Annotated in this window: 172 protein-coding genes, 2 tRNA genes and 2 riboswitches (2 of these 176 only partly in view); of the genes, 80 read left to right on the forward strand and 94 right to left on the reverse strand. The window is 63.6% G+C overall.

Going from position 1 to position 230,686, the window contains the following annotated elements:
• Together P3G66_RS17455 and mptB are read right to left on the reverse strand one after the other, a co-directional pair.
• Window positions 1-202, reverse strand: partial view of an ABC transporter ATP-binding protein gene (locus P3G66_RS17455; protein WP_007727917.1) — the 5' end (the start) only. The gene continues 740 nt to the left of window position 1, outside the view; only the first 202 of its 942 coding nucleotides appear in the window; its start codon is at window positions 200-202; its stop codon lies beyond the left edge, outside the window.
• Window positions 199-1,953: a polyprenol phosphomannose-dependent alpha 1,6 mannosyltransferase MptB gene (mptB, locus tag P3G66_RS17460; protein ID WP_003944776.1), complete on the reverse strand. Its 1,755-nt coding sequence runs from the start codon at window positions 1,951-1,953 to the stop codon at window positions 199-201. The genes P3G66_RS17455 and mptB overlap by 4 nt, the downstream gene beginning before the upstream one ends.
• Before the next feature lie 130 nt (window positions 1,954-2,083).
• On the opposite strand from mptB, the gene P3G66_RS17465 reads away from it, so the two are divergent.
• The 8 genes from P3G66_RS17465 (at window position 2,084) to P3G66_RS17500 (ending at window position 23,410) form a co-directional block, all read left to right on the forward strand.
• On the forward strand, window positions 2,084-2,830 hold the full coding sequence (locus P3G66_RS17465) for a metalloregulator ArsR/SmtB family transcription factor (RefSeq protein ID WP_269455348.1): 747 nt from the start codon (window positions 2,084-2,086) through the stop codon (window positions 2,828-2,830).
• Window positions 2,831-2,985: 155 nt separating this feature from the next.
• Window positions 2,986-4,446 (forward strand): Fe-S cluster assembly protein SufB, encoded by a 1,461-nt coding sequence (gene sufB, locus P3G66_RS17470; protein ID WP_003944799.1) that lies wholly within the window; start codon window positions 2,986-2,988, stop codon window positions 4,444-4,446.
• Window positions 4,446-5,666, forward strand: a complete 1,221-nt coding sequence (gene sufD, locus P3G66_RS17475) for a Fe-S cluster assembly protein SufD (protein ID WP_042919809.1) — start codon at window positions 4,446-4,448, stop codon at window positions 5,664-5,666. Before sufB ends, sufD begins: the two co-directional genes overlap by 1 nt.
• 61 nt (window positions 5,667-5,727) lie before the next feature.
• Complete coding sequence (gene sufC, locus P3G66_RS17480; RefSeq protein WP_003944795.1) at window positions 5,728-6,534, forward strand: Fe-S cluster assembly ATPase SufC; 807 nt, start codon at window positions 5,728-5,730, stop codon at window positions 6,532-6,534.
• Between the two features lie 5 nt (window positions 6,535-6,539).
• A complete protein-coding gene (locus P3G66_RS17485) occupies window positions 6,540-7,805 on the forward strand; it encodes a cysteine desulfurase (RefSeq protein ID WP_003944865.1) in 1,266 nt (421 codons plus the stop codon).
• A 3-nt stretch (window positions 7,806-7,808) separates the two neighbouring features.
• Window positions 7,809-8,312 (forward strand): Fe-S cluster assembly sulfur transfer protein SufU, encoded by a 504-nt coding sequence (sufU, locus tag P3G66_RS17490; RefSeq protein ID WP_003944894.1) that lies wholly within the window; start codon window positions 7,809-7,811, stop codon window positions 8,310-8,312.
• Window positions 8,309-8,731, forward strand: coding sequence for a metal-sulfur cluster assembly factor (locus tag P3G66_RS17495; RefSeq protein ID WP_003944963.1), 423 nt, complete (start codon window positions 8,309-8,311; stop codon window positions 8,729-8,731). The genes sufU and P3G66_RS17495 overlap by 4 nt, the downstream gene beginning before the upstream one ends.
• A 339-nt stretch (window positions 8,732-9,070) precedes the next feature.
• Window positions 9,071-23,410, forward strand: a complete 14,340-nt coding sequence (locus P3G66_RS17500) for a non-ribosomal peptide synthetase (protein ID WP_276116927.1) — start codon at window positions 9,071-9,073, stop codon at window positions 23,408-23,410.
• Window position 23,411: 1 nt separating this feature from the next.
• On the opposite strand, the gene P3G66_RS17505 is transcribed toward P3G66_RS17500, so the two are convergent.
• A complete protein-coding gene (locus tag P3G66_RS17505) occupies window positions 23,412-24,260 on the reverse strand; it encodes a Ku protein (RefSeq protein WP_020907736.1) in 849 nt (282 codons plus the stop codon).
• A gap of 140 nt (window positions 24,261-24,400) precedes the next feature.
• Here P3G66_RS17505 and P3G66_RS17510 point away from each other — a divergent pair, with 140 nt between their 5' ends.
• A complete protein-coding gene (locus P3G66_RS17510; RefSeq protein ID WP_003944869.1) occupies window positions 24,401-25,372 on the forward strand; it encodes an alpha/beta hydrolase family protein in 972 nt (323 codons plus the stop codon).
• Window positions 25,373-25,386: 14 nt separating this feature from the next.
• Here P3G66_RS17510 and P3G66_RS17515 read toward each other — a convergent pair whose 3' ends face one another.
• On the reverse strand, window positions 25,387-26,517 hold the full coding sequence (locus P3G66_RS17515; RefSeq protein WP_276116928.1) for a lycopene cyclase family protein: 1,131 nt from the start codon (window positions 26,515-26,517) through the stop codon (window positions 25,387-25,389).
• Window positions 26,518-26,527: 10 nt separating this feature from the next.
• Window positions 26,528-27,313 carry an SDR family oxidoreductase gene (locus tag P3G66_RS17520; protein WP_276116929.1) on the reverse strand — a complete coding sequence of 262 codons (786 nt, stop codon included), beginning with the start codon at window positions 27,311-27,313 and terminating at the stop codon, window positions 26,528-26,530.
• Window positions 27,314-27,442: 129 nt separating this feature from the next.
• On the opposite strand from P3G66_RS17520, the gene P3G66_RS17525 reads away from it, so the two are divergent.
• Window positions 27,443-29,074, forward strand: coding sequence for an ABC-F family ATP-binding cassette domain-containing protein (locus tag P3G66_RS17525; protein ID WP_003944932.1), 1,632 nt, complete (start codon window positions 27,443-27,445; stop codon window positions 29,072-29,074).
• A 60-nt stretch (window positions 29,075-29,134) separates the two neighbouring features.
• Here P3G66_RS17525 and P3G66_RS17530 read toward each other — a convergent pair whose 3' ends face one another.
• Both P3G66_RS17530 and acnA read right to left on the reverse strand, forming a co-directional pair.
• Window positions 29,135-29,701, reverse strand: coding sequence for a TetR/AcrR family transcriptional regulator (locus P3G66_RS17530; RefSeq protein ID WP_003944970.1), 567 nt, complete (start codon window positions 29,699-29,701; stop codon window positions 29,135-29,137).
• A gap of 180 nt (window positions 29,702-29,881) precedes the next feature.
• Window positions 29,882-32,683, reverse strand: coding sequence for an aconitate hydratase AcnA (gene acnA / locus P3G66_RS17535; RefSeq protein ID WP_003944995.1), 2,802 nt, complete (start codon window positions 32,681-32,683; stop codon window positions 29,882-29,884).
• A 456-nt stretch (window positions 32,684-33,139) separates the two neighbouring features.
• Here acnA and P3G66_RS17540 point away from each other — a divergent pair, with 456 nt between their 5' ends.
• The 8 genes from P3G66_RS17540 to P3G66_RS17575 all read left to right on the forward strand — a co-directional run bounded on the left by P3G66_RS17540 (window position 33,140) and on the right by P3G66_RS17575 (window position 41,851).
• A complete protein-coding gene (locus tag P3G66_RS17540) occupies window positions 33,140-33,730 on the forward strand; it encodes a DUF6676 family protein (RefSeq protein ID WP_021332993.1) in 591 nt (196 codons plus the stop codon).
• Between the two features lie 451 nt (window positions 33,731-34,181).
• Window positions 34,182-35,729, forward strand: coding sequence for an NlpC/P60 family protein (locus P3G66_RS17545; protein WP_003944866.1), 1,548 nt, complete (start codon window positions 34,182-34,184; stop codon window positions 35,727-35,729).
• Window positions 35,730-35,957: 228 nt separating this feature from the next.
• Complete coding sequence (locus P3G66_RS17550) at window positions 35,958-37,076, forward strand: MoxR family ATPase (protein ID WP_223304533.1); 1,119 nt, start codon at window positions 35,958-35,960, stop codon at window positions 37,074-37,076.
• Window positions 37,073-38,065, forward strand: coding sequence for a DUF58 domain-containing protein (locus P3G66_RS17555; RefSeq protein ID WP_276116930.1), 993 nt, complete (start codon window positions 37,073-37,075; stop codon window positions 38,063-38,065). Before P3G66_RS17550 ends, P3G66_RS17555 begins: the two co-directional genes overlap by 4 nt.
• Window positions 38,062-39,042, forward strand: coding sequence for a VWA domain-containing protein (locus tag P3G66_RS17560; RefSeq protein ID WP_276116931.1), 981 nt, complete (start codon window positions 38,062-38,064; stop codon window positions 39,040-39,042). The genes P3G66_RS17555 and P3G66_RS17560 overlap by 4 nt, the downstream gene beginning before the upstream one ends.
• A gap of 70 nt (window positions 39,043-39,112) precedes the next feature.
• Window positions 39,113-39,862 (forward strand): 3-oxoacyl-ACP reductase FabG1, encoded by a 750-nt coding sequence (gene fabG1, locus P3G66_RS17565; protein ID WP_007727875.1) that lies wholly within the window; start codon window positions 39,113-39,115, stop codon window positions 39,860-39,862.
• A gap of 54 nt (window positions 39,863-39,916) precedes the next feature.
• Window positions 39,917-40,714 (forward strand): NADH-dependent enoyl-ACP reductase InhA, encoded by a 798-nt coding sequence (gene inhA, locus P3G66_RS17570; protein ID WP_003944803.1) that lies wholly within the window; start codon window positions 39,917-39,919, stop codon window positions 40,712-40,714.
• Window positions 40,715-40,786: 72 nt separating this feature from the next.
• The gene (locus tag P3G66_RS17575) at window positions 40,787-41,851 is read left to right on the forward strand and encodes a ferrochelatase (protein WP_231917350.1); all 1,065 of its coding nucleotides are present in this window, start codon (window positions 40,787-40,789) and stop codon (window positions 41,849-41,851) included.
• An 11-nt stretch (window positions 41,852-41,862) separates the two neighbouring features.
• On the opposite strand, the gene P3G66_RS17580 is transcribed toward P3G66_RS17575, so the two are convergent.
• Both P3G66_RS17580 and P3G66_RS17585 read right to left on the reverse strand, forming a co-directional pair.
• Complete coding sequence (locus P3G66_RS17580) at window positions 41,863-42,471, reverse strand: hypothetical protein (RefSeq protein WP_003945014.1); 609 nt, start codon at window positions 42,469-42,471, stop codon at window positions 41,863-41,865.
• Between the two features lie 106 nt (window positions 42,472-42,577).
• The gene (locus P3G66_RS17585; protein ID WP_003944783.1) at window positions 42,578-42,919 is read right to left on the reverse strand and encodes a metallopeptidase family protein; all 342 of its coding nucleotides are present in this window, start codon (window positions 42,917-42,919) and stop codon (window positions 42,578-42,580) included.
• Between the two features lie 77 nt (window positions 42,920-42,996).
• Here P3G66_RS17585 and P3G66_RS17590 point away from each other — a divergent pair, with 77 nt between their 5' ends.
• Window positions 42,997-43,488, forward strand: a complete 492-nt coding sequence (locus P3G66_RS17590) for a hypothetical protein (protein WP_003944993.1) — start codon at window positions 42,997-42,999, stop codon at window positions 43,486-43,488.
• Between the two features lie 181 nt (window positions 43,489-43,669).
• On the forward strand, window positions 43,670-45,436 hold the full coding sequence (locus P3G66_RS17595) for an enoyl-CoA hydratase-related protein (RefSeq protein ID WP_276116932.1): 1,767 nt from the start codon (window positions 43,670-43,672) through the stop codon (window positions 45,434-45,436).
• Here P3G66_RS17595 and P3G66_RS17600 read toward each other — a convergent pair.
• Window positions 45,426-46,217, reverse strand: a complete 792-nt coding sequence (locus P3G66_RS17600) for a hypothetical protein (RefSeq protein ID WP_276116933.1) — start codon at window positions 46,215-46,217, stop codon at window positions 45,426-45,428. The two genes, P3G66_RS17595 and P3G66_RS17600, sit on opposite strands and share 11 nt — an antisense overlap.
• 67 nt (window positions 46,218-46,284) lie before the next feature.
• Here P3G66_RS17600 and P3G66_RS17605 point away from each other — a divergent pair, with 67 nt between their 5' ends.
• Genes P3G66_RS17605 through P3G66_RS17615 form a run of 3 tightly spaced genes read left to right on the forward strand, consistent with a single transcriptional unit; the run spans window position 46,285 to window position 48,869 of the window.
• A complete protein-coding gene (locus P3G66_RS17605; RefSeq protein ID WP_003944813.1) occupies window positions 46,285-47,112 on the forward strand; it encodes a DUF3097 domain-containing protein in 828 nt (275 codons plus the stop codon).
• Between the two features lie 42 nt (window positions 47,113-47,154).
• A complete protein-coding gene (locus P3G66_RS17610; RefSeq protein ID WP_003944877.1) occupies window positions 47,155-47,586 on the forward strand; it encodes an NfeD family protein in 432 nt (143 codons plus the stop codon).
• Entirely contained in the window at window positions 47,586-48,869 is a 1,284-nt protein-coding gene (locus P3G66_RS17615) for an SPFH domain-containing protein (RefSeq protein ID WP_007727837.1), read from the forward strand. The genes P3G66_RS17610 and P3G66_RS17615 overlap by 1 nt, the downstream gene beginning before the upstream one ends.
• 43 nt (window positions 48,870-48,912) lie before the next feature.
• Here P3G66_RS17615 and P3G66_RS17620 read toward each other — a convergent pair whose 3' ends face one another.
• From P3G66_RS17620 to P3G66_RS17630, 3 genes are read right to left on the reverse strand one after another with little or no spacing between them, the layout of a single operon-like run.
• Window positions 48,913-49,446 carry a hypothetical protein gene (locus P3G66_RS17620; RefSeq protein WP_003944797.1) on the reverse strand — a complete coding sequence of 178 codons (534 nt, stop codon included), beginning with the start codon at window positions 49,444-49,446 and terminating at the stop codon, window positions 48,913-48,915.
• A gap of 55 nt (window positions 49,447-49,501) precedes the next feature.
• Window positions 49,502-50,098: a hypothetical protein gene (locus P3G66_RS17625; RefSeq protein WP_003944858.1), complete on the reverse strand. Its 597-nt coding sequence runs from the start codon at window positions 50,096-50,098 to the stop codon at window positions 49,502-49,504.
• A 49-nt stretch (window positions 50,099-50,147) separates the two neighbouring features.
• Window positions 50,148-50,837, reverse strand: a complete 690-nt coding sequence (locus P3G66_RS17630) for a TVP38/TMEM64 family protein (protein WP_276116977.1) — start codon at window positions 50,835-50,837, stop codon at window positions 50,148-50,150.
• A 423-nt stretch (window positions 50,838-51,260) separates the two neighbouring features.
• Here P3G66_RS17630 and mutA point away from each other — a divergent pair, with 423 nt between their 5' ends.
• From mutA to meaB, 3 genes are read left to right on the forward strand one after another with little or no spacing between them, the layout of a single operon-like run.
• Entirely contained in the window at window positions 51,261-53,156 is a 1,896-nt protein-coding gene (mutA, locus tag P3G66_RS17635) for a methylmalonyl-CoA mutase small subunit (protein WP_276116934.1), read from the forward strand.
• A complete protein-coding gene (scpA, locus tag P3G66_RS17640; RefSeq protein ID WP_276116935.1) occupies window positions 53,153-55,405 on the forward strand; it encodes a methylmalonyl-CoA mutase in 2,253 nt (750 codons plus the stop codon). Before mutA ends, scpA begins: the two co-directional genes overlap by 4 nt.
• A 17-nt stretch (window positions 55,406-55,422) precedes the next feature.
• Window positions 55,423-56,415: a methylmalonyl Co-A mutase-associated GTPase MeaB gene (gene meaB / locus P3G66_RS17645; RefSeq protein ID WP_003945003.1), complete on the forward strand. Its 993-nt coding sequence runs from the start codon at window positions 55,423-55,425 to the stop codon at window positions 56,413-56,415.
• Window positions 56,416-56,477: 62 nt separating this feature from the next.
• Here the strand turns inward: meaB and P3G66_RS17650 are convergent, their stop codons facing one another.
• The 14 genes from P3G66_RS17650 to P3G66_RS17715 all read right to left on the reverse strand — a co-directional run bounded on the left by P3G66_RS17650 (window position 56,478) and on the right by P3G66_RS17715 (window position 73,370).
• On the reverse strand, window positions 56,478-57,425 hold the full coding sequence (locus tag P3G66_RS17650; protein WP_007727818.1) for a sulfite exporter TauE/SafE family protein: 948 nt from the start codon (window positions 57,423-57,425) through the stop codon (window positions 56,478-56,480).
• 230 nt (window positions 57,426-57,655) lie between these two features.
• Window positions 57,656-58,690, reverse strand: coding sequence for a nucleoside hydrolase (locus P3G66_RS17655; RefSeq protein ID WP_003945017.1), 1,035 nt, complete (start codon window positions 58,688-58,690; stop codon window positions 57,656-57,658).
• Entirely contained in the window at window positions 58,683-59,159 is a 477-nt protein-coding gene (locus tag P3G66_RS17660; RefSeq protein WP_007727816.1) for an OsmC family protein, read from the reverse strand. Before P3G66_RS17660 ends, P3G66_RS17655 begins: the two co-directional genes overlap by 8 nt.
• A 31-nt stretch (window positions 59,160-59,190) precedes the next feature.
• The gene (locus P3G66_RS17665) at window positions 59,191-60,504 is read right to left on the reverse strand and encodes a CoA transferase (protein ID WP_276116936.1); all 1,314 of its coding nucleotides are present in this window, start codon (window positions 60,502-60,504) and stop codon (window positions 59,191-59,193) included.
• Window positions 60,505-60,522: 18 nt separating this feature from the next.
• Complete coding sequence (locus P3G66_RS17670; RefSeq protein ID WP_058226736.1) at window positions 60,523-61,401, reverse strand: hypothetical protein; 879 nt, start codon at window positions 61,399-61,401, stop codon at window positions 60,523-60,525.
• A 3-nt stretch (window positions 61,402-61,404) separates the two neighbouring features.
• Window positions 61,405-62,493, reverse strand: coding sequence for a hemolysin family protein (locus P3G66_RS17675; RefSeq protein ID WP_276116937.1), 1,089 nt, complete (start codon window positions 62,491-62,493; stop codon window positions 61,405-61,407).
• Complete coding sequence (locus tag P3G66_RS17680) at window positions 62,486-63,868, reverse strand: hemolysin family protein (RefSeq protein ID WP_003944847.1); 1,383 nt, start codon at window positions 63,866-63,868, stop codon at window positions 62,486-62,488. The genes P3G66_RS17675 and P3G66_RS17680 overlap by 8 nt, the downstream gene beginning before the upstream one ends.
• A gap of 311 nt (window positions 63,869-64,179) precedes the next feature.
• A complete protein-coding gene (locus P3G66_RS17685) occupies window positions 64,180-65,616 on the reverse strand; it encodes a GuaB1 family IMP dehydrogenase-related protein (protein WP_276116938.1) in 1,437 nt (478 codons plus the stop codon).
• A gap of 3 nt (window positions 65,617-65,619) precedes the next feature.
• Complete coding sequence (locus tag P3G66_RS17690) at window positions 65,620-66,501, reverse strand: DMT family transporter (RefSeq protein WP_003944968.1); 882 nt, start codon at window positions 66,499-66,501, stop codon at window positions 65,620-65,622.
• A gap of 4 nt (window positions 66,502-66,505) precedes the next feature.
• On the reverse strand, window positions 66,506-68,008 hold the full coding sequence (locus P3G66_RS17695) for a DEAD/DEAH box helicase (protein ID WP_276116939.1): 1,503 nt from the start codon (window positions 68,006-68,008) through the stop codon (window positions 66,506-66,508).
• 62 nt (window positions 68,009-68,070) lie between these two features.
• The gene (gene gndA / locus P3G66_RS17700; protein WP_007730904.1) at window positions 68,071-69,528 is read right to left on the reverse strand and encodes an NADP-dependent phosphogluconate dehydrogenase; all 1,458 of its coding nucleotides are present in this window, start codon (window positions 69,526-69,528) and stop codon (window positions 68,071-68,073) included.
• Between the two features lie 217 nt (window positions 69,529-69,745).
• Entirely contained in the window at window positions 69,746-71,716 is a 1,971-nt protein-coding gene (locus tag P3G66_RS17705) for a DEAD/DEAH box helicase (RefSeq protein WP_166502289.1), read from the reverse strand.
• A 261-nt stretch (window positions 71,717-71,977) separates the two neighbouring features.
• A complete protein-coding gene (locus P3G66_RS17710) occupies window positions 71,978-72,931 on the reverse strand; it encodes a M56 family metallopeptidase (protein WP_007730909.1) in 954 nt (317 codons plus the stop codon).
• A 25-nt stretch (window positions 72,932-72,956) separates the two neighbouring features.
• The gene (locus P3G66_RS17715; RefSeq protein WP_003944876.1) at window positions 72,957-73,370 is read right to left on the reverse strand and encodes a BlaI/MecI/CopY family transcriptional regulator; all 414 of its coding nucleotides are present in this window, start codon (window positions 73,368-73,370) and stop codon (window positions 72,957-72,959) included.
• Between the two features lie 192 nt (window positions 73,371-73,562).
• Here P3G66_RS17715 and P3G66_RS17720 point away from each other — a divergent pair, with 192 nt between their 5' ends.
• The gene (locus P3G66_RS17720) at window positions 73,563-76,136 is read left to right on the forward strand and encodes a phosphatidylglycerol lysyltransferase domain-containing protein (protein ID WP_193595290.1); all 2,574 of its coding nucleotides are present in this window, start codon (window positions 73,563-73,565) and stop codon (window positions 76,134-76,136) included.
• 10 nt (window positions 76,137-76,146) lie between these two features.
• Here the strand turns inward: P3G66_RS17720 and P3G66_RS17725 are convergent, their stop codons facing one another.
• The 3 genes from P3G66_RS17725 to P3G66_RS17735 are packed head-to-tail and all read right to left on the reverse strand — an operon-like array spanning window position 76,147 to window position 79,543.
• A complete protein-coding gene (locus P3G66_RS17725; RefSeq protein ID WP_030536377.1) occupies window positions 76,147-76,998 on the reverse strand; it encodes an ABC transporter ATP-binding protein in 852 nt (283 codons plus the stop codon).
• Complete coding sequence (locus P3G66_RS17730) at window positions 76,995-78,086, reverse strand: iron chelate uptake ABC transporter family permease subunit (RefSeq protein ID WP_210377119.1); 1,092 nt, start codon at window positions 78,084-78,086, stop codon at window positions 76,995-76,997. The genes P3G66_RS17725 and P3G66_RS17730 overlap by 4 nt, the downstream gene beginning before the upstream one ends.
• Window positions 78,083-79,543, reverse strand: a complete 1,461-nt coding sequence (locus P3G66_RS17735; RefSeq protein WP_073512408.1) for an iron ABC transporter permease — start codon at window positions 79,541-79,543, stop codon at window positions 78,083-78,085. The genes P3G66_RS17730 and P3G66_RS17735 overlap by 4 nt, the downstream gene beginning before the upstream one ends.
• Before the next feature lie 202 nt (window positions 79,544-79,745).
• Here P3G66_RS17735 and P3G66_RS17740 point away from each other — a divergent pair, with 202 nt between their 5' ends.
• Together P3G66_RS17740 and P3G66_RS17745 are read left to right on the forward strand one after the other, a co-directional pair.
• On the forward strand, window positions 79,746-80,528 hold the full coding sequence (locus P3G66_RS17740; protein ID WP_003944809.1) for a hypothetical protein: 783 nt from the start codon (window positions 79,746-79,748) through the stop codon (window positions 80,526-80,528).
• 236 nt (window positions 80,529-80,764) lie between these two features.
• Entirely contained in the window at window positions 80,765-81,193 is a 429-nt protein-coding gene (locus tag P3G66_RS17745; RefSeq protein WP_003945020.1) for a PaaI family thioesterase, read from the forward strand.
• Window positions 81,194-81,276: 83 nt separating this feature from the next.
• Here P3G66_RS17745 and P3G66_RS17750 read toward each other — a convergent pair whose 3' ends face one another.
• Window positions 81,277-82,692: an NAD(P)/FAD-dependent oxidoreductase gene (locus P3G66_RS17750; RefSeq protein ID WP_003944885.1), complete on the reverse strand. Its 1,416-nt coding sequence runs from the start codon at window positions 82,690-82,692 to the stop codon at window positions 81,277-81,279.
• A gap of 411 nt (window positions 82,693-83,103) precedes the next feature.
• On the opposite strand from P3G66_RS17750, the gene P3G66_RS17755 reads away from it, so the two are divergent.
• A complete protein-coding gene (locus P3G66_RS17755) occupies window positions 83,104-83,901 on the forward strand; it encodes a metalloregulator ArsR/SmtB family transcription factor (protein WP_080726673.1) in 798 nt (265 codons plus the stop codon).
• Between the two features lie 451 nt (window positions 83,902-84,352).
• Here the strand turns inward: P3G66_RS17755 and P3G66_RS17760 are convergent, their stop codons facing one another.
• On the reverse strand, window positions 84,353-84,634 hold the full coding sequence (locus P3G66_RS17760; protein ID WP_042450929.1) for a hypothetical protein: 282 nt from the start codon (window positions 84,632-84,634) through the stop codon (window positions 84,353-84,355).
• A 52-nt stretch (window positions 84,635-84,686) separates the two neighbouring features.
• On the opposite strand from P3G66_RS17760, the gene P3G66_RS17765 reads away from it, so the two are divergent.
• The 5 genes from P3G66_RS17765 to galE are packed head-to-tail and all read left to right on the forward strand — an operon-like array spanning window position 84,687 to window position 90,083.
• Window positions 84,687-86,774, forward strand: coding sequence for a glycosyltransferase (locus P3G66_RS17765; RefSeq protein ID WP_042450931.1), 2,088 nt, complete (start codon window positions 84,687-84,689; stop codon window positions 86,772-86,774).
• Window positions 86,775-86,820: 46 nt separating this feature from the next.
• Window positions 86,821-87,093, forward strand: a complete 273-nt coding sequence (locus P3G66_RS17770) for a PqqD family protein (RefSeq protein WP_007732082.1) — start codon at window positions 86,821-86,823, stop codon at window positions 87,091-87,093.
• 7 nt (window positions 87,094-87,100) lie between these two features.
• Window positions 87,101-87,979 carry a hypothetical protein gene (locus P3G66_RS17775; protein ID WP_276116940.1) on the forward strand — a complete coding sequence of 293 codons (879 nt, stop codon included), beginning with the start codon at window positions 87,101-87,103 and terminating at the stop codon, window positions 87,977-87,979.
• Window positions 87,958-89,088 (forward strand): nucleotidyltransferase family protein, encoded by a 1,131-nt coding sequence (locus tag P3G66_RS17780; protein WP_210377123.1) that lies wholly within the window; start codon window positions 87,958-87,960, stop codon window positions 89,086-89,088. Before P3G66_RS17775 ends, P3G66_RS17780 begins: the two co-directional genes overlap by 22 nt.
• Window positions 89,085-90,083 (forward strand): UDP-glucose 4-epimerase GalE, encoded by a 999-nt coding sequence (galE, locus tag P3G66_RS17785; RefSeq protein ID WP_047270556.1) that lies wholly within the window; start codon window positions 89,085-89,087, stop codon window positions 90,081-90,083. Before P3G66_RS17780 ends, galE begins: the two co-directional genes overlap by 4 nt.
• A 7-nt stretch (window positions 90,084-90,090) precedes the next feature.
• Here the strand turns inward: galE and P3G66_RS17790 are convergent, their stop codons facing one another.
• Window positions 90,091-90,918 (reverse strand): hypothetical protein, encoded by an 828-nt coding sequence (locus tag P3G66_RS17790; RefSeq protein WP_257230601.1) that lies wholly within the window; start codon window positions 90,916-90,918, stop codon window positions 90,091-90,093.
• 671 nt (window positions 90,919-91,589) lie between these two features.
• Here P3G66_RS17790 and P3G66_RS17795 point away from each other — a divergent pair.
• Window positions 91,590-92,639, forward strand: coding sequence for a GGDEF domain-containing protein (locus P3G66_RS17795; protein WP_230793231.1), 1,050 nt, complete (start codon window positions 91,590-91,592; stop codon window positions 92,637-92,639).
• On the opposite strand, the gene P3G66_RS17800 is transcribed toward P3G66_RS17795, so the two are convergent.
• The 4 genes from P3G66_RS17800 to P3G66_RS17815 form a co-directional block, all read right to left on the reverse strand.
• Complete coding sequence (locus P3G66_RS17800) at window positions 92,628-93,101, reverse strand: DUF5709 domain-containing protein (RefSeq protein ID WP_003945009.1); 474 nt, start codon at window positions 93,099-93,101, stop codon at window positions 92,628-92,630. The two genes, P3G66_RS17795 and P3G66_RS17800, sit on opposite strands and share 12 nt — an antisense overlap.
• Window positions 93,102-93,174: 73 nt before the next feature.
• Window positions 93,175-94,380 carry a lipase gene (locus P3G66_RS17805; RefSeq protein WP_030536368.1) on the reverse strand — a complete coding sequence of 402 codons (1,206 nt, stop codon included), beginning with the start codon at window positions 94,378-94,380 and terminating at the stop codon, window positions 93,175-93,177.
• Window positions 94,381-94,460: 80 nt separating this feature from the next.
• Window positions 94,461-121,037: a non-ribosomal peptide synthase/polyketide synthase gene (locus P3G66_RS17810; RefSeq protein ID WP_276116941.1), complete on the reverse strand. Its 26,577-nt coding sequence runs from the start codon at window positions 121,035-121,037 to the stop codon at window positions 94,461-94,463.
• Window positions 121,038-121,331: 294 nt separating this feature from the next.
• Complete coding sequence (locus P3G66_RS17815; protein ID WP_042450945.1) at window positions 121,332-121,688, reverse strand: hypothetical protein; 357 nt, start codon at window positions 121,686-121,688, stop codon at window positions 121,332-121,334.
• A gap of 189 nt (window positions 121,689-121,877) precedes the next feature.
• On the opposite strand from P3G66_RS17815, the gene P3G66_RS17820 reads away from it, so the two are divergent.
• Window positions 121,878-122,216, forward strand: a complete 339-nt coding sequence (locus P3G66_RS17820; RefSeq protein WP_003944971.1) for an RNA polymerase-binding protein RbpA — start codon at window positions 121,878-121,880, stop codon at window positions 122,214-122,216.
• Between the two features lie 429 nt (window positions 122,217-122,645).
• On the opposite strand, the gene P3G66_RS17825 is transcribed toward P3G66_RS17820, so the two are convergent.
• The 6 genes from P3G66_RS17825 to P3G66_RS17850 form a co-directional block, all read right to left on the reverse strand.
• Window positions 122,646-123,824 (reverse strand): PrsW family intramembrane metalloprotease, encoded by a 1,179-nt coding sequence (locus P3G66_RS17825; RefSeq protein ID WP_276116942.1) that lies wholly within the window; start codon window positions 123,822-123,824, stop codon window positions 122,646-122,648.
• Entirely contained in the window at window positions 123,821-124,474 is a 654-nt protein-coding gene (locus P3G66_RS17830; RefSeq protein ID WP_276116943.1) for a hypothetical protein, read from the reverse strand. The genes P3G66_RS17825 and P3G66_RS17830 overlap by 4 nt, the downstream gene beginning before the upstream one ends.
• Before the next feature lie 136 nt (window positions 124,475-124,610).
• Window positions 124,611-125,441 carry a hypothetical protein gene (locus P3G66_RS17835; protein WP_007729819.1) on the reverse strand — a complete coding sequence of 277 codons (831 nt, stop codon included), beginning with the start codon at window positions 125,439-125,441 and terminating at the stop codon, window positions 124,611-124,613.
• A 92-nt stretch (window positions 125,442-125,533) separates the two neighbouring features.
• Window positions 125,534-127,102: an apolipoprotein N-acyltransferase gene (lnt, locus tag P3G66_RS17840; RefSeq protein WP_276116978.1), complete on the reverse strand. Its 1,569-nt coding sequence runs from the start codon at window positions 127,100-127,102 to the stop codon at window positions 125,534-125,536.
• A 37-nt stretch (window positions 127,103-127,139) separates the two neighbouring features.
• Window positions 127,140-128,774, reverse strand: a complete 1,635-nt coding sequence (locus P3G66_RS17845; protein WP_276116944.1) for an amidohydrolase — start codon at window positions 128,772-128,774, stop codon at window positions 127,140-127,142.
• Window positions 128,775-128,786: 12 nt separating this feature from the next.
• Window positions 128,787-129,347, reverse strand: coding sequence for an FxsA family protein (locus P3G66_RS17850; protein ID WP_003944915.1), 561 nt, complete (start codon window positions 129,345-129,347; stop codon window positions 128,787-128,789).
• A 250-nt stretch (window positions 129,348-129,597) separates the two neighbouring features.
• Between P3G66_RS17850 and P3G66_RS17855 the strand changes: the two genes are divergently transcribed.
• The gene (locus tag P3G66_RS17855) at window positions 129,598-130,257 is read left to right on the forward strand and encodes a hypothetical protein (protein ID WP_003944837.1); all 660 of its coding nucleotides are present in this window, start codon (window positions 129,598-129,600) and stop codon (window positions 130,255-130,257) included.
• Between the two features lie 37 nt (window positions 130,258-130,294).
• Here the strand turns inward: P3G66_RS17855 and P3G66_RS17860 are convergent, their stop codons facing one another.
• A complete protein-coding gene (locus P3G66_RS17860) occupies window positions 130,295-130,954 on the reverse strand; it encodes a response regulator transcription factor (RefSeq protein WP_003945024.1) in 660 nt (219 codons plus the stop codon).
• Window positions 130,955-131,011: 57 nt separating this feature from the next.
• Window positions 131,012-132,175 (reverse strand): sensor histidine kinase, encoded by a 1,164-nt coding sequence (locus tag P3G66_RS17865; protein ID WP_276116945.1) that lies wholly within the window; start codon window positions 132,173-132,175, stop codon window positions 131,012-131,014.
• 38 nt (window positions 132,176-132,213) lie between these two features.
• Between P3G66_RS17865 and P3G66_RS17870 the strand changes: the two genes are divergently transcribed.
• The 4 genes from P3G66_RS17870 to P3G66_RS17885 are packed head-to-tail and all read left to right on the forward strand — an operon-like array spanning window position 132,214 to window position 136,792.
• Window positions 132,214-132,981, forward strand: coding sequence for a TSUP family transporter (locus P3G66_RS17870; protein ID WP_030536361.1), 768 nt, complete (start codon window positions 132,214-132,216; stop codon window positions 132,979-132,981).
• 30 nt (window positions 132,982-133,011) lie between these two features.
• Complete coding sequence (locus tag P3G66_RS17875) at window positions 133,012-134,532, forward strand: TldD/PmbA family protein (protein ID WP_003944822.1); 1,521 nt, start codon at window positions 133,012-133,014, stop codon at window positions 134,530-134,532.
• Window positions 134,529-135,887: a metallopeptidase TldD-related protein gene (locus P3G66_RS17880; RefSeq protein ID WP_075833200.1), complete on the forward strand. Its 1,359-nt coding sequence runs from the start codon at window positions 134,529-134,531 to the stop codon at window positions 135,885-135,887. The genes P3G66_RS17875 and P3G66_RS17880 overlap by 4 nt, the downstream gene beginning before the upstream one ends.
• Window positions 135,887-136,792 carry a TIGR01777 family oxidoreductase gene (locus tag P3G66_RS17885; protein WP_276116946.1) on the forward strand — a complete coding sequence of 302 codons (906 nt, stop codon included), beginning with the start codon at window positions 135,887-135,889 and terminating at the stop codon, window positions 136,790-136,792. Before P3G66_RS17880 ends, P3G66_RS17885 begins: the two co-directional genes overlap by 1 nt.
• A gap of 7 nt (window positions 136,793-136,799) precedes the next feature.
• Here P3G66_RS17885 and P3G66_RS17890 read toward each other — a convergent pair whose 3' ends face one another.
• Window positions 136,800-137,180: a PPOX class F420-dependent oxidoreductase gene (locus P3G66_RS17890; protein WP_054188250.1), complete on the reverse strand. Its 381-nt coding sequence runs from the start codon at window positions 137,178-137,180 to the stop codon at window positions 136,800-136,802.
• Window positions 137,181-137,383: 203 nt separating this feature from the next.
• Between P3G66_RS17890 and P3G66_RS17895 the strand changes: the two genes are divergently transcribed.
• Window positions 137,384-139,039, forward strand: coding sequence for a GMC oxidoreductase (locus P3G66_RS17895; RefSeq protein WP_082845784.1), 1,656 nt, complete (start codon window positions 137,384-137,386; stop codon window positions 139,037-139,039).
• Window positions 139,040-139,075: 36 nt separating this feature from the next.
• Here P3G66_RS17895 and P3G66_RS17900 read toward each other — a convergent pair whose 3' ends face one another.
• A complete protein-coding gene (locus tag P3G66_RS17900) occupies window positions 139,076-142,696 on the reverse strand; it encodes a cobaltochelatase subunit CobN (RefSeq protein WP_276116947.1) in 3,621 nt (1,206 codons plus the stop codon).
• A 63-nt stretch (window positions 142,697-142,759) separates the two neighbouring features.
• Window positions 142,760-142,845, reverse strand: a riboswitch (cobalamin riboswitch).
• Window positions 142,846-142,919: 74 nt separating this feature from the next.
• On the opposite strand from P3G66_RS17900, the gene cobG reads away from it, so the two are divergent.
• The 7 genes from cobG (at window position 142,920) to P3G66_RS17935 (ending at window position 147,883) form a co-directional block, all read left to right on the forward strand.
• Complete coding sequence (cobG, locus tag P3G66_RS17905) at window positions 142,920-144,062, forward strand: precorrin-3B synthase (protein ID WP_204855833.1); 1,143 nt, start codon at window positions 142,920-142,922, stop codon at window positions 144,060-144,062.
• Between the two features lie 19 nt (window positions 144,063-144,081).
• Complete coding sequence (locus P3G66_RS17910) at window positions 144,082-144,708, forward strand: precorrin-8X methylmutase (protein ID WP_007729839.1); 627 nt, start codon at window positions 144,082-144,084, stop codon at window positions 144,706-144,708.
• Window positions 144,705-146,192, forward strand: a complete 1,488-nt coding sequence (gene cobJ / locus P3G66_RS17915) for a precorrin-3B C(17)-methyltransferase (protein WP_029255380.1) — start codon at window positions 144,705-144,707, stop codon at window positions 146,190-146,192. The genes P3G66_RS17910 and cobJ overlap by 4 nt, the downstream gene beginning before the upstream one ends.
• An 80-nt stretch (window positions 146,193-146,272) precedes the next feature.
• Entirely contained in the window at window positions 146,273-146,578 is a 306-nt protein-coding gene (locus tag P3G66_RS17920; RefSeq protein WP_021344302.1) for an HNH endonuclease signature motif containing protein, read from the forward strand.
• Window positions 146,575-146,979 carry a hypothetical protein gene (locus tag P3G66_RS17925; protein WP_007729842.1) on the forward strand — a complete coding sequence of 135 codons (405 nt, stop codon included), beginning with the start codon at window positions 146,575-146,577 and terminating at the stop codon, window positions 146,977-146,979. The genes P3G66_RS17920 and P3G66_RS17925 overlap by 4 nt, the downstream gene beginning before the upstream one ends.
• Window positions 146,976-147,215 carry a PLDc N-terminal domain-containing protein gene (locus P3G66_RS17930; RefSeq protein WP_007729843.1) on the forward strand — a complete coding sequence of 80 codons (240 nt, stop codon included), beginning with the start codon at window positions 146,976-146,978 and terminating at the stop codon, window positions 147,213-147,215. The genes P3G66_RS17925 and P3G66_RS17930 overlap by 4 nt, the downstream gene beginning before the upstream one ends.
• A 77-nt stretch (window positions 147,216-147,292) precedes the next feature.
• Window positions 147,293-147,883, forward strand: a complete 591-nt coding sequence (locus P3G66_RS17935) for a dihydrofolate reductase family protein (RefSeq protein WP_007729844.1) — start codon at window positions 147,293-147,295, stop codon at window positions 147,881-147,883.
• A gap of 446 nt (window positions 147,884-148,329) precedes the next feature.
• On the opposite strand, the gene P3G66_RS17940 is transcribed toward P3G66_RS17935, so the two are convergent.
• The 9 genes from P3G66_RS17940 to P3G66_RS17980 form a co-directional block, all read right to left on the reverse strand.
• Window positions 148,330-149,112: an alpha/beta hydrolase gene (locus tag P3G66_RS17940; RefSeq protein ID WP_276116948.1), complete on the reverse strand. Its 783-nt coding sequence runs from the start codon at window positions 149,110-149,112 to the stop codon at window positions 148,330-148,332.
• 201 nt (window positions 149,113-149,313) lie between these two features.
• Window positions 149,314-149,829 carry a DUF1990 domain-containing protein gene (locus P3G66_RS17945; RefSeq protein WP_082654838.1) on the reverse strand — a complete coding sequence of 172 codons (516 nt, stop codon included), beginning with the start codon at window positions 149,827-149,829 and terminating at the stop codon, window positions 149,314-149,316.
• Window positions 149,829-150,188 (reverse strand): VOC family protein, encoded by a 360-nt coding sequence (locus tag P3G66_RS17950; protein ID WP_019748498.1) that lies wholly within the window; start codon window positions 150,186-150,188, stop codon window positions 149,829-149,831. Before P3G66_RS17950 ends, P3G66_RS17945 begins: the two co-directional genes overlap by 1 nt.
• 10 nt (window positions 150,189-150,198) lie before the next feature.
• Window positions 150,199-150,840 (reverse strand): ScbR family autoregulator-binding transcription factor, encoded by a 642-nt coding sequence (locus P3G66_RS17955; protein WP_019748499.1) that lies wholly within the window; start codon window positions 150,838-150,840, stop codon window positions 150,199-150,201.
• Between the two features lie 159 nt (window positions 150,841-150,999).
• Window positions 151,000-151,920, reverse strand: a complete 921-nt coding sequence (locus P3G66_RS17960; RefSeq protein WP_007729850.1) for a HAMP domain-containing protein — start codon at window positions 151,918-151,920, stop codon at window positions 151,000-151,002.
• 145 nt (window positions 151,921-152,065) lie between these two features.
• Window positions 152,066-152,812, reverse strand: a complete 747-nt coding sequence (locus tag P3G66_RS17965; RefSeq protein ID WP_276116949.1) for a cobalt-precorrin-6A reductase — start codon at window positions 152,810-152,812, stop codon at window positions 152,066-152,068.
• A 23-nt stretch (window positions 152,813-152,835) separates the two neighbouring features.
• The gene (cobM, locus tag P3G66_RS17970; protein WP_276116950.1) at window positions 152,836-153,585 is read right to left on the reverse strand and encodes a precorrin-4 C(11)-methyltransferase; all 750 of its coding nucleotides are present in this window, start codon (window positions 153,583-153,585) and stop codon (window positions 152,836-152,838) included.
• Window positions 153,582-154,865 carry a precorrin-6y C5,15-methyltransferase (decarboxylating) subunit CbiE gene (gene cbiE, locus P3G66_RS17975; protein WP_276116951.1) on the reverse strand — a complete coding sequence of 428 codons (1,284 nt, stop codon included), beginning with the start codon at window positions 154,863-154,865 and terminating at the stop codon, window positions 153,582-153,584. The genes cobM and cbiE overlap by 4 nt, the downstream gene beginning before the upstream one ends.
• A complete protein-coding gene (locus tag P3G66_RS17980) occupies window positions 154,862-155,623 on the reverse strand; it encodes an SDR family NAD(P)-dependent oxidoreductase (RefSeq protein ID WP_276116952.1) in 762 nt (253 codons plus the stop codon). The genes cbiE and P3G66_RS17980 overlap by 4 nt, the downstream gene beginning before the upstream one ends.
• A gap of 30 nt (window positions 155,624-155,653) precedes the next feature.
• Between P3G66_RS17980 and P3G66_RS17985 the strand changes: the two genes are divergently transcribed.
• Window positions 155,654-156,079, forward strand: a complete 426-nt coding sequence (locus tag P3G66_RS17985) for a PPOX class F420-dependent oxidoreductase (protein ID WP_030536346.1) — start codon at window positions 155,654-155,656, stop codon at window positions 156,077-156,079.
• Here the strand turns inward: P3G66_RS17985 and P3G66_RS17990 are convergent, their stop codons facing one another.
• A complete protein-coding gene (locus tag P3G66_RS17990; protein ID WP_276116953.1) occupies window positions 156,080-157,216 on the reverse strand; it encodes a Xaa-Pro peptidase family protein in 1,137 nt (378 codons plus the stop codon).
• Between the two features lie 37 nt (window positions 157,217-157,253).
• Between P3G66_RS17990 and P3G66_RS17995 the strand changes: the two genes are divergently transcribed.
• Window positions 157,254-158,219: a 5'-3' exonuclease gene (locus tag P3G66_RS17995; protein ID WP_007729862.1), complete on the forward strand. Its 966-nt coding sequence runs from the start codon at window positions 157,254-157,256 to the stop codon at window positions 158,217-158,219.
• A gap of 4 nt (window positions 158,220-158,223) precedes the next feature.
• On the opposite strand, the gene P3G66_RS18000 is transcribed toward P3G66_RS17995, so the two are convergent.
• The 7 genes from P3G66_RS18000 to pafA form a co-directional block, all read right to left on the reverse strand.
• A complete protein-coding gene (locus tag P3G66_RS18000) occupies window positions 158,224-159,048 on the reverse strand; it encodes a DUF4333 domain-containing protein (protein WP_003944884.1) in 825 nt (274 codons plus the stop codon).
• A gap of 52 nt (window positions 159,049-159,100) precedes the next feature.
• Window positions 159,101-161,812, reverse strand: coding sequence for an RNA helicase (locus P3G66_RS18005; protein WP_003944907.1), 2,712 nt, complete (start codon window positions 161,810-161,812; stop codon window positions 159,101-159,103).
• A gap of 48 nt (window positions 161,813-161,860) precedes the next feature.
• Window positions 161,861-162,889 (reverse strand): twin-arginine translocase subunit TatC, encoded by a 1,029-nt coding sequence (gene tatC / locus P3G66_RS18010; RefSeq protein ID WP_003945030.1) that lies wholly within the window; start codon window positions 162,887-162,889, stop codon window positions 161,861-161,863.
• A gap of 73 nt (window positions 162,890-162,962) precedes the next feature.
• Window positions 162,963-163,238, reverse strand: a complete 276-nt coding sequence (tatA, locus tag P3G66_RS18015) for a Sec-independent protein translocase subunit TatA (RefSeq protein ID WP_003944836.1) — start codon at window positions 163,236-163,238, stop codon at window positions 162,963-162,965.
• 134 nt (window positions 163,239-163,372) lie between these two features.
• Window positions 163,373-164,350, reverse strand: a complete 978-nt coding sequence (locus P3G66_RS18020) for a YafY family protein (protein ID WP_276116954.1) — start codon at window positions 164,348-164,350, stop codon at window positions 163,373-163,375.
• Window positions 164,350-165,360 (reverse strand): YafY family protein, encoded by a 1,011-nt coding sequence (locus P3G66_RS18025; RefSeq protein ID WP_003944939.1) that lies wholly within the window; start codon window positions 165,358-165,360, stop codon window positions 164,350-164,352. Before P3G66_RS18025 ends, P3G66_RS18020 begins: the two co-directional genes overlap by 1 nt.
• Before the next feature lie 110 nt (window positions 165,361-165,470).
• Window positions 165,471-166,829 (reverse strand): Pup--protein ligase, encoded by a 1,359-nt coding sequence (gene pafA, locus P3G66_RS18030; protein ID WP_007729869.1) that lies wholly within the window; start codon window positions 166,827-166,829, stop codon window positions 165,471-165,473.
• Between the two features lie 99 nt (window positions 166,830-166,928).
• Between pafA and P3G66_RS18035 the strand changes: the two genes are divergently transcribed.
• Window positions 166,929-168,392 (forward strand): phosphatase PAP2 family protein, encoded by a 1,464-nt coding sequence (locus P3G66_RS18035; protein WP_003944928.1) that lies wholly within the window; start codon window positions 166,929-166,931, stop codon window positions 168,390-168,392.
• A gap of 37 nt (window positions 168,393-168,429) precedes the next feature.
• Here P3G66_RS18035 and prcA read toward each other — a convergent pair whose 3' ends face one another.
• The 4 genes from prcA to dop all read right to left on the reverse strand — a co-directional run bounded on the left by prcA (window position 168,430) and on the right by dop (window position 171,911).
• Entirely contained in the window at window positions 168,430-169,197 is a 768-nt protein-coding gene (gene prcA / locus P3G66_RS18040; protein WP_054832174.1) for a proteasome subunit alpha, read from the reverse strand.
• A complete protein-coding gene (prcB, locus tag P3G66_RS18045; RefSeq protein WP_054187394.1) occupies window positions 169,194-170,072 on the reverse strand; it encodes a proteasome subunit beta in 879 nt (292 codons plus the stop codon). The genes prcA and prcB overlap by 4 nt, the downstream gene beginning before the upstream one ends.
• Window positions 170,069-170,263, reverse strand: coding sequence for a ubiquitin-like protein Pup (locus P3G66_RS18050; protein WP_003944925.1), 195 nt, complete (start codon window positions 170,261-170,263; stop codon window positions 170,069-170,071). Before P3G66_RS18050 ends, prcB begins: the two co-directional genes overlap by 4 nt.
• A 148-nt stretch (window positions 170,264-170,411) precedes the next feature.
• Window positions 170,412-171,911 carry a depupylase/deamidase Dop gene (gene dop / locus P3G66_RS18055; RefSeq protein ID WP_003944852.1) on the reverse strand — a complete coding sequence of 500 codons (1,500 nt, stop codon included), beginning with the start codon at window positions 171,909-171,911 and terminating at the stop codon, window positions 170,412-170,414.
• 58 nt (window positions 171,912-171,969) lie between these two features.
• Here dop and P3G66_RS18060 point away from each other — a divergent pair, with 58 nt between their 5' ends.
• Window positions 171,970-172,527 (forward strand): NUDIX domain-containing protein, encoded by a 558-nt coding sequence (locus tag P3G66_RS18060; protein WP_054828098.1) that lies wholly within the window; start codon window positions 171,970-171,972, stop codon window positions 172,525-172,527.
• 35 nt (window positions 172,528-172,562) lie between these two features.
• Here the strand turns inward: P3G66_RS18060 and P3G66_RS18065 are convergent, their stop codons facing one another.
• A complete protein-coding gene (locus tag P3G66_RS18065; RefSeq protein ID WP_003944961.1) occupies window positions 172,563-173,240 on the reverse strand; it encodes a TIGR00266 family protein in 678 nt (225 codons plus the stop codon).
• Window positions 173,241-173,358: 118 nt separating this feature from the next.
• Window positions 173,359-175,134 carry a proteasome ATPase gene (gene arc / locus P3G66_RS18070; protein ID WP_003944870.1) on the reverse strand — a complete coding sequence of 592 codons (1,776 nt, stop codon included), beginning with the start codon at window positions 175,132-175,134 and terminating at the stop codon, window positions 173,359-173,361.
• A gap of 195 nt (window positions 175,135-175,329) precedes the next feature.
• Between arc and P3G66_RS18075 the strand changes: the two genes are divergently transcribed.
• Window positions 175,330-175,854, forward strand: coding sequence for a hypothetical protein (locus P3G66_RS18075; RefSeq protein ID WP_003944789.1), 525 nt, complete (start codon window positions 175,330-175,332; stop codon window positions 175,852-175,854).
• A gap of 64 nt (window positions 175,855-175,918) precedes the next feature.
• On the opposite strand, the gene P3G66_RS18080 is transcribed toward P3G66_RS18075, so the two are convergent.
• The gene (locus tag P3G66_RS18080) at window positions 175,919-176,842 is read right to left on the reverse strand and encodes a tRNA (adenine-N1)-methyltransferase (protein ID WP_007729892.1); all 924 of its coding nucleotides are present in this window, start codon (window positions 176,840-176,842) and stop codon (window positions 175,919-175,921) included.
• Here P3G66_RS18080 and P3G66_RS18085 point away from each other — a divergent pair.
• Entirely contained in the window at window positions 176,810-177,871 is a 1,062-nt protein-coding gene (locus P3G66_RS18085) for a RecB family exonuclease (RefSeq protein ID WP_003944992.1), read from the forward strand. The genes P3G66_RS18080 and P3G66_RS18085 overlap by 33 nt on opposite strands.
• A gap of 1 nt (window position 177,872) precedes the next feature.
• Window positions 177,873-178,682 carry a thioesterase family protein gene (locus P3G66_RS18090; protein WP_276116955.1) on the forward strand — a complete coding sequence of 270 codons (810 nt, stop codon included), beginning with the start codon at window positions 177,873-177,875 and terminating at the stop codon, window positions 178,680-178,682.
• A 46-nt stretch (window positions 178,683-178,728) separates the two neighbouring features.
• Here P3G66_RS18090 and hisG read toward each other — a convergent pair whose 3' ends face one another.
• The 6 genes from hisG to metH form a co-directional block, all read right to left on the reverse strand.
• The gene (hisG, locus tag P3G66_RS18095; protein WP_003944905.1) at window positions 178,729-179,580 is read right to left on the reverse strand and encodes an ATP phosphoribosyltransferase; all 852 of its coding nucleotides are present in this window, start codon (window positions 179,578-179,580) and stop codon (window positions 178,729-178,731) included.
• A 97-nt stretch (window positions 179,581-179,677) separates the two neighbouring features.
• The gene (locus tag P3G66_RS18100) at window positions 179,678-179,941 is read right to left on the reverse strand and encodes a phosphoribosyl-ATP diphosphatase (protein WP_003944933.1); all 264 of its coding nucleotides are present in this window, start codon (window positions 179,939-179,941) and stop codon (window positions 179,678-179,680) included.
• A gap of 59 nt (window positions 179,942-180,000) precedes the next feature.
• Window positions 180,001-180,915, reverse strand: a complete 915-nt coding sequence (locus tag P3G66_RS18105; RefSeq protein ID WP_007729895.1) for a pseudouridine synthase — start codon at window positions 180,913-180,915, stop codon at window positions 180,001-180,003.
• Between the two features lie 3 nt (window positions 180,916-180,918).
• Complete coding sequence (locus tag P3G66_RS18110; protein WP_042450983.1) at window positions 180,919-181,779, reverse strand: rhodanese-related sulfurtransferase; 861 nt, start codon at window positions 181,777-181,779, stop codon at window positions 180,919-180,921.
• Between the two features lie 12 nt (window positions 181,780-181,791).
• A complete protein-coding gene (locus P3G66_RS18115; protein ID WP_007729900.1) occupies window positions 181,792-182,490 on the reverse strand; it encodes an HAD family phosphatase in 699 nt (232 codons plus the stop codon).
• Window positions 182,483-186,052 carry a methionine synthase gene (metH, locus tag P3G66_RS18120; RefSeq protein ID WP_151098068.1) on the reverse strand — a complete coding sequence of 1,190 codons (3,570 nt, stop codon included), beginning with the start codon at window positions 186,050-186,052 and terminating at the stop codon, window positions 182,483-182,485. The genes P3G66_RS18115 and metH overlap by 8 nt, the downstream gene beginning before the upstream one ends.
• A gap of 168 nt (window positions 186,053-186,220) precedes the next feature.
• On the opposite strand from metH, the gene P3G66_RS18125 reads away from it, so the two are divergent.
• From P3G66_RS18125 to P3G66_RS18150, 6 genes are all read left to right on the forward strand, one after another.
• The gene (locus tag P3G66_RS18125; RefSeq protein WP_223257810.1) at window positions 186,221-187,075 is read left to right on the forward strand and encodes a PAC2 family protein; all 855 of its coding nucleotides are present in this window, start codon (window positions 186,221-186,223) and stop codon (window positions 187,073-187,075) included.
• A 41-nt stretch (window positions 187,076-187,116) separates the two neighbouring features.
• Window positions 187,117-188,232 carry an MFS transporter gene (locus P3G66_RS18130; RefSeq protein ID WP_276116980.1) on the forward strand — a complete coding sequence of 372 codons (1,116 nt, stop codon included), beginning with the start codon at window positions 187,117-187,119 and terminating at the stop codon, window positions 188,230-188,232.
• A 146-nt stretch (window positions 188,233-188,378) separates the two neighbouring features.
• Window positions 188,379-189,464: a hypothetical protein gene (locus P3G66_RS18135; protein ID WP_007733759.1), complete on the forward strand. Its 1,086-nt coding sequence runs from the start codon at window positions 188,379-188,381 to the stop codon at window positions 189,462-189,464.
• A gap of 33 nt (window positions 189,465-189,497) precedes the next feature.
• Window positions 189,498-191,003, forward strand: coding sequence for a TIGR02677 family protein (locus tag P3G66_RS18140; RefSeq protein WP_007733760.1), 1,506 nt, complete (start codon window positions 189,498-189,500; stop codon window positions 191,001-191,003).
• A complete protein-coding gene (locus tag P3G66_RS18145; protein WP_058226710.1) occupies window positions 191,000-192,442 on the forward strand; it encodes a TIGR02678 family protein in 1,443 nt (480 codons plus the stop codon). The genes P3G66_RS18140 and P3G66_RS18145 overlap by 4 nt, the downstream gene beginning before the upstream one ends.
• Window positions 192,439-196,614: a TIGR02680 family protein gene (locus tag P3G66_RS18150; RefSeq protein ID WP_276116956.1), complete on the forward strand. Its 4,176-nt coding sequence runs from the start codon at window positions 192,439-192,441 to the stop codon at window positions 196,612-196,614. Before P3G66_RS18145 ends, P3G66_RS18150 begins: the two co-directional genes overlap by 4 nt.
• 57 nt (window positions 196,615-196,671) lie before the next feature.
• On the opposite strand, the gene mshC is transcribed toward P3G66_RS18150, so the two are convergent.
• Both mshC and P3G66_RS18160 read right to left on the reverse strand, forming a co-directional pair.
• The gene (gene mshC, locus P3G66_RS18155; RefSeq protein ID WP_042924743.1) at window positions 196,672-197,913 is read right to left on the reverse strand and encodes a cysteine--1-D-myo-inosityl 2-amino-2-deoxy-alpha-D-glucopyranoside ligase; all 1,242 of its coding nucleotides are present in this window, start codon (window positions 197,911-197,913) and stop codon (window positions 196,672-196,674) included.
• Window positions 197,914-197,923: 10 nt separating this feature from the next.
• Window positions 197,924-200,014, reverse strand: a complete 2,091-nt coding sequence (locus P3G66_RS18160; RefSeq protein ID WP_225320402.1) for an MMPL family transporter — start codon at window positions 200,012-200,014, stop codon at window positions 197,924-197,926.
• Window positions 200,015-200,141: 127 nt separating this feature from the next.
• Between P3G66_RS18160 and P3G66_RS18165 the strand changes: the two genes are divergently transcribed.
• Entirely contained in the window at window positions 200,142-200,603 is a 462-nt protein-coding gene (locus tag P3G66_RS18165) for a MarR family transcriptional regulator (protein ID WP_003946187.1), read from the forward strand.
• Here P3G66_RS18165 and P3G66_RS18170 read toward each other — a convergent pair.
• From P3G66_RS18170 to P3G66_RS18185, 4 genes are read right to left on the reverse strand one after another with little or no spacing between them, the layout of a single operon-like run.
• A complete protein-coding gene (locus P3G66_RS18170) occupies window positions 200,600-201,406 on the reverse strand; it encodes an SCO1664 family protein (protein WP_030537533.1) in 807 nt (268 codons plus the stop codon). The genes P3G66_RS18165 and P3G66_RS18170 overlap by 4 nt on opposite strands.
• A gap of 4 nt (window positions 201,407-201,410) precedes the next feature.
• Window positions 201,411-202,010: a DUF3090 domain-containing protein gene (locus tag P3G66_RS18175; protein WP_003946200.1), complete on the reverse strand. Its 600-nt coding sequence runs from the start codon at window positions 202,008-202,010 to the stop codon at window positions 201,411-201,413.
• A 55-nt stretch (window positions 202,011-202,065) separates the two neighbouring features.
• Complete coding sequence (locus tag P3G66_RS18180) at window positions 202,066-202,761, reverse strand: histidine phosphatase family protein (RefSeq protein WP_003946173.1); 696 nt, start codon at window positions 202,759-202,761, stop codon at window positions 202,066-202,068.
• A 58-nt stretch (window positions 202,762-202,819) separates the two neighbouring features.
• On the reverse strand, window positions 202,820-203,665 hold the full coding sequence (locus tag P3G66_RS18185) for an undecaprenyl-diphosphate phosphatase (protein ID WP_030537531.1): 846 nt from the start codon (window positions 203,663-203,665) through the stop codon (window positions 202,820-202,822).
• 228 nt (window positions 203,666-203,893) lie between these two features.
• Between P3G66_RS18185 and P3G66_RS18190 the strand changes: the two genes are divergently transcribed.
• From P3G66_RS18190 to P3G66_RS18210, 5 genes are all read left to right on the forward strand, one after another.
• On the forward strand, window positions 203,894-204,829 hold the full coding sequence (locus P3G66_RS18190) for an aldo/keto reductase (RefSeq protein ID WP_003946175.1): 936 nt from the start codon (window positions 203,894-203,896) through the stop codon (window positions 204,827-204,829).
• Between the two features lie 92 nt (window positions 204,830-204,921).
• Window positions 204,922-205,608: a biliverdin-producing heme oxygenase gene (locus P3G66_RS18195; RefSeq protein ID WP_003946162.1), complete on the forward strand. Its 687-nt coding sequence runs from the start codon at window positions 204,922-204,924 to the stop codon at window positions 205,606-205,608.
• Window positions 205,605-206,612, forward strand: coding sequence for an ABC transporter substrate-binding protein (locus P3G66_RS18200; protein WP_276116957.1), 1,008 nt, complete (start codon window positions 205,605-205,607; stop codon window positions 206,610-206,612). Before P3G66_RS18195 ends, P3G66_RS18200 begins: the two co-directional genes overlap by 4 nt.
• 63 nt (window positions 206,613-206,675) lie before the next feature.
• Window positions 206,676-207,770 (forward strand): iron ABC transporter permease, encoded by a 1,095-nt coding sequence (locus P3G66_RS18205; RefSeq protein ID WP_042451000.1) that lies wholly within the window; start codon window positions 206,676-206,678, stop codon window positions 207,768-207,770.
• Window positions 207,767-208,630 (forward strand): heme ABC transporter ATP-binding protein, encoded by an 864-nt coding sequence (locus tag P3G66_RS18210; RefSeq protein ID WP_219467047.1) that lies wholly within the window; start codon window positions 207,767-207,769, stop codon window positions 208,628-208,630. Before P3G66_RS18205 ends, P3G66_RS18210 begins: the two co-directional genes overlap by 4 nt.
• Here P3G66_RS18210 and P3G66_RS18215 read toward each other — a convergent pair.
• The gene (locus P3G66_RS18215) at window positions 208,611-209,033 is read right to left on the reverse strand and encodes a hypothetical protein (protein ID WP_042924727.1); all 423 of its coding nucleotides are present in this window, start codon (window positions 209,031-209,033) and stop codon (window positions 208,611-208,613) included. The two genes, P3G66_RS18210 and P3G66_RS18215, sit on opposite strands and share 20 nt — an antisense overlap.
• A gap of 183 nt (window positions 209,034-209,216) precedes the next feature.
• Here P3G66_RS18215 and P3G66_RS18220 point away from each other — a divergent pair, with 183 nt between their 5' ends.
• The 3 genes from P3G66_RS18220 (at window position 209,217) to P3G66_RS18230 (ending at window position 211,636) form a co-directional block, all read left to right on the forward strand.
• Window positions 209,217-210,242 (forward strand): hypothetical protein, encoded by a 1,026-nt coding sequence (locus P3G66_RS18220; RefSeq protein ID WP_219467049.1) that lies wholly within the window; start codon window positions 209,217-209,219, stop codon window positions 210,240-210,242.
• Window positions 210,242-210,490, forward strand: a complete 249-nt coding sequence (locus P3G66_RS18225; protein ID WP_003946171.1) for a DUF5703 family protein — start codon at window positions 210,242-210,244, stop codon at window positions 210,488-210,490. The genes P3G66_RS18220 and P3G66_RS18225 overlap by 1 nt, the downstream gene beginning before the upstream one ends.
• A gap of 75 nt (window positions 210,491-210,565) precedes the next feature.
• Entirely contained in the window at window positions 210,566-211,636 is a 1,071-nt protein-coding gene (locus tag P3G66_RS18230) for a quinone-dependent dihydroorotate dehydrogenase (protein WP_007733393.1), read from the forward strand.
• Window positions 211,637-211,694: 58 nt separating this feature from the next.
• Here the strand turns inward: P3G66_RS18230 and P3G66_RS18235 are convergent, their stop codons facing one another.
• Window positions 211,695-212,231 (reverse strand): YbhB/YbcL family Raf kinase inhibitor-like protein, encoded by a 537-nt coding sequence (locus P3G66_RS18235; protein WP_054827756.1) that lies wholly within the window; start codon window positions 212,229-212,231, stop codon window positions 211,695-211,697.
• Between the two features lie 65 nt (window positions 212,232-212,296).
• Window positions 212,297-213,649: a M20/M25/M40 family metallo-hydrolase gene (locus tag P3G66_RS18240; RefSeq protein ID WP_003946170.1), complete on the reverse strand. Its 1,353-nt coding sequence runs from the start codon at window positions 213,647-213,649 to the stop codon at window positions 212,297-212,299.
• Between the two features lie 118 nt (window positions 213,650-213,767).
• On the opposite strand from P3G66_RS18240, the gene P3G66_RS18245 reads away from it, so the two are divergent.
• The 8 genes from P3G66_RS18245 to P3G66_RS18280 all read left to right on the forward strand — a co-directional run bounded on the left by P3G66_RS18245 (window position 213,768) and on the right by P3G66_RS18280 (window position 222,972).
• Window positions 213,768-213,853: transfer RNA gene (locus P3G66_RS18245), tRNA-Leu, on the forward strand.
• 162 nt (window positions 213,854-214,015) lie between these two features.
• Window positions 214,016-214,101 (forward strand) — tRNA-Leu (locus P3G66_RS18250).
• Window positions 214,102-214,209: 108 nt separating this feature from the next.
• Window positions 214,210-215,751: an SDR family NAD(P)-dependent oxidoreductase gene (locus P3G66_RS18255; protein ID WP_166810138.1), complete on the forward strand. Its 1,542-nt coding sequence runs from the start codon at window positions 214,210-214,212 to the stop codon at window positions 215,749-215,751.
• A 156-nt stretch (window positions 215,752-215,907) separates the two neighbouring features.
• On the forward strand, window positions 215,908-216,339 hold the full coding sequence (locus tag P3G66_RS18260; protein ID WP_230358692.1) for a universal stress protein: 432 nt from the start codon (window positions 215,908-215,910) through the stop codon (window positions 216,337-216,339).
• Between the two features lie 44 nt (window positions 216,340-216,383).
• On the forward strand, window positions 216,384-217,634 hold the full coding sequence (locus tag P3G66_RS18265) for a saccharopine dehydrogenase NADP-binding domain-containing protein (protein ID WP_070161058.1): 1,251 nt from the start codon (window positions 216,384-216,386) through the stop codon (window positions 217,632-217,634).
• A gap of 152 nt (window positions 217,635-217,786) precedes the next feature.
• A complete protein-coding gene (locus tag P3G66_RS18270; RefSeq protein ID WP_064074336.1) occupies window positions 217,787-219,970 on the forward strand; it encodes a malate synthase G in 2,184 nt (727 codons plus the stop codon).
• 159 nt (window positions 219,971-220,129) lie between these two features.
• Window positions 220,130-221,824: a VWA domain-containing protein gene (locus P3G66_RS18275; RefSeq protein WP_230358693.1), complete on the forward strand. Its 1,695-nt coding sequence runs from the start codon at window positions 220,130-220,132 to the stop codon at window positions 221,822-221,824.
• The gene (locus P3G66_RS18280; RefSeq protein ID WP_047270501.1) at window positions 221,824-222,972 is read left to right on the forward strand and encodes a metallophosphoesterase; all 1,149 of its coding nucleotides are present in this window, start codon (window positions 221,824-221,826) and stop codon (window positions 222,970-222,972) included. The genes P3G66_RS18275 and P3G66_RS18280 overlap by 1 nt, the downstream gene beginning before the upstream one ends.
• 22 nt (window positions 222,973-222,994) lie before the next feature.
• On the opposite strand, the gene gcvP is transcribed toward P3G66_RS18280, so the two are convergent.
• From gcvP to P3G66_RS18320, 8 genes are all read right to left on the reverse strand, one after another.
• Window positions 222,995-225,853, reverse strand: coding sequence for an aminomethyl-transferring glycine dehydrogenase (gcvP, locus tag P3G66_RS18285; RefSeq protein WP_276116959.1), 2,859 nt, complete (start codon window positions 225,851-225,853; stop codon window positions 222,995-222,997).
• A gap of 53 nt (window positions 225,854-225,906) precedes the next feature.
• A riboswitch (glycine riboswitch) is annotated at window positions 225,907-226,035 on the reverse strand.
• A 220-nt stretch (window positions 226,036-226,255) separates the two neighbouring features.
• Complete coding sequence (locus tag P3G66_RS18290) at window positions 226,256-226,810, reverse strand: MerR family transcriptional regulator (protein ID WP_021344354.1); 555 nt, start codon at window positions 226,808-226,810, stop codon at window positions 226,256-226,258.
• Between the two features lie 332 nt (window positions 226,811-227,142).
• Window positions 227,143-227,616, reverse strand: coding sequence for a bifunctional nuclease family protein (locus P3G66_RS18295; protein WP_003946194.1), 474 nt, complete (start codon window positions 227,614-227,616; stop codon window positions 227,143-227,145).
• Between the two features lie 93 nt (window positions 227,617-227,709).
• The gene (locus P3G66_RS18300; protein WP_003946161.1) at window positions 227,710-228,447 is read right to left on the reverse strand and encodes a MerR family transcriptional regulator; all 738 of its coding nucleotides are present in this window, start codon (window positions 228,445-228,447) and stop codon (window positions 227,710-227,712) included.
• On the reverse strand, window positions 228,447-228,941 hold the full coding sequence (gene garA / locus P3G66_RS18305) for a glycogen accumulation regulator GarA (RefSeq protein WP_003946166.1): 495 nt from the start codon (window positions 228,939-228,941) through the stop codon (window positions 228,447-228,449). The genes P3G66_RS18300 and garA overlap by 1 nt, the downstream gene beginning before the upstream one ends.
• A 211-nt stretch (window positions 228,942-229,152) precedes the next feature.
• A complete protein-coding gene (gcvH, locus tag P3G66_RS18310; protein ID WP_003946160.1) occupies window positions 229,153-229,557 on the reverse strand; it encodes a glycine cleavage system protein GcvH in 405 nt (134 codons plus the stop codon).
• A 45-nt stretch (window positions 229,558-229,602) separates the two neighbouring features.
• Window positions 229,603-230,385: a DUF881 domain-containing protein gene (locus P3G66_RS18315; RefSeq protein ID WP_276116960.1), complete on the reverse strand. Its 783-nt coding sequence runs from the start codon at window positions 230,383-230,385 to the stop codon at window positions 229,603-229,605.
• A gap of 3 nt (window positions 230,386-230,388) precedes the next feature.
• Window positions 230,389-230,686: the 3' portion of a DUF1290 domain-containing protein gene (locus tag P3G66_RS18320; protein WP_003946178.1), read on the reverse strand. 53 nt of this gene lie beyond the right edge of the window; 298 of the gene's 351 nt are visible here — the last part of the coding sequence; its start codon lies beyond the right edge, outside the window; it ends in the stop codon at window positions 230,389-230,391.

Here is a 230,686-nt window from a genome sequence, read left to right on the forward strand (position 1 = left end):
TGCCGGCATCGGGGGTGACAAACCCTTCGCACATCTCGACGGTGGTTGTCTTGCCGGCTCCGTTGGGGCCGAGCAGGGCAACGACCTGGGCCGTCTCGACAGTGAGATCGATACCGTCGACGGCTCGAACACCGTCGAAGGACTTGACGACACCCTGGATCTGTACCGCCGGCGTCGACGATCTGGAGGCTCTCGAGGTCACGGGGAATCAGCGTAAGCCCCCGCCGAGTTGTCTTCGTCTACCGGTCCGCCTTTCGTGATCTCCGCTACTGGCTTGTCGCTACGCCAGGGGAGTGAATTGCGGGTGAAGACGATGAGCGTTCCGGCGGTGAGGATGGTCGCGATGACGGCCTGCACGATCATGAACGGAAGGTATTCGGCGCCGTTGGACATCAACATGACGCTGACGATCGAGGTGAAGACGACGGCAGGGATGCGGAAAATCGGCGCGGTGGCCCACGCCGCCAACGGAAGGATCGCCCACAGCAGGTACCACGGCTGAACGACGGGGAACAGGAGAACGATCGCGCCGAGCGCGATGCCGAGTCCGCCGACCGGATGGATGCGGCCCATGTAGACCGAGATCATCATCCGTGCGGTGACGAGCATGGCGACGAGAGTAGCGATGGGCCGCGTGATCGTGAGGATCGCCGTCGTGTGATCGCCGAGTCCGAGCAGTACGCCTGCCAATCCCGTGCCGACGCCCAGGAGCGTCGGGATGGACATCCAACTCCGGACTGCCGTGGCGGTGTCGAGGGTGTTGATCCAACCCATACCGAGCCCACTGGCCACGCTGATGACAAACGTGACGACAGCGGCAACGATGCCCAGGAGAATCGCGGCTCCCGCCAGGGCTTTCCAGGTTCCACCCCAACGCCGAGCCAAGGCCATGCCGACAAATCCCAGCGCAAGCAAGGACGGAATTTTGACGGTCGACGACAACGCGATCAAACCTGATCCCGCAACGAGATAGAACAGCGCTCGCCCACGGATGGGCCCGGACCCTTCGACTGCGCGGAGGGCGATCTCGATTCCGGCGAGCATCAACCCGAGCATGAGCGCTTCGTTGTGGATGCCGGCCACCAAGTGGAAGAGCAACAGCGGGTTCGCGGCACCGAGCCAGAGCGAACTGACGGCAGAGACACCGCATCGCTTGGCCAGTCGCGGTATCGCCCACACGATGAGCGCGACGCCGGCCAATGCGAGCAAGCGGTGCAAGAAGATTCCGGCCACGATGTTGTCGCCGGTCAGTGAGCTGATCCCGCGTCCCAGCCACAGGAAGAACGGTCCGTACGGAGCCGGGGTGTCGCGCCAGATCGTCGGAACCGTGCGGGTGAGAACGTGGTCGACGCCCAGTGCCGCCTTGGGGCCGATGGCGTACGGATCGAGTCCACGGGCCGCGATTTCGCTTTGAGCCAGATACGAGTAGACGTCGCGGCTGAACATCGGCGGTGCGACCGAGAGCGGCAGGATCCACAGCAGGAGTGTGCGGTCCAACTGGGAACGGGTCATGCGCCGCGGTGCGCCGGAACGGCTGCGTATGTCCCCGACTGCAAATCGGCCCATCATCAGCCAGGCCAGAACGACGAGCACGGTTCCGGTCATCGTCATGGTGAGTGAGACCGTCGGCATACGTCCGGGAAGGCTGAGGACTCGAAGTCCTGCGGTCGGATTCTGCAGGACGGGTTGTGCGCCGGCGCCGAGCGCTCCGACTGCCATCAAGACCGCGCCGGTTGCGCCGAATCGGCGAATCCCTCGCAGTTGTGCGGTTTCCTTCGCGTTCAGGCCAGGGCGCTCGTCCTCGTCGCCGTGCAGCACCGCGGCCATACTCTGCCGGGGAGCGGATCCGAAAGGTCGAACGCCGATTGTGGAAAGCGCGAGTGCCTTGGGTTTTTCCAGCAGGATCGCGCGCGCCGATCGGGCGGTCGTCGTCTTCTCGGGGGTCTGCGGCACACCAGGCAGCGTAGCGGCTCCATCCAGCCGGACAGACAAGCACAAACAACGTACGTTGTCCGGATATTCCCGAATGTAATGCAGGTTGCCCTTAGTAGACCTGCGAAAAGAATTCCGTCACACTTGTGTTGTGAAAAGAAATGCGTCAGACCCACGAAGCAAGGAAGTTGCAGGTCAGCCCACTGTAGCGGCCTCGCCGAGTGCTGCCGCAAATCCGGTGACAGTGAGCGTCGAAGGTCAGACGCGGGCGGCAGTGGTCAAGCTGTTACTCGAAGAAGGCCCCATTACCGCCTCCGAAATCGGCACGCGCCTCGGTTTGAGTGCCGCAGGTGTCCGACGTCACTTGGATGCGTTGATCGAGTCGGGCGAAGCCCGTACCGCTTCGGCGTCGTCGCTGCGTCAGCGTGGACGAGGTCGTCCCGCCAAGCAGTTCCAGATCACCGCGACCGGTCGCGGCCGCCTCGGCCACACCTACGACGATCTGGCGGGAGCCGCGATGCGGCAACTCCGTGAAATCGGCGGAGACGCGGCAATCGAGGAGTTCGCCAAGCGCCGGGTCCAGGCGATCGTCGGAGACGTCGAACCGGCTGATCCGACAGATGTCGACAACGTCGAGGCGACAGCGGACGCAATCGCCGAAGCCTTCAACGCGGTGGGGTTCGCAGCGTCGACCCGGCCGGTCGGTAACGGCGTGCAGATCTGCCAACACCATTGCCCGGTTTCCCATGTGGCAGAAGAGTTTCCGGAACTGTGCGAGGCAGAGCAGCAAGCATTCCGGCAATTGCTCGGGACTCATGTTCAGCGTCTGGCGACCATCGCCAACGGTGACTGCGCCTGCACGACGCACGTGCCCCTCGTGTCCACCGGGAGTAGATGACCGGACCAGAGTGTTCTACAGAGCGTTGCCACCGTGCAGCGTTCGAATAGAGATTTTTCAGCTAGTTCTTCAAAGTCAGAACTGCTCGACCACAGCGACCAGCCCTCGCTGAACCCGAGCAGCCGTCAAGAAACAAGACTCCGGAAGGAGCTCGCATGACCGTCACATCAGACCAGGCGACTACCACTGCGGCAGCAGGCACCGAGCCGCTCACGCAGGAAGAGACCATCGCGTCCCTCGGTCATTACGGCTACGGCTGGTCCGATTCCGACGAAGCCGGAGCCAGCGCGCAGCGCGGGTTGTCCGAGGCTGTCGTGCGGGACATCTCCGCCAAGAAGAGCGAGCCCGAGTGGATGCTCGACATCCGCCTCAAGGCGCTGCGCACCTTCGACAAGAAGCCGATGCCGAACTGGGGCAGCGACCTCGAAGGTATTCACTTCGACAACATCAAGTACTTCGTCCGGTCCAGCGAGAAGCAGGCCGAGTCGTGGGAAGACCTGCCCGAGGACATCAAGAACACGTACGACAAGCTCGGCATCCCCGAGGCGGAGAAGCAGCGCCTCGTTGCCGGCGTCGCAGCTCAGTACGAGTCCGAGGTCGTCTACCACTCGATCCGTGAGGACCTCGAGGAGCAGGGCGTCATCTTCCTCGACACGGACACCGGTCTCAAGCAGCACCCGGAGCTGTTCAAGGAGTACTTCGGATCGGTCATCCCGGCCGGCGACAACAAGTTCTCCGCGCTGAACACCGCCGTGTGGTCGGGCGGCTCGTTCATCTACGTTCCGCCGGGAGTCCACGTGGACATCCCGCTGCAGGCGTACTTCCGCATCAACACCGAGAACATGGGTCAGTTCGAGCGCACCCTGATCATCGTCGACGAAGATGCCTCCGTGCACTACGTCGAGGGTTGCACCGCGCCGATCTACAAGTCCGATTCACTGCACTCGGCCGTCGTCGAGATCATCGTGAAGAAGGGCGGCCACTGCCGCTACACGACCATCCAGAACTGGTCCAACAACGTCTACAACCTGGTGACCAAGCGCACCAAGGTCGAGGCCGGCGGATCCATGGAGTGGGTCGACGGCAACATCGGCTCCAAGGTCACCATGAAGTACCCGGCCGTGTGGCTGATGGGCGAGTACGCCCGCGGTGAGGTTCTCTCCGTTGCGTTCTCCGGCGAGGGCCAGCACCAGGACACCGGCGCCAAGATGCTCCACCTCGCGCCGCACACGTCCTCGACCATCATCAGCAAGTCTGTCGCCCGCGGCGGTGGACGTGCGTCGTACCGCGGTCTGGTGCAGGTCAACAAGGGTGCCCACGGCTCCAAGTCGACCGTCAAGTGTGACGCTCTGCTGGTCGACCAGATCAGCCGAAGCGACACCTACCCGTACGTCGACATCCGCGAGGACGACGTCACCATGGGTCACGAGGCCACCGTTTCGAAGGTCAGTGACGATCAGCTCTTCTACCTGATGAGCCGCGGACTGACCGAGGACGAGGCGATGGCCACCATCGTGCGTGGATTCGTCGAGCCCATCGCGAAGGAACTCCCGATGGAGTACGCGCTCGAGCTCAACCGCCTTATCGAACTTCAGATGGAAGGGGCTGTGGGTTAGTGACCACGCCAGAGACCGGAGTCATCGGAGCTGTTGCCGGGGAGAACCCGACCGCTCCTGTAAAGGGTGCAGCCACAGGCTCACCCATCACGAACAAGGGTGAGCAGTTCTCCTCGTTCGACGTCAATGCTTTCGAGGTTCCCGGCGGACGTGACGAGATCTGGCGGTTCACCCCGCTGCGTCGTCTCCGGGGATTGCACGACGGCAGCGCCGTCGCCAACGGACAGGTCACCGTCGAGGTCGACGGCGGAAGCGACATCACCGTCGAGACCGTCGGCCGTGACGACGCACGTCTGGGCAAAGCCGGCGTTCCCGCTGATCGCATTGCAGCGCAGGCGTATTCCAGCTTCGAGACGGCAACGGTCATCTCGGTTGGCGCCGAGGTCGAGGTCGAGAAGCCCGTCGTGGTCACCATGACCGGCCCCGGAGTCGACAACGTCGCCTACGGACACACCCAGATTCGTCTGGCGCAGTTCGCCAAGGCGACGTTCGTGATCGACCAGCGCGGCAGCGGAACCTTCGCGGAGAACATCGAATTCGTTCTCGGTGACAGTGCGCAGCTGACGGTGGTGGCCATCCAGGACTGGGCGGACGACGCAGTTCACGTGACGTCACACCACGCTCGCCTGAACCGCGACGCAGTGCTTCGATACACCTCGATCAGCCTGGGCGGCGACCTGGTTCGCCTGTCCGCCACCGTCAAGTACGACGGACCGGGCGGCGACGCCGAACTGCTCGGCCTGTACTTCGCCGACGCCGGCCAGCATCTGGAACAGCGTCTGCTGGTGGACCATTCGCAGCCCAACTGCAAGTCCAACGTGGTCTACAAGGGTGCGCTTCAGGGAGATCCCGGATCCGGCAAGCCCGACGCGCACACCGTGTGGATCGGCGACGTTCTCATCCGCGCCGCAGCGGAGGGCACCGACACGTTCGAGCTCAACCGCAACCTGGTGCTGACCGACGGCGCCCGCGCCGACTCGGTTCCGAACCTCGAAATCGAAACCGGTGAGATCGTCGGGGCCGGCCACGCAAGTGCAACGGGACGTTTCGACGACGAGCAGCTGTTCTACCTGCGTGCTCGTGGTATCCCGGAGGATCAGGCTCGTCGTCTGGTCGTACGTGGGTTCTTCCACGAAATCATCAACAAGATCGCTGTTCCCGAGGTGCGCGATCGCCTCGAAGCCGCAGTCGAAGCCGAACTCGCAGCCGTCGGCTCCTGACCGCCCCGCCTGCGACACCACCCCGTCGCTACGCTCGCCCGCCTCATCTTGAAGGAATTTCATGTCTACCAGTGACAACACCACCACCTCGGTCCTCGAGGTTCGTGACCTGCACGTCGAGGTCGCCAACTCCGATGCCAACGCCGAGCCCATCCAGATCCTCAAGGGCGTCGACCTGACGGTCCGCTCCGGGGAGACCCACGCGATCATGGGCCCCAACGGCTCCGGCAAGTCGACTCTGTCGTACGCCATCGCCGGTCACCCCAAGTACCAGGTCACGTCCGGCTCCATCACCCTCAACGGTGAAGACGTCCTCGCAATGAGCGTCGACGAGCGTGCACGTGCCGGGCTCTTCCTGGCCATGCAGTACCCCGTCGAGGTTCCCGGCGTTTCCATGTCCAACTTCCTGCGCACCGCCGCTACGGCCGTGCGAGGCGAGGCTCCCAAGCTGCGCCACTGGGTCAAGGAAGTCAAGGAAGCCCTCAGCGAGCTCGAGATCGATCCCTCGTTCATCGAGCGCTCGGTCAACGAAGGCTTCTCCGGTGGCGAGAAGAAGCGCCACGAGATCCTGCAGTTGGGCATGCTCAAGCCGAAGATCGCGATCCTCGACGAGACCGACTCCGGCCTCGACGTCGACGCTCTGCGCACCGTCTCCGAAGGCGTCAACCGCTACAAGGAGCGCGAGAACGGCGGCGTTCTGCTGATCACGCACTACACGCGCATTCTGCGCTACATCAACCCCGACTTCGTTCACGTGTTCGTCGGTGGCCGCATCGTCGAGTCCGGTGGACCGGAGCTGGCCGACGAGCTCGAGACCAACGGCTACGTTCGTTTCACCGCGGACACCGCAGCTACCCAGGGAGCGTAATCACGATGACCACCTCGGTGCGCGAGCTCGACGTCACAGCGGTTCGGGCCGACTTCCCGATCCTGGCGCGAACCGTGCGCGACGGAAAACCTTTGGTGTACTTGGATTCCGGCGCTACCTCGCAGCGTCCGGTCCAGGTTCTCGATGCCGAACGGGACTTCCTGACCACGTGTAACGCGGCAGTACACCGGGGTGCTCATCAGCTCGCAGAAGAGGCGACGGACGCGTACGAGAATGCTCGCGCCACCATCGCTTCTTTCGTGGGCGCGGATTCGGACGAGTTGGTGTTCACCAAGAACGCCACCGAGGCTCTCAATCTGGTGACCTACGTTCTCGGTGACGATCGCTTCGACCGCCATGTCGGTCCTGGCGACGAAATCGTCATCACCGAACTCGAACACCACGCCAACCTCGTTCCCTGGCAGGAACTTGCGCGCCGAACCGGTGCGACGCTCAAGTGGTACGGAGTCACCGACGACGGCCGGATCGATCTCGATTCGCTGGAGCTGACAGACGCGGTGAAGGTCGTTTCGTTCACCCACCAGTCCAACGTGACCGGCGCGATCGCGCCCGTCGAGGAATTGGTGCGACGAGCACGCGCCGTCGGTGCACTCGTCGTGCTCGACGCGTGCCAGTCGGTGCCTCACATGGCCGTCGACTTCCACGAACTGGGAGTGGACTACGCGGCGTTCTCGGGCCACAAGATGCTCGGCCCTTCGGGGGTCGGAGTTCTCTACGGCCGTCGTGAACTGCTGGCAGCGATGCCTCCGTTCATCACCGGCGGGTCGATGATCGAGACGGTCACCATGGAGGTCAGCACCTACGCGCCGCCGCCTCAGCGTTTCGAAGCCGGCGTACCGATGACCTCACAGGTGGTCGGACTGGGCGCTGCCGTGGATTACCTGAACACCTTCGGGATGGACGCCGTCGCTGCGCACGAGCACGTGTTGGTGGAGGCTGCTCTCGAAAAGTTGTCGGCGATCGAAGGTCTGCGCATCATCGGACCACAGACGTCCGAGAACCGCGGCGGAGCGATTTCCTTTGTCGTGGACGGTATTCACGCCCACGACCTCGGACAGATCCTCGACGACGAGGGCGTCGCGATTCGCGTCGGACACCATTGTGCGTGGCCGCTGCATCGTAAGTTCGGTGTCGCTGCGACGGCCCGTGCGTCGTTTGCGCTCTACAACACCACCGCGGAAATCGATGTTCTCGTTGCAGCGATCAAGCGTGCGCAGGAATTTTTCGGTGTCGCAGGGGAGTTGAACTGAATCATGCGCATGGAGCAGATGTATCAGGAAGTGATCCTCGATCACTACAAACATCCGCACGGCCGCGGACTCCGTGAGCCGTTCGGCGCCGAGGTGCACCACGTCAACCCGACGTGTGGCGACGAGGTGACGTTGCGCGTCCAGATATCCGAGGACGGAACGGTCTCCGACGTCTCGTACGACGGTCAGGGTTGTTCGATCAGCCAGGCGTCGACGTCGGTGCTCAACGACCTCGTCATCGGGATGCAGGTCACCGACGCACTGAAGACGGTGACGGCGTTCAACGAGATGGTGAGCAGTCGGGGCACCGTCGAGGGGGACGAGGACGTTCTCGGCGACGGTATCGCGTTCGTCGGAGTCTCGAAGTATCCGGCACGCGTGAAGTGCGCCTTGCTCGGATGGATGGCATTCAAGGATGCTGTAGTCCAGATTGTCGACGGCAGTGCTGTGACGACGGCGGACAGCAGCAGTGAATTGGTCGACACGACTGAAGGACAGGGATCATGACCGAGACACAACCAGTGCAGGACGCCGAGGTCGGCGCTCCGGTGAATCCGAATCCCGATTCCACTGCGGAATTCGGTGGCGCACAGGGCAGTGGCACTGTCCCGTCGCCTGAGCGACTCGACGAACTCGAAGAAGCGATGCGCGACGTCGTCGATCCCGAACTGGGAATCAACGTCGTCGATCTAGGCTTGGTCTACGGACTCTTCGAAGACGACGGTGTCGTCACGATCGACATGACTTTGACGTCGGCGGCGTGCCCGTTGACCGACGTGATCGAGGACCAGGCGCGCGGCGCACTTGTGCGTAGCGATCTGTGTACCGACATGAAGATCAACTGGGTGTGGTTGCCGCCGTGGGGACCGGACAAGATCACCGAAGACGGACGCGAGCAACTGCGCGCACTCGGCTTCACGGTCTGACAAGCAACCTCGGCACGATCAACTGAATACATTTCACCGGAGCGTCGGTGCCCGTTCGTCGGGTACCGGCGCTTCGGTTTGTTATATAGGGCCGTTTTAGCCATGATATTCAGGACAATAGTCCCAAATGGTTGTTTGATGAATATTTGCTGGAAGCTGACTGATCGGTAACATCGCAGCTGATTGTCACGATGTGATCTCCGGCGGGCGATTTGCCAGTTTCCACCCGAGCTTTCCAAAGTATTCGTCTCATTTTCGAAGTGCCCCGATCAGTTCGAAGCGTCCAGCGGACGCATAAACCTGTTTGCATCATGATCAAGTTGTAAGAGGGAGATTCGTGTGGATGGCAGTCCCGACCGAGGAATCGTTTCCGCAGCTCGTCCGGACGACGAACTCACCTTCCCTCTTTCTGCCGCGCAACTTTCCCTGCTTGTCGCACAACAGCTTCGACCCGAGATTCCCGTCAGCATCGCTCAGTACGTGGACGTGGACGGCCCACTGGACATCGAGCTGCTGACCGCTGCCAGCAAACAGACCGGTCGTGAGATCGGCTCCGGATATCTGCGCCTGGTCGAGGTGGACGGGGTTGCGCGTCAGTGGCTCGATCTCGACATGGACGACTCCCTCAACGTGGTCGATCTTCGCGCCGAATCGGATCCGGAATCTGCAGCGCAGGAATGGATGCGCAGAGAGCACACTGCTGCCATCGATCCGTTCACCGATCGCCTGGTCAGGCTGGCAGTCCTGGTGCTTCGCGACGACCATTACTACTGGTACAGCCGTATTCATCACGTAGCGCTCGACGGTTTCGGCGCGATGTCGATGATGAACCGCACAGCCGAGATCTACACCGCCGCGGTGCGCGATCTACCAGTTCCCCCAGCGGTAACTGCCCCCCTCCAATCGTTGGTGAAGGCAGAGGCCGACTATCTGGGCTCAACCCGGTGGGAACGCGATCGCGACTACTGGAACACCAAGATGGCCGACAAACCGGGCGGAACCTCGCTCGCGTCCTCGACTGCTCCGTCGCAGGCATGGTCTCGCCTACGGTCGGCCACGGTACCTACGGAACTGCGGAGCTCCCTCAAACGGCTGGCCGCCGCCCACGACGTGACGACGTCGTCAGTGGTGATCGGTGCACTGGCGGCTTACCTCGCCCGGGCCACCGGGACCCGCGACGTGGTCCTCAGCCTGCCGGTCTCGGGGCGGACGACAAAAGCTGCTCGCCGGTCCGGCGGAATGATGTCGAACGTCGTCCCGATACGTGCGAGCGTCGATCCGCATTTCGCGGTCGGGGACCTGCTGCACGAGGTGAAGATCGAACTCACCGGCGCACTGCGTCATCAGAAGTACCGCCACGAGGACCTACGACGCGACCTCAACGCCGGTGATCACAGCATCGCCGACGGACGAGGCTTCCACGGGCCGTTGATCAACCTCATGCTGTTCCATTCCGGAATCACTCTCGGGGACGCGCACGGCGAACTGAACGTGATCTCGACCGGGCCGATCGAAGACCTCTCCGTCAACGTCTATCAGACTTCCGCAGCCGAAGAGATCCAGATCGACTTCGCCGCGAACCCAGACCTGTACACCAACGAGGACATCTCGCGTCACCACCGGCGTTTCCTCGAATTCCTCGAATTATTCTGCGCCGCAGAATCGGGAACTCGATTGATGGACATCGACCCCGACGCCGCGGGGAAATGGATCGCCGAAGTCCAACACGCCCGCAACGTCGAGTACTGGTCTGCGACCTTGTCGAACCCCGCCGAGGAACTGGGTTTGCCGGTCGTCGCCGGAACCGGTCGAACGTCCACGCCCCTCGAGATCGAGGCAGGCCTCTGCCGGAGCCTCGAGACGATGGCGACGACGATGAACACGAGTCTGTTCGTGCTGTTCCAGTCTGCGATGGCCGGACTGCTGCGCCGCGTCGGTTCGGCCGACGAGGTGTCGATCGGCGTCTCGGTCCGAGGGTACGGCGCCTCCAATCCGGACGATTTCGTCTCGATGTTCGCCAACCAGTTAGTGCTTCGCTCGACGGTGTCGAACACCATGACGCTCACCGACCTGGTCGGTGCGGTGGACACTGTCGCAATCGAAGCTCTCGAACACGCAGACATTCTTCTGTCTTCGGTGACCGCCGCACTCGGTGACGGCCGCTGGGTGGAGACGGGCCCGTTGTTCCGGGCGATGGTCTGCTTCGAGGAGCCGCTGGATGCTCACCCGAGATTTCCGGGGCTCATGGTCGGTGCGCCTATCGGATCGGATCTGGCCACCGTGCCGGAACTGTTTGTCTCCCTGGCGATTCCGACTGGTGAGCATGCCGATTTCGATCAGCCGATCTCCGGTGTTCTGGATTGGCTCGGCACGAAAGAGCAAGCCGAGGACCTCGCCGACCGTTATCTACGAATCTTGACCGCGATGGTCGGTACTCCGCACTCGGCGCTCGGCTCAGTGGATCTACTGCGCCCGGACGCGCGCCAGGCGCTGGTGCCGCCCGTTCTGCCGATTACCCCGGTCCGAACGCTCTCCGAGATCCTTTCCGACCGCATTCGGGCGACCCCGGAAGCGATCGCCGTTGTCGCGGGCAGCGAGCGCGTGTCGTACCGCGAACTCGATCGACGATCGAATCAGTTGGCGCGCAAGCTCGTCGATCATGGCGTGCGATCCGAGTCGTTGGTCGGAATCATGCTGCCGAAATCCGTGGACATGATCGTTGCCGCTGTCGCGGTAGTGAAGGCCGGCGGCGGATACCTCCCACTCGATCGTGCGCACCCCGCCGAGCGTTTGGCATACGTGGTCGAGGATGCGCAACCGGTGTGCGTCATCTCCGATTCCACTTTCCCGAACTCCACTTTCCCGAACTCCACTTTCCCGAACTCCACTTTCCCGAACTCCGCCTTCCCGAACTCTGACGTGGCGGTCGTCGGGGTCGAGTCCGACGAGTACTCCGGTGAGAGTCTGGAAACCGATGAGCGCCCGCGCGGACACGGAGCCGACAATCTGGCGTACGTGATCTACACCTCGGGGTCGACGGGCCGACCCAAAGGTGTCTCCGTCACCCACGCCACCGTGGTGCGATTGTTCGAGAACACGCACGTCGAATTCGGATTCGACGGCAACGACGTGTGGACGATGTTCCACTCGTTCGCCTTCGACTTCTCGGTGTGGGAACTGTGGGGCGCGCTGCTCCACGGCGGAACGCTGGTCCTGGTCGATCACGAGGTATCACGCGACCCCGATGCCTTCCGCGCGCTGGTCGCCGCAGAAGGCGTCACCGTGCTCAATCAGACGCCCTCGGCCTTCTACCAGTACATCGAAGCCGACCTTCGAGCCGATTCGGAGACCCGGCTCCGGTACGTGATCTTCGGTGGCGAAGCCTTGGATCTTCGTCGCCTCGGGCGCTGGTACGACAATCACGCGGGCTACGACAATCACGACAATCACACGGAATTCGGGCCTGCACTCGTCAACATGTACGGCATCACCGAGACGACGGTGCACGTCACCCATCTCGAACTCGACCGGGCGAGCGCGAGTGCGCTGACCGGCAGCCGGATCGGTGACGCGATCGACGGACTTCGTGTGTACCTGCTCGACGAGCATCTCTCCCCGGTCCCGGTGGGGATCGCGGGGGAGATCTATGTCGCGGGCGGTCAACTCGCCCGTGGCTATCTCGGCCGTCCAGACCTCACCGCGGGCCGGTTCGTCGCCGATCCGTTCAATGCCGGCGGACGACGGTTGTACCGGTCCGGCGACCGCGCACGATGGATTGCGCCCGGACAACTCGAGTACCTCGGACGCGGCGACGCGCAGGTCAAGATCCGCGGATTCCGGATCGAACTCGGCGAAATCGACTCCGTCATCCTCAGCGCGCCGGGAATCGACGATGCCGTGACCGTCGTGGCTCCGACGCCGGCGGGCGGCGCTCTCGTGACCTATGTGACCGCTTCCGACGTCGTGGACGCCGAAGTCCTCCGAGCTCACGCCGCCGAAGCCCTCCCGACCTACATGGTTCCCGATGCCTTCATGGTCCTCGATTCGATTCCGTTGACCACCAACGGAAAACTGGACCGGCGTGCGCTGCCTTCGCCTATCCTGGCCTCCACCAAGGTCTTCCGACCCCCGACGACCCCGACCGAGGGCAAGGTTGCGGCGGTTCTGGCTGACATCCTGAGTAGTGGACCGCTCGGACTCGACGATAATTTCTTCCATCTGGGCGGAAACTCGCTGGTAGCGACGACGGCGGTAGCGCGCTTGACCGAAGCCACCGGGGTTAAAATGCCGCTGCGTGCACTCTTCGACCATCCCACGGTGTCCGGGATCGCGGCGACGATCGAGCGTGCGGCACAGACCCCGGACGCCGACGGTATTCAGGTCGTGGCCCGGCCGGCGGTACTGCCTCTCGCTCCCGCGCAGCAGCGACTGTGGTTCCTGAACCGCGTGGCACCGGAATCAGGTGCGTACAACATTCCACTGGCGGTGTCGTTGCGCGGCGCCGTCGATCCCGACGCACTCAGTGCCGCGATCGTGGACGTCGTGACACGTCACGAGTCACTACGCACCGTGTTTCCTCAGATCGGGGACAACGCGACGCAGAAGGTTCTGGGCCTGGGCGAGGGGATCGCAGGGCTCGAGTCGATCGACGTGGAACGCGGAAGCCTCGAGAGAGTGATCTTCGAATTCTCTTCGGCCGGTTTCGATCTGGTCCGCGAACGTCCGGTGCGCTACCTGATGATCACTGTCGCCGCCGAGAAGGAAGGCGATGACGAGGAAGCTGTCCTCGTAGTGGTTCTGCACCACATGGTGGCCGACGGTTGGTCGCTCGCGCCGTTGGCTGCTGATCTCACCGGCGCCTACGCCGCCCGCGTCGGCGGCAACAGCCCGCAGTGGGCACCCCTTCCGGTGCAGTACGCCGACTACACGCTCTGGCACCGAGAACACCTCGGCGACGCGTCATCCACCGATTCACTTGCCCACTCACAGATCGCGTTCTGGAAGCAGCAGCTGGCGGGAGCGCCCGAGCAGCTCCACCTGCCGACGGACCGTCCGCGCGCACTCGACCCGACCATGCGCGGAGCCGGAGTCGACATCAGAATCGGCGCTTCCACGCATCAGAAGCTCGTTGTACTTGCCGCCGATCACGACGCCACGCCGTTCATCGCCCTGCACGCGTGCTTCGCCCTGCTTCTGGCCAGGTACAGCGGCACGGACGACATCGTCATCGGAACACCGGTGGCCGGACGAGGGGACCGATCTCTCGATCTGCTCGTCGGCATGTTCGTCAACACTCTGGCCTTACGGACCGTCGTCGATCGGGACGCAACGTTCGCCGCACACCTGTCGCAGGTCAGGGCCGTCGACGTGGATGCCTTCGACAATGCGGACGTGCCTTTCGACGTCGTCGTGGACGCGCTCGAACTGGACCGCTCGCCTGCGCACCATCCGGTCTTTCAAGCTGCCATCACCTCGCGGATAACCACCGCTCACACAGCCGAACTGGCCGGGGTGTCGATGACGGCGCGGGCAGTCGAGACGGGGCTGACCAAGTTCGACCTCGAGCTCACCGTCACCGAACGTCACGAGGCCGGGGCCGCAGCTGGGATCGATGCCACGTTCACCTATTCCACCGACCTGTTCGACAACGCGACCGTCGAAGCCTTGGCGCGAAACTTCGTAACCCTCGTGGAATCGGCAGTGTCGGAACCGACTGCACCGGTTGGTGACCTTCGTGTACTCGGATCCCGGGAGAGTGCCGCGATATTGCCGCGGCGCGGCGTGGCTTCGGTGGGCGAATCGACGCTGGCGCAGATCCTCGGGGATACCGCGAGGACGTATCCCGACGCGATCGCCCTCGAAGACTCCGAGCGCTCACTCTCGTACGGGGAGCTGGAGCGTCGATCGAATCGGATCGCTCGATACCTCATGGACCTGGGCGTCGGCCCCGAGACACCGGTCGCACTGGCAGTTGCCCGATCGGTCGACTCCGTGCTCGCAGTCTGGTCGGTCACCAAAGCCGGTGGCGTTTTCGTCCCGGTCGATCCCCGTTATCCTGCAGATCGAGTTGCGCACATGCTCGCGGATTCGGGTGTGCGGATCGGAATTCGGTCCGCCGAGGTTGCGGCCGGTCCGGCAGCCGGTGGGAACGTCGCAGTCTGGATCGACCTCGGCGACGCGGACACGGTTGCAGAATGTGCCGCCTACTCCGACTCTGCCATCGACGACGCTGACAGAACAGCGTCGATCACTGCGGCGTCGGCCGCGTACGTCATCTACACGTCCGGCTCGACCGGAGTGCCGAAGGGCACCGTCGTCACTCACGCGGGTTTGGCCAATCTTGCTCGCGAACAACAGGATCGGTACCGGATCACCGCCGGGTCGCGAACTCTGCATTTTGCGTCGCCGAGCTTCGACGGCGCCGTACTCGAGCTACTGCTCGCCGGTTCGACCGGCGCGACGATGGTGATCGCCCCTCCCGACATCTACGGAGGGGAGGCGTTGAGCGAGTTCCTCCGAAGCCACGAGGTCACTCATGCCTTCATCACTCCGGCTGCGCTGGCGACCGTCGATCCGGCGGGCGTGACGGCACTGGAATGCGTAGTCGTCGGCGGCGACGTGTGCACGCCGGAATTGGTCTCGAGCTGGGGCAACGGGCGCAGACTGCACAACGGATACGGTCCGACCGAAACCACTGTCATGGTTGCCATCAGTGACCCACTCTCACCGGGGGATCCGATCACCATCGGCGGTCCCATCCGCGGAATCGACGCCGTGGTGCTCGACTCTCGGCTGCAACCGGTCCCGATCGGCGGCGTCGGCGAGCTGTACATCGGTGGGCCGGGCCTTGCACGTGGTTACCACCTTCGTCCCGCGCTGACGTCGGATCGGTTTGTCGCGCATCCGTACTCGACGCCCGGTGCCCGGATGTACCGAACCGGTGACCTGGTCCGCTGGACCAAGGACCTGACCCTTCGCTACGTGGGCCGCAGCGATCATCAGCTCAAGATCCGCGGGTTCCGCATCGAACTCGGCGAGATCGACGCTGCTCTGATGGATTCCCCTCTCGTCCAGTTCGCCACGACGATTCCCGTCGAATCCGCCGCGGGTACCACTCTGGCGTCGTACGTGTTGCTGAGCGGCGACGCTGATATCGAGTCGCTGTTCGTGGGACTCGCCGACACGCTGCCGCGGTACATGATTCCGTCGTCGATCACCCCGATCGACGCCATTCCGTTGACTCCGGTCGGCAAACTCGATCGCAGAGCGTTGCCGACGCCGATACCGCGCGAAATCCTCGGAACGGGCCGTGAACCCGAGGCCGGACTCGAACGAACCGTTGCCGACGTGTTCGCTTCACTGCTCGACGTGCCCGAGGTCCGGGCCGGAGACAGCTTCTTCGATCTCGGGGGCAACTCGCTCGTCGCGACGCAGGTGTCCGCGCGGTTGAGCGCAGCGACGGGACTCACGGTGGACGTTCGCTCGATCTTCGAAGCGCCGACCGTCGAAGCGCTTGCTGCACGTCTGGCGGCGAGCGCCGGAGAATCAGACGATCGACCTGCCCTGAGCGCCGGCGCTCGGCCGGACCGCCTACCGCTCTCCGCCGCGCAACAGCGCCTGTGGTTCGTCAATCGCTTCGACCCCCAGTCCGCGGTCTACAACATTCCGTTCGCGATCCGCATCACCGGAGACATCCACGGCGATGCACTCGAGGAGGCGCTTGCGGACGTCATTGCACGCCATGAGGTGCTTCGAACGATCTACGTCGACAGCCCCGACGGCCCGAGCCAGGTCATCCGAGCAATTTCCGACGTGCAGTTCTCCGTCGAGCGCTACCGCGGATCCGAAGGTGTGGACGCGGCGACGACGGAGTTCGCGGCGCGTGGGTTCGATCTCGGTTCGGATCTGCCGATTCGGGCCATGTTGGTGCGCGAGGACACTTTCGCTCACGTACTGGTCGTCGTCATCCACCACATCGCCTTCGACGGCTGGTCCCTGACTCCCTTTGCGACAGATTTCGTCGCGGCGTACTCCGCACGCGTCGTCGGAGACGCCCCGGTTTTCACACCGCTCGACGTGCAGTACGCCGACTACGCGGTGTGGCAGCAAGACTCGCTCGGACAGGTCGGCGACCAGGAGTCTCTGGTTGCCCGCGAACTGACCTTCTGGACCACTGCCATGGCTGGTGCCCCGGACGAGGTACTGCTACCGGTCGATCGCCCACGCGGATCTGTCTCCACGACCGCCGTGGGATCGGTGCCGATCGTCATCGACGCGGCGACCGGGGAGCGTCTCGCCGCCTTGGCGAGGCGCAGTGGCTCGACGCAGTTCATGGTCGTACACGCGATCCTGGCGGTTGTTCTCGCGCGTCTCGGTGCAACCGACGACGTGGTGGTCGGCACCCCGGTGGCAGGCCGCGGGCGACCCGAGCTGGATTCCCTGATCGGGATGTTCGTCAATTCGGTACCGCTTCGCACGCCGGTCGATCACCGAGCGCCGTTCACCTCTCTGCTCGAGGTCGTCCGTGAACGCGACCTTGCCGCCTTTGCGCACCCCGAGTTGCCCTTCGAGGTGCTGGTCGACGCCCTCGATCTCGACCGGTCGACTACGCGACACCCCCTGTTCCAGGTCATGCTGTCCTATCACCAGAACGTGGTTTCGCCGCAGGTCACGGTCCACGACGCGCATCTCGAAGCGCAAGCACTCGAACCGTCCGTCGCGAAGTTCGACCTCGAGTTCACCCTGCTGGCAGGCGATTCCGAGAAGACCGAGATCACCGGGTCGCTCAGGTTCGCCGAGGCGCTCTTCGACATTGCCACCGCGGAAACGATCGCCGCGCGTGTGCAGTCGGTGGCCCGCGCCGTCGCCGCAGATCCGGAGACCGCGATCGGCGACCTAGATTTCCTCAGCACCCTCGAGCGGGCGTCGCTGATGCCGGTACGAGGTCCGGCGTGGACAGCCTCGCGTACCTTGGCCGAAATATTGACGCGGACCGCCACCCGTTCAGGCGATTCGGTGGCCCTTCGATCCGGTGACACCACCGTGCTCTACCGAGATCTCTTCGCCCGTGCATCGGCGCTTGCCCGCCGTCTGACCACGGAAGGGATCGGTGCCGAAGACATTGTGGCGATCGCGATTCCGCGCTCGATCGACTCTATCGTCGCCTTGTGGGGCGTTTCCTTGACCGGCGCCGCGTTTGTTCCGGTCGATCCGCGATACCCCGCCGATCGCATTCTGCACATGCTCACCGACTCCGGAGCCACTCGCGGAGTGACGACGGAAGCGGTGATCGAATCACTGCCCCGCCCGGTTCCGTGGATGACAATGGACGACATCCACGGCGACGGTGTCGGGCAGCCGGTTCCGGCCGCGCCGATCCGAATCGACAACCTCGCCTACATCATCTACACCTCCGGATCGACAGGAAAGCCCAAGGGTGTCAGCGTCACTCACCGTGGCCTGAGCGCATTGGCGGCCGAGCAGACGGCGCGTTACGGCATCTCGGCGCAGTCGCGGACGCTGCACTTCTCCTCACCGAGCTTCGACGCATCCATCCTCGAACTGCTGCTCGCAGTCGGTGAAGGCGCGACGATGGTGATCGCCTCTCCCGACGTCTACGGCGGCCAGGACCTCGCCGAATTGGTCACCGATCACCAGGTGACCCACGCGTTCATCACACCGGCAGCGCTGGCCTCGGTCGATCCCACCGGGCTGGACGTCTTGCAGTCGATCGTTGTCGGTGGCGAGGCATGCCCACCCGAACTGGTCCGTAAGTGGGCACCGGGTCGCCGATTGTTCAACGGCTACGGGCCGACGGAAACCACCGTCATGGTCTGCATCAGTGATGTCTTGAGCGTGGGGGAGACCGTGACCATCGGCGGGCCCGTCCGCGGCGTGTCCGCGGTAATTCTCGACGGCTCGGCTCAGCCGGTACCCGTCGGGGTCACCGGTGAGCTCTACATCGCCGGCCTGGGACTTGCCCGCGGCTACCTCGACCAACCCGCCTTGACGGCGACGCGATTCGTGGCAGCGCCGTTCGGCCCGGCCGGCACCCGCATGTACCGGACCGGTGACTTGGTTCGGTGGACGCCGCTCGAGACGATCGAATACGTCGGACGCTCCGATCACCAGGTGAAAGTGCGCGGATTCCGCATCGAACTGGGCGAGATCGACTCCGTCCTCAGCACTTACCCCGGCGTCGAGTTCGCGGTCACCGTGGGCGTCGACGCAGCTTCCGGTGAGACGATGTTGGCGTCGTACGTAGTGCTCGGTGCCGATGCGGTCGAGATGGACGAGTTGCTGAACCATGCGCGCCGCTCACTGCCCGCCTTCATGGTGCCGTCGGCGATCACCCCGATCGATCACGTACCGCTGACCCCCGTCGGGAAGCTCGACCGATCGGCATTGCCGGCGCCGACACTGCGTTCGTCCGAGCGAAGTGTCGAGCCGCTGACGACCGCGACCGAACTCCAGGTTGCCGGCGTCGTGGCGGAACTGCTGGGTATCGAACAGATCAGTGCGTCGGACAGTTTCTTCGAACTCGGTGGCAACTCACTGCTCGCCACCAGACTGGCCCAGCGACTCGGCGAGTCGTTGGGCAGGCAAGTACCTGTCCGAATGCTGTTCGAGCACCCCGAAATTCGGGAACTTGCCACCATACTCGACACATCCGCCGGGGCGAAGGCGCTTCCACCGATCACCGCCGTAGACCGCCCCGAGCGAATTCCGCTGTCCTACGCGCAAGCACGCATCTGGTTCCTCAACCAGATGGATCCCGGCTCACCCGCGTACAACGTCCCTGCTGCGATCTCCCTCGACGGTGCACTCGACGTGCCGGCCCTCGAAGCTGCTGTCCTCGACGTGATCGAAAGACACGAAATCCTGCGCACAGTGTTCCCCGACTCCGGCACCGGTCCACACCAGGTGATCCAGGATGCATTCACCTCGCTCGAGTACGGAAATGCGGACACCCGTGAACCGGCAGAGCTCGCCAGAGAATTCGCGTCGCGCGGCTTCGACATCACGACCCAAGCTCCCGTTCGCGCGCTCCTGCTCGAATCGACGCCGCAGCACCACACACTTGTCATCGTGATCCACCACATCGCGGCGGACGGATGGTCGATCGCGCCGTTGATGAAGGACGTGCTCACCGCCTACGTCGCGAGAAGTTCGGGACACGCTCCCGAGTTCACCCCGCTCGAAGTGCACTACGCGGACTTCGCCATCTGGCAGCGGGAAGCGCTGGGCGCGGTGAACGAATCCGCGAGCGTGCTCGGGGCACAGGCGTCGTACTGGCGGGAGACGTTGCCGGGAGCACCTGAATTGATCGACCTTCCGAGCGATCGAGCGCGCCCGCGCACCCAGTCGTTAAGCGGTGCCCACACGGCGGTCTCGCTTCCGGCGCACACCCGGATCGCGGTCGAGGCGGTTGCCGGAGCCAATGCGGCGACGCCGTTCATGGTGCTGCACGCTGCCTATGCCGTCCTGCTGTCCAGGCTGAGTCGAAGCACCGACATCGTGATCGGATCTCCGGTCGCCGGGCGAGGACACCGAGTTCTCGACGACCTCGTGGGAATGTTCGTGGGCACGGTCGGACTGCGCACGACGGTCGATCCCGGGTCGACGTTCGTCGACGTTCTGCGTACTGTCCGCTCCGTCGATCTCGACGCCTTCGCCCACGCGGACATTCCGTTCGAGCAGGTCGTGGACGTGGTGGCGCCGACCCGGACCACCGACCGTCATCCGGTGTTTCAGACGATGATCTCGTTCCACGGCGCCCACCCGACGACGTGGGACCTGCCTGGACTTGCCGTTCGTGCCCACGAGATCACACCGGACATCGCCAAGTACGACCTGCAGTTCACCGTTGTCGAACAGACCGCGGAGGAAGGCGGCGGCTACGAGGCCTCCCTCACCTACGCGAAGGATCTCTTCGACACCGATACGGCGGAGTCGTTTGCAGTGATGCTGGAAACGATCGTCGAGACACTGACTGCCCAGCCCTCCGCCGTCGTCGGTGACGTGGATCTTGCGGGACGTCGCCTGCGTGCGTTGCCCGGACGTCCGGCCGGCGATGCCTTGACCTTGCCGGAGTTGCTGCTTCGCGGCGCTGCCGATCCGCACGCTCCGGCAATCGTCGACGTCGCCACATCCGTCACGCTCACGTACGGCGAACTCGACCGACGCTCCGACGCTATGGCGTTTGCGTTGATCGCTCGCGGAATAGCGCCGGAAATGATTGTGGCACTGGCGCTTCCGAGGTCGGCCGACTATGTGATCGCGCTCTGGGCCGTCGCGAAAGCCGGCGGAGTGTTTCTTCCCGTGGATCCGGCGTACCCCGCCGAGCGGATCGAGCACATGCTCACCGACAGTGGAGCGGTACTCGGTATCACCAGGGGCGAGTATGCGGCCGACCTTCCGGGCGTCACATCGTGGATCGAGTTGGATGCGATCGAATTCACCACCGAAATCGAGGCAGTCCATTCCGAGACACTGCCGGACGCGCCACTCGAGTTCGACAACCCGGCCTACTTGATCTACACCTCGGGCTCGACAGGAAAACCCAAGGGCGTGTTGGTCACTCACGCGGGACTGGCAGCGTTTGCCGACGAACAGCGGGAGCGTTGCGGCGTCACCGCGCACTCTCGCGCTCTGAGCTTCGCCTCGACGAGCTTCGACGCGTCGGTTCTCGAGCTCCTTCTGGCTTTCGGCGCCGGCGCAACGATGGTGATAGCGCCGCCGACAGTTCTCGGCGGTGTCGAATTGCACGAACTGCTCGACGAGCAGACGATCACCCATGCTTTCGTGACTCCGGCCGCCTTGGCGACTGTCGATCCCGCCGGGCTCGACCATCTCGAAGCCGTCGTCGTCGGCGGCGACGCCTGTTCCGCCGACCTCGTATCTCGGTGGGCACCGGGGCGCCGAATGTTCAACGCGTACGGCCCGACCGAGGCCACCGTCGCAGTCACCATCAGTGATTCGCTGGTCGCGGGGGAGCCCGTGACGATCGGCGGCCCGATCCGCGGCGTGGACGCGATGATTCTCGATTCCCGACTGCACTCGGTTCCCGGCCAGGTCGTCGGTGAGCTCTACGTCAGCGGCGACGGTCTCGCCCGCGGGTACCTCGGCAACCCCGCACTCACAGCCGCGCGCTTCGTCGCCGACCCGCATGGACCCGAAGGCGCTCGGATGTACCGCACCGGGGATCTTGTGCGCGAAGATCGCTCAGGGGCACTGATCTACCTCGGACGCGCAGACCACCAGGTCAAGATCCGAGGGTTCCGAATCGAACTCGGAGAAATCGACGCGGTGCTGGCAGCGGAAGCGTCCGTGCATTCGGCTGTCAGCGTCGTCGTCGGGGAGGGCGTCGACGCTCGGATCGTCGCGTACGTCGTCCCGGCACATGCGGACTTCGACGCCGCCGCGCTACGCCGTCACGCAGGTATATCGCTGCCTGCGCACATGATCCCGTCCGCTGTTGTCGTGATCGGCGCAGTCCCGACCACACCGGCGGGCAAGCTCGATCGCAGCGCTCTGCCTGCTCCCAACTGGGAGTCGCCGAGTGGACGCAGTCCGGAAGGCGGCGACGAGATCGCGATCTGCGCTGCTTTCGCGGAGGTACTCGATCTGGCCGACGTAGACACGTACGCCGATTCGAGTTTCTTCGAACTCGGCGGCAACTCACTCATGGCAACGCGTTTGGTCGCTGCCATCAAAGAACGCACCAGCATGACCGTCCCCGTCGCGTGGATATTCTCCGACCCGACTCCGGAGGCATTGGCGCGCAGACTCTTCGAACTCGAGGCAACAGTTGTGACAAGTGACGCGGATACCTCCGCACTTGCGGTAGTCCTGCCACTACGTCCGGAAGGCCGCGCCGAGCCACTGTTCTGCATCCATCCGGCCATCGGATTGGCCTGGTGCTACGGAGCGCTCGATCGCTACGTCGACTCCAACCGGCCGCTCTACGGCCTGCAGTCGCCGGTCCTGACGGACTCCGAATTTCGGGCGGAGCTGATCGAGGACTTCGCGGCGCGGTACGTCGAGGAAATTCGCGGAGTTCAGCCGCACGGTCCGTATCACCTGCTGGGGTGGTCGATCGGCGGATTGATCGCTCACGCGGCGGCGGTGCAGTTGCAAGCCGCGGGTGAGAGCGTCGCCGACCTGATTCTGCTCGACAGCTTCGTTCTCGAAGACCCGACGATGGCGGGCGCGCAGCCTTCTCTCGCCGAACTGATCGGCGGGTTGGGGATCTCGGTCCCGGACACCGGCGAGCGTGATCTGACACCCGAGGACGCCGAAGCGCTCTTGCGCGAAGCCATCGGCGATCACCCCTTGGTCTCGAGCGACCGGATCGAGCGACTGTTCGAGGAATACTCCGCCGGCGCCGAACTGGCTCACCGATACCGCCCGGGCAAGTTCGTGGGCGATCTGCTGTTCTTCTCGGCACACGCCGACACCTTCGACCCGCTGCGAACCGCGTCGGCGTGGCGACCGTTCGTCTCCGGGGTGATCATCGACCGTCCGGTGCCCACGTCACACGCCGAAATGTTCACCGAGGCAGGTCTGGAGGCGATCGGACCCGTGATCAACCTTGCGGTCGGAACGGGTCGTCACGCGGCCCCGGACGTCGACGCAGAGTTGGACGCTCTGATCGAGATCCAAGACGTGCGCGGCTGACTCAGGCTCGTTTCTTCCTCGGTGTAGTCGACTTCGACGAGCCGGCCTTGGAGGCGTTCGACTTCGCTTCGTCCACACTGCGCTGCAGTGCGGCAACCAGGTCCACCACCTCTGCGTCGGTGCCCTCTTGGTCGACCTCGGCGGCCGGGATGACCTTCTTGCCGCCGTTCTCGATCATCTCGTCGAGCAACTGCCTCAGTTGGAGCTGGTAGTCGTCGGTGAACTCGGTCGGATCGAAATCGCCCGCCATGCTCTCGACGAGCGTCTGCGCCATCTTCAGTTCCTTCGCCTTCGGCTTCTCCACGTCGTCGAGGGAAGGGAACTCTGCTGCACGAACTTCGTCGGGCCACAGCAACGTCTGGATCACCAGGACGCCGTCGCGAGCGCGCATCGCGGCCAGGCGCGTCTTCTGTCGCAGAGTGAAATGCACCAGTGCCGTTCGATCACTCTCGGTGAGCACAGTCGAAAGCAGGACGTATGCCTTCGGCGACGCCGAATCGGGTTCGAGGAAGTAACTCTTCTCGAACAAGATCGGATCGATCTGATCGTTCGGCACGAATTCCAGCACCGGAATCTCGTGCTTCTCCGCGGCCGGGAGTTTGTTGAAGTCCTCGTCGCTCAAGATGACGCGCGATCCGTCTTCCGAGTCGTACGCCTTGTCGATGTCCGCGAACTGAACCGTGTTTCCGCACTCGGAACACACACGGTTGTACTTGATACGGCCACCGTCTTTTGCATGGACCTGGTGAAATCGGATGTCGTGGTCCTCGGTCGCCGAGTACACCTTGACCGGGACGTTGACCAGACCGAAGGCTATCGAGCCTTTCCAAATCGAGCGCATGCCTCCCATGATGGTCGCCGCCGGCCGTTTGCGCGAGGCAAACGATCACGGTTGATCCCGAACCGTTGCGTGTGGATGGGTCGGTTCGGGGCGTATCGAGCGGGTATCCGCTTCGAGAACCCGACTCGCACACCTGGGGGGACGCTCCGATGAGAATCCGAACCTACCGTCGACGCGTCACCGCGGCGCTGGCGATTTCACTGGTTCCACTGCTGTTTGCGCCTTGGCCCGCGAACGCAGATCCGGCACGCACCGTAACCATCAGCGTCCACTCCGATGCGATGGGCCGCGACATTCCACTCGAGGTGATCCTCCCCGCCGACACGAGCGCCCCACGGCCCACGTTGTATCTGCTCAACGGCGCCGGTGGTGGCGAGGACAGTGCAACGTGGGAAGGACGGACCGATGTCCTGGACTTCTTCGCCGACAAGAACGTCAACGTCGTGACGCCGCTGGAAGGAGCGTTCAGCTACTACACCGACTGGCAGAAAGACGATCCCGTACTCGGGCGCAACAAGTGGCAGACGTTCCTCACTCGCGAACTGCCGCCCGTCATCGATGCGCAGTTCGGTACCAACGGGGTCAATTCCATCGCGGCGATTTCGATGACGGCGACGTCGGTACTCAATCTCGCGATCTCGGCACCAGGGCTTTATCGGAGTGTCGGGGCCTACAGCGGGTGCGCGGAGACTTCCACCCAGCCGGGTCAGGACTATGTGCGGTTGGTGGTCGGCGCGCGGGGTGGCGCTGATCCGACAAACATGTGGGGACCGTTCGACGGTCCGGGGTGGCGCGAGAACGATCCGGTCGTGAACGCGGAGAAGTTGCGGGGGACCGCACTGTACGTTTCCACCGGATCCGGGCTGCCAGGTCCGCACGACAACCTTCAGGCACCCGATGTGAACGGAAATCCCGGAGCCCTCCTGAATCAGATCGTCGTCGGCGGCATCATCGAATCCGCGGTCAACGGGTGCACGCACGGCTTGGCGGACCGACTGAACGCACTGGGCATCCCCGCGACCTTCGACTTCAAGCCGACCGGAACCCACTCGTGGGGCTACTGGCAGGACGACCTACACAATTCCTGGCCGATGATCGCCGGCTCGATGGGAGCGCAGTAGTCGGTCCGGAGTGCTCACCTCAGAAACGGCGCGCGCATCAACGTCTTTCGGACGTGCCACGGTGACGATCGGAACAGGGTTGCCATCACCTTCGCCGTCGCGGACGCGTCCCGCCGATCGGACAGGTAGGACCGCTGAGCCTCGACCGGTAGATCGAAGAACGTGTCGAAGAATGTCGCGACCTCTCTCGAGCCGAGGGTGAGAAGTGCGTTCAGGCCAACGCGGCGAAGGGCAGACACCGCCTTGGCCGACCGCGGCCAGAGCGCCGCGTTGGGATCTCCACCGTCGGCGATTGCTTTGGCGACAGCGTCTGCCTCGGCGAGTGACGAGGCAACGCTGTATCCGGTTGCCGGATGCATCAGACCGCCTCGCCCGCCGAACCGGAGGACACCGTCGGGGAACGACTCCTTCGGGCCTTCGACTGCAAAACGGACTCGCTCGACCGGTGCGTCGTCGGGGACTTCGCAGCCCCGATTGTGAAGCCGGGTGCGCAGACGCGCTTCGAGTTCGCGGAGCCCCAACGCCGGCCGGCCGACGAGGCAGGTCTCCTCGAGGAGAACTCGCTCGTCGTCGAGTGGGACCGCATAGAGGAACGACGGGGCGTCGGCGTCGGAGGCGCCGTTGTCTGTTCGCCAGTCCATGAACCAGGCTTCGCCACCACTAAGAATCGGATCGGCCAGAGCGCGGTCGACGATCACTCCGAAGGCGGTCTGCTGGGCGGTTGTCACCGTCAGTTCGGTACCCCGGGCGTCGATGACGACGGATCCTGTCAGCTGCGATCCGTCCACGCACAGGACTGCGGTAGGGGACAGTGTTTGAGCACGCAAGGCTCTGAACTGTACGGATGTGCCCGAGAGAAATGATTGCAGTATAGATGTATTCAATACGCAATATGTGCGATCAAGCGTTTTCTGTCTGCGGGTCCACACGCTCGGGCGTTCGATCCGGCTTGCGATCACATCGTCCGGCAGCCACGACGGCAGTTCGTCAGCCCACGTCGAATAGGTCGGCGTCCACACCCGATGGGGATGCGGATCGACAACGACGACGGTGAGTTGCCGGGCGATACAGCGGGTGGCGAGTGCCCGCCCGGCCGGGCCGCCACCGACGATCACCACGTCGGCGGAGGAGTTGTCTGTGCTCACGACCGGCGCACTACATCGATCCCGTTGCGAGCAGACCGCCGTCGACCCGGACCGTTTCGCCCGTGATCCACGCCGCCGCGTCGGAGACGAGGAAGCCGACCAGACCGGCAACGTCCTCGGGGGTGCCGAGCCGCTTCATCGGGTAGCCCGCCGACGCCTTGTCCTCGCCGGCAGCGACCAGGGCTGCCGCGAACTGCGTCTTGACGATCCTGGGAGCTACGGCGTTGACACGAATCTTCGGTCCCAGTTGCCAGGCCAGTTCTTCCGTCAGGCGGATGAGCGCAGCCTTCGACGCGCCGTACGCCGCGATGACGCCCGTCGACCGGATCCCGGCCACACTTGCCAGGTTCACGACGGCTCCACCGTGTTCGCCCATCCATGCCCGATGTGCTTGCTGGACGTAACCGAGGGCGGCAACCACATTCACGTCGAAGATCTTGCGCACGGCGTCGAGGTCCGCTTCCATGAGCGAACCGAAGACGGGGTTGATTCCGGTGTTGTTGACCAGAATGTCGAGTGAACCGAATTCGGACACGGCGCGGTCGACGGCACCGGAGCGGGCTTCGGCATCGGCTGCGTTGCCCGCGAATGCGACGACCTTTCCGCCGTGCCCCAGAGCGGACAGCTCGGATGCGGCGGCCTCGAGGGGCTCCGGCTTGCGGGCTGTGATCAAGACGTCGGCACCGCGAGCGAGGAGTTCGGCGGCGACAGCTTTGCCGATTCCGCGACTTGCGCCGGTGACGATGGCGGCACGGCCTTCGAGGTCGCGAGGACGAGTGCTGTTTTCGCTAGTCATGTCCCGAACGTTAGCGGACTCACACGCTGCTGGTCGGAACGACCGTCAGGTCACGGTAAAATCGATAGTTCTTGTGTCTGTAGTCAGGCATTGTTTACCCGTATTCGTCGTTTTTCCTGAGGAGTTTGCTTGATTACCGCCACTGACCTCGAAGTTCGTGCCGGTGTCCGCACCCTTCTCACGGCTCCCGGGCCTTCGTTGCGCATCCAGCCGGGCGACCGGATCGGACTCGTCGGACGTAACGGAGCCGGAAAGACGACCACACTGCGCATCCTCGCCGGCGAAGGTGAGGCATATGCCGGAAGCGTCGTACGTACCGGTGAACTCGGATACCTCCCGCAGGATCCCAAAGAGGGCGACCTGAGCGTCCTCGCCAAGGACCGGGTTCTCTCCGCACGTGGCCTCGACACGATGCTCCGCGAGATGGAGAAGCAGCAGATTCTGATGGGCGAGGTGCTCGATCAGGAATCGCAGGACCGCGCGGTCAAGAAGTACGGTCAGCTCGAGGATCGGTTCTCGGCCCTCGGCGGATACGAAGCCGAGAGTGAAGCTGCACGCATCACCAGCAGCCTCGGTCTCGAAGACCGCATTCTCGGGCAGCCGCTCAGCACGCTGTCCGGCGGTCAGCGTCGTCGCGTCGAATTGGCGCGCATCCTCTTCGCCGCCTCCGACGGCAGCGGTGCCCGCTCGGACACGACTCTGCTGCTCGACGAGCCCACCAACCACCTCGACGCCGACTCCATCACCTGGCTGCGTGGCTTCCTCCAGAACCACGAGGGTGGACTGGTGGTCATCAGCCACGACGTCGACCTGCTCAACGACGTCGTCAACCGCGTGTGGTTCCTCGACGCCGTCCGCGGTGAGGCCGACGTCTACAACATGAACTGGAAGAAGTACCTCGACGCTCGTGCCACGGACGAGCAGCGTCGTCGCCGCGAGCGCGCCAACGCCGAGAAGAAGGCCGGTGCGCTGCGGATTCAGGCCGCCAAGATGGGCGCAAAGGCAACCAAGGCCGTCGCGGCTCAGAACATGGCCAAGCGAGCCGACAAATTGATGGCGAACCTCGATGCCGAACGTGTCTCGGACAAGGTTGCGCGGATTCGTTTCCCCGAACCCGCCGCTTGTGGCAAGACTCCGCTGATGGGCAAGAACCTCACCAAGGTGTACGGCTCGCTCGAGATCTTCACCGGTGTCGATCTCGCGATCGATCGTGGGTCTCGTGTGGTGATCCTCGGACTCAACGGTGCAGGTAAGACCACACTGCTCCGCATCCTCGCGGGCGCGGAGAAAGCGGACGCTGGTGAGCTGATCGCCGGTCACGGACTCAAGGTCGGCTACTTCGCTCAGGAGCACGACACCCTCGACGACGACGCGTCCGTGTGGGAGAACATCCGCCACGCCGCGCCGGACACAGGGGAGCAGGAACTGCGTTCGCTGCTCGGTGCCTTCATGTTCACCGGCCCGCAGCTCGAACAGCCGGCCGGAACGCTCTCGGGTGGTGAGAAGACGCGTCTGGCTCTGGCCGGTCTGGTGTCGTCCGCTGCCAATGTTCTGCTTCTCGACGAGCCCACCAACAACCTGGACCCGATCTCACGCGAGCAGGTGCTCGACGCGCTCCGCAGCTACACCGGTGCCGTCGTCCTGGTCACCCACGATCCGGGCGCTGCCGAGGCCCTCAACCCCGAGCGGGTCATCCTCCTGCCCGACGGCAACGAGGACCACTGGTCGCAGGAATACCTCGAGCTGATCCAGCTCGCCTAACCCCCTGTGCGCCTTTTTGGTAGTTCCCACTACCAAAAAGGCGCACAGGGGCGAAGCCCCTCAATCTCTCCGCCGCACCGATTCCTCGACCAGATCGAGAACCGCTGACAGGTTGTCGACGCCGTGGCCGGAGGCGATTCTCGCGACCAGGCCGTCCATCACCAGATCCAGATACCCGATCAGAATTTCGGTGGGAACGTCGTCACGGAGCCGACCGGCCGATTTCTGTCTGGCGAGGCGCGCACTGGTCGCTTCCGTCAGTTCTACGGAGCGCTGCGACCACTTCTCGCGGAAATCGGCGTCGTTGCGCAGTCGACGCGCTATCTCCAGTCGCGTTCCCAGCCAATCGAATTGATCGGGCTGCGCGAGCATGTCCCGCATGACTTGGACGAGTCCCTCTTCGGCGACGACATCTGCCATCCGGCTCGCATCCTCGCTTGCGAGAGCGAGGAACAGGCCGTCCTTGTCCTTGAAGTGATGGAAGATCGCTCCGCGGGACAAACCGGTGACTTCTTCGAGACGGCGAACTGTGGCGCCGTCGTAGCCGTATTCCGCAAAGCAGCGGCGGGCGCCGTCAAGGATCTGACTGCGCCGTGCCGCGAGATGGTCTTCACTGACCTTGGGCACGGGCATCCCTCCTTTGTCGGGTTGCCTGTGAACACTTTCGGCCGTAGGCGCTGAATGTCGACTCAGTGCACAAAGCGCTCACGACCACCGATGAAACCTGGTTCGCCTTCCGGCGAAAGTGGTCGTGAGCGCTTTGTAACCCGTCAGGGGCCGAAAGTGCTCACAGGCACGTAGTGCCTACTAGCCCCGGATCATGTTGCGAAGCACGTACTGCAGGATGCCACCGTTGCGGTAGTAATCCGCTTCGCCGGGGGTATCGATGCGTACGACTGCGTCGAACACGACCTTCTCGCCGTTCTCGCGCGTCGCCGTGACCTTCATGGTCTTCGGGGTGACGCCCTCGTTGAGCTTCTCGACACCTTCGATGTCGAAGGTCTCGGTGCCGTCGAGCTTGAGCGAACCTGCGGACTCGCCGACCGGGAACTGCAGCGGGACAACGCCCATGCCGATCAGGTTGGAGCGGTGGATGCGCTCGAACGACTCGGTGATGACGGCCTTGACGCCGAGCAGGCTCGTGCCCTTGGCTGCCCAGTCACGCGAGGATCCGGAGCCGTACTCCTTGCCGCCCAGGACGACCAGCGGGATGCCGGCTGCCTGGTAGTTCTGCGACGCGTCGTAGATGAATGCCTGCGGTGCGCCTTCCTGCGTGAAGTCGCGGGTGTAACCACCCGAGACGTCGTCGAGGAGCTGGTTGCGCAGACGGATGTTCGCGAACGTTCCGCGAATCATGACCTCGTGGTTACCGCGACGCGAGCCGAGCGAGTTGTAATCCGCACGCTCGACGCCATGGGAGTCGAGGTACTGCGCAGCGGGGGTGCCGACCTTGATCGGACCTGCCGGGCTGATGTGGTCGGTGGTGACCGAGTCGCCGAGCAGTGCGAGGACGCGAGCGCCCTTGATGTCCTTGACCGGAGCCGGATCCATCGTCATGCCGTCGAAGTAGGGTGGCTTCCGCACGTAGGTGGAGTTCACGTCCCACTCGAAGGTGTCACCCTTCGGGGTTTCGAGGTTCTGCCAGCGGCTGTCGCCCGCAAAGATGGTTGCGTACGACTTGCGGAACATGTCCTGGTCGATCGAGGACTTGATCGTCTCTTCGATTTCCTGCGTGGACGGCCAGATGTCCTTGAGGTAGACGGGGTTTCCGTCGGTGTCGTTACCGAGCGAATCGGTCTCGAAGTCGAAGTCCATGGTTCCGGCGAGGCCGTATGCAATCACGAGCGGCGGGGAAGCCAGGTAGTTCATCTTGACGTCGGGGGAGATACGTCCCTCGAAGTTACGGTTACCCGAGAGCACCGCGGTGACCGAGAGGTCGTTGTCGTTGATGGCCTTCGAGACTGCCTCGGGCAGCGGTCCGGTGTTACCGATGCACGTGGTGCAGCCGTAACCGCCGAGGTAGTAACCGAGCTTCTCGAGGTACGGCCACAGGCCGGCCTTCTCGTAGTAATCGGTGACGACCTGCGAACCGGGAGCCATGTTGGTCTTGACCCACGGCTTGGTGGCGAGGCCCTTTTCGACGGCGTTGCGTGCGAGCAGTGCAGCACCGAGCATGACCGACGGGTTGGACGTGTTGGTGCAGGAGGTGATACCTGCAACGACGACGGCGCCGTGGTCGAGAACGAACTCACCGGCGTCGGACTTGACGACGACCGGCTTGCTCGGACGGCCTTCTGCACCGTTGGCAGCAGAGAGAACGTCGACCGCTCCGTCGTCGGCAAACGACAGAACCGCGGGATCGGAAGCCGGGAAGGACTCTTCGACGGCCTCGTCGAGCTGGGTGTGCTCGGTCGGGTGGTTCTCTTCCACGTAGTTGTGGATGTCCTTGCGGAACGCAGTCTTGGACTCCGACAACAGGATTCGGTCCTGCGGGCGCTTCGGGCCGGCGATCGAGGGAACAACGGTTCCCAGATCCAGCTCGATGTACTCCGAGAAGACGGGTTCCTTGTCGGGGTTGTGCCACAGGCCCTGTTCCTTGGCGTACGCCTCGACGAGAGCGAGCTGCTCGTCGCTGCGGCCGGTGAGGCGCAGGTATTCGATGGTCTCGGCGTCGATCGGGAAGATCGCTGCGGTGGAACCGAATTCGGGGCTCATGTTGCCCAGCGTCGCGCGGTTCGCGAGCGGAACCTCGGCAACACCGTTGCCGTAGAACTCGACGAACTTGCCGACGACGCCGTGCTTACGGAGCATCTCGGTGGCGGTGAGCACGACGTCGGTTGCGGTAACGCCGGGCTTGATCTCACCGGAGAGCTTGAATCCGACGACGCGGGGGATCAGCATGGAGACGGGCTGGCCGAGCATTGCTGCCTCGGCCTCGATGCCGCCGACGCCCCAGCCGAGCACGCCGAGGCCGTTGACCATCGTGGTGTGCGAGTCGGTGCCGACACAGGTGTCGGGGTATGCCTGTCCGTTACGCGACATGACGGTGGGTGCCAGGTATTCGATGTTGACCTGGTGAACGATGCCCATTCCCGGGGGGACGACCTTGAAGTCGTCGAATGCGCCCTGGCCCCAACGGAGGAACTGGTAACGCTCGCCGTTGCGCTCGTATTCGAGGTCGACGTTGCGCTCGAGTGCGTCGGCCTGGCCGAAGACGTCGAGGATGACCGAGTGGTCGATGACCATGTCGGCGGGGGAGAGCGGGTTGACCTTGTTCGGGTCGCCACCGAGGGTGGTGACGGCCTCACGCATGGTGGCGAGGTCGACGATGCAAGGAACGCCGGTGAAGTCCTGCATGATCACGCGGGCAGGCGTGAACTGGATTTCGATGCTCGGCTCGGCTGAGGGATCCCAGCTTGCGATTGCGCGGATGTGATCCGCGGTGATGTTGGCGCCGTCTTCGGTGCGGAGAAGGTTCTCGGCGAGAACCTTCAAGGAATAGGGCAATTTCTCGGTGCCGGGGACGGCCGAGAGGCGGAAGATCTCGTAAGAGTTCTCACCGACCTCGAGGGTTCCCTTGGCTCCGAATGAATCGATACTGGTGCTCACGTCTGCTCCACTCGTCTATGAGGGTCGCTACCGACGGGGCTGTGTCGGCAGCTGAAGCGAGGTACTTCGGCCGGGAAGATCCTCCGTAGCTCACGCCAATCGCACAGTTCGCGTGAGAACTGTCCGAACATCGGAGCTGCAGTAGAACCTGTCCTGACCGGTGGTACCTCTTGGTCCAAGTCTAACAGTACGCTTGTCCTGTGAGAATTCAGGGCAAGTTGACCGAAACAATCTTCATGCAGACTGCGGGCCTGCGCAACGCAGGCTTGGCTGGGTGACCGCACCCACAGCTACCGCTCGGGCGGCACGCGCGGCGGTTGTGTGTGACGCCTGGTGGCAGTCGACCTGAAGTAGGGTGCATGCAGGCCCGTCGCGGGTCGGCCGCCGAAAAACGACCTCGGAAGAACTCCCCGCATCTCAGCGGTGGACGGAATCCGAACAGCACCCGGATGAGAGATGTCTGCTCCTACAAATCACGCTTTTGCGCCTGTGCACGTGAAGTCCCCGTTGCACGTCGCTGTTCCGTCGGACGTCGATCTCGACGACGTGCTCGCGGACATTTCGACGGACGGCGTCTCCGCCCCCGCGGATGATGTTGCGGGGCTGACCGCGGTGGTGACCGACGCTCGTGAACGTGGTGTCGACTTGAGCGTCGTAGTAGTCGACGCAAATCCGGGCCGGCCGTCCGATCTTCGAGACCTGGCCACGACGGTCGGCAAAACAGAAGGCGGAACGGTTCTCGTTCTGAGCCCTGACTGGATGGGTAGCTACAGCGATTCGATCAGTCGAGTGCAGCTCGAAACTGCACAGGACCGATCTTTCGGTGAAAGCGCAAGCGTGACCGCGGACCGCTTCTCGCACGAGATCGTGGCGCCAGGTCCGCCGTGGACGCTTTACACGGTCCTTGTCATCGCAGTGGTGGCGGTTATTGCCGGAATTACCTTTGCCGTCAAGTGGCGGCGAGAGCCAGAAAACGCGCAAACCAGACATATCGCCTCGACTTCGGAAACACCAGCACCATCCGACCACCGGGCCGATTCCGTCTGACCTTGGTCCTTTTGCGAGATTTTCAGTAACTCGTCGAAAACAGGTACTCACCGCTGTTTGCGGTGAGTACCTGCCCTTTTTGGTGTCTGCATGCCATTCGACCAGCTCAAATACCGTTTGTGTTATTTGTGGCTAAAGTTTCCAAAGAACGCTTGAGTGTCGTACGGTACAACTGGCACTTTTTGGGGAAGAAGTGTCGCAGACAGGCTGATGTTGTTCGACGCGTACTTGTCGGTTGCCTTGTTCTCGAGGTGTCGACGGTGGCGTTCGTACGACACGTCCAGGTCGACGAGCAGCTCTCGGGCTGTGGGCGACCGGTGCTTGGTCTGCGCATTCCCTCCCCGCACGGATCGGCGACCCAGCGGGCCGTGGCGTTACACGCGAGGGAGAGTTATTTGTGAGGCAAGTAACACGTGGCGGCGAGTCCCGTCGTGGTCCTTCCCGTAAATCGATGCGCCTGGCGCAACTGGTCATCGGATTCGGCGTCGTCGGATCCCTGATCGTCGGGACGCCGGCCATGTCCTCGGCCGTACCGCCACCGCCGCCGAATCCGAGTGACTCGGATATCGCCGCGGCAGATTCGCAGGTCTCGTCGAGCGTCGGCACCGTCAGCGCGCTCATCAATCAAGTCGCATCGGCAAACGAACAGTTGTCGGCACTCGACAACGAAGTTGCGATCAAGCGTGAAGACGTCAACAAGACTCTCGTGGATCTGCAGAACGCTCGCGGCGCCGCAGACTCCGCAGCGCAGGCCGTCGGAGTCACGAAACAAGCTCTGAAGGACGCGTCGGCGCAGATCGAGGTCGCTCAGACGGACTTCGACAAGTACGCACGCTCGAGCTACGTCAAGGGCACCAATACTGCGTCGATCTCGTCGTTCCTCGACGCCAAGGGTCCTGGCGACGTTCTCGACCGCGCCCAGGTCCTCAAGCTTCTCGCCAATACGCAGAGTGCAGTGCTCGACGGTCTCCAGCGAGCACGTACCGAGCAGGCGAACAAGGATTCCGCGACCCGCCAGGCCAAGCAGCAGGCCGATGCCGCCGCCGAGGTCGCCGCGCAGCTGAAGGATCTGGCGGAGCAGGCGATTCAGATCGCGCGCAACGCTCTCGATCAGCAGGTAGCCAAGAAGGCCGCGATCGAAGCCGAGCGCAACTCTGCCCAGGCTCAGCTCGACGCCGCCCGCAACGCCGTCGCCGGCTTGCAGGGTCAACGCCAGGCATACGCGACCTGGGACGAACAGCGCCGCGCCGAGGAAGCTCATCAGAAGGCTCTCGAAGCCGCTGCCAAGGAAGCGGCCGCTCAGGCCGCCGCCCGTGCCGCTGCCGACCAGGCAGCCAAGGATCGAGCTGCCGCACTGGCAGCAGCCCAGCGTCCGCACACCGCGGTCGAAGACCCGACTCCGACCGTCATCCCGGACGACGACGACACCTGGACTGACGAAGAAACAGGGACCGACGAGGAAACAGGCACGGACGAAGAGACCGGCACCGACGAGGAAACGGTCACGACGCCCAAGCCCACCACCCCGAAGCCGACGACGCCGAAACCCACCACTCCGAAGCCTTCCGTCACCGGAAGCGCTGCAATCGAATCCGTCATCGACCGCGGAATGTCTCAGCTAGGCGTGCAGTATGCCTGGGGCGGCGGCGACGAGAACGGTCCGACGCGAGGCATCCGTGACGGCGGCGTCGCTGACAGTTACGGCGACTTCAACAAGGTCGGGTTCGACTGCTCCGGCTTGATGATTTATGCCTTTGCCGGCATCGGGATCTCGCTGCCGCACTACACCGGCTATCAGTACACCGCAGGCACGCAGGTTCCGTCTTCGGAGATGAAGCGCGGCGACATGATCTTCTACGGCCCCAACGCCAGCCAACACGTGGCGCTCTACCTCGGTAACGGTCAGATGCTCGAGGCACCACAATCCGGTTCGAGTGTCATGGTCTCACCGGTTCGGTGGGGCGGAATGACGCCGTACGCCGTCCGACTGGTGTCCTGACCGTCAGAGGAAATGCCGCTGACACCCGCATTGTCAGGGAAGTATCAAGTTCCCGACGTGGTGTTACGGCATCGAGCGCAACTACCTGGAATAGTTGACGGGGAACACGTTACTGTCGGTACTTTTCTAGGTGAAAGCGATGGATTCTTGGTGACCTCACGTGAAGATTCGGTCGGAACGGTCGACGTAAGCAAGGCGAGTGGAAGTGCGGACGGAGCAGCACCTTCCCTGGCAGCCGACGTTCAGACCTTGGAACGAGCGATTTACGAGGTCAAGCGAGTCATCGTCGGGCAGGACCGGCTTGTCGAGCGCATCCTCGTCGGACTTCTCGCCAAGGGGCACGTCCTCCTCGAAGGCGTACCCGGTGTCGCCAAGACGCTGGCTGTCGAGACTTTCGCGAAGGTCGTCGGCGGTTCGTTCTCCCGCGTCCAGTTCACCCCGGACTTGGTGCCCACCGACCTGATCGGCACGCGCATCTACCGTCAGGGCCGCGAGGAGTTCGACACCGAACTCGGACCCGTCGTCGCCAACTTCGTGTTGGCCGACGAGATCAACCGTGCCCCGGCCAAGGTGCAGTCCGCGCTCCTCGAGGTGATGGCAGAACGCCACGTCTCGATCGGTGGCAAGCGGTACCACATGCCCGATCCGTTCCTGGTGATGGCGACGCAGAACCCCATCGAGAACGAGGGCGTCTACCCGCTCCCCGAAGCGCAGCGCGACCGCTTCCTGTTCAAGATCCTCGTCGATTACCCGACAGTGGAGGAAGAACGCGAAATCGTCTACCGGATGGGCGTCGCGGCTCCGGAGCCGCACCAGATCCTCGGTCCGGAGGAGTTGGTCAGGCTCCAACGCGTCGCCAGCAACGTCTTCGTTCACCACGCGCTCGTCGATTACGTTGTCCGGGTCATCGCCGCTACGCGTACGCCGCGTGAGGTCGGACTCGAGGACGTCGCCGGCTGGATCGCGTACGGCGCCTCACCCCGCGCGACGCTCGGCATCATCGCCGCGTCGCGAGCTCTCGCTCTCGTCCGCGGGCGCGACTACGTAGTGCCGCAGGACGTCATCGAGGTGATCCCGGACGTGCTGCGCCACCGCCTCGTTCTTTCCTACGACGCCATGGCCGACGAGGTGACTCCCGACGCCGTCATCGCCCGGGTGCTGCAGACCGTCGGACTGCCGCAGATCGCCGCGCGGCCGGTTCCTACCGTTCCCGGACCGCCCCAGCAGGGCGCACCGCAGGCACCGCAGTTCAACGCACCGGGCACAGCTAATCCACAGGGCACAGCTAATCCGCAGGGCAACGGCGCGCCGATCGCGACCGCTGAGACGATGAGTCGCCCGCAGTGACCGAAGGCCGCGACGGTGGCCAGGCGACACCCGCCGGATCCGCCGGTTCTCCGCCGTCGTTCCGATCCGGCGAGCTCAGCGACCCCAAACTCACCGCTGCGCTGCGCACCCTCGAGCTGACGGTTCGCCGTCGCCTCGACGGTGTGCTGCACGGCGATCATCTCGGCCTGATTCCCGGTCCGGGTTCGGAGCCGGGAGATGCCCGCGAGTATCAGCCGGGCGACGACGTGCGGCAGATGGACTGGTCCGTCACCGCACGGACGACGCACCCACACGTGCGTCAGTCGGTCGCAGATCGTGAGCTCGAGACGTGGCTCGTCATCGACTTGTCCGCAAGTCTCGACTTCGGGACCGCCGGATGCGAGAAGCGCGACCTGGTCGTCGCCGCAGCCGCGGCCATCACTCACCTGACCAGTTCGGGCGGTAACCGCGTCGGCGCCATCATCTCGACCGGCGCACAGACAACTCGAATTCCGGCCCGCGGTGGGCGAATTCACGCACAGGCGATGCTCCGCAAGATCGCGACGACTCCGCACGCGCCGGACGGGGTACGCGGTGATCTGGTCGGCGCGATCGAAGCGCTCAGACGCCCACAGCGTCGACGCGGACTCGCGGTGGTCATCAGTGACTTCCTCGGACCGATCGACTGGGAACGCTCGCTGCGCGCCATTTCAGGACGGCACGACGTGCTCGGTGTCGAAGTGGTCGATCCGCGAGACCTCGAACTGCCCGACGTGGGCGACGTGGTGCTCCACGATCCCGAGTCCGGCCGGACCAGAGAATTCACCACGACGCCGCAATTGCGCGCCGACTTCGCCAGAGTCGCCGCCGAGCACCGCGTCGAGGTCAGGCAAGCTCTACGTCGTTGCGGCGCACCGCTCATGTCCCTGCACACCGATCGGGACTGGATTGCCGACGTCGTGAGATTCATCTCGGCACGCCGACACAGTTATGGTGCCGGCGCCGGAATTGGGGGCGTTCGTTCGTGAGTCTTTCTCAATTCACCGCACCGTGGTGGCTGCTGTTCCTCGCTGTCATCGCCGCGTTGGTGGTCGGTTACGTACTCGTGCAGAAGCAGCGGGCCAAGCACACACTTCGGTTCACGAACTTCGCGCTACTGGAGAAGGTCGCGCCTTCGCGGCCCGGGCGGTGGCGTCATATTCCAGCGATTCTGATGGTCGTCGCGTTGGTGTTCTTCACCGTCGCCCTTGCCGGTCCGACGGCAGACAAGAAGGTCCCGCGAAACCGTGCCACGGTGATCCTCGTGATCGACGTGTCGCTGTCGATGCAGGCCACCGACGTCGAGCCGACGCGATTGGCAGCAGCGCAGGAAGCGGCCAAGTCGTTCGCCGACGGTCTGACTCCCGGCATCAACCTCGGGTTGGTCGCATTTGCCGGGACCGCTTCGGTTCTGGTGTCGCCCACCACGAATCGTGACGCGACGAAGGTCGCCATCGACAACCTCAAGCTCAGTGAGCGAACGGCGACGGGCGAAGCGATCTTCACCTCGTTGCAGTCGATCGACACGCTGTCGGCTGTTCTCGGCGGAAGCGATCAGGCGCCACCGGCGCGCATCGTGTTGCTGTCCGACGGTAAGCAGACCGTTCCCGAGAACTCGGACGATCCGCGGGGCGGATTCACCGCTGCCCGTCAGGCCAAGGACAAGGGCGTTCCGATCTCGACCATTTCCTTCGGAACGACATATGGGCGAGTCGAGATCGAAGGAGACCGAATCCCCGTCCCGGTCGACGATGCGTCACTGAAGGAGATCGCCAACCTGTCCGGCGGAAGTTTCTTCACGGCATCGAGCCTCGAAGAACTGCGCCAGGTGTACGACACGCTCGAAGAGCAGATCGGTTTCGAGACGACACGAGGCGATGCGAGTCGACCGTGGTTGGTCCTCGGCGTCGTGTTCGCGACCGCTGGTCTGACGATTGCCCTGATACGCAGGCAGCGTCTGCCCTGATCGAGAGCAGTTCCGAATTGTCCAAATACCGCTGGTACGCGGCCCGCAGAGAATTGATAGGTTGATCGCCATGTCTACCCCTCCCACGACAGTGGTTTCCGAACGGACCGTCACCACACCTCGCTCGGTGCTCGTCACCGGCGGTAACCGCGGAATCGGCTTGGCCGTCGCTCAGCGGCTCGCCGCAGACGGCCACAAGGTAGCCGTCACGCACCGCGGTTCCGGTGTCCCCGAAGGGTTGTTCGGCGTCGTGTGCGACGTCACCGACACCGAGTCGATCGACCGTGCGTTCAAAGAGGTCGAAGCGCACCAGGGGCCGGTCGAGGTCATCGTCGCCAATGCCGGCGTCACCGACGACACACTGATCATGCGAATGAGCGAAGAGCAGTTCACGAGCGTCGTCGACGCGAACCTCACCGGTACGTTCCGCCTCTCGAAGCGTGCGACCCGGTCGATGCTGCGCGCGCGTTTCGGACGGTTCATCTTCCTCGGCTCTGTGGTGGGTCTGGCAGGACAAGCCGGCCAGGTCAACTACGCAGCGTCCAAAGCAGGCATCGTCGGTATCGCTCGTTCCCTGACAAGGGAACTCGGCTCACGTTCGATCACCGCCAACGTCGTCGCACCGGGTTTCATCGAAACCGACATGACGGCAGCACTGGGCGACGACGTCAAGGACAAGGCCACCGAGTTCATCCCGTTGCAGCGGACCGGAAAGCCGGAAGATGTTGCAGCAGTTGTCAGTTTCCTCGCCTCCGACGATTCGGCATACGTCTCGGGTGCGGTCATCCCCGTCGACGGCGGACTCGGCATGGGGCACTGACCCGCTTTTCGCACACACACCTTTCTCGTACGTCTGAAATCAGGAGGACATCTCATGGGCGGCTTGCTCGAGGGTAAGACCATTCTTGTCACCGGCATCATCACCGATTCGTCGATCGCGTTCCACGTGGCCAAGGTCGCGCAGGAGCAGGGCGCGAAGGTACTGATCACCGGATTCGATCGTCTGCGCCTCATCGATCGCATCGCCCAGCGACTGCCGCAGCCCGTGCCGCCGGCAATCTCGCTCAACGTCCAGAGCTCGGAGGATCTCGCATCTCTCGCCGAGCGTGTGCGCGAGCTGGCTCCCGAGGGTATCGACGGCGTCGTCCACTCGATCGGCTTCGCTCCCCGCTCCTGCCTGGGAAGCCCGTTCATGGACGCGCCGTGGGAAGACGTGGCGGTCGCACTCGAGGTGTCCGCCTACTCGTACAGCGCACTGGCCAAGGCGTTGCTGCCGGTGCTCAACGACAACGCGTCCATCGTCGGAATGGATTTCGATCCGGCACGCGCAATGCCCTTCTACAACTGGATGGGTGTCTCCAAGGCAACCCTCGAGGCCGTCAACCGTTACGTCGCCAAAGAGGTCGGCGTCCGCGGCATCCGCTCGAACCTGGTGTCCTCCGGCCCGATCAAGACCCTGGCCGCCAAGGCCATTGCCGGTGACAGCACCGGTCCGGGCGCGGAGTTGGACAAGCTGAACACCGCCTGGGACGGTGCTGCGCCCATCGGCTGGGACGTCGACGATCGCGAGCCGGTCGCCAAAACGGTCTGCACCGTCCTCTCGGATTGGTTGCCCGGCACGACCGCGTCGATCATCTACGTCGACGGCGGCTTCCACGCGATGGTCGGCTAGTAGCACCCCTTCTACTACGCAGGTGAGTACCCGGGTGACTCCCGCCGAACGGCATCGCGCAAGATTGAACTCATGACCGCAAGTATGGACATGCAGTTCGATGCTCTTCTCGTTTTGTCGTTCGGCGGTCCCGAAAAACCCGAAGACGTACGGCCGTTCCTCGAAAACGTCACGCGCGGTAGGGGAGTGCCACCGGAGCGGCTCGACGCCGTCGTCGAGCACTACATGCATTTCGGTGGAGTTTCGCCCATCAACGCGCTCAACCGAGACCTGATCGAACGGGTCGAAGGTGAGCTGGCAGCAGCCGGCGTGGATTTGCCCGTGTACTTCGGCAACCGCAACTGGCACCCGATGGTCGAAGACACCGTTACCAAGATGCGCGAGGACGGTGTCCGCAACGCCGCCGTGTTCGCCACGTCGGCGTGGGGTGGTTACTCCGGATGTCGGCAGTACCACGAGGACATCGCCCGCGCCCGTGAGGCGGTCGGTGACGGCGCACCGACGCTGACAAAACTTCGCCAGTACTACGACCATCCGCTGGTCGTCGGCGCGTTCGCCGACGGTGTGCGCGCGGCCCGCGCAGAGTTGCCCGAAGCGACTCGCGATACTGCGCGCCTGGTGTTCACCGCGCATTCGGTACCGAGTGCCGCAGACCGCAATGCAGGGCCGCCGGCAGAGGGCGGAAACCTCTACAGTCGACAGGTCGCCGAGGCCGCGAAGTTGGTTGCCGAGGCCGTCGGCGTCGAGGATTTCGATCTGGTGTGGCAGTCGCGATCAGGCCCGCCGCAGGTTCCGTGGCTGGACCCCGACATCTGTGATCACCTGGATACGTTGTCCGCCAAAGATGTTCGCGCCGTGATCGTATGCCCCGTCGGTTTCGTCTCCGATCACCTCGAAGTGGTGTGGGACCTGGACACCGAGGCCAAGGACAAGGCAGCCGAACTCGGGATGGATTTCGTTCGGGCAGCAACGCCCGGCCGCGATCAGCGTTTCGCGCAGCTGGTGCCCACGCTCGTTCGGGAACTGGCCGAGGCCGAGCAGCCACTGCGACTGGGGGTCGAGCCGCTGCTCGGCTCGACCACCAACGGTCTCTCGTGTGCAGTCAATTGCTGCGCGGCCGTTCAGCGTCCCCGCTGACGGTCCGGCGCTCAGGTGTTCGGATGCTTGAGCTTTCCGCAGGGCCCGGGAACGGTGGACGTGCTGCGAGAGGTGAGGAGCGTCTCGACGATCTGTCGATCCTCGGGGCTCAGTGACGGGTCTATGTAGTTGAGTTCGGGCGCGCCCAGTTCGCGGACTCGCCCGGCGAGGGTAGCGACAAACGAGACGCGTTCTTCGTCGTCGTCGTTGACGTCGTGGATCTGCAGCACCGACACCGGAAACTTGCGCAGCGTCACAGGCAGGAAGCGGGCGCCGAGCACATGGTCGACGTTGAATCCCGCCCACTGCCCCTGGTTGGCCTCCACGCATTCGGCGTCGGAGTGAATTGCGCTCTCGCCGATGTACTTACGTGCGGGCAGCATCTTCTTGGGGGCAAGTTCGGATGCGCCCTGCTGAAGGACGGGAAAGTCGCCGTCCGAGTACAACCAGGGCTGGTTGGCCATCGAGATCAACCGACCGGCGTCCAGATCCGGGAGATAGCGAGACTTGAGGAGAAACGCGACGCTGTCGACCGAGATGCCCAGCAGTTCTGCGGCCTTCTGTCGGCTCATCGCGAACGTCGGGGCATTCTTCGGGGCGATCTGGATCAAATTGACCATGCGAACTCCTGTAAGTGTTCAATTGTTGCGGGCTTGGTACAGCTGACATGACAATTCGCCGATTATCAACCTCTAGCTGATTTCCGACTTGTAGATGAGTCGGTTGTCACCATCCGAGTTCACGCAACCGGGGATCTCCGATCCCGAAGTGGTGGCCGATTTCGTGGATCACTGTTCGGCGAACTTGCTCGATCACCTCGTCTTCGGTGCTGCAGATCGCACAGATGGCCCTGCGGTAGATCGTGATGCGGTCGGGAAGGACGCCGGCGTACGTAGTGGTTCTCTTGGTCAGTGGGATGCCCTGATACAGCCCGAGTAGCCCCGGTCGTCCACCTTCGAGTTGAACGGTCACTGCGACATTGGCCATCTCCGCACCCAATTTCGGTGGCAGGCTGTCGAGCGCCCGCTTGACCATGTCCTCGAACTGGCTGTCGTCCACGTCGATCATCTGCCCATTGTGCGTGCGGGGGCGTGACCCGGGTGTGTCCATGTGGAAACAGTGCAGCTTACGGCTATGTTCATTGCGTGGCCGAAGACCTCTATCACCGTTACGAATTCACATTCATCGTTCAGATGCTGACAGTCTCGCAAGAGCAGGCGATCGAAGAGAGCTTGGGCGGAAGGGTCGAGGACCGGCGCGGGCTGCAGCTGCTGACGCTCACCTCGGAAGGTATGCGAGCGGCGACAACGGCTATCACCGTGGTGGACCAGTTGGTGGCTGCAGGCGTGCGTCCCCAGCGGACACATCCCGATCTGGTGTCACGTCAGGACATTGCCGACCGCGCGGGGGTGACGCGGCAAGCTGTCGGGCAGTGGGTGCGAGGGGTCCGGCAGGCGGCTACGCCTTTCCCGATTCCGTACAACTCGGTTGCCGGGGGGATCTGGTTCTGGGGCGATGTCCTGGATTGGTTGCGCCGTCAGGGGTACAGCCAGGACACCGGTTTGCGCTACCCGACGCTGGATGAACATATTCGCATCGACCGCCATATCGCGATCAATCACAAGACTGTGGGTTGATCGATCAAACAGTTTGCTTGAAAATAGCTATTGAAACAAACCGACGGTAGGTATAAAGTCCCTAAATACCTCAATCAATCTATCGGTGCGTCGGTCCTGCTCTGGGGGGAGTTCGGTCTGCGCTGCAGATACCCGAGCATGCGAGCAGGAATCCATGGTTTCGACCCCCGAAGTTAGACCGATGCCCAAATCGGCCGCACTCACGACTTCTGTGGCTATTTCCAGCGCTGGAGCAACGACGAAGCTACGCGCAGATACAACGGGCAGGGGCCGTCTGCGAGCGGCTACGGCGGCGCTGTTCCGGCGCTCACGCCCACGCACGACTTCCGCGCCACCGTTGAGCGTGCTTCTTCTCGTCACCTCCGACAACGGTCTCTCGCAGCGGGCCGGTCTTGTTCTTCGCGAGGCGGGGCACCAAGTTCGTACAGCCGTAGTCGCCGACGCGGACGCAGTGCTGGCCGCGACGTCTGCGGGAGATTTTGATCTCATCATCTGCCCGTTTCTGAAAGCCTATGTCCCGGAATCTGTTTGGCAGCGGTGGACGACGATCATCATCCATCCCGGCCCGCCCGGCGATCGCGGACCGTCGTCGCTGGACTGGGCGATAACGGATGGCGAACCGATCTGGGGAGTGACCGCTTTGCAGGCCGCCGAGGAACTGGATGCCGGAGCGGTGTGGGCGTGGCGGACGTTCGAACTCCGGAACGGGGCAACCAAATCCTCGGTATACAACGAGGAAGTCACCGACGCGGCGATGGAGTGCATTACGGAGGTCGTCGAACATTTCCGTACTCCTGACTTCCAGCCGATCCCATCGGACCGAGTTGTGCGGCCCGTGGCTTCGACCCGATCGAGGCCGAGCATGAAACAGGCCGATCGCGTTTTCAGCTGGGAGGAAGACGCGTCGCGTATCGTCCGCGCCGTCAACGCCGCCGACGGGTTTCCCGGCGTCGCCGTTCAGTTGGGGCTCGACCGGGTCTACGTCTACGACACTCACCTCGATACCCACGTCGATGCAGCGCCCGGCACCATCGTCGAGTACTTCCACCAGGCAATACGTGTTGCCACCGGTGCGGGCTCCGTTTGGATCGGACATGCGCGGCTCGTCGGCGCCGGCAATGTCAAACTTCCGTCGACCGCGGTCGTACGTCCGGACGTGTTCGTTCCACAGGTCTGGGAGGGTCGTTACCCCGAGACCGACTATCACCGCGACGGCGATATCGGATATCTCTCGTTCCGCTTCTACAACGGTGCGATGAGTACGAAGCAATGCGCGCGACTGGCCGCCAGGCTCCGCTGGGCGATCGCGCAGGACACCAAGATCCTTGTCCTGACGGGTGACTACGACAGATTCAGCAACGGTATCCACCTCAACGTCATCGAGGCCGCGTCGGATCAAGCCGGGGAAGCGTGGGCCAACATCAAGGCCATCAACGAGATCGCGAAAGCGATCGTCACCTGTACGGAACAGGTTGTGGTGGCGGCATTCACAGGCAACGCCGGTGCCGGCGGGGTCATGCTCCCCCTTGGAGCCGACGTAGTCGTGGCCAGGGACGGTGTGGTTCTCAATCCTCATTACGCCACGATGGGCCTGTTCGGCTCGGAACTGCACACGTACACATTTCCGGCTCGGGTCGGCGAGGAGCAGGCCCGCAGCCTGCTGGCCGAGTGCAGTGCGATCGGTATCCGTCGAGCCTTGGACATCGGACTTGTCGACGCGATCGGCCCCAGACGGCCGGATCTGTTCGAGGCGTGGTTGCACGAGGTCGCCACCGACTTGCTCGAAGGAGATCGGCTGGAATCGATGCTGGAGCGCAAACGTCTTCGACTGGAACGTGATCCGGTGGAGCCCTACGAGGAGCGTGAGCTCGAAGAGATGAAGATCGACATGTTCGGTGACCGCAACGGGTTTGCCGAGAAACGCCGGAACTTCGTGCTCAAGCTCTGATCGACACGCTGTTCGCCGACGCGACACGGGCAGTGCGAACGACGTCCCACAGTCGTCGCAGCAGGTCGTCACGCCTCTGCGCAGTGGACACGCTCGGGGCCTGATTGGTCGAGACCGACGCAGCGACGGTAAGAATGGCTGCCACGTTGTCGGCGGTGTCGATCACCTGTAGATGCCGAGGTGACAGTGTCGACGGCCAGCGGTGTCCGGCCTGTGCCTGCAGGGCTTCGGCGACCAGCGTACGAGCGTCGTTTCCAGGCATTCCGGTGGCTACGGCCGGAAGCCCGCCGAGCACCTCGGCTGCGTCCCGAACAGCTTGGCGCAGTTCGTATTCGGCTTCGCGGAGTCCGATCGATTCGGCGCTGCCCGCCACGGTGGGAATGGAGAAGACCGTCCATCGCAAGACGTCCGGGCCTTCCTTCGACGGCACGAGTCCGACTCCCGGCTTGCCGACGGCGCCGATCTGTATCCCTTCACCCTTTGCGATCGCAGCGCGCGCGAACTCGGTCCCGGTGGGCAGACCACGTACATCACCGGCCGTAGGAAGGACCAGGCGGACCTCGGCAGCCTCCGAGCGTGCGATTCTGAGCAGGGTGGGCACACCGGAAGCCGTGACTCCCGGCCATTCGAGATCGTGGCGGACCGCGGTTTCCGCGTCGGCGGCGCCGATCAGGTGCATCGGTGCCCACGCGGCAAGGGCGTCGATGACGTCGTCCGGCGCAGCGTCGCCGGCGAGCCATGACGCTGCCCACACGGTGAGGGTTGCGCTGGGAGAACTCATGACCGTGAAGTTTAGTTCGGCGTGGCGACATGCGCGGCCCCGGCGTTGTGACCTAGCGTGATCCGGCGTGAGCGGTGGCAACGGATACGGTGACATTTTTGCGGGTCATACCCGCAAACAGAAGCGCGTGACGCCTGAAGTGGCGGCCGAGCGTGATCTTGTCGTCGAGGATGCGGCGACGGGATTCTGCGGTGCGGTAGTCGGTTTCGAGCGCACGTACGACGGCGATTTCGTGCGACTCGAGGACGGGCGCTCCCGGACGCGGTTGTTCGCGATGCGCGAGGCGGCCTTCCTCATCGACGGCTCACCGGTCACCCTCGTACGCCCGGCCCCCAAGCCCGCGTCCACCAAACCCGCACGGTCGGCTTCGGGTTCGACCCGAGTCGAAGGCTTACGTGCACGCACGGCACTGCCCAGCCGGATCTGGGTGGAGGGAGTACACGATGCTGCCCTCGTCGAGCGGGTGTGGGGCCATGACCTTCGCGTCGAAGGTGTTGTCGTCGAACATCTCGAAGGGCTCGACAATCTGGGGGAGCGGCTTGCCGAATTCGGGCCGGGCCCCGGCCGCCGTGTCGGTGTCCTCGTCGACCACCTGGTCACCGGTTCCAAGGAAACCCAACTGACTCAGGGCCTCGGCCCGAACGTGTTGGTGACCGGACATCCGTACATCGACGTGTGGGAGGCCGTTCGTCCCAAATCTGTCGGAATCGCCTCCTGGCCGAAGATTCCACGCGGCGAGGATTGGAAGACGGGAATCTGCCGCGAACTGGGCTGGGGGACACCTCAGGAGGGCTGGCGGCGGGTCTACAACTCGGTCGAGAGCTTCCGCGATCTGGAAGCTCCTTTGATCGGTGCAGTCGAACAACTTGTCGATTTCGTTACCGAGCCGAACTGACGTAGCGGCGGCCTGGGTCACACATTCTGGTTAGATGGTGTTGTGGCTGCACTTATTTGGCTGATCGGAGCACTGGTGCTCGCCGGGGCCGAAGCGCTGGTGGGGGATTTCTTCCTGCTGATGCTCGCCGGTGGGGCGCTCGCTACTGCCGGTGTCAGTGCTGTCACCGACTTCCCGGTGTGGGTCGACGCCGTCATGTTCGGAGTGTTCTCCGCCGCCCTCGTCCTGGGCGTGCGACCGATCATGTTGCGTCGCTTCGGTAGTCCGCCGCCGACCCCGACCGGAATACAGGCACTCGAAGGTAAGCACGCTCTGGTTCTGGAAGAAGTGGGCGAGCATTCCGGGCAGGTCAAGTTGGACGGCGAGGTGTGGACTGCCAGGCCGTACGACACTACCGAGGTGTACCCGCCGGGCACCAAGGTGACGGTGATGGAAATCAACGGCGCAACAGCAGTCGTCTGGAGGGGACCTTAATGGCAGCACTCATAGTGCTCGGTGTGTTGGTGCTATTCGTGATCTTGGTGGTCGCGAAGTCGGTAGCACTGGTACCGCAGGCAGAAGCCGCGGTGATCGAGCGGCTCGGTAGGTATTCGAAGACGGTGTCCGGGCAGCTCACGTTCTTGATCCCGTTCGCCGATCGTGTGCGCGCCAAGGTGGATCTTCGTGAGCGGGTGGTCTCCTTCCCACCGCAACCGGTGATCACCCAGGACAACCTGACACTGTCCATCGACACGGTGGTGTACTTCCAGGTCACCAATCCGCAAGCTGCGGTGTACGAGATCAGCAACTACATCGCTGCCGTCGAGCAGTTGACAACCACGACGCTGCGAAACGTCGTCGGCGGAATGACCCTCGAAGAGACGCTGACCTCGCGTGATTCCATCAACGGTCAGCTTCGTGGTGTCCTCGACGAGGCGACCGGTCGCTGGGGCCTGCGAGTGGCCCGCGTCGAGCTCAAGAGCATCGATCCGCCGCCCTCGATCCAGGAGTCGATGGAAAAGCAGATGAAGGCGGACCGCGAGAAGCGCGCGATGATTCTGACGGCTGAAGGTCACCGCGAATCCGCTATCAAGACCGCCGAGGGTGCCAAGCAGAGCCAGATTCTTTCTGCCGAGGGAAACAAGCAGGCCTCGATCCTGAACGCCGAGGGTGAGCGTCAGTCCCAGATCCTTCGTGCTCAAGGTGACCGCGCGGCCAAGTACTTGCAGGCTCAAGGCGAGGCCAAGGCCATCGAGAAGGTTTTTGCTGCCATCAAGTCCGGTAAGCCGACTCCGGAATTGCTTGCATACCAGTATCTTCAGACGTTGCCGCAGATGGCGCAAGGCGATGCGAACAAGGTGTGGCTCGTACCCAGCGACTTCGGTGACGCGCTGAAGGGATTTGCCAAAACGCTTGGCGCGCAAGGGCAGGATGGCGTTTTCCGGTACGAGCCGCCGGCCGCCGAAGAGAATCTTCCCAATCCTGAGGACGATTCAGCCGAGGTGGCGGAGTGGTTCGAGACCAAATCCGATCCGGCTATCGCAGAAGCAGTCCGTGCTGCTGAAGTTGCTGCACGTACTCCCGTCGAAGATCCGGCAGCTGCGGTCAGGCACCTCCGTGAGAGTGCGCCCGAGCAGCCCGGATTCGTAGATCCCGCGCTGCCGCCGCAGAGTGAAAATCCTTGGCCCGGTCAGCTACCGCTGCCGTCCGAACGCGAAGAATTCCAGCAGAAGTACCCCTACCAGGATCAGCCGCCGGAGGGCGGCCAGCGCCGGTAGGCGCCTCTCGTAGCGAACGTTGATCGGGTCGGGCACTCATCACCTACGTGATGAGTGCCCGTCCCGTTCCGCATACGGCGATCGCCCAGAGGACACTGACGAAGGTTCCCATGATGAACTGCTCGGACGCGTGCGGTTCACGAAGTTCCGGGTACCGTGCGAGCCCCTTGACTGCCAAGACGATCGCGATCCCCTCCGGCCAGGTTGCAAGAATCGACGCCGCCACCGCGAGCCGTTCGAGGATGCCGATCACACGTCCGCCGCGAAGAGGTCCGGCGTCCGGTGCCGGGCTCCCGTCCGGTTGGCGACGAGCGATCTTGAAGGTGGCAAGTACCAACGGTGCACCGGCCGTGGCGGCGGCAAGTACGCACAGGACAAGCGTCGCCCCGAGAGCGAAACCGGTGACCGGGGTCGTTCGGGTCGATGCCAGTGCGGCAACACCCAGCGCCGGAAGAGCCACCACGGACGACGCCCATTCGGGGACTTCCAGTCGACCACGACTGAGCGGTCCCAGTGCCGCTGCAACTGCTGGTGCCGCGGCGGCGACGGCGAGCGCGATCAACGCCAGAACGACCATGTATTCGAGCCCCCTGCTGTGTCGACGAGTTTGTACCGGTGCGAGCGTGAGCAGTCTAGGGCTGGAGTCTGACCAAAAGTCGTTCTGCGAGTCTGCGCCCGGCGAGTTCTGCGTGCCACCCGGCTGTCAGGAGTCGCTTGGACATGGCCTGTTTGGTGATTCCGAGGTGGGCCGCCGCGCTGACCTGAGTGAGTCCGCTGTCCATCAGGGCGATGGCTTCGCGTCCGTCCTTCGTCTGTCTCGTAACGATCGTTCCGAGCAAGGTGAACGCGGCATCGACATCTGCGGCGAGTTCGTCGCGTGAGCTATCCGCCGGCGCCTGTTCGACGGCAATTCTGGCCGGAGCTCGCTTGGCTCGCTCGACGGCGATCCGAGCAGCTTCGAATGCCGGTCCGCGTCCGGCCCGGGTCTGCCGTGGGAGAGGCTGCTCGACGGGACCGATCCCGATCCCGACACTCCAGTGCTCGCGCCGAATCAGCTCGAGTGCGACGAGGACGAGTAGCGCCGGATCGTCGGTCACCGCTTGAATCTCGTCGCCCGCTGTGCGCTCGAACGGCCGCAGGAGCCTGCGATCGGCCATGTCGTCGATGATGTCCCCGACGCGGTCGACATCGCGTCGGCTACCTCGCTGATCCACTGTCAGTACGAACATTAGTCAATGCTAGATAGTTGACTTTCAATAGTCAATCGTTTTGGGTTGACTAAATCAAATCAACCTCTTGAGATTGACCGTTGTCAACGATGGTTTCGCCCGGTGAAGGCTGACGGCGAGCGTCGAACACCAGACCGGCGATGCCGATAGCAATGCAGATCCCGGACAGAATCAGGAGACGAGGATCGGCTTCGCCGGAGAGCGCATCGCCCAGAACGACAATCCCAACAGTGCCGGGCAAGATGCCGACGACGGTGGCAAGGATGTAGGGCACGATCCGGATCGACGAAATGCCGCAGCAGTAGTTCACCACCGAGAACGGGACGAACGCGATCAAGCGCAGAGACCCGACGGCCAGCCACCCCCGCTTTTCGATCCGCTCGTCCACCCGCCGGATCGTCGGACTCGAAATCCGTTGCCACACGACGTCGCGGCCGATCGCGCGGACAAGGTAGAGGGCCAGAACGGCGCTCACAGTCGTTGCCGCCACAGTAAGGGCGATGCCGGTTGCCGAGCCGAAGAGAACCCCAGCGCTGAGCGTGAAGACGGTGCGCGGGAACGGCGCGACGGTGACTATCGAATGAACCAGGAAGAACACGAGGGGAAACGCCGGGCCAACCGAGTCCGCCCACTCGCGTACCTGAGACACCGTGGGATGTGGGGCGAGGAGGGCTGCGAGGAACAAAGCGAGCACTACCAGGACTATTGCGATCAATCTTCGGTCCAGCAGGCGTCCCATCACAGGTCACAAGGCTACCTGCGAACGGTGAACCAGGCCGACTGCCGACCCGCAATCGCGAGTCGAACATCGCCACGGGGGCAGCAAAGCGACGTGCTCCAGGCGACAATGAAACGGCGCTGTGACGAAAACCACTAGGCTTTCGGAGCGGCCTTCACCTGCAGTCCCGGCCAGTGAAACGAACTCGCGGGTAACCCGCAAACATGCTGAACAATCGCTAGGTAAGGGCCGGTTACACGTGCACGAACGACCGAATCCGCACGTCGCCCGGCCGGTCGGAAAGTGGCCACGAACAGCCCTGTGAAGAACATGACGTGATCCTCACGATATCTGGGCTCAACCGCGGGTTAGCATCACAGAACTAACGAACAAATCCGATTATCGGTAAAGCGCTCACGCAAAAAATGAGAGGGAGCGGACACAGTGTCATTAGCTTCAGAAGCCGAGGCTGTCGAGCAGGCGTACGCGGAGTGGCAGCGCTCCGTAGCCGGTGTGCTCGCCAAGTCCCGCAGAGTCGACGCGGCAGAACTGGGCCCCGAGCCACAGAAACTGCTCGAAACCGTCACCTACGACGGTGTCACTGTCGCACCGCTCTACAGCCCACGCGACGAGCGTCCCGAGCAGAGCTTGCCGGGCACGTTTCCGTACGTGCGTGGCGTCGACGCTCACCGTGATGTCAATGCCGGTTGGTTGGTTTCCGCTGCTTTCGGAACCGCCTCGGCGGCCGAGACCAATCGCGCCATCCTGGACGCCCTCGAAAACGGAGTCAGCGCACTCTGGTTGAAGGTGGGCGCCGACGGCGTTCCGGTCACCGACCTCGCCGCTGCGCTCGAGGGCGTGCTTCTCGACCTCGCACCGCTCACGCTCGATGCAGGCGCAGCGACAAACGATGCAGCCCGAGCACTCTTCTCTCTCCTCGATGCTCGCGGCGAAGCCGGCGACGGTGTCAGCGATCGCAGCAGTATCCGAGTTCACCTCGGTGCAGCGCCGCTGACCAGTTCGTTCTCCGGCGCAGCCGACGTCGAACTTGCAGGCGCAGTCGAGTTGGCCGCCCTCGCCGCAGCTCGTGCGGAAACCGTGCACGCGATCACCGTGGACGGCACGGCCTTTCACAACGCGGGTGCCGGGGATGCCGAAGAACTCGGAGCCGCAATCGCCGCCGGCCTCGAGTACCTCCGTGCACTCACCGCCCAGAGCGGCCTGACCATCGGTGCTGCGTTGTCGCAGTTGGCTTTCCGCTACGCGGCAACCGACGATCAGTTCCAGACCATCGCGAAGTTCCGCGCCGCACGTCTCGTATGGGCACGCATCGCCCAGGTCTGCGGAGCTTCCGATTTCGGTGGAGCGCCGCAGCACGCAGTCACCTCCGCCGCGATGATGGCTCAGCGTGATCCCTGGGTGAACATGCTGCGCACGACCCTCGCCGCATTCGGCGCCGGCGTCGGCGGAGCAGATGCAGTGACAGTTCTTCCGTTCGACGTCGCACTGGCCGACGGCACCCTCGGCGTCAGCAAGTCCTTCGCCTCGCGCATCGCGCGCAACACACAGCTGCTCCTGCTCGAGGAGTCGCACCTGGGCCGTGTCCTCGATCCGTCGGCCGGGTCTTGGTACGTCGAGGACCTGACACAGCAGATTGCCGCCACCGCGTGGGAGTTCTTCCAGGAAATCGAAGCAGCCGGAGGATATCTGGCGGCACTCGAAGCGGGAATCGTCTCCGGTCGCATCGCCGCTACCAAGGCCAAGCGCGACTCCGACATCGCACACCGCAAGACCACGGTCACCGGTGTCAACGAGTTCCCGAACCTCGGCGAAACGCCGCTGTCCGCCGAAGCCGTCGAGCCCGGCCAGTCCGTCGCCCGCTACGCAGCTGCATTCGAAGCGCTTCGTGACCGTTCGGACGCGTTCCTCGCCGCCGGCGGCGCCCGTCCCACTGCGCTTCTCGCGCCGCTGGGCTCGGTTGCAGAACACAACGTGCGCACCACGTTTGCGTCCAACCTGCTCGCTTCGGGTGGTATCGACGCAGTCAACCCCGGCCCGCTCGAGGTGGGCGCCGAGGCCATCTCCGCTGCAGTCAAGGCTTCCGGTGCCACCGTCGCGGTGCTGTGCGGCACGGACAAGCGCTACGGCGAGAGCGCCGCAGCGGCCGTCGCCGAACTTCGCGCCGCCGGCATCGCCAAGGTGCTGCTCGCAGGACCGGAGAAGGCAGTCGCCGACGCGACCGGCGATTTTCGCCCGGACGGATTCCTCACCGCCCGCATCGACGCAGTGTCGGCTCTGACCGAACTGCTCGACTTCATCGAGACGGGAAGCTCCAAGTGACGACACGAGAGGTCAAGCACGTGATCGGCAGTTTCGCCGAGGTCCCACTCGAGGACCCGCAGTCTCCGGCACCCACACCGCCGTCGGTCGAGCAGGCCCAGGCGCTCATCGAAGAGGGCGCCAACGCCAATACCTACGCCGCCGAGCAGGTTGTCTGGTCCACCCCGGAAGGCATCGACGTCAAGCCGGTGTACACCGGTGCGGACCGCACGGCCGCCGCCGAGTCGGGTTACCCGCTCGACAGCTTCCCGGGCGCAGCGCCGTTCCTGCGTGGTCCGTACCCGACCATGTACGTGAACCAGCCGTGGACCATTCGCCAGTACGCCGGATTCTCCACTGCCGCGGAGTCGAATGCGTTCTACCGTCGTAACCTCGCGGCCGGTCAGAAGGGCCTCTCGGTCGCCTTCGACCTCGCTACACACCGCGGCTACGACTCCGATCATCCTCGCGTTGCCGGTGACGTCGGAATGGCCGGTGTCGCAATCGATTCCATCCTCGACATGCGTCAGCTCTTCGACGGAATCGACCTCTCGCAGGTGTCGGTCTCGATGACGATGAACGGCGCCGTGCTGCCGATTCTCGCGCTGTACGTCGCTGCGGCAGGCGAGCAAGGTGTCACTCCGGACAAGCTGGCCGGAACGATCCAGAACGACATCCTCAAAGAGTTCATGGTTCGTAACACCTACATCTATCCGCCGAAGCCCTCGATGCGGATCATCTCGGACATCTTCGCGTACTCCAGCGCGGAAATGCCGAAGTACAACTCCATCTCGATCTCGGGCTACCACATCCAGGAAGCCGGAGCGACGGCCGATCTGGAACTGGCGTACACCCTCGCCGACGGCGTCGAGTACATCCGCGCCGGCCTCGACGCCGGTATGGACATCGACAAGTTCGCACCTCGCCTGTCCTTCTTCTGGGCCATCGGCATGAACTTCTTCATGGAGGTCGCCAAGCTCCGCGCCGGACGCCTCCTGTGGGCCGAGCTTGTCGCCAAGTTCGATCCCAAGAGCGCGAAGTCTCTCTCGCTGCGTACCCACTCGCAGACCTCCGGCTGGTCCCTGACCGCGCAGGACGTCTTCAACAACGTTCCGCGTACCTGCGTCGAAGCCATGGCTGCCACCCAGGGCCACACTCAGTCCTTGCACACCAACGCACTCGACGAAGCGATCGCATTGCCGACGGACTTCTCCGCCCGCATCGCCCGTAACACCCAGTTGCTGCTGCAGCAGGAATCCGGCACCGTGCGTCCCATCGACCCGTGGGGTGGCTCGTACTACGTCGAGTGGCTCACCAACGAACTCGCCAACCGGGCTCGTAAGCACATCGAAGAGGTCGAGGAAGCCGGCGGAATGGCTCAGGCCATCAACGAAGGCATCCCGAAGCTGCGCATCGAGGAAGCTGCCGCCCGCACCCAGGCACGCATCGACTCCGGTCGGCAGCCGCTCGTCGGCGTCAACAAGTACGTTCCCGACGAGGTCGACACCATCGAAGTTCTCAAGGTCGAGAACTCCAAGGTCCGCAAGGAACAGCTCGAGAAGTTGGTTCGCCTTCGCGCGGAACGTGATCCGGAAGCCGTCGAGGCCGCACTGGCGAACCTCACTCGCGCTGCCGCATCCACCGAAGGCGGCATGGAGAACAACCTCCTCGCCCTCGCTGTCGTCGCCGCCCGCGCGATGGCTACCGTCGGCGAGATTTCCGACGCCCTCGAAAAGGTGTACGGACGCCACCAGGCCGAGATCCGCACCATCAGTGGTGTGTACCGCGACGAGGCAGGAACGGTGAGCAACATCAGCAAGGCGATGGAACTGGTCGAGAAGTTCGCCGATGACGAGGGACGTCGTCCCCGCATCCTCGTCGCGAAGATGGGCCAGGACGGTCACGACCGTGGCCAGAAGGTCATCTCCACGGCCTTCGCGGACATCGGATTCGACGTCGACGTCGGACCGCTGTTCCAGACCCCCGAAGAGGTCGCCAATCAGGCGGCCGACAACGACGTCCACGTAGTCGGTGTGTCGTCGTTGGCCGCCGGTCACCTCACCTTGGTGCCGGCGCTGCGGGAGGCTTTGGCTGCGGCCGGTCGTCCCGACATCATGATCGTCGTCGGCGGCGTCATTCCGCCCGGTGACTTCGACGAACTCTACGAGGCCGGCGCTGCTGCCATCTTCCCGCCCGGCACCGTCATCGCTGACGCTGCCAGCGGATTGTTGGAGAAGCTCTCCGCCCAACTGGGTCACGACAACAGCTGAGAAGGGGGTCACTGAAGATGGCACGTCAGCCCATCGACATTGATTCCCTCGCCGAGGCGGTGCGCGGAAATCAGCGTGCCGGCCTCGCTCGGGCGATCACCCTCGTCGAGTCCACCCGCGACGACCACCGGGCCCTCGCGCAGCAACTTCTACTGAAGTTGCTGCCGGAGGCCGGGGGAGCGCACCGGATCGGCATCACCGGCGTTCCCGGCGTCGGCAAGTCGACCTTCATCGACGCGCTCGGAATGTACTTGCTGGGCAAGGGACATCGGGTTGCGGTGTTGGCGGTCGATCCGTCGTCCACCCGCACCGGCGGCTCGATTCTCGGCGACAAGACACGCATGGCTCGGCTCACCGTCGAACCGAATGCGTACATCCGGCCGTCACCGACGTCCGGCACGCTCGGTGGTGTTGCCAAGGCAACCCGCGAGACCATCGTGCTTCTCGAAGCTGCCGGTTTCGACGTCATCCTGGTGGAAACGGTGGGTGTCGGCCAGTCCGAAGTCACTGTTGCCAACATGGTGGACTGCTTCACGTTCCTGACCCTCGCTCGTACCGGTGATCAGCTCCAGGGCATCAAGAAGGGTGTCCTCGAGCTCGCAGATCTGGTGGCGGTCAACAAGGCCGATGGCAAGCATGAGCGCGAGGCAAAGGGCGCTGCCCGCGAATTGGCGGGTGCGCTTCGCCTGATCTACCCGCACGACGCCATCTGGAAGCCGCCCGTCATCACGATGAGCGGTCTCGAAGGTGTCGGGCTGGACGAGTTCTGGGGAACTGTCACCAAACACCGTGAGGTGCTCACCGAAGCGGGACAGTTCGAGGAGAAGCGTCGCAAGCAACAGGTCGATTGGACCTGGACGATGGTCAACGATCAGCTGCTACGCAGGCTCTCGAGCAACGATCGGGTGCGTGCGATCCGGGCCGACGTCGAGCAGAGCGTGCGTGACGGTTCGCTGACGGCAGCGTTGGCGGCGGGGCGAATTCTCGACGCGTTCGACGGAAGCAACTAGCGCGGAAAGAACGAAATCCCGGGTATCCGAGCGCGGATACCCGGGATTTCTTCTGTGACGAGCTATCGTTCGCGTTTGACTGCAGGCTCGGTGAGTTCGGTCTCGACAGCGAGTTCGACTCCCGTGAAATCGCCTTCTGCCTCGGCCGGGGTGAGCGTGGACCGCTTCCACGCGTAGAACAGCAGCGCTGCCCACGCGCCGAGAATGGTCAGGTAACCGGCCACTGTGACCGCCCCGGTGATGTCGAAGGATTTGAACAGCTTCTGTGCGTTGGTCAACACGATGACGCCGCCCACCGCCGTTCCGAGCAAGGTTGCAGGTACGCGGCTGACCAGCCACGCCGCGAACGGAGCTGCGATGACACCGCCGAGCGCGAGACCGGCGACAACGAGGAGGTTTCCCGCCGACTCACGTCCCAATCCGACAAGGAATCCCAGCGACGCGGCTGACGCGACCAGAAACTCCGAGGCGCTGACCGAGCCGATCACGGTGCGCGGCGCGGTCTTTCCTCGTGAGAGCAGCGTGCTGGTGGTGATCGGACCCCAACCACCACCGCCGGATGCATCGATGAAACCACCGAACAGGCCGAGTGGGGACAGGAAACGTGCAGTGTGCGGGGTGGTACGAGCGTCCGCGACGGCCGGTGGGCGGACCGAAAAGCGTAGTGCCACATAGATACCGATGGCCAGCAGGATCGTCGCCGTGATGGGGACTGCCGCTTCGGTGGACAGACCCGAGAGCACAGTTGCGCCGATGAATGCACCGACTGCGCCGGGCACACCGAGCTTGGCGACGAGCTTCCAGTCGATGTTCTTGAACTTCCAATGCGACACACCCGAAGCGAGGGTGGTGCCGACCTCGGCCAGGTGAACAGCGGCGCTGGCCTGAGCCGGACCGAGGCCACCGATCATCAACAGAGTGGTTGCGGTGACACCGAAGGCCATACCGAGGGCGCCGTCGACGAGCTGGGCGCCGACGCCGACAAGGGTGAACAAAAGAAGATTGAACATGAGAAGACAGACTCCGAGCGAAGAAGCGACAAAGTCAGGGGTGCAGGCAGCGAGAATCGCCGCTCAGCAACACGCCTGATCGAAGCATGCGCTACGACGAGTGGGCCAGAACGCCATCAATCCGAGCACAAATGCCGGGGAGGCATCGTGGCTGGAAATCTGCACGTCAGGTCCTTTGTTCTCGTTCGTTGGTGTTCTGTCCATGCGAGCATAGCCGGTGACCGGCTCGGTCAACCCACGACGCGGGCGTAATTTCCCACTCGGTGGACAAGTCGATCGAAGAATTCCGCCGGATCGGTTCTGACCGCGATATCCGCGTTGGGCTCACGCTGCCAGTGCCCGACCCAGTCCGCGACCGTCGTTCCGATCAGCAGTGGACTCTCGGTTTCGACATCTACCGTTGCCGGTTTCAGCGTCGCCAGGCTCGGATCGAGCGCGACGGCAGCAGCGAAGGGATCATGCATGTGAGCAAGAAATCCCTGGTCGTATTCACGGTGGAATTCCATGTAGAACCGGATTGCGTCGGACATATGCCTGATCACGCTGTTGGACGCGGAACTGCGGACGTCGGGACCGTCGTCAGGCGAGATGATCTCTTCCGGGGTGCTCCCGGCAGCTTCGGCGAGCCGACGCACATGTTCGGGGAACATCTCGATGGATTCGGTGACGTTGAGGCCGCAGATGATCGGGCGCCGGTGCGCGGGTACGACGGAGAACGCGTCGAACACCTCCTTGGCGGCGTGCGGATCGACCGAGACGTTCCACTCCGCGGTCGGCGTCGTGTTGCCCGGATAGTTGAACGACCCACCCATCACTACCAGTCGCTTCAGCAGAGACGGCAGATCGGGTTCACGTCTGATCGCCAAGGCCAGGTTGGTGAGCGGCCCCGTCACCAGCCCGGTGAGTTGTCCGGGGTACTCCCGGACGAGATCCACCCAGAGGTCGGTGGCGGTTCGGACCGAGCGCTTGCGACCCGAATCGGGGAGGACCGCATGGCCGATTCCTTGCGGACCGTGAGTCTCCTCGGTGGTGCGCAACGGTATGACCAATGGCTCGCGGGCGCCGAGTGCAACCTCGATGTCCGGGGCGCCGCAGAGCGCAAGCCAGTTCAAGTTGTTGGCCGCGACCTGTTCCACCGGAACGTTGCCGGCGGTGCTCGCAATCCCCAGTATCTCGGCTTCGGGGCTGGCAAGGAGATAGAGAAGCGCCAACGAGTCGTCGATACCGGTGTCGACGTCGACGATGAGTTTGTGCATGTCACTCATCGGTGGCCACCAGGATCGTCGGGGAATGCAGGACGGGGAAGTTCACCGACCGAGCGATGAAGCACTTCGTGTGTGCGGGGCCGTGAAGCTCCTGGGCCTTCTCGACCATCGACGCCTCCGCGACCAACACCGTCGGATTCAACGTCACTTCGATGAACTGGCCGCCGCCATCGGATTCCTCGATCATGCTGCCGACCGGCTGATCGCTGTAGTCGAGAACGACGACCCCAGCGGCAGCTGCCAGCCCGAGGTACCAGAGCATGTGGCACTGGGCGAGGGAGGCAACGAGCAGTTCCTCGGGGTTCCATCGCTGCGCGTCACCGCGGAACGAGGGATCGGAGCTGCCGAGAAGTTCCGGCTTTCCGACCGCGGATATTGCATGATTGCGCGAATATCCCTGCGTGCTGGACGTTCCGGTTCCCAGATCGCCCGTCCACTGAAGGTCGAGTGTGTAGGTATGTGACTTCACAGGTCCATCTTGCCCTGAATGTGCCGGTCCCTCAGTGTGCCCACTCCGCCCGATCCGATCCCCACGGATGCGCCGGTTCGGGGTAGTCCTCGAACTCTGCCAGCGCGGGTCGTGCGGTGGTCACGTCGGCATGGTCGACAACAACATTCAGGCCGGGAGCGGTCGGCAGACCGGGATGGACGGTTCGGCCGGGTGCGTCGAGAAGACGGGCGCCGGTGCTGGCCAATGACACGTCGACATCGCGGCCACCGCCGTCCTGCGAGCGCAGCGTCAACGCGTCGAGGATCCCCGCTGCCAAGAAGTATCCGGTCGAGTGGTCGAGTGCCTGCGCCGGAAGTGCACCAGGGTTCTCACCGCCCTCGAGAAACGAAATGCCGGACGCGGCCTGCACGATGCTGTCGAAGCCACGGCGATTCGCCCACGGACCTTCCCATCCCCATGCGCTGACGCGCCCGTGAATCAGGTGGGCGGGAAGATCCTGCCCGATGAGCGCTTCGAGTGCACCCGGCCGGTAGCCGGTGACCAGTACGTCTGCGGTTTCGAGGAGTTCTCGGAACGCTGTCGCTCCCGCCGAGGACTTCAGGTCGAGAAGCGCCGACCGCTTGCCCTGTCCACTGTCGAGGTGCTGCCATCCGATCTCGGGGATCGCCGGGGGATCGATCCGCAGAACGTCAGCGCCGACCAACGCCAGGGCACGCGTCGCGACCGGACCGGCGATGACGCGGGTCAGGTCGAGAACGCGTGGGCGCGTCGGATGCGTGCGGGGTTTTCCCTCGTCGCGTGCTCGGATGGATACCAGAGGCGCAGACCTCGCAGCTGCGCACTGCTCACTCAGGCGCCACTCGGTCTCGGTACGAACACGGACCGCGATGGCTCCGATCTCGGCGGCCTGCTGCTCGATCTCGATGGCGCTGAGTTCGGATAACCGTTGCGCCACTGCATCTTTGGGTGATCCATGATCGAGCTCGAGGACGGCGAGCAGGCGGTCGCGATGGTGCGGATAGTTGCCGTGCGTGCGGACCCAACCGTCGCGGGCGGCAAAGAACCCCGAGTGCTCGGAGAAACCGTTGATCGGCTCGCCGCCGATCCGGAACAGTCGATCGCTCGAGAAGGACGCGGCGATGCGCTCGGGATCGAGGGTCCGGTGCCCGTCGCCCGGGCCGGTTGACCGATGAATCGCCGAGGCGAACGCCGCTACCGAGCCCGCAGCGAGGTCGAACACCGGCAAGTGCGCCGCAAGGAAACCCGCCGAGTCCGGGCATTCGATGTGCCCGCGTCGGTCGTCGGTGTGCACCCCGACGTCACGCTGGTATTCGTCGAGATAGAACCCGTACCCGTGATCCATGCGACGCCTTTCGGCAGTTCAGTAGCCGAGAAGCTCCCGGCACTTCTCTGCCAGCGTATCGCGGAGCGGCGCAGCACGATCCGCCAACTGTTGTTGCTGACGCACGTATTCGGCGCGGCCCGCGGGAGTTTCGATACGAATGGGGGAGTACCCGTACTCGGCAAGGTCGTATGGGCTCGCGCGCATGTCGAGTTCACGGGCCAGGAGCGCGTGTTCGAAGCACCGCATCACCAGGTCGGAATCGACGAGTGGCAACAACTTGAAGCTCCACTTGTACAGATCCATACCGGCGTGCAGGCAGCCCGGCTGTTCGTGATCGATCTGAGTTTCGCGTGCAAGCGGGAGCGAGTTCTTGGGGGCCGCGTCCGGTGTGAAGAACCGGAACGCGTCGTAGTGCGTGCATTTGAGTGGCAGGGATTCGACGACCGCGTCGGTACCGGCGAACCCGAGTCGCAGCGGCACCGACTGGTGACGGATTGCGTCCTCGCCGCCGCGATAGACCATCGCCCATTCGTGGAGGCCGAAGCAACCCAGCACAGCGGGCCGCGCAGACGTCTGATTCAACAGATTCCACACGAATTCGACTGTGTGACGCCGACGCTCCAGCACTGAGGCCTCGACCGTCGCGGTACCCGAATCGTCGACGCGGTAGCCGGAGAAGGCTGCGTATTCGGCGGCGTTCTCGAGCGCGACTCCGTACCCGGGGTGCCACCGGCGCAGTTGAGCGGGTTTGAAGTTGTAGTACGTGAAGAGGAAGTCGTGCACCGGGTGAGAGATACCGGCGCTACGACGCGCTCGGTGCGGCTCGACGAGCTTCTCCACCTCCTCGAGGTGAAGCGCCCGCCGAGCCGTCCACTCGCTCTGCGCGAGTGCGAGTGAATGCACCGAACGTGTCATCGATCAGCTGTTTCTTTGTCCGGGAACAGCATCCGTGCCGCGGTGCGTGCCGTCGCGGACCGTTCCGACGTACTCCTCGAGGAGATCCTCGAGCGCGACGATACCGATCACCACTCCGTCAGCGTCCGTGACAGCGCCGAGGTGCGAGCTGGCCCGACGAAGGCCGGCCAACGCTTCGGCCAGCGGTGTGCTGAGCGGAACGATGGGCAGCGGCCGGATATCCGACGTCGGAACGATGGTGTCCGGTCCAGCGGCCTCGTCGAGCACCTCGTCGAGCACGTCCTTGAGGTGCACGTACCCAGCCAGCGATCCGTCGCTCGCTCGCACCGGGTAACGCGAGTATCCGGTCTCGATGACCGCACGCTCGATCTCACCCAGTGTTGTTCCCGACGGTGTTAGGGGAATGGTCCGCACCTTGTCGAGAGTGATCAGGACCTCGGAGACGGTCCGATCGGTCGATTCGAGTGCCTGCTTCAACCGCCGGTGTTCTTCGGCGTCGATCAGACCTTCGGATCGCGACTCACCGATCATCGCGGACAACTCCACCGCCGAGACCGTGACGTCGAGTTCGTCCTTGGGTTCGACGCGCAGAAGCTTGAGCACTCCGTTCGCGCACAGGTTGTAGAACGCGATGATCGGGCGAGCGATCTTGATGAACGCCAGATGCACGGGAACGAGCAGCATGGCCGTCTTCTCGGGGCCGGCCAACGCGATGTTCTTGGGCACCATCTCGCCGAGCAGGATGTGCAGCACGACGACGAGCGACAGCGCGATGGCAAACGAGATCGGGTGCAGCAATCCGTCGGGCAGGCCGACGGCTTCCATCGGCACCTCGAGGAGGTGCGCAATGGCGGGCTCGGCGACCTTACCGAGGAGGATCGAGCAGATCGTGATGCCCAGCTGAGCCGCCGCAAGCATGAGCGAGAGGTTCTCACCGGCCTTGATGACTGTGAGCGCCCGCTTCTTGCCTTGCGCGACCAGTGCTTCGAGACGGTCACGTCGTGCGGAGATCAGTGCGAACTCCGCACCGACGAAGAATGCATTGCCGGCGAGCAGCACGACGGTGAGGAGTACACCGAAGAGGTTATTCATCGTCGGACTCCTTCTTGCTGTCGTCTGCGGATTCGGGTTCGACGTAAGCGGGGACCGGCGTGATGGTCACCCGGTCGATACGGCGGCCGTCCATGCCGGTCACTCGTGCAATCCACTTTCCGCGCGAATCACCGGACGAGTCGACGTCGGGCAATTCCACCTCGTCACCCTCGTCGGGGATGCGGCCCAGTTCGGTGAGCACCAAGCCGCCGAGCGTGTCGTAGTCGCCTTCGGGAGCGGTGTACCCGGTAGCCGAAGTGACCTCGTCGATGCGCAGGAGACCGGAGCACGACCATCCGTCGCCGACGCGCTGTACGTCGAGTTCGGGTTCGTCGTGTTCGTCGCGCACATCGCCGACGATTTCCTCGATGAGGTCTTCCATCGTGACGATGCCGGCAGTTCCGCCGTACTCGTCGACGACGAGCGCAACCTGCATACCGTCCGAGCGGATTCGCTCCATGACGGTGTCTCCGTCCAGGCTCGACGGCACGACGGGAACACGTTGAGCCAGACTGTCGACGCGCGTCGTGCGCCGACGTTCGGCCGGAACGGTGAACGCGTGCTTGATGTGTACGACGCCGACCGTGTCGTCGAGATCGCCGCGAACGACCGGGAAGCGCGAATAGCCGGTCCGCGACGCCGTCACGATCAGGTCTGCGACGGTGTCCGAGAGTTCCAGCGATTCGATCTTCACTCGCGGAGTCATCAGCTCTTCTGCCGTGCGGTCACCGAACTGCAGTGAACGGTCGACGAGCATCGCCGTGCCCTTGTCGATGGACCCGCGCTGCGCGGACGTCCGCACGAGGGACCCGAGTTCCTGCGGTGATCGCGCGGAGCGCAATTCCTCCGCGGGTTCGATGCCCAGGCGTCGCACGATCCAGTTGGCGGTTCCGTTGAGGCCGTTGATGGCCCACCGGAAGATCAGCGAGAACCCTGCTTGCAGGCCCGCAGTCGCGCGGGCGGTGGGCATCGGCTTGGAGATTGCGAGGTTCTTCGGTACGAGCTCACCGAAGATCATGGAGAACGAGGTCGCGATCACGAGAGCCAGGATCAAAGACGTTGTCGAGGCAGCGGATTCACTGAGCCCGACGGCCTTCGTGACCGGTGTGATGAACCGTGCCAGGACCGGCTCGGCCAGGTAACCGGTGATCAGGGTTGTGATCGTGATGCCCAGCTGAGCGCCGGAGAGCTGGAACGAAAGAGTCTTGTGCGCGTGTTGAACCTGCCGCGAGCGTCGGTCGCCGCCACGAGCAGCTTCGTCGACGGTGCTGCGTTCGAGCGCGGTCAGTGAGAATTCGGCCGCCACGAAGAGGGCGGTGCCTGCAGTCAGCGCGATGAAGCCGACCAGGCTGAGAATGGTGAAAACGATGTCCATGTGTCATCGCCACCTGAGATGTGCACGGGGGCCGCCGGGTTTGTCTCCCGGCTCGCTAGAGGAGCCCTCCGAACCGGCGGAATCAGAAGATTCCTCGGATAAAACGACGGGTGTAGCGCCGGGTAAGTGTGTGGGTGCCTCGGGCACCGGGTTCCTTTCGTCAGAGCCGAGTAGTTCTCGGCTGTAGCGGGCTCGGTCGGGTCGCCGAAGGGCACCCGACCGAGTTTTGTTTTCTGTTTACGGATCCAATGATACCGGCGGGTGCCCGGGAGTAGGGACCCGAGCACCCGCCGACAGTCACAGAACGTGGTTCACCAACCAGACGGAAGCGGCCGTCCTTCGGCAAATCCGGCGGCGGACTGCACGCCCAGAACGGCCTTCTCGTGCAGCTCCTCGAGAGAGCGCGCACCCGCGTACGTGCAGGTACTGCGCACGCCGGAACAGATCTGATCGATCAGGTCCTCGACTCCGGGGCGCTCGGGATCGAGACGCATCCGCGAACTGGAGATGCCTTCCTCGAACAATCCCTTACGGGCGCGATCGAAAGCCGTTTCGGTGGCTGTGCGAGCGGCAACAGCGCGCTTGGAGGCCATACCGAAGCTCTCCTTGTACGCGTTGCCCGCCTGATCGACTTTGAGATCGCCGGGGGACTCGTATGTGCCGGCGAACCACGAGCCGATCATGACGTTCGACGCGCCCGCCGCGAGGGCGAGTGCAACGTCGCGGGGGTGGCGAACGCCGCCGTCGGCCCAGACGTGCTTGCCGAGCTCACGTGCCGCTGCAGCACATTCCGCGACGGCCGAGAACTGCGGGCGTCCGACGCCGGTCATCATGCGAGTCGTGCACATGGCTCCGGGCCCGACGCCGACCTTGACGATGTCCGCGCCTGCGGCGATCAGATCACGGGTTCCCTGTGCGGAGACCACGTTGCCTGCGACCAACGGGACGCCGAGATCGAGCGCCTTGAGGGTGGTCAGTGCATCGATCATTCTCTGCTGGTGACCGTGAGCCGTGTCCACGACGATCACGTCGGCACCGGCGTCGACGAGTGCCTTGGCCTTGGCGCCCACGTCACCGTTCACACCGACCGCCGCAGCGACCCGGAGTGCGCCGCGCTCGTCGACTGCGGGGTCGTAGATGCCGGCACGGATCGCGCCGGTGCGAGTGAGGACGCCGGCAAGAGTCCCGTCTTCGTTGACGATGACCGCCAGCGGATCGTGCTTGGTTTCGAGCAGTTCGAAGACCTCACGCGGTGTGGCGGTGACCGGGGCCGTGACGAAGTCGGTGATCGCGACGGTACGTAGGCGAGTGAACCGATCGACATCCGCGCAGGCAGCCTCGGTGACGACACCGAGAGGCTTACCGTCCTCGACCACCACGACCGCGCCGTGAGCGCGCTTGGGAAGCAGCGCCAGCGCATCGGAGACGGCGTCGTCCGGACTCAGCGTGACCGGCGTATCGGCGACGAGGTGGCGGCTCTTGACGAACGCCACGGTCTCGGCGACAGCTTCGGTGGGGACGTCCTGCGGAATGATGACCAGTCCGCCGCGGCGGGCGACAGTCTCCGCCATGCGGCGGCCGGCGACTGCGGTCATATTGGCGACCACGACGGGAATGGTCGCTCCGGATCCGTCGGAAGAATTGAGATCGACGTCGAACCGAGAGGTGACCTCGGTCCGGTTAGGGACGAGGAAGACGTCGTCGTAGGTCAGGTCGTATGGGGGGCGTTGCCCTTCGAGGAACTGCACGTTTCACGAGCCTACCGTCGATTCCGCCGTAGCGCCCTCGGTATCGCGCGCTTGTGAGCGGGAAAGGGCGATCGTGGTCATGATCATGACGGCGACGGCGCACCCGATGAGAGCAATTCCGGGACCGTCGACGCGGAGGCGTTCGTCGAGCACTGTCATCCCCAGGAAGATGGCCGCGATCGGCTCGCCGATCGTCAGGGCGGGTAGCGACGCCGACAGCGGCCCGACCTGGAACGCGCGCTGTTGCAGGTAGACCCCGATTGCGCCCGAGGCGATCAGCGCCCACGTCTGCCATGCCGAAATCACCCCGACGACGCCGTGGCCGAGTAGGTCGGTGACGTACTTGGTGAATGCGACGGCGACGCCGTAGAAGATGCCTGCCGCAGAGCCGAGAAGCAGTGCGCGCCAGCCGCCGTCGAGTTTGGACAAGCCGCCGACAGTTGCGGCCACGGCCACTGCGACCGTAATCGTCAGGGGCACAGCCCAATCCGACCATGGAGCATTGCTGTCTCCCTCGGTGGGATCGCCGACGACGAGGAAGATCGCCAAGGAAATCGCGAGCATGATCGCCAGTGACCACGCGGAACGGGTGATGCGGATTCCCGAGAATTTGGCCGAGAGAGGCAGCGCGAACAGCAACGAGGTCACGATCAGCGGCTGCACCACCAACACCGAACCCAACGACAGTGCAACGGCCTGCATGACATACCCGCCGCCGTCACCGATCAGCCCGGCCCACCACCGAGGACTACGAATCAACGACGCCACCAACGCCTCGCCCTCGGGAACCGCGGACGCCGCCCGTTGCTGAGCGACCGAAGCGCACGCGAAGAGCAGTGCAGCGAGAAGTGCGCAGAGAACCGAGATCAGTGGAAGATCACCCATTCCCTCAGTGTGCGCGCTTGCCCGCCCGATTTCCGGCAGACGGCTTTCCTGCGCCGGGTGCGCCGCGACGCGGGGTCAAGCCCTTGGACGCCAGACGCTCCGAACGGGTCGGGACCGGAGTGCCGTCCGCACGGATCTTCTTCACACTCTTCGGATCGGTGACGCGCCGCGAGGAGGCGGCGCGCTTGTCGCCGTCCTTCTTCATCCGGCCTCCGGCAGCGGTCCGGCCTGCAGTGTCGTGTTCCTGACGGCCACGCTTGGCGGTGTGCTTGACGGCAACCGTCGTATCGGGAGCCTCGACCGGAATTCCCGTCGGCTCCATCGCACCGGTGATGCGCGTGAGTTCAAGATCGTCAGGACGAACCCGCACACCGTGAACCTTGATGCCTGCCTGCTTGGTCAACTTCTCGACCGAATCACGTTCTTCGTCGGTGACGATGGTGACGACGACGCCTGATTCCCCGGCGCGTGCCGTCCGGCCGGCCCGGTGCAGGTAGTCCTTCGCCTCGGCCGGGGGATCGACGTGAACGACGAGCGTCACGTCGTCGACATGGATTCCGCGCGCGGCGACATCGGTGGCGACCAGGACCGGTGTTGTCCCGTCGGAGAACGACGCGAGGGTCTTGGTCCGATTGTTCTGCGTCTTGCCGCCGTGCAGAGCCCCGGCCGAGACGCCGATCAAATGCAGTTGCTGCGCAAGACGATCCACACCGTGCTTGGTCTTGACGAACATGATGGTCCGCCCCGCGCGCGAAGCGATATGTGCGACAACGGATCTCTTGTCGTCGCGGTCGACGAAAAGTAGGTGATGCTCCATGGTCGAGACGGTCGCAACCGGGGGAGCAGTCGAGTGCGACGCCGGATTGCGCAGGTAACCCGCGACCAGATCGTCGACCTTGCCGTCGAGTGTCGCCGAAAAGAGTAGACGCTGACCGTCTTTCGGAGTCGTGTCGAGAATCTTCGCAACCTCGTCGATGAAACCCATGTCTGCCATGTGGTCGGCTTCGTCGATGGTCGTGATCACGACGTCGTCGAGAATCACCGACTTCTGGTCGAGTAGGTCGAGTAGGCGCCCGGGGGTCGCGATCAGCAGATCGACGCCGCGGGCAAGGATGTCGGCCTGACGCTTGATCGGAACGCCCCCGACCGCATTTGCCACACGCAAACCGATCTCGGTAGCGGCGTCGTCGAGTGCCTTGTGGATCTGGATCGCCAGCTCACGGGTGGGAGCGAGCACCAAACCGCGCGGACGATTCCGCTTGCTCGCCCCACCCTTGAGGCGCACCAGCATCGGAAGCCCGAAGGCCAGAGTCTTTCCGGAACCCGTCGCACCGCGCCCGAGTACATCCCGACCGGCAAGAACATCGGGGATGGTGGCCGACTGAATGGGGAAGGGGGCATCGATGCCGCTTCGGCGCAACGCGTGCACCATCACGGCGGGGATTCCGAGGTCGACGAACGAACGCCCTTCGGTCGAGGTGGGCGAGTCGATCGTCGATTCCTGCATTTGTCCAGGCTACCGGGTATCGGTAGACGCAGATGACCGCATCTACCGATACCCGCTGTGAATCAGGCCTCGATTTCGCTGCGGTCACCGCTCCACAGTGTGTGGAACTTGCCCGGCTTGTCGATGCGCTCGTAGGTGTGCGCGCCGAAGAAGTCGCGCTGACCCTGAGTCAGGGCGGCCGGCAGACGCTCCGCGCGGAGACCGTCGTAGTACGACAGCGAGGACGCGAACGCAGGTACCGGAATGCCGAGCATCGTCGCGGTGGCGACCACGCGGCGCCAGCTGTCGATGCCTGCCTCGATGGCCTCGCGGAAGTACGGCGCCAGGATCAAGCTCGGCAGGCTCGGATCGGCGTCGAACGCGTCCTTGATGCGGTTGAGGAACTGCGCACGGATGATGCAGCCACCGCGCCAGATCGTCGCCAGGTCGGCAGGCTTGAGGTTCCAGTCGTACTCGGCGCTGCCGGCAGCGATCTGATCGAAGCCCTGCGCGTACGCCACGATCTTCGACGCGTACAGCGCGGCCTGGATGTCGGCGGCGAACTGCTCGGCGTCAGCAGGCTTGTCGCCGAGAGAGCCGGCAGCCAGACCCTGCGCCTGAGCTGCAGCGCGCTGATTGCGGCTACCGGACAGTGCGCGAGCAAACACGGCTTCGGCGATACCGGTGACCGGCACGCCCAGATCCAGAGCGGACTTGACCGTCCAGCGGCCCGTGCCCTTCTGCTCGGCAGCGTCGACGATGACGTCGACCAAAGGCTTGCCCGTCTCGGCGTCGACCTGGCGGAGCACCTCGGCGGTGATCTCGATCAGGTAGGACTCGAGGGTGCCCTTGTTCCACTCGGTGAAGACGTCGGCAACCTGACCGGCGTCGTAGCCCAGAGCGTCGCGGAAGAGGTTGTACGCCTCGCCGATGAGCTGCATGTCGGCGTACTCGATGCCGTTGTGCACCATCTTGACGAAGTGACCGCTGCCGTCGGGGCCGATGTGCGTGCAGCACGGGGTGCCGTCGACGTGAGCGGAGATGGACTCGAGAAGCGGGCCGAGAGCCTCGTAGGACTCCTTCGGGCCGCCCGGCATGATCGACGGACCGTTGAGTGCGCCTTCTTCGCCACCGGAGATACCGGCACCGACGAAGTGCAGTCCGCGGGCGCGGATCGCCGCTTCACGACGGATCGTGTCGGTGTAGAGCGAGTTGCCACCGTCGATGATGATGTCGCCGGGCTCCATGGCGTTTGCGAGCTCTTCGATGACAGCATCGGTCGGGGCGCCGGCCTTGACCATGATCAGGACGCGTCGCGGCTTCTGAAGTGCGGCAACAAACTCCTCGACGGTCTCGGTGCGCACGAAATCGCCCTCGGAACCATGCTCGGCGATCAGGGCATCGGTCTTCGCGATGCTGCGGTTGTGCAGGGCAACGGTGTGACCGTGGCGGGCGAAATTGCGGGCAATATTCGAACCCATGACGGCCAGGCCGGTGACGCCGATCTGAGCTCGGGGTGATTCGGTGCTAGTGGTTGACATGCTTACAGCTTTCCCTCTCGGTCCGCGGCTGTGAAATCCTGCGCTGTGCGCAGCCGAAAACGGTGCGGCCGCGACGCGCGTGAACATCAGACCGTGCATACAAAACACGGATGCAGATCACTTTAATTGCAGTGACCTGCATCCGTCTCGATACAGCTTCCGGCACAGCCGGAAGGTTCTCAGTGTTCAGTTGTCGAGCCGCAGCTCAGCGCAGGTATTACCGCTGATCGCGCTTCGGGCCGTCGAATCCGTCATAGCTACGACGGTCGGTACGGCTGCGGAAGCCGCCACCGCTGGTCGAGGCTGCACGGTTGTCGCCGCCTTCGCGGTTTCCCTGGTATCCACCGGAGGAGCGGTTGCCCTGGTATCCGGTCGAGGGGCGGCTGTCGCGATCGCCGTACGAGCGGTTGTTGTCACGGTTGCCCTGGTATCCACCACCGGAAGAGCGGTTGCCCTGGTATCCGCCGCGGCTCTCGCCGTCACGGTTGCCCTGGTATCCACCACCCGAAGAGCGGTTTCCTTGGTATCCGGTCGAGGGGCGGCTGTCGCGGTCTCCGTAGGACGGACGGCTGTCACGGTTGCCCTGGTAACCACCGCTGGAGCGATCACCCTGGTATCCACCGGAAGAGCGGTTGCCCTGGTATCCGCCGCGGCTCTCGCCGTCGCGGCTTCCCTGGTAGCCACCCGAAGAGCGGTTTCCTTGGTATCCGGTCGAGGGGCGGCTGTCGCGGTTGCCCTGGTAACCACCGCTGGAGCGATCACCCTGGTATCCGCCGCGGCTCTCGCCGTCGCGGTTGCCCTGGTAGCCACCCGAAGAACGGTTGCCTTGGTATCCACCGGACGAGCGGTTGCCCTGGTATCCGCCGCGGCTTCCACCACGATCACCGAAGGAACGCTCGCCACGAGAAGAGCTCTCGCGCAACGGTTCTCCGGTCGGCTTCTTGGCGCCGGTGATGCGAGCAAGTTCAGCAGAACCCGGGGTGACGGCAACGGCTGCGGCATTGACGCCGGCCATACCGGTCAGACGCTTGAACTGACGCTTCTGGTTCGGCAGCACGATGGCGACAACGGTGCCCTTCTCGCCGGCGCGAGCGGTACGACCAGCACGGTGCAGGTAGTCCTTGTGGTCGGCCGGGGGATCGACGTGAACGACGAGGTCGATGCCGTCGACGTGGATGCCGCGTGCTGCGACGTCCGTTGCGACGAGGACCGGGGTGCGGCCGTTCTTGAAACGCTCGAGGACGCGGGTGCGCTGGTTCTGTGCCTTGCCGCCGTGAAGCGACTCGGCAGCGATGCCGACTGCGCGGAGGCGGTCGGTGATTCCCTCGCAACCGAGCTTGGTGCGGGCGAACATGATGGTGCGTCCGTCGCGGGCACCGATCTCGGCGAGAACGGAATCCTTCTGTCCACGATCGACGAGGAGAACGTAGTGCTCCATCGTGTCGACGCTTGCGCGGCCGTCTTCGGTGGAGTGGGTGACGTGGTTGGCCAGGAACTGACGAACCAGCGACTGGACCTCACGGTCGAGGGTTGCCGAGAACAGCAGACGCTGTCCGTCTGCGGGGGTCTCACCGAGGATCGAGCGAACCTCGGGCAGGAAGCCCATGTCTGCCATCTGATCGGCTTCGTCGAGTGCGGTGATTTCCACCGAGTCGAGGATGCAGGTGCCCTGACGCAGGTGGTCGCCGAGACGACCCGGCGTTGCGACGAGGACGTCTACGCCGCGTCGGAGCTGATCGACCTGCTTGGCGAACGGCGTTCCACCGACAGCGGGACGAACCGTGAGTCCGAGTGCGCCGGCGTAGGAGTTGAGGGAGTCGACCACCTGGAAAGCAAGCTCACGGGTGGGGACGAGCACGAGTGCGCGGGGACGCTTGGCGGCCGGGCGATCTTCGTGGCGTGAGAGGCGGGTCAGCATCGGCAGGCCGAAGGCGAGGGTCTTGCCCGATCCGGTCTGTGCGCGGCCGAGAACGTTGGTTCCGGCGAGCGCGTCCGGGATGGACTGCGCCTGGATGGGGGACGGGACGGTGATGGAGTTGCGCGCCAATGCGGCAACAAGCTGCTCGGGCAGGCCGATCTCGGCGAAGGTGATACCCGGCTCGGTGGCGACTGCTTCTTCGGCAGCGGGGGTGTTGACGGTGGGGTCTTCGATGTTCTCGGAAGACGACATTTGGACAGCGTTGGTCACGCGGAAACCTCTCCGGACTACGGGCACGTCGCGGAGCGGAAGAAGCCATGCTGAAATACACGACACAGTTCGCAAAGGGACGAGCCAGGGCACATGTCACCTGGCAATCCGAACGCATACTGCGGGGAATTGGGCTGTGTGCCGTTATATGTTGACGGACCACGATGGTGGCCGTGATCCACTCTACGCCACCGGGGACACCGAAGTCAGGTAGCCCCGCCTGTGACCTGCACTACTACACGGGGTTACGCAGGTCAAGACTCAGTATGCGTTGAAAAGCAGTCGAAGTTCGGTGAGCCAGGGCACAGCCACCGCAACCGTGGGAACAACGAGAATCGCGACCGCCCCGAGATACGCAAAAACTGCGATGCGGGGATCTGCGTCGTCGGCCGAGAGGCGTTGCACTCGGATGAGCGTCGACGGCCCGCCCGCTGCCATTGCCCCGCGGGGTGCCGTCGATCCGGCACACGCGACAAGCGCCCGCGCGAGGGGAGTGGGACCGGTAGCCCGCACGGCTGAATCGTCGGCGAGCAACTCCACCAGTAGCTGCACCGATCCCAGGGCCGACTTGCTACGAACGAAACGGGGGAACGCGTGGTTGACGGCAGTGAAAGCCTCGAGGACCAGATCGTGACGAGCTCGCAGGTGGGAACGCTCGTGCGTCAGGATGGCTTTGACCTCGGCATGATCGAGGTTCTGCAGAGTGCCTTGACTGAGAACCACGCGTTGACGCAGACCTGGCAGGCAGTATGCGATCGGTTCGTCGACGTCCAGTACCCGCAGATCGGGTGTGCGTTCCACCGACGCGGGCATGGCGCAGTCGTCGAGAAGGTCCACCAACACGCGGTGACGTGCACGGCGACGTCGGGTTCTCACAGCGACCTGGATGATCGAGAAGATCAGCTTCGCGCCGATCAGAAGCGTCAGGGCAAAAACAACCACGTACAGAATCCACAGCGGGAGCCCGAGTGCATCGATTTCGGCGGTCGGGGCCGTCGTCGGCCTACCGTCAGTGCCGGGAACGAGCAGCTGGCTGGCAATGGCCAGGCCCGAGCTGAATGCCGACAGCACCGCAGCAATTGCGACGGCTTGCCACAGAACCAACGCCGCGCGTGGAGCGCGGTAAGGCCACGTGGAGCGGCTCAGGAGTGCGGGAACCGGACCGGCCAGCAACAAGGCAAGCAGTCCGAAAACCAGTGCAGTAGTGGCGTTCATGTCCTACACATCATGCACGACGAAATCAGTTCGGCCTAGAAATTCCGGGCTGCGCAGCCTTTTTCGCGGACTCGCGCACCTCGAGGGCAGCGAGCGCCTCGCGGAGAGCATCGGCTTCGTCAGCATTGACCTGTCCCACGAAGTGGACGAGCGCCGCAGCGCGACCGCCGGACTCCGGAGCCTGGGCCAGCGCGTCGACCATCAGACTCGCGACCAGTTCTTCGCGCTTATTGACGGGAAGATAGCGATGTGCGCGATCGTCACGCTGCTGAATCACCAGATGCTTCTTCGCCAGGCGCTGCAGAACGGTCATTACCGTCGTGTACGCCAATTCGCGATGCGTCGCGAGTGCTTCATGCACCTGTCGCACAGTTTGCGGTTCCGATGTGGACCACAAATGATCCATCACCGCGCGTTCGAGTTCACCTAGACCTGCCATTCTTCGATTCTACGGACTTCCACGACGAAATACGTACTACTGGTAGTAGTAACCACCTCGGTGGGGGTGTGGTATTGGCCATAGTGATCTGCGTGACGGTTACGGTGGTGTGAGACGACGAAAGTCCCGACAATGACGATGCCCGATAATTGCAAGCCAAACAGTCGATCCGCAGAAAGTAGCCGCACGTAGATGACGATCGACAGTTCGCCGGGCACCGAAGAATCGACATCACGGGCGCGGGTAGTCACGCAGAAAGCTGCCGGCATCATCCGTTTCGGCATTCGCGACGCACCGTTGACGGTCGTTCTACTTCTCACCATGTGGATCGTGGGTGCCGCAACCGGCAGCCTCGTTCACGGACCGTCCCGCGATCTCGAGCACACGATCGGTGCCGGAATGGGCTCGATCCAGCACGGCCGCATCTGGACGCCGCTCACGTCCGTGCTGTGGGCAGGAAACCTGCTCGGGTACCTCGGCGCGACCGTGCTCCTGATCGCAGTCGCCGCACCCCTCGAACGCCGAATGGGAACGATCAAGCTTGCGATCGCCGGCGCAAGCACTCAAATCTTGGGAGTCCTGCTCGGGCTCGGCTGGGCGTCGTTTGCGAAGGTGTTTGATTCCAGTTGGGGATTCCGCCTCCACGTGGGCTCCGCGGTCGGAGCCAGTGCATGGATCGTCGGCGCTGCGATGGCCGCCAGCTCGAACATGGGCACCCTGTGGCGCCGTCGCATTCGCGTCGGAACTTTGGCGTTGACGATCACTTTGGCCTTGTTCAGTGGTCAGCTGCAAGACGTCATCCGATTCTTTGCCGCTGTGGTGGGTTTGGTGATCGGACAGTGGATCGTCGGACGATCGGCGCGCGGTGAGCGCATCGCCGGGACACAGCGAGAGGGTCGCGTCCTGGTCGCCATCGTCGTCGCGGCGAGTGCGATCGGCCCGATGATCGCCGCGCTGTCCCCGCAGGCGGTCGGCCCACTCGCGGTCCTCCGTGACCTCTTCCGCGGAGTTCCCTGGACTGTCGCCGAGGTTCGAGAACTGTGCGAGGAGTCGGCGTCGGATCCGGACTGCCGACGAGGACTCCTCGAGCTCAGACTCTCCGGTATCGGCCCGACTCTGCTCTCGCTGATGCCGTCGATCTTCGTTCTCGTGTTGAGTGACGGGCTCCGTCGTGGCCGCAGATTCGCCTGGATTGCGACAGTGTGTGCTCAGGTCGTCCTACTCGTCCTCTCGATCGGGAACTTCGTCATCAGGTTCGTCGACGCCGTCGACAGTGACAGCTTGTTCTACGGAATCAGCGATCCGAACGTGTACCGAACTCTGGTGCCGTTCCTGACACCGCTCTTCGTACTGATCCTGCTGATCGCGACACGTCGATACTTCGACGTCGCGGCCCCGGCCAAGACATACCGACGTCTCGGTGCTGCGATCGTGACCTTGCTCGCGGTCCTCGCCGTGATCTACGTCGGCGGCGGAATGCTCGCCAGGCACGGGTTCGATCGCGAGCCCACTGTAACGATGTTGCTCGCGGACTTCCCTCAGCGCCTTGTACCGCCCGTGTACCTGCAGTTGATCGATCCGCGTCTGCTTCCCGTGGACATCGAGTCGACGTTGCTCTTCGAGTGGACCGGCGTCGTGTTCTGGGGCGTCGCCGCCGTGTTGGTGTTCGTGAGTTTCCTCAAGCCGGTCAAGACCGCCGATCCCAAAGCCGCCGAACGAGCGCGATCCATGTTGATCGCCGGTACCGGCAGCCCGTTGTCCTGGATGACGACGTGGAAGGGAAACACATACTGGTTCAGCGCGGACGGTTCGAGTTACGTCGCGTATCGCGTCATCGCCGGTGTTGCTCTCACAACCGGTGATCCGGTCGGTCCTCCAGATCGCATGCGCACGGCGATCGAGGAGTTTGCCGAGTTCGCGTCGTCGAACGGTTGGATTCCCTGCTTCTATTCAGTGACCGACGACGCCCGAAGCATCACTGATTCCATGGGCTGGAGCGGCCTGCAGGTCGCCGAGGAAACCGTGCTCGACCTCGGACAGGTCGCGTTCACAGGAAAGCGGTTCCAGGATGTGCGAACAGCACTGAACCGGGCGAAGAAGTCCGGGATCACGGCCGAGTGGATTTCCTTCCCTCATGCACCTCTCGCGATCAAGGATCAGATAGTTGCGATCTCGGAGGAATGGGTGGCGGACAAGGGGATGCCCGAGATGGGATTCACCCTCGGTGGACTCGACGAGGTCGACGACGAACAAGTGCGGTGCCTGATCGCCGTCGACGAGGATCGCACCGTGCACGGTGTCACGTCGTGGCTACCGGTGTACCGCGACGGCAAAGTCGTCGGGTGGACACTCGACTTCATGAGGCGACGCTCCGAAGGATTCCGTCCCGCGATGGAGTTCCTCATCGCCTCCGCTGCACTGAAATTGGAGGAGGAGGGCGTCGAGTTCCTCAGTCTGTCCGGTGCACCGTTGGCAACAATCGCCGGTGATTCCGAGAGGAATGCGAACGAACCGGAGGCCACGACTTTCTCGGCGATGATGGACAGCGTGCTCGACCTACTCGGTCGCACCCTGGAACCGGTGTACGGATTTCGTTCGCTGTTGGCCTTCAAATCGAAGTTCCAGCCTCGGTACGTGCCGATGCACATGACCTTCGCCGATCCAGCCGCGTTGCCGAGCATCGGGAACGCGGTCGGACGGGCGTACCTGCCAACCGTGACGATCGGTCAGGGATTCAAACTTGTTCGGACGATTCTGGGTCGCTGATTCGCGATCGTCACGCAGGCTTTGCCGGCCCGCCGACGGCGCCGAACACGTGCCGGGTTCCGATCGGAACGATCAGCGGCCGATCCGAGACGGGATCGTCGATGACCGCAGCTTCGAGACCGAATACGTCGAGCAGAAGTTCCGCGGAAATGATGTCCTTGGGGACACCAGAAGCGACGACGGCGCCGTCGCGCATCACGATCAGATGATCGCTGTATCTGACCGCGAGATTGAGGTCGTGCAGCACCATCACCACGGTGCGCCCCATTTCCTCGTGGAGTTGATCCACCAGGTCGAGGACTTCCATCGAGTGCGCGAGGTCCAGATAGGTAGTCGGTTCGTCGAGAAGCAGAATGTCGGTTCCCTGGGCGAGAGCCATCGAGATCCAGGCTCGCTGGCGCTGACCGCCGGACAATTGATCGACGGGTCGATCGGCGAGATCCGAGACACCGGTCAGCTCCAGCGCTTCGGCGACCTCGCCCTCGTCGTCCGCGGACCACTGCCTGATCCACGACTGGTGCGGGTGGCGCCCACGTGAGACCAGATCGGCGACGGTGAGTCCTTCGGGCGCAACTGGAGTCTGGGGGAGCATTCCGAGCACCCGTGCGACTTCCTTGGTCTTCATCGAACTGATCGCCTTGCCGTCCAGGACGACCGATCCGCCCTTGGGCTTGAGCAGACGACCGAGCGCACGCAGGAGCGTCGACTTGCCGCAACCGTTGGGGCCGATGACCGTCGTGATCACGCCGGTAGGGATCTCGAGATCGAGTCCGTCGACGATGATGCGGTCCCCGTACCCGAGCGTCAGGTTCTTGGCGACGAGACGCGAAGGAGTATCGGTGGACTGGGCGATCGTGGTCATGCTGTGACCTTCCGATTGTTACGAACCAACAGGTAGAGCAGGAACGGACCACCCAGTGCGGAAGTCACGATTCCGACGGGGAGTTCCACAGGCAGAATTGTTCGAGCGATGACGTCGCTGCCGACCACCAGTACAGCACCGGTCAGCGCGGACGCCACGATGGGCGGGCCGGCAGAGCGCACCAGACGCATGGCGACCTGTGGCGCAGCCAGGGCGACAAAGCCGACCGGACCTGCTGCGGCGGTTGCGATGGCGGCCAGCGCCACGGCAGAGAGCAACAGTTTGGCCTGCGATGATTGCAAGCGAACACCGAGAGAGGTGGCGTTGTCGTCGCCCAACCGCAGCGCTCCCATGGTGAACGAAGCGATCACCGCGTAGCCGCCGACTACCGCGACAGCGATGGCGACCGGCCACATCTGATTCCAGGTGGCACCGTTGAGCGAACCGTTGAGCCACACCTGTGCGCGCGAAGCATCGTTGATGTCCGCCGAGATGAGAAGCCATCCCGTCGCTGCCACCAGCATGGCGTTGATGCCGATACCGATCAGGATGAGGCGGAACCCCTCGACGCCCTTGCGCCACGCCAAGGCGTAGATCACCACTGCTGTCAGTAGGCCGCCGCAGAGTGCAGCCAACGGAATCCCCAGTGTGGCAAGCAGTCCCACGAACGACCCGCCACCACCGAGCACGATGAGAGCAACCGCGGCAGCACTCGATCCGGCCGTGATTCCGAGGATGTCGGGGCTGGCGAGGGCGTTGCGAGCGATCGTCTGGGTGACCGCACCGGCAATGCCGAGTGCCATACCGATGAAGAGTGCGGTGAGCGATCGAGGAAGTCGGAGGTCGAAGACGATCAGGTTCTGTGTCTTGCTTCCATTACCGAGCAGGACGGAAATGACATCGGGGATCGCGATCGGATAGTCGCCGCGTCCGATGTTGATGCAGAGCAGAAGGAAGAGTGCGACCGCGAGGGCAATGCACACCGACACCGCGAGTGGACGGTAGACCAGCGAGAATCCACCGATACGAATCGACTTACGTGAGGGGATGGTCCGGGGGAGTACCCGGAGTTCTTGCTTGAGCGTCACAGACTTGCCAACTTCCTGCGGCGTACGAGAGCGATGAAGAACGGGGCGCCGAAGAGGGCCAGGATGATTCCGACCTGCAACTCGCCGGGGCGCACGACTACGCGACCGATGATGTCCGCGGTGATCAGCATGACCGCACCGAGCAAGCCTGCGTACGGGACCAGCCAGCGGTAGTCGGGTCCGGTGATGGCCCGGGCCACGTGGGGGACCACCAATCCGATGAACGCGATAGGTCCACACGCTGCGGTCGCGGCGCCGGTCAGCAGGGTGATCGCGATGATGCCGAGTGTGCGACTGAACGCGATGTTCGTTCCCAACGCTTTTGCGACGTCTTCACCCAGGCTGAGGACATTGAGACCAGGCGTACTCGCCAGGGCGATGACCAAACCGAGTATCAGGAAGGGGAGGACCTGCCAGAGAACGTCGAACCCGCGACCGGACACCGACCCGACTACCCAGAAACGGTAGGCGTCCAGACTGGTCTGGTCGAGGATGATCACGGCATTGGTCATGGCTTGCAGGAAGAACGCGACGGCTGCGCCCGCCAGAGCCAAACTCAGAGGACTCGCGCCGCCGTTTCCGATGGAGGACAAGCCGAAGACGACGATGCTGGCGACGAACGATCCTGCAAACGCGAACCAGAGGTACTGACTCGGTGCGGTGAAGCCGAAGAGATAGATCGCCATGACTACGAAGAAAGCCGCGCCGGCGTTGAGGCCGAGTAGTCCGGCATCTGCCAACGGGTTACGCGTGTGTCCCTGAATCAGGGCGCCGGCGATACCGAGTGCGATGCCGACGACAAGACCCAGGATGGTCCGCGGAGCGCGCAACGTTCGCACGATGATGTCCGTCTGGGTGCCGTCCGAACTGAAGATGGCGTGGAAGATCTCGGCAAACGTCAGCGGACGTGCGCCCACCGCGATGCTCGCGAGCATGACGAGCGCGAGAAGAACCGTGAGCACCGCGAGACCGATCAGCCGGCGTCGACGAGTTGCCCCGACGCTGTTGTCGCGCGCGAGTTCCTCGAACCCTTCTTCGCGCGCCGTGCTTTCACGGACCACCTCGATACCGGTTCGATCGAACGGCCTGCGCAGAGCCCGGCGAACACCGATGGGCTGCTTTGTCTTCGCGTCACGCGTGACCAGACCTACCCATCCCTTTCCCGAGGTCCGGCCTGTGGCACCTTCGCGGAATCCCAGGTTCCACACAAGGAGACCAACGGCAATGGCTATTGCCGTACCACCGAATACTGCGCGGTCGGCTTCGCCGCCACCGTTCTCGTCTCGGAGCGACTGAACGACGTACCAGCCGACGAGCAACGGAAGCAGGAACACCCCCGCGTCGAAAATCCCAGCTAGAACACGCATTCGGACAGGAGCCGGGCCGCGCGGCACTATGCGCCGTCCGTACGTCTCGCTGGGTCCTCGGGGATGTCCGTTCCCGAGCGGTTTGATCATCGTCACTGGCGGTTCGAGCTCCTGGTCTTTGTGCGCAGGGAATTCGCATCTTAGGTTACGGAACCCTATGTGGGTGTGCTCCCTGCGGGGCAAGTTCCTGTGAATATGCGGTGCCCAGCGTCACAGTTCTTTACTCTTGAATTATGGTGAGGCTAACCTACATTAAGAACCACAAGACAACTTCGGCCGATTGGAGTGCACGGTGACAATCACCTTGACCACCCAGCATGCGGATGTTCGTGAATTCGAACTCCGGTCGAACGCATTGAGCCGCACCAGCGTTCGCCTACGAGCACTCAACCCTGACTACCCGCGCGTATACGCGGTTGCCGCCATGTCAGGTGAAGGCAAACGGCGTTGGTGGCAGTTGAGTGAAGGCTTGTGCGGGGATCGGGTGCATCAGATGTTCGCCCGCTCGCTCCAGGATCTCGACAGTGCCGAAGCTGCGGCGATACAGGTCGCAACATCACTGATTCACGCTGTGGTCGGCAGGGTTGCCGCATCGATCGTCTCCGAAGGTGCCGCTTGGGATCCAGGCCTCGAGAACCTGTTCATCCACATGGACAGCGACGGCGGTATCGACTGGGCCGGGGTGATCGACGAAACTCTGCGAGTTGCGCCGAACGGACGGGAGTCCGGCAGTGACGGCGTCGTCGACATGCCGTGCGAAGAAGCGCTCCTCGTCTGGACCGCGCACCGTTGCCTGACCTCGCTACGGGCGATCTACGACGCCGTCTCCAGGTGTGCGCCCGTCGACCAGTTCAGATTCTGGGGCTTGGTAGGGGAGTCGATCCTGGGCGCAGCGGCATATGTCCCCATCTTGGCCGGCGGGGGCGAATCAGCCGCTCAGCGCCGCGGGCAGGGGCTGCTGGACGCTTTTGTCGCCGCAGGGCTGCCCGTGCGTGCGCGCCGCAAGGTCTCGCTGCGTCCTCGTTGGAACCAGTTCGACGAAGGGCTTGCTAAATTAGGTCAGCCTTGCCTATGATTGTGGAACGCCACGCGGAGAGTTACACCCCGCGAGAGTGACGAAACTGCCGGACCGCGCCGGAGTCCTGAGGGCTGCAGAGACTCCCGGTCCTTCCCACGGCGGGTTTCACATCGAATGATGTGAAACCCGCCGGTTCTTTTTCCAGACCTGATTCCAAGCTCGAGTTACCTCTCGTGTAATCAGGTAGGGAGTGGCAGCCACACCGGCGCCAGAGAATCACAGATGGAGATGGCATGGTCGACACTGCTGAGACCGCAGAGATGATGAAACGGCTCGGAACGGGCTTCGACGCCACCATCGGCCTGGAATACACCGAACTGAGCCCAGATCGCGTGCGGGCGCAATGGACCGTCAAGCCCACGCTGCACCAGCCCGCCGGGATACAGCACGGGGGTGTGTACTGCTCGGTGGTGGAGTCTCTCGCCAGCGTCGGTGGCACCGTGTGGCTGGGCGAGCGAGGACACGTGGTCGGAGTCAACAACAACACCGACTTCCTGCGCGCAACGCGGGAGGGCACTCTCACCGCTGAAGCCACCCCGATTCATCGCGGACGCACCCAGCAACTCTGGGAAGTTCGCATCACCGACGAGAACGACCGACTTGTTTCCAAGGGACAGGTTCGCCTCGCGAACATCACCGAGGTGGCGAAGATCGGAAACTGACCACGCGGCAGTCGATCGAATGACGGAGGGCGGCTGCGGAGTTGAACTCCACAGCCGCCCTCCGCCGGTCACTCAGGTGTTGATCAGCCGGCGGCCTTCTGCTGCTTGCCGGCAGCCTTCTTGGCTTCGCCATTCGAAGCGCTGCCGGACTCCGTCGCTTCCTTGTTCTTCTTCTCCAACTCGCCCATCGCGTTTCGCGCGAAGACCTGCTGCTCGGTGGACGCCATCTGAGCACGGCCACGCCCGAAGAACGTCACCGCCCACGACAACAGCGTCGAGGCACGGGAACGGAATCCGACGAGGTAGAGGAGGTGAATTGCCAGCCAGGCAACCCACCCGATGAAGCCGCTGATCTCGAGCTTGCCCACCTTGGCTACCGCGCTGAAGCGCGAGATCGTTGCCATACTTCCCTTGTCGAAGTACTTAAACGGAACTCGTTCCGACGGGGACTTGCCGTCCAGTGACGCTTTGATCTGCTTGGCCGCGTACTTGCCACCCTGCATGGCAACCTGAGCCAAACCGGGAAGCTTGTCGAGCGACATCATGTCGCCGATGACAAAGACGTTGGGGTGCCCGGGCAGAGACAAGTCGGGATTGACCATGACGCGGCCGGCGCGGTCGGTTTCTCCGCCGCTCTGTTCTGCGAGCTGCTTGCCGAGGGGGCTGGCCTGCACGCCGGCGGACCACACCTTGCACTGCGACTCGATACGGCGAAGCGTGCCGTCCTTCTCCTTGATGATCAGACCGTCGTTGTCCACGTCGGTGACCATCGCGTCGAGCTGGATCTCGACGCCGAGCTTCTCGAGCGTCTCGGCAGCCTTGCGGCTGAGCTTCCCGCCGTACACGGGCAACACGGCAGGGGCGCCGTCGAGGAGCACGACGCGCGCTTCACGAGGATCGATCTTGCGGAACGCGCCGTCCAGCGTTCGACGGGAAAGCTCGGCGATCTGCCCGGCCAACTCCACGCCGGTGGGGCCGGCGCCGACAACGACGAAGGTGAGCAAGCGCGCACGCTCGGCGGGATCGTCCGACAGTTCGGCCTGTTCGAAGGCCCCAAGGATTCGTCCGCGCAGTTCGAGGGCGTCGTCGATCGTTTTCATTCCGGGGGCGAACTCCGCGAACTGGTCGTTGCCGAAGTACGACTGACCGGCACCGGCTGCCACGATCAGACTGTCGAACGGCGTAACAGTGACGCGTTCGAGCAGACGCGAGGTCACGGTCTGATTCTCGAGATCAATGGTCTCGACCTCACCGAGCAGTACCTGTGCGTTCTTCTGCTTGCGCAGCACCAGTCTCGTGGCGGGAGCGATGTCACCGACCGAGAGGATGCCGGTCGCAACCTGATAGAGGAGCGGCTGAAACAGATGGTGGGTTGTACGCGCGATCATCGTGATGTCGGCATCGGCTTTTTTGAGAGCCTGAGTGCCGAACAATCCTCCGAAGCCGGAACCGATCACCACTACGCGGTGGCGGTGCGGTTCAACCGACTGGATGCTCATTCCGTACTCCTCGAGTTCTAGGCGACAGTCCTACGGTAGTCCCACCGCGGCCGAGCTTCTCTGCGAGCAGTCCGACGCGCGCCGGTGTGTCCGAATCGATCAAGCGGCCTCGAGGGTGATCACTCCCGAGGTGATCGGCTTGGCCGGACCCCGGGGTGATCACCACTTTGTCGAGGTGTCAGCTACTGGCGGACGGACAAGATGAACAGTGCGATGCACCCGCCGACGAAAACCAGGATCGACAGGGCCACCGAGGCATACCCGACACCCACTCCAATTGCTGCCCAGTCCATGTGCCCAACCTCTCTTACGGTGTAATCCGGGATTCAGATCACATCTGCCTAGAGACATCACACCTCATCTGTCCCAACTTTCGAAACCCGGCACGCCCAACCGTTGACATGCAAGTAAATGCTTGCATATTGTGAAGTTGTGAACGACCGGATGAATGCAGCCTTCAAAGCACTGGCCGATCCCACACGAAGGCTTCTCCTGGACCGCTTGTTCGTAGCCAACGGTCAGTCGCTCGGCGAGCTGTGCGACAGCCTCGACATGAGTCGGCAAGCTGTCACTCAACACCTCACCATGCTCGAGGACGCCAATCTGATCAGCACGGTCCGACAGGGGAGGGCGAAGCTTCACTATCTCAATCCCGTTGCGCTCGAGGAGATTCGAGAGCGGTGGATCAACAAGTTCGAGGTACCGCGCCTTCGTGCGCTCAGTACCGTCAAAAAAATCGCGGAGGAAGCCATGACCGACAAGCCCAGTTTTGTGTACGTCACCTACATTGCGAGCACGGCGGACAACGTCTGGAAAGCGCTCACCGACGCACAGGCCACCGCAGAGTATTGGGGACACAGCAACGTCTCCGACTGGCAGCCGGGATCGACCTGGGAGCACCGCCGGATCGACGGTTCGAACATTGCCGATGTAGTCGGCACCGTAGTCGAGAGCAACCCTCCGTCGAGGTTGGTCACCACCTGGGCTGATCCGAACGGCGAACCGGGCGTCGACATCTCTCGGGTGAGTTTCGACATCGAAGCCTTCGGCGCGATCGTGCGACTGACCGTCAAGCACACCGATTTGGCGGACGAATCGGCTCGCATGGAGGTGGCCGGTGGATGGTCGGCGGTGTTGTCGAACCTGAAGTCCTACCTCGAAACCGGAAGCACTCTTCCGGTGGCGCCGTGGGAGATGCCGGTCGGTTGACGGTTGTCGACCGGGACAAACGAGTCCCCTGAACAGGAGGAGATCGCCGTACGTTTGTCCGAACAGTCGGCCCAGTCCGGACTCAAATTCGCATAACCGTCAAATATCGGCGCGTTCAGTCTGTAAAGTTGCCAGAAGGATGCTAGCGTTTTGCCCGACATCGAGTGAGGACGACCTCGTCTCGGACGCATGGGAGAAACGCTATGGGCGGCGACGCTTTTCAGAATGTTCCAGTTGATCGACGCAAGTTCGTCAAGACAGTTCTAGCGGCCTCGGCGGTAACTGTGCCAGTCGTGACGTCGATCAGCCTCGGTGGTGCGGCGCCGGCCTTCGCAGCCGGTGACACGCCGAATCTTTCCGGAGCGCCAAGTCGTGGCCAGCAGAATCCGAATCAACCAGGCGGCGAGCAACCAGGCGGGAATCAACCCGGTGGTAATACTCCGGGAGGGAATCAGCCGGGCGGAAACGAGCCGGGCAATCCCGGATCATCGGGAAGTTCGGGATCGTCAGGAAGTTCGGGTAGTTCCGGGAGTTCGGGACCGTCCGGAAGTTCCACAGGTTCCGGATCAACCGGTAGCTCGTCAGGTTCGGGTGGAACGACGACCGCCAAACCCACCGGGCCGACAGCGCCGACGGAGCCGACCGTCCCGACTGTGCCAACCGTACCGACGGTGCCGACCACTCGCACCGAGCCGACCTTCCCGACCCCTCCGACCCAGCCGACAAATCCCACGGAACCTACGTAGCCGACACGACGCGACTGGTTCCGAGGGGGAACACCGACGATGACAGAGTTCGACGTCGCGCTACACCGCGCTCTGAAGAAGTTTCAGAGCGCGGGGTCAGTTCAGGTGAAGGAGACTCCGCCACACGGAGAACCGGCCGATCTGACTGTCGCGATCGCGACCTACGACGATTTCGACGGCGCGTACTTCACGATCCACTCGATCTTGGTCCATCATCGCGAGGTTCTGGACAGAGTCGAATTCGTCTTGTTGGACAACAACCCCGAGGGGTTGCCGGCGCCGATGCTCGAATCGTTTGCCGGTTACATCGATCGGTTCCGCTACATCCCGTTCACCGACGTTCGATCGACTGCGGTGCGGGACGTCCTGTTCCGCAAGGCCACCGGAAAGTATGTCCTTGTCCTCGACTCTCACGTGATCTTGGCACCGGGATCGTTGTCGGCGTTGCTGGCGTATTTCGACGCGGACCCGGAAACCGACGATCTGATCCAGGGACCGATGCTCTCCCAGGATTCCTCGCACATCGCGGCCACCCACATGGACCCCAAGTGGCGCAACGGGATGTTCGGCTCGTGGGGAGTTGATCCGCGAGCGAAGCAACACCCTGACGTGCCTTTCGAGATCGTCATGCAGGGCCTCGGCTCATTTGCCTGCAGGCGTGAGGCATGGCCGGGATTGAACTCGCACTTCACCGGATTCGGCGGTGAAGAGGGATACATCCACGAGAAGTTCCGGATCAACGGCGGAAAGGTCGTCTGCCTTCCGACATTTGGTTGGCACCATCGATTCGAGCGCCCGGCCGGTGTCCCGTATCGAATAAACTGGGAAGATCGTGTTCACAATTACCTGCTCGGTTGGAGTGAGGTCGGATGGGATCTCGACTCACTCCATCGTCAGTTCTCCAGGTACCTCGGTGATTCGTATCCCGAGATTCGTCACCGTGCCGAGCTGAGCGTCCAGCGACCCGAGTTGGTCTTCGGTGGGGTGGTCGTTCTCAGCGACGACGGCCGAGTCGCTCCGTGGCGTTCATGCCTGGCGGAGGCCGAGTCGATCGAACTGACCGTTCACCGTGCCATTCCGGCGGAGGACGACGGTCCGGATGGGTGGAGGACGGCCTCTGCGTTCGTCGCCGGACTCGACAAGGCAATTCTGCTGGGCTGGAAGTCGGTGGTTTTTCTGGACGAGGCGCGCGTGATCGAACCCGCGGTTATGTACAAGCTACGGAACATCGTCGACGACCTCCCCGCCGAAGCCGATACGGCTGTCATCCACGCACACGGCGAAGATCTGGTCGGAGCTGCACTGATTGTTCGCGCGGCGACATACGGAACTTTGCGAGACGAACTCTCACGAAGGATCAACGGACCCGTGCCGTCCGACTTCTCACTGGCGGCTTATCTGCTCGAGCGAGGCGCAGTCGACGTTGTGCTCGATCGCCCACTGTCGCCTGTCCGAGTAGGGGGAGAACCCAACCCCGTTGTCGAGGATTCTCAGTCGGACCTCGGTGTTGCCGTCGTGAATCTCGATCTTGACATCGACAGATGGAAAGCGTCCTGGCATAGATTCATTCGCTTACCGCGCGTAACAGCGGTGGAAAGAGTGTCGGCTTTCGAGGACGCGATGAATCAGGACGCGGCCTTCACCGTCTCGTGGCGTCGTGCGCTCGCTCGGGCGACTGAGAAGGGCTGGGATTCGGTCCTCATCGCTGCTGACGACGTCAGTTTGCTGGATGCCGCCGCATCGATCCTTGGCCATGCCCGCGAAGAGTTGGATCACGGCGATTGGGATGTCGTCCACCTCGGACACGACCCGAAATCGAGGGACGGAGCTCTGCTCGACGGTTCGGCACTCTTGCGCACCAGTCCTGAGAACCGTGGCGTCCACGCCGTTCTCGTACATTCGCGCGCCTTCGAGCGAATTCTCGATGAGATTGCGGATCCGGAGTCAGATCCCGAAGCATTCGGACAATGGGCGGGTCACTACCGAACTCTGGGCGACTACCTGGTGGATGCGAGTGCCGGGGGAGCGCTCACGTGCCTGACGCTGTCGCCCGGCATCGCCTCCACACGCAGCCTGATTCGTTCGGGCGCAATCGAATCCGAATACTCACGACGCTTCGCACTGTGAGACCACCACCGAAACGAAATCGGATTCGCTGAATCAAGGAGATATCTTGACCGAACTACTCGAAGGTGTGAGACCGCAACGCTCTCAGACGGTGGAGAGCAACGATCTCACCGACGGTGTTGTGCTGTACGACAGTTCCAGCGAGGTTGCCCATCACCTCAACCCGGTCGCGACGTTGGTGTGGGAACTGTGTGACGGCCGGACCGTCAGCGAAATTGTCCAGGCCGTGGCAGAAGTGCTCGAGATCCCTGACGACGAGGCGAAGTCGGTAGTCAACGAGACGTACGGACAGCTGAGCACCTCTCGTCTGCTGGTGTGAGAATTCCGTGACAGGCAACCACGTACCACAATTCCGGGCGCATTACCTTTGGGTTGACGCGATTGTGCGCGGTTTCCGCATACCCGAGGTCGGTGTCGTCGAGCATCGGATTGCCAGCCCGTGGCCTGCGGACAACAACGTCGAAGTTGGGATTCAGCGGAATCGAGCGACATTCGGTCGCTGGGACGTCACCATCGAATCGACCATCAGCGGCAGCCGTGAAACGCTGATCGGTCTGGACGGTCTCCAGCTCGCGGAGAGCGTGTACCGCACGGTGCACCGGGATGTCATGACGGCCGCGCACGCCCGAAATTGGACACGCCTGCACGCCGCTCTGGTCGACTGCAACGGTGTGAGAGTGGCGATCGCCGGGCATTCCGGGGCGGGCAAGACCACCTTGGCGCTCGCCCTTGCCTTACGGGGTGCACAACTGCGTGCTGACGAAGGCGTCTTCATTCGTGGTACCGAAGCTGTGGGCTTACCACGGCGGGTCCACCTCAAAGCCGGTACGTTCGACGTCCTCCCGGAGATCAAAGCGCACGATTCGCTGCATCTTCCGTACGCCCCGCCGGTGTGGGCGTTGGACCCGTCAACCTTGCCTGCTGAACGAAACGTCAGCTCGGCGGTTCGCGGAATCGATCTGGTGCTGATCCTCGATGGATGGGACAAGGGGCCGACTCGACTCGCTCCGATGCCCGTACCCCAAGCGATACAGTCGCTAGCCGAGCAATCCGCACTGTGGTCCGACAACCACGGATTGACCCTGAGAAACATCGCTGCTCTACTCTCGAATGCCCCGTGCTACAGACTGATTCGACATCACGGCGATACCGGCGCCGACACCGTGGAGGAACTGGTGGCGTCATGCGTGACACCCGGTACCTGATTTCCATGTTGAAACCCGAGTGTGGGGCCGACGTCATCCGCTTGTGTACGCAGCAGGATTGGCCCAGAGTCATCGACGCCGCTGTAAGGCACAAGGTATTGCCGCTGCTCGCCTCCCGAGCGGTCGAGGCCGGCTTCGCATCGGTCCTACCTGCGAGCTTCGCGGAAATGCTGTCGGAATCCTCGGCCACCGCATCGAGTCCGGAATTGACGCTGAGCCTTGTCCATCACCGAAACACCATAAGGATCTCGGACCTCGACGCGCAGCGAGTGGAACTGCAAGAGTTGTTACACAGCAACGGATTTCCGACGGTTGCACTGAAGGGTGCCGCCCTTCTCGAGCGAAAAATCTGGCCGAACCCGGCAGCTCGACGGATGACGGACATCGACCTTTTGGTCGTCGACCCTGCACATGCCGTTCCGGCCAACGACGCGATCCTCGATTTCGGCTACCGAATGGTCCGCCCTGACGAAGTGGACTCCGACTCCATCGATCACGACGATCATCAGGAACCGGCACTCCTTCGCGACGACCGTCATGGCTCCGTCGAAATCCATTCGCACTTACTTCCGAGGTTCGCCCGTCACGCGCTGACCCGGGAGGCCGCAGTCCGAGGAATCAGCGCGGAGGCGGAAGAATCCCGCCTTGCGATGGCCGACGTGACGCTGCACGTCATCGCTCACGCGCGGCTTGCCGATCGGGCCTTGATTCGAGCCGATTTGTCGTTGAACAGTGTCTTCGACGTGGGGTACCTGCTCACTTCCGAACCGGAACTCGCTGTGACGCTCTCCAGACGCCAGTTGCCACGCGATGTCCGTCGGGCGGTGAACGTCCACTGGGCGGCGGTGGAATCGATCTTCGGCGTCAGTACCGGAATGACGACCATCTCGGCGCGTTGGTGGTGGCGATGGACGCTGTGGTTGGCGGATCGCCCACGCCTGCACTCGCTCTACCGCGATCTGGTCATGGTGCCGCTCTTTCTCGACCGTGATCGGCTTTCCATCCGGGACGGGCGCGACCTACGTGGATGGGACTTGGCCCGCTCACGCGTGTCCCACTTCGTCCGTCGTGCGAAAACTGCCGTCGAAGATGCCGGGGGAGCGGCGTGAAAGTACTGATCACGGGCGGAGCGGGATTCATCGGAAGCACCGTAGCGTCGAAGTGCGTCGACGCCGGGATCGATGTCGTGATTCTCGACAACCTGCTGACCGGCCGCGCCGAATTTGCGCACAGATTCCCGTTCTACTGCGGCGACATCGCGGACGAGAAACTGCTCGACAAGGTATTCGCAGATCATTCCGATATCGATGCGACAGTTCACTGTGCGGCCTTGATCGTGGTCGGAGATTCCGTGAGTAGCCCGGCACGGTACTACGAGAACAACGTATCCAAGTCGCTGACGCTGGTATCGAGTGTCCTTCGGAACGGGTGTGAGCGCTTCTTGTTCAGTTCCTCTGCGGCGGTGTATGCGCCGAGCGACGGTGGGTGTGTCGACGAACGCTGGGGGATCGCACCGCAGAGTCCCTATGCGCACAGCAAGGCTCAGTTCGAAACGATGCTCGACGACATTGCGGCGGCCACTGAATTATCGGCGATATCTCTACGCTACTTCAATCCGGTCGGGGCAGATCCGGAGCTGCGAAGTGGTACACCATCGGCACACCCGACCCACGCACTCGGAAAGCTGTTCGAATCATATTCGACAGGAACGCCTTTCAGGGTTACGGGAACGGATTGGCCGACGCGCGACGGATCCGGAGTGCGTGATTACGTTCATGTCTGGGACCTTGCAGACGCTCATGTTCGAGCACTGGAAAGGTTCGACCGGGTCACCGCTGAATCATCACGCATGACTGTGGTCAATCTGGGCAGCGGGCGGGGGACGACGGTGTGGGAATTGGTACACACATTCGAGAACGTGCTCGGTGAAGATATCGACGTGGTCGCTGCCGGCCGACGCACCGGTGACACTGCCGGCGCTTATGCGTCGAACGATCGTGCGTTGCGACTACTCGGGTGGGTTCCGACATTCACCCTGGAACAGGGGATCGAGGACACCGCGCGGTGGCTGGCAGTGCGGCCGCACCTGCTCAACTCGGTGTAGCCGAACGTCAGCCCGTCGGGTCGTCGTCAACGGTGATGTTGTTGCTACGTAGCCAGAAGGTGGCGTCCGGATTCCACCCGGCGAGCACAGTGGCCCCCGCGTTGGCCGAAAACGGGATCGCGACACCTGGCGTGGTCAGATAAGCCATCATGGTCAGGTGCACGGCGTCGTAATCCGCGGACACCGAAACCCAGTCCGGAATGAACCAGTCACGGTATTCACCGGTCGTGTCGTACCACACGGAGCGACGTGAAGCGGGCACTGGCAGGGGATAGGTATCGACCAGATTCGCCCAGTCCTGCGGACCGGTGATCTCGTAGATCCGGGGCGCGCCGTAGATCCTTACCGGCTGCACCCGCGCCTCGTTCGAGGAGCTGTCTTCTTCGAGAAACACCCCGAGGGCCCCGATACCGTCGCGGGCCCTGGTTGTTTCGGTTGTGCCGTTGGCAAACGGGATAGACCACCATTCGCCTCCGATGTGACGGTCCGGATCTTCGATCTGGTATTCCAGAAACCGGCGTTCGTAGTCGAGTGCCTCAGCACGCCACTGTTCGAGGCCGTCCTCTGCACGGTAAATCCGCAAGGGAAGGTCCGACCAGCCGTAAATAGGGTTTCGCTTTTCAACCAGATTCTGGTTCAGAAGGTCAGCAGGCTCGGCCCACCAGGCAGTGTGTGGCGAGTCGAGTAGTGCTTCGGCAATCGGTCGCAATGCCGCGATCACCTCAGGGCGGACGAAGATCAGATCTTCTTCGTCCGGCGGCTCCCAGTAGCGTGCAAAATCTACGGCATACGCAAGACAGTGCAGAATCTCGAGTTCCGACATTTCTGCTGGCACGCGTACCCGACGTTCGCGCAGAACCGACGACCACGCGGTGAGCCGAGGACGAGCGCAACGGAATCCATGTGGGTGAAGCTAGCGGACAAGCTGACGGGGGACGTTCGAATAACTATTACTTGACATAATGTAGATTATCGGCAAATTCTCGACCTGGTGATATCCGGCTCACGCCTGGTTCGTGCAACCTTCCTTGTTTCCGCCCACCTATGTCTGTCTGCCGGTACATTTGCCGGCTTTCCTGCGTTTCCGTCCTAGATCTGCGACCGGCTTGCACGACTCGACCATTGCGACTCCGCGATCGCCGGCTGAATTGGTACCGATCACCGCCTGGCCTCGCCGGCGACTGCGGCTACGCCGCGCGACCTGGACGTCAGGAACGACCAATAAGTGCTCTGATGTGGATTGATGCCGATAAACACGTCTCACCGACTTCCGGCTACCCCACCTCAATTCGTCACTGTGACGTATTATGGTCGACAGGCTGGAGGCGAGTTCAGTTCCATTGTCATCGCCACGGACTACTATCGCCGCATGTGTTGTATTCGACCGGCCGCTTCTCATGGTCAGTGGCCGCGATGAGCGACACACCCAAGGTCGTGCATCGCTGGCTCGCAGTGCCAGACCAGTTTGACCGATTCACGCGATTCTTGCGCGACAACGGAATTCTGATGCCGACTCGGATAGGCATCGGCGTATTGGTTTTCCTCCTGGGTATCACGATTCTGCTGAAGCGACTGGGCACTCATTCGGTACAGACCATCGGATTTCCGTTGGACGTCGTCGTCGCAGTGCTTGTGATGATCGGCGGAATTGCCCTGCCTGTCGTAGCGACCACCCGTGAAAGGTCGTATTTCTTCGTCGTTGCCGGGGACTTCGCCGTTGCGGTGATCGTGCTGGCTGAGGCGAATCCGGATCAGAGATTGCTCGGATGTCTCGTCTTCGGGCTCGTCGGCTCGTACATAGCCTTCTTTCACAATCTTCGAACTCAGCTGTGGCACCTGCTGTTTTCCGGGGCGGTCATCGTTGTTGCCAGCATCGGCGTGTTCACCGATGTACCTTCTGGCCTTCCAGACGTCCTGGGGCGCATTGCCTTTGCCATTCCTGTCATCACTGTCATACCGGTGGTCACGCAGATTGCTCTGGCGCTCCTGAGCAACGACGCTCAAAGCTCAGAACTCGATCCGTTGACGGACCTGCTGAATCGGCGCGGACTCGCACGGCGGACTTCCGAACTACTGCAAGCGAAATCCAGCCTCGACCAGTCTTTGCTGGTGGTGGTGATCGACATCGACAATTTCAAACACTTCAACGACACCTACGGTCACGACGTCGGCGACCGAGTCATACTGCGCACGGCCTATCGACTACACGACTGGGCCAGATCGGACGCGGCGATAGCGCGCATCGGCGGTGACGAGTTCGTCGTCGTTCAGATGATGCCGTTGCCGTACGTCGGCGATCTACTGGCCCGGATCGCGCCCATCATGAACTCCCCTACAGGCGAACCAATCTCGACGACAAGCATCGGCATAGCCATCCACAACGGCGCCTGGCCGGACGTACAAGCAGCAGAAAGTGGCGTTCACGATCTACATCGCCTCGCCGATTCGGCGATGTACGAAAGCAAGAGAATGGGTGGAAATCACGTCCACTCCATCGTTCTCACCGATCAACAGCTACAACAGCCACAACAGTCAGGCGGTCGTTCAGTCCTCTGAATCGTCGATCAGATGCATCGCGGCTTCCTCTGCCGACGCTGCGCCGCCGTCGATTCCGACGTCTCCGGCAATGAGTTCACTTTCCTCGTCCTCGTATCTGCCCTCGTCTTCGGCAACGAGACGCCCGACCCGACGGTTACCCACTTCGTCACCGTTCGGGAATTCTTCTTCCCGTTCGAATTCGTCGGCATCGGCGGGATCCTTCAAAGGATCTCCGAGCGACGCGTACGGATCGGGTTCTTCTTCGGCCAGGCGCTCGTCGAGGGTCTCCCCCGCTGATTCCTCGCTGCCGGTCAACCCGTGGGCATCAAGTCCCAGTGGGCGTTCCGGTGGTGAGATTCCCTCGTCGAGAATGTCGTCGACGCCTCGATCGATCAGAGTGTCTTCAGGTTGAAGCTGGTCGTCGGGATCGAGACTGTAATCGCCATTGCCGGCCGCGCCGGTGTCATCCGTGTCGCTCATACGATCAACGATGCCACGGGCACACCGAGTTGGCCATGTGCCGCGCCTGCTCGATACGTCACTCCGGAGACATTCAGCACGAACGCGGGGCCGGCACTCCGTCGAATCGGTCCTGTAGGTACTCGAATGCGGTGGGCAGACCGAGGACCGCAGTGGTGAGGTGGTCCGGGCTGGGGAACAGTTGGGATTGAATCGTGGCTCCGGCGGCGCAGTACCGCGAAATCGTGTTGACCACCGAATCGATGGGGATCAGAACGTCGTCGGGTGTGTGCCATTCGAACACCGGGGCAGTCGGCACACCCGGATAGAGTTCGACGCTGTTGTCGTCCATCACCTTTCGCACTTCAGGGCTGGACAGCAAGGATGTCGACGTCGACACCTGAGAGGCACTGCGCCCGGCACCGACCCTGAGGATGTCGTTGGTGCACGCGTTGGTGAGTTCGGCCCGCATCGACCGTCCGAGGTCGTTGAGTTGGTTGCTCAGCGGCAGTAGGTCGGGATACTCGCGTTCGAGGCCCATTGCTGCGGCGAAGGCGAGGCCGAATGCCGGGTGCGGATCCTGTCCGAGGCCGTTTGCCATCTTGGACAGATTCATCGGGACGCCGCCCTCGGCTACACCGACAAGGTTGACCTCGGGTGCGTAGCTCGGGGCCAGTGCGGCCGCCCACGCGGTGGCCATGCCGCCGCCGGAGTAGCCGGCAATACCTACAGGGCTGGCGCCACTACGCAATTCGGGGACTTTCTGAACGGCGCGGATACCGTCGAGCGTGATCTGTCCGCCCAGGCGCGCGGCGCCGTACGCACTGTTGGGTCCGAGATGGTCGGGAAGGGCAATGGTCCATCCACGTTGCAGCGCGACGTTGAGGATGGGCGCTTCACGGATGACGATGTTGGGATCCGATGCGTAAAGCGCGCGAGATGGCGCACATCCCGTACCGAGTGCATTGACGATGTGCTGATACGAGAGCAACGGGCCGTCTTGTGCTTGATTCGGCGGGACCAGGATCGTGCTGACCGCGGCAATAGGCTTGTTCTCTGAGTTCGTGGACCTGTAACTGACCTGCCAGATCGCGACGCCGGGAAAGGTCATCAGGTCAGGGGCCCGGCGCACGGAGATCGGCGTGCCGGCGGTCCCCTCGGCAGCTGCTTGCGAGTAGAACGGGTCCGGGTCCGGTGCCGGATATGCGGGATCGGCCTGTGCAGTCCCCCCGGAGAGCAGTGCGGCAGTCAGTGCAGCGGCAGTCAGCATCGATCCGGTAAACACGCGTGTGGTTCGCAGTTTCAACGTTTTCCCCTCGTCCGGACCCACCCGGGGTCCATCACCCTGTGTGTTTCACTCATACCCATGTCGAACCTGGTTCAGACACCCCACTGAGCGATAACTTCTCGCAATCGTACAGCTATGGTTGCCGCCGGACCCGGTTCGATCATCTGGTTGTGTTCGCAATCGACTTCGGTGACTCGGATGTCCCCTTCTACAAACCTTCGCCATTCGGCGACATCGTGTCCGTTCTCCGTAGATCTTCCGGCTACGAAGAACTCGATGGCTCCAACGTGGACAGGCGGTTGGTGCCGATTCGTCAATTCGACGGAGTGGGAGTAACCGCGACTGATCCGCGCCAGATGCTCCGCTTCGATTCCGATTCCGGCACCCAGGGTCTGCTCCAGCAATTCCGCCGCTTCTTCGAAGGTCTCGACCGTCTTGGATCCCGCCGGCATCGCGAGCCCGGCCAGTAGTTCGGAGACCGAGAGTTCTGCGGGCTGATCGGAATCCGACGACGGATAGCTGTCGAGTATCGACAGAGTCACGTCACGTCCGCTCCGAGTGAGGCTGTGTGCCACGGCGTGTGCGATCACGCCGCCGAGCGACCAGCCGGCCAGATGGATCGGGCCGGTCGATGCCACGGCTGCAATGCGATTCGCGTAGTCGTCGGCGAGTTCGGTCAGCGAGTCGAAGCTGGGCCCGCCGCTCAGGGACGGTAGCTGAAGACCGTAGACGGGTTGATCCAGCTCGAGATGCTTGACGAATTCTGCGTAACCCCAGGACAATCCGATACCCGGATGGACGAAGAACAGTGGTGCACGATCGGATCCGGCGCGCAGCGTGATCATCGGGGCGAGAAGATCCGACGAATCGTCCGGCGAGTGTGCGTCCATTCCGTCGGCAGCCCGGGCGACTCCGGCAGGTGTCGGATCCAGGAAAAGCGATTGCAACGGCACTCGCATCCCGAGACGCTTCTCGAGTTCGATGGTGATGCGAGTGGCCACGATCGACGTTCCGCCCAGTTCGAAGAAGTCGTCGTCGACGCCGATGTGCTCGTGCCCGAGCACGGTCTCGAAGATGTCGACGACCGTTCGTTCGGTGTTGTTTGTCGGCGGTGCGTACGGGACCGTGCGTCGCTCGAAGCTCGGGGTCGGCAGTGCCTTGCGGTCCAGCTTGCCGACCGGTGTCACCGGAATGCGGTCGACGACGACGATCGCGCCGGGAACCATGTGCGCGGGCAGGCGAGAAGACAGATGGCGGCGAAGCTCCCAGTCGTCGACGGTCTGTCCTTCCACGGGCTGGATGTAGGAGGCGATCATCGTCTCCCCCGACGGCGCTTCGTGCCCGAGTGTGGCGGCGAAGTAGACGGATGGGTGTGCCATCAGGACAGAGTCGATTTCGCCGAGCTCGATGCGGAATCCGCGGACTTTGATCTGGAAGTCGCTGCGGCCCAGGTATTCGAGGGTGCTGTCGGAGCGCCAGCGCACCAGGTCGCCCGTGCGGTACATCCGCTGGCCTGGTTCGCCGAACGGATCGGCGACAAATCGGTCGGCGGTGAGGTCGGGACGATTGTGGTATCCCCGGGCGAGTCCGGGGCCGGTCACGTACAGCTCCCCGATGACTCCCACCGGCACGGGCTTGAGGTGCCCGTCGAGGACCAGTCCGGCAAAGCCGATGGCCGGTCGTCCGATGTTGATGTCCTTGCCCGGCCGCATGGGTTCACTGACGCTGGCCTGGATGGTGGATTCGGTGGGTCCGTATCCGTTGAACATGCGACGGTCGCGGCCCCAGATGTCCACGAGTTCGGGTGGGCAGGCCTCGCCACCGACTGCGAGTACGCGGAGTTCGGGTAGCGCGGAGCTTTCGATCGAGCTGAGCGCGGTCGGAGTGATGAACGCGTGTGAGACGTGTTCGTCGGCAAAGATTTCGGCCAACTCGGATCCGCCGAAGACCGTCGGTGGGATGACGACCAGGCACGCTCCGCTGCCGAACGCCATCATGAGTTCGAAGACCGAGGCGTCGAAGCTCGGTGATGCCAGGTGAGAGATCCGCGAATAGGGCTGGACGTTGAATCTCTGATGTTCCTCGGCGTTGAGGTTTGACAACCCGAGGTGGGTGACGATGACGCCCTTCGGCTTCCCGGTTGAACCCGAGGTGTAGATCAGGTACGCGGGATGCCCGTGATGCAAGGGGATCGTGCGGTCGCGATCGGTGATCGCGGCTGCGCTCTGGGCGTCGATCTCGTCGACGGTCTCGGCTTCATCGAGGACCATCCACTCGACCGTGTCGGGAAGTTGACTGCGGTGAGCGTCGTCGGTGATGCCGAGTACGGCCCGCGAATCGTCGAGCATGTGGTTGATGCGATCGTCGGGATAGTTCGGGTCGACCGGCAAGAACGCTGCACCGGTTTTCGTGACCGCCCAGATCGCGACGATCTCCGCAGTGGACCGCGGCAGACCCAGCGCCACAAAATCTTCGGGACCGACGCCGCGCCGACACAGCGCGCGCGCCAGCTTCGTCGATTCCTCGTCGAGCTCGCGGTAGGTCATCGACCTCTCGCGACTCGAGAGGGCTGGGGCATCCGGGTTCGAGGCGACTGCTTCGGCGAGGATCTCCGGCCACACCCGCGCTCGAGTCGCGGCGGCACCGGATGCCGGCACCAGGGCAGCTGTTTCATCGGCGCCGAGGATGCCGATGTCGGCGATACGTGTTGCGGGTTCGCGTCCGACAGCGTCCAGGATCAGGCGCAGTCGGTCGGCAAACCGACGAATGGTGGCGGGTTCGAAGAGATCGGTTGCGAAGTCGAAGGCTGCGGACATCCCAGCCGGGATGCCGAACTCGTCGAACTTCTCGTCGACGATCAGCTCCAGGTCCTCCTTCGCGAATTTGGTTTCCACGGTCAGTCCGTCGATGTCGAGGCCGGGTAGGTGGAAATGTGCGGGTTCGTTGTTCTGAAGTTCGAGGGCGACCTGGAACAACGGTGAGTACGACGTGGATCTGGTTGGGTTGATGACGTCGACGAGCCGTTCGAATGGCAGGTCCGAGTTCTGGAATGCGGCCAGGTCGATTTCCCGGACGTGCTCCAACAGGTCGGCAAACGTGATGTCGGGATCGACGCTGGTTCGCAGGACCAGTGTGTTGACGAACATTCCGACGAGATGGTCGAGCGCTGCCTGACCTCGGCCGGCGATCGGTGTGCCGATGGTGACTTCGTCGGCGCCCGACAACTTGGACATCAGCACTGCGAGCGCGCCGTGCAGCGCCATGAACATCGTGACACCGTTTGCCCTGGTGAGGTCCGCGAGGGCGCGGTGGGTGTTCGCGTCGATGTCGAAGGTGAATCGGTCACCGTGGAAGGTCTGTTGCACGGGTCGCGGGTGGTCGGCGGGCAGTGCGATGACGTCGTCGAGTCCGGCGAGTTGCTCACTCCAGTAGTGCAATTGGCGACTGATGACGGATTCCGGGTCGTCTTCCGATCCGAGGACGCGATGCTGCCACAACGTGAAGTCTGCGTACTGCACCTCGAGTGGCGCCCACGTGGGCTCGGTCCCTGCCGTACGCGCCAGGTAGGCCGTCATCACGTCGCGTGCGAGCGGCGCCATCGACGAACCGTCGGCGCAGATGTGATGGACCACGACAAACAGAATGTGAACGGGTTCAGCGGTGTCGAGTCGGAACAGTGCCACGCGCAGCGGCAGGTCCACCGACACGTCGAAGCCGGTCGTGGCGAGTCGTTGCATGCGCTCTGCGAGTTCGTCCTCCCCCAACGTCATTTCACGGACCGGCGGTACTGCCTCGTCGACGGTGAGCACTTGCTGAATCGGATCGCCGCCGACGGCGGGGAACACCGTCCGCAGTGTTTCGTGCCGCTCGACGACGTCGGCGATGGCCTGTTGCATGGCCGTGACGTCGAGGTCACCGGTGAGGCGAACAGCTAGTGGGATGTTGTACGCGGCTGAGCGTGTGTCGAATTGGTTCAGGAACCACATGCGCTTCTGCGCCAACGAGAGCGGGACGCTGCCATTGCGCTCCATGGGAGTGAGCGGCACAGTGCCGACGGCAGTGACAGCGCTGGAGAGCCGTTCGGCGAGCTGAGCCGTCGTCGGTGCCTCGAACAGCACGCGCACCCCGACGTCGATGTTCAGTGCGGAGTTGAGCCGCGAGACCACGCGAGTGGCGATCAGCGAGTTGCCGCCGAGCTCGAAGAAATTGTCGTCGACGCCGACCCGTTCGACGCCGAGTACGTCGATGAACGCATCGGCGATCCGACGTTCGAGGCTGGTGCCGGGCGCCCGGAATTCCACACCGGTTCCGGTGAACTCCGGCGTCGGCAACGCTTTTCGATCGAGCTTGCCGACCGCGGTGCGCGGTAGCTCGTCGACGATCATGATGCTGGCCGGAACCATGTGCGAGGGAACACGTCCGGCGAGGTGCGCGGTGATCTCTGCCCCGGTCAGCGTCGATCCTTCCTCGACGGTGAGGTAGGACGCTAAAACTGTGGCGCCGGCCGGTCCGTCGACGCCGAGTGTCACGCAATTCGTGACACTCGCCATTGCGGTGATCTGGGCGTCGACCTCGCCGAGCTCGATGCGGAATCCGCGAATCTTGACCTGGAAGTCGCTACGCCCGACGTATTCGATGGTGTGATCGCTTCGCCAGGAGACGATGTCGCCCGTGCGGTACATCCGGTCGCCTGGCTTGCCGAAGGGGTCGGCGACAAATCGCTCGCTGGTCAGGCCGGGACGCCGGTGGTATCCGCGAGCCAGGCCGATGCCGGCGATGTACAGCTCACCGGGAGCTCCGACGGGTACAGGTTGCAGGCGCGAATCGAGGATCATCTCGTGCACGCCGCGGATCGGTCCACCGATCGTGATGGGTGCGCCCACTGTCATGGGTTCGCTGATGTCTGCCATGACGGTTGTCTCGGTCGGGCCGTAGGCGTTGACGAATTCTCGTCCGGGAGCCCAGAGGCCGACGAGATGCGGCGGTAGTGTCTCTCCCCCGACGACGACGTGCCGGAACTCGTCCAGGCCGGCCGGGTCGACGGTGGCGAGTGCTGCCGTGGTGACGAACGCGTGAGTGACGTGTTCGCGGCGGATGAGACTTGCCAGTTCGGCGCCGCCGTAGATGTCGGTCGGGACGATCACCATGGTTGCTCCGACACCGAATGCCTGCAGGTACTCGAAGACGGCTCCGTCGAAGCTGGGGGTGGCGAAGTGCAGGGTTCGAGAGTGGTGATCTGCGTGGAATCGACGCTGCTGGTCGAGTGCGAAGCTGTCGAGTCCGGTGTGGGTGACGACAACTCCCTTGGGTCGGCCGGTGGATCCCGAGGTGTAGACCACGTAGGCGGCGTTGTCCATGACCACCGGTGCACGCCGTTCGTCCTGGGTGATCGGCAGCGTGCAACTGGTGGCGACGTCGTCGTCGAATGCCTCTTCTCCGAGCACCAACCAGGACACGATGGGTGGAAGTGTGTCGATGGCGTCGACGACGGTCAACCCGAACAGCACCTCGGAGTCGCTGAGCATGTGTTCGATTCGGTCAGCCGGATAGGTGGGGTCGACGGGGACGAACGCTGCGCCGGTCTTGGCCACCGCCCACACCGCGAGTACGGATTCGACGGACCTTTCGATGCCGATGGCAACCGACGTCTCGGGCCCGGCGCCGCGGCGAATCATGGCTCTGGCCAACTGGTTCGAGCGCCGGTCCAGTTCGGCGTAGGTCATGGAACGGCTGCCGGCCGAGAGCGCGATGCGGTCGGGATAGGTGGCAGAGACGTCGGCGAGAATCTCTGGGAGCGTTCGCGCGGAGCGCCCCGGGGAGCCGAAGACCGGCGCAAGATCACGGCTCTCGAACTCCGTGAGAACCTGCAGACGGGCCAGCGGCTGATCCGGTGCCGAGGCGAGTTGCCCGAGGACGATGCCCACGCGCTCGGTGATCTTGGCGACTTCGCGGGCGGAGAAGTGCGTCGGCAAGTACTCCATCTTCAGATTCAGCGTGTCACTTTCGGACGCCACCACGGCAATCGGATAGTGCGCCGAGTCGCGTCCGTCGATGCCGAGAACGTGCATTCCCGCGATGTCGGTTTCGGCGGTCAGGGCTGTCTCGTCGACGGGATACGACTCGAATACCGTCAGGGTGTCGAAGGAACCGGCGGCGCCGACTGCTCCGGCGATGTCCGACAGTCCGATGTGGTGGTGGTCGAGCAATGACGCTTGCTCGGATTGGACGCGAATGGCCAGTTCGGCGAGGGTTTCTCGGGCGTCGAGGCGGACTCGGACAGGCACCGTGTTGATGAACAGGCCGACTATCGATTCCACGCCGGGCACCTGTGGTGGGCGTCCTGAGACCGTTCCGCCGAAGACGACGTCGTCGCGTCCGAGAAGTTCGGCGAGCACGATTCCCCATGCCACCTGTACCAGGGTCGCCATGGTCAGGCCGCGGCTTCGCGCGAACGCCCGAAGAGTCTCGGTTCGTTCGGTCGGCAGCGAGTACGAGTGGATTTCACTTGCCACGGTTTCGGCGGCGGTGTCTGCCCTCGAGAGGTGGGTGGACGTGTCGACGCCCCGTAGCGCTTCTTGCCACGCCCGTAGCGAAGTCTCGGGTTCTTGCTTCGAGATCCAGGAGAGATAGTCGCGATACGACTGAACTCGGGGCAGAATCTCGGGGTCACCGTCGGTTGCGTAGAGAGTGAGCAGGTCTCGAAGCAACAGCGGGGTGGACCAGCCGTCGAGCAGGATGTGGTGGTTCGTCACGACGAGGCGTGCTGTGTCCGGTCCGATTCGCACGAGCATGAAGCGGATCAACGGGGCTGTTTCCATGTCGAAACGATGAGCGCGATCGCGTTCGAGCAGCTGACCGAACGCGACTTCGCTGTCTTCGGCTCCGGACAGGTCGATCTCGGCCCAGCCGATGTCGACACCGGAACGGATCACCTGCAGTGCCCGCCCTCCCGGTGCGGAGACAAATCCCGCGCGCAGGCTCGGATGACGATCAACCAAGGCCTGCGCGGCGCGGCGCAGGCGCGGCGCCTCCACCCGACCCCCGAGCTCGAGGGTCAGTTGCACCATGTACGGGTCGATTTCGGTTTCGTCGAACTGGGCGTGGAAGAGCATGCCCGACTGCAGAGGTGACAGTGACCAGATGTCGGTCAGGTCGGGGAATCTGCGCTCGAGCTGTTCGATGCTCTGTTGATCCGCGGTGACGAGATCGAGATCGGTGGGCGTGAGCTCGCGCTCGGAGTGTTCCTCCACGTATTCACTCAGTGCGCCCAGTGCTCGGGCCCAGAGCTCCGCCAGTTCGGTGACTTCGGCCTCGCTGAGAATGCCGCGGGGGAAGGACCACGTAGCGCGCAGAATCGGACCGTGTGCGGTATCGGTCGTGACGGCGTTGATGTCGAGCACCGACGCGGCGGCCAATTCGCCGCTGTGCGCTTCGTCGAGGGTCACTTCCGAGATCGGCAGCCACGGCACTTCGCCGTGCTCGGGATCCGAGCCGGCAAATCGTCCGAGGTAGTTGAACGAGATCTGCGGCGTGGGCAGCTCACGAAGTTCCTCGTTTCGATCGAGGTACTTCAGGATGCCGAACCCGATTCCGTTGTCGGGCAGGCCGAGCAGCGTTTCCTTGACGAGTTTCACGGCGGAGGCGGCGGTTGATCCCCCGGCCAGTGCATCGACGACATCGAGTCCGGTGAGATCGATCCGGACGGGGAACAAGGTGGTGAACCAACCGACCGTGCGCGAGAGGTCGGCGCCCGGTACGGCGTTCTCCTCGCGGCCGTGCCCTTCGAGGTTGACGAGCACGTCCCCGCTGCGCTGTCCGCGCGATCGACGCCAGGCGGTAACGGCAATCGCGAGAGCAGCGAGCAGTCCGTCGTTCACCGAGCCTCCGAAATGCTGAGGCACCGTCGAGATGACGTTCTCGGTCACGGAGGTCGGAACGTCGACGCTGACTCGGTCGACGGTGGCTCCGACATCGACGGCTGGGTCGAGCCCGCGTGCCCCGAGCAATGGCTCGTCGGTCCGCATTCTCGACCACAGGTCGATCTCGTCGCGTCGCTGCGCAGCGGTCTCGGCGAGCGCTGTCGCCCAGCGACGTATCGACGTTCCGCCCGGCGGAAGTATGGGTGTTTCTCCGTCGAACGCCGAGGCATAAGCAGTGACCAGGCCCGGGACGAGCATGCGCCAGGACACACCGTCGACCGCGAGGTGATGAAGGACCAGGAGCAACCGTCCGGCTTCGGCCCGGTTGCCGTTCGAGCTGACGGGATCCAACCAGACTGCGCTGATCATCTTCCCGTGTTCGGGATCGAGGCGGCTGGATGCGTCCTGCATCGCGGTTTCCGCAGCGGCGACGAATTCTTCGCCGCTGGTGGACACGATGGAGGTTCGGCGCAGGATGTCGGGGGCGGTGATGCTCCCTGGCTCGCGGATCTCGAGTTGGTGAGTCGCGGCGTCCAGGCGCGCCCGCAGCACGTCGTAACGATCGAGGATCGTTTGCAATGCTCGTTCCAGCGCGGGGCCGGAGACATCCGCGGGCAATGCGATCAGCGCGCTCTGGCTGTAACTGCGGATCGTGCTCAGGTCACCGCGACTGCGTTCGACGAGCCACTCCATGATCGGCGTGAGCGGTAGCGGGCCGGCTCCCCCGCCGGGTAGCTCCGTGAGAACCGGTGCCGTTTCCGATGATTCGATGAGGAGCACTTTGGTGAGGCCGGCCACGGTCTTCGCTTCGAAGACGTCCCGCGGAGTGAAGACGAGGCCTGCGGACTTCGCCCGTGAGACGAGTTGGATCGACATGATCGAATCGCCGCCGAGACCGAAGAAGGAATCGTCTACTCCGATACTGCCCCGACCCAGCACCTCCGCGAAGAGGTCCGCGAGGACCGCTTCGGTAGCGGTGGCCGGCGCCCGCGTCGCCTCGGTTGTTCCCGTGACGGTGAAGTCCGGAGCCGGGAGGCTGCGTCGGTCGAGCTTTCCGTTGACCGTCAGTGGAAGCGATTCGAGGACGACGATCGCGGTGGGCACCATGTACTCCGCGAGTTCGGCGGCGACGAAGTCGGTCACCGTCGCTGAATCGACGGTACTGCCTGTTTCGGCGACCACGTACCCGACGATCCGCGGTGACGCTCCCTCTGTCCGAACAAGTGCTACCGAGGCCGCGACGCCGGGGCAGCGGAGCATTGCGGCTTCGATCTCTCCGAGTTCGATGCGGAAACCACGCACCTTCACCTGGAAATCACTGCGGCCCACGTACTCCAACTGCCCCGCGTCGTTCCACCTCGCCAGGTCCCCGCTCCGATACATTCGATCCCCCGAACTACCGAATGGATCGGGAAGGAACCGCACCGAAGTCAATGCGGGTTTCCCGAGGTATCCCCGAGTCACCTGATCACCGGCGACGTACATTTCGCCGACGACACCTGGTGGTACCAAGTTCAGTCGCCGATCGAGTACGTAGACGGACAATCCCGGTACTGCTCGCCCGATGATGCTCGCCGACGCGTGCTCGCTGTCGTTGCGGTCGAGTGCGATTCGACTGACGTGCACTGTCGTCTCGGTGATCCCGTACATGTTGACCAACGTCGGAGCCGTGTCGGCCCGCCTGTCGTACCACTTGCGCAACTGCCCGAGATCGAGCGCTTCTCCACCGAAGACGACGTAGCGCAGTGCAAGGTCGGGACCCGTGCCGTTCGGTGAGTACGCACGGTCGGCTTCGGCGAGTTGGTAGAAGGCGGTGGGTGTTTGGTTCAGCACCGTCACTCGCTCCCTGCGGAGCAGTTCGTGGAACATGTCCGGCGATCTGGTCGTGTAGTAGTCGACGACGACCAGCCGGCCACCGTGCAGCAGCGGCCCCCACAGCTCCCAGACGGAGAAGTCGAATGCGTACGAGTGGAACATCGTCCACACGTCCGTGTCGTCGAACCCGAACGTCGGGGCGGTGTTGTCCATCAGAGTCAGCACGTTTCGGTGGCTGACCTGGACACCTTTGGGGCGACCTGTGGATCCGGAGGTGTAGATGATGTACGCGATCGCGTCGGGCAGAAGTGGTGTCGTCCGGTCCGCGTCGGTGATGCGATGGGGCGCGGAGTGATCGAGGCGTACCGCGATCTCCGGCGATCCGAGTTCGACGACGTCTATGCCGGATTCGATGATCTCCGAAGGTAGGTCACTTCGGAAGTCTCCGGTCGTGACCAGGCATACCGGCCGCGCGTCGTCGAAGAGGAACCGCAGGCGCTCGGCCGGGTAGGTGATGTCGATCGGCAGGTATGCCGCTCCGGTTTTGATGACGGCGACGAGGGCCAGCACGAGATCGGTGGTTCTGGGCATCGCAACAGCCACCACGGATTCCGGACCGATACCGCGGCCGATCAGGAGCCGCGCCAGGCGGTTAGCGCGCCCGTCCAGTTCGGCGTACGTCATGGCGCCGTCGCTGTCGTTGACCGCGGTCGACGACGGATGTGCTGCAACAGCCTCGAAGAATCGGTCCGCGATGTTGTCCGCTGGGGCCGGTTCGGCGTGAGTGTTCCACTCGGTCAGCATCTGTCGACGCTCGTCGGCGCTCACGACGTCGATGTCACCGGTAGGAGTCGACGGCTCTCGCGAGACCGCCTCGAGGATGGTGAGCAGTCTGCGTGAGAACGAATCGATCAATTCACCGTCGAACAGGTCTGTGGCGTAGATGAATTCGGCGTCGATTCCATCCGTTCCGCCATCCGCGTCGTAACGCTCGGTGACCGAGAGTTGCAGATCGAACTTGGCGACGGGTAGGTCGAACTCGACTCCCGAGACCGACAGCCCCGGCAATTCGAGTTGTGGGAGTGCATTGTTGCGGAACTCGATGAGGATCTGGAACAACGGAGTGTGCGAAGTCGAGCGTTCCGGGTCGAGTGCGTCGACCAACCTTTCGAAGGGCAAATCGGTGTGCTGGAACGCGCCGAGGTCGCCTTCGCGAACCTGGGCGAGGACGTCCTCGAACGACGCGTCGGGCGTGATCTGTGTTCGCAGCACGAGAGTGTTGACGAACATACCGACCAGGTGATCGAGTTCGGCCTCGCCGCGGCCGGCGACGGGTGTACCGATGGCGATGTCCTCGGTACCGGCCAGGCGCGCCGCAAGTACCGCCAGTGCTGCGTGCATGAGCATGAACATGGTGGTGCCGTGCTCACGTGCCAGGTCGGTCAGCGCCCGATGGGTCTGCGGCGATACCGCGAACCGGTGGACCGAGCCGACCATGGACGGCTTTGCCGGACGTGAGAACGACGTCGGCAACGCGATCGGCTCGCCCAGTCCCGCGAGTCGGTCCTTCCAGTAATCGAGCTGACGGGTCAGAGCCGAGTCCGGATCTTCCTCGGAGCCGAGCACTTCGTGCTGCCACACAGCGAAGTCGCCGTACTGCACGGCCAGTTCCGACCAGTTCGGCGCACTGCCGGCACTGCGGGCCGCATAGGCCGCTGCCACGTCCGCTGCCAGGGGGTTCATCGAGAACCCGTCGGCGACGATATGGTGGACGACGATCACGAGTACGTGCCTGCGCTCGTCCCCGTCGACGCGCAGGACCGCGCAGCGAATCGGAACTTCGGCCGAGGCGTCGAAGCCTGCCGAGGCCAGCTCGAGGATTCGATCGGACACTCTGGCAGCAGTGACGATTTCCGGCTCCAGGATCGGCATGACCTCGTCGCTGGACATCACCTGCTGAACCGGCTGTCCGTCGATCGAGGGGAACTTCGTCCGCAAGCTCTCGTGGCGCCCCAGTACGTCCGCTACCGCGGCCTGCAATGCGGCGAAGTCCAGATCGCCGTCGAGGCGCACTGCCAGGGGAACGTTGTAGGCGGGGGACGTCACGTCGAACTGGTTGAGGAACCACATCCGCTTCTGTGCCAGTGACACGGGCAGTGGGTCCGGGCGGGATCGCCGAGTCAACGGTGGTCTGGGGTTCTCTCCGCGGCCGACGCTCTCCGCCAGACGCGAGAGCTGCCGAACTGTCGGAGACTCGAACAGTCCTCGAACGCCGATGTCGGTGCCGAGAAGTGCGTTGACGCGGGCGATGACGCGGGTCGCGGTCAGTGAGTTTCCGCCGACGTCGAAGAAGTGAGTGTCGATACCGATCGGAGACACTCCGAGCACGTCCTCGAAAACGCCCACCACCAGCCGTTCCAACTCGGTGGCCGGTGCAGTGAGTGTCTCGGCATCGGTGTCGAAACGAGGCGCCGGAAGAGCAGCCCGATCGACCTTGCCGACGCCGGTCAGCGGTAGTTCGTCGAGCACGACGACGCTTGCGGGCACCATGTGTGCCGGCAGTAGCTCCCGTGCCGCCGCCCGGATGTCCTCGGCGCTCACCCGGCGTTCGTCGTCGCAGACGACATATGCCGCCAAGGCCTGCTCGTCGGAGGGTCCGCGCACCGCCAACGTGACCGCGTACTCCACGCCGGGCAGCTGACCCAACGCCGTGTCGACCTCGCCGAGTTCGATACGGAAGCCGCGGATCTTGACCTGGAAGTCGCTGCGTCCGAGGTACTCGATGGTGCGGTCGCTGCGCCAGCGCACCACGTCGCCCGTGCGGTACATCCGCTCCCCCGGCTCGCCGTACGGGTTGGCGACAAATCGTTCGCTCGTCAGTGGTGAGCGCCCGTGATAGCCGCGCGCGAGTCCGACTCCGGCGACATACAGTTCGCCGGGAACTCCGACGGACACCGGTTGAAGTCTGCGATCGAGGACGACCTCGCTGAATCCGCGGTTCGGCGGTCCGAGATAGACCTTCTCGCCGGCCGGGATGGGGTCGCTGAGGTTGCAGGAGATGGTGGTTTCGGTGGGTCCGTAGACGTTGACGAACGATCTTCCCGGCGCCCAGGTGCGCACCAGGTCCGCCGAGGGCGCCTCGCCGCCCACCGTGATGGTGGTCAGTTCGTCGATTCCCTCGGGATCCACCGACGTCAGCGCTGCAGGCGTGATGAACGCGTGGGTGACATGTCCCTCGCGGAGAACGTCGGCCAGTTCGGTTCCTCCGTAGACGGTGGTGGGAGCTACGACCAGTTCACCGCCGACGGCGAAGGCGAGCAGGTACTCGAGAACGGAGGCGTCGAAGCTCGGAGAGGCGAAATGCAGTGCGCGTGAATTCTCGGTGAGACCGTAGCGATGACGCTGTTCGTCGGCGAAGTTCTCGAGACCGGTGTGCGTGACGACGACGCCCTTGGGTCGGCCGGTCGAGCCCGAGGTGTAGATGAGGTAGGCAGTGTTCTCCAACCGCGGGGTTCCTCGACGCTCGTCCTCGCGTAGCGGCGCCGCGGATACTCCGGAGAGCCGAGCGATGCTCGTCGGGTCGTCGAGTTCGAGCCACTTCGTCACACCGCCGTCGCCGGGTCTGTGGGCAGCCGTGGTCAATCCGAGCGAGGATGCCGAGTCCTCGAGCATGAACGAGATCCGGTCACTCGGGTAGCGAGGATCGATCGGCACGAAGGCGGCGCCGGTCTTGGTGATCGCCCAGACCGCTGCGACGGATTCGAAGGAGCGTTCCACACAGATCGCCACCCGTGAGTCCGGGCCGGCGCCTTCCGAGATGAGCACGCGCGCCCACTGGTTCGACGCCTCGTCCAGCTCTCGATAGGTCATCTTTCTCTCACCACAGGACAGTGCGACCCGTTCGGGGAATCTGCTCGCGGTGTCCGAAAAGATGCGATCGAGTGTCCTGACCGAGCGGCCCTGCCGGCCGCGCGCGGGAACCAATTGCTGCACTTGCGAATCCGGCATCAGGCGCAGTTTCGCCAGCGGGAGATCCGGTTGCGCGGTGATCAGCTCGAGGGTGCGGAGCAGCCGGTCGGCGATCGCGTCGATGTCGTGATCGCCCAGGACTCCCGGGAAATACTCGAATTTGAGCCGCAGTCGCCCGTCTGCCGCAGAGGCAACGATCGCGAGTGGATAGTGCGCGGCATCCTCGGCGTCGTGGACGTCGAGAACGTGCATTCCGGCTATGTCGGTACCGGAGGAGAGTCCACCGCGGTCGACGGGATACGACTCGAACACAGTCAGCGTGTCGAACGATGCAGCGGACCCCACAGCCGAAGTGATATGCGAAAGCCCGACATGATGGTGATCGGACAACCGCGCCTGTTCCGCTTGGACGCGAACGCACAGCGCCGCCAGGGACTCTCGCGGATCGAGGCGAACTCGGACGGGGACGGTGTTGATGAACAAACCCACCATCGACTCGACGCCGGACACCTGGGGTGGTCGGCCGGAGACGGTTCCACCGAAGACGACGTCGTCGCGGCCGAGGAGTTCGGCGAGCACGATTCCCCAGGCCACCTGGATCAAGGAGGCTGTCGTCAGGCCACGGGAGCGGACGAATCCACGCAGAAGTTCCGTCTCACGTTCTCCGAGCGCTGTGGTCGTCGAGCGTGAGGTAGCGCCGTCCTCGTCGACGGCGTGAGTTCCGGTGAGCAGCGTCGGGTCGTCGAGTCCGCGGAGTGCTTCGCCCCAGGCCTCGATCGACACGCTGTCGTCGCGAGTGCTGATCCAGCTCAGATAGTCCCGGTAGGGGTGTACGCGTGGGATGGCACTGTGATCACTGTCTGTCGCGTAGAGCGTCAGTAGGTCGCGGACCAGCAGCGGCATCGACCATCCGTCGAGGAGGATGTGGTGGTTGGTCAGGATCAACCGATACGCGTCGTCACCGGTTCGCAGAAGCAGGAACCGCAGCAGGGGCGGAGTGGCCATGTCGAAGCCGCGGACCCGATCCGCATGGAGAAGCTCGCGTATCTCGGTCGCCTGTTCGGTGGGGGCCAACGGAGAGATGTCGATCTCGGTCCACGGCACGTCAACGTCTGCGTTGATCACCTGCACCGATCGTCCACCGGTGTCGGTCGTGAACGCCGCGCGTAGGTTCTCGTGTCTGTCGAGCAGTGCCTGTGCGGCACGGTGCAACCGGGACGCGTCGACGCCGTCGAGTTCGAGTGCGAGTTGGACGGTGTACGCGTCCACAGTGTGTTCGGCGTAGCGGGCGTGGAAGAGCAGTCCGGATTGCAGTGGTGAGAGGGACCAGACGTCGGTCAGTGTCGGGAACTCGCGCTCGAGGTGGTCGATGGAATCCTGGTCGAGGTCGATCAGGTCGATGTCCGACGGGGTGAGTCCCCCGCGTTCGCTGTGTTCGGCATAGGTGGCCAGCGCGCGCAACGCCTGCACCCAGAGGTCGGCGATGGCGCGAGCATCGCGCTCTGCCAGTACGCCGGTGGGATAGGCGATAGTGGCACCGATGTGCGGTGCGCCCGAGATCTCGGTGGTGACGACGTTGACGTCCAGGACCGAACCCACTGGCATCTCGGACCGCGCTGCCGCTTCCAGATCGACGTCCCGGGCCAGTGCCCAGTCCCCCAGTGACTCTCCTGCTTCGGTGCCGGAGAAACGGCCCAGATAGTTGAACGAGATCTGCGGTTGGCGGAGGTCTTCGAGTTCCGCTCGACCCACCTCGTCGAGGTAACGCAGAACTCCGTAGCCGATCCCGCTGTCCGGAACACCCAAGAGTTCTTCCTTGACACGCTTGAGCACCACCGCTGCCTCTGGGGCGCTGCTCATCACTTCCGCGATGTCGATGCCGGCGAGGTCGATCCGCATCGGGAAGACGCTGGTGAACCAGCCGACCGTGTGCAGGACGTCCGCACCGGGCACCACGTGAGCTTCGCGTCCGTGGCCCTCCATCGAGATGAGTACGTTGTCGGTTCGTATGCCCTGTGCCTGCCTCCACTGCGTCAGTGCCAGTGCGAGAGCAGCAACGAGACCGTCGTTGACTGATCCACCGAAAAGCGCCGGAAGCGTGGTCAGGACTGTGTCGGACAGTTCGACGGGTACGTCGGCGACAACTCGGCCGACCGAATCGAACGTGTCGAGCCGCGGGTCCAGCGGCCGGGTTCCGATCAGCGGGTCGGCACCTTCGAGTATCGAACGCCACCGGGGCAATTCGACTCTTCGATCGGGCGCGATGTCGCGGAGCGCATGCGACCAACGACGAACCGACGTGCCCGAGTACGACGGCTCCGGTTCCTCGCCTGCATCGATGCGGTGGAAAGCCGACGCAAGTTCCGGCACGAGGACGCGCCAGGAGACACCGTCGACGGCGAGGTGGTGGATCACCAGGAGCAGCCGGCCGGCGTTGCGCACGCCGGACAACCAGACGACCCGCACCATCACGCCCCGGCCGGGGTCGAGTTCTCGACGCGCACCGCCCAGTGCGTCGACGATCGCCGCGTCGAACACCGCGGTGCCCGGCTCGGCCTCTACCTCGATCACCCGGCAAATATTCTCGGCTGCAACAGATCCCGGCTCGCCGACAACAAGCCTGCGCTCGCCGTCGAGCTCGAGGCGTGCGCGAAGGATGTCGTGACGATCGAGAACAACTTGAAGAGCCGCGGTCAACTGCTCCACACTGTGAAGCCCGTGCGGCGCGTTGAGAAGAGTCGCTTGGGAGAACGAATCGAGACCTCGGAGATCGGAGCCGAGCCGGTCGAGCCACCACTGAGCCACCGGCATCAACGGCACGTGGCCCACGCCGTCTCCGGGAAGTTCCTCGAGCACCTCGGGTTCGTCGTCCTTGGTCGATGCCAGCAAAACCGCAAGACCGGCGACCGATTTCACCTCGAAGACGTCACGCGGGGTGAAGACGAGCCCGGCATCGCGGGCACGGGCGACGAGCTGAATCGACATGATCGAATCGCCGCCCATCGAGAAGAACGAGTCGTCGACGCCCACCGATTCGACACCGAGGACATCGACGAACAAGGCGGCCAGCGTGCGTTCGGTATCGGATTCGGCGGCCCGCGAGCGTGCCTGGGTTGCTCGCAAGTCGGGAACCGGCAGGGCTCGGCGGTCGAGCTTTCCGTTGGCAGTCATCGGCAGTTCGTCGAGAACGACCACGACCGCAGGAACCATGTACGGGGCCAGAGCCGAGCCCGCGAACGCGATGACGGCCTCGGGATCCACAGTCTGAGCGTCGTTGGCAGGCACGACGTATCCGACGATCCGTGCGGCGCCTCCGTCACGTTCGAGCGTGGTCACCACGGAATGTGCAACGCCGGGATAGCGAGCCAGAACTGCCTCGATCTCGCCGAGTTCGATGCGGAATCCGCGAATCTTGACCTGGAAATCGCCTCGACCCTGGTACTCGAGTTCGCCGTTCTTGTTCCACCTGGCGAGGTCGCCGGTTCGGTACATCCGTGTGCCCGCACTGCCCGCGGGATTGGGCACGAATCGTTCGGCGGTCGTGCCGGCGCGGTTTCGGTAACCGCGGGCGAGTCCGTCGCCGCTGACGTACAGCTCTCCCGTCACTCCGACCGGGACGCGGTGCAGGCGATTGTCGAGGACCCACGCGCTGATGCCTGTCGACGGGCGACCGATCGTCACTCGATCGGTCGGGGACATCGGCTCGGTGATGCTGGCGACGACCGTCGATTCGGTTGGTCCGTAGGCATTGATCATGATCCGGTGATCGCTGACCCAGGCGGCGACGAGGTCGGGTGGGCAGACGTCGCCGCCGGTTCCGATGCACACCAGCTCGTTCAGTCCGCTCGGATCGACCGTGGCCAGAGCGGCTGGTGTGATGAAGGCGTGCGTGACGTGCTGGTCGGCGATCAGACTCGTCAGTTCGGTTCCGCCGATGATGCTCGGTGGGGCGATGACCATCGTGGCCCCGGCACCAACAGCCATCAGGAGTTCGAGAATCGAGGCGTCGAAGCTCGGTGAGCTGAAATGCAGCGTGCGCGAGGTCGACTCGACGCGGAAGCGACTGCGTTCCTGCTCGGCGAGTGCCGAAAGCCCACGGTGAGTGACCATGACGCCTTTGGGGACGCCGGTGGAACCGGAGGTGTAGATGACATAGGCCGGGTTGTCCAGGGACACCGCAGCCAGCAGCTCCGAGGCACCTATCCGCTGATCACCGATCTGTTCGAGGGTTGCGAGTGTCTTTGCCTGATCGAGCAGAACGGCGTCTGCCTCGTCGGGGACGACACCCACATGCTCGGCGGTGGTGAGAACGACGCCCGCTCCCGAGTCGTTGATCATGTGGTGCACGCGGTCGACGGGATACGCCGGGTCGACGGGTACGAATGCAGCGCCGGACCGGGCAACCGCCCAGATCGCGACCACGGATTCCAGTGAGCGTGGTAATGCCAGGGCGACAACGGATTCCGGACCGACCCCGCGGCTGATCAACAGTCGTGCAAGCCGGTTGGCGCGGCGGTCCAGATCGGAGTAGGTCAGATGTCGGTCGCCGAAAATCAGTGCAGTCCTCTGCGGTTCGTCGACGTACTTGCGCTCGAGCAACGTCGAGAAGTGAACCTGCTCGGGAAGTTCCGGTGCGACGGCGCGAATCGTGTCGAGATCACTCACGAGATCGATGTCGCCGACCGGCGTGTGCGGTGACTCGGTGACAGCACCGAGAATCCGAACCAGGTATCGAGCGAAACCTTCGACGGTCGACTCGTCGAACAGGGCGCTCGCGTAGGTGAACCCGGCCTCGATTCCGGCCGGCCGGCCGTCGTCGTCGAAGGTCTCGGCAAGCGTGAGTTGCAGATCGAAATTCGAGACGGCGGATTCGAGTTCGAGGACCTCGACGTCCAAATCCGTCAGACTAACTGCTGGCCGAGTGGTGTTCTTGAACTCCAGCATCACCTGGAACAACGGTGAATGCGATGTCGACCGCTCCGGAGCCAGCGCATCGACGACGCGCTCGAAGGGGACGTCTGCGTGAGCAAAGGCGTCGAGGTCGGTGCTGCGAACTCTGGCCAACAGGTCGGTGAACGAGGCGGCGGGGTCGACGTCGGCGCGCAGGACCAACGTGCCGACGAACATACCGACCATCGGATCCAGCAGGGCATTTCCGCGCCCGGCGATCGGTGAGCCGATCGTGATGTCTTCCATGCCGGACAATCTCGCCACGAGCACTGCGTATGCGGCGTGTACCGCCATGAACATACTGCTTCGGTGTTCGATCGCGGTTTCGCTCAGACGGCGGTGGATGCCGGCATCGATGTCGAATCGAACGACGCCGCCCGAGAGATCCTGCACACGCGGACGCGGTCGATCTGCGGGGAGCGCAAGAAGTTCGGGAACACTCGCCAGTTGACGTGTCCAGTACTCGAGCTGACCGGCAAGAGTGCTGTCCGCTTCGTCGATCCGACCGAGAGCCCTTTCCTGCCAGATGGCGAAGTCCGCGTACTGGACCGGAAGAGGAGACCAGTCGGGCGCCTCACCTCGATGCCTTGCCGAGTACGCGCTCATCACGTCGAACGCCAACGGTGCCATCGAGAATCCGTCGGCGCAGATGTGATGGACGACCACGGCCAGGACGTGATCTTCTTCGTCGACCTCGATCAGTTCCGCCCTGATCGGTGGAGCCTGCGTGACGTCGAAGCCCCTCGAGGTGAGACGTTCGATCTCCCCGAGTACCGCTTCGGCGTTCGCGGCGACAACCGGCAGCGCGCCCAACGCTTCACCGGGTTCGACGATCACCTGCGCCGGCACTCCCTCGATCATGGGAAACAGCGTGCGCAGCGATTCGTGGCGAGTAAGCACGTCGGTGATCGCGCCCTCCAACACGGCAACGTCCAATCGGCCTCTCAGCCTGATCGCTATGGCGACGTTGTACGCCGCGGACGTGACGTCGAATTGATTGACGAACCACATGCGCTTTTGTGCCAGCGACAGCGGGATCGTCTGTGGCCGCGGCAATGCCTCGAGCGGAAGGACTGCCGGTCCCCCTCGTGCCGTGGCGCACTCGACCGCCAACTGCGCAACGGTCGGCGCGTCGAACAACTCTCTGATCGACAAGTTCAACGACAGCGAATCGTTCACGCGCGCCACAGCGCGTGCAGCGACGAGGCTGTTTCCGCCGATCTCGAAGAAGTTGTCGTGAACACCGACTGCCCCGGATTCGAGAAGCTCCTCGAAGATCGCCGCCAACTGCGCTTCGAGCGGTGTTCGCGGCGCCAGATACGTCTGCGAACTGTCGAAGCTGGGCGCGGGCAGAGCCTTCCGATCAAGCTTGCCGGTCGAACCGAGAGGGAACACGTCGAGGGCGATGACCACAGCGGGAACCATGTAGGCCGGAAGGAGACCTCTCAACTCGGTGCGTAGGCCGTCCGTGTCGATCGAAGTGCCGGTGTCGGCGATGACGTAGCCGACCAAACTGTCACCGACCACGTCGTCGTGATGGACGAGAGCAGCAGCTTGCGCGACACCGGGCAGCCTGAGCAATGCTGCTTCGACCTCGGCGAGTTCGATGCGCTGGCCGCGGATCTTGACCTGGAAATCGCGTCGACCGACATAGTCGAGCAGCCCGTCGGCGCGCCACCGGACGACATCACCGGTTCGGTACATCCGGGTACCAGACGGGCCGTACGGGTCGGCCACGAACCTGTCGGCGGTGAGATCGCTGCGCCCGAGGTATCCACGCGCCAGTTGCACTCCCGCCAGGTACAGCTCGCCGTGAACGCCGACCGGAACCGGATGCAGCCGCCCGTCGAGGACATAGAGCTGGGTGTTCCACACGGGCGCACCGATGGGAACGGTGACGGTCATGTCGGGGGTGAATTCGGCGGCGCTGACGTCGACGGCAGCCTCCGTGGGTCCGTACAGGTTGAACAGTCCCGCAGAACTCAGACGGGTGAACGCCTCCGCAGTGGTAGGCGCGAGGGCTTCACCGCTGCAGAACACCTGACGCAGGCTCGCACACTGCCCGGCAGTCGCGGCAGCGACGAATTCCGCGAGCATCGACGGAACGAAGTGCGCCGTCGTGACGCCTCTGTCGGCAATCAACACCGACAGGTACCCGGGATCACGGTGCCCGTCCGGTTCCGCGATCACCAACTGCGCGCCGGTCTGCAGGGGCCAGAACAGTTCCCACACCGAGACGTCGAAGGTTACCGGAGTCTTGTGCAGCACCACGTCCGACGCGTGAAGGGGGTACGTGTCCTGCATCCACAGCAGGCGATTGACGATCGAACGGTGTGATACTGCAACACCTTTCGGTCGACCCGTCGATCCGGACGTGAAGATCACGTAAGCAGCATTGTCCGGGCGCAGGGGTCCGAGCCGATCAGCGTCGGTGATCGGCGCCGTCGTGGACACCTGACGATCGAGATCGACGTCCACGATCGGGACTCGCGCGGGAAGAGCGCCGTGGTCCTGGGGCCGGCTCAGCACGCAGATCGGTTCCGCGATGTCGAAGACGTACGCGATGCGCTCGGCGGGATGATCGGGATCCACCGGGACGTATGCCGCACCGGCACGGATCACGGCGTGGACCGCGACGAGTAGTTCCGGTGACCGTCGAATCGACACCGCGACGCGCATGTCCAGGCCGACCCCGCGGGCGATGAGGGTTCTGGCAAGTTCACCGACCCTCGCGTCGAACTCCGCATAGGTCAGTGTCCGCTCGCCGTAGACCAGCGCGGCCCCCTCGGGTGTCCGGGCTGCCTGCTCCGCCACCAGGTCCGAGAGGGTGGTGATCGGTACGGCGTGTTCGGTGGCATTCCAACGCTCGAGGACCAGTTCCGCCTCGCCCGGAGCTGTGAGATCGACGTCGCCGACGACGGATTCCGGGTAGGCAGCTACCGCGTCGAGGAGCATCGTGAAGCGATCAGCGAGGCCGGACATGGTGTCCGAGTCGAAAAGCTGGCTGGCGTAGTTCAACTGGCCGTCGAGATGGTCGCCGCGGTCGGTGAGAATGACCTGAAGGTCGAACTTTGCCGCGCCCGTCGACAGTTCGTCGACCGTGACATCGAGCTCGGGCAAAGTGACCTCGGTGGGAGCGGCGCCCTGCATCACCAGCATCACCTGGAACAGCGGCGCCTGGTTGTCTGCGAGGGATTCGACGAGTACGTCGTACGGCACTTCGGTGTGCTGCAAGGCCGCCACGTCGACGTCGCGGACGCGGGTGAGAACTTCACCGAAGGTGAGTCCCCCCTCGAGAACCGTCCTCAGCACCACCGTGTTGACGAACATTCCGACGACGTCGTCGAGAGCGCGCTCGCTCCGCCCGGCCACCGGAGTGCCGATCGTGATGTCGTTCGCTCCGGATTCTCGGCTGAGCAGGACGGCCAGCGCGGCGTGGATCACCATGAACACGCTGACGTCGCTGCGCGCCGCGATCTCGCCGACCCGGCGGTACGTCGCGGAGTCGATCCGGAAATCGAGATCGTCACCGCGCAGCGAGACACCCGCAGGCCGCGGATGATCCATCGGCAGTTCCGCGAGCTCACCGCGTTCGGTGAGCGTGTGCGACCAGAACCGCAACTGCTCGGCAAGAATCGAATCCGGGTCGGACGCTTCACCGAGCGCTCCGCGTTGCCACTCGCTGAAATCGCCGTACTGCACTTCGAGTGGCAGCCACGCCGGCACGCGTCCGCTCGCCCGCGAGGCGTACGCCACCATCACGTCACGAGCCAGCGGCGCCATCGACAGGCCGTCTGCTGCAATGTGGTGCACGACGAGGACCAAGGTGTGCTCGCGTTCGTTCACCTCGAGCAGAGTCGCGCGGATCGGCACCGATTCGCTGACGTCGAATCCCTCTCGCGCGAGCTCACTCGCCCGCGCCGAGGTCGCTGCGGCAGGCACCGTTTCCACCTCGAGATGATCGAACATCTCGTCCACATCGAGAACGTGCTGTACGGGGCCACGCGCACTCTCGGGGAAAACGGTCCGCAAGATCTCGTGTCGAACGATCACGTCCCGCAGCGCGGTGAACAGTGCATCGACGTCGAGATCGCCGGTCATCGAAACCGCGATCGGAATGTTGTACGCCGGCGAACTCGGATCGAGTTGATTGGTCAGCCACATTCGTTGCTGCGCCAGAGATACCGGTATCCGGTCAGGGCGATCGATACGCGTCAGTGCCGGGGCACGTGTGTTCCGCGAGTCCGCGAGGTCGGCACGTGCTGCCAGAGCGGAGACGGTCGGCGCCTCGAAGAGGTCGAGAACGCTCAGCGTCGTTCCGAGAGCTCCGTTGACTCGCGACACGACGCGGGTCGCGATCAACGAGTCACCGCCGAGGTCGAAGAAACTGTCGTCTGCTCCCGCCCGGGTGATACCGAGCAGATCGCAGAACACCGCCGAAATTCGCTTCTCGGTCGAGGTCTCGGGGGCACGGTATTCAGCCGACCCGCCCACAGAATCGATGTCCGGTAACGCTTTCCTGTCGATCTTTCCTGCCGGAGTCAACGGAATGGAGTCGAGGACGACGATCCGCGCCGGAACCATGTGGGCTGCCAACGAAGATCTCGCGTGGGCGACCAGCTCGGAGTTGTCGATGTGTGTGCCCGCAGCCGCCGTGACGTACGCCGCCAACAGTGTTTCCCCACTCGGGCCCGCAACTCCGGCGGTGACTGCCTGTGCGACGCTCGGGTGGCGGCGCAGCACGTCGTCGATCTCGCCGAGCTCGACGCGGAAACCGCGGATCTTGATCTGGAAGTCGCTCCGGCCGAGGTACTCCAGCTCACCCTCGCCGTTCCACCGCGCGAGGTCACCCGTGCGGTACATGCGCTCTCCCGCAACACCGTTGGGGTCGGCAACAAATCGTTCGGCCGTAATCGTGGCACGCGCGTGGTACCCGCGCGCCAAACCGACACCGCTCACATAGAGCTCGCCGGCGACACCGATCGGCACCGGTTGAAGCCGCGAGTCCAGGAGGACGGTTGCGGCTCCGCGCATCGGCTTCCCGATGGTGACGGGAACATCGCTGCTCAGCGGTCCGGTCAGAGTGGCGACGACGGTGGTTTCGGTCGGTCCGTACGCGTTGAACATCGAGCGTCCGTGTGACCACTGATCCACCAGCGCGGGTGAGCATGCGTCGCCGCCGGTCACGACCACTCGTAGATCCGGTAGGCCGGCGGGATCGACTGTTGCCAGCGCGGCCGGGGTGACGAAAGCGTGGGTGACCCGTCCGATACGCATCACCTGTGCCAGTTCGTCGCCGCCGTACACGGTGGGCGGCGCGATCACCATCGTTGCCGCGCCCCCGAAGGCAAGGAGGAGTTCGAGGACTGAAGCGTCGAAGCTCGGCGAAGAGAAATGCAGGGTGCGGTCTCCAGGTTCGACTCCGAACCTGACTCGTTCTTCGTCGGCGAAGCTGCTCAGCCCGCGGTGACTGACCACGACGCCTTTGGGGACACCGGTGGAGCCGGACGTGTAGATGAGGTATGCCGGATCGTCGTAGCTCAGGCGCGTACGCCGCTCGGCGTCGACGACCGGTGCATCGGACTGGTGCGAGGTGTCCAGTTCGTCGAGGAGCAGCCAATCCACCGAATCGGCGAGCCCGCCGTGGTGCTCCCCCACACTGATTCCGACTACAGCTCCCGAATCGGTGAGCATGTGCCGAACACGATCCTCGGGGTAGTGCGGATCGATCGGGAGGAAGGCACCGCCGGTCTTGGCCACCGCCCACGTCGCGGTCACCGATTCGAGAGACCTCGACAGCGCAAGGGCGACATAGGTGCCGGGGCCGACTCCCCTGTTGATCAGTTCACGGGCGAGTGTGTTCGACTCGGCGTCGAGATCCCGGTAGCTCACCTCACGATCACCGAAAACGAGCGCTGGGGCATCGGGGTTCACAGCCGAGGCCCGGCGGAGAATATCGAGGAGGGTCAACGGGGAGGATGCGGTCGCTCCCCGCGCCGGTACCAGGGACTCACGCTCGAAGTCGTCGAGGAGATCGAGGTCTCCGACCGGCGTTCGCGGGGCTGCTGCTGCGCCTGCAAGGATCCGCACCAGTCGCGAGAGGAAGGCTCGGACCGTGGATTCGGCGTAGTGCTGCGTGGAGTACGCAACCTCGAGGGCGCCGGTATCTGCGTGGACGTCGATCGCCACGTCGAGGCCGGCAATCGTGGTCTCCTGCGAGCCGTCGTTGAGGTGGACGTGCAACTCGGGCAGTGCGGGGACACCTGCCGCCGATCGAATCGACAACGTATCGCGTTCTCGAGCAAGAGAACTCACGAACTCGTCGAACGGCGCCGCCGGATCGACCTCGCAGCGCAGGGGCAAAGTTCCCCACTCGGTCCTCGTTCCGATCAGCACGTCCCGGCGCTCGGTCGATCTCGACAGCAACGAAGCAAATGCGGCATGGACAACGGCAAAGAGGGAGACGCCTTCCGTGCGCGCAAGTTCGGCGACCGCGGGATCGAGTGGGACGCTCAGCCGATTCGTACCGGTGGGCTCCGATTCGGCGTCGATTCGCTCGAGGCCCAGTGTCTCGAGGTCCAGTGTGGAGCCCTCGTCGGAGTCCCCCAGGTATCTCGCCCAGAACCGCTCGAGTTCCCTACGCTGTGCACTGCGCGCCCCTGCCTCGGCACTTGCCGGATGAATCCGGTTCATCGGCGTACCGGCCGGTGCTGCTGTCAGTTCTGCGACCAATTCGGTGAACGCCCGGTGGTGCTCGGCCAGTTCGTCGTGGCCGTAGCGATTGGGGTTTCCGCGAAAGTCGATCAACGTCTGCGCCGGATCGCCGCTCTGGTACACGTTGACCAGCAGATCCTCGACCGGACCCGACGTGACGATGTGATACTCACCGGTCAGTGGCCCGAGGGTTATCTCCTGCCGGAAGAGCATCACATTCATCATCGGGCCGGACAGACGCGCGTCGCCGACGGTCAGACCGGCATCACGCCGGATGTCCTCGAGGCTGCATCGCTGATGACGAAGCGCACCGAGAAGTTCGAGTTGCACGCGCCCGACCAGATCGTCGACACTTTCGTCCGGGTTTACGTGGATGTGTAGCGGCGCGACGTTGACCAGCATTCCGCCGGACCGCTGCAGCGGTGCCGTCGTCCTCGCGGAAACCGGCAGGTTGATCAGCACGTCGTCGTAGCCGGTACTGCGGGACAGGTAGCACGCCAGTGCCGAAATCAACACTGCGGCCGGAGTTGCACCGGAACGTGAATTCCACTCGTCCAAGGCAGCAAGGCTGTCCGCCGACATCGCGGCACTGACGAGTTCACTGCGTGCAGTCGGGGGTCCCTCACGGGTGGCCAACGTCGAACCGTGTTCGACGCCCGACACACGCTGGGCCCAGTACTCGCGGTCGGCTTCGAATCGGCTCGATTCGCGGTACTTCTGGTCGAGCTCGGACAGCGTCGTGACGTCGAGCGCCTTGTTCACCGCAGGTTCTCGACCTTCGACGGCTGCGGTGTAGATCGCCGCAATCCGATTGACGATCGTCATACCGCTGTAACCGTCGAGAGCGACGTGATGAATCCTGGTGTACCACAGGTAATCCCGATCACCAGTTTGAAGAATTGTCATCTCGACGAGACGATCGCGAGTCAGATCGAGCGTCGTCGCGTAATCGTTGTCCATCCACTCCGAGGCAGCCTGCCGAGGGTTCTCACGCTCGCGGAAGTCGAAGTAGTCGATGCCCGGGTCGATCGTGAAGTCCACGATCTGGCAGGGCTCCCCATCCGGGTACATCAACCGTAGAAACGGCGATTCGAACTCGTGGGCAGCCTCCACCGCGGCGCGACTGAGCAGTTGCATGTCCAAATCGCCGTGGAACTCGATGTACTGCGCGATGAAGTACGGGACCGTCGGGTGAAGTTGCTGCGCAAACCACATGCTGCGCTGCACCGCTGACAGGGGGAACGCTCCTGCCGGCAGGCTTCGCGATCCGGTGAGCGGGTCGATCCTCTTGTCGGTATCCATCACGACCACCCCCACACAGCGTTGTGACGATCAGCGTTGTCACGATCAGCGCCGGGAAGTGTGGCTCGGGGATTGAAGAGAAACATCGCACCGCCTCGATATCGAGTGGAAACCATGTGGCGATCCTGCGAGAGCGCAGCCGAAGGTCATCGACCTCGACGAAGGGTCGCTTCGAAGTCCGAACCTCCCCGAAGGTCCGAACTCAGGATCAAAATTTGTCGTCGTCAGGCGTCAGGAGCACCGCAGTGTTGCAGTGCTCGACGCAAGGCTAGAAACCGGTTGCCCACACCTGCTCTACCGGAAACGTTCGGCTTCGCGGGCAAGTTCGGTCAACCGTTCACACAACTGTGTGAGCTCTGAACTCTCTGCGCCCTCGGCAACTGCTGTCGCCACATCTTCGGCAGCGCATCGGACCTCGAACATCCGATCCACGAGTTCGACCGCTTCGACTGCGGTCAAGATGACGGCGTCAGCCGGGATCGACGTGCCCTTGACGGCATTGCGCTGCTCGTACGCACGCTGTCGACAAGACTGGCTGCAGTACCGGCGTCGACGACCGACACCGGTCACCGCGACCTCTCGACCACACCACACACACGGGTTTCCCGAACGCGCAGACTGCGGTGATCCGACGCGTGTGCTCTCAGCCATGAATCGACACTGTACTCGAGATTCGGACGCCTTCGATGAACGCGCACGGTACCCGGTAAGATGGAGAGGTTGCGTCTTCTCGCCACACGGGAACCAATCGGGTGCTCGTGGCGTTGTAGATGAGTGTGAGCGTCTACTCCCCAAGTCAGGGCGCCCACCAGCGGTGACGAACGAAGAGAGGACACCACCATGGCAGATCGCGTACTTCGAGGTAGCCGACTCGGAGCTGTGAGCTACGAGACCGACCGTGACCATGACCTCGCGCCCCGTCGTATGGCCAAGTACAAGTGCGAGAACGGCGAGATCTTCGACATCCCGTTCGCGGACGAAGCCGAGATCCCCGGCACCTGGTTGTGCCGAAACGGCCTCGAAGGCACCCTCATGGAGGGGACTGCTCCCGAAGCCAAGAAGGTCAAGCCTCCCCGCACCCACTGGGACATGCTGCTCGAGCGTCGCTCGGTCGAGGAACTCGAAGAGCTCCTCAAAGAGCGTCTCGATTTGCTGAAGGCCAAGCGTCGCGGCGCATGAACTAGCACTTCGATCAAGACCGTCCGGTTCTACACCGGGCGGTCTTTCTCGTTCTTCGGGGAGTGATCGTTCACAAGTCGACGTCATACTTCGGCCCTTCTTCGACGTGGCAACTTCAGGATGCTTCGCGGTCCTCAAAGACACTTCAGGGCAACGTCATTCAGCATCCAGGCGCACTCGCGGGCCGACAGTGCGCAAATCCTGGACTTGCGCTGGAGAACCATCGACACTGCGTCGTGCACCAGTGTGAGCTGTATCCCCCACCCCGCGACACACCAAACTTCGGTACACCAAACTTCGATACGGAGTGAACTGGTAGCTCAGTCACTCGGCCGGGTTGCTTGCCAAGTGACGATGGCAAGCAACCCGGCCGACTGGGGTGTGGGTGAATGATTTGCGGTGCTGAACGGTTCTTCCGCTACTTCCCGGTCACCGAGTGATGCTCTGTGCCGCGGTTCCTTGGCGGAGGCGGGTGATTTCGTTGCGTGATTCGACGACCTGGGGGCTGTCGTCGCCCTTGCTGACAGCTAGGTCGCTGCACAGATCCAGCGCGGCACGAACGATATGTCGTCGTTGGCGACGTTCGGCGCGAGTGGGTGCGGCTTTCGCGTAAGTGCGTTGTTGTCGCCATCCGCCGGCGGCTGTCACCTCGGCGTCGGTCAGGACGCCGGACTCGATTTCCGGGGCGAGAATGTCACGGACGAAGTGGGATTCACGTGGGTGCGCCCAGACGAACGCGATCCACAAGGCAGTGAACGCGAAGACGATGTCGCCGATCATGATGACGAACACGAGCGAACTGCTGCCGCCGGCGATCGCGAGCATGGAATCCCACACGCCGTGGATCAGGATGGGTGCCACGATCAACGCCAATCCGCGTCCGATCCGCCGGGGCTGGGCCGGGGTGCCGATCAGATAGATCACGCCGGCGCAGAAAAGGGCGGTGAAGAGGGGATGAGAGACGATGTCGGAGTAGGTGCGGGTGGCGATGGAACCGAGCAGGCCGTCGGTTTGGTGGGCGCCGAAGCCCTGTGTTGCGCCGGCAATCGAGTACAGAAAGTCTTCGCTGGTCTGAAATCCCAAGCCGATGAAAGCACCGAGGAGCAGGCCGTCGGTTGCGGTGCGCACCAGGCGTGGTGCAAGCGCGAGGAGGACTACGATGCCGATGCCTTTGGCGGTTTCCTCCACGAAGGGTGCAGAGAGGCCCGCATGCCAGTCCTGAGCCCATACCTGCCCGAAAATCTTCGAGTAGAGCGAACCGACTGCTCCGTTCGCGGGTACTGCGATAGTGAACGTTGCTGCGGTGGCGCCCCAGATGAAGCCGGTGACCACTAGTCCTACGGGTTGGCGTTCGTAGCGGTCGATGTGCCGGAACCACCATGTCCAGACCGCGGCGCTGATGACGCCGACGATGCCGGCAACGAGGAGTGCGCGCCCGAAGTATCCGGCGAAGGGAGCAAACATCTGCCAGCCTTTGACGAGGCCGAATCCGCACATCCACAGGTATATCCAGAACACGACGTTGCGTGGCTGGAAGAAGTGAAATTTCTCGCCCCAGGCCGTCGTATCGAATGCGCGGGAGCGGGTTTCGAGGAGATCGGTGCTCACTTGGTGTCTCCCTCGTGTGTGCCGATAGAGGCGATCATGTCGGTGATTTCTCGACTGCGGGCGGCGATCTGATCGGGTGGGCCGACTACCTGTACCCGAATTCCCTTGCCGTCGACGACGAATGTGGTCACCGATCCGGCGGACCGCGGAGTGTCAAAGCTGACCTGGACGCCGCTCAGACCCCCGTCGGTGCTGATCGGCTGGCGCGCACCGGAGACCGCAAGCACGGAACTGCCGTTCGTCGCAAGACTCACGGCATCTGTTTGGGAGAGGAGCTCGTCGGCAGTTCCACTGAATGTGTCGGCGTCGACGCTCACGGTGACGGTGCCATCGGTCAACGTCACACGTGGGAGCGAATCGGACGCGCCATGTTGGTCGGTTCGGAAACCGCTGTCGACATTCCAGCCCGCAGGTGCGGCGAAGGAGACCGTTTCGGTCACAGCCATCCGGTCTCCGGCGCCGGTTGGATCTTCGGAGGAGACAGCGGAATCGATGGCGGGCACGATCACGGTCCAGAGCATCCACACCGCCAAGATCGCGAGGGCGTGTGGGAAGACTCGTGTGTCGAATCCGAGGAAGCGGTGATCCGCTGGTGGACGTCTTCCGTGTAGGGGCTCGTGCTTGTGGGCAGTATTCGAAATAACGCTCAATTTCCCTCGTTTCCATTGCACGGCAGGTGCACTGACTATCGCAGAAACGGACAAGTTCCGTGCATCAGCCGGCACCTGCCGGTCATCGAGACGATCGTGCACCAAGTTCCCGTAGGCGCGAGATCACCGAGAGCTCCTAGTCGACGGTGAACCGTCGCATCGCCAGATGTCCGAACACGCCGACCAGAATCAACGTGACGCCTGCGGTCACGGAAACGGAGTCGGTCACCAACCCCGCGATGCCGGTCACGGCTACGAACACCGGCAAAAAGTCGAACAGCCTGAAAATCGACTGCGGTGGTTCGGTTTCGAGGCCCTGAGCCTGAGCGGCCTTGTTCGGCGCATACTCGGGGTACCACTCGGTGAAGGAGATCGCGAAGAAGGTTCCGAGCAACTGCAGAATCCATCCGGTCCAGAAGTTGTCACCGTCGTGCAGCAGTGCGTCTCCGAACAGGCCCACTACGGCCGACCAGGTGAAGGCGAGCGCCCACACCGCCGTAATGACGTAGTTGATGTGCAGAAACAGAGGCGTCGCCCAATACTCTTCGGGCGTCGACTCTTTCGCGTACTGCAGAGTGAAAGGATTGCGGAGCAGGATCGATCCGAAGGCAAAGACCACCAGCGCGATGTTGGTCAGTTCGCCTCCCCAGAGTTCGAACCACCGAATCGTGTTCGCCGACGCGAGGAGGCCGATGGCCGCCAGAACGCCGAAGAACACGACGTCGAAGACCTCCAACAGCTTCACGGTGCCGCCGCGCCGGTGACTGGCCGCCAAGATCAGCAGCGACAACCCGAGGGCTGCGGCCGCGGATTCCTCGAACCTTCCCGGCCCGGAGAGCAAGGACAGCAAGATCCACGGTGACAGGCCGGCGAGCGGTGACTGCAGAACCGCGTCGACGACACTGGTTTTGTGAACTGCATCCCGGGGCTCGGACTTGTCTGGCTCGGTTTTCTCAGGCTCGGTCACAAGAAGCCGCCTTACACAGGAACGGGTGGCACAGCGAGTACCCGCGTAGGCGCTCCTCGGAACATCGGCAGCCCTAATATCCGATGCTCGGCTCAGATTGCCGCAGTCTCCTCGGGTGAGTGCTCAGCCTGATCTCGGCGCCGGGCCAGCACTGCCATGGCAATCGCGCCGACCGCGATGATGCTGAGCACGATCTCCGGCACCGGACCTACTCGGCTGGCAAGGGTGGAGCTGGTCGAGAGCGGCACCTTCGCCACCAGGGCCGCCGGCACGAACAGGTCGGTTTGCGAAGTCACCGCACCGTCGGGAGCGATGATGGCGCTGACACCACTGGTTGCGGCGACAACGACGGCGCGGCCGTGCTCGACTGCCCGCACACGCGACATTGCCAGCTGCTGATAGGTCATCTCGGTGTCCCCGAAAGTGGCGTTGTTGGTCGGTACCGCCAGCAACTGTGCACCGTTGCGCACCGATTCCTGGAACGCCCGGTCGAACGCTACCTCGTAACAAGTCGCGACACCGATGGGTACCCCCGCTGCACGGACAACGCCGTTGCCCTCGCCGGGAACGAAATTGCCCGCGCGATCGGCGTACGAGGAGAAGTTCCGGAAGAAGCTTCGGTAGGGCAGGTATTCGCCGAACGGCTGAATGATCTTCTTGTCGTGCTGTTCCTGAGGACCGTTGGCGCCGTCCCACACGATCACCGAATTGGTGGTCGTACGATCGGCGTTCACGAGTACGGTGCCGACAAGAATCGGCGCTCCGATCGCTTCGGAGGCCCGGGTGATGTCGGCAGCGGCATCGGCGTTTCGCAGGGGGTCGATGTCCGAGGCGTTCTCCGGCCAGATCACGACGTCAGGCTGATCGACGCGGCCCGCGTCCACCTCGGCAGCAAGTTTCACGGTTTCGGCGACATGGTTGTCGAGGACCTGCTTGCGTTGCGAGTTGAAGTCCAAGCCCAACCTCGGAACGCTTCCCTGAATGGCGGCGACGGTGATCGTTCGATCACCGGAATCCATGGTGGACAAGAACGGCGACACCACGAGAGCAATGATCACGGGCACGAGGGCAGCGGCAACAGCTCCGAAGAATCCTCGGTCCCATCGTTTGGCCGCGACAGCGACTGCAACTGCTGCCAAGCCGGTACCGGTCAGGGCCACCGCGAAGCTGAGCAGCGGCGCACCGCCGACACTCGCAAGAGGGAGGAGCCACCCTTCGGATTGACCGAATGCGAGCCTGCCCCAAGGAAATCCGCCGAAAGGAACGCTGGAACGAAGCCACTCGGTGAGCGTCCAGGTCGCAGCAATCCACAAGGGTGCCCATGGCAACCTCGCCACCAGAACCGCAAGCAGCCCGAACAGTCCGATGAACAACGACTCCACCGCGGCCAACGCGATCCACGGGACCGCACCTACGAACACACCGATCCACGGAAGCAACGGCACCAGAAATCCGAGACCAGCCAAGTATCCGTAACCGAAGCCGGCACGAAGGCGCAGTCCGCCGCGCCCGAAGTTCGTCAACACACACGTCAGAAGAGCGATCCCGACGGGCGCCAAGAACCACAGCGGGCGGGGTGGGAACCCTGCGAAGATCAGGAATCCACCTGCGGCCGCGTACAGCGAGCGTAGCCATGCGGAACCGGTGAGCACAGCGCTCACACGGGAGCGATCACCGACAGACGCCTCTGCGCCGGCCTCACTCACTCGACGAGCCGCGCTGATAGACGACGCGTCCGCGATGCACCGACTTGATGCAGACCGGAATCGGCGCATCTTCCGCCAGCCTCGGCAGAGCGGGTACGCGCGAGCGCGGATCGGTAGACCATCGCTGAACCGAGTCGGCGGGTGCGCTCACTTCGAGTTCGCCTGCCTCCCACAACACGTAGGAGGCCGGTGCGCCCGGATTGAGGGTTCCCGCGGCGCCGTCCCGCACTCCGCCCGCGCGCCAGGCGCCGCGAGTTGCCGCGGAGAAGGCCGCACGCGGCGAGATTCCACTTCCGTCGGTGCGGTGCTGGACAGCGGCGCGCAGCATCGCCCACGGCTCGATGGGGGTGACTGGGGCGTCGGAGCTGAATGCGAGCGAGACACCCTTACCGGCAGCAGGTGCAAACGGATTCAACGCTGCTGCGCGCTCTACTCCCAGGCGCGTGGCGTACAGACCGTCGGCGCCACCCCACAGTGCGTCGAACACCGGTTGGACGCTAGCGATGACACCCAAGGCGGCAAAGGTTTCCGCGTCGGCCATGGACATCATTTCCGCGTGCTCGAGGCGGTGACCCAACGCGGCGACCCTGGGGCCACCCAGTTCGTCGGCGACCCTGCGGAACGCGGCAGCTGCCGACGAGACGGCGCCGTCACCGATGGCATGGAACCCGGCCTGGACGCCCGCGAGGGTACAGGCCCGGATGTGTGCGGCGATCGCGTCGACGTCGAGGTAGGCATTGCCCGTCGAATCAGGTTGGTCTGCATAGGGTTCGAGCAACCACGCGGTATGCGAACCGAGCGAGCCGTCGATGAAGAGATCCCCGCCGAGTCCGTCTGCTCCGGTTTTGTCGAGGAGCGCGCGAGCATCCTCTTCGCTGTCGACACGCTCACCCCAGTAGCCCCGAACCTCCACGCCGTGATCGTGGGCCAACAGTTCCTGGAAATCGGTCAATCCCGAGATGTCCGGTCCCCCGCACTCGTGAACGGCCACGATTCCGCGTGATGCGCAGAGATCGAGCGCAGCGGTACGAGCAGAAGCGCGCTGAGTTTCCGTCAGCAGATTCCGAGCGGCATTGCGCGCCAGGTGGTGTGCGTCGAACGTCAACGGGCCTTCGGCTGAGTATCCAGCCGTGTCGGTGAGGCCGGAGATCCCGTCGCGCAATGCGCTCGAGCACGCGGCCGAGTGAACGTCGATCCGCGAGAGATACACCTTGCGGCCAGGGGCGGCCGCATCGAGATCTGCGGTCGACGGCGGGGTCTGCTCGGCCCACTCGGTGTCGTCCCAACCGTGTCCCCAGATGACTGCGTCGGGATGGGCAGTTTCGGGGTTCGCGGCTGCGAATGTTCGTACTCGCGCGAGACATTCGTCCAGAGAGTTCGCGCCCACGAGATCGAGGCCGACGAGATTGAGTCCCAGTGCGGTGATGTGGACGTGGGTGTCGACGAACCCGGGAGTGACAAACGCACCACCCAGGTCTTCGATCTCCGCGGCGGGGTGCAACGCCCGTCCGGCGCGCTCGTCGCCGACCCACACGACGGTGCCGTCGGTGATGGCGATCGAGGTCGCGTCAGGTGCAAATGAACTGTAGATCCGGCCGTTGACCAGCAGACGAGTAGTCACGAGCACCCAGTCTGCCTGTTAGTACTGCGGCCCCCGCGAACGGGTGGGTGTATCCGTGTCCAGAATCTCACCCTCGAGCACCAGTTCCTTGCCGTTGCTGGCGACGTACTCGGTGGTTTCGGGTGTCTCGACGATGATCTCGCCGTCGATCACCTCGCCGTTTCCGCGCATCCGCGCCGCGTAGCCGACGGTTCCGGCGAAGGCGTCACCACCGGCGGCAAATGCTGCTGCGCGCTTACCTGCCAGGAGCACTGCAAGCGGGCGCAGCGCCCAGCGGGTCGGCGGAATCAGAAGCAGCAGGCCCAGAACCGAAGTCACGAGTCCGGGTACGAACATCAACGCGGAGCCCGCCGCGACCAGGGCGCCGTCGGCGACCGCCAGTGACGGCGATCCCTCACCCCGCGTGGCCTTACGGAACCCGTCCATGACCCGTCGCCACTGCGAGCGCATGAGGATCAATCCGACAAGCGATCCGGCGAGAAACAGCAGCACTGTCCAGGCGACACCGATGGCGTTGCCCACGATGACCAAGGCTGCGATCTCGACGATCACGTAGAGGAGAAATACGGCGGCGATCATGACGTCCCCTTTCAGACGGTCTATTCGTTCAACGCTCGAGGGGCCGGTTTTTCTCCCGACAACGACGCAGAGGTGCAAAACAGGTGGGTGCTGTGAGTCACACGGGCCTTCTCTCACGCACGTGCGACTTGCCTGGCGTTAACTAACGCTCCGCTAACGATTCTAAACCTCAAGTTGACGTTGAGACTCTGCGCATGGTCAAGTCACTTCGGGCCGCATTTCCCGGCCTCATGAAATGAAGGAGCCCGACATGAGCCGACTCCCCGGCAAGACACTCGCCCGACGCATTCCCGCTGCCATCGCCGGCACTGCCGCCGTCGTGGCACTCACCGCCGGCAGCGCGATGATCAGCGCGGGAACCGCGGCCGCAGAACCGGTAGTACCCGAAGGAATTGCCGCACTGATCGCGCAGGCCGCAGCCATCTCCCCCGAAGCCTCTGCTGCTGTTCAGCAGTTGATCGGCACGGCAGGCGCTGATCAGATCACGACCGCTCTCGATCTCCCGGACATCGGCGTCACCAAGCCGCAGTCGTTCATGTACCCCGCACCGACGGTCGGGTGTGGCGTGGCCGGTGAACCCGTCACCGTCACCCTCAGCTCCGCACAGGCCGGTCCGAACTTCCCGTTGCCGCCGTGGGTCGAGGCCGACCATCTCCGTTTCCAGGCAATCCCGGGTTACGTCGGCATACCCAAGACCTCAGGGTTGAGTGTTGCCTGGATCAACGTCGGCACGTTCAAGGGCGGCATCGTCCCGTTGGACGAGAAGTTGCCCGTACTCGATACGCCGTTGCTCTCGAAGGTCGTCGACACCGGTGACGGCAAGGTGTTTGCCGCTCTGTTCGGCAATGTCGATTACGCAGACGGGAAGACCTGCATCGTGCTGCCAACAGTGGGCGCTTTTGATGCTTGAGCAGAGCGAAACGCTCGCTGCCTGACAGACGGCTGGCCTACGCGCCCGGAGTCACCAGTCCGGTCTCGTAGGCCAGCACCACAGCCTGCACACGATCACGCAGATCGAGTTTGGTGAGAATGCGTCCGACGTGCGACTTGATCGTCGATTCGGACAGGTACAGCTGCTGTGCGATCTCGATGTTCGACAGTCCCGTGGCCACGTGTCCGAGGACTTCGCGTTCGCGTTCGGTCAGGACGTCGAGAACCACCGGATCGCGCCGGGGCGCCGGACCGTCCACGATGAACCTCGACAGCAGACGACGTGTCACCTTCGGGGAGACAACCGCGTCACCGGCTGCCACGCTGCGGATAGCCGACACGAGGTCCTCGGGCGGGGTGTCTTTGAGAAGAAAACCACTCGCTCCGGCACGCAGGGCGCCGAGCGCGTGTTCGTCCAGGTCGAACGTCGTCATCACCAGGACCCTGGATTCGATCCCGGACGCAAGAATCTGCTCCGTCGCTTTCACCCCGTCGACAATCGGCATCCGCACATCCATCAACACGACGTCAGGCTTCAGCGCCACCGCCGCTGCGACCGCCGCGGCTCCGTCACCGGCCTCACCGATAACCGAGATGTCTTCATGTGCTTCTAGCACCATGTTCAGGCCCATCCGCATGAGTTCCTGGTCGTCGACTAGCAGCACGGTGATGGGCACGGCGTAAACCTATCGGGCCTGAGACGTCGGTGCCAATGCGATTGCGGCGAGCCGGTATCAATCGTGGATCTCGAGCGGCAGCTCTGCGTACACACGCCAACTGCCGTCGGGGCGTCGTCCGGTCTCGAGTGTCCCGTGCAGTACGGCCACCCGCTCACGCATGCCGACCAGTCCGTTGCCCGAACCGTGAGCGAAGGTCGAGCTCGACGTTCCGTTGTCGACGACCTCGAGTAGTACCGCGGTCTCGGTGCGGCGCACGGTGACTCGGGCCTTCGGGTTTGCGCCGGCGTGGCGGAGGACATTGGTCAGTGATTCCTGAACGAGGCGATGAATGCCCAGGCTGACCGATGGACTGACGTCGTCGAGCTCGCCGGTCAGCTCGAGGCGCACGCCGAGACCAGCGGCCCGCATCATCTCGACGACCTTGGCGATGCCGGCAGTTCCGTGTTGCGGCATCGCATCACTACTGACCTCGGTGCGCAGCAGCGAGACGGTCCGGCGAAGCTCGGCAAGGGCGTCGCGTCCGGTGCTGGAGATGTTGCCGAGCGCCTTCTTGGCCAACGCGGGATTGGAATCGACCGCATACGACGCGCCGTCCGCCTGGACGATCATCACGCTGACCGCGTGGGCGACGACATCGTGGAGTTCGCGGGCGATTCGGGTTCTTTCCGTGGCCACCGCATCCTCGGCACGCCGATCCCGTTCGTATTCGGCCACTTCAAGTCTGGCGGCCACTTCCTCGTCGTAGGCGCGGCGGGCGCTCAAGAACTCGGCGGTGATCCAGGCCAGTGCATAGAGCAGGGTCGCGATGATGATCGTGAGGATCACGTCTTCGCGGATGACGAGCAACGAGAGTGTCATGTCCAGGGCAAGGAAGCACGCGAAAATCGCCCCGGTGCGTCGATCGACATACGCAACGAGTGTGTAGAGCGAGACCCCGAGCGCCAACAGGCCTGGATGTTCCGCAGCCGGATCCCCGGTCGCCCACATCATCAAGGTTGCGAAGTACGACATCGACAAAATGGACGCAGCGGACACACGCGGATATTTGCGACGCCACACGACGGGAAGGCAGATCAGAAATCCGACGACGAGCTGAGGCCACCGCTCCTCACGCGGCGAACTGACGAACGTGACTACCTCGAGCGCGAAGAACACGAGCGACAGCGCGCTGTCCGCGATCATCGGCTTTCCTCGCAGCCACAGGCTGAACCTCCGCATGTGCTCAAGAGTGTCACAGCTGTGAAAGAGTCACCGCCGTGGATATTGCTGATTGGGGACTGCTGATGACGGCAGCGACGGCGGCGGGTTGGGTCGACGCCGTGGTCGGCGGCGGTGGATTGATTCTGTTGCCGGCGCTCTTTCTGGTCGCACCCCAATTGACCCCACAGGCGGCACTGGCCACCAATAAATTGACGGCATTCACCGGGACGAGTGCTGCGGTGTACACGTTCTCCCGTCGAATCCCGATGGAGTGGCGGCAGATGGCGCCGGCAGCCGCGTTGGCTGCGGTGACGGCCGCGTGCGGGGCGGCGGCCGTTTCGCTGATCGACAAGAAGTACTTCATTCCGATCGTGATGGTCGTCCTCGTCGCCGTCGCCGTCTTCGTGACCATGCGTCCGACGCTGGGCACCACGATCGCGACCCATCGTCCGACGCAGCGCAAGACCGTCCTCGTCCTGCTGCTCTCCGCCGGACTCATCGGCCTCTACGACGGTCTGCTCGGACCCGGCACCGGCACCTTCCTCATCATCAGCTTCGCGACCTTCCTCGGAACCGAATTCGTTCGGAGCGCAGCGATGGCGAAGGTGATCAATCTCGGTTCCAATTTCGGCGCGCTCGCCTACTTCGCCGTCACCGGGCATGTCTGGTGGAGTTTGGGTTTGGCGATGGCGGTGTGCAACGTTCTCGGCGCGGTCATCGGTTCGCGGATGGCGCTGAGCAAGGGATCCGGATTCGTGCGGATCACGCTGTTGGTGGTCGTGATCGCCATGGTGATTCGCCTCGGATGGCAGCAGTTCGGCTGAGATCGGCGGTCGTCGGCTAGCGTCGTGTGCGTGACCGTCACCCGAGATGTCGATGCAGATTTCCTCGCCCTCCCGCTGCGAGCTGTCGCTGATGCGGCGCTGTCGGCAGCGAGAACGGCCGGCGCCCAGCACGCCGATGTTCGTGTCCACCGCGTGCTCACACAGTCGATCAGGTTGCGCGACGGCGTAGTTCAGGCGGTGTCCGACGGAGACGAGATCGGGGTCGCCGTCCGTGTGATCGTCGACGGCACGTGGGGATTCGCCTCGCACGCCGAGGTGTCCCCCGATGTCGCTGCTGCGCTGGCACGCCAAGCGGTCGAGGTCGCGAAGGCATTGCGCTCGCTCAATCGGGATCCGGTCACCCTCGCCGACGAGCCCGTCTACGCCGACGCGACGTGGGTGTCGCCGTACCTCGAAGATCCCTTCGCGACACCGACGGCCGAGAAGGTAGGCCTGCTGGTCGACTACTCCGGACGGCTTCAAGCCGCCGACGGCGTGGATCACGTCACGGCGAGTGTCCTCCAGGTCAAGGAGCAGACCTTCTACGCGGATCTGGCCGGTTCGTCGATCACCCAGCAACGGGTGCGTCTGCACCCCGAGTTCGAGGCGACCGCCGTCGACAAGTCGGCCGGCAGCTTCGAATCGATGCGCACCTTGGCGCCGCCGGTAGGCCGCGGATGGGAGTACCTCGGGGCGGAGAGCACATGGAACTGGGGCGATGAGCTCGCGCAGATCCCGGAGTGGCTGGCCGAGAAGACCAAGGCACCGACCGTCGAAGCGGGTCCGACCGACCTCGTGATCGATCCGACCAATCTGTGGCTCACGATCCACGAATCCATCGGACACGCCACCGAATACGACCGGGCGATCGGCTACGAAGCGGCCTACGCCGGTACGTCGTTCGCGACGCCGGACAAGCTGGGAACGCTGAAATACGGAACGCCACTCATGCACGTGACCGCCGATCGTAACGAAGAGCACGGCCTGGCCAGCGTCGGATTCGACGACGACGGCGTCGCCTCTCAACGGTGGGATCTGGTGGCAGAGGGAACACTGGTCGGGTATCAACTAGACCGCGTGTTCGCGCCGAGGCTGGGGCTGACGCGTTCCAACGGTTGCTCGTACGCAGACTCCGCACATCACGTTCCCATCCAGCGAATGGCCAACGTCTCGCTCTCCCCCGACCCTTCTACGGACACCTCGACTGCAGACCTGATCTCGCGAGTCGAGAACGGCATCTACGTCGTCGGCGACAAGTCCTGGTCGATCGACATGCAGCGCTACAACTTTCAGTTCACCGGTCAGCGGTTCTTCAAGATCCGTGACGGAAAGCTCGACGGTCAGGTGCGCGACGTGGCGTATCAGGCGACGACGACGGATTTCTGGGGCTCGATGGAAGCCGTTGGCGGTGAGTCGACCTGGCGTCTGCAAGGCGCATTCAACTGCGGCAAGGCGCAACCCGGTCAGGTTGCGGCGGTCAGCCACGGCTGCCCGTCCGCTCTGTTCCGCGGAGTCAACATCCTCAACACTCGTTCGGAGGCTCAGCAGTGATCGATCCGCAGCAGGTCGTCGAGCGTGCATTGGCCGCGAGGACGGTAGACGAATCGTTGGTGATCGTGACCGATGCGAGTGAGGCGTCGCTGCGGTGGGCCAACAATTCGATGACCACCAACGGAGTTTCGCTGTCCCGGACGTGGACGGTGATCTCGATCGTGCGCGAGGGTGACATCGCGAAGGTGGGCACTGTCAGTTCCAGCAGTGTCGATCCGGAGCAGATTTCCGCGCTCGTACAGGCAAGCGAGGCAGCTGCTCGCACAGCCACTCCGGCTGACGACGCGTCCGACCTGATCACGCAGTCGGCGGCAGAGACCGACTGGGACCTGCCGGCCGCCCTGACCGACATCGGTGTCTTTGCGCCGTTGGCTGCCGACCTGTCCACGGCCTTCGACGGCGGCGACCAGTTGTTCGGCTTCGCTCACCACCAGTTGCACACCACCTGGCTCGGCACTTCGACGGGCGTGCGACGTAGAACGGCTCAGGCCACCGGCTCCGTGGAGATCAACGGCAAGCGCGGCGACGCAAGTGCCTGGGTCGGATCCGGAACTGTCGATTTCAGCGATATCTCGATACCGAAGCTCTTGTCGCAGTTGACCACTCGACTCGACTGGGCGGGTAACTCCGTCAGTCTGCCTGCCGGCCGCTACGAGACAATTCTTCCGCCGTCGGCTGTGGCGGACCTGATGATCTATCTGATGTGGACCATGGAGGGTCGCGGCGCCGAAGAGGGCCACACCGCACTGTCCACCACCGGTGGTACCCGGATCGGCGAGAAGCTCGGATTGCCACTGACACTCACCTCCGACCCCGGCGCCGAGGGCTTGCAATCCGCGCCGTTCGTGATCACGACGTCGTCGAGTGAATCCGTCTCACTGTTCGACAACGGTATGGAGATCGAACCCGTCGACTGGGTCCGAGACGGCGTCGTCAATGCGCTGGCGTACCCGCGCCACGCTGCACGAGAATTCGGTCGACCTGTCGCAGTTCCCGGCGACAATCTCATCCTGACCGGTGGTGACGACACCTCGATCGAGGACATGATCGCAGGTACCGAGAAGGGTCTACTGCTCACAACCCTCTGGTACATCCGTGAGGTGGATCCGACGACGCTGCTGTTGACCGGACTCACCCGTGACGGGGTGTATTTGATCGAGGACGGCAAGATCGTCGGCGCCGTCAACAACTTCCGTTTCAACGAGAGTCCGCTCGATCTCCTGCGGCGGGTCACCGAGGCTGGACGCACCGAGATCACGCTTCCTCGGGAGTGGAAAGATTGGTTCACCCGCACGGCCATGCCGCCGATGCGCATTCCCGACTTCCACATGTCCTCGGTCAGCCAGGCGCAGTGATGGCGAAGGTCGTGATCGCCGGCGGCACCGGTGCTCTCGGCCGCCGAATCAGCGACGATCTCGCGGACCGCGGATATGACGTCGTGGTCCTGACTCGCTCACCGAAACCCGGCAGGCACAGGCAGGTTCAGTGGGACGGCGTCACGGTGGGCGACTGGGCGGGAGAACTCGACGGCGCATCGGTGATCAATCTGGCCGGCGAGTTGGTCGATCGCCGACCCACACCGGCAAACATCGCACTACTCACCAGTTCCCGAGTCGATCCGACCCGCGCGCTGGTCGAAGCGTCGAAATTACTGGCGAACCCTGTTCCGGTGTGGATCCAGGCGAGCACGCTCGCGATCTACGGCGACGCCGGAGAGACCCGGCTCGACGAGGCTTCCCCACTCGCTGACGGACCACCTCAGATGACCGACGTCGCAAAGGACTGGGAGGCAGCGGTCGAGGGAGCAAACGCGTCACGAGTGGTGATCCTGCGAACCAGTGTCGTGTTGGAGAAGGGCACACCGGCGCTCGAGCGACTGCTGTTGCTCGTGCGTCTCGGTCTGGGCGGACGCGTCGCCTCGGGTAGGCAGTGGACCAGTTGGATTCACATCGAGGACTGGCTGTCGATAGTGCGCTGGGCACTCGAACCCGATTCGGCTGCCTCGGGCGTGGTCATCGCGACGGCTCCGGATCCCGTCCGAAACTCAGAACTGATGGCCGGGCTGCGCAAGCACCTTCACCGGCCACCTGCGCCGCCGACGCCCGCTTTCATGGTCAGATTCGGCGCGTTCCTTCTTCGCAGCGACGCTGCCCTGGGCCTGACGGGTCGTCATGCCGTATCGAAAGTGTTGGCGGACAAAGGCTTCCCCTTCACGTATCCGCGGTTCGATTCAGCGTTGGACGATCTGCTCGGCAACTGACGCGCGGTCAGGCTGCAGTGATGGCAAGTCCGATCGTTCCGGTCTTGCCGCGGCGCAGGAGACTGCCTTTCATGGTGATCCAGCCGAGGATTCCGTACCGACGTGCTATCGCGTCGCGAGCATGATCGGTGCCCGGTCCGTCGAGGATCTCGGCGACGGCGGCCACCGGTTCACCCTTGGGATTTCCCCGAGCGTCACACGCAGCGACGGTGACCGACGGGTTTCGCCTGATGCGCTTGACCTTGTAGGAATCGGTGACGGTCCACATGAGGAGCTTGTCGCCGTCCGGCGCGGCCCAGAGTGGAGTCGCCACCGGCGTTCCGTCCTTGCGGAAGGTCGTGAGTAGGACGTACTTGGCCTCGGAGACGCGCTTGAAGTCGGGGTTCACTCCTCGAGGATAGGTGCGAGCGCCTCTCGCTGAACACCGACAGGTTTCCGCGACTATCTGGTGACCGATCAGTACCACCCAGGAAGTGCCACTTATGCACGTTTTATCCGGTTCTTCATGACGTCGGACACGCCGTTTCGTCCCCGAACTCCATCTCGAGTTATTCTGAGGCAAACCGTCGAACTGGGGAGTCGAACTTACACATGCAGCGCCGTGACATGCAGCGTCGTGACTTTTTCAAAGCCGCCGGGGCGGGGGCGGCAGTTGCAGCCGCGGCGCCGCTCATGTCGACGTCGACCAGCCACGCCACCCCCGCACCACTGCGGGCGCTCCCGATGGGTGCTGATCACTACCGCGCGCTCGTCCCCGAGTTGTTCGCACCATCTCCTACTCCCCCGGAGCATTCCGAAGCCATCGTCATCGGGTCCGGATTCGGCGCCAGCGCCACCGCCCTCCGGTTGGCGCAGAGCGGCACCCAGATCACCATCCTCGAACGCGGACTTCGGTGGCCGCATGATCCGCAACGGGAGATTCACACCTCCGACATGCTGGCCGACGGCCGCGGAGTCTTCCGGCGAACATCGTTCACCAACCTCACCGGACTCCCCGTGGCGTGCGACTACTTCAGCGGCGTCCTCGATGCCACCGACTACCAACACATCTCGGTCTGGCGCGGCGCTGCAGTCGGCGGTGGTTCCATCATCTTCACCGGCGTGATGATCGCGCCCGAGCGCCGATTCTTCGACGCAGTCTTCGGCAACTCCCTCGACTACGACGAGATGGCGTCCACCTGGTACCCCAAAGTGCGCCAGATGCTGCGTCTGAGCCCGTTGCCCGAAGACATTTACCAAACCCCGAACTTCGGTCACTCGCGTCGTTGGGATCAGGACGCTCGTCGTGCCGGATTCGATCCGCAGCGGATCGACGGGATCTGGAACTGGGACGTGGTGCGCTCAGAACTCGACGGCCGAACCCGAGCCTCGGCCACTGTCGGTGACAGCAACATGGGTAACTCCAACGGCGCGAAGTTCGACCTCACACAGAACTACATTCCCGCCGCCGAAGCCACCGGACGAGCCACCGTCTGTTACGGACATCAGGTGCTCGCGATCAGTCGCGAACGTGATGGACGCTACGTCGTCGACGTCGAATCGACGGATCCGACGGGTGGCGTTCTGGCCCGGAAGACTCTTACCTGTGACCGTCTGTTCCTCGGCGCCGGCTCGATCGGCACCTCCGAACTGCTGGTACGCGCCCAGGCGACGGGCGCGCTGCCCAACCTCAACGAACACGTCGGTAAGGGCTGGGGAACGAACGGCGACGCCGGGATGGTGCGCTCGTTCGGCTTCAGTGACGGCACTGCGCAAGCCGCACCGTCGGCATCACGCATCGTCGACGAGTCGGGAATGCCGCTCTCCCTCGAGAATTGGTATGTCCCCGGCTTGCCCGTCAACATCGGCATGCTCGGAACCTTGGGGATGACCCTCGACTCGCAGCGCGCCGACTTCGCCTACGACGGCGGCTCCGATCGGGTGGTGCTGAACTGGCCGAAGAACGGCAACGACGCCACCGTCGAGGCCCTGCGCGCCGTCCAGAACAAGATGGCCTTCGCCGGCACCACGCTGCCGTCCGCCCTGCCGTTCGCGAAAGACGTCAATTCCTCGTTCACCGCGCATCCCCTCGGCGGTGCGGTTCTGGGCAAGGCCACCGACGGCTACGGGCGAGTCAAGGGCTACGACGGCCTATACGTGATGGACGGCGCTGCCATTCCGGGCAGCACCGGCACCGTCAATCCGTCACTGACCATCACTGCTCTGGCGGAGCGGAACATCGCTCAGATCATCAAGTCCGGACGCTGAAGCACTTCAGCGCCCGGACCTGACGGTGATCGAGGTTTACTCCCCCTCGAGTTCGCCTTCGGTTTCGAGGTACACCTGACGCAAGCCGTCGAGTGTCTTCTGCTCGGGGTGCTCCCACATGTTGCGCTCGGCGGCTTCGAGGAGCCGCTCGGCGATTCCGTGCAAGGCCCACGGGTTGGACTGCGTCATGAACTTCTGGTTCTGCTCGTCCAGAACGTAGGTCTCGGCGAGCTTTTCGTACATCCAGTCCGCGACCACGTTTGTGGTGGCGTCGTACCCGAAGAGGTAGTCGACCGTGGCCGCCATCTCGAACGCACCCTTGTACCCGTGACGGCGCATCGCGTCGAGCCAGCGGGGATTGACCACGCGCGCCCGGAAGACACGTGCGGTCTCTTCCGAAAGTGTGCGTGTGCGAACCGATTCCGGCCGAGTGCTGTCGCCGATGTACGCCTCGGGCGACTTTCCGGTCAGCGCGCGCACGGTGGCAACCATGCCGCCGTGGTACTGGAAGTAGTCGTCCGAATCGGCGATGTCGTGCTCACGCGTGTCGGTGTTCTTGGCCGCCACGTTGATTCGACGGTAAGCACTGCGCATGTCGTCGGCTGCCGGGATTCCGTCGAGCCCACGGCCGTACGCGAAGCCGCCCCAGTTGGTGTACACCTCGGCGAGGTCGTCGTCACCGCGCCAGGTCTTGGAGTCGATGAGTTGCAGCAGGCCGGCGCCGTAAGTTCCGGGCTTCGAACCGAAGATGCGGGTGGTCGCACGCCTGGCATCGCCGTGCTCGGCAAGGTCGGCCTGCGCGTGGGCGCGCACGTAGTTCTGCTCGTCCGTCTCGTCCAATGCGGCGACCAACTGAACAGCGTCGTCGAGCAGTGCGAGCACGTGCGGGAACGCATCACGGAAGAATCCGGAGATGCGGACGGTGACGTCGATGCGCGGGCGGCCGAGCTCTTCGAGATCGATGACTTCGAGGTTGACCACACGTCGGCTTGCTTCGTCCCAGACAGGGCGAACACCGAGGAGCGCGAACACTTCGGCGATGTCGTCGCCGGAGGTACGCATGGCGGCGGTACCCCACACGGACAGACCCACCGAGCGCGGGTACTCGCCGTGATCGGCGAGATATCGAGCGGCGAGCGACTCGGCCATCGCCTGACCGGTCTCCCACGCAAGTCGTGAGGGAACTGCCTTGGGATCGACGGAGTAGAAGTTACGACCGGTGGGAAGCACGTTGATCAGGCCGCGCAGCGGTGACCCACTCGGGCCGGCGGCGATGAAGCCGCCGTCGAGCGCGTGCAGGACCTGCTTGATCTCGTTGTTCGTCTGTCGGAGGCGTGGAACCACTTCGGTGGCGGCGAACTGAAGGATCTTCACGACGGTCTCGTCGTCGCTGAGTTGTTCTGCCGCAGCGGGGTTCCAATCGGCGTCGTACATGCCGCGAACCAGAGCGTGCGCCTTTTCCTCGACGTCGTCGACACGGTTGCGGGACTCGTCGCCGTCTTCGCTGAGCCCGAGAGCTTCGCGCAGACCAGGGACACTCTGTTCGCCGCCCCACATCTGACGGGCACGGAGCATGGCCAGGACCAGTTCGATTTCGGCGTCGCCCTCGGGTGCGCGGCCGAGAATGTGCAGACCGTCGCGGATCTGGACGTCCTTGATCTCACACAGCCAACCGTCGACGTGCAGGAGCATGTCGTCGAACACGTCTTCTTCGGGACGCTCCGCGAGGCCGAGGTCGTGGTCCATCTTGGCCGCCCGCATCAGCGTCCAGATCTGCTGGCGAATGGCAGGGAGCTTGGACGGGTCGAGTGCGGAGATATTGGAGTGCTCGTCGAGCAGTTGCTCGAGGCGGGAGATGTCGCCGTAGCTTTCGGCGCGGGCCATCGGCGGGATCAGGTGATCGACGAGAGTCGCGTGGGCGCGACGCTTTGCCTGTGTTCCTTCACCCGGGTCGTTGACGAGGAACGGGTAGATCAGCGGCAGGTCGCCCAGGGCTGCGTCGGTACCGCAGTTGCTGGACATGCCGAGTGTCTTGCCGGGCAACCATTCGAGGTTTCCGTGCTTGCCGAGGTGCACAACGGCGTCGGCGCCGAATCCGCCGTTGTCCGGTGTTGCAGCGATCCAGCGGTAGACCGCGAGGTAGTGGTGGCTCGGCGGCAGATCCGGGTCGTGGTAGATCGCGACGGGCTTTTCACCGAATCCCCGCGGCGGCTGGACCATGAGGACGATGTTGTTGAATCGCAGTGCCGCGATGACAATTTCGCCGTCGGGATCCTGCGAGCGGTCGACGTACAGCTCTCCGGGCGCTGCGCCCCAGTGCTCTTCGACACCGCTGCGCAGTTCCTCGGGCAGGGTGGCGAACCATTCGCGGTACTTCGCTGCCGAGATGCGGATCGGATTGCCCTCGAGCTGCTCGGCAGTGAGCCAGTCGGGATCCTGTCCGCCGGCCGCGATCAGGGCATGGATCAGCGCGTCGCCGTCCTTCGCCGCCAGGCCGGGAACTGCGTCCGGACCGTCGACCGGACCGAGATCGTAACCGGCAGAACGCATTTCGGTGAGCAGGTCGATTGCGCTCGCCGGAGTATCGAGACCGACGGCGTTGCCGATGCGGGCGTGCTTGGTCGGGTACGCCGAGAGCATCAGAGCAACGCGACGCTCGGTGGTGGGAATGTGGCGCAGCTTGCCGTGACGGACCGCGATCCCGGCGACACGGGCAGCGCGCTCGACGTCGGGGACGTACGTGGACAGTCCGTCGGAGTCGATTTCCTTGAAGGAGAACGGGACGGTAATGATGCGGCCGTCGAATTCCGGCACCGCGACCTGGGTCGCGACGTCGAGAGGCGACAGTCCGTCGTCGTTCTCGTCCCAGGTGGCGCGGCTACTGGTCAGGCACAGGCCCTGCAGGATGGGGACGTCGAGCGCAGCGAGTGCGGCGACATCCCAGGCTTCGTCGTCGCCACCGGCGGACGCGGTCGCGGGCTTCGTGCCACCGGCAGCAAGAACTGTCACGACCATGGCGTCGGCGCGGCGGAGCGTGCTCAGAAGTTCGGCTTCTGCGGTTCGCAGAGATGCGCAGTAGATCGGCAGCGCGGTGCCACCGGCCTCGGCGACCGCGTCGCACAACGCCTGGATGTACCGGGTGTTTCCGGCCAAATGCTGGGCGCGGTAGTACAGAACTGCGATGACCGGACCGCTCGCCGAGTCGAGATCGGGCGCGAAATCAGCGATGCCCCAGGAAGGCAGGTGGGCCGGCGGTTCGAACCCGTGGCCGGTGAGCAGGACGGTGTCGGACAGGAAGTGGTGCAGCTGTGCCAGATTCTGTGCGCCACCCTCGGCCAGGTAGTTGTGCGCCTCGGCAGCAACACCGGCGGAAACCGTCGAGCACTCCATGAGGTCGGCGTCCGGCGCGTGCTCGCCGCCGAGAACGACTACGGGAAGTCCGGAGGCGAGGACCATGTCCAAGCCGTCTTCCCAGCTGCGACGGCTGCCGAGGATACGAACGATCACGAGGTCGACGCCGTCGAGCAAGGGCGGCAAGTCCTCCGAGACCAGCAAGCGTGAGGGGTTGGCCCAGCGGTAGGAAACTCCGTCGCCGGCTTCCTGGCTGGCGCGGGCGCTCAGCAGATCGGTGTCGGACGTGGAGAGCAGAAGAATCACGGGTGAAGCCTTCCTGGGGTTTCGCGCCCCGTGGCACAGATCTGTCATCGACGGCGGTTGAGGGTCTGACTCGTGTTTCCGGGCGGAAACACGTCCCGCTCGAGCAACACTCACAGTGGCGCGACCGCACCGGACTTTCACCGGTTTCCTCAACTGCCGTCACTGGTGGTGGTGATGCTACCGGTCCGCAGAAGGCACTCATGACAGGTCGTACCCTGGAGCCATGCCCACGGACCGTTCACAGCCAGACGCGTGCCCGGGTGCACTGCAAGTTCACCACGCCGCCGACGGCGCACTGGCACGCGTGCGCCTACCCGGCGGACTCCTCACCCCCACCCAGTTGCAGACGCTCGCCGACGCGGCGCGCGATCTGGGCAACGGGCAGATGGAACTCACCTCGAGGGGCAACGTACAACTGCGCTCGGTCTCGGACCCCGAAGCCTTCGCGGCGCGTATCGCTTCGGCCGGTCTGCTGCCGTCAGCGACGCACGAGCGAGTGCGCAACATCCTCGCGTCCCCACTGTCCGGCCGTATCGGGGGCGTCGCCGACATTCGTGAACTGGTCCACCGTCTCGATTCGGCGATCCAAGCGGATCAAGCATTGGCAGATCTGCCAGGGCGAACCCTGTTCACCCTCGACGACGGGCGCGGAGACATCACCGGGCTACGGGGCGATTTCGGACTCCATGCGCGCAGCGCCACCGAGCATTCACTGGTGCTCGCCGGTCACCACACCACTCATCTCGTCCAGGCGGACGACGCCGTCGAATTGCTCCTCGAGGCGGCTCGATCATTCCTCGACGTTCGCGACAAGCACTGGCGCCTGGCCGAGGTTCCGGACGGAATCGAACGCACCCTCGAGCAGCTGGGTCTGACCGCCGAGTCCACCGTTGCGGCGGACCTCACGCCGGATGCGCGGCCCACTATCGGCTGGCTCGAGCAGCGCGACGGGACCGTAGCTCTGGGCGGCGGCCTGCGATTCGGGCTGCTCGACGCTCGGCTGGCCGAGTTCCTCGCAGCCGTCGACAAGCCCGTCGTCGTGACACCGTGGCGATCGGTGCATATCTTCGACCTCGACGAATGGGCAGCCGAGCAGGTAGTCCGGGTGCTGGCACCCATGGGGTTGATCTTCGACGAGAACTCACCGTGGCTCGAGGTCACCGCCTGCACCGGAAGTCCGGGATGCGAGAAGTCGCTCGCCGATGTGCGCGCCGACGCGATCACCGCGGTCGAGCAGGCAGAACTTCCGGTTGTCGGGCGCCAGCACTGGGCCGGGTGCGACCGCAGCTGCGGACGTCCCCGCGGGGACGTAGCGGATGTAATCGCGACGGGTGACGGTTACCGGGTGAATCCGCCCGATCGGTGATGCCTCTATCGTGTGGCACATGATCGAGTACATCCGTGACGGCGCGGAAATCTATCGCCAGTCCTTTGCCACCATTCGGGCCGAAGCCGACCTGAGCCGTTTCCCGGCGGATGTCTCGCAAGCTGTAGTGCGCATGATTCATGCAAGTGGCCAGGTCGATCTCGTCGACGACGTCGCCTTCACACCCGGTGTCGTCTCGGCTGCGCGCGCAGCTCTGCGCGACGGCGCGCCGATCTTCTGCGACGCCCAGATGGTGGCTGCCGGCATCACGCGCAAGCGTCTGCCCGCCGGCAACGACGTCATCTGCACCCTCGGCGATCCGCGGGTTCCCGTGCTGGCGTCGACCATCGACAACACTCGCTCGGCGGCTGCTCTCGAACTGTGGGGAGCCAAGCTCGAGGGCGCTGTTGTCGCGATCGGAAACGCACCCACCGCACTGTTCCATCTCCTGAACCTCATCGAAGCCGGCGCACCCCGTCCGGCCGCCATCGTCGGAGGTCCGGTCGGCTTCATCGGCGCTGCCGAGTCGAAGGAAGCCCTCATCGAACACGCCAGCGGGATCGATCATCTCGTTCTCCGCGGCCGACGCGGCGGCAGCGCGATCACCGCCGCCGTCGTCAATGCGATTGCGAGCGAAGTCGAATGAGTGCAGGCAAGCTCTGGGGTGTCGGTATCGGCCCCGGCGATCCCGAATTGGTGACCGTCAAGGCCGCCCGCGTCATCGGCGAGGCCGATGTGGTTGCGTTCCACTCCGCGCGGCACGGCAAGAGCATCTCCCGCGGAGTTGCAGCGCCGTACATGCGCGAAGGACAGATCGAAGAACACCTCGTCTACCCCGTGACCACCGAGACCGTTGATCATCCCGGCGGATACCAGGGCGCGATGGACGAGTTCTACGAAGCAGCTGCCGAACGGCTGGCAGTTCACCTCGCGGCCGGTCGAACCGTCGCGTTGCTCGCCGCCGGCGATCCGCTCTTCTACAGCTCCTACATGCACATGCACAAGAGACTGGCCGATCGCTTCGACGCCGAAGTGATTCCCGGCGTCACCTCCGTCAGCGCGGCATCTGCTGCACTCGGAAAGCCGCTGGTCGAGGGTGAAGAGATCCTCACGATCCTGCCCGGAACGTTGCCGCAGGCCGAGCTGACCAGGCGGCTCAAGGAAACCGACGCCGCGGCCATCCTCAAGCTCGGACGTACCTTCCCACCGGTCCTCCAATCGCTCGAGGATTCCGGCCGCTTGGATGAAGCTCACTACGTCGAGCGCGCGAGCACCACACGTCAACGCGTCGAATCCGCTGCCGAGGTCGACCCGGACGGAGTTCCGTACTTTTCGATCGCCATCGTTCCGAGCCCGTCGAACAACCCTCGACCTGCGACCGAGTCTCGCGGCGAGGTGGTCGTGGTCGGACTCGGGCCGGGCGACACCGCCTGGACCACACCCGAAGTGGCGCATGAGCTTTCGTTGGCAACCGACCTCGTCGGCTACGGCCCGTACGTCGATCGCGTGCCGACGCGTCCGGGCCAGCGTCGCCATTCCAGCGACAACCGCGTCGAAGCGGAACGCGCCGCGATGGCGTTGGACCTGGCGAAGAACGGCGCCCGTGTAGCTGTCGTCTCCTCGGGTGATCCCGGCGTATTCGCCATGGCTGCAGCAGTTCTCGAAGTTGCCGCCGAAGACCAGTGGCGCGGGGTGCCGGTCCGCATCCTTCCCGGCATGACGGCGGCAAACGCTGTCGCCAGTCGCGTCGGCGCTCCCCTCGGGCACGACTACGCGGTGCTCTCGTTGTCTGATCGCCTCAAGCCGTGGGATGTCGTCGCGCGCCGTATCTCGGCAGTTGCAGCCGCGGACATGGCATTTGCGGTCTACAACCCGGCGTCGAAGTCCCGGACGTGGCAGGTCCAAGCCATGAAGGACCTCGTGCTCGAGCACCGCTCCCCCGAGACTCCCGTCGTCATCGGCCGCGATGTTGCCGGTGCCGAGGAATCAGTTCGCGTCGTGACCCTCGGCGAGCTCGAGCCTTCCGAGATCGACATGCGAACTCTGCTGATCGTCGGCTCCTCGATGACGACGGTCGTCGAAACCGGTTCGGGCCGTCAGGTGTTCACCCCGCGGCGCTACCCGGAGTGAACGCCGCACGGCGATAGCATGGCGTCATGCCCGTCAACCGGACCCGGAAAGCAAGATACGCGCGTAAACGGAAACGCCGGATGGATTTGGTGGAGCACGATCTGTCCGTCGAGCAGTGGTCCGCGCTCAAAGCGGCCTGGGGTGGCTGCGCGTACTGCGGCGAGTCGGACGAGTCGCCGCAACGTGACTGCGTGCTGGCGATCTCCCGCGGTGGGCGCTACACACTCGACAACATCGCACCGGCGTGCCGCTCGTGCAATGCAAGCAAATGCAACAGCGAGGTCACTCTCTGGTTGCGGCGCAAGGGGTATGACGAGAAGGCCTTCCTCCTGCGACACGCGGAGATAGGGATCGAGATGAGGGCGCAGTTCTCGGAGCAGTCGTGACGACCCCACACGAGTTTCGCCCGATCCTCGACGAGTTGATGGAGTTCGAACCTCTGTTTCACCGGACTCGAGTAGCGATGTCACGAGACGAGTTCGATGCGGTCGTCGACCCGCAGTTCCGGGAGATCGGAGCCTCCGGCGCTCGATACACCCGCGACTACGTGCAGTCGGTAGTTGAGCGCCGACGCCTCCGCGGCGAGGTGAACGACGCCGCCGAACTCGGGTGGACGGCTGACCGGCCAGCGCTGAGCCGGATTGCGCCTGACACGTATCTGGTGACGTACCGGCTGGCGCAAGCGCAACGAGTTACCGAGCGATCATCCATCTGGCGGTTCACCGAGAATCGATGGAGCGTGTTGTTTCATCAAGGCACAGTCGTCGAAAGTGGTCTGGAAGCGTGAACGAATCGACCCCCAACCCCACCATTCCGCTTTGGATGGACATCACCTTCACCGTCTTCGTTCTTGCCTGGATCTTCATCACGATTAGCGCGCTCGTGGCGATCGTGCGCACCGATTTCGACCGCTTGGGGAGCAAATTCTGGTGGTCGGCACTGGTGATCGCGGTGCCTGTACTCGGTGCGCTCGTCTGGTTACTGTTCGGTCGACCCCCGCGTGACTCCAGGTCCCGAACCTGATCTACACCGACGGCCCGGCAGTAGTCTGAGTACGGTCCGGTGCTGTCACTCTGCGCGTATCAGGGGAGAACAACGAGATGAGACCACTTCGATACTCGATCAACGTCACCCTCGACGGCTGCTGCCATCACGAGGCGGGGCTTCCACCCGACGAGGAGTCGATGCGCTACTGGACCGCTCAGATGGAACGAGCCGATGCTTTGCTGTTCGGCCGGGTGACCTACGAGATGATGGAGTCGGCGTGGCGGCGGCCCGCAACGGGGGCGTGGCCTGACTGGATGGACGAGTGGGAGATCCCGTTCGCCGAGGCAATGGACCGGGCTAAGAAGTACGTCGTGTCGAGCACGCTGAGCGGGGTCGATTGGAATGCCGAACTCGTGCAAGGCGACTTGGGGTCAGCGATTCAACGGCTCAAGGAGCAGCCCGGCGAAGGTCTGTGGGTTGGCGGCGTGACACTCCCCCTGGCATTGGCAGACCTGGGACTGATCGACGAGTACGAGTTCGTTGTGCAACCGGTCCTTGCCGGACACGGACCGACGTTGCTCGCCGGTCTGCGCAAGCGCATCCAGCTTGAGCTCGTCGACCGCCACGAGTTCCAGTCGGGTGCAGTCGCCGTGCGATATCGGCCCACTCAAATACCGCCCCCGGGTCAGGTATCGGACGGGTAGTCGACGCATGGCTGGACATGCGCGGTTGAAACACATGTCGTCGCCTCAGTTCGGGCGAGAGAAGAGTTTCCAGTCTTGTTCGGTGTTCGGTATTGACCGGACACTCGGCACAGCATGAACATTAGCCACCGAAGTTCTCCGGACAACCCTCGACGAGATCGAAGCATCGAACTGGATCACGAACAAGTTCATTCCGCCCGGCGGACCGTAAGGACATATGTCGCCATCGAGCGCCTCAGCAAAAATGGCCAAGCTGGACGGCTACTAGCGAGCGAAGGATCGAAATCGCCACCATCGCGAGCGCCACAAAAATGATCATCTGAAAAGCTTTGGTCAAATTGATGCAGGATTCGGTGACGCCACTACTTCGGGTCTTGCTGAGAAACGAAACCTGGTCGAGATCGTATCGGCGTCCGACACAGGCCGGACGCCGATACGTGTTCACGTCAGCTCATGGGAGCGCCGGCGCTCCCGCCGAGGTGGCGGGCGAAAAACCGAGCCGAACTGTCGCGCTCGTAGTCGGGCACCGGATAGTGCCTGCCCGAGTAGGCGTGCAGCGTCTTCTCCGTCGAGCCGAAGGCATCGAACAACGCTACCCCTGACGTGCGGTCGTAATCCTTGTCGTCCCAAGGGATCCGGTACTCGACTGGGGCCGTGAGCTTTCGTGCCGCTTCGATGAGGGAGTCGTCCACAAAAACTCCACCGAAGCTCACGGCAGCGATCCTGGATTCGACCGGGGCCAACATCAGCCCGGTCACGACCCCTAGCGACACGCCGCCAAAGCCGATCGGAGCGTCGGCGTCGACGTCGGGCAGCGTTTGCAGAGCGTCGATTGTCCGCTGCCATTCCGGCACTGCACGCTCCGCCAGCGATCGGTTGTACTCGACGACGATCGGAGCGATCGACTCGTGGGCCGCCCTAGCCTGGTGGATCGCCTCGACCCACTGTTCGTCCTGTGTGTTCCGCGGCCGATCGCCATGTCCGGGCGCGTCGATCGCGGCGACTGCGAACCCGTGGGAGCTCACACTGTGGAGTGCGCTGGCAACCAGTCCCGGCGCCTTCTTGTGCATGCCGCCGGAGTGCCCGGACAGCAGAAGTGGTGATCCGACGGATCCGGATGGCGGTGACCAGAGCACGCCGGTGATGTCGTCTACAACGAAATGGCGTTCGATGACACCGTTCGACGTTGTCTCGGAGGTGAATTCGATGGTCTGAGAATTGGATTGCATGGTGTTACCTTTCGGGATTGCCTACTCGAGGCGCTCCCGGCGACACCTACGTCAATCGCCGATCCGTGAACACGAGTGGGAGCACCCACATGGTTACAGCGTTCATGGGTCTCACCTCCTGGCGTGTTGTCACGGTCTCGCACAAGCTATCAACCCGAACCGAAGCTCGTCCAATCATTTTTCCAGCGCGCCCGGCAGCGGTCATACCCGCGATCGGGCGACGCTCGCGCGGACGGCACGGATGTAGCGGCGCGTAACAAACGCCTGTACTCGACGTCCGATCGGAGCGCCGAGACGCACCCACCACGTTCCGGGCTTGGAGAACGCAACGATCTCGATACGAACCGCTTGGCTGGCCTCGTCGAACTGGACGACAAACAATTCCTCCCCGCATTCGGGGTGGCCCGCGCGGGTTCCGTACGCGAAGCCCTTGCGATTGGGTTCGTCGACGACATAGACGATCCGAACGGGGATAGTTACCGGACCGAGTCCGAAAGTCGCATCCTGACCCGCCACGGCGGTCGGGGCTGCCGTCCGTACGGCCAGACCGGCTCCGCGGTGCATTCCCCAATTCGCGACGGTTCGAGCGGCAACCTCGAAATCCTCCCGTCCGGATCCGACCGTCGCGCTCTCGTGAACGTGGTGATAGCCGGCGGGGAGAACGCCTGACGTTGCGCCCACCTCGAGGTACGTCAGCCCGCCCGGGCGGGACGCCATCATTGCTCGCGTCGGTGGCTGAGGATGTTGATCACGTGGCCGTCGGGGTCGGCAGCGAAGAACCTGCGGACCCCCCACGGCTCCTCGGTGACGGGATAGACGATGGTGTCGCCGCGCTGCACCGCGGCCTCGTACGCCGCGTCGAGATCATCCACCTCGACGGAGACGTCCGGTACTACGGGCGCATGAGCGTCGTGCGTCATGACGCTGATCTGCAATGACGGATCCGTCGGCGAAGCCAACGTCACGATCCACCCGTGATCCATGACAACTTCGAGGCCCAGCACTTCGGTGTAGAAGCGCTGCGCGGCCTCGAGCGAACTACTCGACAGATCCGAAACTATCCGCGTGACGGCCATGTCCCGCAGGCTACGCCGCCGCCGGAGTCCACCGCGACTTGACGAGGCGCTCGATATCACCGGAAAGTTCGTCGCTGACGATCCCCGGAAGCAGGATCTGCCACATCTCGTCGACACGATCCGGAAGATCCGAGCGTCGGGTGAGAACGTTCGAAACCAGCTGTACCCCCGTGAATGCCGAGGGCATGAACCTGCCGAACGATTCTGCGCTGACCGATTTTCGGATTTCACCTTCCGCCTGAGCTCTGGCGGTGAGATCGGTGATTGCCGAGATCCATTCGGCGTACGGTTCCACCGGCCCCTCGTACGTGCTCAGTTCCAGCGTGAGGCGAATGCCCGCGCGAACGATCGGCTCGTCGACAATCTGGCGTGCCATTTCGTGCGTGAGCATGATCATCTGTTCCAACGGGTCCTTGCCCGTCGCGGAAATCGCCTGCACCGACTCGATCGAGAGCCGATGCTGTTCGGCAATGATGAATTGCGCGAGCTCGTCCTTCGACGCGAAATGGAAATACAACGCGCCCTTGGTAGTACCGGCCCCCGAGACTATGTCGGCCATGCTGGTGCTGCCGTAACCAGTCTTCTCGAACTGCGCGGCCGCGCCGGCAACGATTTGCTGCCGAGTCAGCTCGGCGCGTGCTTGCTTGACCACTGAATCCCTCTCGTCCTCCAAAGGCCCCCGCCCAGCAAACCCCACGGTTCGCGCCACATTCCAGCTATACCCAAAAACTTCACAATTGCCCCACATTACCAGCGCTCCTTCCATTGCTTCAATTACGAATGCAACAAAGTCGCTGGTCAGACGTCCGATTTAGAGGGAATCTCCTCTCCCCAACGTGCTTTCGTCAACCCGCGCACGGTCCACCAACTCTCCGACGAGGAGCGTCAACTCCATCATCTGGTCGGTGATTTCCTCACGCAGCTGCGTTGCATCCGCCTCGGAAATCGCGCCGGACTTGGTATCGAAAGACATCAACAACTCGATATTGGTGCGAAGTGCAGTCAAAGGAGCCAGAAGGTCCTGGCCCGCTTCGGTGATCAGACTTCTCTGGCGTGCCCGCGATTCCGACAACGTCCCGAGCATCCGATTGAAACTGACTGTCAACGACGCCAACTCGTCGTCACCGGTCACCGGGATCGGCGCAAGATCATCCGTTTCGGCGACCCGCCGCGTCGCCGCAGTGAGTCGCGCGATCGGCCGTAATCCTGTGCGTGCCACAGCATCTCCGGCTGCGTAAGCTAGGGCGATTCCGGCCGCCCCGAGTGCCGCCAACACCACTGCCAGTCGCTTGAGTACCGAACGCGTCGGCCCCAGGGATTGCGCGACAACCAAAGTCTGGCCCGCAACCGAGGGCTCGACAAGAATTCGATACGCATCAACGGTCGCGATTGTCTGCGACGAATTGCCGTCTGCAATCGACCTGATGGCGTCTGCGCTCGTGCTGAACGGCGGCAGACCGGGAGTCGCCGTCACCAAGGCGCCGTCGGCAGTGAGAAGCCCCACCGCCTGGATGACCGCTGTATCCGCGCCGGCCGTCAACCCCAGAACCGGTGTGACACCGCCGAAATTGACGGTGTCGGTGATCGCGTCACTCGTGCGCTCGAGTTGCCGATCGACGTTGCCTTGCAAATACGCGTTGAACACTATGTACACCGCCGACGCCGACACGATCACCGCGATCGCCACCAGGCCTGCAGTCAGCAATTTCACGCGAGCATGGAGCGTCCGCACGTGAATTCCCGATGGTTTTCGACGGCTCATTCCGGGAACCGACACTCTCATGCGCGGTCCCGCAGTGCGGCGTCGAAAAATCCAAACATCCCTCCAGTATGGTCACGGAACCTTAGACGAACCTGAAGCGAACGCGATGTCGGCCTCACAGCGCCGTTCCACGACCGAAAGCCGTGAGCCAGTCCATCGCCTCGGCTTCGGTACCGAATGCCGGGACGGTCGCCGGGATCGGTGGTCGTTCGACGACGATCACCGGGATCGACAATTGCCTGGCTGCGGCGATCTTTGCGTACGTCTGCTCGCCGCCACTGTTCTTGGTGATCACGACGTCGATGCTGTGAGTTCGCATCAGATCGACTTCCGCTTCGATGTCGAATGGACCACGTGCGAGCAGCAATTGCGAGTGAGGCGGCAAGGTCCCCGAGGGCGGATCGATCGAGCGCACGAGAAACGAGACGCTCTTCACGCGGTCGAACGCCGAAACTCCTTGCCTCCCGATCGTCAGAAAAGCGCGTGAGCCGACCGTCGGCACCAACTCTGCGGCGTGATCGAGATCGTGTGCCGGAAGCCAAGTGTCACCGAGTTGCTCGCGCCAGGGCGGGCGTCGGTACATGGCGTACGGCACGGAATTCGCAAGGCACGCTTCGAACGCATTCTGGGTGATGCGAGCGGCAAACGGATGCGTGGCGTCGAGCACTGCACGAATATCATTGGCCGACAACCACTCCGACAGCCCTTCGGCTCCCCCGAACCCGCCGATACGCACTTCCCCCTCGGGCCATCGAGGATCACGAACCCGGCCGGCCAGCGATGTGACAACCTCGAGGTCGGCTGAACCGGCCAAGCGAGAAGCGATCACTCGACCTTCGCCTGTGCCGCCGAGCAGGAGCACGCGACGACGAGTACCTGTCGAGGTCAGTGTGTGCTTCTCTCGCGCGCTGCCGAGTAGAGGTAGCTGTCCGGAAACCCCTCCGCAGTCAACACTCGGCCGACGATCACGACGGCCGTCTTCGTGATGCCGGCCGCATGAACAAGTTCGACGATCGTCTTCAAAGTGCCTCGAACAACGATCTCCTCGGGCCGTGAGGCGAAGGCGACCACCGCGACCGGGCAGTCCTCGCCGTAATTGTCGGCCAACTCGGATGCGATCTGTTCGATGCGATGAGCGCCGAGGTGAATCACCATCGTCGCGCCGCTGCGGCCGAGGGACCGCAGATCCTCGCCCTCCGGCATTGCCGTCGACAAGGTGGAGACTCGGGTGAGAACAATGGTCTGCGAGACGCCTGGGACAGTCAGCTCGCGCCCCAGCGCGGCTGCAGCCGCGGTAAATGCAGGAACACCGGGAATCATGTCGAAATCGACTCCTGCGGCGTCCAGGCGACGAGCTTGCTCTGCCACTGCACTGAAGATCGACGGATCACCGGAATGCAAACGCGCGACGTCCAGCCCGGCCGAGTGCGCTTCGACAAGGATCGCGGTGATCTCGTCCAGGCTCAGGCGAGCGGTATCCACGACCTGTGCGCCGACCGGGCACCACTCGAGCAATTCCGCCGGAACAAGGCTGCCGGCGTACAGGCACACGGGGCTCGCGGCGATGATGCGCTGCGCGCGGACAGTGATCAGATCGGCCGCACCGGGACCCGCACCGATGAAATGAACGGTCATTGTGAGGATTCCTCCGGCGTATCTGTGTCTGCGCCTGCAGACGGCTGACGTTTTGTGACGGACCATTGGACCACCGGAAGTTGCGGTCGCCAAACGTTGAACGTTCCCAACGGCTCGGCGCGCTGCACCTGAAAGCGTCTCAGCGTCCCACCATGGCGACTCATCCAGCCGAGCAGCAACGATTCGGACTCGGCGGTCACGGCGTTCGCGACCAGACGACCACCCACGCTCAACTGCTCCCAGCACGCTTCGAGCATTCCCGGTTGCGTGACGCCGCCGCCGACAAACACCGCATCGGGACGTCGGACTTCGTCCGCAAACGCCTCCGGCGCGGCCCCTTTCACGTTCAACGCGGGCACGCCGAGATTGAGTGCATTGGCACCGATCTGCGACACGCGGCTCGCCATCTTCTCGAATGTTGTTGCAGTGCAACGTGGGTGAGTTCGCATCCACTCGATGGCGACGGTTCCCGACCCACCGCCCACGTCCCAGAGGTGTTCTCCCGGCGCCGGTGCGAGTGCACACAACGTCAATGCGCGGATCTCCTGCTTGGTCATCTGACCGTCGCCGACAAACGCAGCATCCGGTAGACCCGGGATTCGAGTCAGCCGCAACGGATGATCGACCGAGATGCACTCGACGGCCAGAACGTTCAACGCGTCCACGTCCTCGTCCGCGTGATCCCACTCGTCCGCCACCGTGACGGTCCGCGATTCCTCGGCCCCGCCCAGCTGGGCCAGTACAGTCAGAGTCGATCGTCCGAAGCCCGCGCAGGACAACAGACGAGCCACCTCCCCCGGTGTCGAGCGCCCGTTGCTCAGAACCAACAGGCGCGCGCCATCGACCACTGCCGCCAAGACGGTCGCCGAGTCTCGGTTCACCAGGCTCACGACGTCGACCTCGGCCGATGCCCATCCCATTCGCGCGCTCGCCAACGCCACCGACGACGGGTGGGAGATCACTCGCACGTTGTCCGCGCCGAGCAGCCTGACCAATGTGACACCGAGACCGTGGAACATCGGGTCACCGCTGCCGAGCACGCATACTCTGCGGTCCGCGTTCTCGGCGAACATCGACGGCAACGCCGGAATCATCGGAGACGGCCAGGTCAGCCTGGTGGGCGCACGCCGTGCCCCGAGATGTGTCGCCGGGACCAAGTCCAATTGGCGCGGCGACCCCATCAGGACCTCCGCGCCCAGGATTGCGCCCTTTGCGCTCTCGGACAGCCCATCCCAGCCGTCGGCGCCGATGCCGACGATCACCACCGGGTGTGTGGTCATCGCGGCATCCGGCGCCAGATCGTCTGAGGCAGAAGCCGCATGACGAAGAACACCGGCTGCAGAACTCGCGGTACCCACACACGCGTCGCCCCGGAGTTCAGTCCCCGCACGACGGCGTCCGCGACCTGCGACGGAGTGCTCGACATCGGGGCAGGCGACATTCCCTCGGTCATCTTCCCGATGACGAACCCTGGCCGTACCAGCATCAACTGCACGCCCGAACCGTGCAGCGCGTCGCCCAGACCGCTGGCAAAACCCTCCAAGCCGGCCTTTGCGCTCCCGTAGACGTAGTTGGCGCGGCGAACCCGAACGCCGGCGACGGACGAGAACACCACGATCTTTCCGGTTCGCTGTCGGCGCATGATCTCCGCGAGGTGCGTGAGGATGCTGACCTGAGCCACGTAGTCGGTGTGCACCACCGCGACCGCATGCGCCGCGTCGGTTTCGGCACGCGCCTGATCGCCGAGAATCCCGAAGGCCAGCACTGCAATCGAAATCCGACCGTGCTCGGCGACTACGGCGCCCAGGAGGTCTCCGTGCGTGTCGACAGCGTCGGCGTCGAACTCGACGGTGGAGACTTCGACAGCGCCGGCGTTTTTGAGCATCTGCTCCTGCTCCGACAGCTCTCCGCTGCGTCTGGCAGCCAGAACGATGTTGCGGCCCGGCGCGAGCCTGACCCCGATCTCGAGGCCGATCTCACTTCGTCCGCCGAGGAGCAGTACCGTCTCGATGTCATTCACGTTCGCACCCGCAGTCACCGCTCCAGTGTCCTGGATTACCGTCGTGGCATGACGCTCACCCCCTCCACCACGCCATCGTCACAGCAGACTCTCACCGAAGACGGGCTGAAGTTCGTCGGTGAATACCACCTCGCGACACTCACGACGTTGCGTCCGAACGGCACCCCACACGTCGTTGCCGTCGGGTTCACCTGGGACCAGGAAGCCGGAAAAGCGCGCGTGATCACCAGCGGTGGCTCACAGAAGGCGATCAACGCAGCGCGTGGCGGATACGCCGCCGTCAGTTCGGTCGACGGTGGCCGCTGGCTCACGCTCGAGGGGCCGGCACGCGTGCTCACCGACGCGGACTCCGTGGCCGACGCCGTTCGGCGCTATGCCGAGCGGTACCGCCAGCCACGGGTCAATCCCGCGCGCGTGGTCATCGAAATCGACGTCACACGCATACTCGGGTCCGCTGCATTCAAGGAAAGCTGATCAGGCGAGGACAGTCAGGCCGTGCGGACGGTTGTTGAACGACTCGCAACCGTCCGCGGTCACGACAACGATGTCCTCGATACGGGCACCCCAACTGCCGCGGAAGTAGATTCCCGGTTCGATGCTGAAGGCCATACCTTCGACGAGTTCGATGGTGTTGCCCTCGACGATGTACGGCTCCTCGTGCACGGACAGCCCGATACCGTGACCGGTGCGGTGAACGAATACCTCTGCAAGCCCTTGTGCGGCAAGCACTTCGCGGGCTGCAACGTCCACGGATTCTGCGGAGACTCCTGGCCGCACCGAATCGACCGCAGCCTGCTGCGCCGCCTCGAGTACCGCGAACTGTGCGGCAACCTCCGCGGACGGCTGCCCCATGCTGTACGTGCGGGTGGAATCAGAGTTGTATCCGGGCTCGACCGGTCCGCCGATATCGATGACCACGACATCGCCGCTCTCGATCACCCGGTCCGAAACCTCGTGATGAGGATCCGCGCCGTGCGGGCCCGAACCGACAATCACGAACGCGGCCTCGGTATGCCCCTCTTCGCGAATCGCCGCCGAAATCGCTTCGCCTACTTCAGCTTCCGTACGTCCGACGACCAAGAACTCGGCCATGCGGGCGTGAACACGGTCAATGGCCGCACCGGCTCGCCGCAACGCCTCGATCTCGGCGCCGTCCTTGACCATCCGCAATTCGCGCAAGACGCCGGTGGCGAGAATCGGCAACGCGCCCAAGGTGTCTGCGAGCGGGATCAGATGCAGCGCAGGCATCGCATCCGTCACCGCAACCTTCGCGCCGGTCGGGAGTTGCGCCGCCACAATCGCATACGGGTCGACACCGTCGACCCAGTCGAGGACGGTCAACCCGAGATCGCCCACTGCCGATTCCTTCAGCGACGCCAACTCCAACCGAGGAAGTACGACGGACGCCTTCGCCGTGTCCGCGGCGATGACCAACGCGGTCAAGCGCTCGAACGAGTCAGCCCGAGAACCCGTCAGGTACCGCAGATCCGGACCGGGAGTCACCACCAGACCGTCGAGTCCTGCTGATCGAGCCAACTCCGCGGCGCGAGCGATACGTGCGCCGTACACGGCGCTGGAGAATCGGGAATCCTGTTCGGCTGGAGACGTCATGGCTTACAGGTTAGTGCCGACTGGCAGGATGGTGACCATGAGTGGGCCATTGCTTCTCCTCGACGGTGCCAGCCTGTGGTTTCGTGCGTTCTACGCGCTGCCCGAGTCATTCGTCGATCCCGACGGAAGACCTGTCAACGCGGTGCGCGGTTTCACCGACATGGTGGCGTCCCTGATCACCAAACACGAGCCGAGTCGTCTCGCCGTGTGCCTGGACTTGGACTGGCGACCGCAGTTCCGCGTCGATGCAGTCCCGACGTACAAAGCACATCGCGTCGAGGAAGGCTCTGACGGTGCGTCCGAAGAAGTTCCGGACACGTTGACGCCTCAGGTCGACATGATCATGGATGTGCTCGCTGCAGCGGGTATCGCGACGGCGGGTGCAGTCGGACTCGAAGCCGACGACGTACTGGGAACGCTTGCCGCCACCGAGCGCGAAGATCTCACCGTCGTCGTCAGTGGTGACCGAGACCTACTGCAGGTCGTCACCGACGAGTACGTGCCCGTCCGTGTCCTGTACGTGGGCCGTGGCCTGTCCAAGGCGGAACTCTTCGGACCGGTCGAGGTTGCGGAGAAGTACGGAGTACCCGGTGACCGTGCGGGCGAGGCATACGCCGAACTCGCGGTACTGCGCGGAGACGCCTCCGACGGTCTACCCGGCATCAAGGGTGTCGGTGAGAAGACTGCGTCGACACTGATGCTCCGTTACGGCTCGTTGGCCGGACTTCGGGCGGCCGCAGCTGATCCTGAATCGGATATGGCCAAGGGGATTCGCGCAAAACTGACCTCACCTGAGGCAATGGCTTACCTTGATGCTGCGTTGCCGGTCGTACGAGTGGTTCGCGACGCGGACGTTCAGTTCTCGAAGGACGACCGACTCCCGGCGACCCCCGTCGATCCCGCACGCCTCGAGGAAGTGGCGGCCTCGCTGAACATCGAGCGCTCGGCCGGCCGGCTTGCCGCCGCGCTCGAGGCTGCGGCGGCAGGCCGTTCCGACCAATAGGGCGTCAGCTCGGGCGGCTGACCTCGTACGTGCCGTTGTCGTCGACAAACGTCACGGTCACGTTCGACTTCACACCCGCGATCGAAAGCGTGCAGGTGAACTTGTTGCCTGACTTGACTTCCTGGTCCGCGGGGCACTGAACGTTGCTCACGTTCTTCGCCCCGTAGGACTCGGTGACGATCTTCTCGACGCCGGCCTGAGCCGCGCTCTGATCGAGTGTGTTCTTGCCGAAGACTCCGAACACCAGGGCCACCACGACAGCGGCAAGAACGACGAGAACGCCGATCGCACCGAAGATCAGGGGCTTCTTCGACTTACCCGACTGGTTTCCGGGCGCACCGGGACTCGGGAACGGCTGAGCCTGGTTCCACTGGTTCTGCTGTCCCGGAGTCTGCCCGGGGGCCGTGGCGCCCCACGCCTGCTGCGGTGCGGCAGCCGGAGGCTGACCCCACGCCTGGGTTGCGTCAGGTGACTGCTGTTGCCCGGGCTGGCCCCACGGCTGTGCGGGAGGTTGTTGCTGGGGTTGTCCCCACGGCTGTTGCTGGCCGGGTTGTCCTTGTCCAGGCTGCTGCGGCTGACCGTACGCAGGCTGACCACCCGGCTGGCCGTAGGCAGGTTGTCCCCACGGCTGTTGCTGGCCGGGCTGCTGACCGGGCTGCGGTGTTTGACCAGGCTGACCCCACGGCTGTTGCTGGCCGGGCTGCTGACCAGGCTGCTGTTGTCCGCCCGGCTGCTGAGGATTCTGCCCCCACTGCTGCTCGTTCGGCTGCTGCTGATCACCAGGACCCCATTGCCGATTCGGATCGTTCGGTCCGTAAGGCCCGCTCATGTTCGCCTCCCACTCGAAATACCAGTCTGCGAATCAAACCACATAGTTGCGGTCATGCTGCGTCGACAGCAACTACCCCGCGACGAATTGCAGCTACCGCCCGCGCCGCAGTCTTCGCGACGTCGGCATCCGTCGAAGTCAGGCGGACCTGATCGAGGAGATCGATCACCTGACGACACCAACGTACAAAGTCACCCGCAGACAGCGCACGACCCTGCACTCCGGCCGCGATCAGTGCGTCGACAAGCGAGTTCTCGCTCGCCCAGTGATAAACGGCAGTGACGAATCCGAGATCCGGTTCCCGCGTCGGCGGCAGCTTGTGGCGAATCTCGTCCGACCGCAGCTCGCTCCACAATCGTTGAGTGTCGTTGAGGGCGTGACGAAGCGCCGCTGTCGGCACCCGATCGACGGTGTCCCCGTCCCGACGTGATTCGTAGACCACCGAGGACACGACGGCCGCCAGCTCGGCCGGGCTGAGACCTGTCCACGCCCCGGTCCGGAGGCATTCGGCGACCAGAAGGTCGCTTTCCGAGTAGATGCGGCTGAGTCGTCGTCCGGATTCGGTGACTTCGGGCGCTGCTTCGGCAGTCATGTACTCACGCTCTTTGAGTAGCGCAATGATGCGGTCGAACGTCCGCGCCAACGAGTTGGTGGTGGCCGCAGCCTTTTCCCTCATCGACTGCGTTTCCCTGGCCAGCCGGTTGTAGCGCTCACCGATCCGGCTCAGATGTTCACGATCGGGCCAGCTGTGGCACGGATGCGAGCGAATAGCACGTCGCAAGGTAGCGACCTCGGCATCTTCGGATGCGCCCGCCTTGTGGCGCTTCTTTCGCCGGGGGGCACTGATCCCGGTACTACGCAACGCCGAGGCCAGATCGCGCCGGATCCGGGCGGTGTGGTGATCGACATGCTTGGGCAGTCGCATCTTTCCCAGAACGTCGGCTGCTTCCGGGAAATCACCCGAGGAGAGTCGGCCGGCCCACTGGTCCGCCGTCAGAACCAGCGGACGCGGGTCCTTCGGATCGTTGTCCGGGACGAGGACCACTGCCACCCCGGAATGACGACCGATGGGAATTGCGATCACGTCACCGCGGGCGAGTGCACGGAGGGACTCCACCGCATCTCCGCGTCGGTCTTCGCGGCCCTTACGTTCGAGCGCGCGCTCGCGCGCACTGAGCCGCTCACGCAACGACGCGTATTCGAAGTATTCGCCGTCCGCACCGCCGAGTTTCTCCTGCAAACCCTTCAGTGCTTCTTCGTTCCGCTCGATGCCACGCACCAGGCCGACCACCGAGCGATCCGCTTGGAACTGCGCGAAGGAACGTTCGAGCAGCTTCCGTGAATCCGCCGCGCCCATGCGTTCGACGAGATTGATCGACATGTTGTACGAGGGGCGGAACGAACTGCGGAGCGGGAACGTCCGTGTCGACGCCAAACCGGCGACATCCGTCGGCTCGACCCCGGGCTGCCACAGGACCACAGCGTGGCCTTCGACGTCGATGCCGCGTCGGCCGGCCCGACCCGTCAGCTGCGTGTACTCCCCCGGCGTCAGTTCGGCGTGCGATTCACCGTTGTACTTGACCAGACGTTCGAGCACCACCGTGCGTGCCGGCATGTTGATGCCGAGGGCCAGCGTCTCGGTCGCGAAGACCGCCCGCACGAGACCCTTGACGAACAGTTCCTCGACTGTCTGGCGGAATGCCGGCAGCATGCCGGCATGGTGAGATGCCAGTCCGCGTCGTAATGCCTTGCACCAGTCCCGATATCCGAGAACTTCGAGATCCTCTTCGGGTAGTTCCCCGGTGTGTTTCTCGATGATGGTGTCGATCTCGCGGACCTGCTCCGGCGAAGTGAGATCCAGTCTGGACCGCAGGCACTGTGCAAGAGCCGCATCACAACCGGCGCGGCTGAAGATGAAAGTGATCGCCGGGAGCAGTCCGGACTGATCGAGCTGAGCGATGACGTCAGGTCGTGGCAAGGGCCGGAAATCGTTGGAACTCTGGTAGCTGCCGCGTCGTCCGCGGCCACGCGGCTGCCAGCTCTCGACGCGTTCGAGAGCCTGACGTTGCTTGACGTGGCGAACCAGATCCTGGTCGACGAGCACGGTCTTCGGCCCGGCAGCAGGATGACTACGACTGTCGAAGAGATCGAAGATTCGCCTACCGACCATGATGTGCTGCCACAGCGGGATCGGCCGCGTCTCGTCCACGACCACAGTGGTGTCGCCGCGGACGGTTTCCATCCAGGCACCGAATTCTTCGGCATTGCTCACGGTCGCCGACAAACTCACCAGGCGTACGTCCTCGGACAGGTGCAGGATCACTTCTTCCCACACCGCCCCACGGAACCGGTCGGCCAGGTAATGCACTTCGTCCATGACGACGTGCGAAAGCCCGCGCAGTGCCTCGGAGTTGGCGTAGAGCATGTTCCGCAGGACTTCGGTGGTCATGACGACCACCGGTGCGTCGGAGTTGATACTCGAATCACCCGTCAGCAGACCGACTTCGCCGGGGCCGTACCGCTCGACGAGTTCGGCGTACTTCTGATTGCTCAGCGCCTTGATCGGCGTCGTGTAGAAACACTTGCGGCCCGCCGCGAGAGCCAGGTGGACAGCGAACTCGCCGACCACGGTCTTGCCTGCACCGGTCGGCGCGCAGACAAGGACGCCGTGGCCCGCTTCGAGCGCAACGCATGCCTTCACCTGGAATGGATCGAGTTCGAACTTCAGGCTGGACGCGAACGTGCTCAGTTCACTCTTGTTCATAACCACCTCGTCAGGGTTTCACACGCCGCCGACGTGGTGGCACGGCGCTCAGAGAGTGTCAGTGAAATCCTGGCCGGGCGCGTTGTCGCCGGCGGTGTCGGATTTCTCCGCGACCGGAGCCTTGGACTTGGACTTACGTCCGAACAATCCACTCGATTCGGCCTTGGGTTTGGTCGGATTGTCGAAAGCCTCGTTCAGATCGGACGGAGCCGAGATGGAGGAAGCTTCCTCGTCGGACAGTGCACCCCAGTCTTCACCGGCGCGCTTGGCCTTACGTTTGTCGTTGAGGCGAGCGATCTGTACCGCGACCTCGAAGAGAAGCGTCAGAGCCAGCGCGAGCGCCAACATCGAGAACGGATCCGACCCTGGCGTGGCAACTGCAGCGAATACGAAGAGCCCGAAGATCAATCCTCGACGCCAGGCCTTCAAACGCTCGTACGTCAGAATGCCGGCAAAGTTCAACACGACGACGAGCAGTGGAATTTCGAAGCTGACGCCGAAGATGAGCAGCAGATTGATGATGAAGCCGAAGTACTCCGAACCACTGAGCGCGGTGATCTGGACGTTGTCACCGATGGTCAGGAGGAAGTGCAAAGCCTTCGCCACGACGAGGTACGCCAGGATTGCGCCGAGAATGAAGAGAGCGGCACCTGCGGTGACGAATCCGACCGCGTAGCGACGCTCTTTGGCGTAGAGGCCCGGGGTGATGAATGCCCACAATTGGTAAAGCCACACCGGGCAGGCAAGAACGATGCCGGCGGTGAGCGCCACTTTGAATCGCAGCATGAACTGCTCGAACGGCCCGGTCGCCAGCAATCGGCACGCGTCGTCGGTGCTGAGGTTGGCGCGACTCTCGGACGGAAGCTCGCAGTACGGTCCGCGAAGCAGATCGCCCAGACTTTCGAGACCGAGTATCGAGTGTGAATACCAGAAGAAGCCGAACGCCGTGGTGATGATCACGCCGAGGAATGCGAACAACAAACGAGTCCGCAATTCGTACAGGTGGTCGACCAACGACATGGTGCCGTCTGGGTTGACCTTCCGCTTGCGGTTACGCGGGTCTAACGGAATACGCACTGTGCATCCTGGTCTTGGTCAGCAGACAACCGGGGTGAACGAATATTTCACCCCGGCTAGAACGCAGTGTGTACTAGAGCGGCTTGACTTCGGTCGGCTGCGCAACAGGTGCTGCTGCACCGTTTGCGACCACCGCGGTGTTGGCCGTCGGCAACTGTGCCGGAGCAGGCTGTGCGACCGGCGCGCTTGCGGGCGCCGCATCGTCGTTCTGCATTTCCTTGACTTCGCTCTTGAAGATGCGGAGGGAACGACCCAGACCGCGTGCTGCATCGGGAAGCTTCTTCGACCCGAACAGAATTACGACGACAACAGCGACAATCAGCCAATGCATCGGCTGCATTGCACCCATAACGACCTCCCATGATCAGATTCCTCGATGCTACCGGACACAACCGGCGCTCGGAGGTGCCAAAGCACTTACTTCAGCTACCTTTTACCTGTTTGTTTCCTGCGAACTCACTGAACGTGAAGTTTCCCGAAGTTTTACGAACCGATTACGTCATAGGCGTCGAGCGCCGCAACGGCTCGATCATGGACTTCGGAGACCAGTTCCGGTGGATGAAGGACCCGAACGCCCTCACCGAATCCCAACACCAGCCTTGCCATCCATTCAAGTGTTCCGAAACTCATCGTCGCCTCGACCGACCCGTCGTCGTTCACGTGCTCGACGTCCAACGGGTAGTAGTCGAGCATCCACACCCACTCTTTGGTGATGAACAACCGCGCTTCCGGAAGGGAACCGTCGCCGCTGAACAATTCGAGATTCGAATCCTCCTCGAGGGCCTGCGGCGGCGGGTCGGCGGGCTCGTCGAGTTGGACGGCGGCGTCGATCCGATCGAATCTGAACAACCGCACGCCCTCGGCTTGACGGCACCACGCCTGGAGGTAGCTGTAGTTGTCGACCAACACGATACGAACGGGGTCGACGATGCGCTCGGAGACCGCGTCGCGCGAGGAGGAGTAATACGTCAATCGCAGGGCGGTCTTGTCTGCGAGCGCAGCTCTGACCGTCGCGGCTATCGGGTCTTCGGCGATGTCCGGCGCCGGCGATGTGTCCCGGTCCTGACCGATGGCTCGTGCCGCGGCCGAGCCTGCTGCGTCCTCGATCTTCGCGATGGCACGCTGCGCCGAGGACGGATCGACCATGCCGGGCATTTCCACCAAGGACCGCAGGGCGATCAGCAACGCCGTCGCCTCCGTCGAGGTGAGGCGCAACGGGCGATCGATCCCGGCCGAGAACGTGACCTCGATACTTTCCTCGGAGAAGGACAGGTCGATGAGATCACCGGGACCATAACCGGGCAGTCCGCACACCCACAGTTGATTGAGGTCGGTCATCAGTTGAGTGGTGCTGACACCGAGCTCCTCGGCGGCCTCGGCGGGGCTGATGCCAGGATTCGCGATGAAGTACGGCACGAGGTTGAGCAGCCGTGCCAACCGCGACGACAGTCGATTGCTCATCAGTGGTCCCCCTGTCCATTGCCGGTGATCGGGCTCGCCGCGGCGGCGCGCAGCTTCGCGACGACCTCAGCACGCAAATCCGGTGGGTCCAGCACCAATGCGTCCAACCCGTGACCGGCGATCAACCGAGCGGTCCATTCCCAGGATCGAACGGGGATGGCCAGTACGCTGCCGTCGCGATCGGTCAACCGCCGTTCGGACGACGACGTCGCAAGCCGCCGAAGCTCATGGGCGCGGCCGTCTGCGACCCACACCGTAGCCGTCCCGGTCACGACGCCCGAACCGGTCACGCGATCGACGACCTCGCGAAGGTCGACACCTTCAGGTTTGTGAACCGAACCGGCCGGGCCGAACTCCCTGACGTCGTCACCGATCCGTGAGAGCCGGAAGGTCCTCACCGCATCACGGTCGACGTCGTGCCCGACCAGGTACCACTTGCCGTTGTGCGTGACGACGCCCCACGGTTCGACGGTGCGCTCGGTGAACGGTTCGTTCAATGCGCCGCGGTGCTGAAAATGAACTGCTCGGCCGGCGTCGACCGCTGCAAGCAGCTTGCCGAGCGCGGGCTCCGAACCGCGAGTGCGTGCCGGAATCGCGGTGACCGGGGCGGCACTGACTTCTGAGTCGACCTGGACGCCGGCCGCTCGGAGTTTGAGTAGTGCACTCTGGGCTGCCGAAATCAGTTCCGGCGACTCCCACAACTGCACTGCGACGGCGACAGCAGCAGATTCCTCGCTGGTGAGGTCCACGTCCGGAAGCTCGTAGGCATTGCGATTGATCCGATACCCCTCGACGGTCGAGAACCGTCCTGCCAGACCGGTTTCCAACGGGACACCCAGGTCACGAAGTTCGTTCTTGTCGCGCTCGAACATGCGACTGAACGCTTCGTAGTTCGCGGAATCGTTGTACCCGGCCACACTGTCACGGATTTTCTCCGCCGTGAGGAACTGTCTGGTGGACAGCAATGCGATCACCAGGTTCATCAACCGCTCGATTTTTGATGTCGCCACGCCGAAATCCTAGTGGCTATCCGATAACCGAACGCGCGCCGGACACTTTCGTGCCCGGCGCGTCGCCGCAAAACAGACCTGCTGTGTTGTAAATCGTGAAATTGGGTGACCTACATCGAAGCGATCAAACGCTCGACACGCTCGTCGACGGAGCGGAACGGGTCCTTGCACAGCACCGTTCTCTGCGCCTGATCGTTGAGCTTGAGGTGAACCCAGTCGACTGTGAAGTCCCGGCCTGCTGCCTGGGCTGCGGTGATGAAGTCGCCCCGCAATTTGGCGCGCGTGGTCTGCGGCGGATTCTCGACGGCGTCGTCGATCGTCTCGTCCTCGGTGACCCGCTTGACCAAGCCCTTGCGCTGGAGCACGTCGAAGACGCCCCGGCCGCGTTTGATGTCGTGGTACGCCAAGTCGAGCTGCGCGATCTTGGGATCGGACAGGTCGAAACCGTGACGGTCCTGGTATCGCTGGAACAGCTTGCGCTTGATGACCCAGTCGATCTCCGTGTCGACCTTCGCAAAATCCTGAGCTTCGACGGCATCGAGGGTGCGACCCCAGAGATCGACTACCTGCTCGACCTGCGGGTCCGGTTCGCGGTTACGCAGATGTTCGACCGCCTTGGCGTGGTACTCGCGCTGAATATCGAGAGCACTGGCCTGACGTCCACCAGCAAGGCGAACCGGCTTTTTACCGGTCACGTCGTGACTGACCTCGCGGATGGCACGAATCGGGTTGTCCAGCGCGAAATCGCGGAACGACACCCCGGCTTCGATCATCTCGAGCACCAGTGCGGCAGAACCGACCTTGAGCATCGTCGTCGTTTCGGCCATGTTCGAATCGCCGACGATCACGTGCAGGCGGCGGTACTTCTCGGCGTCCGCGTGCGGTTCGTCGCGGGTGTTGATGATCGGACGGGAGCGAGTGGTAGCCGACGAGACGCCCTCCCAGATGTGTTCCGCGCGCTGCGAGAGGCAGAACGTCGCGGCCTTCGGAGTCTGCAGTACCTTTCCGGCGCCGCAGATCAACTGGCGCGTGACGAGGAACGGCAACAAGACATCCGAAATGCGGGAGAACTCACCGGCGCGCGCGACGAGAAAGTTCTCGTGGCAGCCGTACGAGTTTCCGGCCGAGTCGGTGTTGTTCTTGAAGAGATAGATGTCGCCACCAATACCCTCCTCGGCGAGTCTCGCCTCGGCGTCGATCAGCAGTTCTTCGAGCACACGCTCACCGGCACGGTCGTGATTGACCAGCTGGATGAGGCTGTCGCACTCGGCCGTCGCGTACTCCGGGTGCGAACCCACATCCAGGTACAAGCGGGCTCCGTTACGGAGGAAGACGTTGGAGCTGCGACCCCACGACACGACACGACGGAAGAGGTAACGAGCAACCTCGTCGGGGCTCAGTCTCCTGTGCCCGTGAAAGGTGCAGGTAACGCCGAATTCCGTCTCGATACCCATGATTCGTCTCTGCACACTTCGACAGTACAACCAGAATGCGAGGTTCACCCGTGTACTTCGATCGCGTCGTAAGTCACGACTCGACAACGTCGGGCGGCAGCATAGTGTGACGGTGTGAGCCTTATTCGCCGAAAAGTTGTCCGAAGCGACGTCAAAGTCATGGAAAGCACTGGAGCACTGCGCCCTTCCGTGCTCGACCCGACCATGCGGTTTCTCTCCAGAGCCGCCGATCACGGCGTTTTGTGGATGGTTGTCGCCGCCTTGCTCGCGATGATCGGCGGGCGGCCCCGTAGGGCAGCAGCACGCGGGCTGCTCGCACTGGCCGGTTCCAGCGCGCTGGCCAACGGCATACTCAAGCCCCTCTTTCCCCGCCGACGCCCACCGGCACGCGTCTGGCTGAGCCCGAAGCGAGGCGTCGACATTCCGACGTCGTCCTCGTTCCCCTCCGGACATTCGTCTTCGGCCGCGGCATTCACCGCGGCAGTGGCCATGGAGTCCCCGGTTGCTGGAGCTGCTCTCGCACCACTGGCCGCAGCAGTGGCGTACTCACGCGTTCACAACGGAGTCCACTGGCCGTCCGACGTCTTCGCAGGCCTCGCGGTCGGCGGTGCTATCGCTGCCGGCACGCGTCGTTGGTGGGCGGTGCGGGACGAAGAACCCGCCGAACTCGGACCCGAGTGCGTGGTTCCCGCGCTCCCGCGCGGAGAAGGCTTGTTGGTCTTCACCAATCCTGGTTCAGGCTCCGAGGACGACGGGATCGTGGAATCGATTCGAGAACTACTACCGGAAGCGATCGTCTACGAGTTCGACGCGGACATCGACTTCGACATGCAGATCGATGCCAAGATCCCCGAGCTCTCGCCGAAAGCGTTGGGTGTATGCGGCGGCGACGGAACAGTGGTCACGGTCGCGACCGCGGCGACAAAGCACGAGCTACCACTGGCGGTTTTTCCCGGCGGAACATTGAACCATTTCGCCCGCGACGTCGGGGCGGTGAATGTCGAGGAGACCGCACAGGCAGTCGAGTCCGGTCAGGCGGCATTCGTCGACCACGCGGTGGTGCGCACGGATTCCGGAGTGACTGCACGGTTTCTCAACACAGCCAGCCTCGGTGGATACCCGGATGCTGTGCGCCTGAGGGAAAAATGGGAACCGCGTTTCGGTAAGTGGCCGGCCGCAGGAGCCGCGATGATCCGGGTTCTCGCAGCGGCGGAGCCGATGACGGTGACCATCGACGGGAAGCGGACCACAATCTGGATGCTGTTCGTCGGAAACGGGCGATACTCCCCCGCCGATCAGGTGCCGATGTCGCGTCCGGAGATGAACCGTGGACTACTCGACGTCCGCTATCTGCGCGCGGATAAAAAATTCTCGCGCTCACGTCTGCTGTTTGCGGCTGCCACAGGAACATTGGGCAGCTCGCGGGTCTACGTTCGCGAACTCGTCTCGTCGATGTCGGTTCGAGTCGCCGATTCACCGGTAGCCATCGCCACCGACGGTGAAGTGGTGGCAGACGCGCGCCGGTTCGATTTCGACACCGAACCGGGCGCGGTGGCCGTCTACCGAGTCACTCAGTAACTCCAGACCTGCAGTAACTCCCAGACCTACGGAGTATCTACGAGGGTGCGTCGCCGTTTGCCGGCGGCGCATCCTCGACTGCTGCCGGAGCTGGAAGCATCTCTTCCAAAACCGTTCCAGCGATCCGTTTGAACGCACGGCGTGGACGATTGCTGTCGAGTACGGCAACCTCGAGTGCACTCACATCGAGAGTTCGTGGTTCCGACTCAGTGGTTCCGGCCGATGCCGGGCCGCCCTTTTGGAGCGCCCCGACTGCAATCCGCACTGCGGATTCGAGGTCGAGGTCTCGCTGGTACGACTCGCGCATCGCCGTCACGATCGGTTCGGTCGTGCCGCCCATGACCACGAATTCCTGCTCGTCCGCGATGGATCCGTCGTACGTGATCCGGTAGAGCTGAGCCGGCGTACTGCTTCCGAAGCGACCGATCTCGGCAACACAGATCTCGACCTCGTACGGCTTGGGCTGCTCGGTGAAGATCGTTCCCAGGGTTTGTGCGTACGCATTGGCGAGCGAACGCCCGGTGACGTCCCGACGGTCGTACGAGTACCCACGCATGTCTGCGTGGACGATGCCCGCGCGGCGCAGATTCTCGAACTCGTTGTACTTGCCCACTGCCGCGAATCCGAGACGGTCGTACAGTTCGCTGACCTTGTGCAGAGCACGCGACGGGTTCTCGGCGACAAAGAGCACTCCGTCGCGGTAGGTGAGAACGACGACGCTGCGCCCGCGGGCAATTCCCTTGCGCGCCAATTCCGAACGATCGCGCATGATCTGTTCGGCTGATGCGTAATACGGCATCGTCATAGCGCAGACTCCCCTTCCGGACTCGCGGTCGCAGTGCGAGCCGCGACGATCTCCCTGGCGATCTCGGCAGCCCTGGTGGGCGACAACTCCACAGCGCCGGCCGAGGTGATGGTGACCGCCGTCGGATAGATCCCTCGTGTCAGATCAGGACCACCGGTAGCCGAATCGTCATCTGCCGCGTCGTAGAGCGCCTCGACGGCGAACCGAAGCGCGGTGTCCTCGTCGATTCCCGGTGAATACAGCTTCTTGAGCGCCGATTTCGCGAACAGGGAGCCGGATCCGACTGCGTGATAGCCCGCGCGCTCCTCGTATCGCCCACCGACGACGTCGTAGGAGACGATGCGACCGGCGGTGGACGGATCGACCGCGTCCAGGTCGTAACCCACGAGCAGTGGCACAACCGCCAAACCTTGCATCGCTGCTCCGAGATTTCCTCGAACCATCGACGAAAGTCGATTGGCCTTGCCGTCGAACGTGAGTGGGACGCCTTCGATCTTCTCGTAATGTTCGAGCTCGACCGCGAAGAGCCGGACCAGTTCGATTGCGATCCCGGCCGTACCGGCAATACCCGCAGCCGAGTAGTCGTCCGTGACGTACACCTTCTGCACGTCACGGCTGGCGATGAGATTGCCCATCGTCGCTCGGCGATCACCCGCGAGCAGAACACCACCCGCATAGCTGATCGCGACGATGGTGGTGCCGTGCGGAGCTACGTCTCCCCCGCCCATGACAACACCTCCTGTGTCGGCGAAGCGGTTCTGCGGAAGATGCTCCGGTGCATGCACCCGAAGGTATTCCGAGAATGACGACAGATTCGAGCCGAAGCTCAACCGTGTGTCCCCGTCTGTGATCCGGGGCGCGCGATCCACCGTCACTGGCCGCCCTTCTGGACGTAGGCACGGACGAAGTCCTCGGCGTTCTCTTCCAACACGTCGTCGATCTCGTCGAGCAGGTCGTCGGTTTCTGCAGCGAGCTTCTCGCGACGTTCCTGGCCGGCACTGCCGTCGCCACCAGTGGTTTCGTCGTCTTCGCCGCCACCGGCACGCTGCGTCTGTTCTTGAGCCATCGCCGTCGACCTCCTTGTGTGAAGGGAGCTCTCGCGAGCATCCTGTTCGGCCCAGCAGAGTCGGTAACTGATCCCGCTCGGACCTTCACCCTACCGAGCGGCACCGTCAGGTGTGGAGAGACGCGACGGCGAGCCGCATCGGCTGATTTCAGTGAGTGAGCTGATCAACCAGTTCCGCGGCGCTGTCCACGGAGTCGAGCAACGCTCCGACGTGCGCTTTGGTACCTCGAAGCGGCTCGAGGGTGGGGATACGGATCAACGATTCACCGCCGAGATCGAAGATGACCGAATCCCAGCTCGCGGCCGCGATATCGGCCCCGAATCGGCGTAGGCACTCGCCCCGGAAGTATGCGCGAGTGTCGGTGGGAGGGTTCGTGACCGCGTCGAGAACCTGCTGTTCGGTGACAAGCCGCTCCATGGAGCCGCGAGCAACCAGGCGGTTGTACAGGCCCTTGTCGAGTCGCACGTCGGAGTACTGCAGATCCACCAGATGCAATCGCGGCGCCGACCACGCGAGTCCCTCACGATTGCGGAACCCTTCGAGCAGACGCAGTTTGGCCGGCCAGTCGAGGATGTTCGCGCACTCCATGGGATCGCGCTCGAGGAGATCGAGAACCATCGCCCACTTGGCGACGATATCGTCCGCTCGCGGATCACGATCGGTCTCACGGTCGAGGAACTTCGAGACACGTTCGAGGTAAATGCGTTGCAGCGCAAGCCCTGTCAGTTCACGTCCGTCGGCCAGCGCAACGGTCTTGCGCAGAGTGGGGTCGTGACTGATGTGGTGGACGGCGGTGACCGGACGCGCCAGTTGCAGATCGGTGAGGTCGACACCTGCCTCGATCAGGTCGAGTACCAGCGCCGTTGTTCCAACCTTGAGGTACGTCGACATCTCCGCGAGGTTCGCGTCACCGATGATGACGTGCAGGCGGCGATACTTGTCCGCATCCGCGTGCGGTTCGTCGCGGGTGTTGATGATTCCGCGCTTGAGCGTGGTCTCGAGGCCTACTTCGACCTCGATGTAGTCGGATCGCTGCGAAAGCTGGAATCCGGCCTCGTCGCCGGACTGACCGAGACCCACACGACCGGAACCGCAGATCACCTGCCGGGACGCGAAAAACGGCGTCAATCCGGTCACGATCGAGGCGAACGGGGTCTCACGGGAGCACAGGTAGTTCTCGTGCGTGCCGTACGAGGCACCCTTGCCGTCGACGTTGTTCTTGTACAGCTGGAGCCGAGGCGCACCCGGCACGCTGGATGCGTGCCGCGCAGCCGCTTCCATGACGCGTTCGCCGGCCTTGTCCCAGATCACGGCGTCGAGCGGGTCGGCGACCTCGGGCGCCGAATACTCCGGATGTGCGTGGTCGACGTACAACCGTGCCCCGTTGGTGAGAATCATGTTCGCGGCGCCGATCTCGTCCGCGTCGATCACCGGTGCGGGACCGCTCATTCGCCCCAGATCGAAGCCTCGGGCATCTCGCAGCGGAGATTCGACCTCGTAATCCCAGCGTGTGCGCTTGGCCCGTGGCACGCCCGCTGCGGCGGCGTAGGCAAGCACCGCCTGGGTTGAAGTGAGAATCGGATTCGCCGACGGCTCACTGGGTGAAGATATTCCGTATTCGACCTCGACACCGATGATCCGCTGCATGACACAAGAGCCTATGTGATTGCGGCGCGGCACCCACAGGCGTGGCACAGTTGGAGGAATGCACCAACCTCTCACCGCAGACCTGAATCCCGCGGACGAGGTAGTCGCCGTGTACGACCGGACGGGTAATCCGATCGGCCGAGCACCACGTTCCGTCGTCTACTCGGGTGGGCTCTGGCACGCGAGTGCGGGCGTCCTGGTTCGCACCGGGGACGGCTCCCGCATCTACGTCCATCGCCGAACCGACACGAAAGCGGTGTTCGGGGGCTATCACGACTGTCTGGCCGGAGGTGTCGTCGATCCAGGTGAGACGCCGCAGGAAACTGCGATCCGTGAAGTCGGTGAAGAACTCGGAATCTTCGGAACGGCAGACCAGCCACTCCAACTGACGGAGATCGCTCGAAAATCCTGGGACGGCGAGTGGAACAACTCTCCGTTGCGCTGTCACCTGTTTGCGTTCGAACTCAGATACGACGGGCCGATGGCACATCAGCCCAGCGAGATCGCCGAAGGTTGGTGGTGGACGCCGAAAGAACTCGGCGCCCACCTGCAGGACCCGTCGTGGCCGTTCGTTCCGGACTCACGCGCGCTGCTGGCCGACTATTGCTGGAGCTGAACACCGCTGGGACTGAACACTGGTGGGACCTGTGATCAGCCCGGGGTGATCGCCGAGAGCCAAGCAGCGAACGCGCTGGGGTTGCGGGTCTGCGCGAGAACGCGTCCTGGGCCGGTGAAGTCGAAGACAAATCCTTCACCGGACTTCATCGACTGAATGGTGCGCCCCTGAACGGCGCGCCGCATGTTGAAGTTCATCCCGAGGTCGTAGGCGACCACGTGACCGGTATCGATCGTGACTGTCTCGCCTGGCTGCAAGTCGATGACGTCGATCGCGCCGTAGACGGCCAGCACTACTTCACCGTCGCCACTTGCCCGCAGGCCGAAGCCGCCCTCACCGCCGAAGAGGTTGGACATGCCGCCCCACTTGGACTCGACCGTCACACCGTAGGAGTTGGCCAACCAGGTTCCACGGTTGAGGAAGAACGGGCGATCAGAGGTGATGGTCAGCGGGATCAGATCTCCGGGAAGCACACCAGTCACGTCGACCCAACCACCTTGCGGCGGAGCGGTATACGTCGTGACGAAAAATGATTCGCCGCTCAGCATCGACCGCTTGAGTCCCTGCAGGACGCCGCCCTGCGCCTTCGCTTCGAGAACTACGCCGGCAGAATGCGCGAGCATCGCCCCGCTCTCCACGCGCAGCGGTTCGCCGGGCGCGAGGTAGCAGCGAGCGACTGTGGACGACGGATTGTGTCGAAGATGTATCTGCACGGCGGGACTCTAAACCAGCGCGACCGACCGGTCCAATCGCAACGAAGTCAACGGCAGCGACGCAGAGATCGGGCCGACAACTCTCGCGGAGTGGCCGGCCCGATCGATGTTCGTTTCGTTACAGGTACTGGCCCGTGTTCGACTCCGTGTCGATCGCGCGGCTTGCACTGGCGTTCTTGCCCGTGACGAGAGTGCGGATGTAGACGATCCGCTCACCCTTCTTGCCCGAAATACGTGCCCAGTCATCAGGATTGGTGGTGTTGGGCAGATCCTCGTTCTCGGCGAACTCGTCGACGATGGAATCGAAGAGGTGCTGCACACGCAAGCCCGGAGCACCGGTGTCGAGCACAGACTTGATCGCGTACTTCTTGGCGCGGTCGACGATGTTCTGGATCATCGCCCCCGAGTTGAAGTCCTTGAAGAACAGAACTTCCTTGTCGCCGTTGGCGTACGTGACCTCGAGGAAACGATTCTCTTCGCTCTCCGCGTACATGCGATCGACGACGCGAACGATCATCGCCTTCAAGCATGCAGTGCGATCTCCACCGAACTCGGCGAGGTCGTCCGCATTGATCGGCAGACCGTCCACCAGGTACTTCGAGAAGATGTCCTGAGCCGATTCCGCGTCGGGGCGCTCGATCTTGATCTTCACGTCCAGTCGGCCGGGACGCAGGATGGCCGGGTCGATCATGTCCTCACGGTTGGAGGCGCCGATGACGATGACGTTCTCGAGCCCTTCCACGCCGTCGATCTCGCTGAGCAGCTGCGGAACAACCGTTGTCTCGACGTCGGAGGAGACTCCCGAACCACGGGTACGGAAGATAGAGTCCATCTCGTCGAAGAAGACGATCACCGGCGTGCCCTCGGACGCCTTCTCACGAGCACGCTGGAAGATCATCCGGATGTGACGCTCGGTTTCGCCGACGAACTTGTTCAGAAGTTCCGGGCCCTTGATGTTCAGGAAGTAGGACTTGGCGTCCTTGCTGTCCTGACCGCGAGCTTCGGCGATCTTCTTGGCCAACGAGTTGGCGACGGCCTTGGCGATGAGCGTCTTGCCGCAACCAGGCGGACCGTAGAGCAGTACACCCTTCGGCGGCCTCAGCGAGTACTCGTGGAACAGATCCTTGTGGAGGAACGGGAGTTCGACGGCATCACGGATCTGCTCGATCTGACGCCCGAGACCACCGATGTCGTCGTAGTGAACGTCCGGAACTTCCTCGAGAACCAGATCTTCGACCTCGGCCTTCGGGATGCGCTCGAAGGCGTACCCGGCTTTGGTGTCGACGAGCAACGAGTCGCCCGGACGCAGTTTCCTGGTCGGAGAATCGGCGTCGTACGCGATGATGTCGGCTTCGGGGTCGGCGAAGACGGCCGCCAACGGTGCTGCGAGCCAGACGATGCGCTCTTCGTCGGCATGGCCGACCACCAGTGCGCGCAAGCCGTCGTCGAGTACCTCACGGAGCGTGCTGATCTCACCGACCTGCTCGTAGGTGCCGGCCTCGACGATGGTGAGTGCCTCGTTGAGGCGAACTGTCTGCCCGAGGGCGAGGGTGTCCGTGTCGATGTTCGGTGAGCACGTCAACCGCATCTTGCGACCCGACGTGAACACGTCGACGGTCTTGTCCTCGTGTACCGAGAGAAGGACTCCGTAACCGCTCGGCGGTTGACCGAGTCTGTCGACTTCTTCACGAAGCGCGATGAGCTGCTGACGGGCCTCTTTGAGGGTGTCCATCAACTTGCTGTTTCGGATGGACAACGAGTCCACCTTCGACTCCAGCTCACGCACCTGCTCCGGCGATTGTGCAAGTTGTCGGCGCAGTACTTGTGCTTCCACTCGTAGCGCGTGGAGTTCTTCTGCTGCCGCAACCGAATCCGGGTTCTCTGTCGAGCTCATGTGCGTCTCCTCCCAGTGCGATCCATCAACGCTACCGGCATAAGGCCCCAACTGTCGCCAGACACGGTGCGCGAGTGCGAATTCACACCTGCGCGCGGACCGTGCCGACTGGTCTCGAGCCAGAATTTGGTCATGTTAGCCTTGCCTACAAGATGGAGACAGCGCCTGTCTCTCTTTACAACGAAAGGTAACGCTGTGATCATCCGCAAGACTCTCATCAGCGCTTGTGCTGTCGCTGCCGTCCTGACCATGGGTGCATGCAGCTCGGACGACAACAAGGATTCGACGGCTGCAAGTTCGACTTCCGCCGCCGCCTCGAGCACCACGGCCAAGGCCTCGGCTTCCGCCACGACGTCAGCTGCCGCTGCCGCAGCGGCTCCGACGGCCGAGGAGCTCAACGCTTCGCTCGTCGCTCTGATCGATCCGGCCAAGCCGATCGAGGAGAAGACCGCTCTGGTGGTCGACGGAACCAAGCGTCAGGCCAACATCGAGACGATGAGTGCTGCGCTGGGCGGTAACCCGGCCTACGCGATCACGTTCAACGTGGACAACGTCAAGGTCGACGGTCAGACCGCAACTGCAGACGTCGCCGTCGTCAGCCCGCACGGCGCCGCCCCGGCCACCCCGTGGACCTGGGAGCTCGAAGACGGCTCCTGGAAGCTGTCCGACACCTCGGCTTGCGTGCTCCTGGAAATGGGCCGCGCTTCCTGCACCGCATAACTTCCAGCTACGACAAGAGCGGCGATCCGGATACCGGATCGCCGCTCTTGTTGTTTTCGTGTGACTACTTGGCCGCGGTGTTCGAGCCCTTGCCCGCACGCCTCTGCGGCTTCGGGGTGACAGTTCCTTCGGCGAGACGTCGAGCGCTCACGAGGAACGCGGTGTGGCCTTGCATCCGATGTTCGGGGCGCACCGCCAATCCGACGACGTGCCAACCGCGCACGATCGATTCCCACGAGCGTGGCTCGGTCCAGCATTCCTGCTCCCGCATCGCCTCGACGACCTTCGAGAGCTGAGTAACGGTCGCGACGTAGACGATCAACACGCCGCCCGGCACGAGTGCCTTCGAGACGGCGGGCAGGACGTCCCACGGGGCCAGCATGTCGAGGACGACGCGATCGACCTTGCCTCCGTGCGCTTCCGGATCGAACTCCGCGAGATCGGCGATGGTCAGTTCCCAGTTCGGCGGACGTTCCCCGAAGAAGGTCTCGACGTTGCGAACCGCATGTTCGGCATGATCGTCGCGGACCTCGTAGGAGATGACCTTGCCCTCGGGTCCGACGGCACGCAGCAGCGAACATGTCAGTGCGCCGGAGCCGGCTCCGGCCTCGAGCACGCGCGCTCCGGGGAACACGTCGCCTTCGTGGACGATCTGAGCTGCGTCCTTCGGGTAGATGACCTGGGCACCGCGCGGCATGGACAGCACGTAGTCCACCAGCAGGGGGCGCAGTGCGAGATAGGGCGTGCCGTTGACCGACTTGACGACGCTGCCCTCGTCGGCACCGATCAGATCGTTGTGAACGATTCCACCCTTGTGCGTGTGGTATTCGCGGTTCGCCTCGAGAACGATCGTGTAGTGGCGTCCCTTGCCGTCGGTCAGCTGTACTCGGTCGCCGACGCGGAACGGACCTGACGGCCGCTTGCCCGGCGCAGTGAGATCAGCTTCTGGAAGCTCTTGTTCGGGAATCTCGGCGACAGCGGACTGCACAACCTCATCCACTTCGGTCGTGCCTTCTTCTGGTTGCAGCTCGTTCGCCATGCGCAGATGATCCCTGTTCGCTTGTTTCCGGTGTCCTCGCCACCGGCTCCGACGGAGTTGTCGGACCAACCGCATAGCCTGCCAGGTGTGAGCTCTGTCGAATTGCCAACCCCCACTCCAACGGGTGCAACATCACACGAGCGCCCGCGTAGTCGGCCGGCGCTCTCTCCGTCTCGGGCGGGTGACTACAAACAATGCCCCCTGCTCTACCGCTTCCGAGCAGTCGACAGAATTCCGGAAACGCCAACCAGAGCCCAGGTCAGAGGCACCGTCGTACACGCGGCACTGGAAGCACTGTTTGCACTCCCGACCGGTCACCGGGTTCCCGATCGCGCAGCCGAACTCGTCCGTCCCGCGTGGGAACGTGTCAGTGCCGAGTCTCCCGAGGCCGCTGACCTTGTTCCGGAGGGCGAGCTGGATTCGTTCCTCGACGAAGTCGGCAAGCTCGTCGCGACGTACTACACGCTCGAAGATCCCACTCGATTCGATGCCGAGGCGTGCGAGGTCTACGTCGAGACCGAATTGGAGAACGGCGTTCGACTCCGCGGCTTCGTCGACCGGATAGACGTTGCACCGACGGGTGAGGTGCGGGTGGTCGACTACAAGACCGGAAAAGCGCCTCGCGAGTTCACCGAATCCAAGGCGCTCTTCCAGATGAAGTTCTACGCGCTCGTACTGCTGCGCACTCGCGGAATCGTTCCCGCACAACTGCGCCTGATCTATCTGGCCTCCGGCTCGATTCTCACGTACGCCCCGGATCACGACGAGCTCATCCGATTCGAGCGAACCCTCTCCGCCATCTGGAAAGCGATCCTCGCAGCAGGTGCGACCGGAGACTTCAGACCCAAGCCTGGCAAACTGTGCGACTGGTGCGATCACAAGTCACTGTGCCCCTCGTTCGGCGGAACACCTCCGCCGTATCCAGGTTGGCCGGACCTGCTGAGCACCGAACCTGTTGCCGCAAAGGAGAATTCATAACATGACGGACAGTTCGTACTACCGCTACCTCGGAACGACGAAGGAAGGGCACGAGCGGTTCGCGAGCACGCAGGCAACTGTCAGCATCTGGGGCCCGACACTGCAGCACGGCGCTCCCCCGTCGGCGCTGTTGGTACGAGCCCTCGAGCGGTGCGGTGCGCGCGACGAAACCCGTCTGACGCGCGTCGTCGTCGAGATTCTCGGACCGATTCCGATTGCCGACCTCGAAGTCCGGTCCTGGATCGAACGACCCGGTCGCCGAATCGAATTGATCGTCGCCGAACTGTGGGCAACCACCGCCGACGGATCTGCACGCGCGGTTGCGCGCGGTACGGCGTGGCGGATGGAGACGGTGGATACCGGCGACGTCGTCCACGTAGTCGATCCCCCGCTCGAACCCCGCGACAGCGGCACCCCGGGCGTTCTCGAGGGTCTGTGGAGCGTCGGCTATCTCAAGACCCTCGACTGGTCCTGGATTGCTCCGATCGGGTGCGTGGGAACCGGGAAGGTATGGGCGCGCCCCAAGCCAGAGCTGGTCGAGGGTGAGAAGATGTCTGCTCTCGAGCGTTTGTTCGCGGTGGCCGACATCTCAAACGGGGTCGGCGCCAAGCTCGACCCGGAGCACTGGACGTTCCTCAACACAGATCTCACGGTGCATATCTTCCGTGTGCCCGAGGGAGAGTGGGTCGGTGTCGCCGCCGAAACCACAACGGGTCCGGACGGCGTCGGCATGTGTGCGGGCGTGCTCTACGACGAGCAGGGTGCGGTGGGCCGTATCGCCCAGACTTTGCAGATTCGCGCCCGTTCCTGATTTCCAGGAACGGGCGCGAATGCGCGTAAATCTATTCAGGCAGTGATCAGAAAGCGCGTACCGAGCGGATGTTCGACGCGAGGATGGCCTTGGCACCGAGTTCGGCCAAGGCATCCATCACCTGGTTGTGTCCCTTGATCGGGACCATCGCGCGAACCGCGACCCAGTCGGGATCGGCCAACGGCGAGAGCGTCGGCGACTCCATACCCGGAGTCATCTTGATGGCGTCGTCGAGGATGGTGCGCGGGCAGTCGTAGTCGATCATCAGATTCTGCTGCGCGAAGACAATTCCGCGTACGCGTTCGATGAGCTGGTTGCGTGCGGGATCGTCCTGCGGAGCGCCGGTGCGCTCGATCAGGACACCTTCGGAATCGCAGAGCGATTCACCGAAAGCCACGAGGTTGTGTTGGCGGAGAGTACGGCCCGATCCGACCACGTCGGCGATCGCGTCGGCGACGCCGAGCTGAATCGAGATTTCCACTGCTCCGTCGAGACGGATGACGGTGGCGTCGAGTCCGCGATCTGTGAGGTCCTTACGGACCAGGTTCGGGTACGACGTTGCAATGCGCAGGCCGGACAGATCCTCGACGGCCCAGTCCTTGCCGGCCGGTGCTGCGTAACGGAACGACGAACGGCCGAAGCCCAGTGACAGACGCTCGGATACGGGAGCACCCGAGTCGCCGGCGAGATCACGACCGGTGATGCCGAGATCCAGCTCACCGGAGCCGACGTAGATCGCAATGTCCTTGGGGCGCAAGAAGAAGAACTCGACCTGATTGGCCGGATCCAGGACCGTCAGATCACGGGAATCGGTGCGTCGACGGTAGCCGGCCTCGCTGAGAATCTCGGCGGCGGACTCGGACAGTGAGCCTTTGTTGGGAACTGCTACGCGCAGCATGGTGGATGTCCTTTCGGAAGGTGTGGGTGACGTGAGACGACATGAATCGGAAGCCCTGGACGAGCGAGACGGAGTACATCTCGCTGGTCAGCTCCGATCACAGATGTCGGTACACGTCCTCGAGGGTCAGTCCGCGACCGACCATCAACACCTGCGTCCAGTACAGCAGCTGGGAAATTTCCTCGGCTAGCTGCTCATCGCTCTGGTATTCCGCAGCGATCCACACTTCACCGGCTTCCTCGATGACCTTTTTGCCCTGAGCATGCACACCGGCGTCGAGGGCGGCGACAGTGCCGGACCCCTCGGGGCGAGTAGCAGCGCGCTCGGTCAATTCGGCGAACAAGGATTCGAAGGTCTTCACGGGTAGCTATTCTTTCACGAGGACGGAAGCGGTTTTCACACGCCCACGAACAGCGGTGTTCACAGGCCTGCGTCGAGGCTGCGCGAACTCACGAACCTGCGGGTCTGCCCGGTGATCGGATCCGGGTACTCCAACGCTCGCGCCAACAATCGCAACGGAGTCGAGAAGTCACCGGGCACTGCGGGCAGATACTCCGGATAGTAGTTGTCACCGACGATCGGGACGCCCAGCGAGTTGAGGTGCAGCCGAAGCTGATGGGTCCGGCCGGTCCGTGGGAGCAACCTGTATCGCCCGAGCGTCCGGCCGGCCGAGTCGGTGATCACCTCGATCAGTTCGATCGAGGTCTCACTGTTCGGCTCGCCCGCGATTTCGGTAGCCGTCATCTCGCCGTGAACTTTGTTGATGCGGCTGCGCACCGTGCGAGGGAAAGTCAGTTCCGGATCGAAGCCCGCAATCGCCTCGTACTCCTTGACGATCCGCTGCTCGGCAAAAAGTTCCTGGTACGGCCGTCGTAGGTCCGGTGTCACGGTGAACACGATGACACCCGCCGTCATCCGGTCGAGGCGGTGAACTGGCGCAAGATCCGGAAGGTCCAGGTCACGACGCAGGCGCACGACTGCGCTTTCGACGATGTGCGCTCCCCGTGGAATGGTCGCCAGGAAGTGCGGTTTGTCGATCACGAGAATCGAGTCGTCGCGGTACAAGATCTCGATCTCGTGCGGAACCGGAATCTCGGGGGCCGGCTCGCGGTAGAAGTACACGAACCGGGTCGGCTGATAGGGCGTTCGGCTCGTGATCTTCCGCCCGTGCTCGTCGACGACGTCCCCGGCGCTGACGAGGTCCGCCCACAGGTCCCGCTCCCCGGGGTGCTCGCCGACCAGGTGCTCGAGGACGGTCCGCGCCGACGACTCCGCCGGCATCCGCAGCCGGTCAGGTCCGAGACCGTTTCGGATCGGCAACGGAGCCTTGGGCACAGCTCAGTCCTGCTCGAGGTCTGGTGAACAACTCTCGCAGAGCAATTCGAGGGTTCGGCCGTCGCCGTCGATCCGGTTGCGGTACCGCGGGGTCGGGGTACCACAATCGACACACACGCCGAGTGTCTTGGCTTCGGATGAGAACTCGATGTTCATCCGCTTGTCGAACACGTACAGGGAACCGTCCCAGAGGCCGCGGTCGCCGAAAGTCTCGCCGTAACGGACGATTCCGCCGTCCAACTGATAGACCTCGTCGAAACCACGTGAGCGCATCAGCGAAGACAACACCTCACAGCGCACTCCGCCGGTGCAGTACGTGACCACGGCTTTGCCCTTGAGATGGTCGTATTTGCCACTGTCGAGTTCGTTGACGAAATCCCGAGTGGTGGCGACGTCCGGAACTATCGCATCTCGGAAACGGCCGATCTCGGCTTCGAAGGCATTGCGCCCGTCGAAGAACACGACGTCGTCACCGCGAGTGTCGACGAGTTCGTGTAGTTCCTTGGGCACCAGGTGAACTCCTCCGCCGACCACACCGTTCTCGTCGACTTTCAGCTCGTCGGGGGCACCGAACGTCACGATCTCCGAGCGTGCCTTGACACTCAGACGAGGGAAATCGTTCCCGAGGCCGTCCGACCACTTGATGTCAGCGGTACGGAAGGGTTCGTAACCACGCGTACCACGGACATATCGCTTGACATCCTCGATGTCTCCGCCGACCGTCGCGTTGATCCCGTGCGGCGAGACGATGATCCGGCCCGTCAGGTTGTTGGACTCGGCCAGGCTGTGCTGCCACAGCTTGATCGCTTCCGGGTCCGCCAACGGCGTGAACTGGTAGAAGAGAACAATTTTCGGAATAGCCACAGCAAATCCAGCCTAACGTGCCGCGCTCGAGTGAACGTCGTGAAGATCGTGAATGGACAAGTCCAACAGGGACTCTCGAAACACGCGTCCAGGGCCGGCGGGGACGTCGACCTCACACGGAACGACGAGCACCGCGCAACCCGCAGCGCTGGCCGACGCCGTGCCGGTCGGCGAGTCCTCGATCGCGAGGCACTGCGCCGGCTCGAGTCCGAGCAGATGCGCGCCGCGCAGGTACGGATCCGCTGCCGGTTTCCCGTTGGGGACCTCGTCGCCACACACCGAATGGTCGAAGAACTCACGGCCGAGCATGCCGAGTGCCCGATCGACCAGAACTCGCTCGGTGTTGGTGACCAGTGCAGAACGCAGACCACCGTCACGCACGGTCGACAGAGCGTCGCGAGCACCCGGCCGCCAGGTCACGCCGTCCTCGAACAGATCGCCGACGCGGGTGTACATCCAGTCCTTCGCCTCGGCGATGGCATCGGGATGCTTCTCCAGGCCGAGCGCGTCGAACACCGTCGCAAGGGCGAAGGGACTCGACGCACCGATGACGGCAACGCGTGTCGCTTCCGTCATCGGTCCGCCCAGGCGTAGGGACAGCTCACGAAGCGCGATGTCCCACAGCTTCTCCGAATCGAGCAGGGTGCCGTCCATGTCCCACAGGACACCACCGAGCGTTGATTCGGATACTTCGGTCAACAACTCAGACATTGAAATACTTTGCTTCCGGGTGGTGCAGGACAAAAGCGTCCGTGGACTGCTCGGGATGCAGCTGCAGCTCCTCGGACAATTCGACGCCGATTCGTTCGGGTTCGAGCAACGCCACCAACTTGGCTCGATCCTCGAGATCCGGGCACGCGCCGTATCCGAACGAATAACGAGCGCCGCGGTACTCGAGATCGAAGTAGCCGGCAACCTCGGTGGGATCCTGCTCCGCGACGGTGTGACCCTCGGGAAGCACTAGCTCTTCACGGACGCGTCGATGCCAGTACTCGGCCAGAGACTCCGTGAGCTGGACACCGATTCCGTGAACCTCGAGGTAATCGCGGTACGAGTTCGACGCGAACAACTCGTTGGCGAAGTCCGCGATCGGCTGACCCATCGTCACCAACTGGAACGGAAGAACGTCGACCTGACCGGTCGCTTCTGCTTCCTTACGCGAGCGCACGAAGTCAGCGATGCACAGGAAACGGTCGCGATGCTGACGCGGGTAGGTGAACCGGAACCTTTCAGGTGCATCCGGTTTCGGCTCGGTGAGCACGATGACGTCGTCGCCCTCCGAGATCGCCGGGAAGTACCCGTACACGACCGCGGCATGCGCGAGGATGCCCTCGGACGTCAACCGATCGAGCCAGTACCGAAGTCGCGGACGGCCTTCCGACTCGACCAGTTCCTCGTACGTCGGACCGTCGCCCTTGCGCTGACCGCGAAGGCCCCACTGGCCGAGGAAAAGAGCGCGCTCGTCGAGCAGCCCCGAGTACTCGGACAGCGAGATTCCCTTGACGATGCGCGAGCCCCAGAAGGGAGGTGTCGGCACCGCGATGTCGGTTGCGACATCGGAACGCTCCGGCAGGACCACGGGAACCGCTGCAGCCTTACGCTTTTCGGCGATGCGCTTGGAACGCTCGTGACGTGCCTTACGCTCGGCAGCCTTCTCGCGAGCAGCGATGGCCTCCGGGCTGTCCGGCGCCGGGCCGCCACCACGCTTGGTCGTCATGATCTGGTCCATCAAGTTCAGACCCTCGAAGGCGTCGCGGGCATAGCTGACGTCGCCCTCGTACACCTCCTGCAAGTCGTTCTCGACGTAGGAGCGCGTGAGCGCCGCACCACCGAGCAGAACCGGGAACTTCTCGGCGACTCCGCGTGCGTTGAGTTCCTGGAGGTTTTCCTTCATCACGACAGTGGACTTCACGAGCAGTCCGGACATGCCGATCACGTCGGCTTTCTTGTCCAACGCGACGTCGAGGATGGTCGCGATCGGCTGTTTGATACCGATGTTGACGACCTCGTAGCCGTTGTTGCTCAAGATGATGTCGACCAGGTTCTTGCCGATGTCGTGAACGTCGCCCTTGACGGTCGCGATCACGATGCGACCCTTGCCGTCCTCGTCGCTCGCTTCCATGTGCGGTTCGAGGAATGCCACGGCAGCCTTCATGACCTCGGCCGACTGCAACACGAACGGCAACTGCATCTGTCCGGAGCCGAACAGCTCGCCGACGGTCTTCATGCCCGAGAGCAAGGTCTCGTTGATGATGGCCAGCGGAGGCTTGATCGTCATCGCCTCGGTGAGGTCGTCGTCGAGGCCGTTGCGCTCACCGTCGACGATGCGGCGTTCGAGCCGGTCGAACAACGGAAGTCCCGCCAGTTCCTGCGCACGAGACTCACGCGCCGACGCTGCCGAAACGCCCTCGAACAGAGCCATCAGCTTCTGCAGCGGGTCGTACCCCTCGCTACGACGGTCGTAGACGAGGTCGAGTGCGGTTTCACGCTGCTCGTCAGGAATTCGGGCCATCGGCAGAATCTTGGACGCATGAACGATCGCCGTGTCCAGACCTGCCTCGGTGCACTCGTGCAGGAACACCGAGTTGAGGACCTGCCGTGCGGCCGGGTTCAAACCGAACGAGATGTTCGAGATACCCAGGGTGAAGTGGAGTTCCGGGTACGCAGCCTTGAGCTGACGGATGGCTTCGATGGTCTCGATGCCGTCGCGTCGCACCTCTTCCTGACCGGTGGAGATGGGGAAGGTCAAGGCGTCGACGATGATGTCGGACTCGGCGAGTCCCCAGTTTCCCTTGATGTCCTCGATCAGACGCTTGGCGATGGCGACCTTCGTCTCGGCGGTGCGAGCCTGGCCCTCTTCGTCGATGGTCAGGGCGACGACCGCCGCGCCGTGCTCCTTGACCAGAGTCATGATCTTGTGGAAACGCGATTCGGGGCCGGCGCCGTCTTCGTAGTTGACGGAGTTGACGGCGCAGCGGCCACCGAGGTGCTCGAGGCCGGCTTGCAGCACGGCAGGCTCGGTGGAGTCGAGCATGATCGGCAGCGTCGAGGACGTCGCCAGGCGGCTGGCAAGTTCCGACATGTCGGCGGCACCGTCGCGGCCCACGTAGTCGACGTTGAGGTCGAGCATGTGTGCGCCGTCGCGGGTCTGGTCCTTGGCGATGTCCAGGCACTTCTGGTAGTCCGCGGAGAGCATCGCCTCGCGGAAAGCCTTGGAGCCGTTGGAGTTCGTGCGTTCGCCGATCATCAGGATGCTGGCGTCCTGCTCGAACGGCACCGCCGAGTACAGCGAAGAGGTGCTCGGCTCGTGGATCGGCGTGCGCTGGGCCTTCTCGACCTGACGAACCGCGTCGGCGACCGCGCTGATGTGCTCGGGCGTCGTACCGCAGCAGCCACCGACGAGGCCGAGTCCGAACTCGGAGACGAAACCACTGAGGGCTTCGGCCAATTCGTCGGCAGTCAGCGGATACTCGGCACCCTTGGGGCCGAGCTGCGGCAGGCCGGCATTGGGCATGACCGACACCGGCAGCGTGGAGTACTTGGACAGATGACGGAGATGTTCACTCATCTCGGCCGGCCCGGTGGCACAGTTCAGACCGATCATGTCGATACCGAGTGGCTCGAGTGCCGTCAGCGCCGCACCGATCTCACTGCCCAGGAGCATCGTTCCGGTTGTCTCGACCGTCACGTGCGTGATGATCGGCAACCGCAGTCCGAGTTGCTCCATCGCACGCTGGCTGCCGAGGATTGCAGCTTTCACCTGAAGCAGGTCCTGGCAGGTTTCGACGAGGATGGCGTCGGCGCCACCGTCGATCATGCCGAGCGCAGCTTCGGTGTACGCGTCACGCAGGACTGCGTACGGTGCGTGTCCCAGGCTGGGGAGCTTGGTTCCCGGTCCCATCGAGCCGAGTACGAATCGGGCCATGCCGTCGCGGCCTGGTCCCATCTCGTCCGCTACTTCACGGGCGAGAGCAGTGCCTTTTTCCGCGAGTTCGCGGATCCGGTGAGAGATGTCGTAGTCGGCGAGGTTGGGCAGGTTGCAACCGAAGGTGTTGGTCTCGACGGCATCGGCACCAGCGGCGAAGTACGCACGGTGGATGTCTTTGAGCACGTCGGGACGGGTGTCGTTGAGGATCTCATTGCACCCCTCGAGGCCGAGGAAGTCGTCCAGGGTGAGGTCCGCGGCCTGCAACATGGTGCCCATCGCTCCGTCGCCGATGACAACGCGCTGTTTCAGCGCATCAAGCAGGGCAGAGTTAAATGGGGCAGACATGCCGTCCAGAGTAGTGGGCGCACCGACAAGCTCTGGCCGTAGGCTGGGTGGGTGAGTCCAAGTGAGTTCCCCGTCACTCCCGACGGCCCGGTCGATTTCGATGATTCCGCGGCCTTCGAGAGCCCTGACGGCTTTGCCGTCGACAGCAGCGACCGCCTCGAGGGCGACATCCCTGTCCTACGTGATCCCATCCTCGTTGCAGCTTTCGAGGGCTGGAACGACGCCGGTGACGCAGCCAGCGGTGCGGTCGAACATCTCGAGCTGATCTGGGATGCCCAGCCGCTCGCCGAACTCGATTCAGAGGACTACTACGACTATCAGGTCAACCGCCCCACAGTCCGGCAGGTCGACGGTGTCACTCGCGAAATCGTTTGGCCGGCAACACGTTTGTCGGTCTGTTCGCCTCCTGGCAGCGAGAGCGACATCGTCCTGCTTCGCGGGATCGAGCCCAACATGCGGTGGCGCAGTTTCTGCGAGGATCTGCTCGAGCTGATCGACCAACTGAACGTCAAGACGGTCGTCATTCTCGGCGCCCTGCTCGCCGATACTCCGCACACCCGACCGGTCCCGGTGACGGGCACGGCCTACAGCAGTGAATCCGCCGCCCGATTCAACCTGGAACAGACGCGGTACGAAGGCCCGACGGGCATCACCGGGGTTCTTCAGGACGAGTGCGTTCGTGCTGGTGTACCCGCTATTTCGTTCTGGGCGGCGGTTCCGCACTACGTCTCGCAGCCACCCAACCCGAAGGCCACAGTGGCTCTCCTTCAACGAGTCGAGGATGTTCTCGACATCGAGGTCCCACTCGGGGAGCTCCCGGCTCAGTCGGAGGATTGGGAGGAAGCGGTCAACGAAATGACCGCGGACGATGAGGAAATCGGCGAATACGTGCGCACCCTGGAAGAACGGGGAGACGCCGAAACCGACATCAGCGAAGCAATCTCCAAGATCGACGGCGATGCCATCGCCGCGGAATTCGAGCGCTACCTCAGACGGCGAGGCCCCGGCAGCTTCGGACTGTGAGCAAGAACACTCCAGAAGAAGGCGGAAGTACACAGCGCCCACTGCGCCTCCGGCTTCAGCTGATCGCGCTGTACGCCGGCGGGTTCCTCGGCCCGTTCGGCGGCGGCGTGGTTGCTTCGATCCTTCCAGAGATCGGTGACGATCTAGGGGTCGGTCCGTCGGCGGCCGCCTCTTCCCTCACCGCGTACCTGCTCCCCTTCGCCGCTCTGATGTTGGTGTCGGGGACACTCGGGACGCGGTGGGGCAAGGTTCGGACGGTGCGCATCGCTTACGGCGTCTACGTCCTCGCGTCGTTGGCATGCTTCCTCGCCCCGACACTCGAGATCTTCCTTGCCGCCCGGGTACTGCAGGGCTCCGCGAACGCATTCACCACGCCGCTACTGCTTGCCTCGTTGGCGGCCGCAACACCGCAGGCACGGCTGGGTCGAGCCCTCGGAGCCTTCGGCGCTTTCCAGGCCGCAGGGCAGTCGTCGGCTCCGTTGATCGGCGGACTGGCGGCCGAATTCGACTGGCGTCTGGCCTTTCTCGTCATCGCAGTGGTCGCGGGCATTCTGGGAGCCGTCGGACTTCCGAAGTCCGAAGCACCGGCAGCGACCACTCCCGCCCGTCTCCGCGATGCATTACGCCCCGAAGTGCTCCGCATCGGTATCGCTGCATTGCTCGGCTGGGGCGCCCTCGGTGGACTGAGCTTCCTGCTCGCCTTTTGCTTCGAAGACGAGTTCGGGCTGTCCCCCACCGTCCGCGGCCTACTGCTCACCGTCTTCGGCGTGGCCGGCATCCTCTCGGCCCGGCGCATCGGAATCCTCATCGATCGCATCGGCGCACGCTCCTCCGTGATGATCGGCGCCCTGGGCGGAGCAGTTCTGGTCTCCGTAGTCGGCCTTGCCGGCTTGGTGCCGGTGATCGCGATCGCATGGTTTGTCGCAGGCGTCGCGAGCCAGTTCGTGCTGGTCGGCGTCAACGCGGCGGTCCTCGGATCCGCGGGGCCGAACCGTGGCGGCGCCGTGTCCGTCGTCCAAGCGATGCGCTTCGGCGGCGCCGCTCTTGCTCCCCTGGCCCTGACACCGATTTACGACTCTTCGCCTGCCGCGAGCTTCCTGATCCCCGCACTACTGCTCGCCGTCGTCGCTCCCCTGATCATGCCGAAGCAACGCTGATCGATCTCCGCAATTTCGAATTTGAAGTTGTGTAGGTAGTGAGTTTCTCGGCGAAAGCGACCACCGTTGTCGCGAGGCTGTCAGGGCGAACATTATTCGGAAAATCTTGTGTTTCCGTCGTCGACAGATATTGATACCATTGGAACATGAGCGAATCTGAGTCGGAACCGGAACGGCCGATCGACATTTTTCGGCGATCGGTTGCCGTCATCGAAGAAAATTTGCCTCCTACCTGGTCTTTGTCGACGCAGCGCTCCCCCGACCTGTCCGAGGCGCCACTCCGACTCGACCTCCGCTCCCCTGACGGCTCGGTGGCCAAATTCGGCGTGTACGCCGCTCACGGTGTCCTGAGCAGCGACGTTCCCGGTATCGCCGATCGCTTCCCCACCGGTCAATCGGGCTTCGTGTGCGCAAAATATCTGTCCGAGCCGGTTCGCCGGCAGCTCGATTCCCACGCGATCTCGTACGCAGACGCCACGGGCAACGTGTCGTTGACCGCTGATCGACCCGCCGTCTGGGTGCGTGGACGCGGAGCCGACGCCGATCCGTGGCGGGGGCCCGGACGTCCTTCCGGACAGTTGACGGGCGATCCGTCAGCTCGCGTCGTGCGTGCGCTTGCCGATTTCGCGGCGCCACTGGCGATCACTGCCTTGGTGCGCCTGGCCGGTGCGTCGACGGGAGCAACCTATCGGGTGGTTCAGACACTGTCGGATCGTGAACTGGTGACCAGGCTCCCCCGCGGTGGGATCGGTGACGTCCGCTGGCCGAAGATGCTTCGTGAATGGGCGGCTGAGGCCGGGGCCAAAGCGCCGACGCCTCACGGCTTTCACGCGCCGGACGGGTTGGAAGCACTCTTCGATCAACTGCGTCAGCTCAGCGGTCACATCTACGCCGGTACCGCCTCGGTGGCCGCCGCACCCTTTGCTCGGTACGCGCCCACTCGACGTGCCCACTTCCATGCCGACAACGTCGATCAGTTCGCCGACGCTCTCGGACTACGGCGGGTGGAATCCGGCGGTGACGTGTGGATCACCGCTCCCCTCTCACCGTCTGCCTTCGACCGATTGCTCACCCGCGACGGCATCCGCATCGTCGCCCCCAGCCAAGCGTTCGCCGATCTGCTGGTCGGCCCGGACTCCGACGAGGCGGCGGCCGAGCACCTGCTCACATGGATGATCGAGAACGAATCGCAGTGGCGACGCGCCGCATCCCCTGCTACGGATCGCCCGTAGGAAAAAGAGGGGGCGTCTCTCGCCTACCCTGTCATGGTGGAAGAAACGAGTGCGCCCGATTACGCCGCGTACGCCGACACCAATCGACTGAAGCTGTTTTCGTTCACGATCGCGGAAAAACGGGCCGAGTACCTCTGGGTACTTCGTGCCTTCGACCATGCTCGCGCCAACTACACCGTCCTGCTGCATGCCGGAGCCGTCGCGCACATCCTCGAGAAGATCGGTGGATCGGATCCGGCGGCCGATCTGTCGGCAGCAGAGGTCACTCCCCTGTTGGATCAGCTCCACGTGTGGGAGATCCTCGAGCGCAGCTACGACGGCACCCGCGCGGCCACGCTGGCCGAGTACCGCAATCGCCACTTCGTCTACCAGTTCGGTCAGGCCGGATACCAGGTCTATCGATCAGTCGAAGACGTTCTCGCCGCACGCCTGGACTCGGCGTCGCTCTCGCGTCTCGCTCTGCCGGACCTGCTCGCAGACATGTCCGAACTCGCCGAGGCCAACCGAAGCTCCGACGGCGATCTGATCTTCCGCAAGCTCAAGCGCCTCGACTCGACACTCTCCGACATGGCCGATCGAGCCGCGCACTTCTATCTGACCCTCGGGGACCTCGTACGGACCACGGAGATCACTCCGCAGGCTTTCCTCACGCACAAGGACGCTCTGCTCACGCACATGCGGGAGTTCAGCTCCGATCTGGCGCGCTACGCCCCCAAGCTCAAGGAAGCGATCGAGCACGTCGAATCCACCGGGGTCGATCGCATGATCCGCCTCGCCGCCGCCAGTGACGAACGGGTGTTCGTCCCGATCACCGAACGCGAAGACGACTGGGCTGCACGTTGGCGAGGATTGACCGCCTGGTTCGTCTCCGCGGAATCGGGGATCAGCGAGTCCGAGCGTCTACGTGAGGGCACGATGAGCGCGATCGCCGCGGTTCTGGCGCTCCTTCGCCGCGTCACGGAAACCCGTCGCGGCGGCGTCAGCCGTGAGAGCCAGCTCCGGCACCTCGCCGGCTGGTTCGCCGCCACGCCGTCCGAAGACGCAGCTCATGCTCTGTTCCAGGCAGTGTTCGACCTCGGTCGTCCACGCCATCTCTCGATGGTGCATCCGGACGCCGACATCATTTCTCACTCACGCTCGTGGTGGGAGGCACCGCCGGTCGAGATCGCGCGAACACTCGCCGAAACCGGCCGCCCGCCCTCACCCGGCTTGCCGAGCAAGGTCGCCCGCAACGACGGCAGCATCCGCCGCCTGCGCGAAGAGCAGTTGGCGGCGCAACGTACGCGCAGTGCCGCGGCGCAATCCCTCGCGTCGAACGGTGTTTATCAGCGCGAACTCAACGAGCAGGAGACCGAAGTTTTGCTGAGTCTGCTCAATGCAGCACTGACCGCGCGCGTTCCGGTGGTGGGACGCGTCAAGAGCTCCACCGGTAGTGAGAACGGGGTGAAGCTGACGCTCAGTCCCTCGGACGGTTCGACCACCATCAAGACTGCTCGCGGACGAATGCATCTCGACGGCATCGAGGTCAGTGTTCGATGAGAGCTCGCGAGATCACGCCCCTAGCCCTCGATTCGTACCAACGAGCGGCGCGTGTGATTCTGTCCAATCACCTGATCACCTCGACGTACCCGGATCGAATTGCGTTGCCGCTCTTGCGCCGTTGGGCCACCGAGCTACGTGACGACTTACTGGAGCTGTTCGGATACCGCCTCGAGGTGACAGAGACCACCGCTCGCCTGTTCACGGTGTCGGATCGGCTCAACCCGTCGGCACCGGCCAGAACTGCCTCCGAGCGAACCTTCGATCGCACGCGCTACGCCTACCTGGCGTTGTGCCTGGCCGCGCTGGGCCGCGCCGGAAACCAGATCACGTTGTCGGAGTTGGCCGATCACGTCGCGGCCGACGCCGCGCAGGTCGACGGCGTGGAACTCTCCACCGATCGTGCGTCGGACCGCGACGCCTTCGTCGATGCCGTCGGCTGGCTCGGCGTCCGGGGCGCCATCGCCCTCGCCGACGGTGACGCAAACGGCTGGGCGTCCAATCCCGAAGCGGGAGAAGCGCTCTACGACATCGATCGTTCCGTCGTCGTGGCCCTGTTCCGTCCGCCGCGCGCCCTGCAGCACCTGCACTCCATCCGAGGGCTGCTGGCGGCGGAGACCTCGAGCGCCTCCGAGGACGACGGAATTCCCGTGGACGCGAAAGAGATCGGACGCCGAGTGCGTCGGGCACTCGTCGAGCGCCCGGTCGTACTGGCCGGTGAACTCGATCAGCACGAATTGATCGCGTTGGCGCAGCCCAAGACCGCGTCGGAAGTCGAACTACTGACGGGGTTGGTGGCCGAGCGTCGCGCCGAGGGAATCGCGATGATCGATCCCACCGGCCGACTCTCCGACGTCCGCTTCCCGAGCACCGGAACGATCGCTCAGGTGGCACTTCTCCTGGCCGGCGAGATTGCCGACCGCGTACTCGACGTCGACGCTCCCGAACTGCCGAAACTTCCGATCCCGCACGTGTCGGACGATCACCTGATCGAACAACTCGATGCCGCCATCCCCGAGGCCGGGATCTTCGAGGACCTCGCCGACGAGGACGACGACTTCGTGCTGCCCGCCGGCGAACCGGCCGAGCCACCGCCACCCGTCACGTACCCGAAAATCGACGACGACTGGCTCGCTGACAAGGTCACCGAGTTGGTGGACCAGTTCGGGCGAACTTTCGCGGCGCAGTGGCAGGCCGATCACAACGGGCTGCGCAAGCAGGCGCTCGGGTTGCTGCAACGTCTGCGCCTGACGCATGCGGTCGACGGCGGCGTACTGGTGTTGCCCGTCCTTGCCCGGTACCGCGACGTCGTGGTCTCCGTGCGCGAACGCGATCCTCAGATCGACTTCGCGGTGGACAACTCCGCACCGGATCCGGTCGACGAATTCGGCCCCGAACCTTCCCCCAACGGCGAACTATCAGAGGTAGAGAACGTATGAGCAACGCCCGCTTCCGACCTACTCGGGCTGGAATCATCAACCTCTGGGATTACCGAGACCAAGAGTTCTCGTTCGCCGACGGTCGACTGGTTCTGCGGGGACCCAACGGATCCGGCAAGACCAAGGCCCTCGAGGTCCTGTTCCCGTTCGTCTTCGACGGCCGCATCGAACCGCGGCGCCTCAACCCGTTCGCCGGTGAAGAGCGCACGATGAAGTCCAACCTGCTCTACCGGGGCCAGGACAGCGCGCACTCCTACGTGTGGATGGAGTTCTGCCGCGGCTCCCTCGAAGATCCCGAGTCGGTGACCGTGGGAATCGGCATGCGGGCAACCCGAACCAACGACAAGGTCACCCGCTGGTACTTCGTCGCCGACGGCCGCGTCGGAGTCGACTTCTCGCTGATCGGCAACGACGATCGTCCTCTCACCAAGAAGCAGTTGGCCGAACAACTCGGCAGCGATTCCATCACCGACCGTCCCCTCGACTACCGCACAGCCATCGACGCGCGAATGTTCGGTCTCGGTGTGCAGCGATACGACCAGCTGATCAACCTCATTCTCACGCTTCGCCGCCCCCAGCTCGCGAAGAACCTCGACCCGAAGGGCCTTTCGCAGGCACTCACCGACGGTCTCCGTCCACTCGACGATCAGTTGGTCCTCGAAGCTGCGCGTTCGTTCAGCGACATGGAGGAAGTCGGCCGCGCGCTCGAGGGGCTCGCGGCCGCCGATCAGGCAGCCCAGAGTTTCATCGGGGTCTACACCAAGTACCTGCGTCAGCAGTCTCGCGGAGAGATCGAACAGGTCAGCACCCGCCTCGCAGCGGTCACCAGAGGTGTTGCCGCCATGGACGAGTCGTCGCTCGCCCAGACCCGCAGCCGTGAGGCGCGGGCAGCAGCCGAGGAGCGCTTCAACCAGGCCGAGCAGGCACTCGAGAACGCGCGCGCCAATGTCGAAGCACTGCAACGCTCGAGCGCGTACGAAGGCAAACAGCAACTCGACGACCTCGCCCAGGCCGTCGCGACGCTCAAGCTCTCGACCGAGCAGCAGGCAGACAAGTCCCGGAAAGCGCAGGCCGCACTCGCTCAACGCGGCGACGAAGCCGACAAGGCTGCATCGTCAGTCAAGCGTGCGGCCGAAGCACTCTCGCGCGCCGAGGACGAACTTCAGGCAGCAGCCGAGGACGCCGGCATCGTCTGGACTCCCCTGCCCGACGGCTCACGCAGTGACCAGATCACGGCAGCCGTCCGTGGCCATGCCGAGGAGCGTGACGGTGACGTACGCGTCGTCCGCACCGCACTGGCGACCGTCGAGAAGGCGGCGACCGAACGAACCCGGGCCGAAAACAGCTCTCGCCGTGGACAAGAGCTGCTCGAAGCGTCCAAGGCGGCTGTACTCGAGGGCGAAGCTGCCGTGGAACTCGCACGCAGTCAGTGCGCCAGCGGGCTGCGCGCGTGGTGGACCGATCACTCCTCCCTGTTTTCGGCTGTCGGCGCCGACACGTCGCTGTTCGAAGCTCTCGACGCGGCGCTCGCCGAGGTCCGCGACGAAGACGCTCCGGCGCTGTCCGCAGTTCTCGCCGAGCAAACCGTGGCCGGCACCGAGACGCTGCGCGAGCGTCGACGTGAGGCCGAAGCTGAAATATCTGCATCACACGCCTCCATCGCGGCTCTCAAATCCGAGCGCAAGGCCGTCTCCGCGGAACACGACGACGCTCCGCCTGCCTTCCACGCACGCTCCGACAACCGCAGTGAACTGGGTGGTGCACCGCTATGGCAGTTGGTGCGCTTCGCCGATTCCGTCGAACCAGACGTGGCCACGGGAATCGAATCCGCACTCCAGGCGGCAAATCTGCTCGACGGCTGGGTCTGCCCGGACGAGAAGATTCCCGAGCACGTCAGCGAGCAGTTCCTGACGGCTCTGCCCGTCAAGCAGCGTCCGAAGGGACGAACGCTGGCCGACGTCCTCGAGGTCGAAGGCAATGCCGACGTGCCCGACGCTCGGGTACAGGACATTCTCGCGTCGATCAGTCTCGTCGAGGCGCCGGGCGACTCCGACGCAAGCGTCGCGATCGGCGTCGACGGCCGCTTCTGGCAGGGCGTCGCGCGTGGCCGGCACGTCAAGGCCGACGCCGAGTACATCGGCACCACAGCACGGGCGCGTCGACGCGAGGCTCGGATCACCGAGATCGACGCGGCTCTGGAAGAACTTGCCGCGGCAGTCGATACGGCCAAGGCACTGGTGGCGCAGACCAACGAGCAACTGAGCCGGATCAACTCTGCGGCAAAGGAATTGCCGAAGACAGGTTCGATCCTGCGCGCACTCAAGACGGTCACCGAATCCGCCGGCGCACTCCGTACTCGTTCGGAGGCCACGGAAACGGCACAACGAGAACTCGATGCGGCGATCGCTGATCTCGCGGCGAAGGAAAAGCAACTCCGAGCGACGGCGTCGCAGCACCGGACGCCGCATATCGGCCGTGAACTCGACTCCCTCGCGGCGGCGATCCGTCATTTCGAGAAGCAGGGCGAACTGGCGCTGCGCTGCCGACGGGAGCATGCCAAGGAAGTCGAACTCGAACGCGAGTCTCGCGACCGTCTCGACGAATCACGCGCCAATGCGGAGGAATTCGCCGAGGAAGCCGCCATCGCCGAGGAGAGTCTGCTCCAGCAGGTGCAGCGTCTCGAGACGCTGCGCGACACCCTCGGTGCCAGCGCCGAGCAGATCGACCTGGACCTGGCAAAAGCCCGCGCGAAGATCGAAGAATGCAAGGTCGAACAGCGTGCGGCGCGAAAGGCGTACGACGCCGCCGTCCTCCAGATCGGCACGGCGGAGGGTGCGTACAACACCGCCGTGGAGACCTTGCGTCACACCCTGACCGAAACCCGCAGTGATGCAGAGCGACTCGCACCCTACGCGCGCCCGGACCTTCTCGAGTTGTTGGGCGTCAAGGAACATCTGAGCTGGCCGGCAAGTTCAGCGGCGTGGATGAGCCCCGATCAGTTGGTCTACCGCATCCAGAACGAAGATCGCAGCGAGGACGCAGCCCACCCGCCCGTCCTCCCCGAAGACGTCGACAAGTTGTACCGAGCGCTCGAGGCTGCGACCTCGGCAGTCCGAGTCACCGACGGCGCCCGAAAGGCAACCCGCACGGCACTGACCTCGGCGCTGCAGGACTTCGACGCGCAACTCGCAGCGGCCGGACAGGACTACCGTCTGCAGTGGGATGCACCGGATGGGCTGACCGTCGTACGAGTCCAGGACGATCAGGGCTATTCGTCGATCGGCGAGTTCGCAACGCGGATCCACGACGCTCGCGGCGATCAGGAGCAGTTGCTCACCGAATCCGAGCGTCGCATTCTCGAAGATGCCCTGTTGACGGGATTGGCCCAGCAGATCCACGAGCGCACGGTCGACGCACGCGAGTTGATCGCACAGATGGGCACCGAGATGCGTGAGCGTCGGATGTCCTCAGGCAATACCATCGGCGTTCACTGGGTGCTCGCCGACAACCTCGACGACAGCTCGCGGGCAATCTCCAAGCTGCTGGATCGAGACGCGTCGGCCCTCGGCGTCGATGAACTAGCTACTCTGCGAGCACATTTCGCGACGCAGATCCGTACCGCCCGCGCGGCGCACCCCGAACGCTCGTACCCGGAGATTCTGTCCTCGGCGCTCGACTACCGTCAATGGCGCGTGTTCTCGTTCACCCTCATCAGCGGTGAGGGCAAGGAAGACCGTCTTACCGTCGCGCGGCACAGCGCGCTGTCCGGTGGCGAGCAGTCCGTCTCGCTGCACCTTCCTTTGTTCGCCGCGGCGCACGTCATGTTGGACTCGGCCGACCCGCACGCCCCGCGTCTGCTGGCACTCGACGAGGCCTTCGCCGGTGTCGACGACAACGGTCGCAGCGAGCTTCTCGGCTTGAGCGTTCAGTTCGACCTGGACCTCTTCATGACCGGCTACGACCTGTGGATCACATACGCAGACGTCCCCGGGTGTGCGCACTACGACCTCGCGCACTCCACGGCCGAACAGGCGGTCAGCGCCGCGCTGCTGGTCTGGTCGAACGGTGAGCTGCTTGCCGAGCACGACGGAACGGATCTGGCGAGGGCATTGGGCTCGCCGCTACGGCGCCGGGTGCCGACACCCGCCGAAGGTGCGTTGGACTACGCCTAGAAACTGCTGTGCGCCTTTATTAACCGCGGGCGGTTAATAAAGGCGCACAGCAGGGGTTCAGCGAAGCGAAATACCCAGTAGGGCGTCGACGGCATCGGCGAACTCGCCGGGTGCCTGCGTGTCGGATCCGCCGCCCTCGATGGCGCGGCGGGCCCAACCGTCGAGCGCGTCGAGCGCCTTCGGGGTGTCGAGATCGTCGGCCAGGTGCTGACGCAAACGCGCAACAGTGTCAATGGCAGACGGCGCAGAACCGAGAGCTGCTGCCTCGCGCCACACCTTCAGGCGCGACTGAGCATCCGCGAGGACCTGATCGGTCCACGCGCGATCCTGGCGGTAGTGGCCGGACAGAAGTCCGAGACGGATTGCCGCTGGGTCCACCCCCTCGCCGCGCAGCTTGGAGACGAAGACCAGGTTTCCGCGACTCTTCGACATCTTCTCGCCGTCGAGACCGATCATGCCGGTGTGCACATAGTGCCGCGCGAATCGGCGATCACCCGTTGCCGATTCGGCATGCGCAGCCGAGAACTCGTGGTGCGGGAAGATCAGATCGCTGCCACCGCCCTGGACGTCGAAGCCGGAGCCGATGCGGTTGAGTGCAATGGCCGCGCATTCGATGTGCCAGCCGGGGCGACCCGGTCCGAAGGGTGAGGGCCACGAGGGCTCGCCCGGACGCTCCGCACGCCAGACAAGTGCGTCGAGCGGATTGCGCTTTCCGACGCGATCGGGATCTCCGCCGCGTTCGGCAAAGAACTTCTCCATCGTCGCGCGGTCGTAGCCCGACTCGTAGCCGAACTGCTCGGTCGCGTCGGCACGGAAGTAGACGTCGGGGAACTCCGCGTCGTCGACGATGTACGCGGCACCGGACGCCACGAACTTCTCCACCAACTCGACTACTTCGTTCACCGATTCGACGGCGCCGATGTAGTCCTTCGGCGGAAGCACACGCAGCGCTTCCATGTCCTCGCGGAAGAGTGCCGTCTCACGCATGCCGAGGACGATCCAGTCCTCGCCGTCGCGATTGGCTCGCTCGAACAGCGGGTCGTCCACGTCGGTCACGTTCTGGACGTAGTGGACATCGTGTCCGGCGTCGCGCCAGATGCGGTTCACGAGGTCGAACGTGAGGTACGTGGCCGCGTGGCCGAGGTGGGTGGCGTCGTACGGGGTGATGCCGCAGACGTACATCGTCGCCTTCTCGCCCGGGGTGACGGGGCGAACCTGACGGTCGGCTGTGTCGTACAGCCGCAACGGCGGCCCCTGACCGGGAACGGACGGGAGTGCGGTATCGGACCAAGACTGCATGCTGCCGAGCCTAGTGGAGACTGCTCTGAGGCTGGGAAGGTGCTGGCTGATCCTGCTCTGGTTCGGGCGTCGACGCGAGCTTGCTCGGCCACCAGATCTTCTGACCGATGTCGTAGGTCAAGGCCGGGACCAGCAAGGATCGGACGATCAGAGCGTCGAGCAGGACACCGAACGCCACGATGAACGCGATCTGGGCGAGGAACAACAGAGGGATCACCGCCAACGCCGAGAAGGTTGCTGCCAGAACAACTCCGGCAGATGTGATCACCCCGCCGGTCACCGTGAGTCCCCGCAGAGCGCCCGCCCTGGTGCCGATCTTCAGCGCTTCCTCACGCACCCTCGTCATGAGGAAGATGTTGTAGTCGATTCCCAGAGCCACGAGGAACACGAACGCAAAGAGCGGGACCACCGGATCCGCGCCGGGGAAACCGAAGATGTGGTCGAACACCAGCGACGAAATGCCCAGTGTCGCAGCAAACGAGAGCACAACGGTGCCCATGAGAAGCAGCGGTGCGAGAAGCGAACGCAGCAAGAGCGAGAGAATCACGAACACCACGATGATCACCACGGGAATGATGAGTGTCCGGTCCCGTGTCGAGGTGGTCTTCGTGTCGAGGTCGGTCGCAGTGACGCCACCGACCAATGCGTCGGCGCCCTCCACTGAGTGAACTGCATCACGCAGTCGCACGATGGTGTCTTCGGCCTCGAGCGAGTCGGCAGCGTCAGTCAACGTCGCCTGCAGGGAGACTCGCCCGTCGACGACCAGTGGGGCTCCCCCGTTCTGCACGACGCTCACGTCGCTGACACCCTCGACGCGACTGGCTGCCGCAACGGCATCCACTTGGTCTGCATTCGCGATGACCACGGCCGGTGAACCCGAACCCGCGTCGAAGTGCTCGCCGAGAATCTCCTGGCCTGCAACCGAATCGACATCGAGCAAGAAGATGTCGGACGACGAGACACCGCTGGCTTTGAACTGCGGCATCATCATCGCGAAGATCACCAGCACCAGAGTCGACGCCACCCAGAAGCGGCGCGGATGCCTACCGATTCGAGCAGCGAGCCCGGCCCAGAACCGGTGATCGTTCGCCTCGTCGTGGTGCTCGCGGTCTGCATCGAACTTCGGCTTGGTCGGCCAGTACGCCGTCCTCCCGAACAGAACCAGGACAGCAGGTAGGAAGGTCATCGATGCGAGGAAGGACGCGGCGATACCGATGGCGGCCACCGGACCGAGTCCGCGGTTCGAGTTCAGGTCGGAGAGCAACAGGCACAGAACGCCCGCGATGACCGTTCCTGCAGACGCTGCGACAGGTTCGAGCGTCGCGCGCCACGCAGTGCGCATTGCTGCGTACTTGTCCTTCTCGATCCGCAATTCTTCCCGGTAACGAGAGACCAGCAGTAGCGCGTAGTCGGTGGCGGCACCGAACACGAGGATGAACAGGATGCCCTGGCTCTGACCGTTCAGTGCGATGACGTCCGCGTCCGCGAGCAGATACACGAGCAAGCTCGACAATCCGAGTGCGAAGATCGCCGAGAAGATCACCACGAACGGCAGGATCGGGCTTCGGTAAACGATGATCAGGATCACGATCACGACGGATCCGGCTACCAACAACAGCAATCCGTCGATACCGGCGAATGCTGCCGACAGATCCGCAACCTGCCCAGCGGGGCCCGTGACCTTGACTGTCAGTCCGTCAGGGCTCGACTCCAGCGCCGCGCGCAGCGCTTTCACGCTGTCCTTGACTTCGAGGGTGCTGTCGACCGGCAGGAACATCTGGAGTGCCTGGCCGTCGGCCGACGGGATCGGCGGCGATGAGGCGTCGCCGAATCCTTCGGTACCGACAAACGAATCGACGGTCTGGGAAAGGAAGGTGGAGTCGGCGGGCTCGAGGCCACCCGGTCGTTCCGCCACGATGATGGCCGGCACGAAGCGCGTGTCCGTGAAGCTCTCCTGAAGCTTTGCCACCTCGGTCGCTTCGGCCGACGCGGGCAGGAACGACGTGTTGTCGTTCTGCTGCACCGTGCTGAGCTTTCCGGCGAACGGACCGCCGAATCCTCCGATTGCCAGCCAGCCGATCACGAGGAGAGCTGGCACAATCCATCGAAGGCGACGAACAGGACGATTTTGTACTGGTGTGCTCACTGGGTCTCCAGGGATCGGCAGCAGAGGACTTGCCGACTATTTTGTTCAGCATGCTGAGTAATTGCAAACGGAAGGCAGAAAAATGAGCAGCGACGGCCTGGACGACTGGCCCACCGGCCGGCTGTTGTCCACCGCTGCACGCCTGGTGGAGCACTCGTGGGAGAAGGTCTTGCGGTCTCAGGACATGACGCACGCGGGCCTGATCGTGCTCCACTCGATCGCCGGTGGGGCGGCGTCTCAACGCGACATCGCGAAGAACGCCCGAGTCACCGATCAGACGATGAGCCGCACGATCGACCGTCTCGAACGAGCGGGTTACGTCACTCGTGACACCGATCCGAGGGACGAGCGTCGGCGCGTGATCGCGATAACCGACGCCGGAAGACTGACGTACGAGCGACTACTGACGCTCGAGAAGGAAGATGCGGCGTTGACCGTCGGCGTCGGGGATGTCGCCGCGCTGCGCGAACAACTACTGCGATTGGTTCGCTCACCCGGATTGAAGACGGCAACTCGCGAACAGCAGGAAACGTCTCGCGACTAGAAGGCCGGCCAGGGAATCGTTCGATGGCCGTTCGGCTCAGGCATCACCGCGGACTCGGCGAACTGCATCGCCCGCACCGCCAAAGCCACGATCTCTTCCTCGGTGATCAGTTCGGACAACTCGTCGCCGAGATCCCCGTCGAGAGTTGTCGCGAATTCGGCGACGTCGGCGATCAAAGCACCGGGTACGGGCTGCCCGGCCCACCCCCACAACACGGTCCGCAGCTTGTTCTCCGAGTGAAGACAGATTCCGTGATCAACGCCGTACACCGAGCCGTCGACGCCTTCGAGGGCGTGACCACCTTTGCGGTCGGCGTTGTTGATGAGGACGTCCAGAACGGCCATTCGCTGCAGCCGTGGATCGTCCGCATGGATCAGGGAGACTGGTTCACCCTCCGAGTCGAAGGCCTGCAGGACCTCGAACCACCCCGGCGGAACGTTGCCGGGACTGCACAGGTCCACCATCTCGAGTCCGCCAGATCCATCCGCACGGCGATCGACGGTGTCGATCCATCGCTGCACCATGCCTGGACCGAAGGGGCCGTCCCGCAACACTGTTCGCGGAATCACTCCCCAACCCAGCGCCTCGGACACGCGGTACGACGCGACCTCACGCCCCGCCAGAGTGCCGTCCGGGAAATCCCACAGTGGGCGTTCACCCCGGACCGGCTTGTAGACCACGCGGGTGGACTTCTCCCCCAGAGTCGACTCACATACCAGCGTGGCGTTGCTCGCCGTGGTGATCTGACCGATCAGAGTCAGATCACCCTCGAGCAGCACGTCCGGCACACCAGGTTCGGACACGACGTCAGACCTCGTCGTCGTCTGCGTCGTCGATCGCAAAACCGAAGGACTCGCCGCGTCGGTACCCATTCGTGCGGATGCAGACGTGCCCCTCGGGCGCCAACGGTTCACCACACAGCGGGCACGGCGCGCGTCCCGCCGCGATGACGCGTTCGGACCGCAGCGAAAACTCGCGCGCTTGCTCCGGAGTCAGGAACACACGGACTGCGTCCGGACCGTCGTCGGCGTCGTCGAGGACAACCGATTCGTCGAACTCCGTCTCGCTGACGGCAAGCAGCTCCACGACGACCGCCCCGGCATCGGCGTCCCAACCGAGCCCCATCGTGCCGACCCGGAACTCCGCGTCGAGTGGTGTGACCAGCGGGCTGAGGTCGGAGACGTCGTCGGCTTGTGGCGGAACCTCGGTTCCGAAGCGTCGATGCACCTCTTCGAGGAGTAAGCCCATGCGATCGGCGAGAACCTGAACCTGCTGCTTCTCGAGCAGCACACTCACCACCCGTGATTCGTGCACGGCCTGGAGATAGAAAGACCTGTCACCGGGTTCGCCCACCGTTCCTGCGACAAATCGGTCAGGAGTGCGAAATACGTGAATCGCGCGCGACATTGCACCTCCTCGAGTTCGAGCAGAACATCACTGAATACCCATTATCCGTCACAGCTCACGCACCGACCTCTCCGCCGGGGACGGACTCCTGCGCGGGAGCCGAACCGTTGGTCGCGGCCTTCGCCGCACCGATCGCGGCGAGCACGTCTCCGGTGTCGTTGACGCGAAGAACGAACGGCAGTGTCGCCGTGTAGCGAATCACACTGACCGAGGCGGGCTCGGCGACGATGCGCTGGAACGAATCGAGATGCATCGCAAACGCGTCGGCGAGAACCGATTTGATGACGTCACCGTGCGTGCACGCGATCCAGACGACGTCCTTGCCGTGTTCTTCGGCCAGCCGTGCGTCGTGCTCTCGGATCGCGGCAACGGCTCGCGCCTGTACCTGGGCCAGCCCTTCACCGCCGGGAAACACTGCACCGGAAGCGTGGCGCTGCACCACTTTCCAGAGCGGTTCTTCCAAGAGTTCCTTGAGCGGGCGACCCGTCCAGTCGCCGTAATCGACCTCGATGAGGCGATCCTCGACCACCGGCGTCAGACCACGGTCGACGGCAATGGGGCCGACCGTCTGCTCACACCGCAACAGCGGCGAGCGGACGATCTCCGCGATGTCCAGACCGACCAGCCGATCGACGACGCCTTCGGCCTGTTTCCGGCCGTGGTCGTCGAGTTCCACACCCGGCGTTCGACCGGCCAGGGTATGGGCAGTGTTGGACGTCGACCGCCCGTGCCGCAGTAGGACAACTGTCATTCCACAACCCTAATGGGGCGGTGGCCGCACGGACGGGTGGTCGACGTCGAAACGGGCCCTATGTCGCGGACACGACCCCTGTGGCCAGCAACGCAAGGACGACTACGCCGAGAGCGATTCTGTATCCGACGAACCAGTACATGGAGTGATCGACAACAAATCGAAGCAGCCAGGCGATCGCTGCGTAACCGACCGCGAAGGCGATGACGGTTGCCACCAGCAACTGCGGACCGCTCGCGTTCAGACCCTCACCGGCCGGCTCGAAGGCATCCGGGAGGCTGAACAAACCGGAGGCGAGAACTGCCGGAATCGCCAACAGGAACGAGTAACGGGCTGCGGCCTCACGGGTAAGTCCGAGGAAAAGGCCGGCACTGATCGTGCCACCCGAACGTGAGACACCCGGGATGAGCGCGAGCGCCTGAGCCGAACCCATGATGATGCCGTCGCGCGCTGTGAGCGATTCGATCGGGCGCGTCTTGCGTCCGTAGTACTCGGCAGCAGCGATGACGAGCGCGAACACGATCAGCATCGTGGCAATCAGCCACAGATTGCGTGCGCCGGTACGGATCTGGTCTTTGAAGAAGAACCCGAGGATGCCGACCGGGATGGTGCCGATGATGACATACCAGCCCATCCGGTAATCGAGATCACCCCGGTGCTCGGCATTGAACACACCTCGGAACCAGGCAGTGATGATCCTCACGATGTCGCGTGCGAAGTAGATCAGGACCGCCAACTCGGTGCCGAGCTGCGTCACCGCGGTGAACGACGCGCCGGCGTCACTGCCGAAGAATATCTCCGACACGATTCGCAAATGTCCGGAAGACGAGATGGGCAGGAACTCGGTCAAGCCCTGTACGAGGCCCAGGATCACGGCCTGGAGCCAGGTCATCGCTTCGCCCATCACTCACCGATCCCGGCTGATTCGAATGGGGTTACTGCACACAGGTTTCGTGTGTCGGGTTCACGTTTCACCGGCGCCACGCTACCGGGGCCCACGGCGCCGCGCCGCGCCCGGCACGTCCGTGTCCGAATACCCCGACTCGAGGCGAGCGCCTACTAGTCTGCACGTGGTGAGATCTCTCGGGTGCCGCACTTGCGCACACGAGTCGGGCGCGAGATGCAGGCGGTTATGAAGCACAGATCTGTCGGAACGAGCGGACTTCGGGTCTCGCGACTTGGGCTCGGCACACTGACATGGGGACGCGACACGGACGGCGACGAGGCTGCTGCGCAGCTACTCGCGTTCGCCGAGGCCGGCGGAACCCTGGTCGACACCTCGCCCGCCTACGGCGCCGGTGCGGCGCAACGGATCCTCGCCGAGTTGCTCGACGACGTCGTTCCACGTGACGAACTCATCATCAGCTCGAGCGCCGGCATCGACCCCACACCGATCGGCACCGACCGCGTCGACTGCTCGCGGCGCGGATTGCTCCGCCAGCTCGACGCGACTCTTCGTGAACTCGGAACCGACTTCCTCGACATGTGGCAGGTCGCAACCTGGGATCCGCTCACGCCCGTCGACGAGGTTGCAGCAACCCTCGACTACGCCGTCTCGAGCGGCAAGGTGCGGTACGTCGGAGTTCGCGGCTACCTCGGCTGGCAGCTCGCGACGGCCGTAGGAGCCGGTGGCGCAACAACACTCGCCGCGACGCAGGCCGAGTACTCGTTGCTCGCACGCGGCGTCGAGGAAGAATTGTTCGCAGCGGCGGCCCATCACGGCGTCGGAGTGTTCGCCGCAGTACCCCTCGCGGGCGGTGTGCTGACCGGCAAGTACCGCGACGGCATTCCCGTCGATTCCCGCGGCGCCGACGAAGCACATTCGCAGGATGTGCAGAGCTATCTGACCGATTCCTCGATCCGGGTGGTCGACGCAGTCGTTACCGCTGCCGACGGTCTGGGTACTTCCCCACTGGCGGTGGCACTGGCCTGGGCGCGCGATCGCGCCGGGGTGGCCAGCGCCGTCGTCGGCACGCGTGATCTCGCCCAGTTGACAGGAGTACTGGCAACCGAAGAATTGGAACTTCCGAAAGCGATTGCCGCAGCTCTCGACGATGTGAGCGCTTGATCTGTCCCGCTGATCGAAATACCGGAGGTATCGAGTTGGCGAGGGCAGGCTAACCTAGTAGGCAACGCTTGACTACAGCCTCAGGAGAATCAATGACCACGCTCGACGTAGACAGCCTTTCCGCAGACGCAGGCCCAGCCTTCTCCGAACGAATCAAGACCGAGACGGACGCAGCACACCGCGAGACGGAGCAGTCGCGATTCGTAGGCGCACTACTCGGCGGTGAGCTGACCACGGCTGGCTACGCCGCACTTCTGGGACAGACGTACCTCGTCTACACGAGCCTCGAAGAGGCCGGCCGCACACACGCCGACAACGAGTTGGTCGCCCCGTTCCTGTCCGAGGATCTGTTGCGCGTGGCTTCACTCGAAGCCGATCTCGAGTTCCTCGGCGGACCGAACTGGCGCGACGAACTCGTGGCCCTGCCGGCAACCGAGCGTTACATCGCCCGCCTGAAGGAGGTGGCGTTCGATTGGCCTGCCGGCTTCGTCGCACATCACTACCTTCGGTACATGGGCGATCTCTCGGGCGGACAGATCATCCGCCGGATGCTCGAACGCGCCTACGGATTCGAGACCGACGGACTTCGCTTCTACATCTTCGAAGGCATCCCCAAGCCGAAGCCGTTCAAGGACGACTACCGCTCGAATCTGGATGCACTGCAGATTCCTGCCGAGGAACAGCAGCGTTTCATCGACGAGGTGAATCTGGCATACCGCCTCAACGGCGACCTGTTCGCCGACCTCGAAGGCGACATCGAGAGCTACCTCGTCAAATGATGAAGCGCTTGGCCGCGGCGGCTCTGGTCGCAGCAGCCGGTTTCGGTCTGGTGGCTTGCGGTCCCAGCGACAATTCCACGACATCTCAGGGTGCCAGGACCGCGGTACTCGAAGATTCCAGCCCGGTTCCCGTGTCCGACAACCCGACCGCGACACTGCCCGTGACGGTGAAGAGCTTCGACGGCGTCGACATGACCATCACCGACAACAGCCGGATCGTTGCGGCCGACCGCTACGGGACGCTCGCGACGACGACGGTGGCGCTCGGCCTCGGTGACAATCTCGTCGGCCGCGACACCGCAGCCAAGTTCCCCGCAGTCGCGGACGTGCCGGTTGTCACGGTCGGCGGCCAATCGCTCAACACCGAGGCAATTCTCGACCTCAATCCCACCGTAGTTCTCACCGACACGAGTATCGGGCCCAAGAGCGTCCAGGATCAGTTGCGCGCCGCCGGTGTTCCCGTCGTCTTCTTCGATCCGACCCGAACACTCGAGGGTGTGCCAGGACAACTCCAGGCCGTCGCCGACGCGCTCGGCGTACCCGCCCAGGGCGCAGCGCTGGTCGATCGGACCGAATCGGAAATCGCTGGAGCTCGCGATCTGGTCCCCACCGAGGGCGATCCACTGAAAATCGCATTCCTCTACATGCGCGGATCGGCCATCACCATGATCGGCGGTGAAGGGTCCGGAGCAGATTCCTTGATCGAGGCACTCGGCGCCACCGATGCAGGAACCGCCTCGGGCATCACACAACAGTTCGTGCCCATCACCAGCGAAGCGCTCATCGCCGCAGCGCCTGACGCCCTGCTGATGATGACGGACGGATTGGCATCGATCGGCGGAATCGACGGCCTCGAAAAGGTCCCTGGCATCGCTCAGACGCCGGCTGGAAAGAACAAACGAGTAGTCGACATGGCGGACGGAGTACTGCTCAGCTTCGGGCCGAACACCGGACGCGTCATGGCGGCACTCGCCGAAGCGATCTACGAGCCCGGTGGATCGTGAGCAAAGATTCGTGAGTGCTGATTCGTGAGTACAGAGACAGGTAGTTCCGAAGCAGGTAAGACTGTGTCGGCCGAGGATTCACACGACGTCGGGGGCGCCGACAAGTCGGCGTCTGGCCCCGCGTCGCGGTCGCGGGTGAGTGCGGTTCTGGTCAGCTTGACTCTCGCCCTGGTGATCGTCGCGGTACTGTCGGCGTGCATCGGCCAAGTTCCGACGTCGCCTCTCGAGGTTTTGGGCAGCATCCTGCATCGCATCGGGCTCGACCTCGGTCCGATGCCCGCCCATCCCAGCGGTGAAGTGACTTTGTGGGAGGTTCGATTCCCCCGCGTCGTGCTCGCCATCTGTGTCGGCGCGGCGCTGGGATGTTCCGGTGCGCTCCTGCAGGGTGTGTTCTCCAATCCGCTCGCAGAACCCGGAGTGATCGGAGTGTCTGCGGGCGCGGCAGTTGGCGCGAGTGCTGTCATCGTCGTCGGGGGAACGTTCGTGGCCGGCTGGGCCGTTGCTGCGGCTGCGTTCGTCGCCGGGCTGGTCACCACCGCGGCGGTCTACCTGCTGGCTCGGCACGAAGGCCGAACCGAAGTTGTGACGTTGGTGCTGACGGGCGTCGCGATCAACGCGTTCGCCGGCGGGCTCATCGCGTTCTTCACCTTCGTCGCCAGCCCGTCCGCTCGCGATCAGATCGTGTTCTGGCAACTCGGCTCACTCAACGGCGCTTCCTGGAACGCAGTCCTGATCGTGGCGCCGATGACCGTCGTCGGGATCGCCGCGACCATGATGATCGCCCCACGTCTCGACCTGCTGGCGCTCGGTGAACACGCGGCCCGTCACCTGGGCGTCAACGTCGAACGGCTGCGCCAGTTCGCGGTACTGATCGTCGCTCTCCTGGTCTCGGCGAGTGTTGCCTTCACGGGGATCATCCTCTTCGTCGGCCTGGTCGTTCCGCACCTGATGCGCATTCTTGTCGGACCCGGCCACCGCGCGCTGATTCCGGCGAGTGCCCTCGCCGGCGCACTGGTTCTGCTTGTCGCAGATCTCGGTTCGCGGTCGCTGATCGACAACGCAGACCTGCCCCTCGGAATGCTGACCGCTCTGGTGGGCGGCCCCTTCTTCTTCTGGCTTCTCCGACGCACGCGCGCGCAACAGGGCGGGTGGGCATGAGCAGCCTCGTAAGAAACTGGCGCGAACTGTTCGGCCGCGTCACCCCCGAACCGAAGGGCCCAGCCGTCGGTGATGTCACCCTCGAGGCGCGCGACATCACCGTCGAACGCGGTGGTCGGCAGATTCTGGAAGGCGTGTCCATCGAAGTCCGGGCAGGCGAGCTAGTCGTTCTCGTCGGACCGAACGGCGCCGGTAAGTCGACTCTTCTTGCGGCGTTGGCCGGTGATCAGCCCGTCATCGCTGGGCGGGTGGACGTTGACGGCACCGACCTCACTCAGTGGTCGCCGATCGACATGGCGCGCCGACGCGCGGTGCTCCCCCAGAAACACACCATCGGATTTTCGTTCAGCGCTCGCCAGGTGGTTCGTATGGGACGTGCGCCATGGACCGGAACTCGCCGAGAAGACCGCGACGGCGCTGCTATCACCGCGGCGATGAAGACCTGCGATGTCGAGGGGTTCGCCAATCGGCCGTTCGCCGTGCTGTCCGGCGGCGAGCAGGCGCGGGTCGCGCTGGCCCGGGTACTGGCACAGGAAACGTCGACCATCCTGCTGGACGAGCCGACTGCAGCTCTCGATCTCGGACACCAGGAGGCGGTGATGTCCGTGGCGCGCGCTCGCGCTGCGGACGGCGATGCCGTCGTCGTCGTTTTGCACGACCTCGCGTTGGCAGCGGCGTACGCGGATCGGATCGTCGTGCTCGAAAACGGCCGCATCGCCGCTGACGGTCCCCCGGAATCGGTGTTGCACGAAGAGCTTCTGACCCGCGTCTACGGTTATCCGGTCGAGGTCTTCCCGCATCCGACAACCGGAGCAACGCTGGTCATCCCGCGCCGAGAATTCACCGAACAGAATCGATGATCGATCCCAGCCTGTTCAGGACGGCTCTCACCGTCGGCAGGCTGCGACCGTCGCTCTCACGAACTCCGTCACCGGGACCGGGCTGTGACCAATCAGCCTCCGTGGACAGAACTGCGTCGCGGACCACACCGGCGATGCTTCGCTCGTCGGTCAGATCGATGTCGGTCACCGATCGCTCCGCGGTGGCGACGACGTCTGCAGGGGTCGGCACACTGTGCTCGCAGTATTCGCCGTATACCTCGACGAACAGCATGCTCTTTCGTACGCGGAACGCGAAAGTTCGACCGTCGGACCTGCCGAAACCGTGTGCATGGGCGCCGACGGTGAGGTCCTCGATCTCGAAGCCCGGCCGCGCCGGTTCGGGCGACTGCGCGCCGGAATCGGTGGGTTCTGTGGGAATCACAATGATCTCCTCGGTGATTGCAGCGTCAACCGCAATCGCTGTTCGTACGGTATCGCGTCAAGGGTGTGAGCGGAATGGTCGGTAGTTCCTCGACGCGATGAACGGCGCCCGACTGCGATCAGGGATGATCGATGACAGTCGCACTGCGTGAAGAACAGATGACAAGAAAAAGAGGAACTACACATGGCTCGCCTAGGGATCCGCACCACTGCAGCAGCAATGGGGGCGGCGGTTCTGCTGGTCACAGGATGTTCTTCCGGAGATGGCGGAGACGACCTCATCACGATCGATCCCGCAACGGCAGCGGTCTCACCGGCCACCACCAGTACCCCGGACGGCGTGGTTCACCCGTATTCAGTTCTGATCGATTCCATCACATTCGACCCGATCACGCGCAGCGCTGTAGTGGTTGCCAACGACCCCCGTTCGGTGCTGGTCGTTCCTTCGGACGGTTTGGCCGGCGCCGACCCCGCCTCTGCAGGTCGTCCAACAGCCCTGGATTCCGACGTACGCGACGTTTCGATCGGCTCTGACGGTAGCGCTCTTCTGTCGATGGATCGCCAGGTAGTGAAGCTGAATCTGACTTCGGGCGAACAGACGTCCATCCCGGTAGACGGGCAGGCGAATTCAGCGGTCGAACTCAACGACGGCCGCATCGCGATCGGCACGGACAATGGTTCAGTTCACATCGTCGACCCGAAGACCGATCAGTCACAGACGGTTTCGGGATTCGCATCCGTCGACGAACTCGCGGTCACCGGCGACAACCTGAGCGCCCTCGATCACCGTCAGACCTCGTTGACGGCGATCAACCTCGAAGACGGCAAACTCGGCGTCGCTCTCCGCGCCGGTGAGGGTGCAACTCATCTGGCCACCGATCGCTTCGGACGCATTCTGGTCACCGACACCACCGGCAACGAACTGCTCGTCTTCACTGCCGATCCGCTCCTGATGCACCAGCGCTACCCCGTCGGCGAGTCGCCGTACGCCGTTGCCTACGACGAGACCGCGGATCGGGTGTGGGTGACACTGACCGCGACCAATGAAGTGGTCGGCTTCGATCTGTCGTCCGGCATCCCCGTGGAGACCGGACGGTTCAAGACGGTGCGACAGCCGAATTCGTTGGCCGTAGACTCTTCCAACGGCAATCTGATCGTCGGATCGGCAACCGGTGACGGGCTGCAGGTCATCCCGTCACGGGAGAACTGATGGAAAAGCGTACGCGCGGGATCCCCGCGCAGTGGGAGACGTCGGACGACAAGTTCGACTATGTGCCCCTTCGACTACCGCCGAACGTTTCGCGGGTCACGGCGTCGATGCGTCTGGCGATCTCCGCCGAGTTCGGCGGATGGGAACTCTCCCGAGTCCGTCTCTACCCCGACGGCAGTCGTCGCGTGCTCCTCAAGCGAAAGAAGACGCCGCTGCACGTGACCGATCCGGACGGCATTCAGCACTGATCGTCCAACAGACGACCAGGGCCCGCCGCTGTCGAAACCGCTGACAAAATCACACCATCGAAGAGCTGGAGAATCGTGTACCAACTGCTGCTGAGCCTGATGTTCCGGGTCCCACCGGAACGCATCCACCACATTGCCTTCACCGCGATGAAACTGGTGACACGGTTCGCTCCCCTTCGCTGGCTGGTCGCAAAAGTCCTTGTCGTCGACGACCCGGTTCTGCGGAGTCAGGCATTCGGTCTGACGTTCCCGGCACCTCTCGGCCTCGCCGCAGGATTCGACAAGGACGCCACCGGAGTCGACGCCTGGGGCCCGTTGGGATTCGGTTTCGCCGAGGTCGGAACAGTGACGGCCCAGGCTCAGCCCGGTAACCCCGCGCCGCGTCTCTTCCGTCTTCCGGCCGACCGCGCTCTGATCAACCGGATGGGCTTCAACAACCACGGCGCTGGTCACGCGGCGAATTTCCTGCGACAGCGCCGCGTCACGGTGCCGATCGGTGCCAACATCGGCAAGACCAAGATCGTCGAAGCCGCCGACGCCGCTGCCGACTACACCGCCAGCGCGCAGCTTCTGGGTCCGCTGGCCGACTTCATGGTCGTGAATGTCAGCTCGCCGAACACACCTGGACTCCGTGATCTGCAGGCCGTCGAATCACTGCGCCCGATCCTGCAGGCCGTGCTCGACACCGTCAGCGTGCCGGTACTGGTGAAGATCGCGCCCGACCTCTCGGACGAGGACGTCGACGCGGTCGCCGATCTGGCAATCGAACTCGGACTTGCCGGAATCGTCGCGACCAACACCACGATCCGCCGCGACGGTTTGAAGACCCCGGATGCCGAGGTAGCTGCACTCGGCGCTGGCGGGCTGTCCGGTGCACCGGTTGCCGACCGCTCGCTCGAAGTACTTCGGCGCCTGTACGCCCGAGTGGGCGACAAGATGACCATCATCTCGGTCGGCGGTATCGAGACAGCCGACCAGGCGTGGGAACGCATCCTCGCCGGCGCGACGCTGGTGCAGGGGTACACCGGCTTCATCTACGGCGGACCGTTCTGGGCTCGCAGCATCCACAAGGGGATAGCCAAGCGGGTCCGCGCAGCCGGCTTCTCGTCGATCGCCCAGGCAGTCGGTGCTGAGAACCCTCGCTAGAAACTGCTGTGCGCCTTTATTAACCGCCCGCGGTTAATAAAGGCGCACAGCATAGTGACTATTCGACCTCGAACGTCCCGGTCAAGGTTGCACGCGCAATCGCGTGATGGAACACGTTGAAACCGAGGAACGCCGGCGACGAATCAGGGGTGACTCCGTCGAGCGCCTCCACGTCGAGGGCATGCACCGCGACGATGTAGCGATGCGGACCGTGCCCGGGAGGCGGGCCTGCACCGATGAAACCGAACCCACCACCGTCGTGGCGGAGGGTGACGGTTCCGGCGGGCAGGACATCGCTGTCCGCCGCGCCGGCACCGGCGGGGAGCTCGGTGACGGAAGCGGGGATGTTCGCCACGGCCCAGTGCCAGAATCCTGACGCCGTCGGTGCGTCCGGATCGAACACCGTCACGACGAAGCTCTTCGTCTCGGCCGGAAAGCCGGACCACGAGAGCTGCGGTGAGATGTCTTCGCCACCGGGGACACCGAAGGCTCCACTGGCCTGAGCAAGCTTCAGCGGCTGGCCCGCAGTGATGTCGTCACTGGTCAGCTCGAAACTCGGCAACTTCGGCAATGGTTCGTACGGATCGTGCGCCATGCGAATCCTTTCTGTGACAAGAGAGCTCGATGTGCGTCGAGCTCACGGATCTATCTACGTGCTCGTCAGGAATTGAGCAGGAAATGTTCCAGAACACGTGTCCCGAACAGTAGTGCGTCCACCGGAACTCGCTCGTCGACGCCGTGGAACAGCGCGCTGAAATCCAGCTCGGGCGGCAACTGCAAAGGTGCGAAGCCGAAGCAGCGAATGCCCAGTTTCGCGAATGCCTTCGCGTCGGTTCCGCCGGAGAGCATGTACGGAACTGTGCGAGCCTCCGGATCGTGGGCGAGGATCGCCTCGTTCATGGCGTCTACGAGGTGGCCGTCGAACGTTGTTTCGTACGAATCCAGCTTGGTGATCCACTCGCGGGTCACGTCGGGACCAATCAGTTGGTCCACCGTGCGCTCGAATTCGGCCTGCCGGCCCGGCAGCACGCGGCAGTCGAAGACCGCCTCGGCAGTCTGCGGAATGACGTTCGCCTTGTATCCGGCCTTGAGCATCGTCGGGTTCGCCGTGTCACGGAACGTCGCCCCGATGATGTTGGCGATCGTCCCCAACTTCGCGAGAGTCCCGTCGATGTCGGGTGATCCCGGATCGAAGTCCAATCCGGTCTCCTCGCCGACGGCGGTCAGGAACTCCGCGACCGAATCCGAGATCACGATCGGGAACTGGTGGGCAGCAAGCCTCGAGACCGCGCCGGCGAGTGTCGCGACTGCGTTGTCGTCGTGGAGGAAGGAGCCGTGTCCGGCGCGTCCCTTGGCAGTCAGACGCATCCAACCGAGGCCCTTTTCCGCAGTCTCCACGAGGTAGAGACGGCGGTCGGTTCCGTCAGGCCGCGGAACCGTCAGCGAGAAACCGCCGACCTCACCCACGGCCTCGGTCACTCCCTCGAACAGATCCGGGCGGTGCTCGACCAGCCACTGGCATCCGTACTTTCCGCCCGCTTCCTCGTCTGCCACGAAGGCGAACACCAGATCACGCGGCGGTACGACGCCTTCCGCCTTGAACTGTCTGGCGAGGGCCAGGATCATCCCGACCATGTCCTTCATGTCCACGGCGCCGCGCCCCCAGACGTAACCGTCCTGGACGGTGCCGGCAAAGGGATGGACGCTCCAGTCGGCGGGCTCGGCCGGAACTACGTCGAGGTGACCGTGAAGCATCAACGCACCACGACCCGACTCGGCTCCCTTCAAGCGAGCAAAGACATTCCCACGGCCGGGTGCTCCGGACTCGACGTATTCCGTCTCGTAACCGACTTCTTGAAGCTGCGCGGCAACCCACTCCGCGCACGCACGCTCGCCTTTGGTGGTTTCGAGTTCTCCCGTGTTCGAGGTGTCGAAGCGGATGAGGGAACTGACCAGTTCGACTACTTCTGCTTCGGCTCTGCTCGGATTCGGATTATTCGGGGTTGTGGTCATTCCACTTTCCTACCATCGAATCAAACGACGCGGGCGACCGGAATGCCCCGCAACCTGGCGATTTGGGGCAGCTCACCTAATCGGATACTCTTTCCCAGCACCGAGAAATCGGGGCCGAGTCCGAGTGGCGGAATGGCAGACGCGCTAGCTTGAGGTGCTAGTGTCCTATTAACGGACGTGGGGGTTCAAGTCCCCCCTCGGACACTCGAATACAGCAGAAAGACCCCAGCCTGATCAGGCTGGGGTCTTTTTGCTGTGCGCCTTTATTAACCCCCGGCGGTTAATAAAGGCGCACAGCAGTGGGGCGATTTGGGACCTGGGGATGGCATCGGATACTCTTTCCCAGCACCGAGAAATCGGGGCCGAGTCCGAGTGGCGGAATGGCAGACGCGCTAGCTTGAGGTGCTAGTGTCCTATTAACGGACGTGGGGGTTCAAGTCCCCCCTCGGACACTCTGTGTTGAGACAGACAGGAAAAGCTCCGGTTCATCGAACCGGAGCTTTTCTCGTAATTGGCGAAGTTCCCGCACCAGGGAACAGTCCGCGCGAGCGGCGATCGAGATGGAACAGAAGTTCGAAGTGGATACAGACACCAAGAAGTCGGATGCACTGCAGGCAGATTCGCTGGAAACAGCCGATTCAGAATCTGCTCGAGCCGAACTCACCGGACTCGACCCCGCGGAACTCGAAATCTGCCTGAAGGTCCTTTCCGAAGCCGCCGAACTCGACGACGAGCATCCCGATTCGATCACCATGCAGCGCGCTGTCGGCCATCTGTTCAAGCGACTCAAGAAGAAGCGTCGCCTCGCCTCGCGCGCAGCCGTCAACGAAGCCGACCGCCAAGTGGTCGCTGCGACTGCCACCGGTTCACCCGATCGCATCGACGACGAGACCGCAGGCATTCCGATCAAGTCGAACACCGCCGGCGCCTCCGCCGGAACGCTCATCAAGGCGCGGCCGTGCTACATCTGCAAGCAGCGCTACACCGCAGTCGACGCCTTCTACCACCAACTGTGCCCCGATTGCGCTGCCACCAGCCGCAGCAAACGTGATGCCAGCACTGATCTCACCGGCCGACGCGCACTTCTGACCGGCGGCCGCGCGAAGATCGGCATGTACATCGCGTTGCGCCTGCTGCGTGACGGCGCACATCTGACCATCACGACGCGATTCCCCAACGACGCGATCCGCCGATTCAAAGCGATGGAAGACAGCAACGACTGGATTCACCGTCTGCGCATCGTCGGCATCGACCTCCGCGACCCCGCCCAGGTTGTTGCACTCGCGGATTCCGTTGCCGCACAGGGTCCACTCGACATCCTCATCAACAACGCCGCGCAAACCGTCCGACGCTCCCCCGGTGCCTACGGCGCTCTGGTCGACGCCGAGTCCGGTGCGCTTCCCGCCGGTGAACTGCCTGATGTCCTGACTTTCGGCAAGACGAGCGACGCCCACCCCGCGGCTCTGGCCGGATCGCTGTCGGACGTCGCAAGCATCACCTCCGGAAATCTGTCCGCCGACGCGGTCAGTTCACTCGCCCTCGTCGCCAAGTCGGCGTCACCCGATCGCATCGAGCAGGGCATCGCCATCGACGCGGGCGGGCTGCTGCCCGACCTCGCGCACACCAACAGCTGGGTTCAGACCGTCGAAGAGGTCGATCCGATCGAGCTTCTCGAAGTCCAACTCTGCAACTCGGTCGCGCCCTTCATCCTCGTTTCGCGCTTGCGCCCGTCGATGGCTGCGTCCGCTGCGCGACGCAAGTACGTCGTGAACGTTTCCGCCATGGAAGGCCAGTTCAGCCGCGCGTACAAGGGCCCTGGCCACCCGCACACCAACATGGCCAAGGCAGCACTGAACATGCTGACCCGCACCAGCTCCAAGGAAATGCTCGACGACGGCATCCTCATGACCGCCGTCGACACCGGCTGGATCACCGACGAACGCCCACACTTCACCAAGATGCGGTTGGCCGACGAAGGTTTTCACGCACCACTCGACCTCGTCGACGGTGCCGCCCGCGTCTACGACCCCATCGTTCAGGGTGAACTGGGCGTCGACCTGCACGGCTGCTTCCTCAAGGACTACAAACCCTCGCCGTGGTGATCGGCAGCACGCCGCATTCGTGATGGGCAGCACCCAGCCGCCCCGATGTGGCGATCTCGTCACCCCCGAACCCCCGTGTCGAGTAGCTCATTTCAGGTAGAGCACAGCATTGCAGGCGATAATGGAGCCGACACTGCTCACCGACTCGGAGGAACCATGACGATCGCCGTCGTACACAAGGACAGCCCGGAAGGCCGTGCCGCAATCGTGGCCGCTGCACGGGAATCCGTGGGTCGAAGCGAGGAACTGCTGGTTCTGCACGTCCTGGACGACGTCAACATCGGAGGCACGGTCAACCTCGGAGACACCGAGGACGATCGGGCCGCTCTTCGCGGCGAGATCCAGTCAGCGCTCGACGCCGGTGGATTCTCGGAGACGAAGTGGGATCTGCGCACCACAGAGCACGACGGCGATCCGGTTACCGCGCTCGTCGACCTGGTCCACGGCGCGGGTGTCGATCTCCTGATCGTCGGAACACGCCGGATGTCCCCCATCGGCAAGTTCCTGCTCGAACGCCCGCTGCAACGCCTGTTGCTCGAAGTCGAGGCTCCGATCCTCGTCGTGAAGGAGCCCCTCCCCGCCGAGTGACCGCGGTCACATCACTTTCGACTACTCGTTTGTAGGCTGGCTCCATGACTGGAACCTCGCCCGCCCGAGAACTCGACATCATCGTCTACGGAGCGAGCGGCTTCGTCGGTAAGCTTCTCGCCGACTACCTCGTCAAACATGCTCCCGAAGGCACGAAGATCGGCCTCGGTGGCCGCTCCCTCGAGAAGTTGGCAGCCACTCGCGCCGATCTGGGTACTGCCGCTGCCGATCTCCCCCTGATCATCGCCGAAGCCGACGACGCCACGGCGCTGAGGGCACTCGCCCAGCGAACCCGGGTCGTCGCCACCACGGTCGGCCCGTATGCCAAGTACGGCCACGCCCTTGTTCACGAATGCGCCTCCGCCGGAACTCATTACGTCGACCTGACCGGTGAGGTGCTGTTCCACCGCGAGAGCATCGACGACAACCATGAGCTGGCGGTCTCGACCGGTGCCAAGATCGTCCATTCCTGCGGATTCGATTCCATCCCTTCCGATCTCGGAGTTCACGTCCTGCACGAGAAGGTCGCCGCCGACGGCGCCGGCGAGCTCACCGACACCACCCTGGTGGTCACGGCCCTGCGCGGCGGCGTGAGCGGTGGCACCATCGATTCGCTTCGCAACCAGATCGACGTGTCGAAAGACGATGCGCGCCTGCGGAAACTTGCTGCCTCGCCGTACTCGCTGAGCCCCGATCGTGATCGGGAGCCCGAACTCGGACGCCAGAGCGACGTGAGCGTGGTCGACGGCAAGAAGATCGATCCTTCGCTGAAGGGGTGGAAAGCGCCGTTCGTGATGGCGTCGTACAACACACGAGTCGTCCGTCGCAGCAATGCGCTCCGAGAGTGGGCGTACGGCAAGAAGTTCAAGTACAGCGAGGTGATGAGTGTCGGCTCTTCGGTGGTGTCACCGGTGATTGCGGGCGGCGTGGCGGTCGGCCTCGGTGCGCTGGTCGCCGGACTCGCCCTTCCCCCGACGCGCTTCCTTCTCGACAAGGTATTGCCGGCTCCCGGTGAAGGTCCGAGCGAGAGCACCCAGAAGAAGGGCCACTTCACGCTCGACGTGTTCACCACGACCACGACCGGCGCCCGATACACCTCACGAGTGAAGGCGAAGGGCGACCCGGGATACAGCGCGACGGCGGTAATGCTCGGCGAATCTGCGTTGTCGTTGGCGAAGGACCAAAAGGCTCTTCCCCCGGCCACCGGCGTTTTGACTCCAGCGACAGCGCTCGGCGACGTCCTGGTCGAGCGTCTACGCGCGGCTGGTTTCGAGATTTCCGCGCGCAAACTCTAGACAGAACGAATTTCACTTGATCGTTTCAGCTCTTCGCGCCCGATTATCGCAGCTCAGGGCGCGGACAGCGGTGGGAATACTCCCAGGTAACATTGATGTTGGTTCATGGCATCCATATGTGATGCTCCGCTTTCGGAAAAGTGAGGCTATTCATGACTGAGCGCGTTCAGGTCGGCAGTCTTCAGGTTGCCAAGGTTCTCTACGACTTCGTGGTCGAGGAGGCTCTTCCCGGCACCGGTGTAGACGCCGAAACGTTCTGGGCCGGCGCCGACAAGGTCATCACCGAGCTCGCACCGAAGAACCGCGACTTGCTTGCCAAGCGTGACGATCTGCAGGCTCAGATCGATCAGTGGCATCGCGATCACGCCGGCGCTCCCATCGACGCCGCTGCATACAAGGCGTTCCTGCAGGAAATCGGCTACCTCCTGCCGACGCCTGCCGAATTCTCGGTCACCACCGCGAACGTCGACACCGAGATCACCTCGACGGCCGGCCCGCAGTTGGTCGTGCCGATCCTCAACGCGCGCTTCGCACTCAACGCGTCCAACGCCCGCTGGGGTTCGTTGTACGACGCGCTGTACGGCACCAACGCCATCTCCGAGGAGAACGGCGCCGAGAAGGGTTCCGGCTACAACAAGGTCCGCGGCGACAAGGTCATCGCCTGGGCGCGTGAATTCCTCGATGCGGCAGCACCTCTCGCGTCGGGATCGCATGCAGATTCAACCAAGTACGTTGTCGACGGCAGTGAACTGAAGATCACGTTGGCAGACGGTACTGTCACCACGCTCGCCCAGCCGGAGAAGTTCGTCGGCTACCTCGGCGAGAAGGACGCACCGACGAGCATCCTGCTGCTGAACAACGGATTGCACGCCGAGATCCAGATCGACGCCTCGTCCCCGATCGGCAGCACCGACGCCGCCGGCGTCAAGGACGTCGTTCTCGAATCCGCCGTCACCACGATCATGGACTTCGAGGACTCGGTCGCCGCTGTCGACGCCGACGACAAGGTTGTCGGCTACCGAAACTGGTTGGGTCTCAACCGTGGTGACTTGTCCGAGGAGATCAAGAAGGGCGCCAAGTCCTTCACCCGCACGCTCAACGGCGACCGTAAGTACACCGCAGTCGACGGCAGCGAACTCAGCCTGCACGGTCGTTCGCTCCTGTTCGTCCGCAACGTCGGTCACCTCATGACCAACCCCGCGATCCTCGACGCCGACGGCAACGAGGTCCCCGAGGGCATCCTCGACGCCTTGATCACCAGTGCCTGTGCAGTGCACGGCCTCTCGATCAGTGACGCCAACGGACCGCTCGACAACAGCCGCACCGGCTCGATCTACATCGTCAAGCCCAAGCAGCACGGTCCCGAGGAAGTTGCCTTCACCACCGAACTGTTCGGCCGTGTCGAGCAGGTCCTCGGGCTTCCGGAGAACACGCTCAAGGTCGGCATCATGGACGAGGAGCGTCGTACGACGGTCAACCTCGCTGCCTGCATCAAGGAAGCCGTCGACCGCGTGGTGTTCATCAACACCGGCTTCCTCGACCGCACCGGCGACGAGATCCACACCTCCATGGAAGCCGGCGCGATGGTCCGCAAGGCCGAGATGAAGAAGCAGAAGTGGATCGGTGCGTACGAGGACTGGAACGTCGACACCGGTCTGGCCTGCGGTCTGCAGGGCAAGGCTCAGATCGGCAAGGGCATGTGGGCCATGACCGAGTTGATGGCAGACATGCTCGAGCAGAAGATCGGTCACCCCAAGGCCGGCGCCAACACCGCATGGGTACCTTCGCCGACCGGCGCAACGCTGCACGCGACGCACTACCACCGCGTCGACGTGTTCGCTGTTCAGGACAGCCTGAAGGGAAAGCCGCGTGCGAGCGTCGACGACATCCTGACCATCCCGCTCGCTCCCAGCACCGACTGGACGGACGCGGAGAAGAAGGAAGAGCTCGACAACAACTGCCAGTCCATCCTCGGCTACGTGGTCCGTTGGATCGACGCGGGCGTTGGCTGCTCCAAGGTTCCCGACATCCACGATGTCGCGCTCATGGAGGATCGCGCCACGCTGCGCATCTCGAGCCAGCTACTCGCCAACTGGCTGCGTCACGGCATCGTCAGCGAGAGCGACGTTGTCAGTGCACTCGAGCGCATGGCCCCGGTTGTCGACCGTCAGAACGAGGGCGACGCCGAGTACCGCAACATGGCACCTGATTTCGATTCCAACATCGCGTTCCAGGCTGCCAAGGAACTCATCCTCGAAGGCGCGAAGCAGCCCAGCGGATACACGGAGCCGATCCTGCATCGCCGCCGCCGCGAGTACAAGGCCGCCAACGCCTGATTTCACCTTCTTCGAACTCGAAGCTGAACCCGAACAGCCTCGGCACCGCTCCCGGTGTCGAGGCTGTTCGCGTAGGCCCCGAAGTTTCGTCACTAGACTGGCCGAGGACACAGTCCGTTCAACAGACATTCTTCGAGTGACCAAGGTAGGGCAAGGTACGTGGGCGAACATCGCGGCGGGTCAGGCGCCAGAGGTATCAGTAAGGGGCCGATTCTCGTCGTCGTGCTGATCGTCTTGATCGTGGCAGGCTTCTTCGGATGGAAGGCCCTCAGCAACCGGATCGACGATCAGGGACAGCAGGCAGCCGGTACGTGCGTCGAGGGCAACAAGACACTCGACGTCACCGCGGATCCGTCCATAGCCCCACAGGTCGAGGAACTGGCGAAGCGGTACACCCAGACCTCGCCGGTGGTGCGTGATCACTGCATCGCCGTCGTGGTGCACGGTGCGCCGTCCGCGTCGGTCTCGACGGCACTCGAAGCCGGTCCGGCGGCCCCCTGGGACGACGCAGCATTGGGACCACGTCCCTCCCTGTGGATCCCGACGAGTTCGTTCGAACTCGCGCCACTGTCGGGCAAGGCCGTGATCAACGGTGATCCTCGCTCGCTCGCGAGTTCCCCGATCGTTCTGGCAGCCGGTCCCGAGACCGCGGCAGCATTGGCCGGCGCAGCATCGAGTTGGAAGTCTTTGCCTTCCGATCTGACGGTCGCCCTGCCGGTCGGAAGTACCGAAACCTCGATGGCTGCACAGGCGATCGCTGCCGACGTCGCCGATGCGGGTGCCGGACCGGTCACGACGGATCAGGCGAAGTCCGCGCAGGTCAACGCTGCGCTCAGTGCACGGGCGTTGCAGTTCCAATCCTTGCCGACTCCCCCCTCGTCCACCGCCGAAGCCCTCGGAGCACTGAGCGCCGGAACACCGGATTCGGTGAAAGCCGTTCCGGCCACGGAACAGTCGATAGCGCAGAGCGCGAACGCGGCGATGACGACGTACTCCCCCGCCGGCGCAACGCCAGTCGCGGACTATCCGGCGGTCATCGTCTCGGGCAGCGGGATCGACGAAACCGCGTCGCGCGCAGCGGCACAGTTTGCCGATTTCATGCGTGAGCCGAATCAGTCACAGTTGTTCGTCGGCGCCGGTTTCCGGGTCGAGGGCCAAGACCTTCCCGATCTCGGGGCGGTGTCCCCGGCCAAGATCTCGTCCACTTTGAAACCGGCTTCGGCGGAGACCGCAGCGGCGCTCGGTGACATAGTCGCCAACCCGGTCTCGCCGCGTAGTGCCACCATCCTGATGGACACGTCGGCGTCGATGGGTACCGACGACGGTGGCACTACCCGCTTGGCGAACGTTGCCTCGGCGGTGAACACCCAATTGGGTCGCAGCCCTGACGCTTCGGACATCGGCCTTCGCGAGTTCAGCACGGGCACCGACGGAAAACCGTCCGAGCGCATCCTGGTTCCGGGCGGTTCACTGTCCGAGCCGAATCGGCGTGCCACGATCACCGATTTCCTCAACGGGCTTCGGGCCGGCGGAAAGACCTCCAAATACCCGGCGCTTGCCAGCTCCTACAAAGCCGCCGTGGACGGTTTCGACGCGGGGCGAGTCAACTCGGTGCTGCTGATCACCTCGAGTACGCCTGACGAATCCGCCACGACGCGAGCCGAACTGCTCAGCGCGATCGCCGCTGCGGGCAATCCGTCGCGTCCGGTACAGGTCGACGTGATCGTCGTCGGTGCGGGCGACGACGTCTCCACACTCCAAGACGTCTCGGATCGGACGGGCGGAACATTGGTTCGGGTCGATTCGACGTCCGACCCCGCTCTCGCGGCCGCAGTGACCAAGATGCTGTCCTGATGGGGCGCGTCGCGGTTTTTGCAGTCCTTCTCGCCCTTCTGACCTGGTTCCTGCATCGCCGACTCGTTCGCGCCACCGGCATCCCGAGGCGATGGGCTCGTCTCGCCGACACTGCGCTTGTCGTCTTGGCGGTCTCGACGCTCATCGGGGTCGGCAGCGGCGAAGTCTTTCCGACATCGTGGGCGCGACCGATCGGATTTGTCGGATGGGTCTGGCTGGCTTCGTGGCTGTATCTGATTCCCGGACTGCTCGTGATCGGCCTGTTCGCCGGGATCGGTCGACTACGTGCACGCCACACGGATACCACGACCGAAGTCGACCCAGCCAAGCGTCGTACGTTGCAGTTGGCTACGGCAGCAGTCACTCTCGCGGCGATCGGCACCGCCGGCTACGGCGTCTACGAGGCGTCGGGCCCCAAGATTTCCCGCGTCCGCGTGCCGCTCGCTCGCCTACCTGAGGGCTTCAACGGATACCGGATCGCCTTGATCACCGACCTGCACGTGGGACCGGCCCGCGGGGTCGACTTCACCCGCAAGGTGGTCGATATCGTGAACTCGCAGAATGTCGATCTGATCGCGATCGGCGGCGACCTCGTGGACGGAACCGTCGCGAAAGTTGCTCCCGATCTTGCTCCGCTCGCCGATCTTCGGGCGCCCGACGGAATCTTCGGAGTCAGCGGAAACCACGAGTTCTACGCCGACGACGGCGGCAAATGGCTCGACGTGTGGGAGACATTGGGGATCACCACACTTCGCAACAGCCGCACCTCGATCCAGCATGGCGGCGATACCATCGACATCGTGGGCATCCACGACTACACGTCGCCGGCCCCGTACGAGCCGAACCTGACTGCCGCGCTCGCAGGTCGCGATCCGAATACTTTCGCCTTGCTTCTCGCGCACGAACCGCGTCAAGCGATCGAGGCATCCGAGATGGGTATCGATCTGCAACTGTCCGGGCACACTCACGGCGGTCAGATGTGGCCGCTGCGGTATCTCGTTCCGCTGCAGCAGCCTTCGGTGCAAGGCTTGGACAGGGTCGGAAACACAGTGCTGTACACGACGCGTGGCGCCGGGGCTTGGGGTCCGCCGGTACGCGTCGGCGCCCCGCCGGAGATCACTGTTCTCGAACTCGTACGCGAGAGGTGATGATCTCCGGCGGGCACACGCCTTAGTTGCCTGCGAACGCTTCGATCGGCGGGCAGGAGCAGACCAGGTTGCGGTCGCCATGTGCACCGTCGATACGACGCACGGACGGCCACACCTTCGGGCGAGCCTTGCCACGCGGGAAGACGGCGATCTCACGCGAGTACGGGTGATCCCACTGCTCTGCAATGCTTCCCGCAGTGTGGGGAGCACCGCGTAGCGGGTTGTCCTCCACCGTCCACTCGCCCGCTCCGACGCGATCGATTTCGCCGCGAATGGCGATCATCGCCTCGCAGAACTCGTCGATCTCTTCGAGGTTCTCGCTCTCGGTGGGCTCGACCATCAGTGTGCCGACCACGGGGAAGCTCATGGTCGGAGCATGGAAACCGTAGTCGGCCAGACGCTTTGCCACGTCGTCGACGGTGACGCCGGTGTCCTTGGTCAACCCACGGAGGTCGAGGATGCACTCGTGCGCGACCATGCCGTTCTCGCCGGTGTAGAGAACCGGGAAGTACTCGTCGAGTCGACGCGCGATGTAGTTGGCCGACGCGATGGCGGTCAGGCTGGCGCGGCGCAGGCCCGCAGCACCCATCATCCGGATGTAGGTCCAGGTGATGGGCAGAATGGACGCACTGCCATACGGCGCTGCCGAGATCGTTCCTCTACCACCGAGTTCGGGGGCCATCGGGTGTCCGGGTAAAAACGGCGTCAAGTGTGAGCGCACACCGATCGGGCCGACGCCGGGTCCGCCGCCGCCGTGCGGGATGCAGAAGGTCTTGTGCAGATTCAGGTGGCTGACGTCGCCGCCGAATCGGCCCGGACGGGCAAGGCCGACAAGCGCATTGAGGTTGGCGCCGTCGACGTACACCTGGCCACCGGCGTCGTGTACCGCTGCGCAGATGTCGGCGATCTCGTGCTCGTAGACACCGTGCGTTGAAGGGTAGGTGATCATGATCGCGGCGAGACGCTCGGCGTGATCGGCGATCTTCGCGCGCAGATCGTCGACGTCGACGTCACCGTTGGGACGGCAGGCGACAACCTCGACGCGCATCCCGGCCATGACGGCAGAAGCCGCATTGGTGCCGTGAGCACTCGACGGAATGAGGCAGGTGTCGCGGTGGTCGTCGCCCCGGCTGAGGTGGTAGTTGCGGATCGCGAGCAGGCCCGCGTATTCCCCCTGGCTGCCGGCGTTGGGTTGCAGGCTGACGTTGTCGTAGCCGGTGACCGCGACCAGCCAGTCTTCGAGATCCTTGATGATCTTCAGCAGACCGGGCGCATCCGATGTCGGCGCGAACGGATGGATCGCGTTGAACGCGGGCCAGGTGATGGATTCCATCTCGGCGGTCGCATTGAGCTTCATGGTGCACGAACCCAGCGGGATCATGCTGCGATCGAGGGCGATGTCCTTGTCGGACAGCGCGCGCAGGTAGCGAAGCATTGCCGTTTCCGTACGGTAACGGGTGAAGGCTTCGTGCTGCAGGTAGTCGGAGGTGCGCTCCTGAGCAGCCGGAACCGAATTGCCCTCGGCTTCGATGGCGACAACAGCATCCTCGATCCCGAACGCGTCGAGCACGGCAAGGACGTGGTCGGCGGTCGTGGCCTCGTCGCAGGAGATACCGACATGATCGGCGTCGACCAGACGCAGGTTGATCCCGGATTCCTTGGCCGCAGCGACGACGTCGGCCGCCTTGCCCGGAACCTGAGCGAGCACGGTGTCGAAGAACGAATCGTGGACAACGGTCACGCCGCCTTCGCGCAGGCCGTTTGCCAACGCGTGTGCGCGGGCAGCGACGCGCAACGCAATCGCCTTGAGTCCCTCGGCGCCGTGGTAGCTCGCGTACATCGCAGCGAGGATGGCGAGGAGCACCTGAGCGGTACAGATGTTGGACGTCGCCTTCTCGCGGCGAATGTGCTGCTCACGTGTCTGCAGCGCCAGGCGGTACGCCTTGTCTCCGTCGGCGTCGATGGAGACGCCGACCAAGCGGCCGGGCAGCTGACGCGCATGCTTGGAGTGCACGGCCAGGTAACCGGCGTGCGGTCCGCCGTATCCCATGGGAACACCGAAACGCTGGGTGGTTCCGAAGCACGCATCCGCGCCGAGCTCACCGGGTGAGGTGATGAGCGTCATCGCGAGGAGGTCTGCGCCGACGGCAACCAGTGCGCCGCGCTCGTGAGCTTCCGCGATGATCGAGGTGTAATCGACGACTCGTCCCGAGGCACCTGGGATCTGGGCGATGACGCCGAAGAAGTCACCTTCCGGAAGACCAGCGGTGAGGTCCGCAGAGACGATCTCGATGCCGAGCGGCTCGGCGCGAGTCTCGATGACGGCGAGGGTCTGCGGGTAGAGATCGGCGTCGACGACAAATCGTGGGGACTTGCTGCGGTTCGCGCGGCGCAGGAGCGTCATGGCTTCGGCAGCGGCGGTGGCCTCGTCGAGCATCGACGAGTTTGCCAGTTCCATGCCGGAGAGATCGGCGACCATGGTCTGGAAGTTGAGGAGGGCTTCGAGACGGCCCTGGCTGATCTCCGGCTGATACGGGGTGTACGCGGTGTACCAGGCCGGGTTCTCGATGATGTTGCGCAACAACACCGGCGGCGTCAACGTGTCGAAGTAGCCGAGGCCGATCATCGACGTCGCGACGGTGTTCTGGGCTGCGAGTGCAGTCAGTTCGGCAAGTGCCTCGTGCTCTCCGACCGGAAGCGGCAGAGCGTCGAGTCCGGCAGCGATGCCGTTCGGGGCAGCGTCGAGGATGACGGAGGGAACGGCCTTGGTTGCCAGTTCGTCGAGTGAATCGACCCCGACGAGTTCGAGGATGCGCGCGAGTTCCGCGGCGTTCGGACCGACATGGCGGTCGGCAAATATACGGCTTGCAGCGTCGATCACGACAACTCCCAGACAGATCGGAGGATCAGGACACACACCGAACTGCGGTGTGTTCCTCCCCCTCTGTCGCATGCTCGATTCCCGAGCGCCTGAGAGATTCGGTAGTGATCCGCCGAAGGCGGAAGCCACAACCTTTCCCCGTCGGCGGGTGGGTTGTCCCACCGCTTTCCAGAGGCGTCGGAGCCCGTACGGTCCTTGGTGCCTGAGAGATTGACGGGGAGGTATTGCTCCTTCGGCGCCCTGATCCCGCTCACGACTGACCTTTGAGACAAAGACTGAAACAAAGACAAGTTCGGTGAATCGGTATCCGAGGCTCTCCCGTACGCCGGCGACGCAGGCCCAGTCTAGTTGACCGAAACGCCTACCTGCACCGTGGCATCCTCCAAAGAGATGTGACGTACGTTATCCGGTTTTGCGGCTGGCGCGATTCTTGCGTCGCGAAGCCAACTCGTCTTCCGGGTTGGGATCACTTTCACCGCCGTCGGCCCGCTCGGCGGGGAAGTCGGCGATCGTTCCGGTGAGTTCACGCATCGCGCCACTGACTGCGATGCCGAATACGCCCTGCCCACCCTGGAGGAGGTCGACGACCTCTTCGGGGGACGTGCATTCGTACACGGTGGTGCCGTCGGAGAACAGAGTGATGTTGGCAAGATCGCGGACGCCACGCTTACGGAGGTGATCGACGGCAACGCGGATGTTCTGCAGTGAGATGCCGGTATCGAGCAGACGCTTCACGATCTTCAGAACGAGAATGTCCTTGAAGGAGTACAGACGTTGGCTTCCGGATCCGGCAGCGCCACGGATCGACGGAACAACCAACGACGTCCGTGCCCAGTAGTCGAGTTGGCGGTACGTGATCCCGGCGATCTGGCACGCACTGGGTACTCGATATCCGACGAGGTCGTCGGGGATGGAATCGTCCGGGAACAGGCCCGGCTGCAGCTCTTCGGAAGACATTTCTGCAGTCGCGGCACTACCGGCTATGCCCGTCCCGCTCTCATTCGACTGTTCTTCCACTGCCGTCTCCCTCTCGCTTCGCCATCATGTAACCAACCTGTGCTATCAGCAGTCACGAGAATCCCGTGCCGACCGAACTTTCAGATGTGAATCCAAGGCAGGTAATTCCATGAGTGGACTTACCCAGAGTACGCCTCGATCGACAAGGCGAGAAGATCTCCACCGCACGCAACGGTAAGTCCAGGAGGGTGCATGGTCAACGCAACACGCCGACCGAGACTCAACCTCTACTTGAGAGTTGAAGACTAAAGTCCGCAACCAGTCAATTCAGGCTAACCATCAGTGGCTTTGAAATCGTCCGGCGAGATGGTGTCGAGGAATTCCTTGAACTTCTCGACCTCGTCTTCGCGCTCGTCGGGAATGACCAGACCGGCCTCGGCGAGAACAGCCTCCGACGCGAAGATCGGAACGCCGATGCGCAGGGCCAATGCAATCGAGTCCGACGGACGTGCCGAGACAGTGGTCTGCTCGTCGAAGACGAGATCCGCGTAGAAAGTGCCCTCTTGCAGGTCCACGATCCGAACTTCCTTGAGGCTCCGACCGAAAGATTCGATCAAGATCTTGATCAGGTCGTGAGTCAGCGGCCGCGCCGGCTCGACTCCCTGTTGTTCGAGAACAATCGCGGTAGCTTCGGTTTGCCCGATCCAGATCGGCAGGTACCGATCGCCGTCGGACTCTCGCAGCAACAGGACCGGCTGATTCTGAGGCTGCTCGACACGAACTCCGATCACACGCATTTCGCCCATCGAGCTTGCCTCCAACCTGACGTGATCCAGCCGACCGACTCCGATGCGGTCGTACTGAAATTCTATTCGAGTGTGCCCCGCTGATCGAGGAACTCAGCGATCGAGACTTCCCCGAACTGCCGATTTGACCAGACACGTGTGCAAAGTCAGTGACAGAGCGGCCAGCTCCCGCACCATTTCCTCGGCACGATCACGTGCTCCGGCGTCACGACCCTTGGCAACCGGTCCGGCGATCTGAGTCACCAGCCCCGCTTCGCGATCAGCAGCCAACTTGAACGCCCGCAGATGGCGAACCTCCAAGCCGTACTCGGACATCGCCTTAGCGGTGCGCGCCAACGTCACGGCATCCTCGTCGAAGAATCCCGCCGCGCCGGGAACGACCAAACCGGTGCGGATCAGATCGGTCAGAAACCGATCGTCGATGTCAGCGCGCGCGAGAAGATCCTGACGACCGACTCGAACTTCGCGATCGACCCGGAACGCCTCGGGTGAGACATCGCCCGTAGCGATCGACAGGACGCGAGCACGACGAGGCGCAGGAACTTCTGCACTCACCGTCGCTGCGCCACTGTCGATCGCTTCGAGTTGTTCTTTGATCACTTTGAGCGGCAGGTACTGATCGCGTTGAGCGGTCAGCACGAAGCGAAGACGCTCGCAGTCCTCGACAGAGAATCTGCGGTATCCCGACGGTGTCCGTTGCGGGCTGATCAAGCCCTCGGACTCGAGGAAACGGATCTTCGAAATCGTCACGTCGGGAAAATCTGGACGCAACCGATCCAGCACGGAACCAATCGACATTCCGGGCTGGCTCTGCTGCCGCACTGCCGTCATTAGCTACCCGCACCTGCTGACGACTCGCCGACCTGCGAACCGCCGGCACGAGGGCCGGTGAGGAACACCAGACGGAACTTGCCGATCTGAACCTCGTCACCATTCGCGAGAACTGCCGAATCGACAGGCTCACGGTTGACGTAGGTGCCGTTGAGGCTTCCGACGTCGACGACGTGGAAATCTGCATCTTCCTGACGGAACTCGGCGTGACGACGGCTGACGGTCACGTCGTCAAGGAAGATGTCGCTGTCCGGGTGCCGACCTGCCGACGTCGTCGGCTGATCGAGCAAGAAGCGGGATCCTGCATTCGGTCCCCGCTTGACCACCAGAAGTGCGGCTCCGGCGGGAAGGCCTTCCACGCCCGAAACCGGCTGCTCGGCGGCCGGTGCTGCAGAGGAGGTGTTGTCGAGCTCATTGAGGAAGTCCGCGCGGAAAACCGAAGTGGTCTCCGCCGGCGACTCCCCATAGCCCGCGTCGTTACCGTTCTCGCTCACTGTTTCTCCTCCTGGGTCAATCATCCAGATCATGAATCACTGGACTACGCAGTGCACTTTCTTCACGAGCATCTTTCACAGTCACGTTCGATACGGCCCTGCGCCCCGACTCGGCACATGCGTACCTAACGACCGTACCCTGCGCAGACCGCCGTGTGCAGCGAGACAGGCCGCGACACAACACGAGTTGGCCGGTCCACGCGCAGGTTTTCTACTCGGACGTGAGTCCCTTGTATGCCTCCGCGTCCAGAGTTGCCGCGAGTGCGGCGTCGAGTGTGGCCTCGTCGGCAACCTCGAGTTCGACCAACCAACCCGTGTCGTACGGGTCGGTGTTGACGAGGTCGGGCTGTCCGTCCAATTCACCGTTCGCTGCAAGAACTTTCGCAGTGAACGGAGCAAAGATGTCGGAGACGCTCTTGGTCGACTCGACCTCACCGAGCGATTCACCGGCGGTCACGTCTTCGTCGACAGCGGGAAGCTGGACGAACACGACGTCACCGAGCTGCGACTGAGCAAAGTCGGTGATACCGACTCGAACTGAGGTCGGGCCGGTTCGCTTCACCCACTCGTGCTCCGCGGTGTAGCGCAGATCGGTAGGTGTATCGAGCTCACTCACAGTGGCTTCCTTTCACAGGCCGTCCGAAAGTCGGACGCAAAAAGATCAATTTCCGGGTTGAGCGTATTGGCGCGGATTCAATTGTCGCAAGACGGAGATCGTGACCTGCTGCGATTGCTCGACGGACGACGTTCCGCCATTGCGTGCGACATTGTCGAAGACGCCTCCGGGAATGTTCAACGCTGCCGCCAATGTCGGCGGATCTCCGATCGCGGTCACAGTGTACGGCTGCTCGATCCGGGTTCCGTCCAATTCGATCTCGCCGCCGCGCCCACTCACCCACGAGTTCACGCCGATACGAATGGGTTCGCCGTTCGCACCTGCGATCGAGATGGCTTCGGCACCGGCAGCACGCAGTTCCTGGATGAGATCGAGAATCACTTCCGATCCGACGCCGCCCGCCGGATCTGTCAGGGTCATCGTCACACCCGGTCCAGTGGCCGGAGCGGTCCCCACTTGAATGGAGAGTGAGGTCAGCCGCGCCCGCGCCTCGTCCAGCGCTGCTCCCGTGTTGCCACCGGCTTCCAAAGTGGCAAGCGATTCCTGAAGATTCGCGACTTCCTGCCTCAGCGCGGCTTCGCGCCGATTCAAATTGTCGAGAACCACCAGGAGGTCGGCAGGGCGCGCGGCGTCGAGTGAATCTCCGGCCACTGTGCTGCGTACCTGTGTGGCAATCGCAACGCCGAGCACGCCCAACAGCACAGCAGCGAGGATTGCGAAGACGACGTTGGTGCGGTGTTTGGACGGTGAACGCAACTCGTGACGACCTTCACCCGCAGTGGTGACGGGAGGTTCTCCTTCCGGTTCGGTCGTGGAATGTTCCGCCATGACTCACGCTCCGAACAGTCGGCGTCGCAATGCCGCTGCGTTGCCGAAGATCCGGATACCCAACACGACGACGATCGCCGTCGAGAGTTGAGTACCGACACCCAACTGATCACCGAGCCAGACGATCAACGACGCGACAAGCACGTTGAAGACGAAGGAAACCACGAACACCTTCGCGTCGAAGATTTCGTCCAGATACGCGCGTAGTCCACCGAAGACGGCGTCGAGCGCCGCAACGACAGCGATCGGAAGATAGGGCTGGATCACGTCGGGCACCTGCGGGCTGAAAACTACGCCCAGG

It is taken from the genome of Rhodococcus sp. C3V, from assembly GCF_029269915.1.
Classification (GTDB): Bacteria; Actinomycetota; Actinomycetes; order Mycobacteriales; family Mycobacteriaceae; genus Rhodococcus_F; species Rhodococcus_F qingshengii.

Coding starts and splice junctions, on each gene's coding strand:
- P3G66_RS18210 (WP_219467047.1), top strand. CDS start 207,767: ATGAGCAGCCTCGTAAGAAACTGGCGCGAACTGTTCGGCCGCGTCACC.
- P3G66_RS18185 (WP_030537531.1), bottom strand. CDS start 203,665: ATGGGCGAAGCGATGACCTGGCTCCAGGCCGTGATCCTGGGCCTCGTA.
- P3G66_RS17850 (WP_003944915.1), bottom strand. CDS start 129,347: ATGATCGCCGCCGTATTTCTCCTCTACGTGATCGTCGAGATCGCAGCC.
- cobG (WP_204855833.1), top strand. CDS start 142,920: ATGCCCACGGACCGTTCACAGCCAGACGCGTGCCCGGGTGCACTGCAA.
- hisG (WP_003944905.1), bottom strand. CDS start 179,580: ATGCTGCGCGTAGCAGTTCCCAACAAAGGCTCACTGTCCGAGTCCGCC.
- tatA (WP_003944836.1), bottom strand. CDS start 163,238: ATGGGTGCAATGCAGCCGATGCATTGGCTGATTGTCGCTGTTGTCGTC.
- sufU (WP_003944894.1), top strand. CDS start 7,809: ATGCGCATGGAGCAGATGTATCAGGAAGTGATCCTCGATCACTACAAA.
- P3G66_RS17715 (WP_003944876.1), bottom strand. CDS start 73,370: ATGGCAGGTCTAGGTGAACTCGAACGCGCGGTGATGGATCATTTGTGG.
- P3G66_RS17540 (WP_021332993.1), top strand. CDS start 33,140: ATGTCTGCTCCTACAAATCACGCTTTTGCGCCTGTGCACGTGAAGTCC.
- metH (WP_151098068.1), bottom strand. CDS start 186,052: ATGTCTGCCCCATTTAACTCTGCCCTGCTTGATGCGCTGAAACAGCGC.
- P3G66_RS17510 (WP_003944869.1), top strand. CDS start 24,401: ATGAGAATCCGAACCTACCGTCGACGCGTCACCGCGGCGCTGGCGATT.
- P3G66_RS18060 (WP_054828098.1), top strand. CDS start 171,970: ATGCACCAACCTCTCACCGCAGACCTGAATCCCGCGGACGAGGTAGTC.
- P3G66_RS18020 (WP_276116954.1), bottom strand. CDS start 164,350: ATGAGCAATCGACTGTCGTCGCGGTTGGCACGGCTGCTCAACCTCGTG.
- P3G66_RS18050 (WP_003944925.1), bottom strand. CDS start 170,263: ATGGCTCAAGAACAGACGCAGCGTGCCGGTGGCGGCGAAGACGACGAA.
- P3G66_RS17690 (WP_003944968.1), bottom strand. CDS start 66,501: ATGGGTGATCTTCCACTGATCTCGGTTCTCTGCGCACTTCTCGCTGCA.
- P3G66_RS17735 (WP_073512408.1), bottom strand. CDS start 79,543: ATGATCAAACCGCTCGGGAACGGACATCCCCGAGGACCCAGCGAGACG.
- P3G66_RS18255 (WP_166810138.1), top strand. CDS start 214,210: ATGGAACAGAAGTTCGAAGTGGATACAGACACCAAGAAGTCGGATGCA.
- P3G66_RS18225 (WP_003946171.1), top strand. CDS start 210,242: ATGGAAAAGCGTACGCGCGGGATCCCCGCGCAGTGGGAGACGTCGGAC.
- P3G66_RS17780 (WP_210377123.1), top strand. CDS start 87,958: ATGCGTGACACCCGGTACCTGATTTCCATGTTGAAACCCGAGTGTGGG.
- P3G66_RS18165 (WP_003946187.1), top strand. CDS start 200,142: ATGAGCAGCGACGGCCTGGACGACTGGCCCACCGGCCGGCTGTTGTCC.
- P3G66_RS18150 (WP_276116956.1), top strand. CDS start 192,439: ATGAGCAACGCCCGCTTCCGACCTACTCGGGCTGGAATCATCAACCTC.
- P3G66_RS18265 (WP_070161058.1), top strand. CDS start 216,384: ATGACTGGAACCTCGCCCGCCCGAGAACTCGACATCATCGTCTACGGA.
- sufB (WP_003944799.1), top strand. CDS start 2,986: ATGACCGTCACATCAGACCAGGCGACTACCACTGCGGCAGCAGGCACC.
- P3G66_RS18115 (WP_007729900.1), bottom strand. CDS start 182,490: ATGTCTGAGTTGTTGACCGAAGTATCCGAATCAACGCTCGGTGGTGTC.
- P3G66_RS18200 (WP_276116957.1), top strand. CDS start 205,605: ATGATGAAGCGCTTGGCCGCGGCGGCTCTGGTCGCAGCAGCCGGTTTC.
- meaB (WP_003945003.1), top strand. CDS start 55,423: ATGGCACGTCAGCCCATCGACATTGATTCCCTCGCCGAGGCGGTGCGC.
- P3G66_RS17665 (WP_276116936.1), bottom strand. CDS start 60,504: ATGGATCACGGGTACGGGTTCTATCTCGACGAATACCAGCGTGACGTC.
- P3G66_RS18175 (WP_003946200.1), bottom strand. CDS start 202,010: ATGTCGCGCGCGATTCACGTATTTCGCACTCCTGACCGATTTGTCGCA.
- P3G66_RS17750 (WP_003944885.1), bottom strand. CDS start 82,692: ATGAGCATCCAGTCGGTTGAACCGCACCGCCACCGCGTAGTGGTGATC.
- P3G66_RS17620 (WP_003944797.1), bottom strand. CDS start 49,446: ATGGTCGTTCTGGCGTTGATCGCGCTCGCCGTCGCCGCCGCGGCACCA.
- P3G66_RS17595 (WP_276116932.1), top strand. CDS start 43,670: ATGCCCAAATCGGCCGCACTCACGACTTCTGTGGCTATTTCCAGCGCT.
- P3G66_RS17675 (WP_276116937.1), bottom strand. CDS start 62,493: ATGAATAACCTCTTCGGTGTACTCCTCACCGTCGTGCTGCTCGCCGGC.
- P3G66_RS17855 (WP_003944837.1), top strand. CDS start 129,598: ATGAGCCGACTCCCCGGCAAGACACTCGCCCGACGCATTCCCGCTGCC.
- P3G66_RS17695 (WP_276116939.1), bottom strand. CDS start 68,008: ATGCAGGAATCGACGATCGACTCGCCCACCTCGACCGAAGGGCGTTCG.
- P3G66_RS17495 (WP_003944963.1), top strand. CDS start 8,309: ATGACCGAGACACAACCAGTGCAGGACGCCGAGGTCGGCGCTCCGGTG.
- P3G66_RS18315 (WP_276116960.1), bottom strand. CDS start 230,385: ATGGCGGAACATTCCACGACCGAACCGGAAGGAGAACCTCCCGTCACC.
- P3G66_RS17800 (WP_003945009.1), bottom strand. CDS start 93,101: ATGAGCGACACGGATGACACCGGCGCGGCCGGCAATGGCGATTACAGT.
- P3G66_RS17615 (WP_007727837.1), top strand. CDS start 47,586: ATGGCAGCACTCATAGTGCTCGGTGTGTTGGTGCTATTCGTGATCTTG.
- P3G66_RS18260 (WP_230358692.1), top strand. CDS start 215,908: ATGACGATCGCCGTCGTACACAAGGACAGCCCGGAAGGCCGTGCCGCA.
- P3G66_RS17680 (WP_003944847.1), bottom strand. CDS start 63,868: ATGGACATCGTTTTCACCATTCTCAGCCTGGTCGGCTTCATCGCGCTG.
- P3G66_RS17995 (WP_007729862.1), top strand. CDS start 157,254: ATGAGTGGGCCATTGCTTCTCCTCGACGGTGCCAGCCTGTGGTTTCGT.
- P3G66_RS17650 (WP_007727818.1), bottom strand. CDS start 57,425: ATGTTCAATCTTCTTTTGTTCACCCTTGTCGGCGTCGGCGCCCAGCTC.
- P3G66_RS18145 (WP_058226710.1), top strand. CDS start 191,000: ATGAGAGCTCGCGAGATCACGCCCCTAGCCCTCGATTCGTACCAACGA.
- P3G66_RS18000 (WP_003944884.1), bottom strand. CDS start 159,048: ATGAGCGGGCCTTACGGACCGAACGATCCGAATCGGCAATGGGGTCCT.
- P3G66_RS18240 (WP_003946170.1), bottom strand. CDS start 213,649: ATGACCACAACCCCGAATAATCCGAATCCGAGCAGAGCCGAAGCAGAA.
- P3G66_RS18235 (WP_054827756.1), bottom strand. CDS start 212,231: ATGGCGCACGATCCGTACGAACCATTGCCGAAGTTGCCGAGTTTCGAG.
- P3G66_RS17580 (WP_003945014.1), bottom strand. CDS start 42,471: ATGGTCAATTTGATCCAGATCGCCCCGAAGAATGCCCCGACGTTCGCG.
- inhA (WP_003944803.1), top strand. CDS start 39,917: ATGGGCGGCTTGCTCGAGGGTAAGACCATTCTTGTCACCGGCATCATC.
- P3G66_RS17545 (WP_003944866.1), top strand. CDS start 34,182: ATGCGCCTGGCGCAACTGGTCATCGGATTCGGCGTCGTCGGATCCCTG.
- P3G66_RS17630 (WP_276116977.1), bottom strand. CDS start 50,837: ATGGGACGCCTGCTGGACCGAAGATTGATCGCAATAGTCCTGGTAGTG.
- P3G66_RS17725 (WP_030536377.1), bottom strand. CDS start 76,998: ATGACCACGATCGCCCAGTCCACCGATACTCCTTCGCGTCTCGTCGCC.
- P3G66_RS17710 (WP_007730909.1), bottom strand. CDS start 72,931: ATGAACGCCACTACTGCACTGGTTTTCGGACTGCTTGCCTTGTTGCTG.
- P3G66_RS18195 (WP_003946162.1), top strand. CDS start 204,922: ATGACCACGCTCGACGTAGACAGCCTTTCCGCAGACGCAGGCCCAGCC.
- P3G66_RS17600 (WP_276116933.1), bottom strand. CDS start 46,217: ATGAGTTCTCCCAGCGCAACCCTCACCGTGTGGGCAGCGTCATGGCTC.
- arc (WP_003944870.1), bottom strand. CDS start 175,134: ATGAGCTCGACAGAGAACCCGGATTCGGTTGCGGCAGCAGAAGAACTC.
- P3G66_RS18090 (WP_276116955.1), top strand. CDS start 177,873: ATGACGGACAGTTCGTACTACCGCTACCTCGGAACGACGAAGGAAGGG.
- cobM (WP_276116950.1), bottom strand. CDS start 153,585: ATGACCGTTCATTTCATCGGTGCGGGTCCCGGTGCGGCCGATCTGATC.
- P3G66_RS17945 (WP_082654838.1), bottom strand. CDS start 149,829: ATGGCGTCCCGCCCGGGCGGGCTGACGTACCTCGAGGTGGGCGCAACG.
- P3G66_RS17655 (WP_003945017.1), bottom strand. CDS start 58,690: ATGAGTGACATGCACAAACTCATCGTCGACGTCGACACCGGTATCGAC.
- P3G66_RS17625 (WP_003944858.1), bottom strand. CDS start 50,098: ATGTTCGTACTGACAGTGGATCAGCGAGGTAGCCGACGCGATGTCGAC.
- P3G66_RS18135 (WP_007733759.1), top strand. CDS start 188,379: ATGAGCGAATCTGAGTCGGAACCGGAACGGCCGATCGACATTTTTCGG.
- P3G66_RS17765 (WP_042450931.1), top strand. CDS start 84,687: ATGACAGAGTTCGACGTCGCGCTACACCGCGCTCTGAAGAAGTTTCAG.
- P3G66_RS18300 (WP_003946161.1), bottom strand. CDS start 228,447: ATGACGGCAGTGCGGCAGCAGAGCCAGCCCGGAATGTCGATTGGTTCC.
- P3G66_RS17820 (WP_003944971.1), top strand. CDS start 121,878: ATGGCAGATCGCGTACTTCGAGGTAGCCGACTCGGAGCTGTGAGCTAC.
- P3G66_RS17950 (WP_019748498.1), bottom strand. CDS start 150,188: ATGGCCGTCACGCGGATAGTTTCGGATCTGTCGAGTAGTTCGCTCGAG.
- P3G66_RS17940 (WP_276116948.1), bottom strand. CDS start 149,112: ATGCAATCCAATTCTCAGACCATCGAATTCACCTCCGAGACAACGTCG.
- P3G66_RS17865 (WP_276116945.1), bottom strand. CDS start 132,175: ATGCGGAGGTTCAGCCTGTGGCTGCGAGGAAAGCCGATGATCGCGGAC.
- P3G66_RS17990 (WP_276116953.1), bottom strand. CDS start 157,216: ATGACGTCTCCAGCCGAACAGGATTCCCGATTCTCCAGCGCCGTGTAC.
- P3G66_RS17895 (WP_082845784.1), top strand. CDS start 137,384: ATGCAGCGCCGTGACATGCAGCGTCGTGACTTTTTCAAAGCCGCCGGG.
- P3G66_RS17575 (WP_231917350.1), top strand. CDS start 40,787: ATGACCGCAAGTATGGACATGCAGTTCGATGCTCTTCTCGTTTTGTCG.
- P3G66_RS17810 (WP_276116941.1), bottom strand. CDS start 121,037: ATGGATACCGACAAGAGGATCGACCCGCTCACCGGATCGCGAAGCCTG.
- fabG1 (WP_007727875.1), top strand. CDS start 39,113: ATGTCTACCCCTCCCACGACAGTGGTTTCCGAACGGACCGTCACCACA.
- prcA (WP_054832174.1), bottom strand. CDS start 169,197: ATGACGATGCCGTATTACGCATCAGCCGAACAGATCATGCGCGATCGT.
- P3G66_RS17985 (WP_030536346.1), top strand. CDS start 155,654: ATGACGCTCACCCCCTCCACCACGCCATCGTCACAGCAGACTCTCACC.
- sufC (WP_003944795.1), top strand. CDS start 5,728: ATGTCTACCAGTGACAACACCACCACCTCGGTCCTCGAGGTTCGTGAC.
- cobJ (WP_029255380.1), top strand. CDS start 144,705: ATGAGTGCAGGCAAGCTCTGGGGTGTCGGTATCGGCCCCGGCGATCCC.
- P3G66_RS17795 (WP_230793231.1), top strand. CDS start 91,590: ATGCCGACTCGGATAGGCATCGGCGTATTGGTTTTCCTCCTGGGTATC.
- P3G66_RS18270 (WP_064074336.1), top strand. CDS start 217,787: ATGACTGAGCGCGTTCAGGTCGGCAGTCTTCAGGTTGCCAAGGTTCTC.
- P3G66_RS17935 (WP_007729844.1), top strand. CDS start 147,293: ATGAGACCACTTCGATACTCGATCAACGTCACCCTCGACGGCTGCTGC.
- P3G66_RS18280 (WP_047270501.1), top strand. CDS start 221,824: ATGGGGCGCGTCGCGGTTTTTGCAGTCCTTCTCGCCCTTCTGACCTGG.
- P3G66_RS18005 (WP_003944907.1), bottom strand. CDS start 161,812: ATGAACAAGAGTGAACTGAGCACGTTCGCGTCCAGCCTGAAGTTCGAA.
- P3G66_RS17910 (WP_007729839.1), top strand. CDS start 144,082: ATGATCGAGTACATCCGTGACGGCGCGGAAATCTATCGCCAGTCCTTT.
- P3G66_RS17720 (WP_193595290.1), top strand. CDS start 73,563: ATGACGATCGACAGTTCGCCGGGCACCGAAGAATCGACATCACGGGCG.
- P3G66_RS17755 (WP_080726673.1), top strand. CDS start 83,104: ATGCTTGCATATTGTGAAGTTGTGAACGACCGGATGAATGCAGCCTTC.
- P3G66_RS18290 (WP_021344354.1), bottom strand. CDS start 226,810: ATGTCTTCCGAAGAGCTGCAGCCGGGCCTGTTCCCGGACGATTCCATC.
- P3G66_RS18190 (WP_003946175.1), top strand. CDS start 203,894: ATGAAGCACAGATCTGTCGGAACGAGCGGACTTCGGGTCTCGCGACTT.
- P3G66_RS17505 (WP_020907736.1), bottom strand. CDS start 24,260: ATGGGAGGCATGCGCTCGATTTGGAAAGGCTCGATAGCCTTCGGTCTG.
- P3G66_RS17485 (WP_003944865.1), top strand. CDS start 6,540: ATGACCACCTCGGTGCGCGAGCTCGACGTCACAGCGGTTCGGGCCGAC.
- P3G66_RS18180 (WP_003946173.1), bottom strand. CDS start 202,761: ATGACAGTTGTCCTACTGCGGCACGGGCGGTCGACGTCCAACACTGCC.
- P3G66_RS18140 (WP_007733760.1), top strand. CDS start 189,498: ATGGTGGAAGAAACGAGTGCGCCCGATTACGCCGCGTACGCCGACACC.
- dop (WP_003944852.1), bottom strand. CDS start 171,911: ATGCAGCGGATCATCGGTGTCGAGGTCGAATACGGAATATCTTCACCC.
- mshC (WP_042924743.1), bottom strand. CDS start 197,913: ATGCAGTCTTGGTCCGATACCGCACTCCCGTCCGTTCCCGGTCAGGGG.
- P3G66_RS17745 (WP_003945020.1), top strand. CDS start 80,765: ATGGTCGACACTGCTGAGACCGCAGAGATGATGAAACGGCTCGGAACG.
- cbiE (WP_276116951.1), bottom strand. CDS start 154,865: ATGACCACACACCCGGTGGTGATCGTCGGCATCGGCGCCGACGGCTGG.
- P3G66_RS17885 (WP_276116946.1), top strand. CDS start 135,887: ATGGCGAAGGTCGTGATCGCCGGCGGCACCGGTGCTCTCGGCCGCCGA.
- P3G66_RS18220 (WP_219467049.1), top strand. CDS start 209,217: ATGGCTCGCCTAGGGATCCGCACCACTGCAGCAGCAATGGGGGCGGCG.
- P3G66_RS17520 (WP_276116929.1), bottom strand. CDS start 27,313: ATGACTAGCGAAAACAGCACTCGTCCTCGCGACCTCGAAGGCCGTGCC.
- P3G66_RS17585 (WP_003944783.1), bottom strand. CDS start 42,919: ATGATCGACGTGGACGACAGCCAGTTCGAGGACATGGTCAAGCGGGCG.
- P3G66_RS17670 (WP_058226736.1), bottom strand. CDS start 61,401: ATGACACGTTCGGTGCATTCACTCGCACTCGCGCAGAGCGAGTGGACG.
- P3G66_RS18295 (WP_003946194.1), bottom strand. CDS start 227,616: ATGGGCGAAATGCGTGTGATCGGAGTTCGTGTCGAGCAGCCTCAGAAT.
- P3G66_RS17815 (WP_042450945.1), bottom strand. CDS start 121,688: ATGGCTGAGAGCACACGCGTCGGATCACCGCAGTCTGCGCGTTCGGGA.
- gndA (WP_007730904.1), bottom strand. CDS start 69,528: ATGTCAACCACTAGCACCGAATCACCCCGAGCTCAGATCGGCGTCACC.
- P3G66_RS17920 (WP_021344302.1), top strand. CDS start 146,273: ATGGATTTGGTGGAGCACGATCTGTCCGTCGAGCAGTGGTCCGCGCTC.